Origin of the sequence: Streptomyces sp. NPDC051064 (genome assembly GCF_044455985.1) — a bacterium.
Lineage (GTDB): Bacteria > Actinomycetota > Actinomycetes > Streptomycetales > Streptomycetaceae > Streptomyces.
In genome coordinates, this window is sequence record NZ_JBITFK010000005.1 from 1 (window position 1) to 228,117 (window position 228,117).

Annotated in this window: 202 protein-coding genes and 6 pseudogenes (1 of these 208 only partly in view); 107 read left to right on the plus strand and 101 right to left on the minus strand. The window is 70.9% G+C overall.

Features of this window, described 5'->3' with window-relative positions:
• Positions 1–320: 320 nt before the first annotated feature.
• Positions 321–737, minus strand: a complete 417-nt coding sequence (locus ACIBCU_RS18185; protein ID WP_399232353.1) for a DUF6083 domain-containing protein — start codon at positions 735–737, stop codon at positions 321–323.
• 389 nt (positions 738–1,126) lie between these two features.
• Positions 1,127–2,911, minus strand: coding sequence for a glyoxylate carboligase (gcl, locus tag ACIBCU_RS18190; protein ID WP_399232355.1), 1,785 nt, complete (start codon positions 2,909–2,911; stop codon positions 1,127–1,129).
• 257 nt (positions 2,912–3,168) lie between these two features.
• Between gcl and ACIBCU_RS18195 the strand changes: the two genes are divergently transcribed.
• Both ACIBCU_RS18195 and ACIBCU_RS18200 read left to right on the plus strand, forming a co-directional pair.
• On the plus strand, positions 3,169–3,906 hold the full coding sequence (locus tag ACIBCU_RS18195) for a hypothetical protein (protein ID WP_399232357.1): 738 nt from the start codon (positions 3,169–3,171) through the stop codon (positions 3,904–3,906).
• A 71-nt stretch (positions 3,907–3,977) separates the two neighbouring features.
• Positions 3,978–4,199, plus strand: a complete 222-nt coding sequence (locus ACIBCU_RS18200; protein ID WP_362940787.1) for a hypothetical protein — start codon at positions 3,978–3,980, stop codon at positions 4,197–4,199.
• A gap of 21 nt (positions 4,200–4,220) precedes the next feature.
• Here the strand turns inward: ACIBCU_RS18200 and ACIBCU_RS18205 are convergent, their stop codons facing one another.
• Positions 4,221–5,828: an AMP-binding protein gene (locus tag ACIBCU_RS18205; RefSeq protein ID WP_362940784.1), complete on the minus strand. Its 1,608-nt coding sequence runs from the start codon at positions 5,826–5,828 to the stop codon at positions 4,221–4,223.
• Complete coding sequence (locus ACIBCU_RS18210; RefSeq protein WP_399232359.1) at positions 5,825–7,501, minus strand: AMP-binding protein; 1,677 nt, start codon at positions 7,499–7,501, stop codon at positions 5,825–5,827. The genes ACIBCU_RS18205 and ACIBCU_RS18210 overlap by 4 nt, the downstream gene beginning before the upstream one ends.
• A 116-nt stretch (positions 7,502–7,617) precedes the next feature.
• Between ACIBCU_RS18210 and ACIBCU_RS18215 the strand changes: the two genes are divergently transcribed.
• Positions 7,618–8,469: a response regulator transcription factor gene (locus ACIBCU_RS18215; protein ID WP_399232361.1), complete on the plus strand. Its 852-nt coding sequence runs from the start codon at positions 7,618–7,620 to the stop codon at positions 8,467–8,469.
• A 24-nt stretch (positions 8,470–8,493) separates the two neighbouring features.
• Here ACIBCU_RS18215 and ACIBCU_RS18220 read toward each other — a convergent pair whose 3' ends face one another.
• Positions 8,494–9,612 (minus strand): winged helix DNA-binding domain-containing protein, encoded by a 1,119-nt coding sequence (locus ACIBCU_RS18220; protein WP_362940775.1) that lies wholly within the window; start codon positions 9,610–9,612, stop codon positions 8,494–8,496.
• Between the two features lie 104 nt (positions 9,613–9,716).
• On the opposite strand from ACIBCU_RS18220, the gene ACIBCU_RS18225 reads away from it, so the two are divergent.
• Positions 9,717–10,586: a DMT family transporter gene (locus ACIBCU_RS18225; protein ID WP_362940772.1), complete on the plus strand. Its 870-nt coding sequence runs from the start codon at positions 9,717–9,719 to the stop codon at positions 10,584–10,586.
• Between the two features lie 9 nt (positions 10,587–10,595).
• Here the strand turns inward: ACIBCU_RS18225 and ACIBCU_RS18230 are convergent, their stop codons facing one another.
• Positions 10,596–11,627 (minus strand): glutathione S-transferase family protein, encoded by a 1,032-nt coding sequence (locus tag ACIBCU_RS18230; RefSeq protein ID WP_399232364.1) that lies wholly within the window; start codon positions 11,625–11,627, stop codon positions 10,596–10,598.
• On the minus strand, positions 11,624–13,120 hold the full coding sequence (locus tag ACIBCU_RS18235; protein ID WP_399232366.1) for an MFS transporter: 1,497 nt from the start codon (positions 13,118–13,120) through the stop codon (positions 11,624–11,626). Before ACIBCU_RS18235 ends, ACIBCU_RS18230 begins: the two co-directional genes overlap by 4 nt.
• Before the next feature lie 130 nt (positions 13,121–13,250).
• Between ACIBCU_RS18235 and ACIBCU_RS18240 the strand changes: the two genes are divergently transcribed.
• A complete protein-coding gene (locus tag ACIBCU_RS18240; protein WP_362940765.1) occupies positions 13,251–13,655 on the plus strand; it encodes a VOC family protein in 405 nt (134 codons plus the stop codon).
• A gap of 114 nt (positions 13,656–13,769) precedes the next feature.
• Here ACIBCU_RS18240 and ACIBCU_RS18245 read toward each other — a convergent pair whose 3' ends face one another.
• From ACIBCU_RS18245 to ACIBCU_RS18270, 6 genes are all read right to left on the minus strand, one after another.
• Positions 13,770–15,158, minus strand: a complete 1,389-nt coding sequence (locus tag ACIBCU_RS18245; RefSeq protein WP_399232368.1) for an LLM class flavin-dependent oxidoreductase — start codon at positions 15,156–15,158, stop codon at positions 13,770–13,772.
• Positions 15,159–15,179: 21 nt separating this feature from the next.
• Positions 15,180–15,926 (minus strand): ABC transporter ATP-binding protein, encoded by a 747-nt coding sequence (locus tag ACIBCU_RS18250; protein ID WP_399232370.1) that lies wholly within the window; start codon positions 15,924–15,926, stop codon positions 15,180–15,182.
• On the minus strand, positions 15,902–16,786 hold the full coding sequence (locus tag ACIBCU_RS18255) for an ABC transporter permease (RefSeq protein ID WP_399232372.1): 885 nt from the start codon (positions 16,784–16,786) through the stop codon (positions 15,902–15,904). The genes ACIBCU_RS18250 and ACIBCU_RS18255 overlap by 25 nt, the downstream gene beginning before the upstream one ends.
• Positions 16,783–17,847: an ABC transporter substrate-binding protein gene (locus ACIBCU_RS18260; RefSeq protein ID WP_399232374.1), complete on the minus strand. Its 1,065-nt coding sequence runs from the start codon at positions 17,845–17,847 to the stop codon at positions 16,783–16,785. The genes ACIBCU_RS18255 and ACIBCU_RS18260 overlap by 4 nt, the downstream gene beginning before the upstream one ends.
• A gap of 13 nt (positions 17,848–17,860) precedes the next feature.
• Complete coding sequence (locus ACIBCU_RS18265; protein ID WP_399232376.1) at positions 17,861–18,418, minus strand: flavin reductase family protein; 558 nt, start codon at positions 18,416–18,418, stop codon at positions 17,861–17,863.
• A 336-nt stretch (positions 18,419–18,754) separates the two neighbouring features.
• Entirely contained in the window at positions 18,755–20,008 is a 1,254-nt protein-coding gene (locus ACIBCU_RS18270) for an ROK family transcriptional regulator (protein ID WP_399232378.1), read from the minus strand.
• A 414-nt stretch (positions 20,009–20,422) separates the two neighbouring features.
• Here ACIBCU_RS18270 and ACIBCU_RS18275 point away from each other — a divergent pair, with 414 nt between their 5' ends.
• The 3 genes from ACIBCU_RS18275 (at position 20,423) to ACIBCU_RS18285 (ending at position 25,336) form a co-directional block, all read left to right on the plus strand.
• The gene (locus ACIBCU_RS18275) at positions 20,423–21,625 is read left to right on the plus strand and encodes a DUF1266 domain-containing protein (protein WP_399232380.1); all 1,203 of its coding nucleotides are present in this window, start codon (positions 20,423–20,425) and stop codon (positions 21,623–21,625) included.
• Entirely contained in the window at positions 21,622–22,794 is a 1,173-nt protein-coding gene (locus tag ACIBCU_RS18280; protein WP_399232381.1) for a DUF1266 domain-containing protein, read from the plus strand. The genes ACIBCU_RS18275 and ACIBCU_RS18280 overlap by 4 nt, the downstream gene beginning before the upstream one ends.
• Before the next feature lie 127 nt (positions 22,795–22,921).
• Positions 22,922–25,336, plus strand: coding sequence for an endonuclease/exonuclease/phosphatase family protein (locus ACIBCU_RS18285; protein ID WP_399232383.1), 2,415 nt, complete (start codon positions 22,922–22,924; stop codon positions 25,334–25,336).
• Positions 25,337–25,379: 43 nt separating this feature from the next.
• On the opposite strand, the gene ACIBCU_RS18290 is transcribed toward ACIBCU_RS18285, so the two are convergent.
• The 3 genes from ACIBCU_RS18290 to ACIBCU_RS18300 are packed head-to-tail and all read right to left on the minus strand — an operon-like array spanning position 25,380 to position 27,856.
• On the minus strand, positions 25,380–26,333 hold the full coding sequence (locus ACIBCU_RS18290) for an alpha/beta fold hydrolase (protein WP_399232385.1): 954 nt from the start codon (positions 26,331–26,333) through the stop codon (positions 25,380–25,382).
• Between the two features lie 18 nt (positions 26,334–26,351).
• Complete coding sequence (locus tag ACIBCU_RS18295) at positions 26,352–27,626, minus strand: beta-ketoacyl-[acyl-carrier-protein] synthase family protein (protein WP_362940739.1); 1,275 nt, start codon at positions 27,624–27,626, stop codon at positions 26,352–26,354.
• Positions 27,623–27,856: an acyl carrier protein gene (locus tag ACIBCU_RS18300; protein ID WP_362940736.1), complete on the minus strand. Its 234-nt coding sequence runs from the start codon at positions 27,854–27,856 to the stop codon at positions 27,623–27,625. The genes ACIBCU_RS18295 and ACIBCU_RS18300 overlap by 4 nt, the downstream gene beginning before the upstream one ends.
• Before the next feature lie 154 nt (positions 27,857–28,010).
• On the opposite strand from ACIBCU_RS18300, the gene ACIBCU_RS18305 reads away from it, so the two are divergent.
• The 4 genes from ACIBCU_RS18305 to ACIBCU_RS18320 all read left to right on the plus strand — a co-directional run bounded on the left by ACIBCU_RS18305 (position 28,011) and on the right by ACIBCU_RS18320 (position 31,263).
• The gene (locus tag ACIBCU_RS18305) at positions 28,011–28,142 is read left to right on the plus strand and encodes a hypothetical protein (protein WP_362940733.1); all 132 of its coding nucleotides are present in this window, start codon (positions 28,011–28,013) and stop codon (positions 28,140–28,142) included.
• Between the two features lie 76 nt (positions 28,143–28,218).
• The gene (locus tag ACIBCU_RS18310; RefSeq protein WP_362940730.1) at positions 28,219–28,950 is read left to right on the plus strand and encodes a nitroreductase family protein; all 732 of its coding nucleotides are present in this window, start codon (positions 28,219–28,221) and stop codon (positions 28,948–28,950) included.
• Positions 28,951–29,165: 215 nt separating this feature from the next.
• Positions 29,166–30,710, plus strand: coding sequence for a peptidoglycan-binding protein (locus ACIBCU_RS18315; protein ID WP_399232389.1), 1,545 nt, complete (start codon positions 29,166–29,168; stop codon positions 30,708–30,710).
• Between the two features lie 127 nt (positions 30,711–30,837).
• Positions 30,838–31,263: a DUF3291 domain-containing protein gene (locus tag ACIBCU_RS18320; RefSeq protein WP_399232391.1), complete on the plus strand. Its 426-nt coding sequence runs from the start codon at positions 30,838–30,840 to the stop codon at positions 31,261–31,263.
• 438 nt (positions 31,264–31,701) lie between these two features.
• Here ACIBCU_RS18320 and ACIBCU_RS18325 read toward each other — a convergent pair whose 3' ends face one another.
• The 6 genes from ACIBCU_RS18325 to ACIBCU_RS18350 form a co-directional block, all read right to left on the minus strand.
• Positions 31,702–35,355, minus strand: a complete 3,654-nt coding sequence (locus ACIBCU_RS18325) for a S8 family serine peptidase (RefSeq protein WP_399233045.1) — start codon at positions 35,353–35,355, stop codon at positions 31,702–31,704.
• Between the two features lie 207 nt (positions 35,356–35,562).
• A complete protein-coding gene (locus ACIBCU_RS18330) occupies positions 35,563–36,702 on the minus strand; it encodes an XdhC family protein (protein WP_399232393.1) in 1,140 nt (379 codons plus the stop codon).
• A gap of 41 nt (positions 36,703–36,743) precedes the next feature.
• Complete coding sequence (locus ACIBCU_RS18335) at positions 36,744–38,201, minus strand: NCS2 family permease (RefSeq protein WP_399232395.1); 1,458 nt, start codon at positions 38,199–38,201, stop codon at positions 36,744–36,746.
• 214 nt (positions 38,202–38,415) lie between these two features.
• The gene (locus ACIBCU_RS18340; protein WP_399232397.1) at positions 38,416–40,833 is read right to left on the minus strand and encodes a xanthine dehydrogenase family protein molybdopterin-binding subunit; all 2,418 of its coding nucleotides are present in this window, start codon (positions 40,831–40,833) and stop codon (positions 38,416–38,418) included.
• Between the two features lie 2 nt (positions 40,834–40,835).
• Positions 40,836–41,432, minus strand: a complete 597-nt coding sequence (locus ACIBCU_RS18345; RefSeq protein WP_362939905.1) for a (2Fe-2S)-binding protein — start codon at positions 41,430–41,432, stop codon at positions 40,836–40,838.
• 2 nt (positions 41,433–41,434) lie between these two features.
• Positions 41,435–42,325: an FAD binding domain-containing protein gene (locus ACIBCU_RS18350; protein ID WP_399232399.1), complete on the minus strand. Its 891-nt coding sequence runs from the start codon at positions 42,323–42,325 to the stop codon at positions 41,435–41,437.
• A 270-nt stretch (positions 42,326–42,595) separates the two neighbouring features.
• Here ACIBCU_RS18350 and ACIBCU_RS18355 point away from each other — a divergent pair, with 270 nt between their 5' ends.
• Positions 42,596–44,311, plus strand: a complete 1,716-nt coding sequence (locus ACIBCU_RS18355; RefSeq protein WP_362939902.1) for a PucR family transcriptional regulator ligand-binding domain-containing protein — start codon at positions 42,596–42,598, stop codon at positions 44,309–44,311.
• 194 nt (positions 44,312–44,505) lie between these two features.
• On the plus strand, positions 44,506–45,291 hold the full coding sequence (locus ACIBCU_RS18360) for a hypothetical protein (RefSeq protein ID WP_356715381.1): 786 nt from the start codon (positions 44,506–44,508) through the stop codon (positions 45,289–45,291).
• Positions 45,292–45,299: 8 nt separating this feature from the next.
• Here ACIBCU_RS18360 and ACIBCU_RS18365 read toward each other — a convergent pair whose 3' ends face one another.
• Positions 45,300–46,046 carry a GntR family transcriptional regulator gene (locus ACIBCU_RS18365; RefSeq protein ID WP_399232401.1) on the minus strand — a complete coding sequence of 249 codons (747 nt, stop codon included), beginning with the start codon at positions 46,044–46,046 and terminating at the stop codon, positions 45,300–45,302.
• 143 nt (positions 46,047–46,189) lie between these two features.
• Here ACIBCU_RS18365 and ACIBCU_RS18370 point away from each other — a divergent pair, with 143 nt between their 5' ends.
• Both ACIBCU_RS18370 and ACIBCU_RS18375 read left to right on the plus strand, forming a co-directional pair.
• Entirely contained in the window at positions 46,190–47,038 is an 849-nt protein-coding gene (locus ACIBCU_RS18370) for a (2Fe-2S)-binding protein (protein ID WP_399232403.1), read from the plus strand.
• A gap of 204 nt (positions 47,039–47,242) precedes the next feature.
• Positions 47,243–48,328 carry a DUF2637 domain-containing protein gene (locus tag ACIBCU_RS18375; protein ID WP_399232405.1) on the plus strand — a complete coding sequence of 362 codons (1,086 nt, stop codon included), beginning with the start codon at positions 47,243–47,245 and terminating at the stop codon, positions 48,326–48,328.
• 3 nt (positions 48,329–48,331) lie between these two features.
• Here the strand turns inward: ACIBCU_RS18375 and ACIBCU_RS18380 are convergent, their stop codons facing one another.
• Positions 48,332–48,742 (minus strand): ATP-binding protein, encoded by a 411-nt coding sequence (locus ACIBCU_RS18380; protein ID WP_362939890.1) that lies wholly within the window; start codon positions 48,740–48,742, stop codon positions 48,332–48,334.
• Between the two features lie 253 nt (positions 48,743–48,995).
• On the opposite strand from ACIBCU_RS18380, the gene ACIBCU_RS18385 reads away from it, so the two are divergent.
• Complete coding sequence (locus ACIBCU_RS18385; RefSeq protein WP_399232408.1) at positions 48,996–49,394, plus strand: ribonuclease domain-containing protein; 399 nt, start codon at positions 48,996–48,998, stop codon at positions 49,392–49,394.
• Positions 49,395–49,491: 97 nt separating this feature from the next.
• Complete coding sequence (locus tag ACIBCU_RS18390) at positions 49,492–49,881, plus strand: barstar family protein (protein ID WP_362939884.1); 390 nt, start codon at positions 49,492–49,494, stop codon at positions 49,879–49,881.
• Here ACIBCU_RS18390 and ACIBCU_RS18395 read toward each other — a convergent pair.
• Positions 49,867–49,974: pseudogene (locus ACIBCU_RS18395) on the minus strand (ABC transporter ATP-binding protein); the annotation flags it as partial. The gene ACIBCU_RS18390 and the pseudogene ACIBCU_RS18395 sit on opposite strands and share 15 nt — an antisense overlap.
• Between ACIBCU_RS18395 and ACIBCU_RS18400 the strand changes: the two are divergent.
• Positions 49,968–50,186: pseudogene (locus tag ACIBCU_RS18400) on the plus strand (oxidoreductase); the annotation flags it as partial. The pseudogenes ACIBCU_RS18395 and ACIBCU_RS18400 sit on opposite strands and share 7 nt — an antisense overlap.
• A 6-nt stretch (positions 50,187–50,192) precedes the next feature.
• Positions 50,193–50,441, plus strand: a pseudogene (locus tag ACIBCU_RS18405) (RNA polymerase subunit sigma-70); the annotation flags it as partial.
• A 101-nt stretch (positions 50,442–50,542) separates the two neighbouring features.
• Here the strand turns inward: ACIBCU_RS18405 and ACIBCU_RS18410 are convergent.
• The gene (locus ACIBCU_RS18410) at positions 50,543–52,285 is read right to left on the minus strand and encodes a pyruvate dehydrogenase (RefSeq protein WP_399232410.1); all 1,743 of its coding nucleotides are present in this window, start codon (positions 52,283–52,285) and stop codon (positions 50,543–50,545) included.
• Between the two features lie 60 nt (positions 52,286–52,345).
• On the minus strand, positions 52,346–53,704 hold the full coding sequence (locus ACIBCU_RS18415; RefSeq protein WP_399232412.1) for a protein phosphatase 2C domain-containing protein: 1,359 nt from the start codon (positions 53,702–53,704) through the stop codon (positions 52,346–52,348).
• A 309-nt stretch (positions 53,705–54,013) separates the two neighbouring features.
• Here ACIBCU_RS18415 and ACIBCU_RS18420 point away from each other — a divergent pair, with 309 nt between their 5' ends.
• Complete coding sequence (locus ACIBCU_RS18420) at positions 54,014–55,000, plus strand: helix-turn-helix domain-containing protein (protein WP_362939867.1); 987 nt, start codon at positions 54,014–54,016, stop codon at positions 54,998–55,000.
• 70 nt (positions 55,001–55,070) lie between these two features.
• Positions 55,071–55,553 (plus strand): DUF456 domain-containing protein, encoded by a 483-nt coding sequence (locus ACIBCU_RS18425; RefSeq protein ID WP_399232414.1) that lies wholly within the window; start codon positions 55,071–55,073, stop codon positions 55,551–55,553.
• 55 nt (positions 55,554–55,608) lie between these two features.
• On the opposite strand, the gene rsgA is transcribed toward ACIBCU_RS18425, so the two are convergent.
• Positions 55,609–56,772 carry a ribosome small subunit-dependent GTPase A gene (rsgA, locus tag ACIBCU_RS18430; RefSeq protein WP_362939861.1) on the minus strand — a complete coding sequence of 388 codons (1,164 nt, stop codon included), beginning with the start codon at positions 56,770–56,772 and terminating at the stop codon, positions 55,609–55,611.
• A 321-nt stretch (positions 56,773–57,093) separates the two neighbouring features.
• On the opposite strand from rsgA, the gene ACIBCU_RS18435 reads away from it, so the two are divergent.
• Positions 57,094–57,594, plus strand: coding sequence for a DUF5949 family protein (locus ACIBCU_RS18435; protein ID WP_399232417.1), 501 nt, complete (start codon positions 57,094–57,096; stop codon positions 57,592–57,594).
• A gap of 135 nt (positions 57,595–57,729) precedes the next feature.
• Here ACIBCU_RS18435 and ACIBCU_RS18440 read toward each other — a convergent pair whose 3' ends face one another.
• The 6 genes from ACIBCU_RS18440 to ACIBCU_RS18465 all read right to left on the minus strand — a co-directional run bounded on the left by ACIBCU_RS18440 (position 57,730) and on the right by ACIBCU_RS18465 (position 60,778).
• Positions 57,730–58,137, minus strand: coding sequence for a rodlin (locus ACIBCU_RS18440; protein WP_362939855.1), 408 nt, complete (start codon positions 58,135–58,137; stop codon positions 57,730–57,732).
• A gap of 132 nt (positions 58,138–58,269) precedes the next feature.
• Positions 58,270–58,473: a hypothetical protein gene (locus ACIBCU_RS18445; protein WP_399232419.1), complete on the minus strand. Its 204-nt coding sequence runs from the start codon at positions 58,471–58,473 to the stop codon at positions 58,270–58,272.
• A gap of 185 nt (positions 58,474–58,658) precedes the next feature.
• The gene (locus tag ACIBCU_RS18450) at positions 58,659–59,069 is read right to left on the minus strand and encodes a rodlin (RefSeq protein WP_399232421.1); all 411 of its coding nucleotides are present in this window, start codon (positions 59,067–59,069) and stop codon (positions 58,659–58,661) included.
• 184 nt (positions 59,070–59,253) lie between these two features.
• Positions 59,254–59,541 carry a hypothetical protein gene (locus tag ACIBCU_RS18455; protein WP_362939846.1) on the minus strand — a complete coding sequence of 96 codons (288 nt, stop codon included), beginning with the start codon at positions 59,539–59,541 and terminating at the stop codon, positions 59,254–59,256.
• A gap of 380 nt (positions 59,542–59,921) precedes the next feature.
• Positions 59,922–60,155: a chaplin gene (locus tag ACIBCU_RS18460; RefSeq protein ID WP_399232423.1), complete on the minus strand. Its 234-nt coding sequence runs from the start codon at positions 60,153–60,155 to the stop codon at positions 59,922–59,924.
• 221 nt (positions 60,156–60,376) lie between these two features.
• The gene (locus tag ACIBCU_RS18465; protein WP_362939840.1) at positions 60,377–60,778 is read right to left on the minus strand and encodes a rodlin; all 402 of its coding nucleotides are present in this window, start codon (positions 60,776–60,778) and stop codon (positions 60,377–60,379) included.
• A gap of 267 nt (positions 60,779–61,045) precedes the next feature.
• Between ACIBCU_RS18465 and ACIBCU_RS18470 the strand changes: the two genes are divergently transcribed.
• The 3 genes and pseudogenes from ACIBCU_RS18470 to ACIBCU_RS18480 all read left to right on the plus strand — a co-directional run bounded on the left by ACIBCU_RS18470 (position 61,046) and on the right by ACIBCU_RS18480 (position 65,223).
• A complete protein-coding gene (locus ACIBCU_RS18470) occupies positions 61,046–61,777 on the plus strand; it encodes a chaplin (protein WP_399232426.1) in 732 nt (243 codons plus the stop codon).
• 57 nt (positions 61,778–61,834) lie between these two features.
• Positions 61,835–62,242: pseudogene (locus tag ACIBCU_RS18475) on the plus strand (MFS transporter); the annotation flags it as partial.
• Positions 62,243–62,334: 92 nt separating this feature from the next.
• Positions 62,335–65,223 carry an FAD-binding and (Fe-S)-binding domain-containing protein gene (locus ACIBCU_RS18480; RefSeq protein WP_399232427.1) on the plus strand — a complete coding sequence of 963 codons (2,889 nt, stop codon included), beginning with the start codon at positions 62,335–62,337 and terminating at the stop codon, positions 65,221–65,223.
• Here the strand turns inward: ACIBCU_RS18480 and ACIBCU_RS18485 are convergent.
• The 4 genes from ACIBCU_RS18485 to ACIBCU_RS18500 all read right to left on the minus strand — a co-directional run bounded on the left by ACIBCU_RS18485 (position 65,214) and on the right by ACIBCU_RS18500 (position 69,400).
• Positions 65,214–65,672 (minus strand): MaoC family dehydratase, encoded by a 459-nt coding sequence (locus tag ACIBCU_RS18485; protein ID WP_399232429.1) that lies wholly within the window; start codon positions 65,670–65,672, stop codon positions 65,214–65,216. The genes ACIBCU_RS18480 and ACIBCU_RS18485 overlap by 10 nt on opposite strands.
• Positions 65,673–65,707: 35 nt before the next feature.
• Positions 65,708–67,051 carry an MFS transporter gene (locus ACIBCU_RS18490; protein ID WP_362939827.1) on the minus strand — a complete coding sequence of 448 codons (1,344 nt, stop codon included), beginning with the start codon at positions 67,049–67,051 and terminating at the stop codon, positions 65,708–65,710.
• A gap of 116 nt (positions 67,052–67,167) precedes the next feature.
• Positions 67,168–68,394 carry an acetyl-CoA C-acetyltransferase gene (locus ACIBCU_RS18495; protein ID WP_362939825.1) on the minus strand — a complete coding sequence of 409 codons (1,227 nt, stop codon included), beginning with the start codon at positions 68,392–68,394 and terminating at the stop codon, positions 67,168–67,170.
• A 115-nt stretch (positions 68,395–68,509) separates the two neighbouring features.
• Positions 68,510–69,400, minus strand: coding sequence for a LysR family transcriptional regulator (locus ACIBCU_RS18500; RefSeq protein WP_104784572.1), 891 nt, complete (start codon positions 69,398–69,400; stop codon positions 68,510–68,512).
• Between the two features lie 155 nt (positions 69,401–69,555).
• On the opposite strand from ACIBCU_RS18500, the gene ACIBCU_RS18505 reads away from it, so the two are divergent.
• From ACIBCU_RS18505 to ACIBCU_RS18520, 4 genes are all read left to right on the plus strand, one after another.
• The gene (locus tag ACIBCU_RS18505; RefSeq protein WP_399233047.1) at positions 69,556–70,473 is read left to right on the plus strand and encodes a CoA transferase subunit A; all 918 of its coding nucleotides are present in this window, start codon (positions 69,556–69,558) and stop codon (positions 70,471–70,473) included.
• A gap of 26 nt (positions 70,474–70,499) precedes the next feature.
• Positions 70,500–71,276 carry a CoA-transferase subunit beta gene (locus tag ACIBCU_RS18510; protein WP_399232431.1) on the plus strand — a complete coding sequence of 259 codons (777 nt, stop codon included), beginning with the start codon at positions 70,500–70,502 and terminating at the stop codon, positions 71,274–71,276.
• A 61-nt stretch (positions 71,277–71,337) separates the two neighbouring features.
• Positions 71,338–72,876 (plus strand): 3-hydroxyacyl-CoA dehydrogenase, encoded by a 1,539-nt coding sequence (locus tag ACIBCU_RS18515; protein WP_362936723.1) that lies wholly within the window; start codon positions 71,338–71,340, stop codon positions 72,874–72,876.
• Positions 72,877–72,944: 68 nt separating this feature from the next.
• The gene (locus tag ACIBCU_RS18520; RefSeq protein WP_399232435.1) at positions 72,945–73,340 is read left to right on the plus strand and encodes a VOC family protein; all 396 of its coding nucleotides are present in this window, start codon (positions 72,945–72,947) and stop codon (positions 73,338–73,340) included.
• Here ACIBCU_RS18520 and ACIBCU_RS18525 read toward each other — a convergent pair.
• Both ACIBCU_RS18525 and ACIBCU_RS18530 read right to left on the minus strand, forming a co-directional pair.
• On the minus strand, positions 73,277–74,038 hold the full coding sequence (locus tag ACIBCU_RS18525; RefSeq protein WP_399232437.1) for a DUF6597 domain-containing transcriptional factor: 762 nt from the start codon (positions 74,036–74,038) through the stop codon (positions 73,277–73,279). The genes ACIBCU_RS18520 and ACIBCU_RS18525 overlap by 64 nt on opposite strands.
• 32 nt (positions 74,039–74,070) lie before the next feature.
• Positions 74,071–75,198 carry a YihY/virulence factor BrkB family protein gene (locus ACIBCU_RS18530; RefSeq protein ID WP_362936714.1) on the minus strand — a complete coding sequence of 376 codons (1,128 nt, stop codon included), beginning with the start codon at positions 75,196–75,198 and terminating at the stop codon, positions 74,071–74,073.
• Positions 75,199–75,215: 17 nt separating this feature from the next.
• Here ACIBCU_RS18530 and ACIBCU_RS18535 point away from each other — a divergent pair, with 17 nt between their 5' ends.
• The 14 genes from ACIBCU_RS18535 (at position 75,216) to ACIBCU_RS18600 (ending at position 88,645) form a co-directional block, all read left to right on the plus strand.
• Positions 75,216–76,853, plus strand: coding sequence for an acyl-CoA dehydrogenase family protein (locus tag ACIBCU_RS18535; protein ID WP_362936711.1), 1,638 nt, complete (start codon positions 75,216–75,218; stop codon positions 76,851–76,853).
• A 272-nt stretch (positions 76,854–77,125) separates the two neighbouring features.
• Complete coding sequence (locus tag ACIBCU_RS18540) at positions 77,126–78,418, plus strand: GAF domain-containing protein (protein WP_399232440.1); 1,293 nt, start codon at positions 77,126–77,128, stop codon at positions 78,416–78,418.
• A 47-nt stretch (positions 78,419–78,465) separates the two neighbouring features.
• Positions 78,466–79,059 carry a GNAT family N-acetyltransferase gene (locus tag ACIBCU_RS18545; RefSeq protein WP_399232442.1) on the plus strand — a complete coding sequence of 198 codons (594 nt, stop codon included), beginning with the start codon at positions 78,466–78,468 and terminating at the stop codon, positions 79,057–79,059.
• 145 nt (positions 79,060–79,204) lie between these two features.
• Positions 79,205–79,288 (plus strand): putative leader peptide, encoded by an 84-nt coding sequence (locus ACIBCU_RS18550; RefSeq protein ID WP_349817346.1) that lies wholly within the window; start codon positions 79,205–79,207, stop codon positions 79,286–79,288.
• A gap of 114 nt (positions 79,289–79,402) precedes the next feature.
• Entirely contained in the window at positions 79,403–81,100 is a 1,698-nt protein-coding gene (locus ACIBCU_RS18555) for a nitrite/sulfite reductase (protein WP_399232444.1), read from the plus strand.
• Complete coding sequence (locus tag ACIBCU_RS18560) at positions 81,097–81,279, plus strand: hypothetical protein (protein WP_362936699.1); 183 nt, start codon at positions 81,097–81,099, stop codon at positions 81,277–81,279. Before ACIBCU_RS18555 ends, ACIBCU_RS18560 begins: the two co-directional genes overlap by 4 nt.
• Positions 81,276–81,992 (plus strand): phosphoadenylyl-sulfate reductase, encoded by a 717-nt coding sequence (locus ACIBCU_RS18565; protein ID WP_362936696.1) that lies wholly within the window; start codon positions 81,276–81,278, stop codon positions 81,990–81,992. The genes ACIBCU_RS18560 and ACIBCU_RS18565 overlap by 4 nt, the downstream gene beginning before the upstream one ends.
• Positions 81,992–82,561, plus strand: coding sequence for an adenylyl-sulfate kinase (gene cysC, locus ACIBCU_RS18570; RefSeq protein WP_099174957.1), 570 nt, complete (start codon positions 81,992–81,994; stop codon positions 82,559–82,561). Before ACIBCU_RS18565 ends, cysC begins: the two co-directional genes overlap by 1 nt.
• Complete coding sequence (gene cysD, locus ACIBCU_RS18575; protein WP_362936693.1) at positions 82,558–83,493, plus strand: sulfate adenylyltransferase subunit CysD; 936 nt, start codon at positions 82,558–82,560, stop codon at positions 83,491–83,493. The genes cysC and cysD overlap by 4 nt, the downstream gene beginning before the upstream one ends.
• Before the next feature lie 2 nt (positions 83,494–83,495).
• On the plus strand, positions 83,496–84,842 hold the full coding sequence (locus ACIBCU_RS18580; RefSeq protein WP_399232447.1) for a sulfate adenylyltransferase subunit 1: 1,347 nt from the start codon (positions 83,496–83,498) through the stop codon (positions 84,840–84,842).
• 225 nt (positions 84,843–85,067) lie between these two features.
• Positions 85,068–86,183 (plus strand): aliphatic sulfonate ABC transporter substrate-binding protein, encoded by a 1,116-nt coding sequence (locus ACIBCU_RS18585; RefSeq protein ID WP_399232449.1) that lies wholly within the window; start codon positions 85,068–85,070, stop codon positions 86,181–86,183.
• Positions 86,184–86,229: 46 nt separating this feature from the next.
• Positions 86,230–87,021: an ABC transporter ATP-binding protein gene (locus tag ACIBCU_RS18590; RefSeq protein ID WP_362936684.1), complete on the plus strand. Its 792-nt coding sequence runs from the start codon at positions 86,230–86,232 to the stop codon at positions 87,019–87,021.
• Positions 87,008–87,886 carry an ABC transporter permease gene (locus ACIBCU_RS18595; protein ID WP_362936681.1) on the plus strand — a complete coding sequence of 293 codons (879 nt, stop codon included), beginning with the start codon at positions 87,008–87,010 and terminating at the stop codon, positions 87,884–87,886. The genes ACIBCU_RS18590 and ACIBCU_RS18595 overlap by 14 nt, the downstream gene beginning before the upstream one ends.
• A 6-nt stretch (positions 87,887–87,892) precedes the next feature.
• Positions 87,893–88,645 (plus strand): sirohydrochlorin chelatase, encoded by a 753-nt coding sequence (locus tag ACIBCU_RS18600; protein WP_362936678.1) that lies wholly within the window; start codon positions 87,893–87,895, stop codon positions 88,643–88,645.
• Here ACIBCU_RS18600 and ACIBCU_RS18605 read toward each other — a convergent pair.
• The 7 genes and pseudogenes from ACIBCU_RS18605 to ACIBCU_RS18635 all read right to left on the minus strand — a co-directional run bounded on the left by ACIBCU_RS18605 (position 88,642) and on the right by ACIBCU_RS18635 (position 94,726).
• Positions 88,642–89,182 (minus strand): annotated as a pseudogene (locus ACIBCU_RS18605) (DsbA family protein). The gene ACIBCU_RS18600 and the pseudogene ACIBCU_RS18605 sit on opposite strands and share 4 nt — an antisense overlap.
• Positions 89,183–89,265: 83 nt before the next feature.
• Entirely contained in the window at positions 89,266–89,853 is a 588-nt protein-coding gene (locus ACIBCU_RS18610; protein ID WP_399232453.1) for a TIGR03086 family metal-binding protein, read from the minus strand.
• Positions 89,854–89,916: 63 nt separating this feature from the next.
• A complete protein-coding gene (locus ACIBCU_RS18615; RefSeq protein WP_399232455.1) occupies positions 89,917–90,918 on the minus strand; it encodes a ketopantoate reductase family protein in 1,002 nt (333 codons plus the stop codon).
• A gap of 103 nt (positions 90,919–91,021) precedes the next feature.
• On the minus strand, positions 91,022–91,939 hold the full coding sequence (locus ACIBCU_RS18620; protein ID WP_362936669.1) for a S1 family peptidase: 918 nt from the start codon (positions 91,937–91,939) through the stop codon (positions 91,022–91,024).
• A gap of 551 nt (positions 91,940–92,490) precedes the next feature.
• Positions 92,491–92,886, minus strand: a complete 396-nt coding sequence (locus ACIBCU_RS18625; protein ID WP_362936666.1) for a nuclear transport factor 2 family protein — start codon at positions 92,884–92,886, stop codon at positions 92,491–92,493.
• Positions 92,879–93,427, minus strand: a complete 549-nt coding sequence (locus ACIBCU_RS18630; RefSeq protein ID WP_399232459.1) for a DUF1697 domain-containing protein — start codon at positions 93,425–93,427, stop codon at positions 92,879–92,881. The genes ACIBCU_RS18625 and ACIBCU_RS18630 overlap by 8 nt, the downstream gene beginning before the upstream one ends.
• A 96-nt stretch (positions 93,428–93,523) precedes the next feature.
• Positions 93,524–94,726 (minus strand): S8 family peptidase, encoded by a 1,203-nt coding sequence (locus tag ACIBCU_RS18635; RefSeq protein ID WP_399232461.1) that lies wholly within the window; start codon positions 94,724–94,726, stop codon positions 93,524–93,526.
• A gap of 291 nt (positions 94,727–95,017) precedes the next feature.
• On the opposite strand from ACIBCU_RS18635, the pseudogene ACIBCU_RS18640 reads away from it, so the two are divergent.
• From ACIBCU_RS18640 to ACIBCU_RS18655, 4 genes and pseudogenes are all read left to right on the plus strand, one after another.
• A pseudogene (locus ACIBCU_RS18640) lies at positions 95,018–95,254 on the plus strand (nucleotide sugar dehydrogenase); the annotation flags it as partial.
• 211 nt (positions 95,255–95,465) lie between these two features.
• Positions 95,466–95,564, plus strand: a complete 99-nt coding sequence (locus ACIBCU_RS18645) for a hypothetical protein (RefSeq protein WP_399232463.1) — start codon at positions 95,466–95,468, stop codon at positions 95,562–95,564.
• A 20-nt stretch (positions 95,565–95,584) separates the two neighbouring features.
• Positions 95,585–95,755, plus strand: a complete 171-nt coding sequence (locus ACIBCU_RS18650) for a hypothetical protein (RefSeq protein WP_399233074.1) — start codon at positions 95,585–95,587, stop codon at positions 95,753–95,755.
• Positions 95,752–95,925 carry a hypothetical protein gene (locus ACIBCU_RS18655; protein ID WP_399232466.1) on the plus strand — a complete coding sequence of 58 codons (174 nt, stop codon included), beginning with the start codon at positions 95,752–95,754 and terminating at the stop codon, positions 95,923–95,925. The genes ACIBCU_RS18650 and ACIBCU_RS18655 overlap by 4 nt, the downstream gene beginning before the upstream one ends.
• A gap of 112 nt (positions 95,926–96,037) precedes the next feature.
• Here ACIBCU_RS18655 and ACIBCU_RS18660 read toward each other — a convergent pair whose 3' ends face one another.
• Genes ACIBCU_RS18660 through ACIBCU_RS18670 form a run of 3 tightly spaced genes read right to left on the minus strand, consistent with a single transcriptional unit; the run spans position 96,038 to position 99,107 of the window.
• Positions 96,038–97,333 (minus strand): ABC transporter substrate-binding protein, encoded by a 1,296-nt coding sequence (locus tag ACIBCU_RS18660; protein WP_399232468.1) that lies wholly within the window; start codon positions 97,331–97,333, stop codon positions 96,038–96,040.
• Positions 97,333–98,172 (minus strand): carbohydrate ABC transporter permease, encoded by an 840-nt coding sequence (locus tag ACIBCU_RS18665; protein WP_362936645.1) that lies wholly within the window; start codon positions 98,170–98,172, stop codon positions 97,333–97,335. The genes ACIBCU_RS18660 and ACIBCU_RS18665 overlap by 1 nt, the downstream gene beginning before the upstream one ends.
• Positions 98,169–99,107, minus strand: coding sequence for a sugar ABC transporter permease (locus tag ACIBCU_RS18670; protein WP_362936642.1), 939 nt, complete (start codon positions 99,105–99,107; stop codon positions 98,169–98,171). Before ACIBCU_RS18670 ends, ACIBCU_RS18665 begins: the two co-directional genes overlap by 4 nt.
• 125 nt (positions 99,108–99,232) lie before the next feature.
• On the opposite strand from ACIBCU_RS18670, the gene ACIBCU_RS18675 reads away from it, so the two are divergent.
• From ACIBCU_RS18675 to ACIBCU_RS18685, 3 genes are all read left to right on the plus strand, one after another.
• Entirely contained in the window at positions 99,233–100,099 is an 867-nt protein-coding gene (locus ACIBCU_RS18675; RefSeq protein WP_362936639.1) for an aminoglycoside phosphotransferase family protein, read from the plus strand.
• A gap of 52 nt (positions 100,100–100,151) precedes the next feature.
• A complete protein-coding gene (locus ACIBCU_RS18680) occupies positions 100,152–100,664 on the plus strand; it encodes a hypothetical protein (protein ID WP_399232471.1) in 513 nt (170 codons plus the stop codon).
• A 92-nt stretch (positions 100,665–100,756) separates the two neighbouring features.
• A complete protein-coding gene (locus ACIBCU_RS18685) occupies positions 100,757–101,110 on the plus strand; it encodes a DUF4333 domain-containing protein (protein WP_362936633.1) in 354 nt (117 codons plus the stop codon).
• Here ACIBCU_RS18685 and ACIBCU_RS18690 read toward each other — a convergent pair.
• Positions 101,093–101,854 (minus strand): 3'-5' exonuclease, encoded by a 762-nt coding sequence (locus tag ACIBCU_RS18690; protein ID WP_399232473.1) that lies wholly within the window; start codon positions 101,852–101,854, stop codon positions 101,093–101,095. The two genes, ACIBCU_RS18685 and ACIBCU_RS18690, sit on opposite strands and share 18 nt — an antisense overlap.
• Positions 101,855–101,932: 78 nt before the next feature.
• The gene (locus tag ACIBCU_RS18695) at positions 101,933–103,165 is read right to left on the minus strand and encodes an SAV2148 family HEPN domain-containing protein (RefSeq protein WP_362936627.1); all 1,233 of its coding nucleotides are present in this window, start codon (positions 103,163–103,165) and stop codon (positions 101,933–101,935) included.
• Positions 103,166–103,544: 379 nt separating this feature from the next.
• On the opposite strand from ACIBCU_RS18695, the gene glgX reads away from it, so the two are divergent.
• Entirely contained in the window at positions 103,545–105,701 is a 2,157-nt protein-coding gene (gene glgX / locus ACIBCU_RS18700) for a glycogen debranching protein GlgX (protein WP_362936624.1), read from the plus strand.
• A 108-nt stretch (positions 105,702–105,809) separates the two neighbouring features.
• Complete coding sequence (treY, locus tag ACIBCU_RS18705; protein ID WP_399232476.1) at positions 105,810–108,194, plus strand: malto-oligosyltrehalose synthase; 2,385 nt, start codon at positions 105,810–105,812, stop codon at positions 108,192–108,194.
• A gap of 13 nt (positions 108,195–108,207) precedes the next feature.
• Here the strand turns inward: treY and ACIBCU_RS18710 are convergent, their stop codons facing one another.
• A complete protein-coding gene (locus ACIBCU_RS18710) occupies positions 108,208–108,774 on the minus strand; it encodes a DUF1707 and FHA domain-containing protein (RefSeq protein ID WP_362936618.1) in 567 nt (188 codons plus the stop codon).
• Positions 108,775–108,937: 163 nt separating this feature from the next.
• Here ACIBCU_RS18710 and ACIBCU_RS18715 point away from each other — a divergent pair, with 163 nt between their 5' ends.
• Together ACIBCU_RS18715 and ACIBCU_RS18720 are read left to right on the plus strand one after the other, a co-directional pair.
• On the plus strand, positions 108,938–109,900 hold the full coding sequence (locus tag ACIBCU_RS18715; RefSeq protein WP_362936615.1) for a GNAT family N-acetyltransferase: 963 nt from the start codon (positions 108,938–108,940) through the stop codon (positions 109,898–109,900).
• Between the two features lie 201 nt (positions 109,901–110,101).
• Positions 110,102–111,013: a GNAT family N-acetyltransferase gene (locus tag ACIBCU_RS18720; protein WP_362936612.1), complete on the plus strand. Its 912-nt coding sequence runs from the start codon at positions 110,102–110,104 to the stop codon at positions 111,011–111,013.
• Here ACIBCU_RS18720 and ACIBCU_RS18725 read toward each other — a convergent pair.
• Positions 110,985–112,379 (minus strand): GH1 family beta-glucosidase, encoded by a 1,395-nt coding sequence (locus ACIBCU_RS18725; RefSeq protein ID WP_399232479.1) that lies wholly within the window; start codon positions 112,377–112,379, stop codon positions 110,985–110,987. The two genes, ACIBCU_RS18720 and ACIBCU_RS18725, sit on opposite strands and share 29 nt — an antisense overlap.
• Before the next feature lie 203 nt (positions 112,380–112,582).
• Between ACIBCU_RS18725 and treZ the strand changes: the two genes are divergently transcribed.
• Entirely contained in the window at positions 112,583–114,343 is a 1,761-nt protein-coding gene (treZ, locus tag ACIBCU_RS18730; RefSeq protein WP_399232481.1) for a malto-oligosyltrehalose trehalohydrolase, read from the plus strand.
• 21 nt (positions 114,344–114,364) lie between these two features.
• On the opposite strand, the gene ACIBCU_RS18735 is transcribed toward treZ, so the two are convergent.
• Both ACIBCU_RS18735 and ACIBCU_RS18740 read right to left on the minus strand, forming a co-directional pair.
• Positions 114,365–114,988, minus strand: coding sequence for a hypothetical protein (locus ACIBCU_RS18735; protein ID WP_399232483.1), 624 nt, complete (start codon positions 114,986–114,988; stop codon positions 114,365–114,367).
• A gap of 192 nt (positions 114,989–115,180) precedes the next feature.
• Positions 115,181–116,074 carry an NADP-dependent oxidoreductase gene (locus ACIBCU_RS18740; RefSeq protein WP_399232485.1) on the minus strand — a complete coding sequence of 298 codons (894 nt, stop codon included), beginning with the start codon at positions 116,072–116,074 and terminating at the stop codon, positions 115,181–115,183.
• A 70-nt stretch (positions 116,075–116,144) separates the two neighbouring features.
• On the opposite strand from ACIBCU_RS18740, the gene ACIBCU_RS18745 reads away from it, so the two are divergent.
• A complete protein-coding gene (locus ACIBCU_RS18745) occupies positions 116,145–116,732 on the plus strand; it encodes a helix-turn-helix domain-containing protein (RefSeq protein WP_362936597.1) in 588 nt (195 codons plus the stop codon).
• Between the two features lie 57 nt (positions 116,733–116,789).
• On the opposite strand, the gene ACIBCU_RS18750 is transcribed toward ACIBCU_RS18745, so the two are convergent.
• Positions 116,790–117,920, minus strand: a complete 1,131-nt coding sequence (locus ACIBCU_RS18750) for a M24 family metallopeptidase (protein WP_399232487.1) — start codon at positions 117,918–117,920, stop codon at positions 116,790–116,792.
• A 91-nt stretch (positions 117,921–118,011) separates the two neighbouring features.
• Positions 118,012–118,638 (minus strand): nucleoside/nucleotide kinase family protein, encoded by a 627-nt coding sequence (locus tag ACIBCU_RS18755; protein WP_362936591.1) that lies wholly within the window; start codon positions 118,636–118,638, stop codon positions 118,012–118,014.
• Between the two features lie 86 nt (positions 118,639–118,724).
• Between ACIBCU_RS18755 and ACIBCU_RS18760 the strand changes: the two genes are divergently transcribed.
• Positions 118,725–119,111, plus strand: coding sequence for a VOC family protein (locus ACIBCU_RS18760; RefSeq protein ID WP_362936588.1), 387 nt, complete (start codon positions 118,725–118,727; stop codon positions 119,109–119,111).
• A 16-nt stretch (positions 119,112–119,127) separates the two neighbouring features.
• On the opposite strand, the gene ACIBCU_RS18765 is transcribed toward ACIBCU_RS18760, so the two are convergent.
• The 4 genes from ACIBCU_RS18765 to ACIBCU_RS18780 all read right to left on the minus strand — a co-directional run bounded on the left by ACIBCU_RS18765 (position 119,128) and on the right by ACIBCU_RS18780 (position 123,030).
• Complete coding sequence (locus ACIBCU_RS18765) at positions 119,128–120,033, minus strand: LysR family transcriptional regulator (RefSeq protein WP_399232490.1); 906 nt, start codon at positions 120,031–120,033, stop codon at positions 119,128–119,130.
• Between the two features lie 30 nt (positions 120,034–120,063).
• A complete protein-coding gene (locus tag ACIBCU_RS18770) occupies positions 120,064–121,257 on the minus strand; it encodes a glycine C-acetyltransferase (RefSeq protein ID WP_399232492.1) in 1,194 nt (397 codons plus the stop codon).
• Positions 121,258–121,299: 42 nt separating this feature from the next.
• Entirely contained in the window at positions 121,300–122,328 is a 1,029-nt protein-coding gene (gene tdh / locus ACIBCU_RS18775; RefSeq protein ID WP_399232494.1) for an L-threonine 3-dehydrogenase, read from the minus strand.
• Between the two features lie 282 nt (positions 122,329–122,610).
• Positions 122,611–123,030 (minus strand): MarR family transcriptional regulator, encoded by a 420-nt coding sequence (locus ACIBCU_RS18780; protein WP_362936726.1) that lies wholly within the window; start codon positions 123,028–123,030, stop codon positions 122,611–122,613.
• 160 nt (positions 123,031–123,190) lie between these two features.
• Here ACIBCU_RS18780 and ACIBCU_RS18785 point away from each other — a divergent pair, with 160 nt between their 5' ends.
• Positions 123,191–123,664: a MarR family winged helix-turn-helix transcriptional regulator gene (locus tag ACIBCU_RS18785; protein ID WP_362936576.1), complete on the plus strand. Its 474-nt coding sequence runs from the start codon at positions 123,191–123,193 to the stop codon at positions 123,662–123,664.
• A gap of 133 nt (positions 123,665–123,797) precedes the next feature.
• A complete protein-coding gene (locus ACIBCU_RS18790) occupies positions 123,798–125,384 on the plus strand; it encodes an MFS transporter (protein ID WP_399232497.1) in 1,587 nt (528 codons plus the stop codon).
• Between the two features lie 72 nt (positions 125,385–125,456).
• On the opposite strand, the gene ACIBCU_RS18795 is transcribed toward ACIBCU_RS18790, so the two are convergent.
• Positions 125,457–126,293: an alpha/beta fold hydrolase gene (locus ACIBCU_RS18795; protein ID WP_399232499.1), complete on the minus strand. Its 837-nt coding sequence runs from the start codon at positions 126,291–126,293 to the stop codon at positions 125,457–125,459.
• A gap of 196 nt (positions 126,294–126,489) precedes the next feature.
• Between ACIBCU_RS18795 and ACIBCU_RS18800 the strand changes: the two genes are divergently transcribed.
• The 3 genes from ACIBCU_RS18800 (at position 126,490) to ACIBCU_RS18810 (ending at position 129,709) form a co-directional block, all read left to right on the plus strand.
• A complete protein-coding gene (locus tag ACIBCU_RS18800; RefSeq protein ID WP_399232501.1) occupies positions 126,490–128,904 on the plus strand; it encodes a GTPase-associated protein 1-related protein in 2,415 nt (804 codons plus the stop codon).
• Positions 128,905–128,999: 95 nt separating this feature from the next.
• The gene (locus tag ACIBCU_RS18805; protein ID WP_362936564.1) at positions 129,000–129,482 is read left to right on the plus strand and encodes a hypothetical protein; all 483 of its coding nucleotides are present in this window, start codon (positions 129,000–129,002) and stop codon (positions 129,480–129,482) included.
• A gap of 50 nt (positions 129,483–129,532) precedes the next feature.
• Positions 129,533–129,709: a hypothetical protein gene (locus tag ACIBCU_RS18810; protein ID WP_362936729.1), complete on the plus strand. Its 177-nt coding sequence runs from the start codon at positions 129,533–129,535 to the stop codon at positions 129,707–129,709.
• Positions 129,710–129,760: 51 nt separating this feature from the next.
• On the opposite strand, the gene msrB is transcribed toward ACIBCU_RS18810, so the two are convergent.
• The 4 genes from msrB to ACIBCU_RS18830 form a co-directional block, all read right to left on the minus strand.
• Complete coding sequence (msrB, locus tag ACIBCU_RS18815) at positions 129,761–130,168, minus strand: peptide-methionine (R)-S-oxide reductase MsrB (protein ID WP_362936561.1); 408 nt, start codon at positions 130,166–130,168, stop codon at positions 129,761–129,763.
• 10 nt (positions 130,169–130,178) lie between these two features.
• Positions 130,179–131,573: a UDP-N-acetylmuramate--L-alanine ligase gene (gene murC, locus ACIBCU_RS18820; RefSeq protein WP_362936558.1), complete on the minus strand. Its 1,395-nt coding sequence runs from the start codon at positions 131,571–131,573 to the stop codon at positions 130,179–130,181.
• Positions 131,574–131,619: 46 nt separating this feature from the next.
• Positions 131,620–132,072, minus strand: coding sequence for an indole-3-glycerol phosphate synthase (locus ACIBCU_RS18825; protein WP_362936555.1), 453 nt, complete (start codon positions 132,070–132,072; stop codon positions 131,620–131,622).
• 158 nt (positions 132,073–132,230) lie between these two features.
• Positions 132,231–133,010, minus strand: a complete 780-nt coding sequence (locus tag ACIBCU_RS18830; RefSeq protein WP_399232504.1) for a pyrimidine reductase family protein — start codon at positions 133,008–133,010, stop codon at positions 132,231–132,233.
• A 37-nt stretch (positions 133,011–133,047) separates the two neighbouring features.
• Here ACIBCU_RS18830 and zapE point away from each other — a divergent pair, with 37 nt between their 5' ends.
• The 5 genes from zapE (at position 133,048) to ACIBCU_RS18855 (ending at position 137,767) form a co-directional block, all read left to right on the plus strand.
• Positions 133,048–134,139: a cell division protein ZapE gene (zapE, locus tag ACIBCU_RS18835; RefSeq protein WP_362936549.1), complete on the plus strand. Its 1,092-nt coding sequence runs from the start codon at positions 133,048–133,050 to the stop codon at positions 134,137–134,139.
• Between the two features lie 84 nt (positions 134,140–134,223).
• Positions 134,224–134,649, plus strand: coding sequence for an OsmC family protein (locus ACIBCU_RS18840; protein ID WP_362936546.1), 426 nt, complete (start codon positions 134,224–134,226; stop codon positions 134,647–134,649).
• 431 nt (positions 134,650–135,080) lie between these two features.
• Positions 135,081–135,239, plus strand: a complete 159-nt coding sequence (locus ACIBCU_RS18845; RefSeq protein ID WP_362942390.1) for a hypothetical protein — start codon at positions 135,081–135,083, stop codon at positions 135,237–135,239.
• 141 nt (positions 135,240–135,380) lie between these two features.
• On the plus strand, positions 135,381–136,757 hold the full coding sequence (locus tag ACIBCU_RS18850; protein ID WP_399232507.1) for an alkaline phosphatase PhoX: 1,377 nt from the start codon (positions 135,381–135,383) through the stop codon (positions 136,755–136,757).
• 95 nt (positions 136,758–136,852) lie between these two features.
• Positions 136,853–137,767, plus strand: a complete 915-nt coding sequence (locus tag ACIBCU_RS18855) for a polysaccharide deacetylase family protein (protein ID WP_399232510.1) — start codon at positions 136,853–136,855, stop codon at positions 137,765–137,767.
• A gap of 18 nt (positions 137,768–137,785) precedes the next feature.
• Here the strand turns inward: ACIBCU_RS18855 and ACIBCU_RS18860 are convergent, their stop codons facing one another.
• The 3 genes from ACIBCU_RS18860 to ACIBCU_RS18870 are packed head-to-tail and all read right to left on the minus strand — an operon-like array spanning position 137,786 to position 140,306.
• Positions 137,786–137,965 carry a hypothetical protein gene (locus ACIBCU_RS18860; protein WP_362942399.1) on the minus strand — a complete coding sequence of 60 codons (180 nt, stop codon included), beginning with the start codon at positions 137,963–137,965 and terminating at the stop codon, positions 137,786–137,788.
• Between the two features lie 14 nt (positions 137,966–137,979).
• Entirely contained in the window at positions 137,980–139,635 is a 1,656-nt protein-coding gene (locus ACIBCU_RS18865) for an ATP-binding cassette domain-containing protein (protein ID WP_399232512.1), read from the minus strand.
• On the minus strand, positions 139,632–140,306 hold the full coding sequence (locus ACIBCU_RS18870; RefSeq protein ID WP_399232514.1) for an AIM24 family protein: 675 nt from the start codon (positions 140,304–140,306) through the stop codon (positions 139,632–139,634). Before ACIBCU_RS18870 ends, ACIBCU_RS18865 begins: the two co-directional genes overlap by 4 nt.
• Before the next feature lie 73 nt (positions 140,307–140,379).
• On the opposite strand from ACIBCU_RS18870, the gene ACIBCU_RS18875 reads away from it, so the two are divergent.
• Together ACIBCU_RS18875 and ACIBCU_RS18880 are read left to right on the plus strand one after the other, a co-directional pair.
• Positions 140,380–141,144 (plus strand): peptidyl-tRNA hydrolase, encoded by a 765-nt coding sequence (locus tag ACIBCU_RS18875; protein ID WP_399232517.1) that lies wholly within the window; start codon positions 140,380–140,382, stop codon positions 141,142–141,144.
• A 173-nt stretch (positions 141,145–141,317) separates the two neighbouring features.
• Entirely contained in the window at positions 141,318–142,070 is a 753-nt protein-coding gene (locus ACIBCU_RS18880) for a DUF4142 domain-containing protein (RefSeq protein ID WP_399233050.1), read from the plus strand.
• 6 nt (positions 142,071–142,076) lie between these two features.
• On the opposite strand, the gene ACIBCU_RS18885 is transcribed toward ACIBCU_RS18880, so the two are convergent.
• A complete protein-coding gene (locus ACIBCU_RS18885) occupies positions 142,077–143,435 on the minus strand; it encodes a family 43 glycosylhydrolase (protein ID WP_399232519.1) in 1,359 nt (452 codons plus the stop codon).
• A gap of 533 nt (positions 143,436–143,968) precedes the next feature.
• On the opposite strand from ACIBCU_RS18885, the gene ACIBCU_RS18890 reads away from it, so the two are divergent.
• From ACIBCU_RS18890 to ACIBCU_RS18900, 3 genes are all read left to right on the plus strand, one after another.
• Positions 143,969–145,261 carry a DUF692 domain-containing protein gene (locus tag ACIBCU_RS18890; protein WP_399232521.1) on the plus strand — a complete coding sequence of 431 codons (1,293 nt, stop codon included), beginning with the start codon at positions 143,969–143,971 and terminating at the stop codon, positions 145,259–145,261.
• A 6-nt stretch (positions 145,262–145,267) separates the two neighbouring features.
• Entirely contained in the window at positions 145,268–146,284 is a 1,017-nt protein-coding gene (locus ACIBCU_RS18895; RefSeq protein WP_399232523.1) for a TIGR04222 domain-containing membrane protein, read from the plus strand.
• A gap of 117 nt (positions 146,285–146,401) precedes the next feature.
• On the plus strand, positions 146,402–147,178 hold the full coding sequence (locus ACIBCU_RS18900) for a TIGR04222 domain-containing membrane protein (protein WP_399232525.1): 777 nt from the start codon (positions 146,402–146,404) through the stop codon (positions 147,176–147,178).
• 279 nt (positions 147,179–147,457) lie between these two features.
• On the opposite strand, the gene hemQ is transcribed toward ACIBCU_RS18900, so the two are convergent.
• Together hemQ and hemG are read right to left on the minus strand one after the other, a co-directional pair.
• Positions 147,458–148,171, minus strand: coding sequence for a hydrogen peroxide-dependent heme synthase (hemQ, locus tag ACIBCU_RS18905; RefSeq protein ID WP_362942368.1), 714 nt, complete (start codon positions 148,169–148,171; stop codon positions 147,458–147,460).
• 4 nt (positions 148,172–148,175) lie between these two features.
• Entirely contained in the window at positions 148,176–149,663 is a 1,488-nt protein-coding gene (gene hemG, locus ACIBCU_RS18910) for a protoporphyrinogen oxidase (RefSeq protein WP_399232528.1), read from the minus strand.
• Between the two features lie 126 nt (positions 149,664–149,789).
• On the opposite strand from hemG, the gene ACIBCU_RS18915 reads away from it, so the two are divergent.
• Together ACIBCU_RS18915 and ACIBCU_RS18920 are read left to right on the plus strand one after the other, a co-directional pair.
• On the plus strand, positions 149,790–150,767 hold the full coding sequence (locus ACIBCU_RS18915) for a DUF4349 domain-containing protein (protein ID WP_399232530.1): 978 nt from the start codon (positions 149,790–149,792) through the stop codon (positions 150,765–150,767).
• Between the two features lie 53 nt (positions 150,768–150,820).
• Positions 150,821–152,200, plus strand: a complete 1,380-nt coding sequence (locus ACIBCU_RS18920; RefSeq protein WP_399232532.1) for an FAD-dependent oxidoreductase — start codon at positions 150,821–150,823, stop codon at positions 152,198–152,200.
• On the opposite strand, the gene hemE is transcribed toward ACIBCU_RS18920, so the two are convergent.
• Positions 152,201–153,310 carry a uroporphyrinogen decarboxylase gene (gene hemE, locus ACIBCU_RS18925; RefSeq protein WP_399232534.1) on the minus strand — a complete coding sequence of 370 codons (1,110 nt, stop codon included), beginning with the start codon at positions 153,308–153,310 and terminating at the stop codon, positions 152,201–152,203.
• 92 nt (positions 153,311–153,402) lie between these two features.
• Here hemE and ACIBCU_RS18930 point away from each other — a divergent pair, with 92 nt between their 5' ends.
• The 11 genes from ACIBCU_RS18930 to ACIBCU_RS18980 all read left to right on the plus strand — a co-directional run bounded on the left by ACIBCU_RS18930 (position 153,403) and on the right by ACIBCU_RS18980 (position 168,300).
• On the plus strand, positions 153,403–154,062 hold the full coding sequence (locus ACIBCU_RS18930) for a DUF3000 domain-containing protein (RefSeq protein ID WP_362942356.1): 660 nt from the start codon (positions 153,403–153,405) through the stop codon (positions 154,060–154,062).
• A gap of 218 nt (positions 154,063–154,280) precedes the next feature.
• Positions 154,281–154,943, plus strand: coding sequence for a response regulator transcription factor (locus ACIBCU_RS18935; RefSeq protein WP_351180313.1), 663 nt, complete (start codon positions 154,281–154,283; stop codon positions 154,941–154,943).
• A 117-nt stretch (positions 154,944–155,060) separates the two neighbouring features.
• Complete coding sequence (locus ACIBCU_RS18940; protein WP_399232538.1) at positions 155,061–156,335, plus strand: HRDC domain-containing protein; 1,275 nt, start codon at positions 155,061–155,063, stop codon at positions 156,333–156,335.
• Positions 156,336–156,596: 261 nt separating this feature from the next.
• Positions 156,597–157,817 (plus strand): acetyl-CoA C-acyltransferase, encoded by a 1,221-nt coding sequence (locus ACIBCU_RS18945; protein WP_362938973.1) that lies wholly within the window; start codon positions 156,597–156,599, stop codon positions 157,815–157,817.
• Complete coding sequence (locus ACIBCU_RS18950; RefSeq protein ID WP_399232540.1) at positions 157,814–159,943, plus strand: 3-hydroxyacyl-CoA dehydrogenase NAD-binding domain-containing protein; 2,130 nt, start codon at positions 157,814–157,816, stop codon at positions 159,941–159,943. The genes ACIBCU_RS18945 and ACIBCU_RS18950 overlap by 4 nt, the downstream gene beginning before the upstream one ends.
• A gap of 163 nt (positions 159,944–160,106) precedes the next feature.
• Positions 160,107–161,129, plus strand: a complete 1,023-nt coding sequence (locus ACIBCU_RS18955; protein WP_399232542.1) for a signaling protein — start codon at positions 160,107–160,109, stop codon at positions 161,127–161,129.
• Positions 161,130–161,442: 313 nt separating this feature from the next.
• Positions 161,443–163,467, plus strand: coding sequence for a hypothetical protein (locus ACIBCU_RS18960; RefSeq protein ID WP_362938982.1), 2,025 nt, complete (start codon positions 161,443–161,445; stop codon positions 163,465–163,467).
• A 42-nt stretch (positions 163,468–163,509) separates the two neighbouring features.
• Positions 163,510–165,009 (plus strand): bifunctional cytidylyltransferase/SDR family oxidoreductase, encoded by a 1,500-nt coding sequence (locus ACIBCU_RS18965; RefSeq protein WP_362938985.1) that lies wholly within the window; start codon positions 163,510–163,512, stop codon positions 165,007–165,009.
• Between the two features lie 34 nt (positions 165,010–165,043).
• A complete protein-coding gene (locus tag ACIBCU_RS18970) occupies positions 165,044–165,859 on the plus strand; it encodes a rhamnogalacturonan acetylesterase (protein ID WP_362938988.1) in 816 nt (271 codons plus the stop codon).
• A complete protein-coding gene (locus ACIBCU_RS18975; RefSeq protein ID WP_362938990.1) occupies positions 165,856–166,665 on the plus strand; it encodes an Ig-like domain-containing protein in 810 nt (269 codons plus the stop codon). Before ACIBCU_RS18970 ends, ACIBCU_RS18975 begins: the two co-directional genes overlap by 4 nt.
• A gap of 3 nt (positions 166,666–166,668) precedes the next feature.
• Entirely contained in the window at positions 166,669–168,300 is a 1,632-nt protein-coding gene (locus ACIBCU_RS18980) for a glycosyltransferase family 2 protein (protein WP_399232545.1), read from the plus strand.
• A 71-nt stretch (positions 168,301–168,371) separates the two neighbouring features.
• Here the strand turns inward: ACIBCU_RS18980 and ACIBCU_RS18985 are convergent, their stop codons facing one another.
• Entirely contained in the window at positions 168,372–169,514 is a 1,143-nt protein-coding gene (locus ACIBCU_RS18985; protein ID WP_399232547.1) for a hypothetical protein, read from the minus strand.
• Between the two features lie 233 nt (positions 169,515–169,747).
• Here ACIBCU_RS18985 and ACIBCU_RS18990 point away from each other — a divergent pair, with 233 nt between their 5' ends.
• Both ACIBCU_RS18990 and ACIBCU_RS18995 read left to right on the plus strand, forming a co-directional pair.
• Positions 169,748–170,842, plus strand: coding sequence for an LCP family protein (locus ACIBCU_RS18990; RefSeq protein WP_362938999.1), 1,095 nt, complete (start codon positions 169,748–169,750; stop codon positions 170,840–170,842).
• A 17-nt stretch (positions 170,843–170,859) separates the two neighbouring features.
• Positions 170,860–171,261 (plus strand): NTP pyrophosphohydrolase, encoded by a 402-nt coding sequence (locus ACIBCU_RS18995; protein ID WP_362939002.1) that lies wholly within the window; start codon positions 170,860–170,862, stop codon positions 171,259–171,261.
• A 5-nt stretch (positions 171,262–171,266) separates the two neighbouring features.
• Here the strand turns inward: ACIBCU_RS18995 and ACIBCU_RS19000 are convergent, their stop codons facing one another.
• The 9 genes from ACIBCU_RS19000 to ngcE all read right to left on the minus strand — a co-directional run bounded on the left by ACIBCU_RS19000 (position 171,267) and on the right by ngcE (position 183,390).
• The gene (locus ACIBCU_RS19000; protein WP_362939005.1) at positions 171,267–172,769 is read right to left on the minus strand and encodes an amino acid permease; all 1,503 of its coding nucleotides are present in this window, start codon (positions 172,767–172,769) and stop codon (positions 171,267–171,269) included.
• A 144-nt stretch (positions 172,770–172,913) separates the two neighbouring features.
• Positions 172,914–174,827, minus strand: a complete 1,914-nt coding sequence (gene dxs, locus ACIBCU_RS19005) for a 1-deoxy-D-xylulose-5-phosphate synthase (protein WP_362939008.1) — start codon at positions 174,825–174,827, stop codon at positions 172,914–172,916.
• Between the two features lie 173 nt (positions 174,828–175,000).
• Positions 175,001–176,278, minus strand: a complete 1,278-nt coding sequence (locus ACIBCU_RS19010) for a sugar ABC transporter permease (RefSeq protein ID WP_362939011.1) — start codon at positions 176,276–176,278, stop codon at positions 175,001–175,003.
• Positions 176,275–177,063 (minus strand): ATP-binding cassette domain-containing protein, encoded by a 789-nt coding sequence (locus tag ACIBCU_RS19015; RefSeq protein ID WP_362939014.1) that lies wholly within the window; start codon positions 177,061–177,063, stop codon positions 176,275–176,277. Before ACIBCU_RS19015 ends, ACIBCU_RS19010 begins: the two co-directional genes overlap by 4 nt.
• A gap of 189 nt (positions 177,064–177,252) precedes the next feature.
• Positions 177,253–178,365 (minus strand): sugar ABC transporter substrate-binding protein, encoded by a 1,113-nt coding sequence (locus ACIBCU_RS19020; RefSeq protein ID WP_399232551.1) that lies wholly within the window; start codon positions 178,363–178,365, stop codon positions 177,253–177,255.
• A 119-nt stretch (positions 178,366–178,484) separates the two neighbouring features.
• A complete protein-coding gene (locus ACIBCU_RS19025) occupies positions 178,485–179,684 on the minus strand; it encodes an ROK family transcriptional regulator (protein ID WP_104784772.1) in 1,200 nt (399 codons plus the stop codon).
• A gap of 268 nt (positions 179,685–179,952) precedes the next feature.
• Positions 179,953–180,870 carry a carbohydrate ABC transporter permease gene (locus tag ACIBCU_RS19030; RefSeq protein WP_362939020.1) on the minus strand — a complete coding sequence of 306 codons (918 nt, stop codon included), beginning with the start codon at positions 180,868–180,870 and terminating at the stop codon, positions 179,953–179,955.
• A gap of 97 nt (positions 180,871–180,967) precedes the next feature.
• The gene (locus tag ACIBCU_RS19035) at positions 180,968–181,891 is read right to left on the minus strand and encodes a carbohydrate ABC transporter permease (RefSeq protein WP_104784775.1); all 924 of its coding nucleotides are present in this window, start codon (positions 181,889–181,891) and stop codon (positions 180,968–180,970) included.
• Between the two features lie 50 nt (positions 181,892–181,941).
• Entirely contained in the window at positions 181,942–183,390 is a 1,449-nt protein-coding gene (gene ngcE / locus ACIBCU_RS19040) for an N-acetylglucosamine/diacetylchitobiose ABC transporter substrate-binding protein (RefSeq protein ID WP_362939023.1), read from the minus strand.
• 499 nt (positions 183,391–183,889) lie between these two features.
• Here ngcE and ACIBCU_RS19045 point away from each other — a divergent pair, with 499 nt between their 5' ends.
• The 7 genes from ACIBCU_RS19045 (at position 183,890) to ACIBCU_RS19075 (ending at position 192,786) form a co-directional block, all read left to right on the plus strand.
• The gene (locus ACIBCU_RS19045) at positions 183,890–187,738 is read left to right on the plus strand and encodes a GH92 family glycosyl hydrolase (protein WP_399232555.1); all 3,849 of its coding nucleotides are present in this window, start codon (positions 183,890–183,892) and stop codon (positions 187,736–187,738) included.
• 80 nt (positions 187,739–187,818) lie between these two features.
• Positions 187,819–189,282 (plus strand): hypothetical protein, encoded by a 1,464-nt coding sequence (locus ACIBCU_RS19050; protein WP_399232557.1) that lies wholly within the window; start codon positions 187,819–187,821, stop codon positions 189,280–189,282.
• Between the two features lie 185 nt (positions 189,283–189,467).
• Complete coding sequence (locus tag ACIBCU_RS19055; protein ID WP_399232559.1) at positions 189,468–190,250, plus strand: hypothetical protein; 783 nt, start codon at positions 189,468–189,470, stop codon at positions 190,248–190,250.
• A 64-nt stretch (positions 190,251–190,314) separates the two neighbouring features.
• Positions 190,315–190,953, plus strand: coding sequence for a class F sortase (locus ACIBCU_RS19060; protein WP_399232561.1), 639 nt, complete (start codon positions 190,315–190,317; stop codon positions 190,951–190,953).
• Positions 190,954–191,063: 110 nt separating this feature from the next.
• A complete protein-coding gene (gene lepB, locus ACIBCU_RS19065) occupies positions 191,064–191,732 on the plus strand; it encodes a signal peptidase I (RefSeq protein ID WP_362939038.1) in 669 nt (222 codons plus the stop codon).
• Between the two features lie 17 nt (positions 191,733–191,749).
• Complete coding sequence (locus tag ACIBCU_RS19070; RefSeq protein ID WP_399232563.1) at positions 191,750–192,583, plus strand: Scr1 family TA system antitoxin-like transcriptional regulator; 834 nt, start codon at positions 191,750–191,752, stop codon at positions 192,581–192,583.
• On the plus strand, positions 192,580–192,786 hold the full coding sequence (locus ACIBCU_RS19075) for a DUF397 domain-containing protein (protein ID WP_362939044.1): 207 nt from the start codon (positions 192,580–192,582) through the stop codon (positions 192,784–192,786). The genes ACIBCU_RS19070 and ACIBCU_RS19075 overlap by 4 nt, the downstream gene beginning before the upstream one ends.
• Before the next feature lie 12 nt (positions 192,787–192,798).
• On the opposite strand, the gene ACIBCU_RS19080 is transcribed toward ACIBCU_RS19075, so the two are convergent.
• The 5 genes from ACIBCU_RS19080 to yicI all read right to left on the minus strand — a co-directional run bounded on the left by ACIBCU_RS19080 (position 192,799) and on the right by yicI (position 199,778).
• A complete protein-coding gene (locus tag ACIBCU_RS19080) occupies positions 192,799–193,020 on the minus strand; it encodes a hypothetical protein (protein ID WP_399232566.1) in 222 nt (73 codons plus the stop codon).
• A gap of 14 nt (positions 193,021–193,034) precedes the next feature.
• Entirely contained in the window at positions 193,035–193,943 is a 909-nt protein-coding gene (locus ACIBCU_RS19085; RefSeq protein ID WP_362939050.1) for a TetR family transcriptional regulator C-terminal domain-containing protein, read from the minus strand.
• A 70-nt stretch (positions 193,944–194,013) separates the two neighbouring features.
• Positions 194,014–194,637 carry a histidine phosphatase family protein gene (locus tag ACIBCU_RS19090; protein WP_362939052.1) on the minus strand — a complete coding sequence of 208 codons (624 nt, stop codon included), beginning with the start codon at positions 194,635–194,637 and terminating at the stop codon, positions 194,014–194,016.
• A gap of 136 nt (positions 194,638–194,773) precedes the next feature.
• A complete protein-coding gene (locus ACIBCU_RS19095; protein WP_399232569.1) occupies positions 194,774–197,200 on the minus strand; it encodes a SpoIIE family protein phosphatase in 2,427 nt (808 codons plus the stop codon).
• Positions 197,201–197,540: 340 nt separating this feature from the next.
• Complete coding sequence (gene yicI / locus ACIBCU_RS19100; RefSeq protein ID WP_399232571.1) at positions 197,541–199,778, minus strand: alpha-xylosidase; 2,238 nt, start codon at positions 199,776–199,778, stop codon at positions 197,541–197,543.
• Between the two features lie 321 nt (positions 199,779–200,099).
• On the opposite strand from yicI, the gene xylA reads away from it, so the two are divergent.
• The 6 genes from xylA (at position 200,100) to ACIBCU_RS19130 (ending at position 207,143) form a co-directional block, all read left to right on the plus strand.
• Entirely contained in the window at positions 200,100–201,269 is a 1,170-nt protein-coding gene (xylA, locus tag ACIBCU_RS19105; protein ID WP_399232573.1) for a xylose isomerase, read from the plus strand.
• Between the two features lie 159 nt (positions 201,270–201,428).
• The gene (locus tag ACIBCU_RS19110; protein ID WP_399232575.1) at positions 201,429–202,691 is read left to right on the plus strand and encodes an ABC transporter substrate-binding protein; all 1,263 of its coding nucleotides are present in this window, start codon (positions 201,429–201,431) and stop codon (positions 202,689–202,691) included.
• Positions 202,692–202,702: 11 nt separating this feature from the next.
• A complete protein-coding gene (locus ACIBCU_RS19115; RefSeq protein WP_362942145.1) occupies positions 202,703–203,674 on the plus strand; it encodes a sugar ABC transporter permease in 972 nt (323 codons plus the stop codon).
• A 5-nt stretch (positions 203,675–203,679) separates the two neighbouring features.
• On the plus strand, positions 203,680–204,534 hold the full coding sequence (locus ACIBCU_RS19120) for a carbohydrate ABC transporter permease (RefSeq protein ID WP_393764496.1): 855 nt from the start codon (positions 203,680–203,682) through the stop codon (positions 204,532–204,534).
• Between the two features lie 9 nt (positions 204,535–204,543).
• Positions 204,544–205,923, plus strand: coding sequence for a GH1 family beta-glucosidase (locus ACIBCU_RS19125; protein ID WP_362942139.1), 1,380 nt, complete (start codon positions 204,544–204,546; stop codon positions 205,921–205,923).
• 149 nt (positions 205,924–206,072) lie between these two features.
• Positions 206,073–207,143 carry a YihY/virulence factor BrkB family protein gene (locus ACIBCU_RS19130; protein ID WP_399232578.1) on the plus strand — a complete coding sequence of 357 codons (1,071 nt, stop codon included), beginning with the start codon at positions 206,073–206,075 and terminating at the stop codon, positions 207,141–207,143.
• A 42-nt stretch (positions 207,144–207,185) separates the two neighbouring features.
• Here the strand turns inward: ACIBCU_RS19130 and ACIBCU_RS19135 are convergent, their stop codons facing one another.
• Positions 207,186–208,415 carry an ROK family protein gene (locus ACIBCU_RS19135; protein WP_399232580.1) on the minus strand — a complete coding sequence of 410 codons (1,230 nt, stop codon included), beginning with the start codon at positions 208,413–208,415 and terminating at the stop codon, positions 207,186–207,188.
• A 71-nt stretch (positions 208,416–208,486) separates the two neighbouring features.
• A complete protein-coding gene (acnA, locus tag ACIBCU_RS19140) occupies positions 208,487–211,201 on the minus strand; it encodes an aconitate hydratase AcnA (RefSeq protein WP_362942130.1) in 2,715 nt (904 codons plus the stop codon).
• Between the two features lie 284 nt (positions 211,202–211,485).
• On the opposite strand from acnA, the gene ACIBCU_RS19145 reads away from it, so the two are divergent.
• The 4 genes from ACIBCU_RS19145 to ACIBCU_RS19160 all read left to right on the plus strand — a co-directional run bounded on the left by ACIBCU_RS19145 (position 211,486) and on the right by ACIBCU_RS19160 (position 215,395).
• Positions 211,486–212,148 (plus strand): GNAT family N-acetyltransferase, encoded by a 663-nt coding sequence (locus ACIBCU_RS19145; protein ID WP_399232583.1) that lies wholly within the window; start codon positions 211,486–211,488, stop codon positions 212,146–212,148.
• 107 nt (positions 212,149–212,255) lie between these two features.
• Positions 212,256–212,453 (plus strand): DUF4236 domain-containing protein, encoded by a 198-nt coding sequence (locus ACIBCU_RS19150; protein ID WP_203183160.1) that lies wholly within the window; start codon positions 212,256–212,258, stop codon positions 212,451–212,453.
• Positions 212,454–212,633: 180 nt separating this feature from the next.
• Positions 212,634–214,163, plus strand: coding sequence for a UDP-N-acetylglucosamine 1-carboxyvinyltransferase (locus ACIBCU_RS19155; protein ID WP_362942124.1), 1,530 nt, complete (start codon positions 212,634–212,636; stop codon positions 214,161–214,163).
• Positions 214,164–214,513: 350 nt separating this feature from the next.
• Entirely contained in the window at positions 214,514–215,395 is an 882-nt protein-coding gene (locus ACIBCU_RS19160) for an IS5 family transposase (protein WP_399232586.1), read from the plus strand.
• Here the strand turns inward: ACIBCU_RS19160 and ACIBCU_RS19165 are convergent, their stop codons facing one another.
• From ACIBCU_RS19165 to ACIBCU_RS19200, 8 genes are all read right to left on the minus strand, one after another.
• A complete protein-coding gene (locus ACIBCU_RS19165) occupies positions 215,396–215,740 on the minus strand; it encodes a hypothetical protein (protein WP_399232588.1) in 345 nt (114 codons plus the stop codon).
• A 39-nt stretch (positions 215,741–215,779) separates the two neighbouring features.
• The gene (locus ACIBCU_RS19170; RefSeq protein ID WP_399232590.1) at positions 215,780–216,028 is read right to left on the minus strand and encodes a hypothetical protein; all 249 of its coding nucleotides are present in this window, start codon (positions 216,026–216,028) and stop codon (positions 215,780–215,782) included.
• Positions 216,029–216,699: 671 nt separating this feature from the next.
• The gene (ccrA, locus tag ACIBCU_RS19175; protein WP_362942151.1) at positions 216,700–218,037 is read right to left on the minus strand and encodes a crotonyl-CoA carboxylase/reductase; all 1,338 of its coding nucleotides are present in this window, start codon (positions 218,035–218,037) and stop codon (positions 216,700–216,702) included.
• An 11-nt stretch (positions 218,038–218,048) separates the two neighbouring features.
• Positions 218,049–219,044, minus strand: a complete 996-nt coding sequence (locus ACIBCU_RS19180; protein WP_399232592.1) for an NAD-dependent epimerase/dehydratase family protein — start codon at positions 219,042–219,044, stop codon at positions 218,049–218,051.
• Positions 219,045–219,769: 725 nt separating this feature from the next.
• Positions 219,770–222,052 carry an ATP-binding cassette domain-containing protein gene (locus tag ACIBCU_RS19185; RefSeq protein WP_399232594.1) on the minus strand — a complete coding sequence of 761 codons (2,283 nt, stop codon included), beginning with the start codon at positions 222,050–222,052 and terminating at the stop codon, positions 219,770–219,772.
• A gap of 54 nt (positions 222,053–222,106) precedes the next feature.
• A complete protein-coding gene (locus ACIBCU_RS19190) occupies positions 222,107–222,433 on the minus strand; it encodes an antibiotic biosynthesis monooxygenase family protein (RefSeq protein WP_329815717.1) in 327 nt (108 codons plus the stop codon).
• Between the two features lie 11 nt (positions 222,434–222,444).
• Complete coding sequence (locus ACIBCU_RS19195) at positions 222,445–223,929, minus strand: NDP-hexose 2,3-dehydratase family protein (protein ID WP_399232596.1); 1,485 nt, start codon at positions 223,927–223,929, stop codon at positions 222,445–222,447.
• A 234-nt stretch (positions 223,930–224,163) separates the two neighbouring features.
• A complete protein-coding gene (locus tag ACIBCU_RS19200) occupies positions 224,164–224,988 on the minus strand; it encodes an NmrA family NAD(P)-binding protein (RefSeq protein ID WP_362942112.1) in 825 nt (274 codons plus the stop codon).
• 79 nt (positions 224,989–225,067) lie between these two features.
• On the opposite strand from ACIBCU_RS19200, the gene ACIBCU_RS19205 reads away from it, so the two are divergent.
• Positions 225,068–226,042 carry a helix-turn-helix transcriptional regulator gene (locus tag ACIBCU_RS19205; protein ID WP_399232598.1) on the plus strand — a complete coding sequence of 325 codons (975 nt, stop codon included), beginning with the start codon at positions 225,068–225,070 and terminating at the stop codon, positions 226,040–226,042.
• Positions 226,043–226,132: 90 nt separating this feature from the next.
• Here ACIBCU_RS19205 and ACIBCU_RS19210 read toward each other — a convergent pair whose 3' ends face one another.
• Both ACIBCU_RS19210 and ACIBCU_RS19215 read right to left on the minus strand, forming a co-directional pair.
• On the minus strand, positions 226,133–226,783 hold the full coding sequence (locus tag ACIBCU_RS19210) for an FMN-dependent NADH-azoreductase (protein WP_399232600.1): 651 nt from the start codon (positions 226,781–226,783) through the stop codon (positions 226,133–226,135).
• A gap of 129 nt (positions 226,784–226,912) precedes the next feature.
• Positions 226,913–227,626 (minus strand): class I SAM-dependent methyltransferase, encoded by a 714-nt coding sequence (locus tag ACIBCU_RS19215; RefSeq protein ID WP_362935264.1) that lies wholly within the window; start codon positions 227,624–227,626, stop codon positions 226,913–226,915.
• Positions 227,627–227,785: 159 nt separating this feature from the next.
• On the opposite strand from ACIBCU_RS19215, the gene ACIBCU_RS19220 reads away from it, so the two are divergent.
• Positions 227,786–228,117, plus strand: the 5' portion of a protein-coding gene (locus tag ACIBCU_RS19220) for an NAD(P)-dependent oxidoreductase (RefSeq protein WP_362935267.1). 652 nt of this gene lie beyond the right edge of the window; the window shows 332 of its 984 coding nt (coding positions 1–332); its start codon is at positions 227,786–227,788; its stop codon lies off the right edge, out of view.

Sequence of the window (228,117 nt, forward strand, 5' to 3'; positions counted from 1 at the left end):
TGGGGGTGTTGTTTGTTTGGTGGTTTTGTTGTCTTGTATATGGGGGGGGGGGGGGGTGTGGGGGGGGGGGGGGGGGGGGGGGCCCGGGGCGCGGCGGGCCGGGGGGGGGGGGGGGGGGGGGGGGGGGGGGGGGGGGGGGGGGGGGGGGGGGTCGGGGGGGGGGGGGGGGGGGGGGGGGGGGCCCCCCCCCCCACCCCGGTCTTTCCATGACGTGCCGTCACGATGCTGTCGCCGAGCCCTCGCTCTCCCCAGGTCGCGGACTTCATCCAACGTCGCCCGGCGCCCCCTGCCTCGTCCTCATACCGGTCGTTGTCCTCGGCTCATCCCGTGTCCGGCAGGTCGAACAGGCGCTGTGAGCGCCAGCTGTTGTACTGCCGAAGAGCTGTGACCCACGGCCAGTGGTCCTCGGGTTCGAGCCAGGGACAGACGATGCGGTGCGGGATGCGGCACTTGGCGCCGGGGAGCGGCTCGGCGTCCCATAGGTTCATGGCGGTCCCGGTCGAGGTGATTATCCACCGGCGCCGCGGGGGGACGGTGTGGGCCGGTACGAGGATGCGGGGTTCCAGCAGGACCCAGTGCCCGGTGTACGAGGTGGCGTACCGGTCCTGGAGGAGTTCACAGAACGGGCACTCGGGCGGTGCCGGCGGCCGTGGCGCAGTGGCGCCTTCGAGGAGTACCTGGAAGAAGTCGCCGTCGGATCGGGCCGGGCCGGGTGAGGTGCTCTCGGTGTCCCCCATGGGCCAAGGATCCGGGGCACGTCGTCGGTGCGGGTAGGGTGCGATCCGGCCGTGGCGAGCGGTGCGGGGCCGCCCCCATGAGCTCGTCGACACCACATGAGGCGCACCCGGACACAGGCGGCCCACACCGCGTGACCGGCCGGCGTCCCACGGACTGCTTCCGCGAGAAGGCGCCCCGGGACCCCCGCACCGATCTGGCGCACTTCAGCACGGGAGCGGATGGTCACCGCCACCCCGTCACGACGATGACCGTACGACACGGGCCGTCGTGCGCGCCTGCGGCGAGAACACGCGATGGCTGGACCGGGCGCCGCCGCAACGGCACCGCGCCCGGACATGACGCCGGCCTCCACGACCGCACGGGTCGTGGAGGCCGGCGTCGGCGCGGGTCAGGACACCGTCAGCGGGACGACCGCCGTCGGCGCGTGGCCCGGCTCGGAGGCCACGTCCTCGAACTCGTTGACCGACGCGATGTCGGTCCCGCTCATCGAGATGTTCGTGACCCGCTCCAGGATCGCCTCGACGACGACCGGGACCCGGTGCTCGGCCGCGAGCTTCTTGGCCTCCTCGAAGGCCGGCAGCAGCTGGTCGGGCTCGGTGACGCGGATCGCCTTGCAGCCCAGGCCCTCGACGACCTTGACGTGGTCCACGCCGTAGACGCCCAGCTCCGGTGAGTTGAGGTTCTCGAACTCCAGGTTGACCTGGAAGTCGATGTCGAAGTTGCGCTGCGCCTGCCGGATGAGCCCCAGGTAGGAGTTGTTCACCAGCACATGGACGTACGGGATGCGGTGCTGCGCGCCGACGGCGAGCTCCTCCAGCATGAACTGGAAGTCGTAGTCGCCGGAGAGGGCGACCACGGAGCCGTCCGGGTCGGCCGTGGCGACGCCCAGCGCGGCGGGGATCGTCCAGCCCAGCGGCCCGGCCTGGCCGCAGTTGATCCAGTGGCGCGGCCGGTAGACGTGCAGCATCTGCGCGCCCGCGATCTGGGAGAGGCCGATCGTCGTCACGTACCGGGTCTCGGGGCCGAACGCCCGGTTCATCTCCTCGTACACCCGCTGCGGCTTCAGCGGCACGTCGTCGAAGTGCGTGCGGCGCTGCAGGGTCGCACGGCGCTCCTGCGTGGACGCGGCCCACTGCGAGCGGTTCTTCAGCTTGCCCGCGTCCTTCCGCTCGCGCGCCACCTCGACGAAGAGCTCCAGCGCCGCCTTCGCGTCGGAGGCGATCCCGAGGTCCGGGGCGAAGATCCTGCCGAGCTGGGTGGGCTCGATGTCGACGTGGACGAAGGTGCGGCCCTCGGTGTAGACGTCCAGCTTGCCGGTGTGGCGGTTGGCCCAGCGGTTGCCGATGCCGAGGACGAAGTCGGACTCCAGGAAGTTCGCGTTGCCGTAGCGGTGCGAGGTCTGCAGGCCGACCATGCCCGCGTTCAGCTCGTGATCGTCGGGGAGGATGCCCCAGCCCATCAGGGTCGGGACGACGGGGACGCCGGTCAGTTCGGCGAACTCCACCAGGAGTTCCGAAGCGTCGGCGTTGATGATGCCGCCGCCCGCGACGAGCAGCGGCCGCTCCGACGCGTTGAGCATCTCGACGGCCCGCTCGATCTGCTTGCGGCTCGCGGCGGGCTTGTGGACGGGCAGCGGCTCGTACAGCTCGGGGTCGAACTCGATCTCGGTGAGCTGCACATCGATCGGCAGGTCGATGAGGACAGGACCCGGCCGGCCCGTGCGCATCAGGTGGAAGGCCTGCTGGAAGACGCCCGGGACCTGCGCGGCCTCCAGGACGGTGGTCGCGGCCTTGGTCACCGGCGCGGCGATCGACGCGATGTCGACGGCCTGGAAGTCCTCCTTGTGGAGGACGGCGGTGGGCGCCTGGCCGGTGATGCAGAGGATCGGGACGGAGTCGGCGATGGCCGAGTAGAGACCGGTGATCATGTCGGTGCCGGCGGGCCCCGACGTACCGATGCAGACGCCGATGTTCCCGGCCCTGGCACGGGTGTAGCCCTCCGCCATGTGGGAGGCGCCCTCGACGTGGCGGGCGAGGGTGTGCTGCACCCCGCCGGAGGCCTTGAGAGCCGCGTAGAACGGGTTGATCGCCGCACCCGGCACACCGAACGCGTTGCTGACGCCTTCGCGCTTGAGGATCTCAACTGCCGCTCGGGCAGCGGTCATACGAGGCATGAGTGCTCCTGCTCGGACCTGGTGGAGTCGGGCTCTGTCGCGCCACCTGAGAGCACTAATTCCACATTACGGAAATTTCTTTCTGCTATGTGAAAACAATTTAGGACGGTCCGGGACGGCCGTCAAGGGAGGACGGGGAAAGCGGCGGAGGCCATCGGCCCGAAGTGTGCGAATCGCCCCCCGGAGCGTCGCTCCTGGTGGACGATGGAGGTACGGAACGCAGTCGCCGCCACAGGGGCGGAAGAAGGGGGCAGCACGTGGAATCCGTACCGGTGCGCTGCCCGGCCTGCCGCCGGGATCACGCATACATCACGCCGGTATACCCCTGCCCCTGCGGCTCCCCGACCGCCCCGCCACTGATGCGCGGCGCGCCGCCCGTGCTCATCACGCACCGCACCTGGAACGACGACTGGGTGAGCGTGCGATGCCACTCCTGCGGACGCCGCAACCAGTGGCCGCACCCCGAACTCTGCTGCCCCTGCGGCGCTGTACTGCGGATCCCCGTGCGCCCGGTGGCCACGCGCGGCACCACCCCGCCGTCCACGGCGGGGGGTTCACCCGGCCCGGCCCACATACCGCTGCCGCGCACGGCCGCACATCCGCGTCCGTCGTTCAGGCCCCTGGTGATACGGACGGCCCGCGACGCGGTGAACACCGCGGCGCTCTATCTGAGATGGCTGGGCTTCCACGACGTCGTCCAGCCCGAGGTGCGGCCCAGCTCCCGGATCGACCTCAGGGCGGCCGGCCTCATCGCCCAGGTCGACGCGACCACGCGCCCGACCGCCCTGCGTGACGTCGAGTGCCTCTGGCTGAACGCCCTGAACACCTCGGTGTCCGGCGTGCTGTTCTCCCTGGCCGGTTACACGGACGAGGCGCGTTCACGTGCCGACGGCCTCTCCATCCCGCTGTTCGTCCTGGATCTCACCGGCACACCGCAGCCGGTGAACGGCCCCGCCGACGAACTGATCAGCGTCGGCCCGGCCCCCGCCGAATGATTTCGGTCACCTGTGCCCTGCCAGCCGCATATGTTCGAGCTGTTGTCAGAATGAGGACGTAGAGTGAAGGCATGGTCTTAACTCCTCGGCTTCCCACCCACCCCGCCCCCGTTTTTCTGACCCAGCCCGTCCACCCGTCCGTCGTCGAGGCCAACGACGCCATCCGCGCCCTCGTCGACTCGCGGGCCGGCCAGGACTGGACACCGGTGGAAGCCGCGGAGTACGAGATCCTGCTCATCGAATGGGCGGCGGCGACCCAGGGCATAGGCTCCGGCGTCATAGAGGCCGCCTGACCCCGCGGCCCCCGGCGCGGGCTACGCGCCGTATCCCTCCCGCAGTTCGACCTTCCGGACCTTACCGCTGACGGTCATGGGGAACGCGTCCAGAATGCGCAGCCCACGCGGGATCTTGTAGTGCGCCAGCTGATCCCGGCAGTACGCCGTCACCTCGTCGAGCGTCGGCGGGTCGGCCGGGTCGCGCGGAATGACACAGGCCAGGATCTCCTCGCCGTACCTCTCGTCGGGCACTCCGACCACCTGGACGTCGGCGATCTTCGGATGACCGTAGAGGAACTCCTCGATCTCGCGCGGATAGACGTTCTCTCCCCCGCGGATGATCATGTCCTTGATCCGGCCGACGATCTGGACGTAGCCGTCCTCCCGCATCGTCGCGAGGTCCCCCGTGTGCATCCAGCGCCCCGCGTCGATGACTTCGGCGGTCCGTTCCGGCTGGTCCCAGTAGCCGAGCATCACGCTGTACCCCCGGGTGCACAGCTCACCGGCCTCTCCGCGCGGGAGGGTCACGCCCGTCACCGGGTCGACGACCTTCACCTCGATGTGCGGCATCACCCGGCCGACCGTGCCGGTGCGGCGTTCCAGGTCGTCCTCCCGCCGGGTCTGGGTGGAGACCGGTGAGGTCTCCGTCATCCCGTAGCAGATGGAGACCTCCTCCATGTGCATCTGGGCGACGACCCGTTTCATCACCTCGACCGGGCAGGGCGATCCGGCCATGATCCCGGTCCGCAGCGAGGAGAGGTCGTACGAGGCGAAGTCGGGCAGGCCGAGCTCCGCGATGAACATGGTGGGTACGCCGTAGAGCGAGGTGCAGCGCTCCTGCTGGACGGCGGCCAGCACGGCGGCGGGCTCGAAGGACGGCGCGGGGATCACGATGCAGGCGCCGTGCGAGGTGATGCCGAGGTTCCCCATGACCATGCCGAAGCAGTGGTAGAACGGCACGGGCAGACAGACCCGGTCCTGTTCGGTGTAGGCGACCATCTCCCCCACGAAGTAACCGTTGTTGAGGATGTTGTGGTGGGAGAGCGTGGCGCCCTTGGGGAATCCGGTGGTGCCGGAGGTGTACTGGATGTTGATCGGGTCGTCGCACGACAGTTCCGCCTCGCGGTCCGCCAGTTGCCCGGCGGTCACCGATCCCGACGCGGCGGTCAGCTCGTCCCAGGACGGGTCGCCGATGTGGTGGACGGACCGCAGTGCGGGGCAGTTCGCGCGGACCTGGCCGACGAGCGCGCGGTAGTCGCTGGTGCGGTGGGCGAGCGAGGCGACCAGTACGGAGATCCCGGCCTGCTTCAGCACGTACTCCAGCTCGTGCGCGCGGTAGGACGGGTTGATGTTGACCATGACCGCGCCGATGCGGGCCGTGGCGTACTGGACGAGGACCCATTCGGGGCAGTTGACCGCCCAGATCCCGACCCGGTCGCCCTTGGCCACCCCGGAACCCATCAGGCCACGGGCCAGCTCCTCGACGGCGGCCCCGAACTCGGCGTACGTCCACCGGCGTCCGGACACCACGTCGACGAGGGCCTCCCGGTCCCCGTGCGCCTCGACCGCCCGGTCCAGGTTGCGTCCGATGGTGTCGCCGAGCAGCTCCGTGCCGCTGGTGCCGTGCGCGTAGGAAAGGCCGCTCATCGCAGGTCCCCCTCGTCGAACTCGGTGCCGGCGCCCTGCGCGGTGCGCTCACGCAGCTCGATCCTGCGGATCTTCCCGGAGACGGTCTTGGGCAGCTCGGCGAACTCCAGCCGGCGGATGCGCTTGTACGGGGCGAGAACCGCCCGGGAGTGCTCGAACAGCACCTTGGCGGTGGCGGCGCCGGGCTCCCAGCCCGCGGCGAGCACGACGTACGCCTTCGGGACGGAGAGCCGCACCGGGTCGGGGGCGGGGACGACCGCCGCCTCGGCCACCGCCTCGTGCTCCAGCAGGGCGCTCTCCAGCTCGAACGGCGAGATCTTGTAGTCGGATGCCTTGAACACGTCGTCGGACCGGCCCACATAGGTGATGTAGCCGTCCTCGTCCCGTGCGCCGATGTCACCCGTGCGGTAGTAGCCGCCCGCCATGGCCTCGGCCGTGCGCTCCGGGTCTCCGTGGTAGCCCGTCATCAGGCCTACGGGGCCCGTGGACAGGTCGAGGGAGATCTCGCCCTCCGCCGCGCCCGGTTCACCGGTGACCGGGTCCAGCAGCTCCACCTTGAATCCGGGACTGGGACGTCCCATGGAGCCGGTCTTGAGCCGCTGCCCCGGGGTGTTGGCCACCTGCACCGCGGTCTCCGTCTGCCCGAAGCCGTCCCGGATGGTGACGCCCCAGGCGCGCCTGACGCTCTCGATGACCTCCGGGTTGAGCGGCTCGCCGGCGGCGACGACCTCACGCGGCGGTTTCCTCAGCTGCGCGAGGTCGGCCTGGATGAGCATCCGCCAGACCGTCGGCGGGGCGCAGAAGCTGGTGACGGCCGAGCGGTCCATCTCCGCCATCAGCCGGGCGGCGTCGAACCGGGTGTAGTTGAAGATGAAGACGGTGGCCTCGGCGCTCCACGGCGCGAAGAGGTTCGACCAGGCGTGCTTCGCCCAGCCGGGCGAGGAGATGTTCAGATGGACGTCGCCGGGCTTGAGCCCGATCCAGTACATCGTCGACAAGTGGCCCACGGGGTATGAGACATGGGTGTGCTCCACGAGCTTGGGACTGGCCGTGGTGCCCGAGGTGAAGTAAAGCATCAGGGGCTCGTCGGCGTCCGTCCCGCGGTCCGCGGTGAAGGTCTCCGGCGCCTCGTCGGCCCCGCCGTAGGAGATCCAGCCCTGGACGTCGGCGCCGACCGAGATCCGGGTGTAGTCGCCGGGTACCTCCTCGAACTTGGCGGTGTCCGCCGACCGTACGAGCACATGGCGGACCCTGCCGCGTTCGACCCGGTCACGCAGGTCGGCCGGCCCCAGCAGGGGGGTGGCGGGGATGACGACGGCGCGCAGCTTCATCGCGGCCAGTGCCGTCTCCCACAGTTCGGTCTGGTTCCCGAGCATGACGAGGATCCGGTCGCCCTCGGCCACGCCCTGGTCCCGCAACCAGTTGGCCGCCCGGTTGGAGCGGGCGGCCATCCGGGCGAAGGAGACCTCGGTGCGGCCGCCGTCCTCCTCGACGATGTGCAGGGCGGTGCGGTCGTTGTTCTCGGCGATGACGTCGAACCAGTCGAGCGCCCAGTTGAAGTGGTCGGGGCGGGGCCAGCGGAAGCCCTCGTACGCCGTGGTGTAGTCCTCACGGTGCTCGATCAGGAAGTCCCGGGCCGCCCGGAACGTCTCCGTCGCATTCTTTGCCGGCATGTGCTCTCCTCGTCGCGAACCCGTCCTTCGGCCGTAACATCATGTAAACAGTGACCCAGATCTCACCACCCCCGGACGGGGGTAGGTCCGACAGGGCTCCGACGGGACGGAGAGTCATGGGCGTACCGGAACCGGGCGAGGCGACCGAGCTGCGGGCGGCCATGCTCAGGCTGCGCAGGACGAGCGGGCTGCCCGTGGTCTTCGGCGGGCTGCTGTCCGACGCCCGCCACGCCCGGATCGCCGAGCTGAGCGGGGCGCAGACCCCCGCGCTGCGCGGGCTCGTCATCTCGGCGGGCAGCGGGCTCGGCGGAAAGGCGATCGCCCTGTCACGGCCGTGCGCGGTCACGGACTACCCGTCGTCGCGCCACATCAGCCACGAGTACGACGCGGCCGTCGCGGCGGAGGGCCTGCGCTCCGTCGTCGCGGTGCCCGTCGTCGTACGCCGGACGGTGCGCGGTGTGCTGTACGGGGCGCTGCGCGAGCCGCTCACGCTCGGGGACCGTACGTTCGACGCGGCGGCGTCGGCGGCCCGCGACGTGGAGCAGGCCCTGGCCGTACGGGACGAGGTGCAGCGGCTGCTGGCGGCCACCCGGGAACAGATCGCCGATCCGGGCGTGGGCCCCGGCACCTGGGAGGACGTCCGCGAGGCTCATCGTGAGCTGCGCGCCCTCGCCCCGAAGATCGTGGACCCGGCGCTGCGCGGCGAACTGCTCACGGTGTGCGGGCGGCTCGCGTCGGCCGCGGGGGCGGACCGGCTCCCGGCGTCCGGGCGGGTGCGGATGGCGCCGCGCGAGGTCGATGTGATCGCCTGCGTCGCGTCGGGTGCGACGAACGCCGTGGCGGCCGAGCGGCTGGGTCTGCGGCCGGAGACCGTGAAGAGTTATCTGCGGTCCGCGATGCGGAAACTGGGTGCGCACACCCGGCTGGAGGCGGTGGTGGCGGCCCGGCGCGCGGGGCTGCTGCCGTGAGCCGGGCCGTGCGGACCGGGAGGCTCAGTCCCCGAAGTCGACGAACGTGCCGAACCGGACGTCGTGGGCGGTCGCCGGGGACATCACCGTCAGCATCTCCACGGCCTCCTGGGTGATCTCCTCGCGGGTGGCCTGGTCCGGCGTGCCCAGGGCCTGCACCGTGACGGTCGCGGTGTCCCGGCTCTCGTCGAGGCGCCAGAGCGCGGCGAGGAAGCCGTCGGCCAGGACGGTCCCGTAGGACTGGTTGCCCACCCCGTTGCGGCCCTTGTACGCGAACGGGATCACCCGGGTCCGGTCGGCGTGGCCGAGCAGGACGTTGTCGAACTCGGGGAGGAAGCGGGGCGGTGCCGGGGTGTCGGGGTCGGGGCGCGGGGCGTCGGGCAGGTCGAAGAGTTCGACGCCGTTCTCGTCGCGGAAGGTGACGAGCCGGGGCCGCAGCCGTTCGAAGACCTCGCGCATCCGGGTGAGTCCGGCCCACATCTGCATGTCCTTCACCGAGGCCGGGCCGAAGGCCCCGAGGTAGCGCAGCACGGTCCCGTCGGGCGAGGCCGCCGGCTGCGACGGGGTGCCGAGCCAGTGCTCGGCGGTCGTCAGGGCGACCTGCCCGCTGCGCCCCCACAGCCCGCGCGGGGTCACCTGGACCAGCGGCAGCCGGCAGCGGGCGGCGACCGCGAGTGCCCGGGGGTCGGCGTCCGGCCAGTGGAGGAGGAGTTCCTCCCGCAACTCCTTCATGGTGCGGGGCCGTTCCTCGACGAGCTCCCTGGCGAGCGAGGAGAGCCGGTCCAGATCCACGCCCGTGAGCCCGCTGCGGAACATGTTCAGCTCCCGGTCCCGCGCCGGCTGGACCAGGGGGCGCAGCGTGAGGGCGTCCTCGGCGGTGTGGGTGTGGATGGTGGAGCGCAGGCTGACGATCCTGACGACCTCGCGGGACTCCATCAGCTCCGAGAGCGCGGCCGGGGCGAAGCCCTCCAGCCGGGAGCAGAGCTGGAAGTACGGCGGCCTGGTGTTCTGCGCCTGCAGGCCGACCAGGCGGCTGACCGCGTCCTTCACCGGCACGGCGGTGCGGCGGAGCAGCAACTGGCGTTCCATCGTTGCCCTGTTGAGCGCGCGGGTGGAGAGCACGGGAGCGTATCTGGCGGCCATGGTCCGCAGACTACGCGTGCCTGTGGCACAGGCCCGGAACGGGCGACACTCGCGCGGGTGCGGGGCACCGCTGCCGGGAGGGCATCGGCCCTCATGATGGGGCGGTGATCAGCGTCCTGTTCGCCATTCTGACCGCGCTCAGCAACGGCACCGCGTCGGTACTGCAGCGCCGCGCCGCCCTCGAGGTGCCCGACAGCGAGGCGATGCGCCTGTCCCTGATCGGGCATCTGCTGCGGCAGAAGGTGTGGCTGGCCGGGATCGGTCTCGTGATCGTCGCCGCCGTCTGCCAGGCGGTGGCTCTGGCCACGGGCCCCATCGCCGTGGTCCAGCCGATCTTCGTGATCGAGCTGCCCGCGGCGCTGGTGGTCGCCGGCTTCGTCATGCGGGTCGGGGTGGAGCGCCAGGTCTGGCTGGGGGTGGCCGCCGTGACCGTGGGCCTGGCCCTCGGCATGGCGGCCGCCGCCCCGGTCGGCGGCAGCGAATACGTGCAGGGGGCGGCCTGGATCCCGGCCCTGGTGGCCACCGGTATCTTCGAGGCGGCGATCGTCGCGGCGGCGCTCGGTACCTCCGGCAACGCCCGGGCCGCGCTGCTGGGGCTGGCCGCGGCGTGCGGGTACGCGCTCACCGCCGCGCTGATGAAGGATGCCATGTCGCGGCTGGACGCCGACGGTGTGGCCGGCCTGCTGACCGCGTGGCAGCTGTACGCCACCGCGGTGGCCGGCGTGGGCGCGCTGTTCCTCCTCCAGAACGCGCTCCAGGCCGGCTCACTGGTGGCGGTGCAGCCGATGCTGACGCTCGGGGACGCGCTGATCAGCATCTGCTACGGGGTGACCCTGTTCGGGGAGGAGCTGCGGACCGGGTGGTGGCTGCTGCCCCAGCTGATCGGGGTGGCGTTGATCGCCTTCGGCTGTGTCGTCCTCGCCCGCTCGCCGCTGGCGACCGCGAAACCGGCGCCGGCACCGCGCGTGAGCTGACCGGGGCGGTCAGGGCCGCCCTCGCGCCGGGACCTCCTCGCCCGGCGGCACCGGTCCGGGCGGGGTGCCGTCGCCGAACGGCCGGCCGCCCAGCTGCTCCCGGTGGTGCGGGGCCGTCCAGCCCGACAGATCGGGGCCGAGCGGCACGATCCCGGTCGGATTGATGCCGGTGTGCACCTGGTGGTAGTGCCGCTTGATGTGGTCGAAGTCGACGGTGTCCCCGAAGCCCGGGGTCTGGTAGAGGTCACGGACGTACGCCCACAGGACGGGATCCTCGGCGAGCTTCGAGCGGTTGCACTTGAAGTGGCCGTGGTAGACGGCGTCGAAGCGCACCAGGGTGGTGAACAGCCGGATGTCGGCCTCGGTGAGGGTGTCGCCGACCAGGTAGCGCTGCCCTGCGAGGCGTTCGGAGACCAGGTCCAGGCGGCGGAACACATCGACGTACGCCGCCTCGTACTCCCCCTGCTCGGCGGCGAACCCGGCTCGGTAGACACCGTTGTTGACGTCCCGGTAGATGCCGTCCATCACCTCGTCGATCTCGCCGCGGAGCCGCTCCGGGTAGAGGTCGGGGGCGCCGGGGCGGTGCAGGCCGGTCCATTCGGTGGCCAGGTCCAGGGTGATCTGCTGGTAGTCGTTGGTGACCAGGGCCCGGGTCGGTACGTCGACGATCGCGGGCACGCTCACCCCGCCGGGGTAGCCGCGCTCCCGTGCGTCGTAGGCCTCGCTCAGGTAGCCGATGCCGAGCACCGGGTCCTTGCCGCCCTCGTCGAGGGTGAAGCGCCAGCTGCGGTCGTCCTGGATGGGGTCGGCCACGGCCAGGGAGAGGGCGCTCTCCAGACCGAGCAGCCGCCGTGAGACCAGGGCCCGGCTCGCCCAGGGGCAGGCCCGGCTGACGACCAGGCGGTAGCGCCCGGCCTCGACGGGCCAGCCGTCCCGGCCGTCGGCGGTGATGCGGTCGGCGAAGTGGCTGCGGGAGCGCTTGAACGGCTTGTGCCCGTACGAGGTGTTCCCGCCCTGCTCCCTGTCTTCGGTGCCGCTCATGGTGTTCTCCTGTCGGCGTCGGTCGTGTCGGACGTCTCGGGACGTCTCCTTCCCCGTCTGCCCGCCGCGACATCGGCCAGAGCCACGATCAGCCCCGCGAGGACGAACGCGACCGATACGAGGAGCCCGTGGTCGTAGGCCGCTGCCCAGTCGCCGTCGCCCAGCTGGGCGAAGAAGAGCGAGCCCACCGCGGCGATCCCGATGGACGAGCCGACACGCTGGCTGGTCTGGAGGGTGCCGCCTGCGCTGCCCCCGTTCTCCACCGGCACCTCGGAGAGGGTGAGGGTCTGGTTGGGCGCGATGACGAGTCCGCTGCCCAGGCCGGCCAGGAGCAGCGGGGCCGCCATCGCGAGCCCGGCACCCCTCCCGGGCACCAGGTGCGCGGCCAGTGCGGTGAGCCCGAGTCCGACGGCCACCATGGTGAGGCCCACGACGATGAGGGGCCGCCCGAAGCGGCCGACCAGCCGGCCGCCGATGCTCGCCGACGCGCCCGCGCCCAGGGCGAACGGGGTGATCGCGAGACCGGCCTCCAGTGCGCTGTAGTGCAGCCCGGACTGCAGGTACAGCGTGCTGATGAAGAAGATCGAGGTGAAGCCCGCGAAGTAGAGCAGGATCATCAGGCAGCCCAGCCAGAAGGACCGGAGCCGGAAGAGTGACAGATTCAGCACCGGCTGGACGTTCCGTCGTGCGCAGCGGGACTCCCAGGCGACGAACGCCGCGAGGAGAGCGGCGGCCACCGCCACGAGCAGCCACTTGGCGTTGCCCGGCCACTGCTGGGCCTGGACGAACGGCAGCAGCAGGGCGAGCACCCCCGCCCCGAGCAGCAGGACTCCGACGGGGTCCAGGTCGCGCGGGCGTACGCGGCCCGCCGACGGGGTGTCGGGGAGCAGCCGCCGGGCCAGCAGGAGGCAGACGACACCGATCGGCAGGTTGACGTAGAACACCCAGCGCCAGCCCTCCTGTGCTCCGGCCCCCTGGATCAGGAGGCCGCCCAGGAGCGGTCCGACGGCGGTGGAGATGCCGACCACGGTGCCGAACATGCCGAAGGCGCGGCCCCGCTCGCGGCCGGAGAACATCTGCTGGATCAGCGCGGAGATCTGGGGCGAGAGCAGCCCGCCCGCCGCGCCCTGGAGGAGCCGGGCGATGACCAGCCAGAGACTGGACTGGGCGGCCCCGCAGGCTGCGGAGGCCAGGGTGAAGAGGGTCAGTCCCGCCATGAAGACCGCGCGCCGCCCCCGTGCGTCGCCGAGGCGTCCGCCCGGGACGAGGACGAGGCCGAAGGCGAGCGCGTAGCCGGACAGCACCCATTGGAGGTCGGACTCCGGGGTGTCGAGGCCCTCCTTGATCGACGGCAGCGCCACGTTGACGATGGATACGTCGAGCAGCGTCATGAAGCCCGCCACCAGACAGACGGCGAGGGCACGCCAGCGACGGGGGTCGGAGGGGCCGGGGCCAGGCATGCCCGTGGGCCGGTGCTCCGTGCTCTCTGCCATGTCCCGCACCCTAGTTCGCGTCCGCCCGGTCATCGTCCCGGGCGCGCCGTGCGACGGTGTGGTGAGCCCCCGTCAGCCCCGGAGGGCGCCGGTGCGGCTTGCCCTGCCCCATCGGGGGTAGCCGTGGGGCATGACTGTCGGGAAAACGAGCGTTCTGGTCCTGGACTGCGGCGAGCCGGTCGAGCTCGCGGACTTCTATGCGAACCTCCTCGGCGGGGAGACGCGGATCGGGAGCGATCCCGACTTCGTCGAGATCGTCGGCAACACCGGTGTGCACCTGGCCGTCCGCCGTGACCACGGCTACGCGCCGCCGAGCTGGCCGCGCCCGGAGGACTCCCAGCAGGCGCATCTGCGCATCCTGGTGGACCCGGGGGACATGGACGAGGCCGAGCGCGAGGCGATAGGCCTCGGCGCCCGGCCCGTGGACACGGGGGACAGCAACAGCGGTCCCCGCGATGTCCGCGTCTACAACGATCCGGCCGGGCACTCGTTCTCCCTGGCCGTGTATCCGGCCCGTCGGGCGGAGAACCGCTAGGCCGTCACCCCCCGGGCCGTGCGGCGACGCAGCGCGGAGTCGGTGAGTGACGGCGGGGGGTAACCGGCGTCGCGCGCCGAGAGGTTGGTGGGGTGCGGTACTCCGTCATCTCCGTCATCCCGCGTTCGCCCCGACGAGTCCGGCGAGGCCGATGCCGGTGTGGCCCTCATGGGTGTCGACGGTGTCGAACAGCCGGTTGGCCGGCCTCGGCAGGCCGTAGTGCTCGCGCAGGGTGGCTCCGGTGTACTCGGTGCGGAAGAGGCCCCGCTCCTGGAGGACCGGGACGACCCGCTCCACGAAGACCTCCAGCCCGGAGGGGAGCACCGCGGGCATGATGTTGAAGCCGTCGGCCGCCCCGCTGTCGTACCAGTGCTCGATGGTGTCGGCGACCTGCTCGGCCGTTCCGGCGAAGGTGCGGTGTCCGCGCCCGCCGCCGAGCCGCCCGATGAGCTGTCGCACTGTCAACTTCTCGCGCCTGGCGAGCTCCACGACCAGTGTGTAGCGGCTCTTGGCGCCCTCGATCTCGTCCTCGTCGGGAAGGTTCTCCGGAAGCTCCCGGTCGAGGTGCAGCTCGGCCGGGTCGAGCTTCAGCGTTCCGGCGAGCTGGCGCTTGGCGTACTCGGGGACGATGAGCCGGTCGAGTTCGGCGTCCAGTTCCCGCGCCTCGGCCTCGGTGTCGCCGATGACCGGGACGATGCCGGGCAGGATCTTGATGCCGTCCGGGTTGCGGCCCAGCGCCTCGGCGCGCTGCTTGACGTCCTTGTAGAAGGTGATGCCCTCCTCCAGGGTCCGCTGCGCGGTGAACACCGCCTCGGCGTAACGGGCCGCGAAGTCCTTGCCGTCCTCGCTGGACCCCGCCTGCACAAGCAAGGGGTATCCCTGGGGCGGCCGTTGGACGTTGAGAGGCCCGTCGACCCGGAAGAACTCACCGGTGTGGGCGATGGTGCGGACCCGGTCGGCCAGCGCGTGGACACCGGCCTCCTTGTCGGCCACGACCGCGTCGTCCGCCCAGCTGTCCCAGAGCTTCGTGGACACCTCGACGAACTCGGCGGCGCGCCGGTAGCGGTCGTGGTGGAGGGGTGTGTCGTCGAGGCCGAAGTTGCGGGCCGCGTCGGCACCGGCGGTGGTGACGATGTTCCAGCCGGCCCGGCCGCCGGAGACGTGGTCGAGGGAGGCGAACCGGCGGGCCAGGTTGTACGGCTCGTTGTAGCTGGTGGAGGCGGTGGCGATCAGGCCGATGCGCTCGGTGACCCCGGCGAGCGCGGTGAGCAGCACGGTGGGTTCAAGCTTGGCGGCGGGCCGCCGGCCGGGGTCGCCCATGAGGACGGGTCCGTCGGCGAGGAACAGGGAGTCCAGGAGCCCGCGTTCGGCGATGCGGGCCAGGGTCTTGTAGTGCTCCAGGTCGGAGTCGGCCTCGGCGTGGCTCTCGGGGAGCCGCCAGGACGCCTCGTGGTGGCCGGTGGACATCAGGAAGGCGTTCAGATGGAGCTGCTTGCGTGGCATGGGCGTCTTCTCCTCGGAAGATCAGTGCGTGATCTGGGGCTGTGCCACGCCGAGGGCGGCGAGCAGGGTGTCGCGGTACTCCTGGAAGCGCGGTTCGCGGCGGGAGCGCGGGGAGGGCAGGTCGATCCTGAGATCGACGGAGATGAGGCCGTCCTCCAGGACGAGGACACGGTCGGCCAGCTCCACGGCCTCGTCGACGTCGTGGGTGACCAGCAGCACCGCGGGGCGGTGGCGTTCGTACAGCTCGCGCAGCAGGTCGTGCATCTTGATCCGGGTCAGCGCGTCGAGGGCGCCGAACGGCTCGTCCGCGAGGAGGAGCTCGGGTTCGCGTACGAGGGCACGGGCCAGGGCGGCGCGCTGCTGTTCGCCGCCGGACAGCTCGTGGGGCCAGGAACCGTCACGGCCCTCCAGGCCCACCTCGGCGAGCGCCGTCAGACCTCGCTCGCGGGTTCCGGGGCCGCGCAGTCCGAGGACGACGTTGTCGAGCACCCGCAGCCAGGGCAGCAGCCGGGAGTCCTGGAAGGAGAGCGAGACCCTGTCGGGTACGGAGAGTTCGCCGGACCCGTCGACGGTGTGGTCCAGGCGGGCGACGGCCCGCAGCAGGGTGGACTTGCCGGAGCCGCTGCGTCCGAGGAGCGCGGTGAACTCCCCTTGGGCCACGGTCAGATCGAGCTTCTTGAGGACCTCCCGGTCGCCGAACCGCCGCACCAGACCGGAGGTGCGGACCGCGGGCCGGGTCTTTGTCAGCCCGCCAGTGTGCGTCGCCATGACAGGACCTTCCTTTCGACTGCGCGTACCGCCGCGTCCGAGGCGAAGCCGAAGATCCCGTAGGCCACAAGACCCACGATGATCACGTCGGACTGGGCGTACTGCTGGGCCTGGAACATCATGTAGCCGATGCCACTGGTGGCGTTGATCTGCTCGACCACGATGAGGCCGAGCCAGGACGAGGTGACACCGAGCCGCAGTCCGACGAAGAGACCGGGCAGCGAGCCGGGCACGACGACCTTGCGGATGAACGTCGCACGGCTCAGGTCGAGCCCCTCGGCGAGTTCGACGTACCTGCTGTCGATGCCGGTCAGCGAGGCGTACGTGTTGATGTACATGTTCACCGCGACGCCGAGAGCGATCACGGTGACCTTCATCTGCTCGCCGATGCCGAGCCAGAGGATCAGCAGCGGGAGCATGGCCAGGGACGGGATGGCCCGCTTGATCTGGAGCGGGCCGTCCAGCAGGTATTCACCGCTGCGGCTCAGCCCCGCCGCCACGGCCAGGATCACACCGGCGGACACTCCGAAGAACAGGCCGAGACCGGCGCGCTGGAGCGAGATGAGGACGTTGTCCTGGAGACGGCCCGTGGTGACCAGGTCGACCGCGGTGGCGAACACCGTGCCGGGCGACGACAGGATCCGCGGGTCGAGGTAGCCGGACGCCGAGGCCGCCCACCACGCGAGCACGAGCAGCGCCGGGCCGATCAGCCGTCCGAAGGGCAGCGCCCGGCCGGGGCCGAGACGCCGGCGGGTGCCCCGGGAGACATGTGCCGTCCCCTCGCCGCCCAATGGTCCGGCCGGCTGCGGCTCCGCCGTCTCCGTACCGGTCGTCCGTGCTTTCGCCAGCAGGTCCGTCATGACCCCTCCCGGTACTCGGCGGCCACGGCGTCGGCCGCCAGCCTTTCGAATCGGCGGTCGAACAGCTCGGAGGCCTTCTGCTCCGGCACGAAGCCCCCCTCGGCCAGCAGATCGGCGGTCTTCTGCTCCCAGTCGACGGCCTCGTCCCAGCTGACCGGGAACTGCGGCTTCTGATAGGAGTCGACGATGCGCCGGCCGTCCTCCTTCGACACACCCTGGTCCTTCACGTAGTACGTGTCGATCCACTCGTCCTGGTTCTCCCAGGCCCATACCTGACCGCGCGCCCACAGCGGTACGAAGCTGCGCACGGCCTTCGCCTTCTCCGGGTCGTTGAGGACCTCGTTCGGCGCCCAGAGCACGGTCAGCAGGTCGACGACGTTCGTCTTCACCCCACGGGCGCCGTCCTTGCCGTACTGGTCGAGATACTTCGTCAGGGTCGGCTCACTCAGCGGGGCCACGTCGACCTGCGCGGACTGCAGGGCGGTGAGGAACTGGGTGCTGGGCAGGTCGACCAGTTCGACGTCGGAGTTCTTCAGGCCCGCCTCGTCGAGCGCTCGCAGGACGACGACGCCCTGTGCCTGGCCCTGGGAGAACCCGATCTTCTTCGCCCGGAAGTCCTCGGCCCTGGTGATGGACGAGCCGGGGGCCGTCGCAAAGGTGTAGAGCGGGTGCCGGCGGACCTGGACGGCGACGATTTTCGCCTGGACGCCGATGGCGTGCGCCTGGATCGGCGGAATTCCCGCGTTGGTGGCCAGGTCGATCGATTGGGCGCGGAACCCCTGAATGACATCGGGTCCGGCGGAGAGGTTCGGCCACTCGGCGACGGTGAAGGGCAGTTCCTCGGCCAGCCCCGCCGGCTCCAGCTGGAGCTGTGTCGTACGGGCGGCGATCTTCAGTTTCGTCCCGGACGCCGGATTTCCGGACGGAAGGGCGCCGGCGGGTTCCGCGTCGGCGACGGATTTCACCTGCGGCGAGCAGGCGGCGAGGCTCAGTACGGTGCCTCCCGCGAGGGCGAGGAATGACCTCCGGGCCAGGGCCCGCCTGTTGTCGTGGCGTGTCATCGTGAATTCCTGATCACTGGTCGGGCGCGGGGCGGATGGAGTGGTAGGAGCCGTCGTGGAAGAGCAGCGGGCTGCGCCCCTCGTCCAGCCAGGACTCCTCGACCCTGGCGACGACGATGCGGTGGTCGCCGGCCGGGACGATGCTCTGGAAGGTGAGCCGCAGCCAGCCGGTCACCCCGTCGAGCACGGGTTCCCCGCCGGGCAGCCGGCGCCAGCGGGTCGGGGCTGCGAACCGGTCGATGCCGCTGGTGGCGAATGTGGTGGCCAGCTGCTGCTGCTCGGCTCCGAGGAAGTTCACCACCGCCGTCGAGGCCCGCTCGATGTGCGGCCAGGACGAGGTGGAGGTGCCGATCCCGAAGGAGACCAGCGGCGGGTCCAGGGACAGCGAGCTGAGCGAGGTGGCGGTGAATCCCACCGGCCCGCCTCCGGCGTCGGCGGTGACGACGACGACGCCCGCCGGATACCTGCGGAAGGCCTGTTTGAAGCGCTCCGGCGCGATACCGGGGGCGGCTGGGGGCGTGGCGGGTTCGGAGGGGCGGACGACGGCGTACGAGGACACGGTGACGGTCAATGTCTCTCCCCGGTCGGAGGGTGGAATTCGGGCATGCGCAATCGCACGAGGCCTGCGGGAGCACGCGAAGGCGTACGGGCGTGAGGACATCAAGGGGAATCACACACGGATGCGGACCGCCCGGAAATTCAGCTGGGGTTTGTCGGATTCCCGGTCAGGGGCGACAACAGCAGCGCCGGGCGTATTCGCTCGACGGCGCGGCCGCGCGGCAGGAGCGTGCCGCTGTCGGCGCGTTCTCCGAATTCCGCTGTCGGCTGGTCATGAATCCATTTTCCCGTCGGGGTGGGGCCGGGTCAACAATGCAACGTTCTGAATTAAAGCGGGTATCGGCGGAGTTCAGGACACCGCGGGCAGCGCGGGCCACGGACCCAGCGGGTCGGTGTGGAGTGCTCCAAGAGCCACCGCGCCGCCCGCCGTGGCGAGCACCGATCCGGTGAAGCTGCTGGGCACCACGGCCCGTTCGGGGTCGTCGCAGACCGTGGAGCGCATGCCCACCTCCTCGCGGAGGTCGGCGAGGCACTCGGGCAGCCGGTTCGCTCCGGGCTCGACCACCACCAGGCACTCCGGGTCGAACATGTCCAGGAGCAGCGCGGCGGCCCTGCCCACCAGCCGGGCACGGCGGCGGAACAGCGCCACGGCGCGCGGCTCCCCGGCCATGGCATGGTCCAGCAGCTCCTGGAAGGTGCTGACGTGGAGGCTCCGTGCGGCGGCGCGGAGGATCATGGCCCGTTCGGAGACCTCTGACTGCAGGCACCCCGTACGCCCGCAGCTACAGGACTCCGTGTCGCCCGATCCGCCCGGTCCCAGGGGGAGATGGGCCACGCTGCCGGCGCCGGAGCGCGGCCCCCGGTGCAGTTCACCGGCGGTGGCGAAGGCACCGTCGACGACCGCGCCGATGAAGAGCAGCACCGTGCTGCGCCGGGTCGAGACCTCGCCGAACATCTGCTCCGCACGCGCCAACGCCCGTGAGTGGCTGTCCACATGGACCGGGAGGCCGGTGGCGGCGGACAGGATCTCGCGTACGGGAACGGCGCGCCAGCCGAGGTGCGGATGCTCCACGACGACTCCGGCGGCGGGGTCCACCCGGTGCCCGGTGGCGAAGCCCAGCGCGAGCACCTGCCGGCCGCCGGCGTGAGCCGCCGTCAGCGGCGGCAGCCGGGCGGCCAGGTCGTCGAGGATACGGCGCGGGCCGTTGTCGAGGTGCGGTCTGCGGTCCTCGGCGACGACCCGGCCACGCAGGTCCATCAGGGAGACCGTCGAGTGGGCGACCGCGACATGGGTCCCGGCCACCAGGAAGCGGGAGGTGTCGATCTCCAGGGGCACATGAGGGCGTCCCAGTCCGCGCGGTCCGGTCGTCCCGGCGCTCTCCCGGACCAGACCGCGGGAGAGGAGCTGCGCCACGTGGCCCGTCACCGAGGCGGGTGAGAGGCCGGTGAGCCGGGCGACGGTGGAGCGGGCCACCGGGCCGTGGTCGAGGATCGCGCCCAGCACGGACCCCGCGCCGGAGGCACGGCCGGCGTGTCCGGACGGGGGGATCTCGGAGCGGCGCGGGGGCCGGGTTCGGCGGGTGGGCGCAGGCAGACGTGTCACAGGTCTTCCAGGTCCTCGATGGCAACGGGCATGGAGGTGGGCGCCCCGGAACGGGGGCCTCCTGACGGAACCCGGCGGCATCGTGCCGACCGGCGTCCCGCTGAGCCGTGACGGGGCGTCCCGCGCGTGGCCGGGGAGGAGTCGAATCCTCCAGGGGCGCGTGGACTACGGGGTGTTCAGCCCCGGTGACACGCCGCGGAGCACACGCGCTTCAGGTCGACATGACCTCGCGTCGTCAGGTGTGCGGATCGCTGCATGTCACGCAACGTATCCGGAACGCCGTGAGGCGGTCAAACACCTGACCGCATGGTGGACTCCCGCATCGCCCGGCCGACTGCCGTCCTCCGTGCGCGGCCTTACGGATCATCACAGGTCGCCGGGCCGGCCGTCGGACGCGTTCCGTAGAATCCGACCGTGATGACGGGGACAGGGACGACGGGGACGCCGGCGCCAGGAACCACAGCGCCCGCGGCGGGCTGGGCGCCGCCGACGGAGACGGAACGACTGCTCCACGAGACCGCGGCGGCCGGCGACCGGGGCGCGCTGCCGGCCGCGCTGTCCCGGAGCAGGCTGTTCGTACGCGTCGCCAGGCTGCACGCGGACACGCCCGGCTTCACTCCCCCGCTCCCCACGCAGCCCGACCCCTCGGCGCCGGGCCGTACGTGTGTCGCGGTGCTGACGTCCGGCATGCTGCCTCCCTGGCACCCCGACTGGGTGTTCGAGGCGACCGCTCTCGACGATCTCGCGCGCCGCTGGCCGAACGGCGTGCGGTGGCTGGTGGTCAATCCGGGCACGCCGTACGCCGTCACTCTGGAGGCCGGGCCGGGACGTCGCCGGGCGTGGCTGAAGGCCCACGCGCGGTCCGGCGGGCCCCAGGCCGGCCGGCTGCTGACCCATCGGGCCGGTCCGCTGCACGGGCCGGTCGCGCACGGTCTGGCCCTCGGCGCCCATCTCGCCGTGCACAACGGTCTGGTCTGGAACGACCTGGGCGCCGCCTACGAGGGGTACGGGACGGATCGCGCCCGGCTCCGCAGTCCCTGGAGGGTGCTGGACCGCGCCGGCTACCACGGGACACTCGAAGCACTGCTGGCCACCCAGCTCGTCGGCCGTACGTACGAGTCGGTGCTCGGGATGCGTCGCGCCCTCGCCGGGCGGCTGGGGCGCACCCCCACCGTCCCGGAGTGGTCCGCCGCGCTCACCGACGCGCTGGCACGCCGCCGGTCCACCCCGTCGGAGTCGGCCGAGGCCCATGAGGCACTGCGGCTGGCCGTCACGTACGAGGACCGGTTCCGGGCGGACGGCGCTCTCGGCCCCGGCGAACGGGTCGACACGCTGGCCGCCTTCGACTACGGGCGGGCGGTCAACGTCGTACGGCTCGCACTGGGCGCCCGCCTCTGCGATCCGCACGAGGCCGAGCAGGCCGTGCTGCGGATCGGTGCACTGGCCAGGCAGGCCTACGGCTCCTGGGCGCAGTTCTCCCTCGGCTACTCGCTGACCCGCGTGATGCACTTCGACGAGGACGATCCGTCCGGGGTGAAGTACGAGCAGTCACTCGCCCAGCACCGCGTCCTGACCCAGGACCCCGACAGCCCCTACCGGAACATCGCCTGGTCATGAATCAACTGCCCCCCTACCCCGGCCAGGGCGCCCCCTGGGCCCCGCCGTCCGTGACGGAGCACCTCCTCCACGAGGCGGGAGCACGCGGTGACGCGGAGGGCCAGCTCCGCGTGCTGGCGGGCGAGGAGCTGTTCATCGCCGCGCCGAGGGCCGAAGTCGACGCGGCTCCCGACATGGTCACGTGGCGCTCGCACCGGGACGAGGCCGGACGGAGCTGCCGGCCGGTGCTCACCCGGGGGATGCTGCCGCCGTGGCACCCGGAGTGGGTGTTCCACGCCGTCTCCCTCAAGTGGATCGCCGAGTTCGGCTGGCGGGACCCGAAGCAGTTGCTGGCCGTCAATCCGGGTACACCGGCGGGGATACTCTTCCCGGCCACACCCCCGCACCGCGCGATGTGGCTGCGCTACCACGCGGAGAACGAGCGCTCCCGGACCGACCGGCTGATCGCGCTGCGCCACGGGGCGCTCCACGGCCCACTGGCCTACGGGCTGGCCTGCGGGGCACATCTGGCGGTCGGCAACGGCGTGCCCTGGAACGAGGTCGGCACCGTCTACCACGAGTACACGTGCGAGCGGGAACTGCTCCGCGACTCCTGGGGCATCACCGAACCGACGGGCTGGCGCAAGCAGTTGGACATCCTGCTGGACGCGCACAACAGTCCGCCCGAACCCGACTTCGTACTGCGGGTGCGTGAACAGCTCGCGGCCGGGCTCGGTGAGCAGCCCTCCGCGGAGCTGTGGCGGGAGACGGCCGCCGGGCACGCCCAGGACATCGGGGTCGGCCACGACACGGTCAGCGACATCGAGGCGCTGGTACGGCGCATCCTCAGATACGAGGCCAGGTTCCGCGCCGACGGGCTGCTGCCGCCGGACGGCCGGGTCAGCACGACGGTCGCCTACGACTACGGTCGCGCCGTGAACCTGGCCCGGTGGGGGCTGTCCGCCCGTTTCTGCTTCCCTCCCGAGGCGGAACAGGCCGTCGTGTACGCCGGTGCGCTGAGCAAGTCGGCCTACCGGTCCTGGGAGGACTTCTCCGCGGGGTACGCGCTGGGCCGTGTCCTGCGGTTCGACGGTGAGGACTACGGCGATTACTACACGAGCAATGTCACGGCGCACCGTCTGCTGACGGAGAGCGAGGGCAGCCCGTGGCGGAACATCCCCTGGCGCTGAACCGGCACCGCGGCACCGGACGGTACAAACGGCGGTAATGACGCCCGGAATTAACCTCCGGTCTCTTGCCACGGCCGTTCTACGCGCATAGTTTTTGGCCCTCACTACACAACTGGGGGCAGTTCCCGTGCACATAGCCAGACCCGGCTCCGCCCTGCTGGCCGCCGCCGTCGCCGTGACCCTGTCGGTGACCGCGCTGCCCGCCGCCTTCGCGGCACCCTCGCCGTCGGCCGTCATCTCCGAGGTGTACGGCGGCGGGGGCAACTCCGGCGCGACGCTCACCCGTGACTACATCGAGCTGGCCAACGCCGGCGGGACCTCCTTCGCGCTGTCCGGCTTCAGCGTCCAGTACCTCCCGGGGACGCCCTCCGCCGGATCGCTGTGGCAGGTCTCCGCACTGTCCGGCGCCGTCGCACCCGGCGGCCGCTACCTCGTCGCGCAGGCCGCGGGCACCGGTGGCACGGTGGCCCTGCCCGCCCCCGACGCGACCGGCACGACTCCGATGTCCGCGGCCAGCGGCACCGTCGCGCTCGTCTCCGGCACCACCCCGCTGACCTGCAGGACCGCGGCGGACTGCGCCGCCGACACCCGGATCGTCGACCTCGTCGGCTACGGCTCCGCGGTCGTGCGCGAGGGCGGCGGCCCGGCGGCGGGTGCCTCCGCGACCGCCTCCGTGGCGCGCGGCACGTCCCTCGCGGACACCGACGACAACGCGGCCGACCTGACCGCCGGCGCCCCGACGCCGGTCAACGCGGCCGGCGAGACCTCCGGCGGCTCCGGACCGGGCGAGCCCGGCGGACCGACCGAGCCCGGCACGGTGCGGGTGCACGACATCCAGGGCACGACCCGTCTCTCCCCGCTCGCCGGGCAGCCGGTCTCCGGCGTCCCGGGCGTCGTCACCGGCGTACGGACCACGGGCTCCCGCGGCTTCTGGATCCAGGACACGGCACCGGACGACGACTCCCGTACGAGCGAGGGCCTGTTCGTCTACACCGGATCCTCGGCCCCCGCCGTCGCCGTCGGCGACTCGGTGCTGGTCAGCGGCAAGGTCGCGGAGTACTACCCGGCCACCGGCGCCCAGTCGCTCACCCAGATCACCGCCCCGCTGACCACGGTCCTGTCCTCGGGCAACCCCCTGCCGGAGGCGGTCGTCCTCGACGCCTCCTCGGTGCCGGACGCCTATGTGCCGACGGCCGGCGGCGGTTCGATCGAGGCCCTCGCCCTCGACCCGGCGGCCTACGCCCTGGACCTGTACGAGTCGCTCGAGGGCGCCCGCGTCACGATGGCGGACACCCGGGTGACCGGCGCGACGACCGCGTACGACGAGGTCTGGGTGACGGTGAAGCCGCAGGAGAACCCCACCCGGCGCGGCGGCACGCTGTACGCCTCGTACGAGGACCAGAACACCGGCCGCCTCAAGGTGATGTCGCTGGACGCCGGGCGGCCCGTCCCGGTCGCGGACGTGGGCGACGTGCTGTCCGGTTCCACCACGGGTGTCGTCGACTACGCGTCGTACGGCGGCTACAACGTGCAGGCCACCGAGCTGGGCTCGCTGAAGGACAACGGCCTGGAGCGCGAGGTGACGCGCAAGCAGAAGCGCAAGGAGCTCGCCGTCGCCACGTACAACGTGGAGAACCTCGACGCGGCCGACGAGCAGGCCAAGTTCGACACGCTCGCCCAGGGCGTGGCGGTCAGCCTCTCGTCCCCGGACATCGTGTCGCTGGAGGAGATCCAGGACGACAACGGTGCGGTGAACGACGGCACCGTGGGCTCCGAGGCGACGCTGAAGCGCTTCACGGACGCGATCGTCGCGGCGGGCGGCCCGCGCTACGCGTGGCGCTATGTGGCGCCCGCCGACGGCCGGGACGGCGGCGAGCCCGGTGGCAACATCCGTAACGTCTTCCTCTTCAACCCCGACCGGGTCGATTTCGTGGACCGCCCGGGCGGCGACGCGACCACCGCCGTGAAGGCGGTGAAGACGAAGAAGGGCGCCACGCTCTCGGTCTCGCCCGGCCGGATCAACCCGACGAGCACGGCCTGGGACAGCAGCCGCAAGCCGCTGGTGGGCGAGTTCCGCTTCCGTGGCGAGCCGGTCTTCGTCATCGCCAACCACTTCGCGTCGAAGGGCGGCGACCAGTCCCTGCACGGCCGTTACCAGGAGCCGGTGCGCAGCTCGGAGACGCAGCGCGTGCGGCAGGCGGCGGAGGTCAACACCTTCGTCACCTCACTGCTGAAGGCGGACACGTCGGCGAGGGTCGTCACGCTCGGCGACCTGAACGACTTCGCCTTCTCCCCCACGATGAAGGCGCTGACCGGTGGCGAGGTACTCAAGCCGCTCATCACGACGCTGCCTGCGGGCGAGCAGTACAGCTACGTCTACGACGGCAACTCGCAGACGCTAGACCACATCCTGACCAGCCCGGCGATCCGCCGCTTCGACTACGACGTGGTGCACATCAACGCGGAGTTCGCCGACCAGGCGAGCGACCACGACCCGCAGATCGTGCGGATCGACGTGAAGGGCCAGGGTCACCGGCACTGACCCACCCCGGTGGCGGCCCCGTGCGGGCCGCCACCACGGGGGCTCACCGCGATGCGTACGAACCGGCCTCCGGAGGAGGTACGGGTGCGGATTCCGGCGGTACGGCCTCGCCGGCCCGTGCCTGGTGCGGGAGCCGGGCCGTCGCCGGTTCGAGCGGCTGGTCCGTGAAGAACCGGGTCACCAGGGCGGCGACCTCGTCGGACCGCTCCAGCACGACCCAGTGGTCGGATTCCGGGAGGGTGAGGAAGCGGCTCCCCTCGATGGTCCCGGCGAACTCCCGCTGGAGCTCGGGCGAGGTCACCGTGTCGTGCTCCCCGGCGAAGACCAGGGCCGGCACGCCCGACAGTCCGCCGGAGAAGTCCGGCCGGTCCCCCAGCGCCCGTCGCAACGAGTCGGCGGCGTGCTCCGGGTGGGCGAGCGCGTGCAGGAAGGAGCGCCGCACATAGCGCCGGGCCAGCTCCCTGCGGTGCACGGGGCGCTCCGGGTCCAGGCACATCAGCCCGTCGGCGGCCAGCGTCGCGAAGCCCTCCGCGTCCCCTTCGGCCAGGGCCTGCGTCGCCCGCCGCCAGTGGATCCGCCGGTCCTCACCGATGTGGGTGGGGACGCCGCCGAGGACCAGCCGGGCGATGCGCCCCGGATCGTGCCGCGCGCAGCCGAAGGCGATGGCGGCGCCGTAGGAGAAGCCGAAGAGGTTGATCCGGGAGGCGCCAAGATCGTCGATGATCCCGGTGACCGCGGCGCGCAGGACCGGGGCGCTGGGGCCGGGCGGCAGGGGGTCGGCGGAGCCCATGCCCGGCAGGTCGGCCGTCACCACGTCGGCCACCGGGCCCAGATGGTCGTCCATCTGCGGCCAGCCGAACATGCCCTGCAGCGCCCCGCCGATCACGAGGACCGGTTCGGTGACATGGGCTCCGCCCGCTGCCGGATCACGGGGCAGGAGGCGATAGCCGTAACGCAGTCCGTCCACGGTGAGGGACCGGATGATCTCCTCGGGCATGGTGCTCCTCGCTTCCCGTCAGGCCCTGGTGAGCACGAGCGCCGCGTTGTGACCGCCGAAGCCGAGCGAGGTCTTGACGGCGCACTCGAACACGGCACGCCGGGCCTCCTTGCTCACCACCTCGACGGGGATCGCCGGGTCGGGGGCGTCGAGGTTGCCGGTCGGCGGGACGAGCTGGTGCTGGAGCGCCAGCACGGTCAGCGCGGTCTCGATGCCGCCCGCGGCTCCCAGGGTGTGCCCGGTCATGGCCTTCGTCGAGGTGACGAGGGGATGCTCGCCGAGTACGCGGCGCAGCATGGTCGCCTCGATGAGGTCGTTGGCGACGGTCGACGTCCCGTGGGCGTTGACATGGCCGACGTCGAGGGCGTCGATGCCTGCGTCGGCGAGGGCGGTGCGCAGGGCCCGCTCGATGCCGAGGCCGTCGGGGTCGGGGGCGACGGCGGAGTGGGCGTCGCTGGAGGCCCCGTAACCGGCGACACGGGCGCGGACGGTGGCGCCCCGGGCCCGTGCGTGCTCCGGGTGCTCCATCACGAGGAGGCCGGCGCCCTCGCCGACGACGAAGCCGTCGCGGTGCGTGTCGAAGGGGCGGCAGGCGGCCTGGGGGTCGTCCCGGCGTGTGGAGACGGCCCGCATCTGGCAGGCGCTGGCGATCAGGAGCCGGGAGCGGACCGATTCTGCGCCGCCCGCGACGACGATGTCGCAGGCGCCGGTGCGGAGCATCTGGTGGGCCGTGCCGATGGCCACGGTGCCGGAGGAGCAGGCCGTGGAGACGGCCTGGCTCGGGCCGTGCACACCCAGGTCCATGGCGACGCTGCTGGCGGCGCCGTTGACGACGCTCAGCGGGGCGAGCTTCGGGGAGACACGGCGCGCGCCGCGCTCGGTGAGGGTGGTGTGCTGCTCGTCGTAGAAGGACAGGCCGCCGTGGGCGGAGCCGATGACGACGGCGACCCGTCCGCTGTCCCAGACCGAGGGGTCGAGCCCCGCGTCGGCGACGGCCTCACGGGCGGCGACGACGGCGAGCTGCGAGAAGCGGTCCATCAGCCGCTGCGCGGCCACGCCCAGTGCGGCCCTCGTGTCCAGGGCGTCGACGGTGTACATGAAGTCGCAGGGCAGCCCGTCGAGTTCCGGCAGGTGCGGTACGGAGGGGGCGACCGCCGTGTCGCACACGCCGCGCCAGGCCTCCTCGACACCCACCCCGACGGCGGTGACCAGGCCGACGCCGGTGACGGCGGCGCTGAACGGCTCGATGCCCGGCCGGGCGGACCTGCGTGCGAACGGCCCCCGGCCCGTCACGCGCCGGCCTTGGTGCGCACGGCCGCGACCAGACTTCCCACGGTGTCGCGCGACGACAGGACGACGTCCTCCAGATCGATGTCCATCCGGTCCTCGATGAGGAGCCGGAGCTCCTCCAGGGCGAGCGAGTCCAGCCTCAGCTGCCTGAGCGGCACCTCGGGCCGGATGGCATCCGGATCGGTCCCGAACCTGGTGACGAGCAAGGCGCTGATCTCTTCCGAGGTGCTCATGGGACGCTCCTCCGCTCTCGGTACGCGGTGACGCCGGCCGCGTGGGGGGTGAGATGGCCATCGGGGACGCCGGCTGCTCGGAGGGACCCTTTATACGCCTTCGCGGCCGCTGTTCCCGACCCCGTTCCCCCGTGAGGAGGGGGGACGACCAGGTGTGCGATTCCGGCGCGCCGCGGCGGCGGGTGACACGATGGGCACCACTCCGGCGGAGGTCTTCCCCCGGTACGCCGAGTACCGGGCGAAGACCTCCCGCGACATTCCCGTGGTCCGCCTCCGACGGCGCTGACCTGCGCGGGCCCGGGGAGGACGGGGCGTCCAACGGGGCTGCCCGTGCCGGGCCTTGAGCCGTACACTCCGCGATCATGACCTTCGAAACGGTGTACGCCGACGCACCCGCCCCCGACGGGCCCGCCCTCTTCCCGACCATGTCCACCATGCGCGCCATGCGCCGTCTCAAGCCGGACGCCGTCCCGGACGAGACGATCGACCAGCTCATACAGGCCGCCGTCTGGGGGCCGAGCGGCGGCAACATGCAGTGTTACGAGTACGTGGTCGTCACCGACCGCGCGGTGATGGCCGAGCTGGCCCCGCTCTGGAAGCGGTGTGTGGACGCCTACCTCGCGACGACCGGCAAGCACGCGCCGAAGGGCATGGACGCCGCGGCGTACGGCCGGATGGTGGCGGCGATCGAGCACCAGCGCGACCACTTCGCGGACACCCCGGCGCTGATCATCCCCTGCTACAAGTTCCCGGAGCCGGAGTTCGACGAGGAGGGCCTGGGGGTCTACGCCGAGTCGCTCGGCCCGGCGGGTCTCGAGCACATGGGGAACACGCAGACGCGCTTCCAGGCGCTCGCGGAGGGCTCCTGCGTCTATCCGGGTGTCCAGAACATCCTGCTCGCGGCGCGGGCGCTGGGGCTCGCGGCCAACCTCACCATCTGGCATCTGATGCTGGAGCAGGAGTGGAAGAAGGCCCTCGGGATCCCGTCGGACACGCACACCTTCGCCGCCATTCCGGTGGGGTGGCCCCAGGGCAACTTCGGGCCGGTCCGCCGCCGCCCGGTGGCCGACGTCATCCACCGGAACCGCTGGTAACGACACCCGCGCGCCGTCACCCGCCGTGGGGGGGTGACGGCCCACCGGACGTCCCTCCGTGGACGCCTCAACTCCATTGGAGTGAACGGAATTTGGACACACGGAGGTGTCATTGTCATGCCCTGGGCAGATGGATAGCCTGTGCGGACTCAGCGGCCCTCGGCCCACCCCTACGGGACCGGCGGCCCCCTCTCCCCCACAGACCTGGAGCAGGTATGCCCCCACGTCCCGCCGGCCACACCCGTGGCCGCGCAGCCGTTCTGGCCTCTCTCACCGTCACCGCACTCGTCGCCACGGGCCACCCGGCGGGCGCCGCTCCCACGGACACGGACCCGATGAACCGGGCCTTCGCGCAGGCCGCCGAGGAGTACGGCGTACCGCGTGACCTGCTCGCCGCCGTCGGCTACGGCGAGACGCATCTGAACGGGCACTCCGGGCGCCCCAGCCAGGACAACGGCTACGGCGTCATGCACCTCGTGAGCAACCCCGTCAACCACTCCCTGGAGCAGGCCGCCGCGCTGACGGGCGAGTCCACGGCCGAGCTGCGCAAGGACACCGGGGTCAACATCCTGGGCGGCGCGGCCGTGCTGCGGAGCCACGCCGACGCGCTCGGCCTGGACACGGCCGAACGGGCGGACATCGACGCCTGGTACCCGGCCGTGGCCCGCTACAGCGGCACCGACGGCGCCGTCGCCGCGCTCTACGCGGACACCGTCTACACCTTCCTCGCCCAGGGTCTGCGGGCCGCCGTGGCCGGGGGCGAACTGGTCACGGTCACCTCCCGCCCCGTCTCCCCCGAGAAGGGCCCCCTCGCGAAGGCCGACGTCACGGCCAAGAGCCCGGACTACCCCGCGGCGCTCTGGGTCGCCGCGAACTCCGCCAACTTCGCGGCGGGCCGCACGGCCACGGTGGACAAGGTCGTCATCCACGTCACGCAGGGCTCGTACGCCGGGACCATCAGCTGGTTCCAGAACGCGACGTCGAAGGTCAGCTCGCACTACGTGGTCCGCTCCTCGGACGGCCAGATCACCCAGATGGTGCGCGACTCGGACACCGCGTACCACGCCAAGAGCGCCAACGCCTCGTCCCTCGGCATCGAGCACGAGGGGTTCGTCGACGACCCGTCGTGGTTCACCGACACGATGTACCGCTCCTCGGCCGCGCTGACGACGTACCTGTGCGACCGGTACGGCATCCCCAAGGACCGGTCGCACATCATCGGGCACAGCGAGGCCCCCGGCAACGACCACACCGACCCGGGCGCCAACTGGAACTGGACCTACTACATGCAGCTCGTCGGCGGCTCCGGCAGCGGGGCCGACGGGCTGAGCTTCCCGTCGTACACGACCCAGAAGACGGGTTCGACGGGCACCCAGGTCAAGGCCGTCCAGACACTGCTCAACGGGCAGGGTTACGACGCGGGCACCGAGGACGGCATCTTCGGGGCGAAGACGGAGAGCGCCGTGCGGTTGTTCCAGACCGCCCGCGGCCTCGACTCCGACGGCGCGGTCGGCCCGAAGACCTGGACCGCGCTGCTCTCGGCCGGCACGACGCCGACACTCGTCACGGGCGCCTCGGGCGAGGCGGTGAAGCGGCTCCAGCGGGCACTGACCGCCGCGCTGGGCAGAACCGTGGCAGTCGACGGGACCTTCGGCACGGACACGGACAGGGCCGTCCGCGACTACCAGAGCACACGGAAGCTGTCGGTGGACGGCAGCGTCGGCCCCGACACCTGGAAGGCACTGCAGTCCGGAAGCTGATCCCCGCCGTACGGGACCCCCGCCGCGCCGGACGTCCGGTAGGGGCATTCCAGTGGCGTTGGAGAGTGTCACTCTCTAACATAGAAAGCAGACAGCACCACTATCTATATCGAAGGTGAGTAGTGCGATGCCGACTCTGCCGTGGGTCACCCCCCAGCCGCCTCCGTCCGAAGGCGCGACCGTGGTCATGGCCTCGCGCTTCGAGGTCCGTTCCCTGCTCGATGTGCCGCGTTTCTTCCTGAAGTCGATGGCCGCCTGGAAGCAGGTCCGGTCCGCGCCGGGCGCCTTCGGCGCCTCGCTCGTCGCCCAGCCGGCGAAGCGGGTGTTCTTCACGCTCTCGGCCTGGGAGAGCCGCGACGCGCTCTACGCCTTCGCCAGGACGGAGCCGCACCGCGGCATCATGACCGCTCTCAAGCCCACGATGCGCTCCTCCACGTTCACCTTCTGGGAGGCGCCGGTCGGACAGCTGCCGATCACGTGGGACGAGGCGAAGCGGCGCATCGAGGAACAGCGGGAGACGGACGCCGCCGCCGTGGGAGACGCGGCGCCCTGACGCCGTCCGGGTGCGCTCCGGAGCGCACCCGGACGGCACGGGTGCGCCTTCCCGCACACCGCCCCCGCGGGTGAACCCGGGCTCTGTCGGCACCCGGCCGACAGTCCCGGAGGGCGGTCGGACATGGCTCGTACGCAGTCGAGATGCGGGGCACTCACCCAGAAGGGCACGCGCTGCCGACGGCTGGCGATGAAGGGTGCCTCCCGGTGCGACCGGCACCGGGGTGACTGGTCGAACTACACCGTTTCGCGGCGCAAGGGGCGGTAGACCGCGGTGTGGCACCTGCTGGCACGCTTCGGCCGGTGAGGCCGGCCGGGCCGGCGGCCACACCCATGCCCCGGGTGACATCAGGAGTACGCGGAGAAGAGGTGGGCCCGCATCCCGCACAGGGATGCGGAACCACCTCCCCCAGGTGTGCCGGCAGGTGTCGTCAGAGGGTCACTTCAGGCCGAAGGCCTTGATGATCTCCTGGTCGACGGCCAGGCCGCCGGGGCCCTCGGCGTGCGCCTTGAGCGAGACGGAGCCAGCGTGCTTCGGCGTCCCGAACTTCGCTGTCCACTCGCCCGACGACCCCTTGCGCAGCTCCACCTTGCTCCAGGTGGCGCCCTCGTCGTAGCTGACCGACAGCGAGGCCTTCGTCGCCTTCACGGCGCCGTCCAGCCACGCTTGGGTACCGGATGCCAGGCCGACCTCGACCTGCTTGCCGGCCTCGACGTCGCCCGCGAGGTCCGTGTCCACGTCGTAGTCGAGCTGGAGCAGCGGGATGTCCGCCCGCTCCGTTCCCTCGGGCAGGGCGCCGGAGACGAACTCCCACGCGGTGTGGGTACGCGTCGAGGTCTTCCAGACGGCCTCGTCCCGCACCGAGTCGATGACCAGGCGGTAGGGAAGCGGTTCGGCCGACAGGTCCCAGGCGTAACCGGCCCGGCCCGCGCCCTTTCTGATCAGGGTGTCCCCCTGGTAGAAGGCGTAGGACGTGGTGTCGTACTCGTCCGCGGGCATCGCGCCGGAGTGGCCCTCGCCCGCGTCGGTCCACGGGGTGATGTTGAACTGGACGTCGTTGTACGAGGTGCGGAAGGGCCCCCAGTAGCCGGTGCCGAGGCGGGGTCCGGTCACCGGGGCGAACCAGTCGGCGCGGTAGGTCCCGCCCGCCGTGTAGTCCAGCTCGGCGCTGCGCATCTCCAGCGCCCGGTCGGACGCTTCGGCGTTCAGCACCGAGTGGTTCTCGTACCAGAAGGAGTCACCGGGCAGCGGGTTGACCCACTCCGTACGGGTCCCGGGGAACTTCTCGTACTCCTCGAATCCGAGGCCCGGCCCGTAGTCCGGGATGTCGTAGCGGTAGCCGCCGCCGAGCGTCGCCTTGTGGCCGTAGAAGGTGTTCTCCACCTTCGCGAGCTGACGGGCCGACGGGGTGAAGGCCAGCGAGCGGTCCGGGACCGTGCCGTCGTGACGGTCCACCAGGTCGTAGATGTAGGAAGCGAACTTCCGCTGGTCGACGGAGAGCTTCTTGCCGCGCTGGGCCGCCTTGATCAGCGTCTCGCCCGCGATCTTCTGCACCGAGGCGACCGGGATGGTGGTCTCCTCGCCGTACGGCACATAGCTCTCCAGCGCGACTCCACGGCCGTCGTTGACGACGAAGAGCGCCTTCGCGCCCGCCGCGAGTGCGTTGGCCAGCCGCTCGGCCGGCGGGACGGCGTCACTGCGGGTGACGACGACGGCCTTGCCCTTGACGCTGCGGCCCTTGTAGTCGGCCACGGCCCCGTCGCCGGCGTAGGCACCGGTGAGCTTCTGCTCGCTGTCCTCGGCGACGACCGAGCCGTTCTGCACCGTGACGGGGACGTCGTGGCCGTCGGCCGTCAGGTCGAGCAGCTCCTCGCCCTGGCGCCAGCGGGTGAGGAAGCTGAAGCTGCCCTGGGTGACCTTCTTCGTCGGGCTGACCCACAGCTGGTCGTAGGTCAGCGGGATCTGGAAGGCGTCACGCTGGACAACGCCGTCGGGCGAGGTGCGTGCCATGTCGTACCGCAGCTGCCGCTTCTCGGTCTCCTTCGGGGTGCGCACGCTGACCTTGCGGGCCTTGGACGCGTCGAGGGTGACGGTCGTGGCCTTGTCGAGGATCGTCTCGGGTGCGGCGAGGAAGGCGACTGCCTTCGAGTCGGCGCGGTCCCCGTCGATGTCTGCGGAGGTCCAGGCGGTGTAGTTGCCCGGGGGCAGCCGCAGTGTGGTCTCACCGGAGACCTGGACGAGACCGAGCTGCGGGTCGCCGAGCTCGGCGAGAACCACGATGCCGTCCATCGGCCCGCCCGCACGGTCGCGCAGCCGGAGCGTCAGGTCGTAGAGCTCCTGTTCCTTGTTCAGGGCGAAGCCGGTGTGTGCGACGGTCGTGCCGGCCGCGTCCCGGGCGATGACCTGGCCGGAGAACTGCGTGTCGTTCGGGACCGCGGAGGGGTCCAGCGACAGCACCACGTCGGCGGTGGAGCCCGCCGGGACGGTCAGCGTGGACGCGGAGAGCGTGTACGCCTTGGAGTCCGTGTCCGTGTCCGTGGCCAGGTTCAGGGTGACGTCGTCCGCCCCGGTGTTCCGGTAGGTGATCGTGCGCTCTGCGACGGGGTCGGAGGCGGCGTGCGGCCAGTCGTACGACGCGACCTCGACGGAGCCGGTGGCCTCGATGGTCGTGTCGATCGCCGCCTTCACGTCCAGGCGGCCGGTGCCCTGCTCGTACGGCGTGTGGCCGGGCAGCTCCTTGGAGGAGCTCATCAGCGCGTCCTTGACGCGCTCGCCGGACCACTCCGGGTGACGCTGCTTCAGGATGGCCGCCGCTCCGGCGACGTGCGGGGTGGCCATCGACGTACCGTCCATCGACTGGTACATGCCCTCGATGCCTGGCACCGACTGGGAGGCGGCGGCGTTGATGCCGACGCCGGGCGCGGAGAGGTCCGGCTTCAGGCCGTAGGAGCGGACGAGCGGGCCCATGGAGGAGAACTCGGCGCGGTTGTCGCTCTTGTCGACGGCGGCGACGGTGAGCGCGCTCGCCGCGGAACCGGGCGACCCGATGGTGCCCGCGCCGTAGGCGTTGCCCGCGGCGATCACGAACAGCGGGCCGCCGTCGGCGGACAGCGCGTCGACGGCCTGTGCCATCGGGTCGGTGCCGTCGTCGGGGATGCTGGATCCGAGGCTCATGGAGACGACGTCGGCGCCTTCGGCCTCGGCCCACTCCATGGCCTCGATGATGCCGGAGTCCGCGCCGGATCCCTCGTCGCTCAGGACCTTGCCGACGATCAGGTCGGCGCCCGGGGCGACGCCCTTGTTGACGCCGTCCGACGCCGCGCCCGAACCGGCGATGGTGGAGGCGACGTGCGTGCCGTGGCCGTTCCTGTCGACGACCTCCTCACCGGGGATGAAGCTCCTGGACTGCGTGACGCGGTCCTTGACGTCCGGGTGCGTCGCGTCGATACCGGTGTCGAGGACGGCGACCGTGGTGCCCTTGCCGTCGTACCCGGCGGCCCAGGCCTGCGGGGCGTTGACCTGCGGCACGGAGTCCTTGAGCGCCGCCTCGACCTTGCCGTCGAGCCACAGCTTGGCGATGCCGTTGTCCAGCGAACGACTTTTCTGCGTACGGGAGATGTCGCTCCAGAAGGCGCGGGCGTCGTCCTTGTCGGTCTTCAGCGCCGCACCGTTCACCGACTCGAGGCGGCGGACCGTCTCACTGCCGCGCGGGGCGGCGGGCAGCGAACGCGCCGTGCTCGCGGGGTAGGTGGCGATCAGCGGGATGCCGCCGGACCGCGCGTCGTCGTAGCCCATCTCGACCAGCGTCGAGATGTTGAACAGCCGCCGGTCCAGCTTGTCGGCGGCGATGAGGGCGCTCGCCTCGTCGGGGATGACGAAGATGTCCTCCCCGGCCTGCTGCACATGCACGCCGCCCTGCGCACCGTCGGGGCGGTCGACGGTGACGGTGTCCTGGCCGCCCGCGCCGTCCGTGTAGTGGACGACGTCACCGGTGACCAGCGTGATGTCGTAGTCGCGGGCCTCGGATCCTTGACGGTTTTCGGCGGTCGACGGCTTCGGGGCGGCGGTGGCGGAACCCGCTGCGGGAAGCATGACGCCGCTCACCAGGGCGACCGAGGTCGCTATGAGCAGAGCCCTGCGTCCCGCGCGAGCGGGTCTCGCCCGGCCGGAAACGGAGGAGGGGGAAAATGTCATGCAGCTGATCTACCGGTAAATCCGGGGCTGCGGACGGCTTCTCTCCTGGCGTGAAACCGCCGTGGCGGCAACCCGCCCGCCGTGATCAGCTGGCGATGGTCCGGATCAGGCCACCGAGACCAGCGGGGTGCCGCTCTCGTGGTGGATGGGGGTGTGGGCGCCCTTCAGCGGCAGGCCACTGCCGCCGCGCCGCGCCGCGACGATCTCGGCGGCGACGGACAGGGCCGTCTCCTCCGGGGTACGGGCTCCGAGGTCCAGCCCGATCGGCGAGTGGAGCGCGGCCAGTCGGCGCTCGCTGACGCCGGCCTCGCGCAGCCGCTCGTTGCGCTCCAGGTGGGTGCGGCGCGAGCCCATCGCGCCGACGTAGGCGACCGGCAGCCGCAACGCCAGTTCCAGCAACGGGATGTCGAACTTGGCGTCGTGCGTGAGGACGCAGAGCACCGTGCGCGCGTCCACCTCGGTCGTGGCGAGATAGCGGTGCGGCCAGTCGACGACGATCTCGTCGGCGTCCGGGAAGCGGGCGGCCGTGGCGAAGACGGGGCGGGCGTCGCAGACGGTGACGCGGTACCCGAGGAAACGCCCGGCCCGCACCAGGGCGGCGGCGAAGTCGATGGCCCCGAAGACGATCATCCGGGGTGGCGGGACGCTCGATTCGACGAGCAGGGTGACCGGGCTGCCGCAGCGGGAACCCTCGGCGCCGATGACGATCTCTCCCGTACGGCCCGCGTCGAGCATCGCGCGGGCCTCTGCACCGGCCGTACGGTCCAGCTCGGGATGTCCGCCGAGCCCGCCCTCGCGGGTGCCGTCGGGGTGGACGAGCAGGGGGCGGCCGAGGAGCTCGTCCGGCCCTTCGGTGACGCGGGCGACCGCGGCCGCCCGGCCTTCCGCCGCGGCGGCGACCGCGGCGGCGAACACCGGGCGCGCGGGGTCGTCCGCGCGCACCGGTGTCACCAGGATGTCGATGACGCCGCCGCAGGTCAGGCCGACCGCGAAGGCGTCGTCGTCGCTGTAGCCGAAGCGCTCGCGCACGGTGGTGCCGTCCTCGAGCGCCTGCCGGCACAGCTCGTACACCGCGCCCTCCACACACCCGCCGGAGACCGATCCGATGGCGGTGCCGTCGCTGTCCACGGCGAGGGAGGCGCCCGGCTGCCGGGGCGCGCTGCCGCCGACGGCCACCACGGTGGCCACGGCGAACGCGCGTCCCTGCCCGACCCACCGGTGGAGCTCCTCGGCGATGTCCAGCATGGCGTGTCTCCTTCTGACTGAGGTGAGGGGCGCGGCGGGGGTCAGCTGACGCCCAGCCAGCTCTCGATGGGGTGGAGGGCGAAGTACACGATGAAGACCAGCGTCAGGACCCACATGAAGACGCCGACCTCACGGGCGCTGCCCTGGGCGAGCTTGATGGCGGAGTACGAGATGACACCCGCGGCGACACCGGTGGTGATGGTGTACGTGAACGGCATGAGGACCACGGTGAGGAAGACCGGTACGGCCACCGAGCGGTCCGCCCAGTCCACGTGCCGGGCGTTCTGCATCATCATGGCGCCGATGACGACCAGGGCGGCGGACGCCACCTCGGCCGGCACGATCGCCGTGAGCGGGGTGAAGAAGAGGCAGGCGGCGAAGAAGATCCCGGTGACGACGGAGGCGAGCCCGGTGCGGGCACCCTCGCCGACGCCGGTCGCCGACTCGACGAACACGGTCTGGCCGGAGCCGCCGGCGACACCGCCGATCGCACCGCCCGCGCCGTCGATGAACAGAGCCTTCGAAAGGCCCGGCATCCGGCCCTTGTCGTCGGCGAGCTTCGCCTCCGTGCCGACGCCGATGATGGTGGCCATCGCGTCGAAGAAACCGGCCAGCACGAGGGTGAACACGATCATGCCGACCGTCATCACACCGACGTCGCCCCAGCCGCCGAACTCGACGTTCCCGAAGAGCGAGAAGTCCGGTGAGGAGACCGCGCTGCCGCTCAGCTCGGGCGGGCCGCTGCTCCACGCCTTGGGGTCGATGTCTCCGACGGCGTTGACGACGATCGCGGCCAGGGTACCGACGACGATGCCGATCAGGATCGCCCCGGGCACGTTGCGCGCCTGCAGCATGAAGATCAGGAGCAGGGTCACGGCGAAGACGAGGACCGGCCAGCCGGCGAGTTCGCCCGCCGGGCCGAGGGAGAGGGGCGTCGCCGTCCCCTTGTGGACGAATCCGGCCTTGAAGAGGCCGATGAGGGCGATGAAGAGCCCGATGCCGATGGTGATGCCGTGCTTCAGCGCGAGCGGGATGGCATTCATGATCATCTCGCGGAGGCCGGTGACGACCAGGAGGCAGATCACCAGCCCGTAGATCACGCACATGCCCATGGCCTGCGGCCAGGTCATGGCCGGTGCGACCTGCGAGGCGAGCACCCCGGAGACGCTCAGTCCCGCCGCGAGCGCGAGGGGCACCTTGCCGACGAAGCCCATCAGCAGGGTGGTGGCCGCCGCCGCGAGCGCGGTGGCGGTGATCAGCCCGGACTGGCCGAGGAGCTGGCCGTCGACGTCCTTGCCGCCCAGGATGAGCGGATTGAGCAGGAGGATGTACGCCATGGCCATGAAGGTCGTGACACCGCCGCGCACCTCGCGCGCGACGGTCGATCCCCGTTCGGATATGTGGAAGTACCGGTCGAGCCAGGACCGTCCGGCGGGGACACGCGAGCCGGGGCCCGCGTCCTCCGCGCTCGTCCTGGGTTCCACGGACTGCTGGGTCATGTTGCCTGACTCCCAAGGTTCACAGGGGCACCCGCGTGGAGCTCTGGAGACTGCGGGGTTTGGGATGACTGCGAGGCGCACGACCCGGGGGACGGCCCGAGACGAACTCTTCGTGCAGATGGAGCGGTTGTGCGATGGCTCCGGACGGTGCGCGGCGCGGGGAAGTGTGACGTTCACGGCAGGCACGCACCGCCCGGAGGGTCTTGAGGAGCCGTCAGCTGCCGGTGATGTGCTCGGGGCGCACCGGCGTCCTGTTCAGCTCCAGGCCCGTCGCGTTCCGGATCGCCGCGAGGACGGCCGGGGTGGACGAGAGGGTCGGGGCCTCGCCGATGCCACGCAGCCCGTACGGGGCGTGGTCGTCGGCGAGTTCGAGCACGTCGACCGGGATGGTCGGGGTGTCGAGGATGGTGGGGATCAGATAGTCGGTGAAGGAGGGATTGCGCACCTTCGCCGTCTTCGGGTCGACGATGATCTCCTCCATGACGGCGACACCCAGCCCTTGGGTGGTGCCGCCCTGGATCTGGCCGACGACCGACAGCGGGTTGAGCGCCTTGCCGACGTCCTGGGCGCACGCGAGCTCGATGACCTTGACCAGGCCGAGTTCGGTGTCGACCTCCACGACCGCGCGGTGCGCGGCGAAGGAGTACTGGACATGGCCGTTGCCCTGTCCGGTGCGCAGGTCGAAGGGTTCGGTGGGCCTGTGGCGCCACTCCAGCTCGACGTCGACCGCCTCGTCCTCCAGCACGTCGGCCAGCGAGGCGAGCACCTCGCCGCCGTCGGTGACGACCTTGCCGCCTTCGAGGAGGAGTTCGGCGGTGGCCCAGGCGGGGTGGTACGTGCCGAACTTGCGGCGGCCGATCTCCAGGACCTGTTCCCGGACGGCCTCGCAGGAGTTCTTCACGGCGCCACCGGTGACGTACGTCTGCCGTGAGGCGGAGGTGGAGCCGGCCGAGCCGACCTGGGTGTCCGCCGGGTGGATGGTCACCTGGTTGACGCCCAGTTCGGTACGGGCGATCTGGGCGTGGACGGTGACCCCGCCCTGCCCGACCTCGGCCATCGCGGTGTGCACGGTGGCGACCGGTTCGCCGTTGATGACCTCCATCCGCACCCGGGCGGTGGAGTAGTCGTCGAAGCCCTCGGAGAAGCCGACGTTCTTCAGCCCGACGGCGTAACCGACACCCCGCACCACGCCTTCGCCGTGGGTCGTGTTGGACAGCCCGCCGGGCAGGGCGCGTACGTCGACGGAGCTGCCCTCCGCGTCGGCCGAGAGCCACTGCTGCTCGGGCGGCAGGGGCCTCGCCTTGACGCGGCGGAGCAGTTCGGCGACCGGAGCCGGCGAGTCGACGCGCTGGCCGGTGGGAAGCAGGGTGCCCTGCTCCATGGCGTTCAGCTGGCGCAGCTCGACCGGGTCCATGTCCAGGGCGGCGGCGAGCTTGTCCATCTGCGCCTCGTAGGCGAAGCACGCCTGGACCGCGCCGAAGCCGCGCATGGCGCCGCAGGGCGGGTTGTTGGAGTAGAGGGCGATCGCCTCGATGTCGACGTCCTCGACGGCGTACGGTCCGACCGCGAGCGAGGAGGCGTTGCCGACGACGGCCGGGGACGCGGAGGCGTAGGCGCCGCCGTCCAGCACGATCCGGCACTTCATGTGGGTGAGCTTGCCGTCCTTGGTGGCCCCGTGCTCGTAGTGGAGCTTCGCGGGGTGCCGGTGGACATGGCCGAAGAAGGACTCGAAGCGGTTGTAGACCATCTTGACGGGCTTGCCGGTGCGCAGCGCCAGCAGGCAGGCGTGGATCTGCATCGACAGGTCCTCGCGTCCGCCGAAGGCGCCGCCGACGCCGGAGAGCGTCATGCGGACCTTCTCCTCGGGGAGGCCGAGGACGGGGGCGATCTGCTTGAGGTCGGAGTGCAGCCACTGGGTGGCGACGTACAGCTCGACGCCGCCGTCCTCGGACGGCACGGCGAGGCCGGACTCCGGGCCGAGGAATGCCTGGTCCTGCATGCCGAAGACGTAGTCGCCGGTGACGATCACGTCGGCCCGCGCGGCGGCCGCGGCCGCGTCACCGCGGACGACGGGCTGGCGGTGGACGATGTTGGGGTGCGGGACGTGCCCGATGTGGTGGTCGTCGCGGCCCTCGTGGACCAGGATCGCGTCGGGGGCCGTCGCGGACGCCTCATCCGTGATCACAGGAAGTTCGGCGTAGTCGATCTTGATCTTGGCGGCGGCGCGGCGCGCGGTCTCGGGGTGGTCGGCGGCGACGAGGGCCACGGGTTCGCCGTGGTGGCGGACCTTGCCGTGGGCGAGCACGGGGGTGTCCTGGATCTCCAGCCCGTAGTTCTTCATCGCCGCGGGCAGGTCGTCGTAGGTCAGGACGGCGTACACGCCGGGGGTGGCGACGGCCTCGCCGATGTCGATGGAGCGGATCTCGGCGTGCGCGACGGTGGAGCGGAGCGTGTGGCCCCACAGCATGTCCTCGTGCCACATGTCGGAGGAGTACGCGAACTCACCGGTGACCTTGAGCGTGCCGTCGGGGCGCAGGGTGGACTCGCCGATGCCACCCCGGGTCTCGGAGCCCTGGGTGATCCTGGTGGGGGTGCCGGCCGGTACGGACGCGGCTCGTGGGTGCGGCGTCATGGCTATCGGACCGCCTCTTCCTGACGGGCGGCCGCGAGGCGGACCGCGTCGAGGATCGTCTCGTAACCGGTGCATCGGCAGAGGTTCCCGGAGAGCGCCTCGCGGATGTCCTGGTCGGACGGGGAGGGCTGCTTCTCGAGCAGCTCGTCGGCGGCGACCAGCAGGCCGGGCGTGCAGAAGCCGCACTGCACGGCGCCCGCGTCAATGAACGCCTGCTGGATCGGGGCGAGTTCGGCCCCCTCGGCGCTCAGCGCGGCGGTGGGCCTTGCCTGCCACCGCTGGGCGGCGTCGAGCGAGGTGCCGCAGCTGCCGGCGGCGCAGCCGGTGCCGGGGTGGGCGTCGTCGCGGTGCCTCGCGTAGTCCGCCAGGCCCTCGACGGTGACGACCTCGCGGCCCTCTGCCTGGCCTGCGGCGACGAGACAGGAACAGACCGGCACACCGTCGAGGCGCACCGTGCAGGAGCCGCACTCGCCCTGCTCGCAGGCGTTCTTGGAGCCGGGGAGGCCCATGCGCTCGCGCAGGACGTACAGGAGGGACTCGCCCTCCCAGACGTCGTCGGCTTCCTGCTTCCGGCCGTTGACCGTGAAATTCACTCGCATGGTTAAGCAGCTCCTTCGAGGGTGCGTCCCGCTCCGCGGTACTGCTCCCAGGTCCAGCCCAGCGTGCGGCGGGCCATGATGCCGACGGCGTGCCTGCGGTAGGCGGCGGTGCCCCGTACGTCGTCGATGGGGTTGCAGGCCCCGGCGGCGAGCTGGGCGAACTGCTTGGCCACGGAAGGGGTGATGATCTTTCCGCTCTCCCAGAACCCGCCCTCCTCCAGCACGGCGTTCAGGAACGCCTCCGCCTCCTTCGCCCGGACCGGGGTCGGGGCGGCGGAGCCGATGCCGGTGCGCACGGTCCGGGTCTCCGGGTGGAGCGCGAGGCCGAAGGCGCAGACGGCGATGACCATCGCGTTGCGGGTGCCGACCTTGGAGTACTGCTGCGGGCCGTCGGCCTTCTTGATGTGGACGGCCCGGATCAGTTCGTCCGGGGCGAGGGCGTTGCGCTTGACACCGGTGTAGAAGTCGTCGATCGGGATCATCCGCGTCCCCCGTACGGACGCGGCTTCGACATCGGCTCCTGCGGCGAGCAGCGCCGGGTGGGCGTCGCCGGCGGGCGAGGCGGTGCCCAGGTTGCCGCCGACACCGCCCCGGTTGCGGATCTGCGGCGAGGCGACGGTGTGCGAGGCGAGGGCGAGACCGGGCAGCTCGGCGCGCAGGTGGTCCATGACGGCGCTGTACGGCACGGAGGCGCCGAGGCGTACGGCGTCAGGGCCCACCTGCCACTCGGACAGCTCACCGATGCGGTTGAGGTCCATGAGGTACTCGGGCCGCCGGTGGTCGAAGTTGATCTCGACCATCACGTCGGTTCCACCCGCGATGGGCACAGCCGTCGGGTGCTCGGCCTTGGCGGCGAGCGCCTCCTCCCAGCTGGCGGGGCGAAGGAAGTCCATGAGTGGCTCTCTTCTTCTCAATCGGGTCGTTCGGCTGGGCTGGGGACGGCCGGCCCTGGATGGGTCGTTCATGTGTTGTTCTCGCGGTGTGTGGCCCAGTACACAAGCCTTGCTCCACTCGGTGCAGTCACCGAAACCATGAAGGAATTGGCTGGTCCCCGTCCCGGTCTTGTAGATTCGAACGAATGGCGGGTATCGGTAACCTCACCGCAATTCACAGGTGACCTCCGCCCTCCCCCGCACCAACGAAGAGATCGGCGGCAATCGACGATGCGGCTGCGCGCACTGCTGGACACCGAGGTGCTGGGCCTGCGGCTGCTCGGCGGCGAGGACGAGCTGGACCGTTCGGTCCGGGGCGTCATGACGACCGACCTGCGCGACCCCAGCCGCTATCTCTCCGGCGGTGAGCTGGTCCTCACGGGTCTGGCGTGGCGCCGGGACGCGTCGGACACGGAACCGTTCGTACGGATCCTGGCGAACGCGGGCGTGGCCGGCCTGGCCGCGGGCGAGGCGGAGCTCGGGGCCGTCCCCGACGATCTGGTCGAGGCGTGTCTGCGGCACCGGCTCCCGCTCTTCGCGGTCGACGAGACCGTTGCGTTCGCCACGATCACCGAGCACGTGGTGCGCCAGGTCTCCGGAGAGCGTGCCGGTGACCTCGCCGCGGTCGTCGACCGCCACCGCAGGCTCATGACCTCGGGTCCCGCGGGCGGCGGCCCCGAGGTGGTCCTCGACCTGCTCACCTCCGACCTGGACCTGCGCGCCTGGGTCCTGTCCCCGACGGGCCGGCAGATCGCCGGGGCCGGTGAGCCCCTGCCCCCACGCGTGGGCGCGGAGCTGGCGGGCCGGCATCTGGCGGCGACCCGCACCGGACGCCCGGGGCCGCACCGCGCCGAGGTGGACGGCACCGCCTACTCGCTGTTCCCGATCCGGAACACCGGCCGGGGAGCCCTGCCCGCCCCGTCCCGCGATGTGCGCGAGTCCGTGCTCTCGGACTGGCTGCTGGCCGTGGCGGCGGACGCCGGCGACTGGCCTGCGGCCCGCCTGGACCTGCTCCAGGGTGTCACCCAGCTGATCGCCGTCGAACGGGACCGCCGCGACGCCGCCCGAGCGGTACGCCGCAGGCTCGCCCAGGAGGTCCTGGAGCTGGTCCAGACGGGCGCCGCCCCGGCCGAGATCGCGGCCAGGCTGCGGGTGGCCGCCCCGGTCCTGCTGCCGGGCCTCGGCACAGCGCCGCACTGGCAGGTCGTGGTGGCCCGGGTCGAGTGGTCGGCCGAGGGTACGGAGCCGGCGGGCGGCCAGGCCGCGCAGGCCCTGCTGGAGGAGATCCTGGTCGACCCGGCGGTGACGGGCCCCGACTCGACGGACCGGATCGCCGTGGCGCAGACCGGTGAGGAGGCCATCGCCCTCGTACCGCTGACGGCGCTCCCCCCGTCGGGGGCCGACGGGTCCGACGCGTCCGGGGACTCCGAGGATCCGGAGCGGCACGGCACCGCCCTCCACGCCGACACCCTGCTCGACACCGTCCGCGCGCCGCTCTCGGCCGGCCTCGCGGACGACGGGCGCCTGACACTGGGTGTCAGCGCCGCCGTGCATTCCGCAGAGGGGCTGCGCGGAGCGCTGGAGGAGGCCCGGCACGCCCGCCGGGTCGCCGCGGCCCGGCCGGGGCCGGTCTGCGCGGCGGGCCACCACGAGCTCGCCTCCCACGTCCTGCTGCTGCCCTTCGTCCCGGACGACGTGCGCCGCGCCTTCACCGCCCGGCTCCTCGACCCGCTGCGCGACTACGACCGGCGGCACCGCGCGGAGCTGATCGAGACGCTGGAGGCCTTCCTGGACTGCGACGGGTCCTGGACCCGCTGCGCGGCCCGGCTGCACCTGCACGTCAACACACTGCGCTATCGCGTCGGACGTATCGAGCAGTTGACGGGACGTGACCTTTCGCGCCTGGAGGACAAGCTCGACTTCTTCCTCGCCCTGCGTATGAGCTGACTTCGAGGGCGTAACACCGCCCTCCCGGGCTCCAGGTGATTGTGAAATCTTTCACCTGACATTGATCCCACCCCTTGGCCCGGCGTGCCATTCCGTGCTGAGATGCGCGCAGACCCTGGCCGACCCCGGCGCTCGCCGGCCGGCCTCCACAGCTCGATGGCGCGCTCGGGGAGGGCAATGTGGCGCATACCGCCATGTCTGGTTCCGGAACGACCGCAGATGACGATCCGCCGCTCCAGACCGCGGTATGGCGGCTGCGTTCACGAGCCTGCTGGACGGACGCGGCCGCGCTGCTCGAACCCCGGGCGGCCACCGACCCCGCGGCAGCCCTCCAGCGGACCTCGCTGCTGACGGAGCGGTGCCTCTACACCGGCGTCGGATGGACGGACGCCGAGGACGCGCTGCGCACCGCGGAGGCGCTCGCCCAGGACGACTCCGAGCGCGGGGCGGCCGCCTGCGAGCGCGGCTATCTCGCCTACGCCTCGACCCTGCTGGGGGCACGCGACCGGGCCGACGAGGCCAGCGTGGCGCTCAGCAGAGCCGCCGCCCTGCTCTCCCCCTCGGCCGCCGGCCGCCCCCTGCTGGACTTCCGCCGGGGCCTGATCGCCCAGAACATCGCCGATTCACCCCAGTCCGCCCGCGCCGCCTACCGCAGGGCGCACGCCGGTGCCACGGCCCGGGGCGACGAACTCCTGCTCTCCTTCACCTGGCGGCATCTCGCCTCGCTCGCCCTGGGCGAGGGGGAGCTGGCGGAGGCGCGGCACGGCTTCGCGGAGTCGCTGCGGATAAGGGAGGAGCTGGGCTATCTCGTGGGCACGGCTCCGGCGCTCATCTCCCTCGCGGACGCCGAGCCGGAACCCGAGGCGGCGGCCCGGCTGCGCGCCGAGGCGGGCCGGCTGTTCCGGCTGCTCGGCGGCGTACCGACCTGGCTCGCGCCCCGGCTGGAGCCGCCGTCCCCGGAGACCGTCGAGGCGAACTGAGCGCCTCCTCAGACGTCCGCGCCGTTGAAGTGTTCACGTACGAGGGACTGCACCACCGTGAGGTCCCGGGCGACGAGCGCGTCCAGCAGCGCGGTGTGTTCCGAGGCATCGGCGAGGAGGTCGGCCCGGCGGCCCGCGGGGCTGTTGACCAGGGGCCACTGGGACCGGCGGTGCAGGTCGTCGGCGACCGCGACGAGCTGCCGGTTGCCCGACAGGGCGAGCACGGCGCCGTGGAAGGCGCGGTCGCTCTCGGCGTACGCCGCACGGTCACCGACGGCGGCCGCCGCGACCGTGGCCTCGGCCAGCGGCCGCAGCGCGCACCAGCCGGACGCGGGGACGGCGCGGGCGAGCCGCAGCACGACGGGCACCTCGATCAGGGCGCGCACCTCGGCGAGCTCCGCCAGCTCGCGGGGGCCCCGCTCGCTGACCCGGAAGCCGCGGTTCGGCACGACCTCGACGGCGCCCTCGACGGCAAGCTGCTGCATCGCCTCGCGCACCGGGGTCGCGGACACGCCGAAGCGGGCGCCGAGCGCCGGGGCGGAGTAGACCTCCCCGGGGGCCAGCTCCCCGCCGACCAGCGCGGCGCGCAGGGCGTCCAGGATCTGGCCGCGCACGGAGTGCCGCTGGACCACGCGGGGCACGGGCGGCTCGCTGTGGGTGTGCTCGCCGCGCGCCTGCTCGGGCACGCGCACATCCCGCGGGGGGACCGCGGACGCGTACGGCCGCACGTTCTCACGCGCTCCGCCTTGCTCCACCGGACCCTCCTCCCACTGCCGGGCCGGCTCTCGCACGTCCGGCCCCTTGTGCACGATAGGCGGAGCGGGCCTCAGTTCAAACACCGGTCAGTTCGGGTAAGGTAAGGCTTACCTGTAAAAGATCGTGATTCGGTGGTCCCTGAATGACCGTGCCCGCCCTGCTCGCCGCCACCGCCCCGTCCCCTCTGACGGCGGCGTACGAACGTCTGGCCGAGGTCTTTCCCGGACTGCGCGCCGAGGTGCTCACCGACGACGTCGCGGCCCCCTCGGACAGCGGCTGGGTCGGCGCCTCCGAGCTCGCGGCGGGCGGCGCCGCACTGGACGCCTTCCTGGCCTGGGACGAAGCGCAGGTGCTGCGGGACTACGGCACCCGGGCCCGCCCCGACGTGATCGCGAGCTTCGGACTCCACCGCTACGCCTGGCCGGCCTGCCTCCTGGTGACCCTGCCGTGGTTCACGCAGCGCCGGGTGCCGAGGATCCCCGTGGCGGACGTCTCCTTCCACCGGGGACTGGGCCATCTGACCCTGCGCGTGAGCGAGTTCGCCTGCCTGCCCGACGACCCGGCGGCAGGACTGCCCGGCGCCCGGATCGTCCCGGACGAGTCGGCGCTCCGGGCCGAGGTCCTCGACTCCGTGGCCGAGCACCTCCGCCCGGTGCTGGACGGCTTCCGGCCGCGCATGCGGCGCGGGAAGCGGGCCCTGTGGGGCATGGCGACCGACGAGATCGTCGAGGGCCTCTGGTACATCGCCCATCTGCTCGGCGAGGAGAGCCGGGCGATGAGGGAGCTGGAGCTGCTGCTGCCGGGCACCACCAAGCCGTACGTGGGCACGGCGGGCTTCCGTGAACTGACGGGCCCCGACGGCGAACCGCTCCCGACGCGCGACCGCGCCAGCTGCTGCCTCTTCTATACGCTGCGGCCCGAGGACACGTGCGTGACCTGCCCGCGCACCTGCGACGCCGACCGCGTCCGGAAGCTGACGCCGGCCGTCTGAGACGCACCGCGGTCCGCACCACCCGGGCAGGCGACGGAAATTCGAATGCAACTCGCCGTCCACGAGAGGGCGTTCGAAAAGAATCCGCCCAACGATGAGGCCGGTCACCCCAATCGCGTCCACTTGCCCCGAAACCCCCTGAGCGCGGCAGTATTTCCGCCACGATGGCGCCCGAAACGCCCTACGTGACGCAAGGGACCGCGCATGAGACTGACCGACATATCGCTTGACTGGCTGCTTCCGGGCGCCGTGCTGCTCGTGGGGGTCATGGCGGCGGTGACGGTGGTCGCGCGCGGCAAGCGCGCCGCTGGGAAGGCCGCGGCCGACGACAGCTGGGAACGCAGCGAGGAGCGTCGCAGGCGCAAGGAGGCGCTCTACGCCACCGCCTCGTACGTCCTGCTGTTCTGCTGTGCCGCGGTCGCCGCCGCCCTCTCCTTCCACGGGCTCGTCGGCTTCGGCCGGCAAAACCTCAGCCTCTCCGGGGGCTGGGAGTACCTCGTGCCGTTCGGCCTCGACGGGGCCGCGATGTTCTGTTCGGTGCTCGCGGTGCGCGAGGCCAGCCACGGGGACGCCGCGCTCGGCTCCCGGCTGCTGGTGTGGACGTTCGCCGGCGCCGCCGCCTGGTTCAACTGGGTGCACGCGCCGCGCGGGATGGACCACGCGGGCGCCCCGCACTTCTTCGCGGGGATGTCGCTCTCGGCGGCGGTGCTGTTCGACCGCGCGCTGAAACAGACCCGCCGTGCGGCGCTGCGCGAGCAGGGTCTGGTGCCCCGCCCGCTGCCGCAGATCCGGATCGTACGGTGGCTGCGCGCCCCAAGGGAGACCTTCGGCGCCTGGTCGCTGATGCTCCTCGAGGGCGTACGCACCCTGGACGAGGCGGTCGACGAGGTACGCGAGGACCGCCGGGAGAAGGAGCAGGACCGGCACCGCAGAAGGGACCAGGCGAAGCTGGACCGCGCCCGCATCAAGGCCCTGAACCGGCAGAACCGGGTATGGAGCCGTGGCAGCCGGACCGGCCGCCAGGTGGACGCCCAGGCGATCGCCCCGGCACCGGGCGGCGGTCCGCCGGCCGTCGCGGAGCCTGCCATAACAGAACCGGGGCAACTGCCACTGCGCCCTCGGCCATCCCTCCAAGCCGTGAACGGCTCGAATTCCAGGAGCACTTCGGCACAGACCACCAGCGGTGAACCCGCGACCGTCGACCTCACGGCCGAGGACGACACCCAGGCCCTGCCCCGGCTCGATTCGCTGGAGCAGAAACTGAAGAACCTGGAGCAGCAGTTCGGCTGAGCGTCAGGCCTTCCCTGCGTTCAGCTCGAACCAGACCACCTTGCCCAGGGCCTGCGTCGTGACTCCCCAGGAGTCGGCCAGGCTCTGGACGAGGATCAGTCCCCTGCCGTGCGTACCGTCGTCGGCGTTCGGTACGTACGGGGCGGGCTCCTGTCCGGTCACGAAGTCACGCACCTCCACCCGCACGCGCGCGGGCGCGGAGGTCACCGTGACCACGGCGCCGTTCCTCGTGTGGATGAGCGCGTTGGTCACCAACTCGCTGAGCAGGAGCTCCGCCACCTCCGTCTCCTCCGGGCGTCTTCGGCTGCGCAGGAACTCCCGCAGCGCTCCACGCATCTCCCCCACGGCCGACAGATCGGCATGGCCGACTCTGCGGTGCAGCCGCAAGGGCGGGCTCTCCTGTCGCTTCGTCATGTCCCCCGCACGCACGCTGGATCGGCCTCCCTGAGTTCCGTTTCATGACGTCATGTCTCGAACACCGTCACGGGATGCATGCCCCACCGGGCAGCGGTCACGCGTCCCGAGGCATCAACATATGAACGGGCGGTCGCGCAACCCCCGATCGACAGCCGGCACGTTACGTTTTCCGTACTCGCCGTTAACTTCCCAAAAATTCACTGGTGTTGGCGTTGACGGATGGGGATCTACGCGCGTCATCATGGTGGACATGCGAATCCCCCCACGGATCACCACGCTCGGCGGCATCGCCGCCCTCCTGTCCGTACTCTTCGTCGGCGGGCCGGTCGCCGCATCGGCCGCAACGGCTCCCTCGACCGCCGCGGTCGGCAGCGTCTGCTACTCCGCGCTGCCGTCCCAGGCCCACGACACACTCGACCTCATCGACGCGGGTGGCCCGTTCCCGTACGAGCAGGACGGCACCGTCTTCCAGAACCGGGAAGCCCTGCTGCCCGGTCAGAGCACGGGCTACTACCACGAGTACACGGTCATCACGCCCGGCTCCTCGGACCGCGGCGCCCGCCGGATCGTGACGGGCGAAGAGGTCGAGGAGGACTACTACACCGCGGACCACTACGAGTCCTTCGACCTGGTCAACCACGACTGCTGAGCCGTACACCCACGGACCGGTCCGCGCCGCAGTCCCCCACCTGCGGCGCGGGCCACCGGACCGGCGTCGGGAGAGCACGCGCTTGTACGCTCCACGCATGACCGTGACCTATGTGATCGACGGCTCCGGGATCGGCGGCCTGGACGGCTTCTGGGATGCGGTCGGCGAGGCGGTGAACGGCCCCGGCGGCTACTTCGGCCGTAGTCTCGATGCCTTCGCGGACTGCCTCGGCGGCGGTTTCGGCACGCCGGATGACGGTTCCTTCGTCATCGAGTGGCACGACCACACCCGCTCCGCCCGCGCCCTGGGCCACGAGGAGACCGCCCGCCGGCTGGCCGGTCTGCTCCCCCGGGTCCACCCCACCAACAGGGGGCGCGTCGAGCGGGAACTGGCCGAGGCCCGGGCGGGCCGGGGCCCGACGCTCTTCGACCAGCTGGTCGACATCATCAGGGAGCGGACCGGGCCCGGGACCCTACGGCTGATGTGAGCCCGCACCGGCCACGCCGGTCTCCTCCCGTACGTGGTGCCGGCCGATGGGAAGCATCAACGGCCTGCCGTAGAGCGGGTCCTCGATTGGCCTACGCGGCCGGGATCCTGGCCCGCCGGCTGTCCCAGGCGGACACCGAGATCACCGTGGTCAACGCTGAGCCGTACTTCGTCCAGCGGATGCGTCTGCACGCGTTCGCGGCCGGCCGGGAGATCGAGGCTCCGAAGCTCGCCGACGTGTTCGCGGGCACGGGGATCCGGCTGCGCCTGGCCCGTGTCACCGCCGTCCACCCCGAGCGCCAGGTCGGGCCGGGTTTCACACCCACACCCGCGAAGCGGCGACTGGCCGGAGGCATGCCGGCCATCCACTACGCGCTCGTCAATGGCGCCCCCGCCATCCTCTTCGTACTCGGCGACCAGGTCATCGGCGCCGTGACGTTCGACGTCGCAGGCGGCAGGATCGCGACCGTGCGCGGCATCGCCGCCCCCACCCGTCTCGTCCGCCTCACCGAAGCCTGGCGGCAGCACGGACCGGACACGCCGCTCATCGCCCAGTGGTGACCCGACGCCGAAGGAATCAGGAGATGAGCCTGCCTGACATCGCCGCCCGGCTCGTCATCGCCACCGGTGACAACAAGGGCGCGACCGCGCCCCGGTCACGCTCAGGGCCGCGGGACGTTACGGAGGTTGGAGCGGGCCATCTGGAGCATCTTGCCGACCCCGCCGTCCAGGACCATCTTGCTGGCGGAGAGCGCGAAGCCGGTGACCATGTCGGCGCTGATCTTCGGCGGGATGGATAGGGCGTTCGGGTCGGTGACCACGTCGACGAGCGCCGGGCCCTTGTGCCTGAAGGCTGCCTTGAGCGCGCTCTCCAGCTGCTTGGGCTTCTCGACCCGCACCCCGTAGGCCCCGGCGGCCCGCGCGATCTCCGCGAAGTCGGGGTTCGTGTTGGTCGTGCCGAACGAGGGCAGCCCCGCGACCAGCATCTCCAGCTCGACCATGCCGAGCGAGGAGTTGTTGAACAGGACGACCTTCACCGGCAGGTTGTACTGGACGAGCGTGAGGAAGTCGCCCATCAGCATGGTGAATCCGCCGTCGCCGGACATCGACACGACCTGCCGGTTCCGGTCGGTGAACTGGGCCCCGATCGCCTGTGGAAGGGCGTTGGCCATCGAGCCGTGGCTGAACGAACCGATCACCCTGCGCTTGCCGTTGGGCGTCAGATAGCGGGCGGCCCACACATTGCACATGCCGGTGTCGACGGTGAACACGGCGTCGTCGTCCGCGAGTTCGTCGAGGACCGAGGCGACGTACTCGGGATGGATCGGGACGTGCTTCTCGACCTTGCGGGTGTACGCCTTGACCACGCCCTCGAGCGCGTCGGCGTGCTTCTTCAGCATCCGGTCGAGGAACTTGCGGTCGGTCTTGACCTTCACGCGCGGGGTCAGGGCGCGCAGCGTCTCGCGCACATCGCCCCAGACGGCCAGATCGAGCTTGGACCGCCGGCCCAGGTGCTCCGGGCGCACGTCGACCTGGACGATCTTCACGTCGTTCGGGAGGAACGCGTTGTACGGGAAGTCGGTGCCCAGCAGGATCAGCAGATCGCACTCGTTGGTGGCCTCGTAGGCGGCGCCGTAGCCGAGCAGTCCGCTCATACCCACGTCGTACGGGTTGTCGTACTGGATCCACTCCTTGCCGCGCAGCGCGTGGCCCACGGGGGACTTCACCCGCTCGGCGAACTCCATGACCTCGGCGTGCGCGCCCGCCGTTCCGCTTCCGCAGAACAGCGTCACCCGTTTGGCCTCGTCGATCATTCCGCAGAGCTTGTCGATCTCCTCGTCACCGGGCTTCACGGAGGGCCGCGAGGTGACCAGGGCGTGCTCGATCGACTTCTCCGGGGCCGGCTGCGCGGCGATGTCACCCGGCATCGACACGACGCTGACGCCGCCTCGGCCGATCGCGTGCTGGATCGCCGTCTGGAGGAGCCGCGGCATCTGCTGCGGGTTGGAGATCATCTCGTTGTAGTGGCTGCACTCCTGGAAGAGCAGCTCCGGGTGCGTCGCCTGGAAGTAGCCGAGGCCGATCTCGCTCGACGGGATGTGCGAAGCGAGGGCGAGCACCGGAGCCATGGAGCGGTGGGCGTCGTAGAGGCCGTTGATGAGGTGGAGGTTGCCCGGCCCGCACGAACCGGCGCACGCCGCGAGGGTGCCGGTGATCTGGGCCTCGGCGCCGGCCGCGAACGCGGCGGTCTCCTCGTGCCTGACCTGGACCCACTCGACGGCGGGGTTACGCCGGACGGCGTCGACCACGGGGTTGAGGCTGTCGCCCACGACGCCGTACAGCCGCTTGACCCCCGCTCGCACGAGGATGTCGACGAACTGTTCCGACACGTTCTGCTTGGCCATGGGTGCGCACCCTCTCTGCCTCCGGCTGTCCGTGCCTCCATCAACCCATGGCGTGCCGGGTTACGCCTCCCAGACCGCCGCGCTCGTACGGTCGTCGGCGTACCCCTTGACCCTCAGCTGGGTGTCGGCCAGGTAGGCGGGCAGGCCGGGCGGGCCGTCGGCGGCCCAGCGCCGCGCGAGCTCCTCGGCGAACGCCGGCTCTCCGCGCATGGGTTCGGCCAGGCCGTTTCCGCAGAGCAGCAGCGTGTCACCCGGCCGTGCCACGGTGGCACGGAAGCGGAAGGGTTCCGCGGGCGGTGGCGGCGGGCTCCCGGCGTACGGGGGCCGGGAGGTGGTGATCTGCAGATCCATCGTCAGCCGGTCCCCGCCTGGACTCTCCTCACTCGCCTCCCGGCCGGTCGCGGGGAGCGCGGGGTCGAGGTCCTGCCAGACCCCGTCGCGCAGGCGGAAGAGGCCGCCCCGTCCGATGCCGAAGAAGACCCGGGTACGGCACTCCGGGTCGGCGGACAGCAGCAGACAGCGCAGGTCGGCGCTGTACGCGGACGGTTCGAGGCCGAGCTCGGCGGCCCGGCCGCGCAGCTTGCCGTAGGTGCGGTCGGTGAGGCGTTGCAGCCCCGACTTGAGGTCGCCCCTGCGTCCAGCCCTTATGTCGTCGGAGAGCCGGGCATGACTGCGGGCGACGGATCCGCCGATCCAGCGACAGGCGTCGGCGGCGGCGAGGCGGGTCTGTTCCGTGCCCCGGGCGCCGCCGGCCACCGCGACGAGGACCAGGGCGCTGTCTCCGGCGCCGAAGCGCGCGGTGAGCAGGGCGTCGCGGCGGGGCTCGCCCCGGAAGCGCGCCGAGTCGCCGCGTACGGACGCGGCCCGCAGGGTGTACGTCCCGTACCTGGCGCCGTCGAGGACCGTGTCGGAAACGAGGCCGTCGAGGTCGTCGGGGCCGGAGGCTGGCAGTGCGGCGGGCTCGGCGTCGTAGGTGGGGGGCCGGTCCCCGATGTGGCCGACGGCTGGGCGTACGGGCGGGGCCCCGGGCGGCTCCGGCACGGCGGGTGGGTCGGCGGCGGGCGCCCGTACCGCGAAGGTACGCGGCTCAGGAGGTCCGGTGGGGGCCTCCCAGGGGGCGCGCCCCACCGCGACGGTGGGCGCGGGCGGGGGCTCCGGCGCGGGCGGTGGTGTCGGGGTTTCCGGCGCGAGGTCCGCCTCCGGCAGGCGCGGGTCGGGCAGCGGCACCACCGTGACCGGGTGGTCCACCTGCTCCGCCCGGTCGGTCTCCGGCCCGCCCACGGCGTCCGACGCCGAGTCGAAGCGGTCGTCGAGGCTGTCGGCCGCGCCGCTCGGCCCGGTGTCCGGCGCGGCCTCGTCGTACAGAGCCCGCCACCAGTCGTCCTCGTGGGCGGCGGGCTTCTCCCCCTGCTGGCTCATGCCCATATTGTCGACCGCTCGGGGCGTACGAAACCGGGTCATCCGGAAAAGTGGCCCGGAAGTGGCTCCGGGAGGTGGCCCGCCAGGCGTCCCCACCCCCCACGGGAAGGTCGCCCGGCGGGCCGGTCTGTGTGCTCAGCCCGCCGCCCATGGCGCGGACGTCGCCGCGGTGGCGCCAGATTGTCAGAGAGACGGGTACGACGGGGCATGATGGGCCCGGCGGGTTTACGCCGTGGCTGTTTCCCGCCACCGCGCACCCCGCCCGACGGGCGCGGGAACGCGCGAGCACGGAGCCGGGGAGGGCCGAGGATGCTGTCAGCGATAGGTCTCGACGAGAGACAGGAAGCGGCCTACCGGGCACTGGTCGCGGCCGGCGCCGCGGAGCTCTCCGACCTCGCGCGCCGGCTCGCCCTGCCGGAGGCGGACACCGAGCGTGCGCTGCGCCGGCTGGAGCAGCAGGGGCTCGTGGCCCAGTCGTCGTCACGGGCGGACCGCTGGGTCGCCGCGCCGCCCGGGGTCGCCCTGGGCGCGCTGCTGACCCAGCAGCGCCATGAGCTCGAACAGGCGGAGCTGGCGTCCGCGCTGCTCGCCGAGGAGTACCGGGCGGAGGCCGCCGAACCCGCGGTGCACGACCTGGTGGAGGTGGTGACGGGCGCGAGCGCGGTGGCCCACCGGTTCCACCAACTGCAGCTGGGCGCCACGTCCGAGGTCTGCGCGCTGGTCACGGGGAAGCCGATCGCGGTCACCGGGATGGAGAACGAGTCCGAGGAACGGGCGGCGATGCGCGGTGTGTCCTACCGCGTGGTCGTCGAGCGCGACGTGCTCTCGCTGCCGTCCGGGATCGTGGAGCTGTCCGCGGCGCTGGGCCGCGACGAGCAGTGCCGGGTGGTCGACCGGGTACCGACGAAACTGGTGGTCGCCGACGCCGCGCTGGCCATGGTGCCGCTGACCGGCCGGGGGGCCGAGCCCGCCGCCCTGGTGATCCACGCCAGCGGGTTGCTGGAGTCCCTGATGGGCCTCTTCGAGGCGGTGTGGCGGGACGCGATGCCGCTGCGGCTCGGCGGGAGCGGGATCCGCGAGGAGAACGGGCCGGGCGCCGATCCGACCGATCTGGAGATCCTCTCGCTGCTGCTGGCGGGTCTGACGGACGCGAGCGTGGCGAAGCAGCTGGACCTGGGGCTGCGGACGGTGCAGCGGCGGGTGAAGGGGCTCATGGAGCTCACCGGGGTCACCACCCGGCTGCAACTCGGCTGGCACGCGTACGAACGTGGCTGGGTGGCCCGCGCCCCGCGCTGACCGCGGCTTCGGCAGCTCGTGGGGACAGCGCTGACGGGCGGGACCCGGCGTACTCCGGCACGCTGGTCGAATGAGTGTGTGGCAGCTCGTTGCCGTCGGGGCGGTGATGCTGCTCGGCCTGGTCGGCGTTCTGGTGCCGGGCGTGCCCGGGCAGGCGATCGTCTGGGCCGCGGTGCTCTGGTGGGCGCTGACGGACCCGACCCCGGTCGCCTGGAGCGTGCTGATCGGCGCGACCTGCCTCCTGCTGCTGAACCAGGCGCTGCAGGCGCTGCTCCCCTCGCGGCGCCCCCGCGAGTCGGGGGCGCCGCGCAGGACGCTGACGGCCGGCGGCCTCGCGGCGATCGTCGGCTTCTTCGTCGTCCCGGTGGTGGGCGGGATCCTGGGATACGTGGGCGCGATCTACGGCGCCGAACGGCTGCGGCTCGGCAGCCGGGCGGCGGGCTGGACCTCACTCCGGTCCGTGATGCGGGCGACGGGGTACTCGGTGCTCCTGGAGCTCTTCTGCTGTCTTCTGGCGGTGGGGGCATGGCTGGGCGCGGTCATCTGGGGCTGAGGGCGGGAGGGGGCCGGAACGGCGACTGCGCCCCGGCCTCCTCCCGCCGTTCTCGCTAACGCGTCCTGCCGCGCTTCATCGCCATGGCCGCCCGGCCCTCCGCTCCCCTGCGCTTCCACTCGCGCAGGGTCTCGGTGCGCAGCCGGGCGTCCGTCTTCGCCGCGATGCGGTGATTCTCCCGGAGCAGCTTGCGGTAGCTGTCGAGACGCCGTTCGGGCAGCGACCCGTCCTCGACGGCGCCGAGCACGGCACAGCCGGGCTCGGCCTCGTGGGCGCAGTCATGGAAACGGCAATGCCGGGCCAGGTCCTCGATCTCCGAGAAGACCTGGCCGACGCCGGCCTCCGCGTCCCAGAGACCGACCCCCCGCAGCCCCGGGGTGTCGATCAGGACGCCACCCCCCGGCAGCACGAGGAGGTTGCGCGTGGTGGTGGTGTGGCGGCCCTTGCCGTCCACGTCCCGCGCCGCCCGCACATCCATCACGTCCTCGCCGAGCAGGGTGTTGGCGAGGGTCGACTTGCCGGCGCCGGAGGTTCCGAGCAGCACGCTCGTACCGCCGCCGACGATCGCCCCGAAGACGTCCACACCCTCCCCCGTGGCGGAGCTGACGGGGAGCACCTGGACCCCGGGGGCGATGCGCTCGATGTCCTCGACGAGGTGGGACAGCGTCGTGGCGTCGGGGACGAGGTCGGCCTTGGTGAGCAGCACGAGCGGGTGCGCCTCGTACCCCTCGTGACCGGCGGGGCGGCTCGCGTCGCCGAGCAGAGCGGCGCCGGCGGTGCTGGACATGGCCAGCGCCAGGAACCGTTCCAGCCGTCCGAGGTCCAGCTCGACGGCGAGCGAGACACAGATGACGATGTGATCGATGTTGGTGGCGAGGACCTGGCCCTCGGAGCGCTGCGACGACGTCGAGCGTACGAAGGCGGTGCGGCGGGGCAGGAGCGTACGGACGAACTGCGGGTCGCCGTCGGGGTCGACGGCCACCCAGTCCCCCGTGCAGACGATCCGCATCGGGTCCCGGGGCACCACGAAGGCGGTGTCCGCCCTGAGGGTGCCGTCCGGAGTGACCACGTCGCACTGCCCGCGGTCGACCCGCACCACGCGTCCCGGCAGGAGCCCCTGCTCGGCGTACGGGGCGAAGGTGTCGGCCCATGCGTCGTCCCAGCCGTACGGGGCCAGCGGGTGCGACGGGGTGGAAGCCTGGGAAATGGAGGAAGACAAGGGAAACCCTTCACAAGGGTGGCCCCGGCACCGCGCGTTCAGGCGCGGAGAGAGAAGGTCAAGGTCAGCCGGCGGCCACAGGGGTGGGAACGATGCACTTCGGGTCGTGGGCAGCGCCCACCGCAACGACAGTCATCAATGTCCTCACCTCCTGATTCCTCGAACTGGCCACACCCTAGCCCGTGGTCACCCGGTGGCGTCAACGGGTTTTCCGCACACCGCCCCCGTACCGGCCCTGTACACCGGACTTCGCCCCTGATATCCCTCGATCAGGTGATACACATGCACAACCACCGGTCCGGGGCCGTTAGGGTGCCGGACATGACCTCACTCCAGACCTCCACCGGCGCCTTCACACAAGCCCAGTTGGGCACGCAGATCCTGCTGGGCTGGAGCGGCGGACACCCCGACCGGCAGCATGACGTCGCCTTCCTCCTCACCTACGCGCTCGGCGACGGGCAGGACGGGCCGGAGGCCGGCGAGCGGGCCATGCGCACGGCTCTCGGACGCAGCGGGCTCCAGGTGGGGGGCGAGACCTTGGACGCCACGGAACTGCCGAACCTGCCCGTGAAGCTCCTGGTCCAGGCCGGCCAGGCGGTCCTGACGCTCCCTCACTTCAAGGCGCAGTACACCGTGCCGCCGGAGTGGCTGGCGGCCGCCCGGGCCGAGGGCACGGTGCACGGGATGTTCGCCACGCGCCCGTGGCCCGAGGCCGTCCCAGGCCGCCCGGTGAGCGAGGAACTGCTGCGGTCCTTCGTGGGTGACCCGGAGGTCATCGGGACCTCGGCCCACTGTCTTCTGCCGGTCCGCAGCCTGGGCTGACCTCCCGCGAGGTCCCGGCCCCCTTCGCACACGACGATGCCCACCACCCCCCGTGGAGTGGTGGGCATCGTCGTGACACGCTGCCTCACCAGGCGGGTGCGCACGGTCCATGGCCGTACGCACCGGGCCGTGACGTCAGTGGTTGGCGACGCCGTTGCCGGAGAGCACCGGGATGTCCGACAGGATGTGCGACAGCGGCTCGTCACCCTTGGCCTGGGTGGAGTTGTCCGTGCACTGCTGGTTCTGCGGGGAGGACAGGACGTTGAGGTCCTGGACCGCGATCGGAGTGGCACCGGCAAGCGTAGCCACGTTTGCCTTGACCGGCAGGGCGATGCAGGGCTTGTTCAGCGAGCCCTGGACGAGGCTGAGCTGCGGGCTCTGGTCGCCCTTGGTCGTGGAGTTGCCGAACACCGACTCGGCGCCGTTGCCGTTCACCACGGTCGTCCCGTGGTCGTTGCCGATGGCCATGGCGGCGGGGGCCGCAGCGGCGGAGACACCGATCAGGGAAACGGCCGCGGCAGCGCCGGCCAGGATCTTCTTCATCAAGCTGTACCTTTCCTCGTGATCCCGTTGTGGGACGTACTGATAACCGAAAGCGGACGACGAAGTTCCGCTACACCACTCAATCGGGTCCGACGCGGCGCGAGGTCGACATAGCGCCGCCGGGAGCTTGGCTCAGCACCCGCCGTCCGTACCGTCCGCCGTGCGGGCCGCCGGAACGAAGACACCGGCCCGCTCCAGGTCCGGCGCCCGGGGCGCCTTCTGCCCGACGTCCCGGCCCGCCTCGTGCCATTCGGCGAGCAGCCGGTCGTAGATCGGGGTGGAGCGGTTCGGCGGCCCGTCGGCGTTCCGGCGGGACTGACTGTCGTACTGGTCCATGAGGGGGCCCTACCCGACCGGCGCGGACGAGTCGGCCTGCGGTGCGGCAAACGGGCCAATCTCCGCACTATCGGGCTACCCGACCGGCCCGGGGCACACGGAAAAGGGCCGGTCCGCCCCAGCTGCCGCTCCCCCGGGAGAGCAGTCACCGCGCCGACGGACCGGCCCCGTCGCACCGCGCGAGGTCAGCGGTTGCCCGCGCCGTTCGCCGACAGGATCGGGATGTCGTTGAGGATGTGCGACAGCGCCTCGTCACCCTTCGCCTGGGTGGAGTTCTCCGTGCACTGCTGGTTCTGCGGGGAGGACAGGACGTTCATGTCCTGGAGCGAGATCGGCGCGAGTCCGAGGAGCGTACCGATGTTGGCCTTCGCCGGCAGGGCGATGCAGGGCTTGTTGAACGAGCCCTGAATCAGGCCGATCTGGGGGCTCATGTCACCCGTGGTGCTGCTGTTGCCGTAGTACTGCGCGGCACCGTTGCCGTTGACCGCGGTGGTGCCGTGGTCGTTGCCGGTCGCCATGGCGGCGGGAGCCGCGGCAGCCGAGATGCCCGCGACGGAGGCTGCGACCGCAGCCGACGCCAGAACCTTCTTGATCATGAAATCGCCCTTCTGGATTTTCTGTTGCCCGCCTGTCCGGAGCATTCTGAACAACTCGTTCCGGCGGGCTCGGTTGCGCCAATTCACTCGAACGGTGCGTATGTCTCCGGTCGGCCATGGAATGCGCCGGACCGGGCACCGGAGAAAATGCGCTGAATGGAGAACACTTCCGCGGTGCGGCGGATCAGCCGCCGACCGGCAGGCCGCCGATCAGGGGGGCGGCCCCGGCCGCCACACCGGTCGCCTCGCCCGCCAGCTTGCTCACCGTGCCGTCCTCGTGAACCTTCTTGGTCGCACTGCCGACCGTGTCGACCACGGGGTCGATGATCTGCGGAGTGCTGGCCATGAGGTGGTTCACACCGGTGGTGAGGCTGAGCGTGGGGGACGTGGCAGGAGCAGCGAAGGCGGGCGCAGCCGTTCCGAGAGCGACCACGGAACCGGCAACGAACGCGGCGGTCTTCGCGTACTTCACTTTCGAATTCCCTTCTGCAGCGGCGTGGGTTTCGGTCGCGTTCCCGCGCCGCACAAGCTTTCTTCGCCTGTGACTTCCACCGCTTCCACCAGGCCTAACGAGCCGTACGCGAACCGGCAACTGCACAAGGGCGGCTTTTTACCGCGGAGCTCTTCCCCATGTCCACCGGCTCTCCCTCTCCCGGACTTCTCCCGGCCCCCGTCCCGCAATTCCCGGGACATCCCCCGGGCCTTTCCGTGAGTCCTCCCCGGTCCCTTCACGGACCCCCTGCCCGGCGCCCCGCGTCGCGTGCGCGGAGCCGCACGCGACAGGAAGGCCCCGGACCACAGGGTGCGGTCCGGGGCCTTCCGGTGATGAGCGATCAGCTCCGGGTCAGTGGATCAGCGGTTGACGCAGACGTTGCCGAAGGCCGGGCTCAGCAGGCCGAAGCTGTGCAGGGTGTTGCCGCAGAAGTTGACCTGGTGGTGGATCGGAATCTGCACGACGTTGCCGGACAGGAAGCCCGGGGAACCTACGGCAACGGCCCCGGCGCCGGCGTCAGCCATGGCCGGGGCAGCGGCGCCGAGCGCCATGAGGGTTCCGGCGGCGACGGCGGCAACCTTGGTGTACTTCACTTTCATCCCTTTCTGCAGCGGAGTCCTGGGCGGGCACGTCTTTCGTGCCGCACGAGCGATTACGTGAATGCGCTCGTAACTCCGGAGCTGTAATCCGTAACAATTGGCGGGCGACATCGAAATACTATGGGAGCCGTTTCGCGGAAAACCGCCCGAATGCTGCAGGCCCGGGCCGCACGATGGAGGAGTGTCGGCGGCCCGGGCCGGTCGTTGAGGCTCGGTCAGCCGTTGTCGGCACCGTTGCCTGAGAGAACCGGAATGTCCGACAGGATGTGCGACAGCGGCTCGTCGCCCTTGGCCTGGGTGGAGTTGTCCGTGCACTGCTGGTTCTGCGGGGAGGACAGGACGTTGAGGTCCTGGACCGCGATCGGAGTGCCACCGGCAAGCGTAGCCACGTTGCCCTTGACCGGCAGGGCGATGCAAGGCTTGTTCAGCGAGCCCTGGACAAGGCTGAGCTGCGGGCTCATGTCGCCCTTGGTCGCGGAGTTTCCGAACTCCGACTCGGCACCGTTGCCGTTGACCACCGTGGTGCCCGTGTCGTCGCCGATGGCCATGGCGCTCGTTGCCGTGAGCCCGAGGATGGAGGCGGCGACGGCGCCCGTGGCCAGAACCTTCTTGATCACGATGAACCCTTCTTGTACCGAGTGCCCCGCAGCGGAGCGCCCTGATCAACTCGCCTCCGGGCGGTTGGTTCCGCCCGTTCACCCGAATGCCAGGAATCCATCTGTCAAGCGAACACCCGCGCACAACCCTTTCGAGTGGTTACAAGATTTCCACGGTTCTCCGAGTTTCCCCCGCAACCCCCAGGTCGTTAGGAAGTCGTCCGCGTAGCCGGAATGACTCCCTATCGGGGTCACCGCCCACGCGAATTTCCCGGAGAAGGGCATGTAATGCGACAGGTTCTGAATAAAAGCATGATCGTCATGGCGGCTGCGTCGGGCATCCTGACCGCCGCCGGGGGTTACGCACACGCCGACGCCTCGGCCGACGGAGTCGCCGCGGGTTCGCCCGGTGTCGGCTCGGGCAACGCCGTTCAGGTCCCGGTGCACGTCCCGGTCAACCTCTGCGGCAACACCGTCGACGTGATCGGTCTGCTGAACCCTGCCTTCGGCAACACCTGCGCGAACGTGGACTCCGGCAAGGACCACGACGACGCGGGGTCCGGCGCGAGCGCCGAGGGCGCGGCCACCGGCTCGCCGGGGGTCCTGTCGGGCAACCTCGCCCAGGTTCCGGTCGAGGTCCCGGTGAACGCCTGCGGCAACAGCGTCGACGCCGCGGGTCTGCTGAACCCCGTCTTCGGCAACAGCTGCGTCAACGAGAGCGGCCACGGGCACGGGCACGAGCACCCGCCGGTCGAGCCGCCGGTGGACGAGCCGCCGACCTCGAAGCCGCCGGTGGACGAGCCGCCCACCTCCAAGCCCCCCGTGGACGAGCCCCCGGTCTCGAAGCCGCCGGTGGACGAGCCGCCGGCCGCCCAGCCGCCGGCCGGCCACCACAGCCCGAACACCCCCGACACCCAGCTCGCCGAGACCGGTGCGGCCGGCATCGGCATGGCCGCCGGCGCGAGCGCCGCACTGCTTCTCGGCGGAGCGGTCCTGATGCGCCGCACCCGCCGCAACTGACACAGGACACGTAGGGGCCGGTCCGGCAGCTCGGCTGCGGGACCGGCCCTTCGCCGTGCGGGCGGCCTGCCCCGCAGGGTTGCGGCGTACGCGCTGACGCTGCTGGCCGCGCCGGCCTTCGTCTGCCCGGTCTTCGCGGTGCAGGACGACCTGCTGGTGCTCGGAGGCCACTTCCCGACCGCGAACCGTGGGGCCGCGCTGGGCTTCACGTACAACGTGGGGGCGCTCGGCGGGGCCGTCGCGCCGGTCCTCGGCGCGCACCTGGCGTCGGGGATGGACCTGGGGCAGGCCCTGGCGGTGCTGACCTTCGCGGGGACGGTGATCGTGGTGCTGCTGGTCGGCTTCGACATACCCGCCCGGCTGAACCGGCTGACGGACCCCGACGCGCCGAGGGACCATCTGGCCGCGCCCACCGAGGCGGTAGGGACCGAGCGGAAGGACCCGGTGGGCCGGGACGTGGCCTGAGCTCTTCCCCACGCGGTTCCGGTCCACCGGTTTCTCCTTCCCCTATGCTCTGGCCATCGCGTTCACCACGAGCAAGCCCGGAACCGTCGGAAGTGGCCTTGTCGACGACTGAGCCCCGCCCATCCCGTCTCGGCGCAGCGGTCCGCACCGACCTGCGCCGAGCGGGCGTCCGCGACGTCCTCACCGACACGACGTCGCGGGCCACCCACTCCACCGACGCCTCCCTCTACCGTGTGCCGCCGCTCGTCGTCGTCCGGCCCCGTTCGGCCGAGGAGGCCGCCGCGACGCTGGAGGTCTGCCGGCGGCGGGGGGTCGCCCTCACCTCACGGGGCGCGGGGACCTCGGTGGCGGGAAACTCCATCGGGCCGGGCGTCGTCATGGACTTCAGCCGCCACATGAACCGCGTACTGGAGATCGACCCGGCCACCAGGTCCGCGACCGTCGAACCTGGCACGGTGCACGCCACCCTGCAGAGGGCCGCTGCCGGTCACGGTCTGCGCTTCGGCCCCGACCCGTCCACCCACACCCGCTGCACGATCGGCGGGATGATCGGGAACAACGCGTGTGGCTCCCGGACGCTGGCGTACGGCCGGACGTCCGACAACGTCCTCGGGCTCACCGTGCTGACGGGCACCGGCAGCGCACTCGCCCTCACCTCGCCGCCCGGCCGGATGCCCGGGAGTACGCAGCTGGCCGCGCTGCGGAGCATCGTCGGCGCGGGCCTGGCCACCATCCGGACCGAGTTCGGCACGTTCGGCCGCCAGGTGTCCGGGTACGCGCTGGAGCACCTCCTGCCGGAGAACCGCTTCGACGTCGCCCGGTTCCTCGTCGGCAGCGAAGGAACGCTGGCCGTGTCCACACAGGCCACCGTCCGCCTGGTCACCGACCCCCTCCACCGCGTTCTCGTGGTCCTCGGCTACCCGGACATCGCCACGGCGGCGGACCACGCGCCCGCGGCGGTGGCACACCGGCCGACGGCGTGCGAGGCGATCGACTCACGCATCGTCGACGTGGTCCGGGCGCGCCACGGAGCCGGTGCCGTGCCTCCGCTGCCGGCGGGCGGGGCGTGGCTGTTCGTCGAGGTGTCGGGCGACTCCCTCGGCGAACTCACCGACAGGGCCCGCGCGGTGGGCCGGGAATGCGGGGCGCAGGACAGCCTGGTCGTCTCCGACCCCGCCCGGGCGGCGGCGCTCTGGCGCATCCGTGAGGACGGTGCGGGCCTGTCGGGACGCAGCCCGGCGGGCCTTCCGGCGCATGCCGGGTGGGAGGACTCGGCAGTCCCCCCTGCGGCACTCGGCGGCTATCTGCGCGACTTCGAGCGGCTGATGGACCGGTTCGGCGTCACCGGGCTGCCTTACGGCCACTTCGGCGACGGCTGTCTCCACATCCGGCTGGACCTGCCTCTCGACAGACCCGGGGGCAGCGCCGTTCTTCGCGCGTTCCTCGGCGAGGCCGCCGAACTCGTCGCCGGGTACGGCGGCTCGCTCTCCGGTGAGCACGGGGACGGGCGGGCCAGGAGCGAACTGCTGTCCGCCATGTACTCGCCCGAGGCCCTGGAGCTGTTCGCCGGCGTCAAGGCCGTGTTCGACCCCGACAACATCCTGAACCCCGGTGTCCTCGTCGATCCCCGGCCCGTCGACGCCGACCTGCGCTTCCCCGCCGCGCGACGGGTGAGTCGCCGGCTCGCCCTGCTGTACGAGGAGGACGGCGGCGACTTCACCCAGGCGGTGCACCGCTGCACGGGCGTCGGCAAGTGCCGGGCGGACAACACCTCCGCCGGGGGTGTGATGTGCCCGTCGTACCTGGCGACGAAGGAGGAGAAGGACTCCACCCGCGGCCGGGCCCGGGTTCTCCAGGAAATGGTCAACGGGACGCTGGTCGGATCGGGTTGGCGGTCGCCGGAGGTCCATGAGGCCCTCGACCTGTGTCTGTCGTGCAAGGGCTGCCTCTCGGACTGCCCCACGGGCGTGGACATGGCCGCGTACAAGTCCGAAGTGCTCCACCAGAGCTACCGGCACCGGATCCGCCCCGCCATCCACTACTCCCTGGGGCGGCTTCCTCGTTGGGCGCGCCTCGCCGCTCACGCCCCCGGCCTGGTCAACCGGGTGGCACGGCTTCCCGGCATCGCCCCGCTCGCGCTGGCGGCGGCCGGCGTGGACGGCCGGCGGACCGTGCCGTCGTTCCCGCGCGAGACCTTCCGGAAGTGGTTCGAGCGGACCCGGCCCGGGCGCGACGCCGGCGGCAGACCCGTGCTGCTCTTCGTGGACTCCTTCACCGACCACTTCTCCCCCGGAGTGGGCGTCGCCACCGTCCGTGTCCTGGAGGACGCCGGGTACCGGCCGCAGATCACCCGGGAACAGCTCTGCTGCGGTCTCACCTGGATCTCCACGGGGCAGCTCGACACCGCACGCAGACTCCTCGGAAGGACGGTCGACGTCCTGGGGGCCGCGGCGGCCCCGGGCACGCCCATCGTCGGCATGGAGCCGTCGTGCACCGCCTCGATCCGCTCGGACTCCCTGGAGCTCCTGGGCCGGGACAGGGCCCGGCCGGTCGCCGAAGCCACCCGCACCCTCGCCGAACTGCTGGCCGCCACCCCGGCCTGGGCGCCCCCGGATCTGGGCGGACGCGAGGTCGTCGCCCAGCCCCACTGCCACCACCACGCGGTGATGGGATGGGACACCGACGCGGAGCTCCTGGAGTCCGCGGGTGCCAGGGTCCGGCGCCTGGGCGGATGCTGCGGGCTGGCCGGCAACTTCGGTGCCGAGAAGGGCCATTACGAGGTGTCCGTCGCGGTGGCCGAGCACCAGCTCCTGCCCGCCCTGCGCGGTGCGCGGGAGGGCACGGCCGTCCTCGCCGACGGTTACTCCTGCCGGACCCAGATCGCCGATCTGACCGGCCGGACCGGTCTGCACCTGGCCGAGCTCCTCGCGCGCGAACTCCCCCGGGCCGCCCCTGACGGGACGTACGGCCGTCAGGGGTAGTAGTGCGTCAGCGACTCCGCGACGCAGGCCGGCTTCTGCGACCCTTCGAGCTCGAAGGTGAAGGCCCGGGTCATCTGCACGCCGCCCCGCGCGACCTCCGTGACCTCCGCGACGGACGCGTGCAGCCGTACGCGGCTGCCGACGGGGACGGGCGCCGGGTACCTGACCCGGTTGACCCCGTAGTTGAGCGCGCGTCCCACGCCATGGACCTGGAGCAGCTCGCCGAGCATCGGGATGCCCCAGCTGAGCACCATGTAGCCGTGGGCGATGGTGCGCCCGTACGGGCCGGCGGCGGCGCGTTCCACGTCGGTGTGGATCCACTGGTGGTCCCCCGAGACGTAGGCGTAGGCGTCGATCAGCTCCTGGGTGACCTCCTTCCACTCCGAGTGCCCGAGGTCGCGCCCGCCGAGGGCGAGGATCTCCGGGACGCCGTTGACGGTCAGGGGCATCGGTGGTGCTCCGTTCTGCTCGTACGGGGGTGTGGTCAGGCGGTGACGGGCGCGGTGCGGGGCGTGGCGACGGGCTCCGCGGCCTGCTCGTCGTGGTTGGGGCGCTTGAGCAGGAGGAGCATGCAGCCCAGGGTCAGCGCCACCTGGAAGACGGCGTACGCGATGACGGCGGTGATCGAGCCGGTGCGGTTGAGCAGGAACTGGCCGATGATCGGGGTCGTGCCGCCGAGCAGGGTGCCGCAGAGCTGGTAGCAGAGCGAGATGCCGGTGTAGCGCAGGTGGGCCGGGAAGCGGCTGGCGAGCATGCCGGCGAGGGCCGCGTAGTAGAGGCAGTGCGGGATCGTGGCGACGGCGACGCCGAGCATCGCGAGGCCGTAGTTCTCGGTGCTGATGAGGAGGAACATCACCGGCATCAGGATCAGCTCGGGAAGCAGCATCACGGTCACCGCGCGGGACCAGCTCTTCATCCGGGTGGCGATGAGGGCGCCGAAGGGCTGGACGATGATCTGGGTGATGTTGGCGACGAGGATGATCGTCAGGAACGAGCTGCGGTCGAAGTCGAGGGACGTGGTTGCCCAGGACAGGGCGAACGTCGACTTGAAGTACGTCGCCGAGAGGCCGATGGTGCAGGCGCCGATGCCGAGGACGATCAGCATGGGGTGGCTGCGCAGGACCTCGGTCAGCGGGAGCTTGACGACTTCCTTCTTCTCGATGAGCTTGGCCATCGCCGGGGACTCGGTGACCTTCAGGCGGACCAGCAGGCCCACCATGACGAGTGCGGCGGAGGCGAGGAACGGCACCCGCCAGCCCCAGGAGACGAAGGCGTCGTCGGGCAGCTGGCTGATGGCGAGGAAGCTCACGGTGGAGAGGGTGTTGCCGACGGGCGAACCCTGCTGGGCGAACGCCCCGTACAGCACGGACTTGCCCTTGGGCGCGTGCTCGGAGGCGATCAGGACGGAGCCGCCCCACTCCCCGCCGAGGCCGATGCCCTGGATCATGCGGATGCAGACCAGCAGGATCGGGGCGGCGATGCCGATGGAGGCGTAGCCGGGCAGCAGACCGATCGCGGTGGTCGAGACGCCCATCATCAGCAGGGTGATGACGAGGGTCTTCTTCCGGCCGAGCTTGTCGCCGTAGTGGCCGAAGATGATGCCGCCGAGGGGACGGGCGAGGAAGCCGACCCAGAAGGTGGCGAAGGCGACCAGGGTGCCTATGGAACCTTCGAGTTCGGGGAAGAACACCTTGTCGAAGACGAGCGCTGCCGCGGTTCCGTAGATGTAGAAGTCGAACCACTCGATGGTGGAGCCGATGAAGGCTCCGAACCCTGCGCGGTTGGCGGCTTTCGTTCGCTCGCGTGCGGTTGCGGTGTTCGCACTCATGGTGGCTCCCGTGAACATCGTTGATCAAGCGGATGAGGGCACGGCTGACCCGGCGTCGCCCGAGACGCCCTGGGTCGCGTGGTGGAGAGGGGACGGAGAAAGGGAACGGGGAGGGGTCAGGCGGCGATGCGTTCGAAGACCGCGGCGAGGCCCTGGCCGCCGCCGATGCACATGGTCTCCAGGCCGTAGCGTGCCTCGCTGCGGTGCATCTCCCGGCTGAGCGTGGCGAGGATGCGGGCGCCGGTGGCGCCCACCGGGTGGCCGAGAGAGACGCCGGACCCGTTGACGTTGACGCGCTGCTCGTGGTCCTTCTCGCCGAGTCCCAGCTCCCGGGTGCAGGCCAGGACCTGGGCGGCGAACGCCTCGTTGATCTCGATCAGGTCGAGGTCGGCGAGGGTGAGACCGGCACGGCCGAGGGCCGCGCGGGTGGCCGGGACGGGGCCGATGCCCATCGTCGCGGCGGGGACACCCGCGCGGGCGAAGGAGACCAGACGGACGAGCGGGGTGAGCCCGAGCCGTTCGGCGGTGGCGGCGCTGGTGACCAGGCAGGCCGCGGCCGCGTCGTTCTGTCCGCTCGCGTTGCCCGCGGTGACGGTGGCCTCCGGGTCGGCCTTGGACATGATCGGGCGCAGCGCGGCGAGCTGCTCGGCGGTGGTGTCGGGGCGGGGGTGCTCGTCGGCGGTGACGACCGTCTCGCCCTTCCTCGTGCGTACGGTCACGGGGACGGTCTCCGCGTCGTAGCGCCCCTCCTGCGCGGCGCGGGCGGCGCGGGCCTGCGAGCGCAGGGCGAGGGCGTCCTGGTCGGCCCGGCTGATCCCGTACGCGCGGCGCAGGTTCTCGGCGGTCTCGATCATGCCGCCGGGCACGGGGTGGTGGACGCCGCCGGCGGTGACCCGGCCCCGGGCCAGGGAGTCGTGGAGCTGGAGGCCGGGGCCCTTGATGCCCCAGCGTCCGTCGTGCGTGTAGTAGGGGGCGGCGCTCATGACATCGACGCCGCCCGCGACGACGACGTCGCTGAAGCCGGCCCGGATCTGCATGGCCGCGTCGAGGACGGCCTGCAGCCCGGAGCCGCAGCGACGGTCGATCTGGGCGCCGGTGACGGTGTCGGGGAGTCCGGCGTCCAGGGCGGCGACGCGGCCGATGGCGGGGGCCTCGGACGAGGGGTAGGCGTGTCCGAGGATCACCTCGTCCACCCGGTCCGGGTCGATGCCCGTACGGGCGACGACCTCGGCGATGACGCGTGCGGCGAGCGCGGCGGGCGTCTGCTGGGCGAAGGCTCCGCCGAACCGCCCGATGGGGGTGCGCAGCGGTTCGCAGATGACGACATCGGTCTGGTCGGGCACGGCGGAACACCTTTCGGCGGCTCGGGTGTGTGGGGTGACCTTCGCACTGGACCACTGAGTCGGTCCAATATCGAGTTACCGCACATTCAAGACGCCACGCGTCTCAATCAGACCTTCAGGGCGTGGGCAGGGCCTCCTCGGCGACCGCGAGCACCGCTCGGAGCGCGGCCGAGGGGTTGTCCGTGCGCCAGGCCAGCGCCGCCTGACGCCGGACAGGCGGGCCGGCGAGGGACCGGTAGACCAGCCCGTTCTGCTGGATGTGGCGGACGGAGGAGACCGTGAGCGTGACGCCGACGCCCGCAGCGACGAGGGCCAGGATCGTGTACGAGTCGGGGGCCTCCTGCACCACGCGCGGGTTGAAACCGGTGGCCTCGCAGACCTGCACCATCGCGTCGCGCACCGTGGAGCCGGCGTTCGCGGGGAAGGAGACGAAGGGTTCGTCGGCGAGGATTCCGATCGGGATGCTCTCCAGGCGGGCGAGCGGGTGGTCGGAGGGCAGCGCGCAGAGCAGCTCCTCCTCGTCGATCACCCGGTAGGCCACCCCGGGCTGAGTGACCGGCAGCCGGACGAATCCCAGGTCGAGGGAGCCGTCGGCGACCCGGGACAGGGCGACGTTGGCGTAGGTCTGGCCCTTCATGGCCAGCTCGATCCCGGGATGGGCGGCCCGTACGGCCCGGGTCAGCAGGGGCAGCGTCTCGTGGCTCGACGCTCCCGCGAAGCCGATGGTGACCCGGCCGTACTCCCCGCGCCCTGCGGCCTTCGCGGCGCGTACCGCGATGTCGAGGTCGTCGAGCACGGTCCGTACGGGTTCGAGGAAGGACTCCCCCGCGCTGGTGAGCCTCACCGAGCGGGTGTTGCGCTCGAAGAGCTGGACGCCGAGCTCCTTCTCCAGCTGCCGGATCTGCTGGCTGAGCGGGGGCTGCGCCATCTGGAGCCGCTTGGCGGCGCGGCCGAAGTGCAGCTCCTCGGCGACGGCGGTGAACGCGGTCAGATGACGCAGTTCCATCGAGGCTTCCATTCATTAACCATGAGTCTTGATCCGACCTTAATTTGGTATTGGACAGCAATCAATGGCCGCTGACACGGTGAGGGCGACCAGCACGCACTCGCCCGAGGAGCACCGTGGAGCGGACGGATACGGCCGACGGGGCCGGCAAAGTCATGTCGATGAAGGAGGCCGTCGCCTCCTTCGTGCACGACGGGGCCACCGTCAGCCTCGAAGGGTTCACCCATCTCGTGCCCACCGCCGCCGGGCACGAGATCATCCGGCAGGGCCGCAAGGACCTCACCGTCGTACGGATGACGGCGGACATCGTGGTGGACCAGATGATCGCGGCGGGCTGCGTCTCGCGGCTGGTCTCCTCTTTCGTGGGCAACTCCTCCGCCGGTTCGCTCGGCGAGCTGCGGCGCAGGATCGAGCGCGCCGACCCGGCTCCGCTGGCCTTCGAGGAGTACAGCCACTACGGGATGGTCTGCCGCTACCTCGCGGGCTCCCAGCGGCTGCCGTTCTATCCGCTGCGCAGCTACGGCGGCAGCGATCTGCCGTCCGTCAACGGCGATCTGCGCAAGGTGACGTCGCCCTACCCCGGGCCCGGCGGGGAGCCGGAGCAGATCTACGTCGTGCCACCCGTGAACCCGGACGTGACGATCATCCACGCACAACGGGCCGACCGCCGGGGCAACACCCAGATCTGGGGGCTGACCGGCATCCAGGCCGAGGCGGTGTACGCCGCGGACAAGGCGATCGTCGTCGTCGAGGAGATCGTCGGGGACGAGGTGGTCCGCTCGGACCCCAACCGCACACTCGTCCCGTCCCACGCCGTGGACGCCGTCGTCGTCTGCCCGCGCGGCGCGCACCCGTCCTTCGCGCAGGGGTACTACGACCGCGACAACGCCTTCTACCGGGCCTGGTCGCACATCAGCAAGGACCCGGAGCGGCTGCGGGCGTGGCTGGCAGAGTGGGTGTACGGAACGGCGGACCACGCCGAGTACGTCGACAAGCTGGGCGAGGACTTCTGGGCGGGGCTCGCGGTGGGCGAGGCGCTCAGCGAACCGGTGAACTACGGGCGGCGGCTGTGAGCGCGCCGCAGGGGAAGGAACGGACCATGACCACCACCGCACCGGGGACCGTCACCTCGTCCGAGTTGCTCTCCGTCGTCGCCTCCCGCGAACTGGCCTCCCGCCGCACGGTGTTCGCCGGCATCGGGCTGCCGACGCTCGCCACCGAGCTCGCCCGTCTGACCGTCGCGCCGCACATCGAGGTCGTGTACGAGTCCGGGGTCTGCGGGGCGCACCCCTCGCATCTGCCGGAGACCATCGCCGACGCGGTACTCATCTCGGGCGCGGAGGCCGTGCTGTCGATGCCGGCGCTCTTCGGCTGCGTGCTCCAGGGCGGCCACATCGACGTGGGCTTCCTCGGCGCGGCACAGATCGACCGGTGGGGCAACCTCAACGCCTCCGTCATCGGCGACTGGGACAGTCCCACGGTGCGGCTCCCCGGTTCCGGCGGCGCGATCGAGGTGATGGCCAACTCCCACGAGGTGTTCGTGGTGATGCGCCGTCACAACCCGCGCTCCTTCACCGGGACCCTGGACTTCTGCACCACCCCGGGACCGGACCGCGCGCTCGCCGACGGGATCAGGCCGCTGGGCGCGGGAGTCACCCGGGTCATCACCGAACTGGGCATCCTGGCACGCGAGGGTGTCGGCGAGGAGCTGAAGCTGATCGCGGTCCACCCGGGTGTCACGGTCGAGCAGGTCCGGGAGGCGACCGGCTGGGACCTGAAGGTGTCCGACGCGGTCGGCACCGTGCCGCCGCCGACCGCCGCGGAGCTGCGGCTCCTCCGGGAGGACGTCGACCCCGGCCGCGTCTATCTTCGCTGAGGGCACCCTCGATTCCGGGGAGCACTTCCCCGATCCCCACCCCGAGAGGACCGTAACTGCCATGCGTATCAGGATCGTCGGCGCCGGAGCCATGGGACGCGGTATCGCCCAGTGGGCGGCGGCCGGCGGACACACCGTAGAGCTCTGCGACGTCCGGACCGAGGCGGTGACGGCGGCGGTCGGCTTCGTCCGGTCCATGCTGGAGCGCGCGGTGGACAAGGGGCGGATGTCCGCCGGGGACCGGGACGCGGCCCTGGAGCGGCTGGTCCCGCTGGACGACCCGTGGGCACCCGGCCCGGAGGTCGGGCTGGTCATCGAGGCCGTACGGGAGGACCTGGACACCAAGGCCGAGGTCTTCGGGAAGCTGGAGCAGGTCCTGCCGGAGTCGGCGGTCTTCGCGACCAACACCTCGTCCCTGTCGGTGACCCGGATCGCCGCGTCGCTCCGGGATCCGGGGCGGCTCGCGGGGCTGCACTTCTTCAACCCCGTGCCGCTGATGAGGATCGTCGAGGTCGTGCCGGGCGCCGCCACCCGTCCGGGGATCCCGGCGGTTCTCACGGAGCTGGTCGAGAGCTGCGGCCACCGCGCGGTCACCGTCGCCGACACCCCCGGCTTCCTGGTCAACCACGCGGGCCGGGGGCTGGTGACCGAGGCCCTGGCGCTGCTGGAGGAGTCCGTCGCCGACCCTGCCGGCATCGACCGGATCGCCCGGGACGTCCTGGGGCTGCGCATGGGCCCCTTCGAGCTGATGGATCTCACCGGCCTCGACGTCACGGCTGCCGTGATCGACTCGATCTGGCAGGGCTTCCGTCACGAGGACCGGCTCCGCCCCTCCTACCTGACGCCGAACCGGGTGACCGCGGGCCTGCACGGCCGCAAGACCGGGCAGGGCTGGTTCGCGTACGGTCCCGAGGCGTCCGCCCCCGCCCCGGAGGCGCCGGTGACGGGTGACGCGGACCGGCCGGTGTTCGTCGCGGGCGGCGAGGGCGCAGAGGACACGGCAGCCCTGCGGTCCGCGCTGTCCGCCGCGGGAGCGACGGTCGAGAGCGGTGCCGAGCCCTCCGACCGCGCCCTCGTCCTCGTCCCGGTCTGGGGTACCACGGTGGCGGCCTCCGTCGCCTCGCTGGGACTCCCCGTCGCACGCACCTTCGGCGTCGACCCGCTGGCCCCGGCGGGCCGCCGGCGGGTACTCGCGGTGACGCCCGCGGCCGACCCGGCCGCCGCGCGGGACGCCCGCGCCGTCCTGGCCCGCGCGGCGGACGGCGAGGACCCCTGGGCCGTGTCGGTGGTGCGGGACACCGCGGGCTCGGTGGCGCAGCGGCTGCTCGCGTCGATGGTCTCGGTCGCCGCATCGATCGCGGAACGCTCGCTGGCCACCCCGGCGGACATCGACCTCGCCGTCACGACGGGCCTCGGGTACCCGGCGGGGCCGCTGGCCTGGGGCGACCGGGTCGGCGCCGCGCGGATGCTGGAGCTGCAGCGGTCCCTGCACGCCACGACCGGCGACCCGCGTCACCGGCCGACCCGCTGGCTCACCGAGCGCGCTCAGCTGGGGCTGGCGCTGACGGACCCCGGCACCTCGCCGGCCGACTGCGCCTGAGCCGTACGCCGGGAGCCGTGACCGTTTCGTACAAGACCTGCTCACGGCCCCCGCCGTACGGTCGTTCCATGACTCCACGACTCGACGCGATCTCCGTCATCACCGCCGACATGGCCGCATCGCTCGCCTTCTACCGAAGGCTCGGGCTCGACATCCCCGCCGGGGCCGAATCGGCACCCCATGTCGAAGTGACCCTTCCGGGCGGGCAGCGCCTGCTGTGGGACACCGAGGACGTCATCCGCTCGTTCGACCCCGGCTGGACGGCTCCGAAGGGCGGTGAGCGCCTCGGGCTCGCCTTCCTCTGCGACAGCCCGGCGGAGGTGGACGCGGTGTACGCCGGACTGACCGCCGCCGGTTACGAGGGCGGTCTGGAGCCCTGGGACGCCGTCTGGGGCCAGCGTTACGCGGTCGTCCTCGACCCGGACGGCTGCGGGGTCTCGCTGTTCGCCGCCAACCCCTCGTGACCCGTCACGGCCAGATAGCCGCCGAGGGTCGTCCCGGCCAGGTCCCGCATCTCCCGGGCCAGGTGCGCCTGGTCCGTACAGCCCGCGGCGCACGCGGCCTCGGCGTACGGCGTTCCCGCCCGTACGAGGTCCAGGGCGCGCTGCAGCCTGAGGACCCTGGCCAGCGTCTTGGGGCCGTAGCCGAACGCGGCCAGCGAGCGCCGGTGCAGCTGGCGGGCGCCGAGCCCGACCTCCCGCGCGGTGGCGGCGACGGAACGCCCCTGCCGCAGCTGTGCGGCGACTGCCGCCGTGAGCGGGTCCGGGGGCTCGGTGCCGGCTGCCCGGCGCAGGGCGATGTCCTCCAGCGCGGCGGCCGGGTCGTCGGCCTCGCCGGTCCGCTCGGTGAGCCCGCGGACCTCGGGGCCCGGCCAGAGGGCGTCGAGCGCGACCCGCCGGTCGCGCAGCTCGTGCGCGGGGACGCCCAGGAGCGCGGGTGCCGTGCCGGGGGCGAAGCGGATGCCCGCGCAGCTGCCGGAGAGCGCCGCGGCGGGGGTGAAGGCGTGGGTGTCGGGGCCTGCCACCAGCAGCCGCCCGCCGGCCCACAGCAGGTCCATGCAGCCGTCGGGCAGGACGGGCCGTGAGGGTTCGCGCGGCCCGGACCAGGTCCAGAGGACCGCGCCGCCGAAGCGCGATGCCCGCTCCTCGTACCGTGCGCCCATGTCACCAGGCTATCGGGAGAGCCCCCGGGTCCTCAGGGGGAATCCTTGTCCCGGTTCCCGTGCAGGCGGGACTTCACGTCGTCCGGGGGCAGGAAGCGTGACCAGCGCTCGGGGAATTCGGACGGCATGAACACGTCCTCCTCGTCGTCCTCGTCGGCGTACACGTCCCAGTTCGCGGCCCGTGCCACGAGCTCCGCGGCCTGGGCGGCCTTGATCCGGTCACTGGCGGCGCGGGCCGCGGCGGTGGCGAGCGAGGGCCAGACACGGTCGATCGCCGCGTTCACCGCGGCACCCACGAGTACGGCGAAGGCGGAGATCCCTATCCAGAGCAGGACCGCGATGGGCGCGGCCAACGAGCCGTAGATGGTGGGCCCTTCGACGGTGCTCGTCAGGTAGATCCGCAGCAGGAAGCTTCCCACCACCCACATCCCGAGCGCCACGAGCGCCCCGGGCACGTCCTCTATCCACGGCGAACGGACGGGGACGGACACGTGGTAGAGCGTCGTCAGGAACGCGATGGACAGCAGTATCACGAGCGGCCAGTACATGACCGCGAGCACCTCGGTGCCCCACGGGACGAACTCCACCACCCGGTCGGGACCGACCACCAGCAGCGGCAGCACCACCGCGCCCAGCAACAGCGCGACCACGTACAGCAGGAACGCGAGCAGACGGGTCTTGACGATGCCGCGGTGGCCGTCGAGCCCGTACATCACGGTGATGGTGTCGATGAAGACGTTCACCGCGCGCGAGCCCGACCAGAGCGCGATCGCGAAGCCGAGGGAGATGACGTCGGGGCGCGCGCCCGTGGTCACGTCGGCTATGAGGGGCTCGGCGATCTCCTTGACGCCCCGCTCGGAGAGCACCGTGTGCACCGCGCCCAGGATGTTGCGCTCGATGGAGGCGACCGTGGTGGTGGCTGTCCAGTCGTCGACGTAGCCGAGCAGCCCGATCAGGCCGAGCAGCAGCGGTGGCAGGGACAGCAGGGTGAAGAACGCCGCCTCGGCCGCGAGGCCGAGGATGCGGTACTCGATGCACGAATTGACCGTGTCCTTGAGCAACTGCCATGCCATCTGCCGCTTCGAGACGTTGCGGTAGAGGACTCGAGCCCGGTGGAGCCGACCCGGTGGCCGCTCGGGTGTTTCATTTGCTGCCTGCACCTCCTTACCGTATCGGCATGGCACCTAGCACCCACACAGTGACCAACCAGGTTCCGCCGCTGGTCGGCTATGACGTCTTCGCAGCCGACCGGGCACTGGCGGAGGCTGTCGAGCGGCATCTCGCGCCCGGAATCCGCGACGAGGCCCGGGAGGAGCTCAGCGGGCTGGGCCGGTCCGCCGGCTCCCTGCAGGCCCAGGAGTGGGGTGCGCAGGCCAACGAGAACCCGCCGAAGCTGCGTACGCACGACCGCTACGGGCACCGCATCGACGAGGTGGACTTCCACCCGGCCTGGCACCGGCTGCTGGGTCACGCGGTCACGGCCGGGCTGACGGACGCCTGGGGCAGGCAGGGCGGCCATGTCAGGCGCGCGGCCGGGTTCCTGGTCTGGACGCAGGCCGAAGCCGGCCACGGATGCCCGCTGTCGATGACGCACGCGGCGGTCCCGGCGCTGCGGACCGACCCCGCGCTGGCCGCGGAGTGGGAGCCGCTGCTGACGTCGCACGTGTACGAGGAGGGGCTGCGTCCCGCGTCACAGAAGGCCGGTGTGCTCTTCGGGATGGGCATGACGGAGAAGCAGGGCGGCACCGACGTGCGGTCCAACACCACCCGGGCCGAGCCGCTGGCCGGCGACGGGGAGTATCTGCTCACCGGCCACAAGTGGTTCTGTTCGGCGCCCATGTCGGACGGTTTCCTGGTGCTGGCGCAGGCGCCGGGCGGGCTGAGCTGCTTCCTCGTGCCGCGGGTCCTGCCGGACGGTGCGCGCAACGTCTTCGCGATCCAGCGCCTCAAGGACAAGCTGGGCAACAGGTCCAACGCCTCCAGCGAGGTCGAGTTCGACGGGACGTGGGCCCGCCGGGTCGGCGAGGAGGGGCGGGGGGTGCGCACCATCATCGAGATGGTGGCGGCGACCCGGCTGGACTGCGTGGTCGGTTCGGCGGCTCTGATGCGGCAGGCGGTGGCACAGGCGATCCACCACAGCGCCTACCGCAGCGCGTTCGGCGGGCTGCTGATCGACAAGCCGCTGATGCGTAACGTACTGGCCGACCTGGCCCTGGAGTCGGAGGCGGCGACGACGCTCGCGCTGCGGCTGGCCGCCGCCTACGACGCGGACACGGAGGAGGAGCGGGCCTTCCTGCGGATCGCGGTCCCTGCGGCCAAGTACTGGGTGACGAAGCGGTGCACCGCGGTGGTCGGGGAGGCACTCGAATGCCTCGGCGGCAACGGTTACGTCGAGGAGTCCGGAATGCCCCGGCTGCTGCGGGAGGCGCCGCTCAACTCGATCTGGGAGGGCTCGGGCAACGTACAGGCCCTCGATGTGCTGCGGGCGCTGCAGCGTGAGCCGCAGGCGCTCAACGCCTTCCTCCAGGAGGTCGGGAAGGCGCGGGGCGCGGACCACCGGCTCGACGCGGCGATCAAGGACCTGCTGACGGAGCTGGCCGACCTGGACGCCGTCGAGGCACGTGCCCGGCGACTGGTGGAGCGGATGACCCTGGTGCTGCAGGGCTCGCTGCTGCTGCGCTGGGCGCCGGCGGAGGTCGCGGACGCGTTCTGCGCCTCACGGCTGGGCGGGGACTGGGGCTCGGCCTTCGGGACGCTGCCGCACAGTCTGGATCTGGCCACGGTCGTGGAGCGGGCGCGGGCGCAGGAGGGGTAGTGATTCTGGCGGAACGGTGACAAACGACGGAGGGTGGTGCTGCGCCGACACGGCACCACCCTCCGCTTGTGCACCACCGCACGGCGGGTCGAGAACTCCCCGCACGGTGTTCTGCCACTCTCGTACGGTCTGCGGCCCGTTCACCAGAGTTGCAAAGGGTTGCAACCATTGCGCGGAGTACGAGTCAACGGGCACCCTGCACGGCAGGATGTGTCCTTTGGGCTGGGTTTCTCTCTTCCGGACCGGGCCCACGCTTTGTTGGGGGGACCGTCATGGGAACAGAGCCTGTCGCGCGACCGCGGCCGGAAGACGCCTCGTACCCGGCGCTGACCGAGCGCTTGGTCCACCGTGCACGGGAGGCCCGGCTGGCGGGCGAGCGTACGGCGGCCGCTCCGCGCGAGGAGATCGGCGCGTCCTGGGACCGTGCACTGCGCAGCGGGATCGATCCCGAGCAGTCGCCGGAGAGCAGACTGCTGGAGACCGACGAGATCGAGCACCGGCGCAGGGCCACCGCGCTCGGCATGGTCATGCCCGTGCTGCGGGAGGGACTGGCCACGATCGCGGACGCGGCGCAGCAGATCATGGTCGTCACCGACACGGAGGGCAGGATCCTGTGGCGTCAGGGACACTCGGCCGTGATGCGCCAGGCCAAGGACATCTGTCTGGAGGAGGGTGCCGCCTGGGCGGAGTCGGCGACGGGCACGAACGCCATCGGTACGGCACTCGCCGCACGCACGCCCATCCAGGTCCACTCCGCCGAGCACTTCATCCGCGCCCTGCACACCTGGACCTGCGCGGCGGCCCCGGTGCGAGACCCCCGGGACGGCCGTCTGATGGGCATCGTCGACATCAGCGGGCCCGCCTCCACCTTCCATCCGGCGACGCTGGCGCTGGTGGGTTCGGTGGCGGCGCTGGCGGAGAGCGAGCTGCGCGGCCGGCATCTGGTGGCGATCGAGCGGCTGCGCTCGGTGGCCGCGCCGCTCCTGTGCCGGCTGGGCGGCCGGGCGCTGGTGGTGGACACCCACGGCTGGCTGGCCGCCGTCAGCGGGATGCCTCCCGTGGACCGGCTGCCGCTGCCGAAGTCGCTGCAGCCGGGCACGGTGTGGCTGGCCGCGCTCGGGATGTGCCGGGTGGAGCCGCTGCCCGGCGGCTGGCTGGTCCAGGTCGCGGAGGGTACGCACGACCGCCCGCCGCGCCGGGTGGTGCTGGACCTGAGCCGGGAGCGGGGCCTCACGATCCATGTGACGGGCCCCGTGGGCAGCTGGACGCACCCGCTCTCGCCCCGTCACGCGGAGCTGCTGTACGCCCTGGCCCGGAACCGGGAGGGGCGCACCGCGGCCGAGCTGGCCGAGGACGTCTTCGGTGACGCCTCCAGGACGGTGACGGTGCGGGCCGAGATATCCCGGATACGCCGTCACCTCGCGGAGGTGCTGACCCATCGGCCCTACCGCTTCCGCGAAGGCGTCGAGGTGGAGGTGGTCCATCCGGACGTGCCGGCCGATCTGCTGCCCCGTTCGACGGCTCCGGTGGTGCTCAGGGCACGTATGCCCGCGGGGACGCTCTGACCCGGCCGGGTTTGGCCGGAGGTCGCGGCCGTGGTTTTCTGACCGCCATGAGCGACTCCACCCACTCCGCCACCGCCGTCTCCGACGTGACCGTCTGGTATCTGGAACAGACGTCGCCCGCCGACCTGAGCCCCGCCGCCCTCCCCGCGGACGGAGTGACGGTCGCGCGCTCGGAGATACCGCTGCCGGAGTTCAGCCGGTTCCTCTACACAGCGGTGGGCGCGGATGTCCGGTGGACCGACCGGCTGGACCACACCCACGCGCAGTGGCGGGCCTTCCTGAAGCGACCGGGGGTCGAGACCTGGGTGGCGTACGAGAACGGGACCCCGGCGGGGTTCATCGAGCTCGACGCCCAGGAGGACGGGGCCGTCGAAATCACGTACTTCGGCCTGATCCCGGCCTTCCGGGGCCGCCGGATCGGCGGGCACCTGCTGTCGTACGGCGTGGCGCGCGCCTGGGACCTCGCGGAGCGCCACCCGGAGCGGACCCCCACCAAGAGGGTGTGGCTGCACACCTGCTCCGACGACGGCCCGCACGCGATGGACAACTATCTGCGGCGGGGGTTCCGGCTGTTCGACACGAAGATCGAGCAGGAGCTCCAGGTCGCCCACCCCGGCCCCTGGCCCGGCGCGCACGCCTGATCGCACGCCCGACCACACACCCTCAGGTCGCTTTGTCGACAGCGAGGGCGTGACCGACACCACAGCGTCTCACGTATCGGGACCATCCCGTCCACATATTGGATCGTGGTGGACTGGCCCGAGATTCGCGTGACACGCTTCCGTCATGTCTGGAACTGGAATTGCCTTGGTGAGTCGGCGGCACGTCGACCTCGGCCGCATGTCCAGCGCCATCTGTCCGGTCCGCTGAGAGTCTCCAGCACCGCGATTTCCTGAAGTCCGCTCCACCCCCTGCGCACCGCCGCGCCTCACGCGAGTGTGCAGTTCAGAGCCGCCCTCCTGCAGTCCCGAAGGACGTATAGCCATGGCCGCCATCCCCGAGAAGCCTGCTACCGCCACGCCCCGCCGCAAGGCCGGACGTCACCGTGGTGAAGGTCAGTGGGCGATGGGTCACTACACCCCGCTCAACGGGAACGAGCAGTTCAAGAAGGACGACGACAGTCTCAACGTGCGGACGCGCATCGAGACGATCTACTCGAAGCGCGGATTCGACTCGATCGACCCGAACGACCTGCGCGGACGTATGCGCTGGTGGGGCCTGTACACCCAGCGCCGGCCCGGCATCGACGGCGGCAAGACCGCCGTCCTGGAGCCAGAGGAGCTGGACGACCGCTACTTCATGCTGCGCGTCCGCATCGACGGCGGAAAGCTGACCACCGCGCAGCTGCGCGTCATCGGCGAGATCTCGCAGGAGTACGCGCGCGGCACGGCCGACATCACCGACCGCCAGAACGTCCAGCTGCACTGGATCCGCATCGAGGACGTCCCGGCGATCTGGGCGAAGCTCGAAGCGGTCGGCCTCTCGACCACCGAGGCCTGCGGTGACTGCCCCCGTGTGATCATCGGTTCGCCCGTGGCCGGCATCGCCGCCGACGAGATCATCGACGGCACCCCCGCGGTCGAGGAGATCCACGAGCGCTACATCGGCAGCAAGGAGTTCTCCAACCTGCCGCGCAAGTTCAAGACCGCGATCTCCGGCTCGCCGGTCCAGGACGTGGTGCACGAGATCAACGACATCGCGTTCGTGGGCGTCGACCACCCCGAGCACGGCCCCGGCTTCGACCTGTGGGTCGGCGGCGGGCTCTCCACCAACCCGCGGTTCGCCGAGCGCCTGGGCGCCTGGGTGCCGCTGGACGAGGTCCCCGACGTCTGGGCCGGTGTCGTCGGGATCTTCCGCGACTACGGCTACCGCCGACTGCGCACGCGCGCCCGCCTGAAGTTCCTGATGGCCGACTGGGGTCCGGAGAAGTTCCGTCAGATCCTCGAGGACGAGTACCTCAAGCGCCCGCTCCTGGACGGTCCGCCGCCCGCGCAGCCCTCCTCCCGCTGGCGCGACCACATCGGTGTGCACCGGCAGCAGGACGGCCGTTTCTACGTCGGCTTCGCCCCCCGCGTGGGCCGGGTGGACGGCTCCACCCTCGCCAAGATCGCCGATCTGGCCGAGGCGCACGGCTCCGGCCGGGTACGCACCACCGTCGAGCAGAAGATGCTCATCCTCGACGTGGAGCAGGACCGGATCGAGTCACTGACCGCCGGTCTGGAGGCACTGGACTTCCAGGTGAACGCCTCCCCGTTCCGGCGCGGCACGATGGCCTGCACCGGCATCGAGTTCTGCAAGCTGGCGATCGTCGAGACGAAGGCGCGCGGCGCCGCGCTCATCGACGAACTGGAGCGCCGCCTGCCGGACTTCGAGGAGCCGCTGTCCATCAACATCAACGGCTGCCCCAACGCCTGCGCCCGCATCCAGACCGCGGACATCGGCCTCAAGGGCCAGCTCATGCTGGACGGCGACGGCAACCAGGTCGAGGGCTACCAGGTGCACCTCGGCGGCGCGCTCGGCCTGGAGGCCGGCTTCGGCCGCAAGGTCCGTGGTCTGAAGGTCACCTCGGCCGAACTCCCGGACTACGTCGAGCGGGTGCTCGGCAGGTTCCAGGAGGAGCGTGAGGAGGGCGAGCGCTTCGCGACCTGGGCGGCCCGCGCCAGTGCGGAGTCGCTGTCATGAGCGAACGAGCCGCGCCGTTCTACTGCCCCTACTGCGGCGACGAGGACCTGCGCCCGCACGAGGCCGGACACGGCGCCTGGGAATGTGCTTCCTGCAACCGCGCGTTCCAGTTGAAGTTCCTGGGCCTGCTGGCCCATGGGCTCCAGCGCGACGATTACGTCGAAGGGGACAGGACATGACGGACACGCTGCACGCTGCCGAACTCACCGACGAGGCCCTGAGGGAACTGGCCGAGCGGGCCGGGCGCGAGCTGGAGGACGCCTCCGCGAGCGACATCCTGAAGTGGGCCGCCGACACCTTCGGCAAGCGCTTCTGCGTCACCTCCTCCATGGAGGACGCGGTCGTCGCGCACCTGGCCTCCCGGGTCTTCCCCGGAGTGGACGTCGTCTTCCTGGACACGGGCTACCACTTCGAGGAGACCATCGGCACCCGGGACGCGGTGGACGCCGTGATGGACGTCAACCTCATCACGCTGACCCCGCGTCAGTCGGTGGCCGAGCAGGACGCCGAGTACGGACCGAAGCTGCACGACCGCGACCCCGACCTGTGCTGCGCTCTGCGCAAGGTCAAGCCGCTGGAGGAGGGGCTGACGGCGTACGCGGCCTGGGCGACCGGGCTGCGCCGTGACGAGTCCCCCACCCGGGCGAACACCCCGGTCGTGGGCTGGGACGAGAAGCGCCGCAAGGTCAAGGTCTCGCCGATCGCCCGCTGGACCCAGGACGACGTGGACGCGTACGTCGCCGAACACGGCGTACTGACCAACCCGCTGCTGATGGACGGTTACGCCTCCGTCGGCTGCGCGCCCTGCACCCGCCGGGTGCTGGAGGGTGAGGACGCACGGGCCGGCCGCTGGGCCGGACGGGGCAAGACCGAGTGCGGGCTGCACGGCTGATGACGACTGATCAGGAGATTTCGATGAGCGTGACGGAGACGGGAGCCACCGTCTGGCTCACCGGTCTGCCGAGCGCGGGCAAGACCACCATCGCCTACGAGCTGGCCGGCCGGCTGCGTGCCGACGGGCACCGGGTCGAGGTGCTCGACGGTGACGAGATCCGGGAGTTCCTCTCCGCGGGCCTCGGCTTCTCCCGCGAGGACCGGCACACCAACGTCCAGCGGATCGGCTTCGTCGCCGAACTGCTGGCAGCCAACGGTGTGAAGGCCCTCGTCCCGGTCATCGCGCCGTACGCCGACAGCCGTGACGCGGTGCGCAAGCGTCATCAGCAGGAGGGCACCGCGTATCTGGAGGTGCACGTCGCGACCCCGGTCGAGGTGTGCTCCGAGCGCGATGTGAAGGGGCTGTACGCCAAGCAGGCAGCGGGCGAGATCAGTGGTCTCACCGGGGTCGACGACCCCTACGAGGCACCCGAGTCGCCGGATCTGCGGATCGAGTCGCACCAGCAGACCGTGCAGGAGTCCGCAGCGGCGCTTCGTGCGCTGCTCACCGAGAGGGGCCTGGCGTGAGCACTGTCGCCACCGTGCCGGAAGGCACCGTCAACCCGTACGCACTGAGCCACCTGGACTCCCTGGAGTCGGAGGCGGTGCACATCTTCCGTGAGGTGGCGGGTGAGTTCGAGCGGCCGGTGATCCTCTTCTCCGGCGGCAAGGACTCGATCCTGATGCTGCACCTCGCGCTGAAGGCGTTCGCCCCCGCCCCGGTCCCCTTCACGCTGCTGCACGTGGACACCGGGCACAACTTCCCCGAGGTACTCGAATACCGCGACCGCACCGTGGAGAAGCACGGGCTGCGCCTGCATGTCGCCTCCGTCCAGGAGTACATCGACGCGGGCAAGCTCCGCGAGCGCCCCGACGGCACCCGCAACCCCCTGCAGACGGTCCCGCTGACCGAGGCCATCCAGCAGCACCGCTTCGACGCCGTCTTCGGCGGCGGACGCCGCGACGAGGAGAAGGCCCGCGCCAAGGAACGCGTCTTCTCCCTGCGCGACGAGTTCTCCCAGTGGGACCCCCGCCGTCAGCGCCCCGAGCTGTGGCAGCTCTACAACGGCCGCCACGCCCCCGGCGAGCACGTCCGCGTCTTCCCCATCTCCAACTGGACCGAGCTCGACGTCTGGCAGTACATCGAGCGTGAGGGCATCGAACTCCCGGAGATCTACTTCGCCCACGAGCGCGAGGTCTTCAGCCGCTCCGGCATGTGGCTCACCGCGGGCGACTGGGGCGGCCCCAAGGACCACGAGAAGGTCGAGACCCGCCAGGTGCGCTACCGCACCGTCGGCGACATGTCCTGCACCGGCGCCGTCGACTCCGACGCCACCACCCTGGACGCCGTGATCACCGAGATCGCCGCCTCCCGGCTCACCGAGCGGGGTGCCACCCGCGCCGACGACAAGATGTCCGAGGCCGCGATGGAAGACCGCAAGCGCGAGGGGTACTTCTAACCATGACCAGCACCACGACCGAGCAGCTCTCGGCCACCACCCTGCTGCGGTTCGCCACCGCGGGGTCCGTCGACGACGGCAAGTCCACCCTCGTCGGACGCCTCCTGCACGACTCCAAGTCGGTCCTCACCGACCAGCTCGAAGCCGTCGCGCTGGCCTCCACCAACCGCGGCCAGGAGGCGCCCGACCTGGCGCTGCTGACCGACGGACTGCGCGCCGAACGCGAGCAGGGCATCACCATCGACGTGGCCTACCGCTACTTCGCCACGCCCCGCCGCCGGTTCATCCTGGCCGACACCCCCGGCCATGTGCAGTACACCCGCAACATGGTCACCGGCGCCTCCACCGCCGAGCTCGCCGTCGTCCTGGTCGACGCCCGCAACGGCGTGGTCGAACAGACCCGCCGCCACGCCGCCGTCGCCGCCCTGCTGCGCGTCCCCCACGTCGTCCTCGCCGTCAACAAGATGGACCTCGTGGAGTACGCGGAGCCCGTGTTCGCGGCGATAGCGGAGGAGTTCACCGCGTACGCCGCCTCGCTCGGCGTCCCGGAGATCACCGCGATCCCGATCTCCGCGCTGGCCGGCGACAACGTCGTGGAGCCGTCCGCGCACATGGACTGGTACGGCGGCCCGACCGTCCTGGAGCACCTGGAGACGGTGCCGGTCAGCCATGACCTGACCGAGTGCCACGCCCGCTTCCCGGTCCAGTACGTGATCCGCCCGCAGACCGCCGAGCACCCCGACTACCGGGGGTACGCCGGTCAGATCGCCGCCGGGGTGTTCCGGGTCGGTGAGACGGTCTCGGTGCTGCCGTCCGGGCGCACCACGACGATCGAGGGCATCGACGCGCTCGGCGAGAGCGTCGACATCGCCTGGGCCCCGCAGTCGGTGACGATCCGGCTGGCCGACGACATCGACGTCTCGCGCGGCGACCTGATCGCACCGAGCTCGGACACGCCCGCCACCACGCAGGACGTCGAGGCGACCGTCTGCCACGTGGCCGACCAGCCGCTCACGGTGGGCCAGCGGGTGCTGCTCAAGCACACCACCCGCACGGTCAAGGCGATCGTCAAGGAGATCCCGTCGCGGCTCACGCTGGACGACCTCTCCCAGCACCCGGCCCCCGGGCAGCTGGTGGCGAACGACATCGGCCGGGTCGTCGTACGTACCGCCGAGCCGCTCGCGCTCGACGCCTACGCCGACTCGCGGCGCACCGGCTCGTTCCTGCTGATCGACCCGGCCGACGGCACGACGCTGACGGCCGGCATGGCGGGCGCCTCGTTCGCCGCCGTGACCGACGGGGACGCGGACGCGGACACCTCCGCCGAGGACGCGGAGTGGGACTTCTGATGATCGCCGACTTCTTCTCGACCTTCGCGAAGGAGGGCGGCCGGGTCGGCAGCGGCGCCCTCGGCAGCGGCCAGGGCGGGGTCGGGCGATGTGCGTGATGACGTACGCGCACTGCCTGCGCGCCCGCTCGCACCGCCAGTTCAGACGAAGACCTGCCGATCGCCCGGCCGCGCCACCTGGTCCCATGGGGACGTGAGCACCGGGCCGACGAGAGGAATGCCTCCCGTGCCTGCCACCCGTACCACTCTCCGCCGCAGCCTCGCCGCTGCCGCCGCTCTGCCGCTGCTCGCCGTGGCGGTCACCGCCTGCGGCTACGGTTCCGAGGCGAAGGACGACGACTCCGCGAAGTCGAACGTCTCCGCCGGCGGGAAGAAGCTCTCGGCCGACACCGTGAAGATCGGTTACTTCCCGAACCTCACGCACGCCACCGCCCTGGTCGGTATCCAGGAAGGCCTCATCGCCAAGGAGCTGGGCGGCACCACGGTCAAGCCCTCGACGTTCAACGCCGGGCCCTCCGAGATCGAGGCGCTCAACGCGGGTTCGATCGACATCGGCTTCATCGGCCCCTCCCCCTCGATCAACGGCTACAGCAAGTCCAAGGGCCAGAGCCTGCGGATCGTCGGCGGCTCGGCCTCCGGCGGCGTGAAGCTCGTCGTGAACCCGAAGAAGATCAAGACCCTGGACGACATCAAGGGCAAGAAGATCGCCACCCCGCAGCTCGGCAACACGCAGGACGTGGCGTTCCTCAACTGGATCTCCGAGAAGGGCTGGAAGGTCGACGCCCAGAGCGGCAAGGGCGACGTCTCCGTGGTCCGTTCGGACAACAAGGTGACTCCGGACGCCTTCAAGTCGGGTTCCCTGGACGGCGCCTGGGTCCCGGAGCCGACCGCCTCGAAGCTGGTCGCCGAGGGCGGCAAGGTCCTGCTCGACGAGTCGACTCTGTGGCCGGACGGCAAGTTCGTCATCACGAACATCATCGTGTCGCAGAAGTTCCTCTCCGAGCACCCGGACGTCGTCGACGCGGTGCTGCGCGGCACGGTGAGCACCAACAAGTGGATCAACGCCAACCCGGACAAGGCGAAGGCCTCGGCCAACGCGGCGCTCAAGGAGCTGGGCGGCAAGGCCCTGCCCGCCGAGGTCCTCGACCCGGCCTGGGAGTCCATCCAGATCACCGACGACCCGCTGGCCGCCACGCTCGAGGCCCAGGCGGCCCACGCGGTCAAGGCCGGCCTGCTGGAGAAGCCCGACCTCGACGGCATCTACGACCTGAAGCCGCTGAACAAGATCCTCAAGGCCGCGGGACAGCCCCAGGCCGCCGACGCCGGTCTCGGCGTCAAGTAAGCCCGACCGCATCAGGATCACTGACGACTCCCAGGAGGTGACGACCATGGCGACCACCACCCTCACCAAGGCCGAGGACCGTGCAGCGGTCGAGCACGCCGCTCGCATCACGAACGTGTCCAAGTCCTTCGCCGGGCCCACGGGGCAGCAGCTCGTCCTGGACGACATCACGCTCGATGTCGCTCCGGGCGAGTTCGTCACCCTCCTGGGAGCATCCGGGTGCGGCAAATCGACCCTGCTCAACCTGGTGGCCGGACTCGACCGCCCGACCGCGGGCTCCATCGAGACCCCCGGCGGGCGGCCGGCTCTGATGTTCCAGGAGCACGCCCTCTTCCCGTGGCTGACCGCGGGCAAGAACATCGAACTCGCCCTGCGGCTGCGCGGGGTATCGAAGTCGGACCGCCGCCCGGAGGCGGAACGGCTGCTCGAACTCGTGCGCCTCGGCGGGGCGTACGGGAAGCGGGTGCACGAGCTCTCGGGCGGGATGCGCCAGCGCGTGGCGATGGCCCGGGCGCTCGCCCAGGACAGCCGGCTGCTGCTGATGGACGAGCCGTTCGCCGCGCTCGACGCGATCACCCGCGACGTGCTGCACGACGAACTGACCCGGATCTGGCGGGAGACGAACGCCTCCGTCCTCTTCGTCACCCACAACGTGCGTGAGGCGGTGCGACTCGCCCAGCGCGTCATCCTGCTGTCGTCGCGTCCCGGCCGGATCGCCCGGGAGTGGACGGTCGACATCGAGCAGCCTCGCCGCATCGAGGACACCGCCGTGGCGGAGCTGTCCGTCGAGATCACCGAACAACTGCGTGGGGAGATCCGCCGACATGGCCAGCACTGAAACGAAGGCCGACGACCTGGCGGGTCTCGAGGCGGGCCTGGACGCCCTCGACGCCGTACAGGTACGCAGGACGCCGACCCGCGAGATCCTGCTCAACAAGGTCCTGCCGCCGGTCGTCGCGGTCGTCCTGGTGGTCCTCGTCTGGCAGCTGCTGGTCTGGGCGAAGGTCACCGACGACTACAAGCTCCCGCCGCCGGCGGCGGTCTGGGACAGCCTGACCGACATGTGGCTGCAGGGCACCCTGCTGGAGGTCATCTGGACCAGCGTGTCGCGCGGTCTGCTCGGCTTCGTGATGGCCGTCGCGATCGGCACCCCGCTGGGTCTGCTGGTGGCACGGGTGAAGGTGGTCAGGGCGGCGATCGGGCCGATCCTCTCCGGGCTGCAGTCCCTGCCGTCGGTGGCGTGGGTGGCTCCGGCCATCATCTGGCTGGGGCTCGACGACAAGACGATGTACGCGGTGATCCTGCTCGGCGCGGTCCCCTCGGTCGCCAACGGCCTGGTCTCCGGCGTCGACCAGGTACCCCCGCTGTTCCTGCGCGCGGGCCGCACGATCGGTGCGACGGGGCTGCGCGGGACGATCCACATCGTCCTGCCGGCGGCGCTGCCCGGTTATCTGGCGGGCCTCAAGCAGGGCTGGGCGTTCTCCTGGCGCTCGCTGATGGCCGCCGAGATCATCGCGTCCTCGCCCGACCTGGGCCTGGGGCTCGGCCAGTTGCTGGAGAACGGCCGGAACAACTTCGACATGCCGGGGATCTTCCTGGCGATCCTCCTGATCCTGTTCGTCGGCATCGCGATCGACCTGCTGATCTTCAGCCCGCTGGAGCGGCGGGTGCTGCGCAGCCGCGGTCTCCTCGTGAAGGGCTGATCTCCCATGGCCTCCCCCGTCCTGCTCGTCATCGCCCACGGCAGCCGCGACCCGCGGCACGCGGCGACCGTCCACGCGCTCACCGCGCGGGTACGGTCGCTGCGGCCCGGGCTGCGTGTGGAGACGGGCTTCCTGGAGTTCAACGCCCCGTCCGTGCCCAGGGTGCTGGAGCGCCTGGCCGCGGAGGGGGCGGGCGAGGTCGTCGCGCTCCCCCTGCTGCTGACCCGGGCCTTCCACGCCAAGTCGGACATCCCCTCGGTGCTGCGCGAGGCCCGCGCACGGCTGCCGCGGCTGCGGATCGGCCAGGCCGAGGTCCTCGGCCCGTCCCCGCTGCTGAACGCCGCACTGGAACAGAGGCTGTACGAGGCCGGGGTCTCCCCCGGCGACAAGAGCTCGACCGGGCTGGTCCTGGCCTCGGCGGGCTCCACAGACCCGGAGGCGATCGCAGTGATCGCTGAAATCGCGCGGGAGCTGCGGCACACCGGTTGGTGCGCCGTGCGGCCTGCGTTCGCCTCCGCATCCCTCCCCCGCACCGCCGACGTCGTACGCGCCCTGCGGGCCGACGGCGTACGGCGGGTCGCGGTCGCGCCGTACGTCATCGCCCCCGGCCGTCTCCCCGACCGCATCGCGGCGGGGGCGGAGGAGGCCGGGGCGGATGTGCTGGCCGGCGTCCTGGGGCCGTCCCCCGCGCTGGGCCGGCTGCTGCTGACCCGGTACGACGAGGCCCTCGTTCCGGTCGACGGGGCGTTGAGCGCTTAAGGCCTCTCACCGAGGTCCAGGCTCCCGGTGCGCTCGCGCTTCAGCTCGAAGAAGTCCGGGTGGCCGACGAGAACCCGGAAGCTGTCGAAGAGCAGCGCCGCCTCCTGGCCGCGGGGCACGGAGTTGAGTACCGGGCCGAAGCAGACGGTACCGTCGACGTGGATCGTGGGAGTGCCGACGTAGGAACCGGCAACGGGGTCCTTCCCCCGGTCATGGCTACGGCGTACGGCCTCGTCGTACGTGTCGGTGTGCGCGGCCTCTGTAGAGGTCCCTGAGGACGCCGGGCCCGTGGTCCGCCGCTGCGGCGGCGACCCGGACGGGGCCGATCGACCGGTCGACCAGCTCCCGGTACCACGCGGGGAGTTCGTTGCCGGTGTTGTGCAGATGGAGGCTCATGACGTGGAAACGGAGCTCGATGTCGCGCTCGCGCTCCACCTCCAGCATCCATCGGGAGGCGATCCAGGCGAACGGGCAGGCGGGGTCGAAGGAGAAGTCGACCGCCGTCCTGCCCGCTGTCTCGTTCACGTGAGTGCTCATGCGAGGAGCCCAGGGAGACCGTGGCCCACGGTTCTGGGCCATTCGGACGGCATTGTGCTGGGCCACCGGTGCCGCGTGACGCGTCAGACCACGGCGGCTCGGCGCGGATCGCGGCCGCTGAGAGCCAGCGCGCGCTCGAAGTCGGACGCGGCGGCGGGCGGGGTGACCTCAGCGGCGAATCCCTCGTACTGCCGGTAGAGCGCGGCCGTCCCCTCGACCGTTTCGAGGAGGCAGGCCGCCGCAGGCCCGGAGAGTCGGAACTCCTGTCCCGTGGCCCGGGCCACGTCCCAGCCGTGCAGCACCGTCTCCATGAGAAGCATCGCCGCCATCTCCCGGGCGGGTGTGGAGCCGTGCCCGGTGTCGACGGTGCCCTCCCGGGCCGCCGGGTCGGACCAGGCGGCGACCGCGCGTTCCAGTTGGGCCGCGTACCGCTCGGGCCAGTCGGGGTCGGCCGTGAAGTCACGGGCCGTCAGCTCGTCGGGGATGGGGGTGCGCAGGGCCCGGTGCTCCAGTCCGTACGCACTGTAGAGCACCCAGTGGTTGATCAGTTCCCGCAGGTCCCAGCCGTGGCAGGCGGTCGTGGAGGTGAGCGGCAGCGTGGCCCCGATGCCCCGGGCGACCCGGGCGGACTCCGTGGCGCATTCGGCCATGTGTGTGTACGCGTTCTGCATGCACCCATCGTGCGTTCCGCCCGGCGGCCGGGTCTTGAAGAAATGCGACAAGGTGCTCGGGTCTCAGGACGCCGCGTCCGCCAGGGCGGTGAGTTCGGCGACCGTCATCGAGCCGGCGGCGCGCCGCTCCCGGGCGAAGGCGTTCGCGGTGCGCCGCAGCACCTCGTTGACCGGTGTCGGGATGCCGTGCAGCCGGCCGAGCACGACGATCTCGCCGTTGAGGTAGTCGGCCTCGATGGTGCCCGTGCCCCGGCTGAGACTCTGCCAGGACGAGCCGCCGCCACGCTCGGACCCGTCGAACGGGTCGAAGCGGATCCTGCCGCCGCGGGCCTCCTCCTGCTCCCCGCTTCCCGTGGCCTCGATGCTGGCCGCCGCGAGCACCGCCCGTCCTTCCGCCCGGGCCCGGTCGAAGAGGGCGAATCCGTCGGGGCCGTCGAGCACACCGGCGACCGCCTCGATCGCGTTGGCGAGGTTGGAGAGCAGCTTGGCGTACTTCCAGCGCATCACGTCGGGGACAACGGGGGCCTCCAGCTTCGCCTTCTCCCAGTCCGCGGAGACGGCGCGCACCGTGTCGTCGGCACCGGACGGATACCGGCCGAGGTGGAGGATGCCGGTGAGCGGGGCTCCGGCGGCGAGGACCCTGCCCGGTTCCACGAAGCTCGCGGGGAGGTAGACGCAGCAGCCGTAGACGCGGTGGAACCGGCGCAGGGCCAGGCGTTCGCTCTCGACGCCGTTCTGCGCACAGATCAGGGGGAGCCGCTCGCCCGCGGTTCCGCCGCCCGCCACGGGCCGTGCGCTCCAGGCGTCGAGGGCGGCGACGCTGTCCTGGGTCTTGACGGCGAGGACGAGGGCGTCGTCCGGACCGAGGTCCAGTGCCTCCGGGCCGTCGACGACGGGGAGGCGGTGGGTGCGGGTGCCCTCGGGTGTGGTGAGGCGCAGCCCGTCCTCGCGCAGGGCGTCGTACTGCGCTCCGCGCGCGACGAGCACCACCTCGTGGCCCGCCTCCGCCAGCCGTCCGCCTATGGCGCCGCCGACGGCGCCGGTTCCCACGATGATGTAACGCATACCCGCGAGCCTGGCACAGCGCCCGCCCGCACGGGAAGCGGCCACGACAACGGGCCGCGCTCGGTGAGCGCGGCCCGTCGGCAGGTGGTGCGGTGCGTGAGGTCTAGAAGACGCTGACGCCGTAGGCGCTCAGCGCCTCGGTGACCGGCTGGAAGAACGTGGTGCCGCCGGAGGAGCAGTTGCCGCTGCCGCCGGAGGTGAGGCCCAGTGCCGTGGTGCCGGAGAAGAGCGAGCCGCCGCTGTCGCCGGGCTCGGCGCAGACGTTGGTCTGGATCATGCCGTAGACGATGTCACCGCCGCCGTAGTTCACGGTGGCGTTGAGGCCGGTGACGGTCCCGCTGTGGACTCCGGTGGTGGAGCCGCTGCGCTTCACGGACTGGCCGACGCTGGGGGTCGCGGCGGAGGTGATGTCCTGGTAGCTGCCGTTGTAGAGGTAGACCCGGCCGTCCGCGGCGGCGGAGCTCGAGTGCCGGATGAGCCCGTAGTCGTTGGTCGGGAAGCTGGAACCTGCCCGCGTGCCGAGCGTGGTGGTCTGACCGGAGTTGGTGTACCAGGTGCTGCCTATCTCGGTGCAGTGCCCGGCGGTCAGCGCGTAGTAGGTGCTGCCGCTGCGGACGTTGAAGCCGAGGGAGCAGCGTCCGCCGCCGGCGTAGATGGCCTGGCCGCCCGCGATGAGCTTGTTGAACGTGCCCTCCGTGCGGTTGATGTCGGCCTTCGCGCCCGAGTCGGTGACCGACTTCTTGATCGTGGCGATCTCGGCGGCGGTGACCGTGCTGTCGACGGTCACGACGACCTTGCCGGTGCTCGCCTCGGTGTACCAGGCGGTGCCCGCGATGTCGGCACCGCGTACGGCGGAACTGGCGTCGGCCAGCTCGGCCTTCGTCACGGTGGTGTCCGGTGCCGCCTGGGCGACCGCAGTGGGCGCCGCGAGCGCCACGGCGGTGACCAGACCTGAGGTCGCGGCGATGAGACGGGCGCGTCTGGAGATCGAGGAGAGAGGGGCGAAGCGCTTGAAGGTCACAGGATCCTCCGTCATTGGGGGGTGTCCGGTCCGCTGGGTGGGCGGGCCGGAGTATGCGGCTGTCCGCGACCAGTGGTTTCTAGTCGTGGACCTGCCAACCGCACGTCTCGAATCCTTGACTCCGCTTGATCCGGTGACAAGGACGTCTTCCGGACCGGGACGGAGAACGGACCCTGAACTCCGATATGCGTGCGGATGGCCTCCGAACAACGGCGTCCGCTCACCGAACGGAGGAGGGCAGCGAATTGCAGCAAAGCCGGTAACGGGGAGCGGACGTCGGCCGCTGTCTACGCGCATCGCGTTCAACAACACCACCCCCGCCCGGAAAGCGCGGCGGCGCGGCTCTCCGCGGCCCGGACCGGGCCCGTCGGGGCACGGCCCGTTCGGGTGGCTTACCGGCGTTTTGCCCGGCGGCTCCAGATGGCCGGAATCAGCCCCTCCGGCGAAAACCGGCCGGGCGCCGGGCATAGATCAGACCGGCGCGGCACTCTTGCGGGGCCGCCCGGGCGTGTGCTGCGGGGGGTGTGAGGGGACCGGCGGGAAGCGCCGGCTCAGACCTCGGCGAACGGATCGTCGATGAAGGGCGTCGCCTGGTGGAAGTAGAGCAGCCAACCGTCCCCCGTCAGCCGCCACAGTGAACTGCGGTGGGACCGCAGGCCCTGGGACTCCGTGTCGAAGGTGAGATGGACCAGGTCCGGTGCGAGCTGGTCGCCCCGCATCCGTGACGCGGTGAGCGGGACGGGAGGCGGAGCACCCGGGTCCGCGTCCGGTTGCGTGAGCATGGCGATGATCGTGTCCCGCTGCCAGAGGCGGCCGCTGGTGCCGATCTCCCGGAAGTCCGGGTGCAGCAGCGTGACCAGCGCATCGGCGGAGGCCCGCACCACGGGGTCGAGGAGGCGGAGCTCGCCCTCGATGGCTGCGGCCACGGCGGGCGAGTGCTCAGTCACGCGTCATCTCCACAAGCTTGACCACGGTGTTCCAGTTGCGGCTCGTGGCGACGAGGCCGCGGATGAAGGCGGGCCGCCCGAGCGCCACGGCGAGCTTGGAGCGCCCGAGCCCGTCGGGCGCGTACAGATAGAGGGCGCGGTCCCCCAGCCGGAACTCTTCGGGGCGGAAGGCGTCGGCGTCGAGCGAGGCGAACCGCGCGGCGTCTACGGCCTGGTCGAAGTAGGTGACGTGCAGCTGCTTCGCCTCGAGCTCGGCGGCCGGAAAGGGACAGGCGTCGGCCACGCCCGCGAGATAGGCGCCCGAGCGGACGAGGCAGTCGACCGGAAAGCCGAACCGTTCCTCGATCCCCCGCTCCAGCTCGGCGGCCAGGGCGCTCTCGTCGCCCGACACACTGCGGAACACGGCGTTGCCGCTCTGCAGATGGGTGGCGACGTCCTGGTGTCCCAGCTCCCCGAGCAGCGCACGGAGTTCCGCCATGGGAACCCGCCGGTGACCGCTGACGTTGACCCCGCGCAGCAGCGCCGCGTACATCGTGCTCATCCCCCCACCCTAGATCTTTTTCCACCGGCGACGGCCGCCGCGCCCCGTGGGGGAGGGCGCGGCGGCCTCCTGCATGCTCTACCCGGCCTGCCCGGCCTATTCCACGATCTTCAGGAGCTTGTTCGCCGTGCCCTCGGTCGCGTTGGAGATGGCGTCCGGGGTGGCTCCTTCGGTCAGTGCCGTGGCGACCTCCTCGGGCGTGGCGTCCGGGTGTCCGCCGAGGTAGACGGCGGCGGCACCGACGACGTGCGGGGTCGCCATGGACGTGCCCGAGATGGTGTTCGTGCCGTCGTCGCTGTCGTTCCAGTCCGACGTGATGTCCGAACCGGGGGCGTAGATGTCCACGACCGAACCGAAGTTGGAGAACGACGACTGCTCGTCGTCCACCGTGGACGAGGCGACGGTGATGGCCTCGGGGACGCGGGAGGGGGAGCCCTCGCCCGCGTCGCTCGACTCGTTGCCCGCGGCGACCGCGAAGGTGACGCCGGAAGCGATGGCCTTCTGTACGGCGGCGTCGAGGGCCGGGTCCGCGGATCCGCCGAGGCTCATGTTGGCGACGGACGGGCCCTCGTGGTTCGCGGTGACCCAGTCGATGCCCGCGACGACCTGCTCGGTGGTGCCCGAACCCGCGTCGTCCAGGACGCGGACGGCCACGATCTTCGCCTTCTTGGCCACGCCGTGGGCCGCGCCCGCGATGGTTCCGGCCACGTGGGTGCCGTGCCCGTTGCCGTCGTCGGCGTCGTCGTCGTTGTCCACGGCGTCGAAGCCCGAAGTGGCGCGGCCCTCGAAGTCCTTGTGAGTGACGCGGACACCGGTGTCGATGACGTACGCGGTGACGTCCCCGCCGGCGGCGTCCGGGTAGGTGTACGCGCCGTCACCGGCGGTCTCGGCCTGGTCGATCCGGTCCAGACCCCAGGACGGCGGGTTGTCCTGGGTGGCGTCGACGTGGAACTTCTTGTTCTGGACGACCTTGGAGACGGCCGGGTCGGCGGCGAGCCGCTTGGCCTCGGTCTCCGAAAGTCCGCTGGCCGAGAAGCCGTTGATGGCCGACTTGTAGTTCCGCTGGAGCGTGCCGCCGTACTCCTCGGCCAGGCCGGCCTTGTCGGCCTTCTGGTCCAGCATCACGATGTAGCTGCCGGAGACGGCTGTCGCCGCGTCCGCGCCGTAGACGGTGCCCGTCGCGGGGGCCGTGGCGGCTCCGGCGAACGGGGTGGTGAGCAGGGTGACACCGGCGGCCGCTGCCACTGCGGTTATCGCGGCGGTGAGCTTGACCGAACGCACACGCTTGTGAATTGCCATGAAGAGGGGTCTCCTCGTCATTCTTTTGTGGGGGGATTGGCCCTCGGCCGGAAGATCTCCGGGGGCTGCCTCGAAACACTGCTCGATTGACGCGCCCAGATCAAGACCTTCATGTAGCCGTCACGCACTCGGCAACCTTTCGTCACAGAAAACCTGCACACTCCCCGCCATGTCGGGCAAACTGCCGGGCCTCCGACCGAACATGAGGACGTACACGGGTTCCGGTCGTGTGAACTTCGCGCGATCGAACACGCATAACCGCACTTCATTGCTATTGAACGCGGGAACGGAATGTCATGTTTCGGTTGTGCACACCCTCAGCAGCCCACCCCATTAGCCGACCCCGCCGCGGTCACGGGCACGGACGCGGTGGTCATCTGCGTGCCGACCCCGGTCGACAGGGAGCTCGTGCCCGATCCGCGCGCGCTGACCGCGGCCTGCGCATCGGTGGTGGCCCACGCGGTGCCGGGGCAGCTGCTGGTCCTCACCTCGACCAGCTATGTCGGCACCACGCGTGACCTCCTCGTCGAACCGCTCGCGGCACGGGGACTGCGGCCCGGCAGCGATGTCTTCGTGGCGTTCACGCCGAGCGGACCGACCCTGGGAACCCCGCCCACTCCCCCGACCGGACCCGCGCGTCATCGGCGGCGTCACTCCCCGGTCCACCGAACTCGCCGCCTCCTTGCTGGCCGGAACCGCACCCTCCGTCCCCCGGGTGGACAGCCCGGAGACAGCGGAGATGAGCAAGCTGTGGGAGAACATCTTCCGGGCGGTCAACCTCGCACTGGCGAACGAACTGACGGAGAGTTGCCTGGAGTTCACACTGGATACGCCCTGACCTTCCGCCGCCGCGACGGCATGGCCGTTCTCAAGCGCAAACACCCGGCGCCGGGCCCGCCCGTGGACGAGGAGGGCGCCTACACCACGCTCGCGACGGCGGATCACGCCCTCGCCGACGGCCGGTGGCACCAGATTTCGGCCACGGTGACCACCCGGGGCGACGACCGGGTCCGGATCGCGCGTCCGTGAAGGGACGGACGGTCCTCGACGCGGAGGACCAGGAACCGGGCCGGCTGACGGAGGCGGGCGGGGTCGGGCTGCGCGGCGACAACACCGAGATGGCCTTCTTCGGCTTCACGGCACGGGACCACACCGGCTGCCGTCCCCCGCACCGCCCGGCAGAAGGAACGTACCCGTGAACGCCCTCCACCAGCCGCAGGCCGGCCCGGTGGAGGGCGGCCGGACCGCGGTCGCCGTCGACGGAGACGCAACGTCTCGCCCAACCTGTTTCGGGTCCGCGGCGGGCCCGGTTCAGCGCTGGTAGCGGGCCAGCACCCTGTTCCCGTCGTCGACCAGGCGTTCCCTCAGCTCTTCGGTGTCGATGGCCCCGCTGTAGTACTCCTGGAGCGCGGGCGTGGCGACCTTGTCCTTCCACTCGGGATAGCCGCGCACCGACTGCGCGGGGGCCGGGCGCAATGACCGGGCGAGAGCGGTGCCCGTCGCCCAGCCGTTCTCCTCGGTGTGCAGTGCCGGATCCGCGAGCGCCTCGGTGCCGGTCGGCAGCATCCAGTCGCCCCTGGCCAGCCGCACCATGTTCGGTGGGCGCAGGAGGAAGTCGATGAACCGCGCGGCCTCCTTCTTGTGCGGGCTGTCCTCGGCGACCGAGAGGGTCTGCGGACTGACCCCCTGGGCGAGCCCTCCGCTGCCTGCCGGGGTGGGCAGCACCGTCCATTCGAAGCCCTCGGGGGCCTGCTCGACGACCTGCTGGCGGTAGGAGAAGCCGAGCGGGACCATGGCGTACTTGCCGCCGAAGAATCCGGGGAGCGTGTCCGAACCCCCCATGCCGAGCGCCGAACGCGCGGCGCTGCGGTCGGAGTTGACCTGATCCCGGACCGTGCCGGGCATGACACGGTCGCCCTCCTCGGACCGGATGGTCACCTTGCCGTCCGCGCCCCGGTGGAAGAGCTGCCCGCCGGCGGAAAGGCCCAGATTGAGGGTGACGGAGACCGGCTCCTTGAGCGGCCAGGCGACCCCGTACGTCCCTTTCTTCGTCAGCTTCTCGGTGACCCGCCGGAATTCCGGCCAGCTCCAGGGCTTCTCGGGGGTGGGGATCCGGACACCCGAGGACTCGAGGATCTTCTTGTTGGCGATCAGGACCTTGGGCTCCTGGAGGAACGGCACTCCGTAGACGCCGTCGCCGAAGGTGGTGGTGGCCCAGGACTGCTGCGGGATGTCCTCGGTCAGCCGGCCCGGCAGCAAGGTCCGCAGATCGGCGAGGTATCCGCCGTACGCGAAGTCCGCGAGGTCGTCGGAGGCGTCGTGGATGATGTCGGGCGCCTCGCCGCCCTCGAAGGAGGTGAGCAGCTGGTCGTGGACGTTGTCCCAGCTGCCCTGGACGTAGTCCACCTGCACATCGGGGTGGGCGGCGTTCCACTCGCGCACGAGCTGCTTGTTGGCGTCGACGGACTCCTTCTGCCAGGCGAGCGACTGGAAGCTGAGCCGGATCGTGCCGTTCGCGTCCGTACCGCCGCCCTCCCCCGAGCAGCCGGCCAGCAGGAGGACGAGGGCGGTGGTCACCGCGGCGAGCGCGGGCAGCCGGCGGCGCATCAGTGCTTCACCGCCCCGGCCGTGAGGCCGCCCGTGATGCGCTTCTGGATGACCGCGAAGAGCACGAGCGAGGGAAGGGTGGCGAGGAACGCGGCGGCGGCGAGCGGCCCGAGGTCGGCCACACCCTCCGCGCCGAGGAAGTGGGTGAGTACGACCGGCAAGGTCTGCTTCTCCGGTGTCTTGAGCAGGACGAGCGCGAAGAAGAACTCGTTCCATGCGGTGATGAACGCGAAGAGCGCGGTGGCGACGATCCCGGGGGCCAGCAGCGGCGCGGTGACCGAGATCAGGATCCGCGCCCTCCCGGCCCCGTCGACAGCGGCGGCCTCCTCCAGCTCGGGCGGCACGGCCCGTACGTATCCGGCCAGCATCCAGAGCGCGAAGGGGAGCGACCAGACGACGTACACCAGGATCAGCCCCCACAGCGAGTTGATCAGGTGCAGGTACTTGAGGACCAGGAACAGCGGAATGATCACCAGGACGAAGGGGAACGCCTGGCTGACCACGACCCACCCGGTGGCGGCCGTGGACAGCCGCCCGCGATGACGGGCCATCACATAGGCCATGGGCGTGGCGATGACGACCGCGATCAGGGCGGCGCAGAGCGCCGCGGTGAGCGAGTTGGCCGCGGCCCGGAGCAGCGGCTGCTCGTCGAAGGCCTGCCGGAAGTTGTCCAGCGTCGGATCCTCGGGGATCCACGTGGGGTGGAGCGAGCCGAGCTCACGGGCCGGCTTGAAGGCGGTGGAGATCAGCCAGAGGAAGGGGAACGCCAGGAAGACGAGGTAGCACAGGAGCGCGGCGTACTGCCCGGCACGCGCGGTTCTGCCCGTACGGAGGCTCATGCGTCCTCGCCTCCTCTGAGCCGGCCGACGAGGTAGAGGGCGAGGAGCACCGAGATGACGGCGACCATCACGCATCCCATCGCGGCGGCGTAGCCGAACTGTCCGTAGCGGAAGGCCTCTTCGTAGGCGAAGAGCATGGGCAGCCGGGTGCGGCCTCCCGGCCCTCCGCCGGTCAGGACGTAGACCAGGGCGAAGGAGTTGAAGTTCCAGATGAAGTTGAGGGCGCTGATGGCCAGCGCCACCGGCCGGATGGCGGGCCAGGTGACCGTGCGGAAGCGGCGCCAGGCTCCCGCTCCGTCGAGGGCGGCCGCCTCGTGGAGTTCGTGCGGGGTGTTCTGCAGCCCGGCCAGCAGCGCCACGGTGGTCTGCGGCATGCCGGCCCAGATGCCGACGACCATCACGGCGGGCAGAGCGGTGGCGAGACCGGTCAGCCAGTCCCTGCCGTCACCGAGCCCGAGATCGCGGATGGTCTCGTTGAGGATGCCCGCGTCAGGGTTGTAGACCAGCCGCCACATGATGCCGACGACGACCTCGGGCATGGCCCAGGGAATGATCGCCAGGGCCCTGGCGAGCCAGCGCATCCGCAGGTTCGCGTTGAGCAGCAGGGCGAGACCGAGGGCCAGCACGAACTGCGGGACCGTGACCCCGACCGCCCACAGCAGGCCGATCCGGAACGAGTCCCAGAACAGGGTGTCGTGGAGCAGGTCCTGGAAGTTGAGGGCCCCGATCCACCGGGTGGAGCGGGTACGGCCCGACTGGGCGTCGGTGAAGGCCAGCAGGATGCCGTAGACCAGCGGGCCGACGCTCAGGATCAGGATCGGGATCAGTGCGGGCAGCACCAGGAACCAGGTGGCGCCGTCCCGTCGGCGGCCCTCACCCCGGCCGCCCTGTGGGCTCTTACGCCCGGACCGCTCCGTTGCGGTCGCCAATATCATGAATTCGACCCCTTTTACTTCTTTGGATCGGTTTCATCCCCGTATCGCCGCCGGGCGGTCCCCGTCATCGTGCTGACGGGCCGCCCGTTCGTCAAGGTGGCCTGCGAGGATGAGAAAATCGAGCCATGGACGACATGCGTGCGCGCGAGGTACTGACGGCCGCCGGACTGCCCGCCGGTGCGGAGCTCCTCGCGCTCGGCGAGAACGCGGTGTTCGGCCTCGGCGACCTGGTGGTCAAGGTCGGCCGGGACTCGACACATCACCCGGAGCTCCGGGAGCGGGCCGAGCGCGAGGTGGCCGTCGCCCTGTGGCTCGCCGACTCGGGCGTACCCGCCGTACGGGCCGCCGAACCGCTGGCCCGCCTGGTCGAGGGCCACCCGGTGACCCTGTGGCACCGGCTGCCCGACGCCGTGCGCCCGTCCGAACCGCGCGATCTGGCCCCGCTGCTCACCCAGGTGCACGCGCTGCCCGCCCCGGAGGGCTTCACGCTGCCGCGGCGTGAGCTGCTCGGCGGTGTCGAGCGCTGGCTGCGTCTGGCGGGCGACGCGATCGATCCGGCCGACGCCGACTATCTCCGCGGCCGGCGCGACGGTTTCGCCAAGGCCGCGGCGGCGCTCGCCCCGCACCTGGCGCCGGGGCCCATCCACGGCGACGCGCTGCCCCGCAATGTCCATGTCGGCCCCGACGGGCCGGTGCTGGTCGATCTGGAGACCTTCTCCGCCGACCTGCGCGAGCACGACCTGGTGGTCCTCGCACTCTCCCGCGACCGGTACGGCCTGCCCGCGCAGGCCTACGACGCGTTCACGGAGGCGTACGGCTGGGACGTACGCGCCTGGGAAGGGTGCGCGGTGCTGCGCGGCGCCCGCGAGACGGCGAGCTGCGCCTGGGTGTCCCAGCACGCCCCGGCCAACCCCAAGGCGCTGGCGGAGTTCCGGCGCAGGGTGGCGTCACTGCGCGAGGACGACCCCGAGGTGCGCTGGTACCCCTTCTGAACCGCGCCCCCGTCGCGCACGGCGCCGGATGCGCGTGGCACAGGTTGACCGCATGGGAATCCTCGACAAGCTCACCGGAACCAGGCACCCCGAGGACGGGGTGGAGCCACGACCGGCCGAGGAGCTGCGGAGTGCCCTGCTCGGGCTCAACCGGCCCGACGTCCCCTACATCATCCGTGACGGCGCGTCGGACGGCGCGGACCTGGTGGCGGAGTGGCGGATCGCCGAGCCCGCCTGGCAGACCTTCTTCATCGGGTCCCAGCTGACGCACGCCATCCGGATCCGGATGCGCCTGGTCGGGGAGAGCCATGAGGTGCGGGCCGTCGAGGAACAGTGGGAGGTCACCCGCGTCGGCAATCCCCCTCGGCTCCGGACGTCGGCGGACTACGGGCGCGGGTCGGGCAGGACCGTCTCCCGTCGCTGGTCGCTCCAGCGCGGGGAGGACGGCCGCCTCCAGGCGACGGAGACCGCCGGCTTCGACAGCGCGGAGCTGACCGGACCGTTGCGGAACACCGCCCTCACGTCCGGCTGGACCTGGCGCGGAGTGCTCTTCGGGAAGCTGTGAGCCGGCCGGATCCGGACGCCCCGTATCGGCCGCACCCGCTCCACGTATGCTTCCGGCCACTGCCTCGGACATCCGGAACTGGAGCTCCCCCCATGGCCATGACCCGCTCGACCGCGGCGACATGGAGCCTCTCGGCCCTGTCGGCCGGCCTGCTGCTCGTCGGCTGCTCGGCCTCGGTCGACGTCGGCAGCTCCGAGCCGAAGATGTCCGCGGACAAGCTGGCCGACACGGTGGCCGAGAAGCTGGCGAGCACGATGAACCAGCCGAAGCCGGACGTCACCTGCCCCAAGGACCTCGCAGGGAAGACCGGCACCACCACGCGTTGCACGCTCACGGCGGACGACGGAAGCACCCTGGGGGTATCCGTCACCGTGACCTCCGTCGACGGCGACCGGATCGACTTCGACATCAAGGCCGACGAAACGGCTTCACCGGCTCCGAACTGACGCCCCCGCATCGCTCTCGCCCGCCTGCGGCTCCCGCCTCCGGGGGATGAGCGGCCAGGCGGCTTCCACGACGGCCGCCGGATCCGCCGTGCGCCGCAGATAGGCCTGCAGGGAGAGCGACTGCTCGGCCGCCGCGTGCACCTGGAGGCCGTGCAGGTCCTCCAGCGGCATCACCCCGACGGGCTGGTGCCTCTCCCCCATACGCCGCACCACCCGGGCCGCGGCCACGGCGTCGGCCCTCGCGTCGTGCGCGTCCTCCAGCGACACCCCGTAGTGCGCGCACAGCGCGTGGAGGGCGCGCTTTCCCTTGCGGTACTTGTCGACATGCTTGTCGATCACCAGCGGGTCGATGACGGGCGAGGGCGCGTTCCCCAGCCGCTCGCTGACCGACTCCACGCCGTACCTCCGGCACTCACGGTCGAGCAGGGAGAGGTCGTAGCGCGCGTTCATCACCACCAGCGGCGTCCCCGAGCGCAGCCCGTCGGCGACGGCCAGGGTGATCTCCTCGATCGCGGAGGCGGCCGGCACCCCGTGCTCGCGGGCGCGTTCGGTCGAGATGCCGTGGATCGCCGATGCCTGCTCCGGTATGGCGACACCGGGATCCAGCAGCCAGGTCCGCTCCTCCGAGACGGATCCGTCCGCCTCCAGCCGGACGACCGCCGCCGTCACGATGCGGTCGGTCTCGACGTCCGTCCCCGTGGTCTCCAGGTCGAACGCCAGCAGCGGCCCGCTGATCCAGCTCATCCCGTACCTCCTTCTGTGGTGCGTTCCCCCAAGTGATGACCACCTTCGCACGCACCACTGACAACGCTGGAAGGGGCGTCAGGAGACGGGCCTGGAGTCCGTCCAGACCGACTCGAACTCCTCGCGGTACGTCTCGAAGAGGCCGTGCTCGCTGTCCTGCCCCGCCCTGACCACCGCACGCCCCCCGCCGCGCAGCACCAGCACGGGCGCCTCCATGCCGCGTGCGCGCCGCAGATACGGCTGGACGACCCCGACCGCGTCGGGTCCGTCGCCGTCCACCAGATACGCCGTGAAGCGCGGCGTCTCGTCGAAGACGTGGATCTGGAAGGCGCCGGGGTCGCGGAGCTTGGAGCGGACCCGGCGCATATGGAGGATGTTCATCTCGACGGAGCGGCTCAGTTCGCCCTTCTTGAGGCCCAGTTCGCGCTCCCGGCGCTTGACCGCGCTGCTCGCCGGATTGATGAACAGCAGCCGGACCCGGCAGCCCGACTCGGCGAGGCGCACCAGCCGACGCCCCGAGAAGTTCTGCGTGAGGAGGTTGAGCCCGATACCGATCGCGTCCAGCCGGCGCGCGCTCCCGAACAGGTCCTCGGCGGGCAGCTGACGCTGCAGCCGCACCCGGTCCGGGTGGACGGAGACCACGTCGGCGTAGCGGTCGCCCACCAGCTCCTCCACGGCGTCCACCGGCAGCCGCTCGGCGGAGGGGACGGCCGCACCGCTGCCGAGGATCTCCAGGAGCCGCGCGGAGGCGCGTTCGGCCTGCGCCAGGACCGCCTCGTTGAGCGCGCGGTTACGGGAGACGACGTTGCGCGCCACCTCCAGCTCGTCCAGTGCCAGCTCCACCTCGCGGCGGTCGTCGAAGTACGGCTCGAAGCAGGGCCAGTGCTGGACCATCAGCTCACGCAGCTGCGGCAGCGTGAGAAAGCTCAGGACGTTGTCGTCGGCCGGGTCGAGCAGATAGCCCTTGCGGCGCGAGACCTCCCGGACCGCCACGGCGCGCTGCACCCACTCCTGCCCCGCGGGCCCCGCGGCGGCCACCACCCAGTCCTCGCCGTGCACCGGCTCGTAGATCGGCCGGATCACGGCGGAGACCACGGCGCGCAGCCGCTGTTCCACCAGATTCAGCCAGATGTACGCCCGCCCGGCGCGCTGGGCGCGTGTGCGCACCTCGTTCCAGGCGTCCGCTCCCCAGTTCAGATCGGCACCGATCTCCATGGGCTGTGCGAGGGAGACAGCCCCTGGCGGGGCATCGGTCGATTCCCCCTCGTGACCCGCGTCACCTGGGGGCAGCTCGAACCCTCCCGAGCTCACCCGTGTACCGCCTTCCGCTCCCCCACCAACGATCAAGGAAGGGTACTCCGGTAGCGGGAGCCGGTGCAGCAGGATGCACAGGCTCCTTACTCAACTCCCCTATGCCGCAGGCCCGTTCCTTGCGGTGAGATCGGGTGGAGTGAGATGGTTCATAGTGATTGCGCACCCCCTCGCGCGCCGCACACCGGACGGAGGAGCCGCCCGGCGGCCCGGGCCCCCTGTCCGGGCGACACCAAGGTGTCCCAGGTTGACCGGCCAGGTGGGATCCCACGACGGAAACCGGCCGCACCGGTCGACGTACTAGGTACGGGACCGTCTTTCGGGGATTATCGGGGCGAAAACCCCCAGCACCCGGATCAGAAGTGGAAGAGTCCTATCTATGCAGGTCTGGCCGGGACACGCGTATCCGCTCGGCGCCACGTACGACGGCGCCGGAACCAACTTCGCGGTCTTCTCGGAGGCCGCCGACCGGATCGAGTTGTGCCTTCTGCACGACGACGGTTCAGAAACGGCGGTGGAACTCCGCGAGACCGACGCCTTCGTCCGTCACGCCTATCTGCCCGGGGTGATGCCGGGGCAGCGCTACGGCTTCCGGGTGCACGGACCGTACGAGCCGCAGCGCGGACAGCGCTGCAACTCGGCGAAACTGCTCCTCGATCCGTACGCACGTGCGATCTCGGGGCAGATCCAGTGGGGCGAGGCGGTGTACGGCTACCCGTTCGGCAAGCCGGACGAGCGCAACGACCTCGACTCGGCACCGCACACGATGAGCTCGGTCGTGGTCAATCCGTACTTCGACTGGGGTGACGACCGCCGCCCGCGGACCGACTACCACCGCACGGTGATCTACGAGGCCCATGTGAAGGGCCTGACGATGCTCCACCCGGGCCTGCCCGAGGAGCTCCGCGGCACCTACGCGGGACTCGCGCACCCCGAGATCATCGCCCATCTGACGGAGCTGGGCGTCACCGCGATCGAGCTGATGCCGGTGCACCAGTTCGTCCAGGACCACCGTCTCGCCGACGCCGGCCTGGCCAACTACTGGGGTTACAACACCATCGGCTTCTTCGCCCCGCACAACGCGTACGCCTCCTGGGGTGACCGCGGTGAACAGGTGCTGGAGTTCAAGCAGGCGGTGAAGGCGCTGCACCAGGCGGGCATCGAGGTGATCCTCGACGTGGTCTACAACCACACCGCCGAGGGCAACCATCTCGGTCCGACGCTCTCCTTCCGTGGCCTCGACAACGCCTCGTACTACCGCCTGGCGGACGACCAGAAGTACTACATGGACACCACCGGCACGGGGAACTCCCTGCTGATGCGGTCCCCGCACGTCCTCCAGCTGATCATGGACTCCCTGCGGTACTGGGTGACCGAGATGCACGTGGACGGCTTCCGCTTCGACCTGGCCGCGACACTCGCACGCCAGTTCCACGAGGTGGACCGGCTGTCCTCGTTCTTCGACCTGGTCCAGCAGGACCCGGTGGTGAGCCAGGTGAAGCTGATCGCCGAGCCTTGGGACGTGGGCGAGGGCGGTTATCAGGTGGGGAACTTCCCGCCGCTGTGGACCGAGTGGAACGGCAAGTACCGGGACACGGTGCGGGACCTCTGGCGGGGCGAGCCACGGACCCTCGCGGAGTTCGCCGGCCGGCTCACGGGTTCCTCGGACCTCTACCAGGACGACGGCAGGCGCCCGCTCGCCTCGATCAACTTCACCACCTGCCACGACGGCTTCACGCTGCACGACCTCGTCTCGTACAACGAGAAGCGCAACGACGCCAACGGTGAGGGCAACCGGGACGGCGAGAGCCACAACCGCTCGTGGAACTGCGGCGCGGAGGGCGAGACCGAGGACAAGGAGGTCCTGGAGCTGCGCAGCCGTCAGATGCGCAACTTCATCGCCACGCTGATGCTCTCCCAGGGCGTGCCGATGCTGAGTCACGGCGACGAGTTCGCGCGGACGCAGCGGGGCAACAACAACGGCTACTGCCAGGACAACGAGCTCTCCTGGGTCCACTGGCCCGACCCGGCCGCCGTCTCGCACGCGGAGGACGACGACGAGGAGGGCGGCTCCACGGACACGAGCCTGCTGGAGTTCACCCGGTCCATGGTCTGGCTCCGCCGCGACCACCCCGTCTTCCGGCGCAGACGCTTCTTCCACGGCCGTCCGGTGGAGGGCACGCACGACGAGCTGTCCGACATCGCGTGGTTCACCCCCAGGGGTGAGGAGATGACCCAGCGGGACTGGCAGGCCGCGCACGCCAAGGCCATGACCGTCTTCCTGAACGGCCACGCGATCTCGGAGCCGGGCCCGCGCGGTGAGCGGATCTCCGACGACTCGTTCCTGCTCATGTTCAACGCGGGTGCCGAGACGCTGGAGTTCGCCGTTCCGATGAACCACGGCAAGCAGTGGCAGGTCGTCGTGGACACGGCCATCCCGGACGGCGTACCACCGGGGGCGGGGCCCAAGGTGTCGGCGGGCGAGCGGGTGACGCTCGTCGGGCGGAGCCTGACGGTGCTCAAGCGTCCGGCGTAGGCGGTCTTCGGCCGTTGGGGTGACCGGACCGACCGGGCGGGGCCGCCCGGTCGGTCCGGGTGGCGCAGAAGGTGGGAGAGGGGCGTCCGGCTGGGTACGTACGAGTCCATGACGCCCACCGCCACGTACCGGCTGCAGCTCCAACCGGACTTCCCGTTCGCCGCCGCCGCGGACGCCGTGCCGTATATCGCCGAGCTCGGCGTCTCCCATCTGCATCTGTCCCCCGTCCTGGAGGCCGTGCCCGGCTCGGGGCACGGCTACGACGTCGTCGACCACCACACGGTGCGAGCCGAGTTCGGGGGCGAGGAGGGGCTGCGGCAGCTGGCCGTCACGGCACGCGCCCACGGCCTCGGGCTGATCCTCGACATCGTGCCGAACCACATGGCCGCAGCGCCCCGGCACAACCTGCCGCTCTGGGAGGTGCTGCGCGAGGGCCCGGAGTCCCCGTACGCCCGCTGGTTCGACATCGACTGGGCGGCGGGCGGCGGGAAGGTGCTGCTGCCCGTGCTGGCGGGGCGGTTCGGCGAGGAGCGCGGCAGCATCGAGCCGGGCACCCGGGACGACGGCACGCCGGTGCTCCGCTACGGCGACCTTGAGTTCCCCCTGCGTGAGGGGACGGCGGACCTCCCGCCGGACGAGCTGCTGGCCGCCCAGCACTACCGGCTCGCCTGGTGGCGGCTGGCCAGGACGGAGCTGAACTACCGGCGCTTCTTCACGATCTCCGATCTGATCGGTGTCCGGGTGGAGCACCCCGAGGTCTTCGCGGCCACCCACGCCAAGATCCTCGAACTTGTCCGCGACGGGGTCGTGGACGGGCTGCGCATCGACCACCCCGACGGGCTGGCCGACCCCGCCTCCTATCTCGGACGGCTCGGTGACGCCACCGGCGGGCGGTGGACGGTGGTGGAGAAGATCCTCACCGGTCCGGAGGCCCTGCCGGCCGGCTGGGCGGTCGCTGGGACGACCGGCTACGACGCGCTGCACCGGATCGACGGCGTGTTCACCGACCCGATGGGCGCGGCCGACCTGCTGGGCCGCTACCGGGACTTCGCCGGCCCTCCCGGGGACCGCGGCGGCTACTGGACCGCGACCGTCCGCCGCGCGGCGTACCGCGTGGTCACCCATGAGCTGGCCGCCGAGACGGAGTGGCTGACCCGCCTCGCCGTCGAGGCGTGCGCCGGGGACGCCGCACTGCTCGACCACGCGCCGTGGGCGCTCCACACGGCGGTGCGTGAGCTGCTGGTGCGGGTGCCCGTCTACCGGCCGTACGTGACCGCGGGCGGTCCGCTCACGGAGATCGCGGAGTCGACGCTCCCGGCCGAGGCCGTGCGGGACGCCAGGGCGGTGTTCTCGGTCGCCCAGGAGGCGGACGCCGTCGATGTGGTGCGGGATCTGGCGCTGGGCCGGCTCGGCGACGGACCGGAGCACGTGGCGTTCTGTGCCCGGTTCGCGCAGACCGCGTCGGCGCTGCACGCCAAGTCGGTGGAGGACACGGCGTTCTACCGCTACGTACCGCTGATCTCGGCGACCGAGGTGGGGGGCGACCCGGGCCGGCCGGCGGTGGGCCCGGAGGAGTTCCACGCCTTCTGTGCCCGGATCGCGCGGGACTGGCCGGCCACCGGCACGGTGCTGACCACCCACGACACCAAACGCAGCGGCGACGTACGGGCCCGGATCGCGGTCCTCTCCGAGTGCCCCGAGCGGTGGTCCGCGCTGGTCGCGCGGCTGGCCGGGGCGGCCTCCGTGCCGGCCCCGGACCCTCAGCTGGCCTGGCAGGCCTGGCAGTCGGCGTACGGCTGCGCGGGCCTTCCCGCCGGTGAGATGGCGGCCAGGCTGGAGCCCGCGCTGCTGAAGTCCGTGCGCGAGGCGGGGCTGTTCACCAGCTGGACGGAGCCGGATCCCGCGTACGAGCGGGCGGTGACCGATTTCGTGGCGGCCGGTCCGGGCAGCGACGCGGGCGAGGCCCGGTCGATGATGACCGGCTTCGCGGACACGCTCGCCCCCTTCGTGCGGGCCAATGTGCTGGGTGCCGCGCTGGTGCATCTGACGATGCCCGGGGTGCCCGATCTGTATCAGGGCACGGAGCGGGAGTACATCGCGCTGGTCGACCCGGACAACCGGAAGCCGTTCAGCAGGCCCTTCGGGGACGAGGACGAGAAGGCGGCGCTGACCACGGCCGCGCTGCGGCTGCGCCGGGAGCGCCCTGAGCTCTTCGGCGAGTCGGGCACCTACGCCCCGCTGGCGGCGCGGGGCCCGGCGGCCGCGCACTGTCTGGCGTTCTGCCGGTCCGGCGAGGTGGTCACGGCGGTGACCCGGCTGTCGCTCCGGCTCGACGAGGAGGGCGGCTGGCGCGACACGGAGCTGGCGCTGCCCGACGAGGGACCGTGGAGCGATCTCCTGTCCGCCGGGCGGGAGATCACCGGACCCGTGGTCCCGGTTGCGGAGCTCTTCGCGGACCGGCCGGTGGCACTGATGGTGAGGGTGGCGCGCTGAACGGGGCGCTCACTCAAGAAGGGGGCAGGGGCAGCGACGCGCAGAGCCGGAAGGTCATCCGGCCGAAGCTCACCTGGTCGCCGTCGCGCACCACGACCGAGCCGACGACCCGCTGGCCGTTGACGCAGGTGCCGTTCGTCGAGCCCAGGTCGCGCAGGATCCACCGGCTGCCGTGCGCGGTCAGTTCGGCGTGCAGGCGCGACACCGTCTCGTGGCTGAGCCGGAGTCCGTTGCCCGGGTCGCGGCCGATGCGCAGCGGGTGCGGTCCGGGCACGGGCAGCAGGAGTCTGGGCAGCCGCTCGGACTGCCACGCCCTGCGCACCCGGGCCGGAAAGGCGGAGACCCCGCCCACCGCGCGGAACAGGCCGCGGGACCAGCGCCCGCCCGACTCCAGGTCCGAGGTGAGCGCCTTCAGCTCCTCTGAGCGCCGGGCGGTCAGGGCGAGTTCCATGCGTCGCAGGAACGTGTCGTGGGAGAGCTTGCCCTGTGCGGCGCCGTCTCTGAGCACACCGAGTACACGGTCGCGCTCGGCGTCCGAGAGCCGCGCGGGATACGTGTAGTGCTCGAAGGAGGACGTCACAGCACCGATTGTCGGGCCGACAGGCCCGAGGTGTCCAGACGATGCCCGTTTCCGGCCACCCTGACCTGCGCCGCAGTGGGTAAATGCCGCTCGCCGGGGGCCCGGGACTTGTTATCCTCGCGCGCTGCCGCCGTGGTAGGCGGCCTCGCGTCGAGGAGACTCTGTGACCCCTGCACCATCGGAACTGACCATCCGTCCGCTCACCGGAGCGGACGAACTCGGTCTCTTCCTCCGGCTGCCCTACGTGCTCGACCATGAGCTCGCCGACGACCTCGCCACGGGCCGTCGCCGCCCCGAGTGGATGTGGGTGGCCCTGCGCGGCGACCGCGTGGTGGGGCGGATCGCCTGGTGGACGGGCCAGGAGGGCGGCAGCCCTCAGCTCCTGGACTTCTTCGACCTGGACGACACCCTGCCGGAGCCGGAGCGCGGGACGATCGGGCTCGAACTGGTCGAGAAGGCGACCGCCGCGGTCGTTCCCGCCGGGTCCGCCCGGCCCGAGTACGGTCGCTACATCCCGCCGGACTGGCGCGAGGACCCCGCCGCCCGCGAGGTCGTCGAGGCCCGGATACGGGTCATGGAGGCGAGCGGCGCCCGGATGCTGGTCGAGCGGCTGCGTCTGGAGTGGCGGGCCGGCACACCGGTGCCCGAGGACACCGGCCGGCTGGTGTTCCGCCGGGTCACCGGACGCGAGGACCTCGTCGCGCTGATGACCCCGGTGATGGAAGGCACCCTGGACGCCCACGGCCAGGCGGACCTGGCCTCCGGCCTGAGTGCCCGCGAGGCGGCGGAGAAGCAGTACGACGAGGAGTTCGCCGGTCTCAGGACGCCTCAGGAGTGGTGGAGGATCGCGGAGTTGCCGGACGGTGAGCCGGTGGGCTTCGTCGTTCCGGCGCGCAACAACTACCACCCGATGATCAGCTACATCGGGGTGCTGCCGGCGCACCGGGGCCACGGCTACATCGACGACATCCTGGCCGAGGGGACCCGGGTGCTCGCCGCGCAGGAGGGCGTGGAGCGGATCAGGGCGGCGACCGACCTCGGCAACGTCCCGATGGCGAGGTCCTTCGAGCGCCTGGGGTACGTCAACTTCGAGCGGGCCTTCGACATGGTGTGGGACCAGCCGTAAACCGGTGGACGTGGGGTGCCGGAGGCCGTAACGTCGGCGCCCGGCACCCGCTCGGGCGCCTGCCCCGGACGAGGAAGGAGGCGAGACACGTGCGTGACACCGGCACCATCCGTAGCACCACGTTCACGCGCTCCCGTCCCGTCCGCAGGACGGTGTCGGACTCGGTCTGACCGGGGGCGCCGAGTCCCGGAGGACACCACCATGACCGTTCCGGTCATCCGTTCGCTCACCCCGAGCGACGCACATCTCTTCGATTCCCTGCAGGGTCCCTCTCTCGTCGGACGTGCCGCGTTCGGCCACCGCTACGCCACCGTGGACGAGGGCGGCGAGTACCGGCCCGAGTGGACCTGGGTGGCCCTGCGCGACGGCGTCGTCGTCGCCAGGGCGGCCTGGTGGGGCGGGCCCGAGGACACCGAGCCCGTGCTGCTCAACTACTTCGACTTCGCCGAAGGCGAGGACGCCGCGGGCACCGAACTGCTGCGCCGTGCCCCGTGGTCCGTCGAGTACGAGCTGATCCTGCCGCCCCGCTGGCGGGACGTGCCCGCGGTCCGGGCGGCGGCCTCGGCGCGGATCGCGGCGGCCGAGGCGGCCGGTATGAAGCCGCTGGTCGAACGCTACCGCTACGAGTGGACGCCCGCCGACGGGCTGCCCGAGCGGCCCGGCCGGCTGGAGTTCCGCGAGGAACCCGACGACGCGGTGGTCCTGGAGGTCCTGCGCCGGGTCCACTCCGAGACGCTGGACGCCCACGCCCGGCGCACCATCGAGGGCCCGGGTGGTCTGGAGCAGGCCGCCCAGGAGGAGCTGGACTTCTTCAACTGGTGCCCGTCTCCCCGCTCCTGGTGGCAGCTCGCGTACACCCCGGACGGCGGTCCGGCGGGCATCCATGTGCCGGCCCGCAACCCGGGCGGGCCCTGCATCGGCTTCATCGGGGTCGTACCGGAGCAGCGCGGTCACGGCTACGGCTACGACCTGCTCGTCGAGTGCACCCACTTCCTGGCGGCCGAGGGCGCGACGTCCGTCGCGGGGGCGACGGACCGGGGCAACACGCCGATGGCGGCCGCGTTCGCCCGGGCCGGTCACCGCATCACGCAGGAGCGTGTCCACCTGGTGTGAGCGCCGTCCCCTGCGAGCCCCCGGTGCGCTGGGCGCTGATCACGTCGCGGTACCAGGCGTACGACTCCTTGGGCGTGCGGCGCAGCGTCTCGTAGTCGATGTGGACCAGGCCGAACCGCTTGCTGGCGCCCTCGGTCCATTCGACGTTGTCGGTGAGCGACCAGGTGAAGTAGCCGCGCACGTCGACGCCCGCGTCGATGGCCGTACGCAGCGCCTCCAGGTGCCCTTCAAGGAAGGCGATGCGGCGGCCGTCGGCGACGGGCTCGTCGACGGCGCAGCCGTTCTCCGTGATGTAGACGGGCGGCAGCCGGTCGCCGAAGCGGTCCCTCAGCTGACCGAGGGTCTCGGCGAGCCCCTCGGGGACGACGGGCCAGCCGAAGTCGGTGGTGTCGTAGCCCTCGATCTCCCTGATGCCGAAGGGAAGTCCCTCGGGCAGGGTGTAGCCGGAGAACGAGCCGAGCGCTTCGGGGCGCGGGGCGCCGACGAGCGTCGGGTTGTAGTAGTTGACGCCGTACCAGTCGAGGGGCGCCGAGATGACCTTGAGGTCGTCCTCGACCGGCCCCGGCATCAGCGCGGCGAAGCCCTCGTCGGGATAGCGTCCGGTGAGGACCGGGTCGGCGAACAGCCAGTTGGTCAGGGTGTCGTAGAGTTCCGCGCCCATGCGGTCCTCGTCCGAATCCCCCGCCGTCCACACGGGTGAGTGGGAGAGCGCGATGCCGATGTTGCCGGCTCCGGCGGCGCGCAGCGCCCGTACGGCCAGTCCGTGCGCGAGCAGTTGGTGGTGGGCGGCCGGCAGGGCGTCGAAGAGGAGCGTGCGGCCGGGGGCGTGCTCGCCGAGCGCGTAGCCGAGCATGGTGACCTCGGCCGGTTCGTTGATGGTGATCCACATGGGGACCCGGTCGGCGAGGCGTTCGGCGACGATGCCCGCGTACTCGGCGAAGCGGTAGGCGGTGTCCCGGTTGAGCCAGCCGCCCGCCTCGTCCAGCGGGAGCGGCGTGTCCCAGTGGTAGAGCGTCGGGGCCGGGGTGATGCCGTGGGCGCAGAGTTCGTCGACGAGCCGGTCGTAGAAGTCCAGCCCCGCCGGGTTGAGCGCGCCGCTGCCGCCGGGGACGACCCGGGGCCAGCTGATGGAGAAGCGGAAGGCGTCCGCGCCGAGTCCGGCGAGCAGGGCGACGTCCTCGCGGTAGTGCTCGTGGAAGCCGGTGCCCCGGGTGGTGTCGGTGCCGTCCTTGATACGGCCGGGCTGGGCGGCGAAGGCGTCCCAGCCGGAGGGCCCCTTGCCGTCGGCGTCGAAGGCCCCTTCCGTCTGGAAAGCGGAGGCGGAGGCACCCCAGAGGAAGCCGGGTGGGAAGGTCGGCACGGTCATCTCGGCCTCCAGCAGCCGTAAGAGGGACCTTGTATTACTGCCCGGGCTCGCCGCGAATGAGCAGAACGCGGTAGGGCAATGATCAGGACCAGACCCTAATCGCCAGTTACGGGCTCGTTCCAGTGTCCTGGGGCCGTGCGTGCGAATTCCGCCGATCGTGGGGCCTGTGGCGAGGCATCAGGTTCATGGACGAGGAGTGCTGAATGCAGTTCGAGGTGTGGGCCCCCGAGGCCGGCTCTGCCGCGCTGTGCGTGGCGGGCGGCCGCCGGCCGATGGAGCGGGACCCGCTGCGTGCGGGCTGGTGGACCGCGGAGGCCGAGGCGGCGGACGGGGACCGTTACGGGTTCTCGCTCGACGACGGCCCCGTGCTGCCCGATCCGCGCTCCCGCCGCCAGCCGGACGGGCCCGACGGCGAGAGCGCGGTCGTCGACCACGGCGCCCACGACTGGCGCACCGTCTGGGCGGGGCGCGGGATGCCGGGCGCCGTCCTCTACGAGCTGCACATCGGCACGTTCACCGAGTCGGGCACCTTCGACGCCGCGGCCGAGCGGCTCGGGAGCCTCGTGGACCTCGGCATCACCCATGTGGAGCTGATGCCCGTCTGTCCGTTCCCCGGCACGCACGGGTGGGGGTACGAAGGGGTGTCCCTCTGGGCGGTGCACGAACCCTACGGGGGCCCGGCAGGGCTGAAGCGCTTCGTCGACACGGCGCACGGTCTGGGGCTCGCGGTCGTCCTGGACGTGGTCCACAACCACCTGGGCCCCTCGGGCAACTACCTGCCGGCCTTCGGCCCGTACTTCACGGACAGGCACCACACCCCCTGGGGTTCGGCCGTCAATCTCGACGCCCCCGGCTCGGACGAGGTGCGCGCGTATCTGCTGGGCAGTGCGCTCGCCTGGCTGCGGGACTACCGCCTGGACGGCCTGCGCCTGGACGCCGTCCACGCGCTGGCCGACGGCAGGGCGCTCACCTTCCTGGAGGAGCTCTCCACGGCCGTCGACGCCCTCGCCTCGGAGCTCGGCAGACCGCTCGGGCTGATCGCGGAGTCCGATCTCTGCGACCCGCGGACGACCGCTCCGCGCACGGAGGGCGGCATCGGGCTGCACGCCCAGTGGAACGACGACTTCCACCACGCCCTGCACACCGCGCTCACCGGCGAGTCCCAGGGCTACTACGCCGACTTCGCGGCCGCCCCGCTGGCGGCCCTCGCCAAGACCGTGACCAGGGCGTTCTTCCACAACGGTACGTACTCCAGCTTCCGGGGCCGCACGCACGGCCGCCCGGTCGACGTCACGCGGGCACCCGCCCACCGTTTCGTGGGGTACGCCCAGACCCATGACCAGATCGGCAACCGTGCCCTCGGCGACCGGCTCGCCGCCGGGCTCTCCCCCGGGCTCCAGGCGTGCGCCGCGGCGCTCGTGCTCACCGGGCCGTTCACCCCGATGCTCTTCATGGGCGAGGAGTGGGGCGCCCGCACCCCGTGGCAGTTCTTCACCGACCACACCGACCCGGAGCTCGCCCGCGCCGTACGCGACGGCAGGCGGCGGGAGTTCGCGGCGCACGGCTGGGCCGAGGAGGACATCCCCGATCCGCAGGACCCGGCCACCCGGGCCCGCTCCTGCCTCGACTGGAGCGAACCGGAGCGCGAGCCCCACGCCCGGCTGCTCGGCTGGTACCGCGAGCTGATCGCCTTGCGCCGCGCCCTCCCGGACCTCTCCGATCCGGATCTGGCGTCGGTGCGGACGGCGTACGACGAGGAGGCCCGCTGGATCGCCTACCGGCGGGGCGATCTGCGGATCGCGGTCAACCTGTCCGGGAAGCCCGCCGCCATCCCGCTGGGAGCCGGCCGCCACCGTGCGCCCGGGGGCAGGGTGCTGGCCGCCTGGGAGCCGGCCGAGGCCCCGGGCGGCGACGGGGTGCTGCACCTGCCGCCGGAGTCGTGCGTGGTGCTGGCCGACGACTGAGACCGCGCCCGGTGCCGGGCGTCAGAATGTCCCTCTGTCCCACGCGTTCAGCATGCCGTCGAAGGAACGGACAAGGGCCAGTACGGCGGCCCCTGACCGCGGGTCCAGGAACGCTTCCTGGAGGTGCACCTGGTTTCCGTGCGCCTTGAATTCCAGGGGCACCCGGCCGCCCTCGCGCCAGATGATGCGGCCCGGCGAACGAGGAAGGTCGCCGCCACCGTTGAACACGGCCGCCAGGAAGAGGAACGGCAGCAGAGGCGAGAACAGCCACCACACGCACCACCAGACGATCCGGCCCTTGTATCCCACAGCGTCGGGTGCGCCGGACCGGCTCACCGTCCACCGGGTGCGCAGCCCTTTCCTGAACGCCTTCTCGCGTACGAGGGTGCACAGGAGCTCCCCCTGCGCGCCGAGTACCTGGTAGACCGAGACGCCCTTCGCGCAGGAGGCGGTCACCACGGTGGCGACCCGCGCCCCGCGGTACTCGTCCGCCCACAGGACGAAGGAGCGTGCGCCGCTGCCCCGGGCCGCGAGATAGGCGGGCACACCGCCCGGCGACAGCTCCCGTTCCACGTGGCCCACGGTCCGGGACGGTCCCGGCTTGACGAAGAGGTCGATCTTGCGGGCGACCGGCTCGGGAGCCACGCCCTCCTGTCGCCGCGGGTGACTCATCGTCAGCATGCCGACCATCCGGCGTCCCCCCTCGTACGGTGCTCGCCGGTGCGAGGACCGTACGGATCCTACGACCGTGAGGGTGCTTCCGCCTCCGGCGACGGGCAACTCATGGCCCGGCCAAGGGCGTTCACTCTCGCGACGCCGTACGACCGGGCGGACGGCTCAGACGACCATGACCCGGCGCCCACGCGAGTGACCGGCCTGGCTGTCGATGTGCGCCGCCGCGGCCTCGGCGAGCGTGTAGGACTTCTCGACCGGGATGTGGAGCTTCCCCAGCGAGATGAGGCGGGCGGCCTCGGCGAGCGCGTCCGGCACGCTCCCGGCCACGCCGGAGAACCGGACGCCGAGCGCCGGTGCGTCGAGGTCGGCGATGGAGACCACCTTCCGCGGATCCCCCGTCAGCCCGACGAGCTCGCGGATCACGCCCGAGCCGGCCAGATCGAGCGCCGCGTCGACATGGCCGAGCCGCCGCACCCGCTCGGCCCAGCCGTCGCCGTATGTCGTGGCGAGGGCGCCCAGGCTCCGCAGATAGTCCTGGTTGGCGGCCCCGGCGGTGCCGATCACCGCGATGCCGCGGTCGCGGGCGATCTGCAGCACCACCGACCCGACCCCCCCGGACGCACCGCTGACCAGCAGCGTCTCTCCGGGCCGCACGCCGGCCTCGCGGATGATGCGCAGCGCGGTCTCGACCACGGAGGGGTACCCGGCGGCTTCCTGGAACGTCAGCCCCTCGGGCATGCGGGCCCAGGCCGACAGGACGGCGAACTCGGCATAGGTGCTGGAGCCCTCGCCGAACACGTGGTCGCCGGCCTCGACCCCCTCGACGCCCTCGCCGACCTCGTCCACCACCCCGGCGGCGTCCAGCCCGACTCCGGCGGGCAGTTCGATCGGATGGGCCTTCAGCATCTGGCCCTCACGGACCCTCCAGTCGACGGGATTCACGCCCGCCGCCCGCACGGCGACGCGTATCCGGCCGGGACCCGCATGGGGCTCCTCGGCATCGATGAGGTGCAGGACGTCCGGGCCGCCGAACTCGGCGAAGCTCACTTTCTTCATGCGGTGGACCGTAGCACTAACGGTTAGCCTTTTGGAACGGTTATGGTTTCCTAGCTGATAGCGTTCGGGCATGACCGAGCCGCCCGGACGCCGTGAGCGCAAGAAAGCCGCGACCCGCCAGAAGATCGCCGACGCCGCCCTGCGGCTCTTCCTGGAACGCGGTTACGACGCGGTGGGCATCCGTGATGTGGCCGCCGAGGCGGATGTGGCCGTGACCACTCTCTTCTCCCACTTCGCCTCGAAAGAGGCCCTGGTCTTCGAGCAGGACGAGGACTTCGAGCAACGCCTCACGCGGGCGGTCACCGGACGGGCCCCGCACGAGCCGCTCATCCCCGCGCTGCAGCGCGAGATCCGGGCCATGGTGCGGCACTGCACGGCGCGCGACGCCGCGCCGATCTGGCGCATGATCGACGGATCGCCCGCCCTGCGGAAGTACGAGGAGTCGATGAGGCTGCGCCACGCGGAGACGCTGGCTACGGCCATCGCCGCCGATCCCGGACTGTCGCGGGGCACGACGGCGAGCCGGGCGATCGCGCGGTTCGTGGTCGACGCCCATGCGCTGGCCCGTGAGGCGGCCGATCCGGATGGAGCGGTGGACGAGATCTTCCGGATGATCGAGGCGGCCTGGGAGGTCACGCGCCCCGCTCGGCTCGTGTGAGCGAGGGCGTTCCGCCGGGACCGGGCCGGGGCCCCGGCCCGGTCCCGGCAGCAGCCGCTACTCGACGACCGCCAGTTCACGCGCGGTGGTGTTCAGCCGCCTGCCTCCGCTCTCCGTGACCGTGACGATGTCCTCGATGCGGACGCCGAAGCGGCCCGGGAGGTAGATGCCCGGCTCGACGGAGAAGCACATTCCGGGGACCAGCGGCTGCTCCTCGCCCTCGATCATGTAGGGCGGTTCATGGGTGGTGACGCCGATGCCGTGGCCGGTGCGGTGGATGAAGCGTTCGCCGTAGCCGAACTCCGTGATGACGGCACGGGCCGCCCGGTCGATCTCCTGGCATGCGACCCCGGGCCGGACCGCACGGCAGCCTGCCTCCTGCGCCTCCCGTACGACATCATGGACCCGCTGTTCCTCGGCGCTGGGTTCGCCGACATGGACCGTGCGGGAGGTGTCGGAGCCGTAGCCGTGCATCAGCCCGCCGAAGTCCAGGACGACCATGTCGCCCCCCTCGATGGTGCGGTCGCCCGCCTCGTGGTGCGGGTTGGCACCGTTCGGGCCGGAGCCGACCACGGTGAAGTCGACCTGGGAGTGCCCGTGTTCCGTGAGCAGGGCGGCCAGATCGGCGGCCACGTCGCTCTCCCGCCGACCGGAGAAGCGGACCTTCAGGATCTGCTCGTACGTCGCGTCGGCGGCGGCCCCCGCGGCGGCGAGCCGCTCCAGCTCGGCCGCGTCCTTGACCGCGCGCAGCATCGGCAGGGCCTCGGTGAGCGAGGCGTAGGAGGAGTCGGGGAGGAGCTTGCGCAGGGCCAGCAGATGCAGCGCCCAGGCGTTGTCGCTGATCCCGAACCGGCCCTTGGCGTGCAGCAGTCCGGCGGTCAGGGTGTAGGGGTTCGCCGCGTCGGTCCACTCCCTGAGGGCGAGCGCGGGGGAACCCGGCGCGCGTTCCGCGTCAGCCGCCTCCAGGGCCGGTACGACGAGGACGGGTTCGTGACCCGCCCGCAGGACGAGCAGGGTGAGGCGCTCGGTGTCCGCGGTCGGCCGGTAGCCGGTGAGGTGGACCATGTCGGGGCCGGGCGCGACGAGCACGCCGGCCAGGCCCGCCGCGTCGGCCGTCTCGGCGGCGCGGGCCATCCTGGCCCGGTAGTCGTCGGCGGTGAAGGGCACGGGCTGGTCGGTGCTGGACATGAGGACCTCCTGGCGGGGCGACGCGGCACACAGCATCCTGCCCGGCCGCCGGGGCGGACGCGAGCAGGATTCCGGGTGTGCCTCGCTCCGCTCAGCGAAGCCGCACGACGAGGTCGGCGCGGTCGCGGTGGCGCTCGACCAGCCGGGCGTTGCGCTCGTCGGAGCCGGCGACCCAGCGCTCCGCGTAGGAGCGCGGCTTCCCGAAACGCACGTGCCGGTCCACGAGCCTGCGCACCCGCAGCCCCGGGTCGGCGTCCAGGAACCACACCTCGTCCAGGAGCCCGCGCACCGGCGCCCAGGACCCCTCGTCCAGCAGGAGGTAGTTGCCCTCGGTCACGACGAGCGGGATGTCCGCCGGGACGCGCACGGACCCGGCGACCGGCTCCTCCAGCGCCCGGTCGAAAGCGGGCGCGTACACCGGGTCCTGGCCCTCGGAGTCGCGCAGCCGCCGGAGCAGGGCCGCGTATCCGGCGGGGTCGAAGGTGTCGGGGGCGCCCTTGCGGTCGGCCCGGCCGAGACGTTCCAGCTCCGCCCCCGCCAGGTGGAAGCCGTCCATCGGGACGAGGACCGCACGGCCTTCGAGCCGTTCGACGATCCGGGCGGCCAGCGTGGACTTCCCGGCTCCGGGCGCACCCGCGATGCCGAGGATGCGGCGGTGGCCCCCGGCGGCGAGGCCCCGGGCGCGGTCCGCCAGCGCGGCGAGGTCGATCGTGTCCATGACGGGCATTGTCCCCGCAGGGGCCCGGGGCACGTTAGTGTTACGTATAACTCACGCAGTGTCCGTACATCGAGGACGAGGTCCCCATGTCTTACATCGCCCTGGTCACGCTGGTCGTCCGCGACTACGACGAGGCTCTCTCCTACTACACCGACGCCCTCGGCTTCGAGCTGGTGGAGGACACGGACCGCGGCGACGGCTCCCGCTGGGTCGTCGTGCGGCCGCGTGGCACCACGGGCACGGGGCTGCTGCTGGCACGCGCCAAGGACGAGGCCCAGCTCGCGAGCGTCGGGGCGCAGACGGGCGGCCGGGTCGGTTTCTTCCTGCACACGGAGGACTTCGTGCGTGATCACGAGCGGATGCGGGCCGCAGGGGTCCGCTTCCTGGAGGAGCCGAGGCACGAGACGTACGGTTCGGTCGCGGTCTTCGAGGACCTCTACGGCAACCGGTGGGACCTGCTGCAACCCGCGTGACCGCCTGGCCGGGACGTCACGCCGGCCCGGCCGCCGCGCGCAGTGCTTCCAGGACCGGCTTGATCAGGGGGTGCCCCTCGGCCCCCTGCCGTACGGCGGCGAAGACCCGCCGGGTCGGGGCGGCGCCCTCCACGGGCCGTACGACGACCCGGCCGAGCTCCGTGCCGCGCAGCGCCGAGCGGGGCACGAGCGCCACCCCGGCACCCGCTCCGGCCAGGGCGACGACGGCGTGGAAGTCGTCCGACGAGTGCTCCAGCCGGGGCTCGAAGCCGGCGTACTCGCAGGCGAGGACCACCACGTCGTGACAGGGGTTGCCGGGGTACGGGCCGATCCACGCGTCCTTGGCGAGATCGGCGAGGGCGACGTGGTCCTGGCCCGCGAGACGGTGGCCGACCGGCAGTACCGCGTCGAAGGGCTCGGAGTACAGCGGCACCCGGGTCAGCCGCCGGTCGTCGTCACCGGGCGCGCCCCGGTACTCGACGGCGACCGCCACATCGGCCTGGCGGTCCAGCACCATCGGCACGCTGGCGTCGCCCTCGGCGTCCTGCACCCGGACCCGGATGCCCGGGGCCGTGCGGGTGAGCTCGGCGATCGCGGGGGCGAGGACGAGCCCGATCCCCGTGGCGAACGCGGCGATGGTGACCGTCCCCGCGACGCCCGCGCTGTAGTCGGCGAGCTCCGCCTCCGCCCGCTCCAGCTGGGCGAGGACCGCGTTGGCGTGGGTCAGCAGGATCTCCCCCGCCACGGTCAGCCGGGCCCCCCGCGCGCCCCGCTCGACCAGCCGGTGGCCGGTCTCCTGCTCCAGGGCGGCGAGCTGCTGGGAGACCGCGGAGGGGGTCAGGTACAGCGCGGCGGCCGCGGCTGTCACCGTGCGGTGGTCCGCCACCGCACGGAGGATGCGCAGCCGCCGTGCATCGATCATGCGCCCATGGTCCCAGATCGTGAGACGGTTCTACGCCTCCAGGGCGGCCCGGGCGTCGACGAACGCGTCCACGGCGCGGTTGACGTCGTCCGTGGAGTGGGCGGCGGAGAGCTGGACGCGGATGCGCGCGGCCCCCTGCGGGACGACCGGGTACGAGAACCCGATCACGTACACACCGCGCTCGAGGAGGAGCTCCGCCATCCGGCCTGCCTTCGCCGCGTCCCCGATCATGACGGGAGCGATGGCGTGGTCGCCGGGCAGGATGTCGAAGCCCTCCTCGGTCATCCGGGAGCGGAAGAGCGCGGTGTTGGCATTCAGCCGCTCACGCAGGTCGCCCGCGGACTCCAGCAGGTCGATGACCTTGAGAGAGGCGGCGGCGATGACCGGGGCGAGCGAGTTGGAGAAGAGGTACGGACGCGAGCGCTGGCGCAGCAGCGCGACGATCTCGGCGCGCGCTGCGACGTAACCGCCGGACGCGCCGCCGAGCGCCTTGCCGAGCGTGCCGGTGACGAGGTCGACGCGGTCCATGACCCCGTGCAGTTCGGGGGTGCCACGGCCGCCGGGGCCGACGAAGCCCACGGCGTGCGAGTCGTCGACCATGACCATGGCGTCGTAGCGGTCGGCGAGGTCGCAGATCTCGGCCAGCGGGGCGACGTAGCCGTCCATGGAGAAGACACCGTCGGTGACGACGAGCCGGCGGCGGGCCCCGGATGCCTCCTTGAGCTGCTGCTCCAGGTCGGCCATGTCGCGGTTGGCGTAGCGGTACCGCTTCGCCTTGGAGAGGCGGATGCCGTCGATGATCGAAGCGTGGTTGAGAGCGTCGGAGATCACCGCGTCCTCGGGGCCGAGGAGGGTCTCGAAGACTCCGCCGTTGGCGTCGAAGCAGGAGGAGTAGAGGATCGTGTCCTCCTGGCCGAGGAAGGCCGAGAGCCGCTGCTCCAGCTCCTTGTGCACCTCCTGGGTGCCGCAGATGAAGCGGACGGACGCGAGCCCGTAGCCCCAGCGGTCCAGTGCCTCGTGGGCGGCGGCGACGACCTCGGGGTGGTCGGCGAGGCCCAGGTAGTTGTTGGCGCAGAAGTTGAGGACCTCACCCGCGCGCGCCCCGGAGGTGACGGCGACGGTGGCGGACTGCGGCGTGCCGATGACCCGTTCGGGCTTCTGGAGTCCGGCCTCGCGGATCTCGTCGAGGGTGGTGCGCAGGTCGTCGCGTACGGAGTCGAACATGGCTGGTGTCTCCCGGGTGGATGTGAGGGCGTACGAGGAGCGTCAGGCGGTCCAGTCGAGCAGGACCTTGCCGCCGAGACCGCTCGCGGCGTCGTCGAAGGCGGCTTCGAAGTCGCGGTAGCCGTACCGGCCGGTGATGACGGGGGCGAGGTCGAGGCCGCCCTCCAGGAGTACGGACATGGCGTACCAGGTCTCGTACATCTCGCGGCCGTAGATGCCCTTGATGGTGAGCATCGAGGTGACGACGCGGGACCAGTCGACGGGGAACTCGGCGGACGGCAGTCCGAGCATCGCGATCCGGCCGCCGTGCGTCATGTTCGCGATCATGTCCCGCATGGCCTCGGGGCGTCCGGACATCTCCAGGCCGATGTCGAAGCCCTCACGCAGTCCGAGGGTGCGCTGGCCGTCGGCGATGGTCGCGCCGCCGACGTTCAGCGCGAGGTCCACCCCGACCTTCCTGGCCAGGTCGAGCCGCGCCTCGCTCACGTCGGTGATGACGACGTTGCGGGCGCCCGCGTGGCGGGCGACGGCGGCGGCCATGATGCCGATCGGGCCGGCGCCGGTGATCAGCACGTCCTCGCCGACCAGGGGGAAGGAGAGGGCCGTGTGCACGGCGTTGCCGAACGGGTCGAAGATCGCGGCGACATCGAGGTCGACCTTGTCCCGGTGCACCCAGACGTTCGACGCGGGCAGCGCCAGGTATTCGGCGAACGCCCCGTCGCGGCCGACCCCGAGCCCGAGGGTGGAGCGGCACAGGTGCCGGCGACCGGCGAGGCAGTTGCGGCACTTCCCGCAGACCAGGTGGCCCTCGCCGCTGACCAGGTCGCCGATCTTGATGTCGACGACGTCCGCGCCGATCCCGGCGACCTCGCCGACGAACTCGTGGCCCAGGACGAGCGGGGTACGCACGGCCTGCTGCGCCCAGCCGTCGTAGTCGCGGATGTGCAGGTCGGTGCCGCAGATCCCGGTGCGCAGCACCTTGATCAGCACGTCCCCGGGGCCGGTCTCCGGCTCCGGCACGTCCATCAGCCACAGTCCGGGCTCGGCCTTGTGCTTCACGAGTGCCTTCACAGCTGCGGCTCCCTGTACCTGGTACCTGGTGAACACCCCGGGCAGGGGGCATGCCGAAGGCAGCCTGCGGCCCGGAGTGGCTGGGGGGGGTGACGGAGCAGGTGAGCGCGTCATCCGCCGCTCGCTGCCGTCACAGAGACCTTGCCGCACCCCGGACCGCAGGTCCATCGAGGATTTCTTAAGCGCCGCCGCAGCTTCGCTTCACACCTCGCCGATCCGGCGGACTGTTGCGCCCGTGCGACAAGCGGGACACGCGCGTGACGGAACGGTCGCCGTTCTCGCTCAGGGCCGGGGCCAGGGCCGTCCGTCGAGGTTCTCGATGTCGCCGTTGAAGCGCTTGAGGTACGCGGCGAAGGCCGCGACCTCGTCGGGCGACCAGTCGGCCATGACCCGCTCCAGGCCGCTGATGTTCGCCGCACGCTCCGCGTCGAGACTGTCTTCACCCGCACCGGTGATGCGGAACTTGCGGGCGATGCCCCCGTCGGGGTCCGGGATGCGTTCGACCAGACCGGCCCGCAGCATGGCGGCGGTCTGCCGGTTCAGGGTGGAGGCGTCGAGGCCGAAGGCGTCGCTGAGCTGCCCGATGGACATCGGGCCTTCCATACGGATCCGGCTCAGCAGGGTGTACGCGCTGCGGTCGAGGTGTCCGCCGCCGCGCCTCGACCGGGACGCGCCCGGCTGGAGGTGCCGCCCGAGCAGCATCGCCTCGAATTCGATCAGGTGCGTCGGCTTGTCCACGGTCCTTCTCTCGACCGCGTGCGCGGCGCCTCGGGGCTCTCTTCACGGCACATATACCACCCGGCGGACCGCCCGATATTTAGGTATGTTGACATAGCTATCTTCCGGTACCTATGCTGCGGGCGTGCCCGACCCCACCGCGCCCGACCAGGACATCGACCACGTAGCCTCCGCGCTCGTGGCGTCCCTGCCTGCGCTGCACCGGGGTCTGGAGCGGAAGGTCGCCCACGATTTCCCGCATCCACGGCTCCCTGACGGCCAGTTGGCGCTGCTGTTCCTCGTCGAGGAGCGCGAAGGGATCACCGTCAGGGATGCGGCCGAAGCGCTGCTGATGAAGCCGAACAACGTCAGCGCCCTCGTCTCCCAGCTCACCGACCGGGGACTGCTGGAGCGCCGGCAGGACGCGACCGACAAGCGGGTCGCACATCTGCACCCGACGGCCACGGCCCGGCAGCGGCTCGCCGAGGCCCGGGGGCTCAAGGAAGCCCATCTGGCAGGCGCACTGCGCACCCTCACCGAGGGGGAGCTCGACGCTCTCGGTGCCGCCCTGGGCGCACTGACCTCATTGAACCGGGGCCTCCACTCCCCCCTCGGCTGACTCCGCCACCTCCGGGCCCGGCCGCGACCGGGTCCCCGGCACGCCTGCGGCGCGGCCGCCGCAGCCGGGGCGCGTCTTCGCGTCGCCCCGAAGTCCCTTCACCCGTACCGAGTTCCACAGACAAGGCTTCCGCATGTCCTCCACCACCGTGGACACCTCCACCCTGCCCGAGAGCAGTCCGCCCGACGTGCTCCGGAGCAGGCGTACCAACCCCTGGCTGACACTGATCGCCGTGGCCATCGGTCTGTTCATGGTCAACCTCGACTCCTCCGTCGTCGCGATCGCCAACCCCGAGATCGGCCGGGACCTCAGCGCCTCCACGGCCGACCTGCAGTGGGTCACCAACGCCTATCTGATCGCCATGGCCGCCCTGCTGATCCTGGGCGGCAAGCTCGGTGACCGTTTCGGGCGGCACACGGTCTACATGACGGGCACCGTCGGCTTCACACTGGCCTCGGTCGCGATCGCCCTCTCCGGTTCGATCGGGGGCGTCATCACCTTCCGGGCGGTCCAGGGTCTTTTCGCCGCCCTGCTGATCCCCAACACCCTCGGCCTCCTGCGCGCGGTGTTCCCGCCCCAGAAGTTCGGCATGGCCGTGGGCCTGTGGGCCATGGTGGCGTCCTGCTCCACCGCCCTCGGCCCGATCGTCGGCGGACTGCTCATCGAGCACGTCAACTGGGAGTCGGTCTTCTACATCAACGCCCCCATCGGCGTCTTCGCGCTGGCGTTCAGCCTGTTCGTCCTCCCCAGGAGCAAGGACTCCACGGGGAACCACCGCTTCGACGTTCCCGGCGTGCTCCTGCTCGCCGTCGGCCTGGTCGCCCTGATCTTCGGCGTCGTCAAGGGGGAGACCTGGGGCTGGACCTCCGGTGGAACGCTGGGGTCGATCGTCGCGGGCCTGGCCGTGCTGGCCGTCTTCTGCTGGTACGAGACGCGCCAGGAGCACCCGCTGCTGCCGATGCGCCTCTTCCGCAACCGTTCGCTGACCATCGGCACGATCGTCACCGCGATCAACTTCTTCGTGATGCTCGGGGTCATCTTCTTCGTGATGCTGTACCTGCAGAACGTGCGCGGCTTCACCCCGGTCGAGGCCGGCGTCCGCACCCTGCCGTTGAGTCTGGCCACCGTGGTGGCGGCACCGCTCGGCGCCGCCCTGACGCAACGCTTCGGCCCGCGGGTGACCATGCCGGCCGGCATGGTCCTCCAGGCGGCGGCCTCCCTGTGGATGCTGACCTGGGACGCGGATTCGGCGTTCACCGCGATGTGGCCGCCGTTCCTCGCCATCGGTCTGGGCGTCGGCATGGTGATGTCCGCGTCCTCCGACGCCATCGTGGGCAACGCCCCGCGGAAGGACGGCGGCGTCGCGGGCGGCCTCCAGGCCACCTCGCTGCAGATCGGCGGTGCGCTCGGCACGTCCGTGCTGGTCTCCCTGATCAGCGGCAAGGTGGGTTCGACGCTGACCGGCGAGCTGGCCTCCGCCGGTGTCCCGACCGAGGCGGCGACCGGCTTCGAAGAGGCCAAGGACGCCGTGTCCATGGGTGTTTCGCCGGTCACCGCCGACATGCCGGCCCAGCTGAGGGCCGCCGTGATCGAGGGCAGCGGCAACGCCTTCATGAACGGCGTCCACGCCGCGGTGGCCGTCACCGCGGTCCTGTGTGCCGTCGGCGCGCTGCTGGCGGGGTTCGGGATGCGCAGTCGCACCGCGGCCGTCGAGAGCTGAGGCTCCTCCTGTCCGCCCCCGGCCGGGTGCTGGAAGCGCGTGTCCGCGTCTCCCGCCCCGGCCGGGGCGCGTTCAGGACTGCGGTACGAACGCCTTGACGGCATCGCTCAGCCGCTGGGGCTGGTCCTCGGGGATGAGCGTGAAGCTGTCGGCGATCTCCACGAGTTCGCCCTTGGGCAGCATCTCCGCCAGCCTCCGGCCGTGGGCGAGCGGCATGACCTTGTCCTCCGTCGCCCAGACGACGAGCGCGGGGCGGTCGAAGGTGCGCAGCGCCTCCGCCCAGGCCAGGAGCTCGTCCTTGGGCGGCACCCCGAGCACGTACGCCCGCAGATCCCGCCGGATCGCGGCGGAGGTCCACAGCGGCCGGAACCACTCGTCCATCACGTCGTGCGGAACCGGCCGTTTGCTCATCCATCCCCATGTCAGGGGGAGCCGGCGCATCCGCTTCAGCTTCAGCAGGGCGAAGGCGAGCCGCAGCCCGCCGGGCGCCTTGGCCGCGGCGTACAGATTGCGGCCGGGCAGTCCTGGCGGAAAGTTGTCGAACGCCTCGCAGGACGTGATCACCAGCCTGCCGATCCGCTGGTCCCGGCCCTCCGCGACGAGGGCCTGCGCCCCGCCCCAGTCGTTCATCACCAGGGTGACGTCCCGGAGGTCCAGCTTCTCCAGGAACTCCGCCACCAGGTGGGCGACTCCGAGCACCGTCAGATCGGCGTCCGGGCGCATCGGCCTGCGGTGGGCACCCAGCGGCAGCGTGGGCACGACACACCTGTAGCCGGTGCGCAGCCCGGCGACGACGTGGCGCCAGAGCGAGCCGTTCATCGCCACCCCGTGCAGCAGGACCACCACGGGCCCGTCGCCACCGGTGTCCTCGTACTCCACCACTCCCGCGGAAAGCGTCACCTCGGTCATACGGTCAACCTAGAGCGTCCTCCGCCTCCGTGGGGCCCAACGGGGCGTCAGGGCTTGATAGCGTCGCCCGCACGACTACGGAAAGCTCCCCGCCGGGGTCGTCGCTCCGCCGGGCCGGGCCGCACCGACAGGGCGGCGAGCGGCGGCCGGTGCGTGTGACGGGGACGCACGTGGCAGGGACGATGAGGGCCTACGCATGAGCCTCCCGCAGTTGCACTACACCTCCGTCGTGTCCGGGGACGGGGTGCCCTCCGGCCGGTTCACCGCCGTGGACCCCGCGATACCCGGGCCGGTGCGCGCGGAGGCCGCACCGATCCTGGCGTACGACGCTCCGGCGGGCACCCCCGAGCGGCTCGCCGATGCCGGACTCCGCGCGCTGCCGGTGGCGTTCGGCTTCGCCCTGCTCTCCGACGGCAGCCATCTGCTCAGCCGTACGGTGCCCACGGGCACGGGCGGGTTCCACGCCCACGCCGTACATCTCCTGCCCGGCACGCCGATACCCGGCCGGGTGCTGCCGGTCGCCGCGTGGGGGGCCGCGGGGTGGCTCTCCGCGACGCCGGACCGTATGCCGCCCGATCCCCTGACCTCCATGCTCACCGCGCACGGCCCTTCGCGGGGGCTCACCCGGGAAGGCCTCGGCGACTTCGCCGTGGCCCGTAGCCCGTGGCTCGCCGCCGTGCTCAGCGATCTGCGCCGGGTGAGCGAGGACCCGTCCGCGCCGCCGGTCGTGCTCGTGGAGCGGCAGAGCGCGGACGTGGCCCGGTGGGTCGCGCTGGCAACCGCCGTACTGCCCCCGGAGCATGCCGAGCGGCTGACCTTCACCACGTACACCCGGCACCCCGGACTCACCACGCACCAGGTCATCGGTGTCCTTCCCGAGGACGCGCCCGACATCAGCGACCCCCGCTTCCGCGTGCACGCCTCCTCCGGCCCGCGCCCTTCCGGGACGGTGGACGACGCGTGGGCGGGGACGGCCGCCCGGATCTGGCGGAGCCGGTCACCGGAGCTCTTCCGGGAGGCGGCGGAGCTGCCGGGCGAGCCGTTCGCCGCAGGGCCGCTCGCCGTCACCGCGCTGGGTGCCGGCATCGCGCTCGGGTCCGACGGGCGGGCGGCGGCGGCCGACTGGGCGGCCGAGCGGCCCTACGCGCTGGACGAGAAGCGGACCCGCCAGCTGACCGACGCCCTGACCGCGCCCGCCGACGACCGTACGGCCGCGGAGTGCGCGGCGGCGCTCCGGCTGCTGACGGCGCTCGACGGCCGCTGTCCCGCCGCCGTCACCGCGCCGCTGGCCGCGCTGCTGGTGACGGAGGCGGTGCGGGGCGGCGATGTGGACCTGGAGCCGCCCGCGCGCTCGGCGTTCGAGGAGCCCGCGGGGGAGCGCGCGCTCGCCGCACTGGTCGAGGAGCTCGGCGACGAGCTGCTGGCCGAGCTCTCGGCCGCGTCGCCCGGGGGCGTCGCCCGGACCGTGCAGCTGATGCGGATCGCCCGGCTGCTCGGCGTCGACCGCGCGGAGCTGTTTCCCGGCGTGGTGGGCCGGCTGGCGCGCGCACTGCTCGACGACCCAGAGGCCGGCGCGTGCCGTGCGCTGCCGGATCTGCTGGACGAGCAGTTCGACGTCCGTACGGCGCTCCTGGGTGAGCTGGACCGGCTCACCCCGGACCGCCCGGCGGACACGGAACGGCTGCTGGTCCGGGTGGCCCTGCCCTTCACCGGGACCCAGACGCTGCCGCATCTGCGGATGTGCGCCGAGGCACCCGGGGCGAAGGCACGGGGCGCCGACCGGGTGGGGGTCCTGCACACGGTGCTGCGCGCGGCGGGCATGTCCCCGTTCGCCGAGCCGCTGGTGCTACGGACAGCCGTCGGCCTGGTGTGGGGCGAGGACACCCCGACGGCGGGCGAGGCCCGGTCGCTGCTGGGCGAGACCACGTCCGACGCCCACCGGACGGCCGGCACGTGGGCGCACCTGGTCGACGCCGCGCTCGCCGCGCCCGTCGGCGACGAGGACGCCCCCGAGCTGGCCCACGACCTGCTGCGCGGCTTTCCGCAGGAGATCGGCGCCCGGGTACGCGGCTGCCTGATGCTGCTCGACTTCGCGCGCGACATGCGCTCGGGAACGGCCGAACCCGGCTGGACGGACCGGGTACGGACGCTGCGCGGCCAGGCCGGACCGGCGGAGCCCCTGGCCCTGGAGCACGCCCTGGGCGCCCTGTCCGAGCGGCTGCTCGCTCCGGACCGGCCCGGGGACGAGCTCTACGCGTTCGTGCACAGCGAGGACGAGGACCTGATCGCGGCGTACGGCAGGGCGGCCCGCCGCGAAGCGGTCCTGGCGCTGCTGCGGGCGGATCCCGCGTACGTGGCGGACTGCTTCACCGTATGGAACGCCCACCCGCACGCGGGCGCCGGCTGGACCCGGACCCGGACCGCGCTGCTCGATGAGGTGCTGCGCCCCGCGGTACGCGCCCTGTCCCCCGAGGGGCTCGCGGCGGTGGAGGAGGCCGTGGAACGCGAGGGAAGCAGCCGCACCCTCGAAGCGTTCCGCACCTGGAACCGGCCGCCCCGCTCCCTGGGGCGCCTCGGCAGACGCATCGCGGGGCGGGTCCGGAGGGCGTGACGAGGTCGCCGGACGCTCCTGGCGGCGGGTACCGTGGGATGTTCTGATCTCGTGTGCCTCCTGGTGGGCTGCGTGACACCCCAGGAGGAGACGGCATGACGACGAACCGCGGACGCAAGGACGTCATCCGGGACCGGATGGCCGCGACCGGCGAGTCGTACAACGTCGCCGCGCGGAACCTCAAGGCGATGAAGGACATGGGCGCCACCCGCGAGGCCCGGCTCGTCCAGCGGTGGCAGCCCGCGGAGTCGCTGGACGTGCCGTGCCCGTGCGGCGGTACGTGTGAGCCGGGCGAGACGTGCGATCACTGCCATGCCCGGCACCGGCACGTGAAGCGTTACCCGGGCAGTGTCACGGACGTCGAGGTCTGGGCGGACCGCTACGAGTGCATGGGCTGCTCGTCGTCGTACACGCTCACCGTCCACCTGGCGGGACGCCCGTGGGGCGTTGCCGAGACGGTGGTGCAGGGCGGTGCGGCCGAGGAGGTCGTACGGGCCAGGGTGTTCCCCGGGGTGGTGCACCCCTTGCTGCGGGCCGAGGCGGCCGCGGAGTCCGGGTCCGGGTCCGACGAGGACTAGGGTCTTCGCCCGGATCGCGCCGGACAAGGCTGCGGATGAAGGCGGCACAGGTGACGGACGGAAGCGACAGCGGTTCACGTGCGCCGGGGGCGATGGCCCTCGTACCGGCGGTCATGCACCTTCTGGGACGCGCGGCGTGGTGGCTGCCCCGCCCCGTGGACCGGGTGTTGCCCGACATCGAGGGCGAGCGGCTGCAGCGGGAGCCGGTCGAGCTCGTGAAGACGTGAGCGCACCGGTGCCCCCGGCCCGAGGGCCGGGGGCACCGGGAGTGCGGCCGCTCAGCTCTCGTCCGGCGCCAGCGTCAGCGAGATCGAGTTGATGCAGTAGCGCTGGTCCGTGGGCGTCGGGTAGCCCTCGCCCTCGAAGACGTGCCCCAGGTGCGAGCCGCAGCGGGCGCAGCGCACCTCGGTGCGGGCCATGCCGAGGGTGTTGTCCTGGAGCAGCTCGACCGCGTCGGTGTCCTTCGGGTCGTAGAAGGACGGCCAGCCGCAGTGCGACTCGAACTTGGTGTCGGAGCGGAACAGCTCCGCACCGCAGGCACGGCAGGAGTAGACCCCCGCCGTCCTGGTGTCGGTGTACTCACCCACGAAGGCGGGCTCGGTGCCGGCCTTGCGCAGCACCGCGTACTCGGCGGGCGTCAGTTCCGCCCGCCATTGCTCGTCCGGCTTCTCGACGTCGTACGACACGGTGGCTCCCTCAGCTCGACAGGTGGTCCAGGATCTGCGGGCCGAGGTCGGTGACATCGCCCGCTCCCATGGTGAGAACCAGATCGCCGGGCTTCGCCATTCCCGCGACGGCCGCGGGGACGGCGGCCTTGTCGTGCACGGCCGTGACATCGGCACCGGCGGCCTTCGCGGCGTCGATGATCAGTGCGCTCGTGACGCCCGGGAGCGGGTCCTCCCTTGCCGGGTAGATGTCCAGGACCAGCGAGGCGTCGGCGAGGGCGAGGGCCTGGCCCATCTCCGTGCCGAGCTCCTGGGTACGGGAGAAAAGGTGGGGCTGGAAGACCACCAGGAGGCGGGCATCGGTCGCCGCGCCGCGCATGGCCTCCAGGTCGGCGGTCATCTCCGTGGGGTGGTGGGCGTACGAGTCGATGACCTGGACACCGGCTGCCTCGCCCTTGAGCTGGAGGCGCCGCTTGACCCCTGTGTACTTGCCGATGGCGGAGGCCAGATTGTGCGCGGGGATCCCGAGGGCGACACCGGCGGCGAGCGCGGCGACCGCGTTGTGCGCGTAGTGGCGGCCCGGGACGGAGACCGTGAAGGTGAGGTACTTGCCGTTGAGGACGACCGTGACCTCGCTGGTCAGGCCGCGCGGGGTGACCTTGTGCACGCGTACGTCCGCGCCCTCGGACTCGCCGTAGGTGACGACGGTGAGGGAGGAGAGCTCGCGGACCCGACGGGTCAGCTCGACGGCGCCGGGCTGGTCGGCGGCGACGACCAGGGTCCCGCCCGGGACGACCTTGCCGACGAAGGTCTCGAAGGACTCGTAGATCTCGTCCATCGAGGCGTAGTTCGCGTGGTGGTCCAGCTCGACGTTGAGGACGATCGCGACCTCGGGGGCGTACTTCTGGAAGCTCCGGTCACTCTCGTCGGCCTCGGCGACGAAGATGTCGCCGTTGCCGTGCGTGGCGTTGGTGCCGGGGCCCTCCAGGTCGCCGCCGATGGCGTACGAGGGGTCGAGGGCCAGCTCGGAGAGGGCGACGGCGAGCATCGACGTGGTGGTCGTCTTGCCGTGCGTGCCGGCGACCGCGATGGCGCGCAGGCCGTCCATCAGGGAGGCGAGCGCGTCGGAGCGGTGGACGACGGGGATGTCCAGCTCGGCGGCGCGGACCAGCTCGGGGTTGTCGGCGCGGATGGCGCTGGAGACGACCACCGAGGTCGCGTCGTCGGCCAGGTGTCCGGCGGCGTGCCCGATGTGGACGGTCGCTCCCAGCGCGCGCAGGGCCTCGGCGGTGGCGGACTCCCTGGCGTCGCTGCCCGCCACCTTCGCGCCGCGCTGGGCGAGGATCTTCGCGATGCCCGACATTCCGGCGCCGCCGATGCCGATGAAGTGCGGCCGTTCCAGGGCGGCAGGAATACCGGGTGCCATACGTGTCTCTCCCGAGCTGTGGGGTGGGTCTGGGTCGGCCCCCAGCCTATTCGCTGTGCGCGAAGAGCTTGAGCACCGGTACGCCGACCTTGTGGCGGGCTCGGGACGCCCAGTCGCGGTGGAAGAACTCCTCGACGTAGTGCGGCGCCGTCAGGACGATCACCTCGTCGGCCCCGGAGTCGTCGACCACGGTCTTCAGCTTGTCCAGGGGGTGGTCCTCGACCACCTGCCCGACAGCCTCCGACCCCGCCTCGCGCAGCTCCCGGAGCGAGAACTCCAGCGCCATCTCGGCGGGCTCCCTGGCCTCCTTCCCCTCCGGCTGCTCCCCTTCACGGACGGCTTCCCGCAACTCGCCGATCGCCACGTCGTCGATCGCGCGCAGCAGCACGTCGGCCTGGTCACTGCGGGGCTGCATCAGCACGACGAACGAGATCCGCTCCTCGCCGTGGAGGGTCGTGACGAATTCCACGTCCTCGGGAGTGAGGGGCTTCTCGATCATCAAAACGCTTGTGAACACGACAGGCGCCCTTCCGCTTCATCTCGTCGGCCGCAGGGGCGACCGCTGTTGCTGAAACCATCCTTCCCCGCAATTGCAGGGGGTAGCAGGACTAAGTGTGCCCACCCGGAGCTAACCGGAACGGGTAATTCCGCTAAGTGTCAGATCTTCCCGTACCGAGTGAAGAGGAATCCTGCCTCTTCCAGGAGCGAGAGGAGGGAGAAACGTTCCGGCACGGTGACTGCGGGACCGCCCGCGATGCGCTGCGCGTCTCCCGCGGTCAGCAGCGGGGACACGGTCAGGCAGAGTTCGTCCAGCACCCCGGCCGCCACGAACTGGCCGAGCAGACGCGGTCCGCCTTCGGTGAGGAGCCGGCTGAAGCCCCGCCGGCCCAGTGCGGCGACCGCACGCGCCGGGTCGACGGCGGCGCCGTCCCCGGCGAACAGCACCTCCGCCCCCGCCTCCCGGGCCGCCCGGACGCGGTCCGAGGGTGCCGTCGCCCCGGTGACCACCAAGGTCGGTACCAGCGGCGAGACGAAGAGCGGGAGCGAGAAGTCCAGGTCCAGGCTCGCACTGACGACCGCGACGGCCGGGGCGGGGCCCTGGCCCGCCGCCTCGCGCCGGGCGGCGAAGGCCTCGCGGGCCCGCGTCGGCCGGTAGCCCTCCAGGCGCACCGTCTCGGCGCCGACGACGACCACGTCGGCGAGGCCCCGCAGGGTGCCGAAGATCCGCATGTCGGTGGGGCAGGAGATGCCCTGGGAGCGGCCGTCGTGCTGGGCGGCGCCGTCCAGGGTGGAGACCATGTTGGCCCGGAGCCAGGGGCGCTCGCCGTCGGGATAGGCGTAGGCGTCCGCCAGCTCGTCGAGCGTCCACTCGCGGTCGGCGGCCGCGGGGGCGGCGGGCGGGGTTGTCAGGTCCGTCACAGGGAGCAGGCGTCGCATGCCCAGCAGTCTGGCACGGCCCTTAGAGTGGATGGTTGTGTCGTCCTCCACAGCCGTGCCGGGGCAGAGCCCCATAGCCGAAACGGCCCCGCAGTCCCTGTGCGCCCTCGAGCCGCGCGTCCCCGCCGACCGTCTGGTCGCGGAGATGGTGCCGCCGCCGCGCTTCGACTCGGTGCGTTTCGATACGTACGTACCCGACCCGAACCAGCCGAGCCAGACCGAGGCGGTCGAGGTCCTCAGCTCGTTCGCGGCGGGGCTCGGCGGGGCGCATGCCACGGGTTCCGGCAAACGGAAGTGGTTCGGCAGGAAGGCGGCCGCGCCCGCGGGCCCGCGCGGGGTCTACCTCGACGGCGGGTACGGCGTCGGCAAGACGCACCTGCTGGCCTCTCTCTGGCACGCCACCCCGGCCGACCGCTCACTCAAGGCGTTCGGCACCTTCGTCGAGCTGACGAACCTGGTCGGCGCGCTGGGTTTCCAGCAGACCGTCCAGACCCTGAGCGGACACCGGCTGCTCTGCATCGACGAATTCGAACTGGACGACCCGGGTGACACGGTCCTGGTGTCCTCCCTGCTCAGCAGGCTCGTCGAGGCGGGTGTCGCGCTGGCCGCGACCTCGAACACCCTGCCCGGCAAGCTCGGTGAGGGCCGTTTCGCGGCGGCCGACTTCCTCCGCGAGATCCAGGGACTGTCCTCGCACTTCCGGCCGCTGCGGATCGACGGCGAGGACTACCGCCACCGAGGGCTCCCCGAGGCGCCGCCGCCGTACTCCGACGACCAGGTCACCAGGGCCGCGTACGCGACTCCGGGATCCTCGCTCGACGACTTCCCCGCCCTGCTCGACCACCTCGCCCGGGTACACCCGAGCCGGTACGGCGCGCTGACGGACGGGATCACCGCGGTCTGCCTCACCGATGTGCAGCCGGTGCCCGACCAGTCGACGGCGCTGCGCCTGGTCGTCCTCGCGGACCGGCTGTACGACCGCGAGGTCCCGGTGCTCGCCTCCGGCCTTCCCTTCGACCGGCTGTTCAGCGACGAGATGCTGAACGGCGGGTACCGGAAGAAGTACTTCCGGGCCATCTCGCGGCTGACGGCGCTGGCGCGTGACGCAAAGGGACTGGTGGCGCAGTAGGTTCGGGGGTTGCAGGGCGTACGCGTGCCTCCGGGTGCCGCGTACGCCCGTACCAACCGCGCACACCGTTTGAAGGGATCCAGCATGGCTACCACGCGTCAGGCGCACACGGTCTGGGAAGGCAACCTGCTCGAGGGCAACGGCGTTGTCACCCTCGACTCCTCCGGGATCGGGGCGTACCCGGTCTCCTGGCCGTCGCGCGCGGAGAAGGCGAACGGCAAGACCAGCCCCGAGGAGCTCATCGCCGCCGCGCACTCCAGCTGCTTCTCGATGGCCCTGTCCAACGGCCTGGCCACGGCGGGCACCCCGCCCACCCGGCTGAACACCCAGGCCGAGGTCACCTTCCAGCCCGGCACCGGTATCACCGGCATCCACCTCACGGTGGAGGGCGAGGTCCCGGGCCTGGACGAGGCGGGCTTCGTGAAGGCCGCCGAGGACGCCAAGGCGAACTGCCCGGTCAGCCAGGCGCTCTCGGGCACCACCATCACGCTCACCGCGTCGCTGGCCTGAGAACCACCCGCACACGGTCCCCCGGGAGGCCCGCCTCCCGGGGGACCGTGTGCGTCCGGCCGGTGCGGCCATCGCCGCGCCGCCCGGATCCCGGCTCCACTCGGGCTGGCAGCATCCTGCACTCGGGGGCAGCGATTTCCTTCCTCGGCACCGCAGTCGGGCTCCTTCGGCAGGAATACTCACTGCCGCAAGGGCGCCACCCCGGGGCCCTGACTTCCGCGCTCACCGGAACGCATCGGTCCCGTGAAGGTGCACTGCCTGAATCGGATCCAGCGGGACAAAGCCGCGCTCGGACTCGCCGTCGCCCGCGCGGCGGTCGTCGCCCGGCGAACCACGGCGGCACGAAGTGCACCTGGCTCGACACCGGTCCCGACCGGTACGCCGGAGACATCCAGTGCTCCTGGGCCAAGAACGGCACCCTGGCCAGGTCCGTGTGGAACGCAGGCACCAGCGGTGAGTCCGGCGTCGCCCACTACTCGGGCACCACGTACACGAACCGCGTCGGACGCACCCCGCAGGGCCGGGGCGGCAACTACACGCAGGGCCGCGCACCGCGCTCGCACCAGTGGATCACCGGCGCCTGCGGGTGACGGGGCACGGCCGCCGCTCGACCGGCGCGCTCCGGCGAATCCAGCCATGTACATGAGCATGACAGTGTTCACGAGGGCGGCCCACGGGGCAGGCCTGACCGAGCACGTCACTTCACCTGTCCGCCAACAGGGAGTTGCCTCATGTCATCCACATCTCGACACCTCGCGACACGACGACAGGTCCTGGCCGGCAGCGCCGCCACCGCAGCCTCGGTCGCCTTCACCGGGGCCTTCACCGAACTCTTCTCCGGCACCGCCGACGCCAGGGGGCACAGCGGCTACGGCCCCCTCCTGCCGGACCCCGACGGCCTGCTCGATCTGCCGAAAGGTTTCCGCTACCGGGTGCTCTCCCGGGAGGGCGACCAGCTCCGCTCCGGCGAGGGCCAGGTTCCCAGCAACCACGACGGCATGGCCGCCTTCGCGGGCCGCAACGGCCGCGTCCACCTCGTGCGCAATCACGAGAACCGCAGCACCGGAAAGATCGGCGTGCCCACGATCGAGGGCCTCACCTACGACCCGATGGGCAAGGGCGGCTGTACATCCCTCGAACTCGACGGCCGCGGCAACGTACACGGCGAGCGCGTCGCCATCGCGGGCACGGCCGTCAACTGCGCGGGCGGGCCCACCCCCTGGAACACCTGGCTGACGTGCGAGGAGACCGAGGACAGGGCCGGCACCAACGGTTACACCAAGGACCACGGCTTCATCTTCGAGGTGGACGGCGCCGATCCGCGCCGCACCGGGGCCGTACCGCTGACCGCGATGGGGCGCTTCCAGCACGAGGCCATCGCGGTCGACCCGCAGAACGGCATCGTGTACGAGACGGAGGACGCCTTCGACAAGCCGTTCGGGCTCTTCTACCGCTTCCTCCCCGAGAAGCCGCTCGGCGGCACGGGCTCCCTGCGGGCCGGCGGCGTGCTCGAGGCCATGCGGGTACCCGGCGTGCCCGACCTCTCCGTGATCCAGGAGACGGGTGCGAGCTTCGACCGGATCGAGTGGGTCCCCGTACCCGACCCGCAGGCGGCGGAGACGCCGATCCGACTGCAGGACTTCGGGCCGAAGGGCATCACGCACGCCCAGAAGCTGGAGGGCTGCTACTGGGGCGGTTCCTCGGTGTACTTCGCCTCCAGCTTCGCGCACAGCTCGGAGGGGTCGGCCGCCGACCACTTCGGCCAGGTGTGGCGGTACGAGCCGAAGAGGCGGAGGCTCACCCTGGTGATCGTCTTCGGCCCGGACACCGACGTCCAGCTGCCCGGTGAGTCCCCGGACAACATCTGCCTCGCGGCCGGGGGCGGGCTGATGGTCTGTGAGGACGGGGGCGGCGCACAGCACGTGCTCGGGGTGACGCGGCGCGGCGAGGTCTACGCGATGGCGCGCGGCCGGCAGAACATCGGGACGGCCGAGGAGCCGGAGTGGGGCGAGTTCGCGGGCGTCACGTTCTCACCGGACGGCGGGACGATGTTCGTGAACTGCTACACGCCGGGGACGACGTTCGCGGTGACGGGCCCCTGGCGCTGACGGGGGTACGGGCAGTCGGGTGATCCGGCTGCCCGGCCGGCCGGCGGCCGGAGCGCCGTGAGCACGATCCGCCGAACCACGGCTAGCGTCCTTCGATGATCAAATCCGTTCGTACGATGATCGTGCTGGCTGTGGTGGGTGGAGTACTCACCGGCTGCGGAAGCTCCGGGGCGACCCGCGCCACGACCGCCGCGCACCCGACGGCCTCGCCTTCACCGGCGACGGAACCCGCGACGGGGCCCACCTCCCCGTCGCGGGCTCCGGAGAGCGAGCCGCCCGTCCTGGCCCCCGGCCCCGGTGGTCTCACGCCGGTCTTCGAACGACGGGCCGGCGGGACCGGCAAGGGCTCCGGCGCCCGGAGCGAGGCGGGCGGGGCCGACAAGGTCGTGGCCCTCACCTTCGACGCGGACATGACGGCGGATCAGGGGCCGCGTGCCGCTGACGGCGAGCGCTTCGACAACCCCGGGCTGATCGCGTCGCTGCGCCGGCTGAAGGTCCCCTCGACGGTCTTCATGACCGGCAGGTGGGCACAGGAGTATCCCGCCCAGGCCCGCTCGATCGGCACCGATCCCCTGTTCGAGATCGCCAATCACTCGTTCAGCCACTACGCCTTCTCCTCCCCCTGCTACGGCCTGCCGGCCGTCGCGAAGGCGGACATGCGGGGCGATGTGGAGCGGGCCTTCACCGCGATCCGGAAGACCGGGGCGCGCAACGTCGTGCCGTACTTCCGCTTCCCCGGCGGCTGCTACGACGACGCGTCGCTGAGGGCCCTGGGCCCGACCGGGGTGACCGCGGTCCAGTGGGACGTGGTCAGCGGTGACGCCTTCGCCACGGACGCGGACGCGGTGGCCGAGCAGGTGCTGGACGGGGTGGAGCCGGGGTCCCTGGTGGTCATGCACTGCACCCGCAGCGCGGCGCCCGTCACCGACGACGCCGTACGCCGGATCGTCCCGGAGCTGCGCGAGCGCGGCTACCGCTTCGTCAAGGTCTCCGAGCTGATGCGCGGCTGAGCACACCCCGCCCGCACGTCAGCCGGAACAGGCGGTACGCCCCGCCTCCTGCCACGCGCAGACCGGGCAGAGGGTGGCGCCCTTCGCCGACTCCGGGTGTTCGGTCGGCTTCCGGCACAGCACGCACTCGGCGTACGGCGGGCCCGCGTCCACAGGTGCGGGGTCCGGCGCGGGCGTCTCGCAGTACGCATCGTCCATACGCCCGAGCGTACTCACTCGCGCAGAGCGGCGATCCGGGACGTGAGTGCGGCCACCGCGACGGCGACGACGAGGGCCCCCGCCAGGGGCAGGACCGGCATCCGCACCGTGCCGGTGAGCGAACCGGAGACCAGGCCCGTCACCGCGGCCTTCGCGGGAGAGCCGTCGGTCACGAGGGCGAGCAGCGCGCCGAGCACGGTGGCGGCGAGCGACCAGCCGTGGCGGTGCAGGACCGGCCGGGCGCAGAGCGCCCCGACCGCGGTTCCCAGCAGCGCGGAGCACCCGGCAGCGAGCAGTCCGGCGAGCGCGGCGGGCAGGAGCGGGACGGCGACGGTGTGGTCGGTGCCGGCGGGTTCGCTGATCAGCAGAACGATCCCCGCACCCGCGGCGCCCAGGGTGAGCGCGCACCCCAGGCCGGTGAGCAGCGAGGCGCGATGGGCGCGCGACGGCCCGACGGCGGAGGCGGTGACGGTCCGGGCGGCGAGCGGCTCCTGGGTGACGCAGAGCCGCACGAACCAGGCGGCCGCGGGGAGCAGCGCCGCGGCGGCGTAACCGAGCGAGTCCAGCAGGGGCTGCCCCGCCCGTACGCCGACGCCGAGCACCGCCGCGTACAGGAGGAGGGGCGCGAGCCAGCGCTGGGAGCGCGCCAGCGTCGCGGCCTGGTACCGGATCACGGCGGTCGTGGCGCCCACCGGCGAACGGACCGTTCGGGCCGGGCGGGAGACCGTCTCCGGCACGGGAGCGACCGTGGCCCCGGGCCCCGGGCCGGGAGCCGGACGGGGCATCAGATCCACGGCCGCCCCGTCCGTGGCACCGGGGACGGGGGCCGGGACCGGTGCGGGGAGCTGTGAGAGCCCGGTGACGTGCCACGGCGGACGGGCCGTGAGGAGGGCGTGGAGCACGGTGTCCGAGTGCGCCGTGGTGGTCGTCAGCCGGACCGCGGCCGGGTTCCCTGCGTCCCGTTCCACCACGGGTGCGCCCGGCAGTCCTGGCGGGAGGGCGGCGGACGGGCGGCCTGTGGCCTCGATCCGGACGTGCGGGCCGGTATCGCCGGGCGAATCCGCCGCCGGGGTGAGCGTGCGGTCCTCCAGCCGGTACGCGAGGTCGGCCGCCCCGGCGAGCCGCCTCGGGTCGTGGTCGACGAACACCACCGTGGCGCCCTCGGCGACCCGCTCTGCGACGGCGCGGTCCAGTTCGTCGCGGGCCGCGGTGTCCAGCCCGGTCCAGGCCTCGTCCAGGACGAGGAGGTCCGGCTCGGCGATGAGCGCCTGGGCGACGGCGACCTTCTGGCTGGCCCCCTTGGAGAGTTCCGCGAGAGGTGTACGGGCGTGCCCGGCGGCCCCGAAGCGCGCCAGCCACTCCTGGGCCCTCACGGCGGCCTCGGCGGTCGGGAGCCCGTGGACGCGGCCCATGTGGATGAGGTAGCCGGCCGCGGTGAACGGCAGTGCCGCGGGGAAGCGTTCGGGGACGTACGCCGTGCGCGGCCGGTCCGTGAGGCGTCCCTCGGTCGGCGCGTCGATGCCGGCGAGCAGCCTCAGCAGTGTCGACTTGCCGACACCGTTGGCACCCTCGATCCGGACCAGGGAGCCCGCGGGCAGCTCCAGATCGAGCCCGCGCAGCACCCAGGGGCCGCGCAGGCCGTACCGGCGGCCCACTCCTCGAAGGATCAAGAGGACGACTTCTCCGGCTTGAGCTCACTCGGGCGTACGATCACGAACCCCTCGCCCTGGAGCATCAGCTGGACCGCCTCTCCGGATCCGCCGCGCACCATGGAGCCGACGCTCTGCGAGCGGTGCAGGGAGGTGGAGAGCTGGGCGCTCCAGCCGACGACCGCGTCCTTGTCGACGTACACCGGCTGCTGCGCCGTGACGGGGATCACGATGGGGTTGCCGTCGCAGATCAGGCCGAGCTTGCCGTATCCGCTGAAGACGCTGTTGAAGAGGCCGCCGCCGGTCATTCCGGCACCCTTCACGGTCTTTATCTCGTAGGACAGACTGGCGTCGAAGCAGAGGACGTTGCGGCCGTTGACGGTCAGGACGTCGCCCTGCTCCATCTCCACGATGAAACAGTTGGCCGCCTCGTGGGCGAACCAGGCCTCTCCCTGGCCGGTGACCGCCATCAGGGCCAGTCCCTCGCCGGTCACGGCCCGCTTGAGCATGCCGCCGATGCCCTGGCCCTTGCGCTCGAACCGGAGATCGCCACGGAAGGCGATCATGGATCCCTGGCGCGCGTGCATCTCACCGTTGACGGCGTACTTGATGGACTTGGCGTTCTGCAGGGTCATGCCGGGGGCGGTGGCCTGCTGCGCCGTGTGCTCGCTGGAAAAGAGGTCGCTCTTCATAGCGCGCATCCTCACCCGGAGCCCTCTGTTCCGCCAAGAACTCGTTGTCGGAGGGGCCTGGCAGACTGGACGCGTGAGCAGCGACAGCATTCCTGAGCCCCTTCCCGCCGCGCCGGAGGCCTCCGGCGACAGCCCGTTCCGTACGGAGCCGACGGCCCGTGACGAAGCCCCGCAGTTCGTCCTGCCGCTGGTGGTGCACCTCGAGAAGACCGACCCTCCGGCGCGCAACGACGCCCTGGTGACCGCGGCCCGCGCGGTGCTCACGATCCTCTCGGACCCCCGCTCGCTCGGTGAGGACGAGGGCGGGGCGGAGGGCGAGTGGGCGCAGGTCATGCGCGACTGGCAGGACGCCCGGATCCGCAAGGTGGTGCGGCGGGCGCGCGGCTCGGAGTGGCGCAAGGCCTCCGTGCTGCCCGGGATCACGGTCACGGGCGAGCACGCCGAGGTCCGGGTGTTCCCGCCTGTGCCCCTGGACGGCTGGCCCAAGGAGCTGGCCAAGCTCCAGGTGTCGGGCACCGACCTGGACGACCCGGAGCCTCCGGCCGCGCCCGATCCGGCCGGTCCGGTGCTGTGGATGAGTCCGGACGTCGACATGTCGGCGGGCAAGGCCATGGCTCAGGCGGGCCACGGCGCCCAGCTCGCCTGGTGGGAGCTGTCGGACACGGAGCGCAAGGCGTGGCGCGAGGCGGGGTTCCCGCTCTCCGTCGCCACCCCGGACGCCGCCCGCTGGCGCGAACTCACCGCCGGCGGACTGCCGGTGGTGCGGGACGCCGGATTCACCGAGATCGCCCCGGGATCCTGCACGGTCGTCGCCGACCACCCGGCCCTGCGCCGCTGACCCGCCCGGCCGGGCGGGTGGCACACCCACTGATTCCCGCCCGGCTGAACATCCCTGCGCCGATATACGTATCTCCCCGTACTGCCGCACCGGCATTACCGCCAAGTAGGTTGAACGCCGAGTCAGTTGGCGGTTGATTCGACCTGTCACGCACCGGCCCGGGAGACATCTTGCTGCGACACGTCAACGGAACGGCCCTCATCATCGCCGCGCTGGTCGCCACGCTCGGCGCGCTCGCCTTTCCCGTGTGGTCGTACGCCGACCGCTCCGGCACCGGCGAGGCCAATCTGAACGCCTCCAGCGTCGCGACCCAGTGGGGCCCGCTCTCCGCGACCGACCGGGACTTCCTGGTCAAGGTGCGTCTCGCCGGGCTGTGGGAGCTGCCCGCGGGGCAGCAGGCCATCGAGCGCGCACCGAGCGAGGGGGTGAAGCTCGCCGGCGATCACCTGGTGGTCGGTCACACGGACCTGGACCGGCGGGCCCGCGACGTGGCCGCCAAGCTCGGGGTGGAGCTCCCGAACCAGCCGACCGAGCAGCAGCAGGGCTGGCTCAGGGAGCTCACCGCCGCGAGTGGCCAGGAGTACGAGCAGAAGTTCGCCAACCTCCTGCGCGCCGCGCACGGCAAGGTGTTCGCGCTGATCGCGCAGGTCCGGCACACCACGCGCAACTCGCTGATCCGGCAGCTGGCCTCCGACGCCAACCAGACCGTGCTCGACCACATCACGATGCTGGAGCGCACCGGTTTCGTCGACTTCGACGGCCTGGCGCGCGAAGCGGCCGGCGCTTCGACGGCCAGCCCCTCGGGGCCTCCCGTGTCCTCCGGTGCGGGTGTCCCGCAGATCCCGGTGCCGGTGACCCCGAGCGGCGACCAGTCCTTCACCTCCCGCCCGGTGCCACCGACGATGGCTCCGCTGCCTCAGCCGTAGGGCCCGTCAGTCACGGTCGCGGCGCTGGACGTACAGGCGGTTGCCCTTCGGACCCGTCCATTCCACCCGCACGACACCGGGCACGGCCGCGTCGGCGAGCCGTGACGGGTTGGACCAGTGGCCGAAATTCGGGTTGCGGAAGAACGTCGCCCACAGGTCGCCGCGGGAATCCTCGAAGAAGTTGTTGTGCCCGGCGCCGACGCCGACCGTCCAGCGCTCGGAGTAGGGGCCCTCGAAGGTGTCCGAGACGGCGGCGACCGCGTCGTACTGGTACTGCACACGGCCCGTGCCGCCCGGGTCGTAGGCCTGGCGCGCGGTGCCGTCGGCCTCGACGGACGTCCGGTCCCAGGCGGCGTGGAGGAGGAAGTACTTCCCCCCGTGCTTGAACACGTACGCGCCTTCGAGATACGGCTCGGGCGCGTAGGGGGTCTGCCGGAACGCGGGGAGGCCCGTCGTCGGGACGATGTCCTCCATGTCGTCGCGGAACTTCGCGTACAGGTTGTTGTGCAGCACGAGCCAGGCGTCGTCGCCCTCGCTGTAGAGGCTGCCGTCGATGTGGTGGTAGGCACCGGGCTCGATGAAGCCCGGCCCCCCGATGAACGACTCACCGAAGGGCTTCTCCAGGTTGCCCTCGACGAGCCGGTACGGGCCCTCGACCCCGCCCTCGCTCACGAGCATGAACGAGCCCACCTTCTCGGAGTGGTCCCCCATGCACGCGACGATGTACCACTTCCCCCGGAAATGGTGCAGCTCCGGGGCCCACGCCTGGCCGCGCTTGCCGAACTCCTCGTCGTACCAGTACTCCTGCCACGGCGCGACGACCGTGCGCCCGGGCCGGTTCTCGTCGGTGAACTCCGGCGACCAGACCTTGCCCTTCTCCGCGCCGGGGCGGATCCCGGTCGTGTCGGCCAGCTTCCAGGGCCCCTTGAGGGAGCGGGCCACCCAGACGAAGATGCCGTCGTTCCACGGGCCGGCCGCTTCGAGGCCGGGCACGCGGGTGGTGCCCGTGGCGACGTAGAGCGGACGGCCGTCCACGACGAAGCAGTTGACGTAGGTGTCCCGCATCCACACCACTCCGCGCTCCTTGTCGCGGGGGCGCAGCTCCAGCGGGAGGACGAACGAGTTGTCCTCACGGGGCCACAGGTCCTGCCGGGTGTCCGCGAGGCCGTAGGGCTCGGGATCGGGCCAGTTCGCCGGGTACCGCCGCTTCCCCGCGGCCGGAGCGGCGGGGCCCGGAGCCGGGGCGGCCGAGGCCTGCGCCGCCGGCGCGGCGGCCACGGGCAGCGCGGCCGCCGCTCCCACTCCGGCGGCACGGGCCAGCAGGGACCGCCGGCCGAGGTGCGGTCTGTTCTCGGTGCTGGTCATATCGCTCACGTTCTCCTTCGTTCGTCCAGGACGCCGTGCCGGTCCGCGAGGACCGTCGGCGGGCACGGCGGATCGTCCGGCCCGTTCCTGGGCCGGTTTCGGTCGGGTCGATTTCGGCTTCTCCGGCGCGGACGTACGCGCCGGTGGAGGCGGAGCCGGGCGGCGGTCCACGCCCGCGTCGGGCGCTACGGGATGCGCGGCGCGGCGGTCGTGCGGTGCCGGCCCGGACACCCCGCCGGGAGTGTGCGGCCGTCCTTGGATGGCATGTCGATCAGCATGCGAAGACCCGTTGATCTCCGTCAACAGACCGTGGAATTAATCCGGAGTGTCCGGCTCGTCGGCAAATCTGTGTTACTCCGCGTTTCCGCAGGTCGGTGGGGTGCCGCTGAGCACTCAAGGAGCATCACGATCAGATAACGGCGCACTTCGGACCTGTTCCGGGAACCTCAAATTCAGCTCTGAACGTCCCCCCTTCCGGGTTCACCGCCGCACGACGGGGCCATGACCCCTGCACAGGACGGGGAGGGGACACCATGAAGCTGGGGATCGGCATCGGATGGCGGCCGGAGATCGCGGGCGCCGTCGAGGCGCTGCCGGGGATCGACTGGGTCGAGGCGGTCGCGGAGAACCTCTGCGCGGACCATCTCCCCGAGTCCCTCGTACGCCTCCGGGAGCGCGGGGTCACGGTCGTCCCGCACGGGGTCTCGCTGGGCCTGGGCGGGGCCGAGCGCCCGGATCCCGGCCGTCTCGCCGGCCTCGCCGCACGCGCCGAGCTGCTGGGCACCCCCCTGGTGACCGAGCACATCGCGTTCGTGCGCGCCGGAGGGCCGCTCACCGCGTCACCGGTCCTGGAGGCGGGCCATCTGCTGCCCGTGCCGAGGACCTGGGACGCCCTGGAGGCGCTCTGCGAGAACGTGCGGATCGCGCAGGACTCGCTGCCCGTCCCGCTGGCCCTGGAGAACATCGCCGCCCTGATCTCCTGGCCCGACGAGGAGCTGACCGAGGGCCAGTTCCTCGCGGAGCTGGTCGAGCGCACCGGCGTACGGCTGCTGATCGACGTCGCCAATCTGCACACCAACCACGTGAACCGCGGCGAGGACCCCGCGACGGCGCTCGACGAACTGCCGGTGGAGGCCATCGCGTACGTCCATGTGGCGGGCGGCGTCGAGAGGGACGGCGTCTGGCACGACACGCATGCCCACCCCGTGACGCGCCCCGTCCTGGAGGTGCTGGGCGAGCTCCGCTCCCGTGTGGACCCGCCCGGGGTCCTGCTGGAGCGCGACGACGACTTCCCCCCGGCCGGCGAGCTGGCCGGCGAACTGACCGCGATCCGCTCCACCCTGGCCGCCGCGGCCCCCGCGCCGGGGGCCGGCCGGAAGCGGCCCTCCCGGCCGCCGGAGCCGGCCGTCCGCGCGGCCGGGGCCCGCGACCGGACCGCCGTGGCGCAGACCGCGCTGCTCTCCTCGCTCGTGGCCGGCACGCCCGCCCCGGACGGCTTCGACCACCGGCGCCTCGGGGTGCAGAGCCGCGCCCTGGCCGCGAAGCGGGCCGACGTCGTCGCCAAGGTCGCACCGGAGCTGCCCGATATCCTCGGCGACGGCTACCGGAAGGCGTTCCTGGCGTACGCCAGGAACCGGCCGATGTCCGGCGGTTACCGCCGTGACGCGCTCGGCTTCGCCGAGCAGCTGCTCGCCACCGGCCGCCCGGCCGACGACGCGGCCCGCCGGAAGCTGACCCGCTGGTGGCAGGAGCGCGCCGCCCCCCACCCGCCGCGCCGAGGGGCCCGCCTGGTCCACGCCGCCCGTACCGCCCTGCTCGGAAGGTGACTTCGGATGAACGCTCTTGCTCTTCTGCTGACCCTGGCCGTGGCCGTCTCCTGCACGCTCCTGGTCGTCGCGACGCGCCGCGCCGGCCTGCGGGACAACGGCACCACCGCGTATGTGCACGACCTCTCCGAGGAGGCCTTTCTCAGCGGCGGCCCGGCCAGGGTCGTGGACACCGCTCTCACCCGCATGCACACGGACGGGCGGCTGAGCATCGGTGGACCCGGCATCGTCGTGGTCCAGCGGCCCGAGGCCCGGGACGCCGTGGAGCGCGCCGTGCTCCAGGAGCTGGCCGCGGCCCCGAGCGGCGCCCTGCACACCCTGCGGGAGGCCGTGATGCGGCATCCGGCGGTGCAGGAGATCGGCGACGGTCTGGCCGCCCGGGGGCTGCTGGTCGCGCCCGGCGAGAGCCGCGCCCGCCGTGCCTGGGCGCTCACCCTGGGCATCGGATGCATCGTGGGATTCCCGGTCGCCATCGCGCTGACCGTCGCGCAGTACGCCCTGCACGACGGGTTCGCGGACCTACCGTTCCCGTTCATCGTGAAGGTGCTGCCCGCGCTCGCGGCCGGGACCGTGGTCGGTCTGGTCACCGCGGCGTCGGCCAGGGCGCGGCTCACCAGGGCGGGACGCAGGGCCGCCGACAGCTGCCGGGCGGCCAACGCCCATGTGACCGACCCGGCCCACCTGGTGGCCACCCGGGGACTGGCCGCGCTCCCCGACCCCGAGCTCCAGGGGCAGTTGGTGGCTGCGGCCAGGCAGCGGCCCGCGGGACGCTCCTCGTCGGTCTCCTCGTCCTCGTCCGCCGCCGCCGTCGCGTTCGTGCCGGTGGTGTGGTGCGCCGGGGCGGGCCCCGGGGGTGGGAGCTGCGGTGGGTCCAGCGGCGGGGGCGGTGACTCGGGGACGGGCTCCACGTGCAGTTCGGGATCGAGCTGCGGCAGCAGTGGGTCGAGCTGCGGCAGCAGTGGGTCCAGCTGCAGCAGCGGATCGAGTTGCGGCGGAGGGTCCAGCTGCGGCGGCGGCTCGTGAGGGAGCGAGGTCGGCAGGGGTATGGATTCAGCCACCGATGACCGTCCGTGACCGAAGTTGGTCCGTATCGTGAACAACCTATGGCGCTTCCCTGCCGGTTTCGCATAGAACTCGGCCATGCTCTGGGTCCTGCTTCTTCTGGTCGCGTGGGGCGCGGCAGCCGTCTCGTGCATCCGGCTGTGCCTCCTCACCGCGGGTGCCGCCCAGCGGCAGCCTCGTGCCGCACGGGCGCCCCACTCCCCCGAACTCAATCTGTACGAGACGGCGTTCCTGGCCGGCGGACCGCAGCGGGTGGCCGATCTCGCGCTGGTCTCGATGCACCTGCGGCGCCGGCTGCTGCTCGCCCACACGGGCTGGGCGACGGTCGTCGACCCGGAGGGCCGGGACGAGGTCGAGCGCACCGTGATCCGCGCGATCGGCCCGGAAGGGCAGTCCCGGATAGGCCCCATCCGGGCCGCAGCGGCGGCGGCCGACGCCGTACTCTCCCTCGCCGACCGCCTTGTCGCGGCGGGCCTCGCCGTGCCGCACGGGACCCGCACGGGTCTGGAGTCGGCGGTGCGGGCCGTGCGGGGCGCGGCGGTGCTGGTGGTGGCCCTGGCGGTCACCGCCATGCTGATGCCCGGTCAGGAGACGGGCGACGCCGGTCCGGTGGCCGCGTGGTTCGGGCTGCCGCTCGTACTGACGCTGGGCTGCCTGGCCATCGCGCGGGTGGAGAACCATCCGTACAGCCCGTGGGCCTCCCCGTCCGGGCAGCGCTGGCTGGACTCACTGCCGGCCCCGGTGCGCGGCGCGGACCGCGATCTCCTGGCGGCGGTGGCGGTGAGGGGCGTGGGAGCTCTGGAGGACCCGGGCCTGCGGGCGGCGATGCTGAGCGGGGCGCGGACCGGCGGCTGAACCCCCGGTCGAGGGCCGTGCAGCACCAGGGCCGCCCGTCGGGGGGCGGCCCTGGTGCCGTCCTATCCAGTTGTGCGGCCCGGGACACATCGGCCGGACCGGCGAGGAGCGGCGGCCCGCGGAGAGGAATGGCTGACTCCCCCGCGGGCCACGACAGTTCGCCGGCCGTCGGCCGATGTGCACCCGGCACCGGACCCGGTGTCGCTGGAACGACGGGCGGCGTCACACGCGCCGTTGCCCGCCAACTGATCTTCCGGGTCGGATGACCGGAAACGCTGGTTATGCGAGTCCGGCCACCAAGTCTGCGACGGCCTTCCTGCGTCCGGTGTAGAACGGGACCTCTTCCCGGACGTGCAACCGCGCCTCGGAGGCCCGCAGGTGACGCATGAGGTCGACGATGCGGTACAGCTCGTCGGCCTCGAAGGCGAGGACCCACTCGTAGTCGCCCAGCGAGAAGGAGGCGACCGTGTTGGCGCGCACGTCGGGGTAGCCGCGGGCCATCTTGCCGTGGTCCGAGAGCATGCGGCGGCGGTCCTCGTCGGGCAGCAGGTACCAGTCGTAGCTGCGCACGAAGGGGTACACGCTGACGTAGTCGCGCGGGGTCTCGTCCGCCAGGAAGGCCGGCACGTGCGACTTGTTGAACTCGGCGGGGCGGTGCAGCGCCATGTTCGACCAGACAGGCTCAAGTGCGCGGCCCAGCTTCGTGCGCCGGAAGAGGTTGTACGCCTCCTGGAGCTCGTCGGAGGTCTCGGCGTGCCACCAGATCATCAGATCGGCGTCGGCCCGGAGGCCGGACACGTCGTACGTGCCGCGGACCGTGATGTCCTTGGCCCCGAGCTGGTCGAACAGCTCCTGGACCTCGTCGGCGTAACCGGCGCGGTCCACGGGAAGGACGTCCTTCAGCCTGAAGACGGACCACAGGGTGTAGCGGATGACCTCGTTGAGGTCCTTGGCCTTCTTGCCTGCGTTCGGAAGCTTTTCTGGCGCACTCATACGGCTATTGTCCCGCCTCGCTCCCGGTGCCCCGAACCCGGGGCGGCGTGTTGTCGATCTCCCCCGTGACCGGACCCGTGAGGTCCTGGGCGATCTCGTCCGCGGCGCGGTGCGCGCTCGCGACGCAGGCCGGGATCCCGACGCCGTCGTACACCGCTCCGCACACCCGCAGACCGGGCAGCTTGGCGACCTCTTCGCGGATCCTGGCGACGCGGGAGAGGTGGCCCACCGGGTACTGGGGCAACCCCCCGATCCAGCGGGTGACCTCGGTGTCCACGGGCCGGGCCGTCAGCCCGGCCGCGGAGGCGAGATCGCCCAGGGACGCGGCGACGAGCTCGGAGTCCTCACGGTGCAGGTGCTCCTCCTCGCCGTAGCGGCCGACGGAGGTGCGCAGCACGAAGAGGTCGGGGGCCGCGTCGGCGACCCACTGCCACTTGTTGCTGGAGAAGGTGGCGGCCTTGATCGTGCGCCCGTCGACGGGCGGTACGAGGAATCCGGAGCGCCCCCGGAGCGCCTCGGTGTTCTCGATGTCGGTGCGCCGGAAGGCCATGGTGACCAGGGCCATCGAGGCGTACTCGACGGCGGCGAGCTCGACCGAGGCGGCCGGGCACTCGGCGGCGAGCAGGGTCGACGCGGACCAGGCGGGGGTGGCCAGGACGAGGGCGTCGGCGGCGATCACCCGGCTGTCGGTGCGTACGGCCCAGCCCTCGCCGGTCCGGGTCAGGCCGAGCACCGGGGTCTCCATGAGGATCTCGGCGCCTCCGGCCCGTACGGCGTCGGCCACGGCCCCCGGCAGGGTGCCGATGCCTCCCTCGATGCCCTGGAAGACCGGTCCGGTCTGCTGCCGGGCGGCGGCCCTCTCCTGGATGCGGAGTACGCCGTCGAGGAGCGGGCCGCCCTCCTTCACGGCCTCGAAGAGCTGGGGCACGGCCGCGCGCATCGAGATCCGGTAGGCGTCACCCGCGTACACCCCGCCGAGCAGCGGCTCGACGAGCCGGTCGACGACCTCACGGCCGAGGCGGTCGGCGACGTACGAGCCGACCGCGACGTCGTCGCCGACGGCGGTCGGGGTGAGGTCGCGCTCCTCGGCGATCCGGGCCAGACCCTCGGGCGAGAGCACGCCGCTGAGCGCCGACGGGTCACCCGGCACGCCCATCACATGGCCCTTGGGCATGGGGCGCAGGGCGTCGCGGGTCCAGACCGAGGCGGTGGCGGTGGCGGGCGGCTGGAGCCGGTCGCCGAGTCCGGCCGCCGTGGCCAGCTCGACCGCCTCGGGCCGGCGCGCGAGCATCGACTCGGCGCCGAGGTCGACCCGGGTGTCCGCGATCTCGCCGGTCATCAGCTTGCCGCCGAGCCGCTCGGTCGCCTCCAGGACGGTGACCCGGAGGCCGGAGTCCAGCAGCCGGTGGGCGGCGGCGAGTCCGGCGATGCCGCCGCCGATGACGACGACGTGGCCGGTACGTGTGGTGTCGCGCTGAGAAGAACCCTGCATGGGTCCACTCTCTCAAACCCGTCCCGAGTCCCGAACGTGACCGCTTCGAAACCGCGGACACGAAACCCGCACACGGACCCTCACGTCGAACGGGCACCATCAACAACGGCCCTGGGGGGACGCGTTATGCCTTTCGACCGACACACGGACAGTCATCCACCCACTCGCCCCGGCCGCCGCGTATCGCGCGTGACGGCGGCCGCCGGCCTGCTCGTGATACTCATGGCCACCGGCGCGTGCGGCGCCTCCGACAGCGGTGGGCAGGGGCTGAACTCCGCGTCGGACGACAAGGCGGCGGCGCCCGCCGATGCCGGTGCCGGCGAGAAGCCGGCCGCGAAGCCAGCCGACGGCGCCTCCTCGGCGCCGGATCCGGGTTCCACGGTCGCGGTCCACGTCATCCGCACGGCCACGCTCTCCATCGAGGTGAAGAGCGTGCCGAAGGCGGTCGCCGCGGCCCGGAGCGCCGCGGAGGACGCCGGTGGAATCGTGGCGGACGAGACCACGGAACGGGTCGACGACACCCACGACATGTCCCATCTCGTCCTGCGCGTGCCGCAGGCCCGGTACGAGGAGGTGCTGAGCGGCCTCGCCGGGTCGGGGAAGCTGCTGTCGCGCACGTCGAACGCGAAGGACGTCACCGGCCAGGTCGTCGACGTCGAGAGCCGGATCGCCACGCAGCGGGCGAGCGTCGCACGGGTCCGTGACCTGATGGACAAGGCCGAGAAGCTCACCGACGTGGTGACGCTGGAAGGCGAACTGAGCAGTCGGCAGTCCGACCTGGAGTCCCTGCTCGCCCAGCAGGCGTCGCTGAAGGACCGCACCTCGCTCGCGACCGTCACGCTCGAACTCAGCGAGCCGTACGAGGACGGGAAGGACCCCGAGGACGAGGACACCGGTTTCCTGGACGCCCTGGAAGGCGGCTGGGACGCGTTCGTGACGATGCTGCGGTGGATCGCGGTGGCGATCGGCGCCATGGCGCCGTTCCTGGCCGCGGCGGCCGTCCTGGTGCTCCTGTGGCGGCTGCTCCGCGGCCGTCTGCCACGACGCCGTACGACGCCCCGGGAGCCGGCGCCGGAGACGCCGCAGGCCCCGCCGGCCCCGTAGGCGTCGTAGCGTGGGCCCCTGACCCTGCATACGGCGGCGAAGGGACCCGGCACATGACGGCGGAGCGACTGGTGGTCGTCGGAGGCGACGCGGCGGGCATGTCCGCCGCGTCGCAGGCCCGCAGGCTCAGGGGGCCGGACGCGATGAGCATCGTCGCCTTCGAACGCGGCGACTTCACGTCGTACTCCGCCTGCGGCATCCCGTACTGGGTGAGCGGGGACGTCGAGGGGCCGGACGACCTCATCGCCCGTACGCCCGAGGAGCACCGGGCCCGTTCGATCGATCTGCGCACCCGCACCGAGGTGACGGAGATCGACGTCGCCGGGCACCGGGTACGGGCACTGGACCGCGACAGCGGCGAGACGTACTGGACGGGCTACGACAAGCTGGTGATCGCCACGGGCGCCCGGCCGGTGCGCCCCGAGCTGCCCGGGATCGACGCCCCGGGCGTCCACGGCGTGCAGACCCTGGGCGACGGCCAGGCGCTCCTGGAATCGCTAGAACGGGCTCCGGGGCGCCGGGCGGTCGTCGTCGGCGCGGGCTACATCGGCGTCGAGATGGCCGAGGCGATGCTCAAGCGCGGCTTCGAGGTGACGGTGCTCAACCGCGGTGCGCAGCCGATGGCGACGCTCGACCCGGACATGGGGAAGCTGGTCCACGACGCGATGGACGGGCTGGGCATCACCACGGTCAACGGCGCCGGGGTGACCCGTATCGGCACCGGTCCGGACGGCCGGGTCACGGAGGTCGTCACGGACGGGGGGACCTACCCGGCGGACGTCGTCGTGCTCGGTATCGGCGTCGAGCCCGAGACCGCCCTGGCCCGCGAGGCCGGACTGCCGCTGGGGCCGCACGGCGGCCTCCTGACGGACCTGTCGATGCGGGTCGTGGGGCAGGACGACATCTGGGCGGGCGGGGACTGCGTCGAGGTCCTGGACCTCGTCGCCGGCCGCACCCGGCACATCGCGCTCGGCACCCACGCCAACAAGCACGGCCAGATCATCGGGTCCAACGTGGGCGGCGGCTACGGCACGTTCCCCGGCGTGGTGGGCACGGCGGTGAGCAAGGTCTGCGACCTGGAGATCGCCAGGACCGGGCTGCGCGAGAAGGACGCACGCGCGGTCGGCCTGCGTTTCGTCACGGCGACGATCGAGTCGACGGGCCGCGCCGGCTACTACCCGGGGGCCGAGCCGATGACGGTGAAGATGCTCGCCGAGTACCGGACCGGCCGGCTGCTGGGCGTGCAGATCGTCGGCCGTGAGGGGGCGGCGAAGCGCGTGGACGTCGCGGCCGTGGCGCTCACAGCCGGGATGACGGTGGAGGCCATGACGGCCCTCGACCTCGGCTACGCGCCGCCGTTCTCCCCGGTCTGGGACCCGGTCCTGGTGGCCGCCCGCAAGGCCGTGTCGGCGGTGCGGGCGGCCGGTGGCTGACTAACGCGCCGTCTGCTGGTGGACGTACTCCACCAGGCGCGTCAGGGCGTCCGGGTCGGTGGCCGGCATGACGCCGTGCCCGAGGTTGAAGATGTGGCCCTCGAGACCGGCCGCGGCGTCGAGCACCTCTCGGGTCTTCGCCTCCACCGCCTCGGTCGGCGCGAACAGCACCGCCGGGTCGAGGTTGCCCTGGAGCGCCTTGCCGGGGCCGACCCGGCGGGCGCCCTCGTCCATCGGGACGCGCCAGTCGACGCCGACGACGTCCGCGCCGGCCTCGCCCATCAGGCCGAGCAGCTCGCCGGTGCCGACGCCGAAGTGGATGCGCGGGACGCCGTACGACGCGACGGCGTCGAAGACCTTCGCGGAGGCCGGCATCACGGAGCGGCGGTAGTCGGCCGGGGCCAGGGCTCCGACCCAGGAGTCGAAGAGCTGCACGGCGGAGGCGCCGGCCTCGATCTGGACCTTGAGGAACGCGCCGGTGATCTCCGCGAGCCGGTCGAGCAGGTCGGCCCAGAGCTCCGGCTCGCCGTACATCATGGCCTTGGTGCGCTCGTGGTTGCGGGACGGGCCGCCCTCCACCAGGTAGCTCGCGAGGGTGAACGGCGCACCCGCGAACCCGATGAGCGGCGTGGCGCCGAGCTCGGCGGTGAGCATCCCGATGGCCTCGGTGACGTACGGGACGTCGTCGGGTGTGAGGTCGCGCAGCCGGGCCAGGTCGGCGCGGGTGCGGATCGGCTCGGCGATCACCGGGCCGATGCCGGGCTTGATGTCGAGGTCGATGCCGATGGCCCTGAGCGGTACGACGATGTCGCTGAAGTAGATCGCGGCGTCGACCTTGTGACGGCGCACGGGCTGCAGCGTGATCTCGGTGACCAGCTCCGGCATCATGCACGAGTCGAGCATCGCGATGCCCTCGCGGACCTTCAGGTACTCGGGCAGCGAGCGTCCCGCCTGCCGCATGAACCAGACCGGGGTGTGCGGCACCGGCTCCCGGCGACACGCCTTGAGGAACGCCGAGTCATGGGTGGCGGGGGTCGTCCGCAGGCCCGAGGACGGGCCCTCCCCTGATCGGACGGAGCTGAGCTCTCGGGGAAGGTCGTTGGCACTCACGCACAGAATCTTCGCACGGAGTGACAACGAGCCGGACGCCGCATGGGTGTCCCTCCCTGCACGGCGCTCCGGTTCCGCCTACTCTTCCCCGCATGGCTCCGGCTCAGGGACAATTTTCCGATCATTCCGATGGCACTGACGGCGAGGAGGGCGCGGACGGCGACGGCGTCCCGCCCGCGTTCCGGTCGGCGGTCGACGCGCTGCGCTCCGCCCGCCTGCGCCCCGAGCTGGAGGTCGAGGCGACACGGCCGCCGCAGCGGCTCGCCCCGCACGCGTATGCCCTGGAGGCCGCCGTCGTGGAGGGCGAGGACGATCTCGCCGACGGCCGCCTGGTCCTCCTGCACGACCCGTCCGGACACGACACCTGGCAGGGCACGTTCCGCTTGGTGACGCTCGTACGCGCCGAACTCGAACCGGAGATGGCAGCCGACCCGCTGCTGCCCGAGGTCTGCTGGTCCTGGCTCACGGGGGCACTGGACGCGCGGGGCCTCTCGTACGGGGAGGCCGGCGGGACGGTGACGCGCGCCGGTTCGCACTACTTCGGCGCGCTGTCCGAGCGCCGCCCGGCGACACAGATCGAGATCCGGGCCTCGTGGACGCCGCGCGAGGGGCGCGGCGGGGTGCCGGACACGGCGGCGCACCTGACCGCATGGGGCGATCTGCTCTGCCAGCTCGCCGGCCTGCCGCCGTCGGGCACCTCCGACGAGGCGGTGGTGACGCTGCCCCAGAGGCGCGGGCCGCAGGTCTCATAACGCTGCGTCATGTTCGTGGGGAGCCGGTCCACGTGGACCGGCTCTCTTTTCGTACAATCGATCACGCGTCCTATTTGCCCGAATTGTTACTAACCAAATCGTGATCTTCCCCTAAAGGAGGACGCACCTGCTGCCGAAGAGGTCAATGACCCTTCAAGCACGGTTCGCCCCGGCTTCATCCCCGAGCCGGCCCGTCCCGCCACTCCCCAGGAGGCCTGGTGTCCGTTCTCCTCGAGCAGCCCGCAAGCCTGGTCGCCTACCGCCCGAACAAGCCGACGGCCATGGTCGTCGTGGCCGACCCGCGCGTCCGTTCCACCGTCACCCGCCATCTGTGGGCCCTCGGAGTTCGTGACGTCATCGAGGCGTCGTCCATCGCGGAGGCCCGCCCCCGCGTCAGCAACCCGCGCGACATCTGCGTTGCCGACGTCCACCTGCCCGACGGTTCCGGGCTGACCCTGCTGTCCGAGACCCGAGCCGCCGGCTGGCCGAACGGCCTCGCCCTCTCCGCCGCCGATGACATCGGCGCGGTTCGCAACGCCCTCGCGGGCGGCGTGAAGGGCTATGTCGTCACCGGCACCCGTACCAACATCGGCCACCCCACCCGTCCCGGCGTCGCCCCGATCGGCGCCAATGCCGCCCGTATGCACCGCAGGCCTCCCGGTTCCCCGAGCCACCCGGGCGGCTACCGCGAACTCTCCGGCCGTGAGGTGGAGGTGCTCCGCCTGGTCGCCGAAGGCCAGTCCAACAAGGCCATCGGCGTCTCGATGGGCCTCTCCGCCCTGACGGTCAAGAGCCATCTCGCCCGCATCGCCCGCAAGCTCGGCACCGGAGACCGCGCCGGAATGGTCGCCGTGGCCCTGCGCACGGGCATCATCCACTGACCCCCCCACCCTGCCGGCACCTGCGCGGATGCGTAACCGGCCGGTTTACGTGCATGGCCGCCCGTCGACGGAACGTTCCGTCGACGGGCGACGCACATACACAGATACCCTTGGCATGTGACCGACGCCCAAGAGACCGCAGCAGACACTTCACTGCGAACCACCGGGGGCGCTCCCCCGGACGACGTCGCCCCGGCGCCGATCCCCTTGCTCGAACCGCGCGAGGGCATCCCTCCGGTGGTGGCGACCGACGACGCGCTCGCCCAGGTGGTCGCGGACTTCGCCGCGGGCACCGGCCCCGTCGCCGTCGACGCCGAGCGCGCCTCGGGCTACCGCTACGGCCAGCGCGCCTACCTCGTGCAGCTCCGCCGCGAGGGTGCGGGGAGCGCGCTGATCGACCCGGTCGGCTGCCCCGACCTCTCCGCGCTCGGCCAGGCCCTCACCGGCTCCGAGTGGATCCTGCACGCCGCCACCCAGGACCTGCCCTGCCTGCGCGACATAGGCATGACCCCGACCTCGCTCTTCGACACGGAGCTCGCCGGACGCCTGGCGGGATTCCCGCGCGTCGGCCTCGGCGCCATAGTGGAGAACGTCCTCGGCTACGCCCTGGAGAAGGGCCACTCCGCGGTCGACTGGTCCACCCGCCCCCTGCCCGACCCCTGGCTGCGTTACGCCGCGCTCGATGTCGAGCTGCTGGTGGACCTGCGCGACGCCCTGGAGGAGGAGCTGGACCGGCAGGGCAAGCTGGAGTGGGCGCTGGAGGAGTTCGCCGCGATCGCCTCGGCACCGCCCGCTCCCCCGCGCAAGGACCCGTGGCGCCGGACCTCCGGCATGCACAAGGTGCGGCGCCGCCGTCAGATCGCGGTCGTACGGGAGCTGTGGACCGCCCGTGACCAGGTGGCGCAGCGCCGTGACATCTCCCCCGGCAAGGTGCTCGGGGACGCCGCGATCATCGAGGCGGCCCTGGCGCTCCCGGCGAATGTGCAGGCCCTCACCGCGCTGCCCGGCTTCGGGCACCGCATGGGGCGCCGCCAGCTGGAGCAGTGGCAGGCGGCCGTCGACCGGGCCAAGGAGCTGCCCGAGTCGGAGCTGCCCCAGCCCGGCCAGCAGCCCGCCGGACCGCCGCCGCCCCGCTCGTGGGCGGACAAGGACCCGGCCGCCGCGGCCCGGCTGTCCGCGGCCCGCACCGCGGTGTCGGAGCTCGCCGAGCGGCTGCACATGCCGCAGGAGAATCTGATCACCCCGGACACCGTGCGCCGGATCTGCTGGGAGCCGCCCAAGGTCCTGACCCCGGACGCGGTCGAGACCGCGCTGGCCGGGCACGGCGCGCGCCACTGGCAGATCGGACAGATCGGCCCGCTGCTGCTGCGCGCCCTGGACACCAGCGCCTGACACCGCGCGACTCACGTACGCCCCCTGCCGGGATCCGGCGGGGGGCGTACGCGTGTCGGGGCCGCACTCTGGGCCGGTCCGTCGAGGAGGATCGAATTCACGCCAGTTAACCGGTCGTGCCGGCCCCCCTCCGCGTGTGACGTTCACCGCTCCGGTGGTGGGGGGTGGGCAGTCCGGTTACCCGCAAGTAGCATGAGGGTCGTGGCGCGCCGATGCGTGCGCCCGCAGCAGTGCCATCCCGCACCCTGGAGGAGAGCCACCGTGCCTCGTACCATCCGGGACGTCGTCTTCGTCGACGGCGTCCGCACCCCGTTCGGCAAAGCGGGCCCGAAGGGCATCTACCACGAGACCCGCGCCGACGATCTCGTCGTGAAGGCCATCCGGGAGCTGCTGCGCCGCAACCCGGACCTGGACCCCGCGAAGATCGACGAGGTCGCCATCGCCGCGACCACGCAGATCGGCGACCAGGGACTCACGCTCGGCCGCACCGCCGGAATCCTGGCCGGTCTGCCGCAGTCGGTACCCGGTTACTCCATCGACCGCATGTGTGCGGGCGCCCTGACCGCCGTCACCTCGACGGCCGGTTCCATCGCCTTCGGCGCGTACGACGTCGTCATCGCCGGCGGTGTCGAGCACATGGGCCGCCACCCGATGGGCGAGAGCGTGGACCCGAACCCGCGTCTCGTGTCGGAGAAGCTGGTCGACGAGTCCGCCCTCTTCATGGGCATGACCGCGGAGAACCTGCACGACAGGTACCCCTCGATCACCAAGCAGCGCGCCGACGAGTACGCGGTCCGTTCGCAGGAGAAGGCCGCCAAGGCGTACGCCAACGGCAAGATCCAGCAGGACCTGGTGCCGGTCTCCGTGCGCCGCACCAACGCCGAAGCCGGGGAGACGGGCTGGGGCCTGGTCACCGCCGACGAGCCGATGCGCCCGGGCACGACCCTGGAGTCGCTGGCCGGTCTGAAGACCCCGTTCCGCGCCCACGGCCGCGTGACGGCCGGTAACGCCGCGGGTCTCAACGACGGCGCCACCGCCTCGCTGCTCGCCTCCGAGGAGACCGCCCGCGAGCTGGGCCTCCCGGTCAAGATGCGTCTCGTGTCGTACGCCTTCGCGGGTGTCGAGCCGGAGGTCATGGGCTACGGCCCGATCCCGGCGACGGAGAAGGCCCTCGCCAAGGCCGGTCTCTCCATCGACGACATCGGTCTCTTCGAGATCAACGAGGCCTTCGCCGTGCAGGTGCTCGCCTTCCTGGAGCACTACGGCATCGCCGACGACGACCAGCGCGTCAACCAGTACGGCGGCGCGATCGCCTACGGCCACCCGCTCGCCTCCTCCGGCGTCCGCCTGATGACTCAGCTGGCCCGCCAGTTCGAGGAGCAGCCGGAGGTCCGCTACGGCCTGACGACCATGTGCGTCGGCTTCGGCATGGGCGCGACCGTCGTCTGGGAGAACCCGAACTTCAACGGAGGCAACAAGTGAGCTCCACCACTGAGCTTCTGAAGGGCGCGGCCGAGCTGTTCCCCGGCGAGGTCGTCACGCAGGCGCACGTGCGCCACCTCGACCTCCCGGCCGGTGCGGGCAACTTCGCCCTCATCACGCTGGACAACGGCCTGGACCACACCAAGCCGACCACCTTCGGACCGCAGTCGCTGGCGAACCTGAACGCCGCCGTCGACCAGGTCGAGAAGGAGGCTGCCGAGGGCGCGATCGTCGGCGTCGGCGTCACCGGCAAGCCGTTCATCTTCGCGGTGGGCGCCGACCTCAAGGGCGTCGAGCTCCTCAAGGACCACAAGGACGCGCTGGCCATCGGCAAGGGCGGCCACGACGTCTTCCGCCGCCTCTCCGGCCTCGCGGTCCCGACGTTCGCGTACTACAACGGCGCGGCCATGGGCGGCGGTGTCGAGGTCGGGCTGCACTGCTCGTACCGCACCGTCTCCAAGGCGCTGCCGGCGTTCTCGCTGCCCGAGGTCTTCCTCGGCCTGGTCCCCGGCTGGGGCGGCTGCGCGCTGCTCCCCAACCTGATCGGCGCCGACCGCGCCGTCTCGGTGATCATCGAGAACTCGCTCAACCAGAACCGTCAGCTCAAGGGCAAGCAGGTCTTCGAGCTCGGGATCGCCGACGCGATCTTCGAGGGCGCGGACTTCCTGGAGCAGTCGCTGATCTGGACCGCCTCCGTCCTCAAGGGCGAGATCGCGGTGGAGCGTCCCGAGGTCGACCGCGGTGACGCCTGGGACCAGGCCGTCGCCCGCGGCAAGGCGATCGCCGACTCCAAGGTGCACGGGGCGGCCCCCGCCGCGTACCGCGCGCTGGAGATCATCGCCGCGGCGAAGAACGGCGACCTGAGCGCCGGCTTCGACGCGGAGGACCAGGCCCTCGCGGACCTGATCATGGGCGGTGAGCTGCGCTCCGGGATCTACTCCTTCAACCTGGTCCAGAAGCGCGCCAAGCGCCCGGCCGGTGCCCCGGACAAGTCCCTGGCCCGCCCGGTCACCAAGGTCGGCGTGGTGGGCGCGGGCCTGATGGCCAGCCAGCTCGCCCTGTTGTTCCTCCGCCGCCTGGAGGTCCCGGTCGTCCTCACGGACATCGACCAGGAGCGCGTCGACAAGGGCGTGGGCTATGTCCAGGCCGAGATCGAGAAGCTGCTCGGCAAGGGCCGTATCAACCAGGACAAGGCCAACCGACTCAAGGCCCTGGTCTCCGGTGTGCTGGACAAGGCGGAGGGCTTCTCCGACGCCGACTTCATCATCGAGGCCGTCTTCGAGGAGATCGGCGTCAAGCAGCAGGTGTTCGCGGAGGTCGAGGCGGTCGCCCCGGCGCACGCGATCCTCGCCACCAACACCTCGTCCCTCTCGGTCACCGAGATGGCGTCGAAGCTGAAGAACCCCGAGCGGGTCGTCGGCTTCCACTTCTTCAACCCGGTCGCGATCCTCCCGCTCCTGGAGATCGTCCGCGGCGAGCAGACCGACGACGCCTCGCTGGCCACGGCCTTCGGCGTCGCCCGCAAGCTGAAGAAGACCGCGGTGCTGGTGAAGGACGCCCCGGCGTTCGTCGTCAACCGCATCCTCACCCGCTTCATGGGCGAGATCCAGAACATCATCGACGAGGGCACCCCGGTCGAGACGGCGGAGAAGGCCATCGAGCCCCTCGGCCTGCCGATGTCCCCGCTGGTGCTGCTGGAGCTGGTCGGGCCGGCCATCGGCCTGCACGTCTCCGAGACCCTGAACCGCGCGTTCCCGGACCGCTTCACGGTGTCCGAGAACCTCGCGGCGGTCGTCAAGGCCGGCAAGCGCGGCTTCTACGTCTACGACTCCGGCAAGCCGGAGCTCGACCCGGAGGTCGCGGCGCTCCTCAAGCAGGGCGACACCGTCCTGACGGAGGACCAGGTCCGCGACCGCGTCCTGGACGCGGTGGCCCAGGAGATCGGCCTGATGCTGGCCGAGGGCGTCGTCGCCGAGCCGCAGGACATCGACCTCTGCCTGATCACCGGCGCGGGCTGGCCCTTCCACCTGGGCGGCATCACGCCGTACCTGGACCGCGAGGGCGTCTCGGAGCGGGTGAACGGCAAGCCGTTCCTGGCGCAGGGCGTGGCTAGCGTCCCGGCGTAACACCTGACGGACAGCGGCGAAGGGCACGGCTCGGCAACGGGTCGTGCCCTTCGCCGCTGTCCGTGCCGGACGGACCCGCCAGGCTCGTGACAGAATGCCGCACCTCACCCCAACGCTTGGACGGCATTCCCGTTCCCGAGAGAATCGACGGTCACGGGCAGGCATGGTCGGCACCGAGGGTCAGAAGAGCCGGAGAGCAGTGCTGGCGGGCGCCGGCACCGCGGTCGCCGCCACCGCTCTCGGCGTGGCATTCGGCCGGACGGAGGGGAGCCCTCCCCTCCCCGCCGGCGCTGTCGGACCGTTCGACGTCGACGCGGCTTCCGAACTGCTGGCCCCTACCCCGCTGCACGACATAACCGGGCCGCAGTCGATCGCCTTCGACGAGCGTGGCCGGCTGTACGCGCTCCAGGTCATGCAGGGTGGCATCCGTCTGCCGGACGAAAAGCGGGCCGCGTCCGGAAAGGCGCGGCGCCTGGCGGGTGACATGTGCGTCACGGCGTACCCCCACGGCGGGGCGACACCACGGCATATGTATCTGCGGGGGTTCGGGCACGGGATCTCGATGGGTGTGGAGCCGTCCGGCGAAGGCCCGCTGCTCTGGGTGGAGTCCGACGCCGACACCCGGACCGGGTACGGGCGCGCAGTGGCCCGGATCCCCTTCCGCCACGGCACGGTGCTGGACAGCGCGTCGCCCTCGGTACGTCACCACCGGCCCCTGCCTCGCAGTCACCGCATCCATCCGGCTGTCGACGTGGCCGGGAACCGCGTCCTGGTGAGCCATCGGTCCGGCGATGCGCACCGCTACACGGTCTACTCCCTCGACGACTTCCTCGCGGGGTCGTACCGGCCACTGTCGGACCTCCCGAACCCTGCCCTGCACAGCGGCGAGGTGCTCCAGGGCTGCGCCGTGCGCGGCGATCGCATCTACCAGCTCACGGGGACGCCCTACACAGAGGCGGGAGGCGACAATCCGCCGGAGTTGGGCGGGAACACCTTCGTGTCGGCCATCGACGTGCACAGCGGAAGGGCCGTGGGGCGGCGCAAGGTCTCCGTCGCGCCCCGCCTGCCCTTCCGTGAACCGGAAGGACTTGCCGTTCGGCCGGTGCCCGAGCAGGCGTTGTGTGTGGCTTTCTCGGTGAAGTCCGGCGGAAGGCGCCTGCTCGCCGTCTACGCGTGTCCGTCGTGACCAGGGGCGACCGAACAGAGGCGACGGTCACCCAGCGTGAGAGTTGACCTGCACACGATCACGAAAAGCAAGCGATTCATAACTGTTCGGCATCCGACCGTCAAATGTTCGACTTTTCCCCTCTGAAAGTTCACTAAATCTTTCATGACTGTCTAAAGTTCGGTCTGATGCCTCACGAGTTCCATACGCACCGTCCGCCTCTCGGATAGATCCTGCGGTTCGGCCCCCACTGTGATGACGTGCGGCACTCCCTGCTCCCGTCGGCACCGTCGCCGTGCGTTCGCACGATCACTGAAGGAGGGGCTGTCCCCAGATGGGCAAGCCACAGCGCCAAGCCGCGCTCGGTATTCTGATCACAGCCGCACTGGTGGGCAGTTTCGTCACCATGATGGTGGCGGTTGTGATGGTTTCCCTCCCTGTCTTCGCCTACGCCGCAGCAGTCAGCTACGGAGCGGACCTCCTCCTTCACACCGCCCAGTCCTCAACGCTGGACCGCCTCAGGGACTCACGTTTCGGCCTCACCATCCGCTTCCTGATCCGCCAGTTCCTGCTGCTCGCCCTCTGCGGCGTCATGATCGATCTCGACTCGTTCGTCGTGCAGATGACAACGGTCGGGCTGCTCCTCCTCTTTGTTCTGCAACTCGTCTACGGGGCTCTGCTCAAGCGGGTCCGGTCCGAACGCGCGGCGCTGCCCTTCACCACACGCGGATTGGATCTGGAGGCGCTGGGGATCCGCCGTCTGCCACACCCGTTCCTCATGAACAAGCACGTCCGCAAGATGCTGCACCTGGACGTCCCCCTGGTCGCCGGCGCCATCGGCACCATCGCCACGGACGACTGGCGCTACGTGACCTTCGGTGGGATCGCGGCGGTCTGGCTCGCGGTCGTCGCGGTGCTGGTCCTGCTGCCGGGAGCCAAGAACGCGCTGATCCTGCCCAGCCCCGACGAGGCACTGGACGAGCTGAACTGGCAGCTCGCGCAGTACCGGCCGCAGGTCGCGCTGTACTTCACCTTCGCCGCGGTCTCCCGCGACTTCATGTACCAGGTGAACATGTGGCTGGAGTCGCTGGAGGCGCTGGATCTGCGCCCCATCATCGTCCTGCGCGAGCGCGCGACGCTGCGCTTCCTGGACGCCACCTCCGTGCCGGTCATCTGCGTCCCGAAGGCCGAGAACCTGGCACGCGTCGAGATGCCCGAACTCCGCGTCACCCTCTACCCGGGGAACGCCGGCAAGAACGTGCACATGCTGCAGCGCCACGAGGTCAAGCACGTTTTCATCGGCCACGGCGACAGCGACAAGCTGGCGAGCAGCAACCGCGTCAGCAAGGTCTTCGACGAGATCTGGGTCGCGGGCCGAGCCGGACGCGACCGCTACGAGCGCATCAAGCACGCCGTGTCAGCCCACCAGATCGTGGAGGTCGGGCGTCCGCAGCTGATGCCTCTGCGCCGGTGGACGGGCTCCGTCAGCAACGAGACGCCCACCGTCATCTATGCCCCCACCTGGGAGGGCTGGACCGACGACGCCTGCTACACCTCGGTCATCCCCGCCGGTGAGCAGCTCATACGCATGCTGCTCTCGCACGAGCGTCAGCTGAGGGTCATCTACAAGCCCCACCCGCTGACAGGCACCCGCTCTCCCGCCGCGGCGGCCGCGCACCGGCGCATCATCGCGCTCCTCCAGGAGGACAACGCCCGCCGGTTCGGCCGGAAGGTCATGGACTCGAAGGCCGCTGCCCGCAGGCTGGCGCGCATCGACAAGCGGCTCGCCGCTCTCCAGGAGCGCGGTGTCCGCTCCAAGTACCCGGACCTGACCGAGGAGGAGCGGACCACCCGGATCCGCAAGTTCCGCGACCAGGCCGGCACGCTGTACTGGGACTCGCTGCCCGTCGACGCCCATCACGTGGTGACGGAGCGGGTGCCCACTTTGTACGACTGCTTCAACCATTCGGATCTGCTCATCGGCGACATGTCGAGCGTGGTCTCGGACTTCGTGGCGACCAGGAAGCCGTACGCGATCTTCAATCTTGAGGGTCTGCCGGACGCGGAGTTCAGGAACGAGCAGCGGACCGCTTACGCCTCGTATCTCCTCGATTCCGAGTGCAACGGCCTGGAGGAGGCGCTCACAGCCACTCTGGAGCCCGCCAATGACGTCATGGCCCCCTACCGGGAGCAGCTCAAGGACTATCTGCTCGGCACGGACCACCCGCCGTCGACCGTGCGCTTCAACGGCGCCGCGAACGACCTCTACTACCGCGGGCTCCAGGACTTCCCGATCGAGTACCCGGTGTTCGAGGAGTTCCCCGACCAGCCTGGTCAGCAGCCGCGCCAGCCGGCCTGACCGCACCGCCTTTCCGCCCTTGTGAAGAGGAAGCAGGACGTCTTGACATCCCGCACGACCCACCGCCGTACCGTCGCCGTAGTCCTCGCCGGCGGTACGGGCCAGCGCATCGGACTGTCCATACCGAAGCAACTCCTGAAGATCGCCGGAAAGCCGATCCTCGAGCACACTCTGGAGATCTTCGAGGCGGCCCCCGACGTGGACGACATCCTGGTCCTGATGACGCCGGACCACGTCGCCGAGGCCGAACGCATCGTGGCTCGCGCCGGGTTCCGCAAGGTATCCCAGGTCCTCGCGGGAGGTGCCACGCGGAGTGAGACCACCACGCTGGCCATCCGTGCGGCGGCCGCACTGCCCGGCAGGGACGAGGAATGCAACCTGCTCTTCCACGACGCGGTGCGCCCCCTGCTCTCACAGCGTGTGATCGCGGAGTGCGTCGAGGCGCTGGAGCGCTACAGCGCGGTCGACGTGGCCATCCCGTCCGCCGACACCGTGATCGTGACGAGGACGCACGGCGACGACGGCGAGTTCATCACCGAGGTACCGGACCGCGGCAGGCTCAGGCGTGGACAGACGCCCCAGGGGTTTCGCCTGTCCACCATCCGGCGCGCCTACGAACGGGCGGCCGTCGACCCGCTCTTCCAGGCCACCGACGACTGCTCGGTCGTCGTCAAGTACCTTCCCGATGTGCCCGTGCATGTGGTCATGGGCGACGAGTACAACATGAAGATCACGCAGCCGGTCGACGTCTTCATCGCCGACAAGCTCTTCCAGCTCGCCTCGACGGCGGCCCCGGCCCGCAAGGGCGAGGAGTTCTACCAGGACCGCTTGGCGGGCCGTACCCTGCTCGTCTTCGGCGGGTCGTACGGCATCGGTGCCGACATCGCCCGCCTCGCGGAAGCGTACGGCGCCCAGGTCTACGCACTCGGGCGTTCCACCACCGGCACCCACGTGGAGAACCCCGACCATGTGGACGAGGCGTTCGCCCGCGCCTACGCGGAGACCGGCCGAATCGACTACGTGGTCAACACCGCGGGCGTGCTAAGGATCGGGCGGCTCGACGCGGCGGACATCGCGACCGTCCAGGAGGCGATGGAGGTCAACTTCCTCGCACCGGTGAACATCGCGCGGACGGCCTACAAGTACCTCTCGGAGAGCCAGGGGCAGCTGCTGCTCTTCACCTCCAGCAGCTACACCCGCGGCCGCGCCGAGTACAGCCTGTACTCCTCCACGAAGGCGGCCATGGTGAACCTGACCCAGGCCCTCTCGGACGAATGGGCCGAGGACGGGATCCGGATCAATTGTGTGAACCCGGAGCGGACGGCCACGCCGATGCGGACGAAGGCCTTCGGGCAGGAGCCCAGCGGCTCGCTGCTCTCGTCGGAGACGGTCGCGCGCAGTTCGCTGGACGTGCTCCTGTCCTCGTTGACGGGCCACGTCATCGATGTACGCCAACAGGACCCCACGGCGCCGGGCAACGCCTCCGACTTCGAGCAGGCCCTGGCATCCGTCCTGCACGAACAGGCCGACGCCTCTTCGTGACCACGTCCGCTGCGTCCAGTTGTGAGGGAGGACGATGAACCACTCGACTGCGCCCTACGGCCGCAGGGCAAGGATCTTCGTGGCCGGCGACTCCACCGCGGTCACCCGACCGGTGAGCCACCTGCCGATGGCGGGCTGGGCCCAGGCTCTCCCCCTGTTCCTCAGCCCTGACGTCGAGGTGGTCAACTGCGCTCGCGCGCGGGCGAGCTCGAAGAGCTTCCGCGAGCGGGGACGGCTCCAGTGGATCCTCGACAACATGGCACCGGGTGACTACCTGGTCTACGGCTTCGGCCAGATCGACTGGAAGCCCGACGCCGGCCTCCACACCGACCCCTTCGGGTCATTCCTGGAACACATGCGTGCCTACGCCGTCGGGACCCGGGCAGCCCAGGGCCACCCCGTGGTGCTCCTGCCCTTCGAGCGCCGCCGGGTGGATCCACACGGCAACGTGTCCCGGTTCCTCGGCGACTACCCCACGGCCATGCGCCGGCTGGCGTGGGAGGAGCATCTGCCCGTGATCGACCTCTACGGTCAGAGCCTCGCCTGGTGGGAGGAGCTCGGGCCGGAGAACTCGAAGCACGCCTTCACCTATCTGCGCCCGGGTGAACCCCTGCAGGAGATCGTGCAGGACGCGGACAACGTCCACCTGCGCGCCGAGGGCGCCATCGAATGCGCCCGGTTCGTGGCCCGCAGCCTCGCGACCCAACAGATCATCCCGGCCCACTGGGTCACCGGGCTGGACCGCCGCTCCTTCTCGTACGACGAGCTCGGCTGGCTCGACGACGACACCTTCGTCCGTCGGACCAAGGAGAGGGTGGCCGCCCATCCCGCACCGGAGGCCGGCGCATGAACCACTTGCTGTGCAGCGGCCGCGCCGTCGGAACCGAGCGTTCGCAGGGCATCGTGTACGCCGGGCTCTACTGCTCGGCGGATCCGAGGACGGGCACCGTGCCGGGCGAGATCGTCCAGTTGGGCCTGTCCGTCGCGGCGGACGAGGGTGCTCCGCGCGGCTGTGCCTACGTCCTGGAGAGCTCCCTGACGGACGCGGCGGAGATCCTCTCCGTCGAAGCCCTGGAGTACTTCCCCCAACAACGCTGGTTCCGCGTGCGCGCGGACCCCGGCGAGACCCGTACCGGCGCGCTCTCCCTCCGCATCCGCCCGCCACGCGGTGCTCCGCGGCTGCGTCCTCAGATCATGGTCGCCGTCCCGGACGCCGGGGGGCAGAAGCTGATCCGCACCGCCCGTCTCACCGGTCACTCCCTGCCCGTGCTCACCCACTCGGTCGCCGGACTCCGCATCACCACGGAACCCGGCGTCAGAGGAACGGCCAACGTCCTGGCGCGTGCCCCCCAGGGCAGCTTCGCGATCTCTGTGACCCAGCCGCTCCACGGCACCGCCCAGCTCTCGCGTGACGGGTGGGTGGCCTACGACCCCGCCCCCGGGTTCACGGGATACGACCGGTTCGAGTACACGGTCGGGACGGCCGACTCGGCCAAGGTCACAGCCGCGGCCAACATCTTCGTGGGTGACCTGGGTCTGGCTCCGGGAGTGTTCCCCGCGGACCCGGCCGAGACCGGATTCCAGACCTGGCAGTGGCCCGAACTCACCGGAGAGATGCCCTGGCCCCGGCCGCAAGAGTCCCCGAGAAACCGGTAGAAGATGTACACCTCGCAACCCGTACGCCCCGCGGATCTGCGGGACGTCACCGTAGTGGTGCGCGTCTGCGACCACGCGGCGTCGATCGACGCCTGCTTCGAATCGCTGCTGGCGCAGTCGATCGGGGTGGAACGCATGGATGTGGTCGCGGTCGACGACGGCTCATCCGACAACGGGCCGTCACTGCTCGCCCGCATCGCGAGCAGGCACCCGACGCTCGTGCGCACCGGCCGGCAGCCCATCGGGGTGCGCCCCGCCGCGGCTCGCACCTGGGGCCTGAGCCAGGCCACCGGACGCTACGTCATGTTCCTCGAGGGCTCCGACCGCCTCGTGCCGGACGCGCTGGAACGCATGGTGGCCTCCGCCGACAAGCACGAGACGGACGTGGTGCTGGGCAGACCGGAGAGCCTCGCGGGGCGGTCCGCACCCGCGGCGTTGTACCGCAGGAGCCGACCGCACACCGGTCTCTACGACTCCCGTGTCTACTGGTCCCTGTCGGCGGACAAGCTCTTCCGCACCGATCTGCTGCGTCGGCGTGCCCTGGAATTCCCCCTCGATTCCGTGCCGGGGGGCGACGACATGGCGTTCACCGCGGCGGCCTGCGTGTCGGCCGACGGCATCTCCGTGGTCGCCGACAGCCCTTGCCTGGTCAACGGCCCCGGAAGGACGACCGCCAGGACACCGATGGAATGGGTGGACCTCGCGGACTACATGATGCGGGTGGTGAGCTCGCTCCTGCCTGAAGGCACACAGCGGGATTATCTTCTCTCCCGGCACTTCGAGATCGAGCTCGGCACAGCGACCGGTGCGCTGCTCGACGGTCTCACGAGCCGGGACGAGCGCGAATGCGTCTCCTGGGCGGCCAGGGACGTCCTGAACACCCATCTGACCCCGGGCACGCTCAGTCTTCTTCCCCGTCCGCTGGCAGTGCGCCTCGCCCTCCTGTCGGCAGGCAGGTTCGGTGAGATGCACCGCATGATCGCCTATGAGACGGACAAGGAGCAGCCGGCACCTCGCAAGACCGTGGAGGGCGGCCGGGTCTTCACCACACTGCCGTTCTTCAGGGACCCCGACACCGCGCTGCCCGACGACCTCTTCGACATCACCGACCGCATGACCGTCAGTCAGCAGCTCACCGGGATCCGGTGGACCGGCTCGATCCTCGGGCTCGACGGCTTCGCGTTCTTCGAGCAGCTCTCGACCCGGGACCGGGCCACCAAGGTGGTGCTGCGCGAGCGCATCAGCGGGGCGGAGGAGCGCTTCTCCGTGACAGCCCGGCGGGACGAGAAGCTGGTCAACTCCAAGGGAAAGCCACGGGCGATGGGCCGGTACTCCGCCCGCGTCAACCTCCGCCAGACCTCCAGCGGGTGGCCGGTCGCCCCCGGCATCTGGGACATCTATCTGTCGGTGAGCTTCGAGGGGATCACCAAGGAGGTCCGGGTCGGCCGCGAGCGCGCCCAGGAGGTCGACCTCACCAGTCGTGCACCGGTGCACATCGCGCCGTCACCGACATCGGCACAACACGAGTTGGTGGCAACGCTGTTCTGCACCGAGGCCGGGGATCTCTCCATCGAGATGGCCGAGCGGCTTCCCTTGCCCGCGGGAAGCCGCGCCGCCTTCGAAGTGGCGCCGTGACGCCGGCCGAGGCAGCTCCGGGCCGCACCGGAGGGCTCGCCCCAGCACCCCGCGGTCACCTGGGCTGGTCTTCAGGCCGCCCTGCTGAACGGCCCGAAGGCGAGCCCTTCCTGCTGCCTGTCCTGCCTGGCCACGAGCAGGGCGCCCGTCTTGTCGAGGGCTGCCACGACGATCCGACCGGCGCCGTCCACGGCGACTTGGGGCGAGTCGCCGCCAGCCCCCTCGATGCGGGCCCACCACATGCCGTAGCCCTCGTTCTCGGTGACGTAGGCGGTGACTTCGATCGTGCCGTCCACGCCCGTCTGGGCGAGCACGGTGCAGTCGTATCCGCCGACGAGCGCGCGGGTCACGCTCGGCGCGCCGGAGCCGCCCGCCCCTCCGAGCGACATCAGCCCGGCCCCGTTCCCCTGTTGCCCCCGGCGCCAGGCCACGAGCGAGCCGTCTCCGGGGTACCTCCAGAAATACGTGGCCCTCTTCGGACCGGTCTCGTGGGCCGTGACGGTGCCGGCCACGATCGGGCTGTCGATGCGGTCGGCCAACTCGAAGCGGCCGTTGGACGTGCCCACCCAGTAGTCGGCTCCGTCCGGGCCGCAGGCGAGTATCTCCAGAGGGCCGCCTTCGGTCATGACCACCCAGGGCTCGGACACGTACGCACGGTCTGTGACCGGCTTCCAGCCACCCCAGTTCCCCTCGGGTTTGCGGCTACGCCTGAAGACACCGCCCTGCCGCATGGACACCAGCACGTGCACCGAGCCAATGGCCGGATTCACTGCGATCAGAGGCCCGTGGACCAAGATGTCGTCCGGTGCTCCGCCTTGCGCGGCGGGAAGACCGAGATCGTGCCAGCCGGACAGTGCCAGGCCGGTCTGGAACTGTGTGGCCACGGCGACCCGGTCCGCACGTCCTCCGTCACCTTGGAGGACAGCGAAGTGCACATAGCCTTCCCGGCTCCGCGCCATCGCGACGCCACCGGTACGACGGGGCACCTCGATCGGCTCGGGCCCTGCCCAACTCCCCCCGCTCCGCACGGGTTCGGTCCAGCGCACGAGTCCGTCGGCAGTGGTCCCGTACGCCGTCATCCGGCCGTCGCGCCCGGTGAAGAGCCATTGGCCCCCGGCCGCTGTCACCGGTCCCGTCGCACCACCACGGAAGCCGGGGGCGCCCACCCAGCCCCCGGAGCCGGTGGCCCGGCCACCACTCCTGCCACGGTTCACGCCCCGTCCTGCCTTTCCGCTCCCTCAGGGGCTCTCAGTTGTTGTCAGACCAGAAGTTTGTCACACGCTTCACTCTGTCTTCACTTTGCAACAAAAAGCCCCACACCTTGTTTCGCTCGAACTGCTGTTTATTATTCACTGAACCCTGCTGTTGACAGGTGGGCTGGTACCCCTCTGCCGCCCGGTCCCTCTCGCGCGCGACCGCGCGTCTCACGGAAGAACCAGACGAGCCCATGACTGACCAGACCACCGGCACCACGTCCCACCGATCCGACGGTCCACCCTCCAGACGCGCCCCCAAGCCCCGCAAGCGCCGCCGCGGCCTCAAGATCACGCTCGGCGTCCTGGTCGTGCTCCTGCTCGCGGGCGGCGGCACCGCGTACTGGATGTACCAGGACCTCGACGGCAACATCAAGGGCGTCGACATCAACAAGGCGCTCGGCGAGGACCGTCCCGAGAAGCTCCCCACCACCGGTCAGAACCTGCTCGTCCTCGGCTCCGACTCGCGCGCCGGGGCGGAGAACAAGGAGCTGGGCGGTGGCGGCGCCGTCAGCGGTGCGCGGTCCGACACCGCGCTGGTGGTGCACATACCCGAGGGCCGCACCGAGGCCGTCGCCGTGTCCATCCCGCGCGACACCCTCGTGACCCGGCCCGAGTGCGTCAAGGGTGACGGTTCCACGATGGCGTCCGCGGAGCGGGTCATGTTCAACTCCGTCTACTCCCAGGTCGGTCCGGCCTGTGTGGTGAAGACCGTGGAGAAGATGTCCGGGGTCCGGATCGACCACTACCTGGAGATCAATTTCGCGGGGTTCAAGGATCTGGTCGACGCGATAGGCGGAGTCACCGTCAAGGTCGAGGAGCCGATCAAGGACAAGTCCTCCGGTCTGGACCTCACCGCCGGTACGCACAAGCTCGACGGCACCGAGTCCCTCGCCTACGTCCGCACCCGGCACGGTGTCGGGGACGGCAGCGACCTGGGGCGGATCGGGCTGCAGCAGCAGTTCCTGCTCGCCCTGCTCACCGAGATCAAGTCGCAGGATCTGCTGGGCAGTCCGACGACCACGTACAAGATCGCCAATTCGGCGACCAAGTCGCTGACCACCGACGAGGGGCTCGCCTCCCTGACCTCGCTCAGCGAGTTCGCCCGCTCGATGAACGGCGTCGATCCCTCCTCCATGGAGACGATCATGCTTCCGGTCGCCTACGACAAGCAGGATCCGAACCGCGTCGTGGCCGCCGAGCCGCAGGCCGGCGACCTGTGGAAGGCGATCCGCAAGGACGGCACGATTCCGGAGTCCGCCAAGAAGTCTCCGGCCACCGGCGGCTGACCTGGCATCCTTCGGGGATGACCGGTGAGAGCACTCTGGTGATCGTCGACGCCGCCAATGTGGTGGGGTCGGTGCCCGACGGCTGGTGGCGCGACCGGCACGGCGCCGCCGAGCGGCTGCGGGACTCACTGGTCCCGTACGCCGCCGAGGGGCTGCCCGGCCACGCCGGTCCCGTCGAGCTCGTGCTCGTCGTGGAGGGCGCGGCGCGGCAGGTCGCTTCCGTGCCGGGCGTACGCGTGGAGGCGGCGTCCGGCAGCGGTGACGATCTGATCGCCGCACTGGCCGCCGCCGCCCACGGCGCGCGGCCCTGCGTCGTGGTCACGGCCGACCGCGGGCTGCGGCAGCGGGTCGAGGCGTACGGGGCCCGGTGCACGGGCCCGCGTACGGTACGGCCGCTGCCGCCCTCACGAGGCGTCTGACGGGGTCAGGAGGCTTTCGCCATACGGCTGTTGTGGCGCCCGTACACGAAGTAGATGATCACGCCGAGCACCATCCAGATGCCGAACCGCAGCCACGTCTCCGCCGGCAGGTTCAGCATCAGCCAGACCGAGGCCGCCACCGACACGATCGGGAGCAGCGGCACCCACGGGGTCCGGAAGGCGCGGTGGAGATCGGGGCGGGTGCGGCGCAGGACGATGACGCCGAGGGCCACGACCACGAACGCGAAGAGCGTGCCGATGTTCACCAGGGTCGCCAACTCGTTGATGCTCGTGAAGCCGGCGACGATCGCGATGATCACGCCGAGCAGGATGGTCGGACGGTACGGGGTCCCGAACCGCGGGTGCGTCTTCGAGAAGAACCTCGGGAGCAGTCCGTCACGGCTCATCGCGAAGAACACCCGGGTCTGGCCGAGAAGCAGGATCATGCAGACCGTGGTGAGGCCGACCGCGGCGCCGAAGCTGATGACTCCCGCGTAGAAGGGGTGCCCCACGGCCTTGAACGCGTCGGCGAGCGGGGCGCTGACCGAGAGCTCCGAGTAGTTCTGCATGCCGGTGACCACGATGGAGACGGCGACGTAGAGCAGGGTGCAGATGACCAGCGAGGCCAGGATGCCGCGCGGCATGTCCCGCTGCGGGAGCTTGGTCTCCTCGGCCGCGGTGGCCACGACGTCGAAGCCGATGAAGGCGAAGAAGACGATGGACGCGGCGGTGAAGATGCCCATGACGCCGAAGTTCGTCGGTTCGTAGCCGAAGATCAGCTGGACCAGGGGGGCGTCCAGGCCCGATCCGCCCTCCTGCTTCTCGGCCTCGGGGATGAAGGGCGAGTAGTTGGCCGACTTGATGAAGAACAGGCCGGCGACGATCACGATGCCCACGACCGCCAGCTTGATGGCGACGACGACCGTGGTCACCCGGGCGGAGAGCTTCATCCCGAGGACCAGGATCACCGTCAGGATCAGCACCAGGGCGAACGCCAGGACGTCGAAGCCGAAGCCGCTCGCCACGTCCGGGCCGGAGAGCGCCTCCGGCATCGTCCAGCCGATGTTGTCCATGAGCGAGCGGACGTAGCCGGACCAGCCGACCGCCACCACCGCGGTGCCCAGCGCGAACTCCAGCACCAGGTCCCAGCCGATGATCCAGGCGACCAGCTCGCCCAGCGAGGCGTAGGAGAAGGTGTACGCCGATCCGGCCACCGGGACGGTGGAGGCGAATTCGGCGTAGCAGAGGGCGGCGAGCGCACAGACGATGCCCGCAGCGACGAAGGCGAGCGCCGTGGCGGGACCCGCCGTCTCCTTGGCGACCTTGCCCGTGAGGACGAAGATGCCGGTGCCGATGATGACACCCACTCCGAAGACCGTGAGGTCCAGTGCGGAGAGGGACTTCTTGAGCGCGTGCTCCGGTTCCTCGGTATCACGGATGGACTGTTCGACCGTCTTGGTCCGGAACAGTCCCTTTCCGCTGGGGGGCGTGTCCTGCTGCGTGCTCACCGGCGTACCTCCACGCACTCGTCGTGCACGCCATGATTCGGAACGGGCCGCCCCCGAATGCGCAGTACGCCCCGATATCACGCGAATGGGCCGGTCGGACCACCCGAGTGGGGTGGCCGACCGGCCCGGAGCGGTGCTGGGGGATCAGTCGCGTACGGGTTCCACGGCGCGGCTCTCGTAACGGCCGTCGAGCTTGGCGACCAGGCCGGTGACCTGGCGGGCGATGTCCGGTGCCGTCAGCCCGATCTCCGCCATGACCTCGCCGCGCGAGGCGTGGTCCAGGAAGACCGGCGGGATGCCGAAGTCGCGCAGCGGTACGTCGACGTCCGCGTCGCGCAGGGACTGGGCGATGGCGGAGCCGACACCGCCTGCCCTGCTGTTGTCCTCGACGGTGACGACGACCCGGTGCTCCGCCGCGAGCGGGGCGAGCGCCTCGTCGACGGGCTTGACCCAGCGCGGGTCGACCACGGTCGTGGAGATGCCCTGGGCGTCGAGCAGAGCGGCGATCTCCAGGCACATCGGGGCGAGGGCGCCGACGGAGACCAGGAGGACGTCCGGCGTGTCCGTGCCGGCCGCCCGGAGGATGTCCATGCCTCCGGCCTTGCCCACGGCGTTGACCGCGGGGCCGACCGCGCCCTTGGAGAAGCGGACGACGGTGGGTGCGTCGTCCACGTCGACGGCCTCGCGCAGCTGGGCGCGGACCTGGTCGGCGTCGCGCGGGGCGGCGATGCGCAGGGTCGGCACGCACTGGAGGATCGACATGTCCCACATGCCGTTGTGCGAGGCGCCGTCGGTGCCCGTGACGCCGGCCCGGTCCAGGACGAAGGTCACGCCGCACTTGTGCAGGGCGACGTCCATGAGGACCTGGTCGAAAGCGCGGTTCAGGAAGGTCGCGTAGACCGCGAAGACGGGGTGCAGCCCGCCCGTGGCCAGGCCGGCCGCGGAGACCGCGCCGTGCTGCTCGGCGATCCCGACGTCGTAGATCCGGTCCGGGAAGGCCTCCTCGAACTTGCCGAGGCCGACGGGCTGGAGCATGGCCGCCGTGATGGCGACGACGTCCTCGCGCTCATGGCCCAGCTTGACCATCTCCTCGCCGAAGACCGAGGTCCAGTCGAGGCCGGAGGTGGAGATCGGCAGGCCGGTGTCCGGGTGGATCTTGCCGACCGCGTGGAAGCGGTCCGCCTCGTCCTCGAGGGCGGGGGTGTAGCCGCGGCCCTTCTCGGTAAGGCAGTGCACGATGACCGGGCCGCCGAATCGCTTGGCCCGCTGGAGCGCGGACTCCAGGGCCTCGATGTCGTGGCCGTCGATGGGCCCGACGTACTTCAGGCCGAGGTCCTCGAACATGCCCTGCGGGGCGATGAAGTCCTTGAGGCCCTTCTTGGCGCCGTGCAGGGTCTCGTACAGCGGCCTGCCGACGACGGGCGTGCGCTCCAGGATGTCCTTGCCGCGGGCCAGGAACCGCTCGTACCCGTCAGTGGTGCGGAGGGTGGCGAGGTGGTTCGCGAGGCCGCCGATGGTCGGGGCGTACGAGCGCTCGTTGTCGTTCACGACGATGACGAGGGGGCGGTCCTTGGCGGCGGCGATGTTGTTCAGCGCCTCCCAGGCCATACCACCCGTGAGCGCGCCGTCACCGATGACGGCGACGACGTGGTCGTCCTTGCCCAGGACCTCGTTGGCCTTGGCGAGACCGTCGGCCCAGCCGAGCACCGTCGAGGCGTGCGAGTTCTCGATGACGTCGTGCTCGGACTCGGCACGGGACGGGTATCCGGAGAGGCCGCCCTTGCTCTTGAGCTTCGAGAAGTCCTGCCGGCCGGTGAGCAGCTTGTGCACATAGCTCTGGTGGCCGGTGTCGAAGAGGACCTTGTCCTGCGGGGACTCGAAGACCCGGTGCAGGGCGATGGTCAGCTCGACCACGCCCAGGTTCGGGCCGAGGTGGCCGCCGGTCTTGGACACCTCCTCGACGAGGAAGGTACGGATCTCCCCGGCGAGCTGGTCGAGCTGCTCGAGGCCGAGCCGGTCCAGGTCGCGCGGTCCCCTGATGCGGGTCAGCAGGTCCACCCGTGCCTCCTTGCGTTTGAGCTGATCGAGCTTGCCGATCCGATGAGTCTAATGTTCCGTCGGCGGCCCGGGTCATCGGGCGGCGCATTCCGTCGCGCCGCACCGGGTCCCGCCGGACGCGCGGGTGCCCGGCATCACGGAGGATGCCGGGCACATGTGCGCAGGTGCGACGGTCAGGCGCGGCCGGCGGTCTTCTGCGTCTTGCGGGTGACGGAGTCGATGACGACCGTGGCGAGAAGCACACCACCGGTGATCATGTACTGGACCGGGGTCTTGATGCCCTCCAGCGACAGGCCGTACTGGATCGAGACGATCACCATCACGCCGAGCAGGGCGTTCCAGGTGCGGCCCCGGCCTCCGAAGAGGCTGGTGCCGCCGATGACGGCCGCGGCGATGACGTTCATCAGGAGGTCACCGGTGCCGGAGCCCTGGTTCACGGCGGCGATCTTGGAGGCCCAGAAGAGGCCGCCGATGGCCGCGAAGGTGCCTGCGATCGCGAAGACCGAGACGCGGATCGCGGTGACGTTGATGCCGGCGCGGCGGGACGCCTCGACGCTGCCGCCGAGCGCGAAGATCTTCCGCCCGTAGGTCGTACGGCGCAGCATGAAGTCCGTGCCGACGAGGACGATGAGGAAGAGGACCAGCGCCAGCGGCAGGCCGCGGTACTGGTTGAACATGTACGCCGCGGCGAAGGCGAACACCGCGAGGACGGCGGTGCGCACCACGATGTCGGTGAGCGGCCGGGAGGGGACGCCCGCGGCCTCACGGCGGCGGCTGTCCAGGAAGGCCGAGAGGAAGAAGGCGATCACCGCGAGAGCGGCCAGACCGTAGGCGGCGGCGACGTCCGTGAAGTAGTACGTGGTCAGCTTGCCGACCACGCCGTCGCTGTCGAGGTTGATCGTGCCCGTGTCACCGAGGAGCTGGAGCATGAGCCCCAGCCAGAACAGCAGGCCGGCGAGGGTGACGGCGAAGGCGGGGGCGCCGATCCTGGCGAAGAAGAAGCCGTGGATGGCACCGATGACCGCGCCGCTGACGATCGCGACGACGAGGGCGAGCCACTCGTTCATGCCGTTGGTCACGCTGAGCACGGCCACGACGGCGCCGGAGACACCACTGACCGAACCGACCGACAGGTCGATCTCACCGAGCAGCAGCACGAAGATGATGCCGACGGCCATCATGCCGGTGGCCACCATCGCCACGGCGATGTCGCTGATGTTCTTCGCGGAGAGGAACTCGGAGTTCAGGCTCTGGAAGACCACGCAGATGATGATCAGGCCGATGACCACCGGGATCGAGCCGAGGTCGCCACCGCGCATCTTGCGCTTGAACTCGGTGAGGTATCCGCCGAAGCCCTGCTCGCGCACGAGCAGCCTGGGGTCGACCGCGGTGTCCGCGCCCTTGGCGGCCTCCGGGTTGACCACAGCCGTGGACGTCTTGTCGGTTGTCACTTCTTGACCTCCGCGTTACGAGCCGCACGACGGGTCACGGCGTTCTCCGTGGCGCCCGTGATGGCGGAGATGATCTCTTCCTGCGAGGTGGTCTTCACATCGAAGACCCCGTTGTTCCGGCCCAGCCGGAGCACGGCGACCTTGTCGGCCACGGCCTTCACATCGGCCATGTTGTGGCTGATGAGGATGACCGCGTGACCGCGCTCACGCAGCCGCTCGACCAGGTCGAGGACCTGCGCGGTCTGCTCGACGCCGAGGGCGGCGGTGGGCTCGTCGAGGATGACGAGTTTGGGCTCACCGAGCATGGAACGGGCGATGGCGACGGTCTGGCGCTGTCCGCCGGAGAGCGAGGCGATCGGTATGCGGACGCTGGGGATGCGGATCGACAGCGTGGACAGGAGCTCGCGGGAGCGGCGCTCCATCTCGACCTCGTCGAGGATTCCGTACTTACGGATCTCCCGGCCGAGGTAGAGGTTGCCGACGACGTCGATGTTGTCGCAGAGCGCGAGGTCCTGGTAGACGGTCGCGATGCCCAGGCTCTGGGCGTCGTTCGGCTTGTTGATCTGGACCGGCCGGCCGTCCCACTCGATGACTCCGTCATCGATCGGGTGTACTCCGGCGATCGTCTTGACCAGCGTTGATTTACCGGCACCGTTGTCGCCCACCAGGGCGACCACTTCACCGGCGTGGACCTCAAGCTCTACATCGGTGAGCGCCTGGACGGCACCGAATCGCTTGGAGACCCCTCGCAACGCCAACACGGGCGTAGCGGACACGTGAACCATCTCCTTCGCCGCCTGACCCGGCGGGGATGCCGCGCCTGGGGGGAGGCGCGGTGGTCGAGCAGAAGAGTAAGAAACCGCTGAGGCGTTCCGTCCGGCGCCCCGCCCGGTAGCGGGACAGTTGGTGGGCGGGGCGCCGGACAGGCTGCGGGTCCGCGCGTCTCCGGCCGGGGGCCGGTCGCGCGGTGGGAGTTAGTTCTTCAGATCGATCGAGTCGCAGGCGGCCTTGTACTTGGCCGTGCAGATCTCGTCGATCGTCCAGATGCCGTCCTTGATGATGGTGTCCTTGATGTTGTCCTTGGTCAGCGAGACGACCGGGACGAGGACCGTCGGAACACCCTTGGTGCTGGCGTTGTCGACCTTGGACGTGGCGATCGAGTCGAGCTTCTCGCCCTTGGCGAGCGCCACGGCCATCTCGGCGGCGACGACGCCCTCCTGCGGGTACGACTTGTAGACGCTCATGAACTGCTCACCCGCGACGATGTGCTGCACACCGGCGAGCTCGGCGTCCTGGCCGGTGATCGGCGGGAGCTTGGTGACGCCGGCGGACTTGAGCGCCTGGATGATGCCGCCCGCCAGACCGTCGTTGGCGGAGTAGACGGCGTCGATCTTGTCCTTGCCGAGGGAGGTGATCGCACCCTCCATGTTGGCGTTGGCGTTCTCGGCCTTCCACTCCTTGGTGTCGTACTCCTTGCCGTACGTCACCTTGCCGTCGAGCACCGACTTGGCGCCCTTCTTGAAGAGCGCGGCGTTCGGGTCGGTGATCGCGCCGTGCATCATCACGACGGTGGGCTTGGTCTTGCCCTTCAGGGCCTCCAGCAGGGCGGTGCCCTGCACGCGGCCGACCTCTTCGTTGTCGAAGGAGGTGTAGGCGTCGATCGGGCCCTCGGCGAGACGGTCGAAGGCGACGACGGGGATGCCCTCGTCCTTGGCCTTCTTGACGCTGTTCTCGATGGCCTTGGAGTCGACGGCGTCGATGATCAGCGCGTCGACCTTGTTCGTGATCATGGTGTCGACCTGCTGCGCCTGCAGCGTGGCGTCCTGGCGGGCGTTGGAGTAGACGACCTCCGCCTTGCCACCGGTGAGCTCGCTGACCTTCTTCTCGATGATCGGCTTGTCGAACTTCTCGTAACGGGCCGTGGCGTTCTCGGGAAGGAGCAGACCGATCTTGAGGTCGTCGCCCTTCTTCGCCGAGTCCGAGCTGGTCTTGTCGCCGGACTCCTTGGCGCTCCCGCAAGCGGCGAGAGAGACAGCCATGGTGGTGGCGGCAACGGCAACGGCGGCACGACGCATACGCGTGTTCATTTCGAACCTCCCTGACGAGGCCGCGACGTTGCGGCCGAGGTGGCTGGAAGTCAACTCGGCCGCGACGTCAGCGTCAAGGAGTAAATACTTAACGAGATGACAACGGTGCCATTCGTTATCTAAGTGAAGGCAGGAGTCGCCGCGGGAAGGGTGCTCTCCAAAAGGGTTGAATCCCCCATCTCGCTGAGTACGAGGGCCAGCGCGCCCAGCACCTCGGCCCGCCCGCCGAGCGCCCCGGGGAGCACGGAGAGCTGTCGCGCGGCACTGGGAATGGCGTACCGCGAGACCGAGTCACGGATGGGCGCCAGCACCAACTCCCCCGCCTCCGCGAGGGATCCGCCGAGCACCACCCGGCTCGGGTTGAGCAGGTTGCACAGGTTCGCCACCCCGCTGCCGATGTGCCGGCCGACGTCCCCGATCACCCGGCGGCAGCCCGGATCACCCTCGCGGGCCAGCTGGACCATCCGCTCCATGGTGAGATCGGGGCCATGGCTGGGCTTGAGCAGGGGCAGGACGTACCGGGCGGCGGTGAAGGTCTCCAGGCAGCCGCGGTTGCCGCAGCGGCAGACAGGGCCCGACTCGTCGAGGGTGATGTGGCCGATCTCGCCGGCCGTGCCTCCAGGACCCCGGTAGATGGTCCCGTCGATCACCAGACCGGCGCCGACGCCGCTGGCGACCTTGATGTAGGCGAGATCCCTGACGCCCCTGCCGCTGCCCCAGACGAGCTCGCCGAGGGCGCCCAGGTTGGCATCGTTGTCCACGTACACCGGGACACCGAGGCGCCCGGCGAGCTCCTGGCTGGGATTGATGCCCGTCCAGCCCGGCAGGATCGAGGTGGAGCCCAGCGTGCCGGATTCGACGTCGATCGGGCCCGGCACGCCGAGGCCCACGCCGATCACCTTCCCGGGGCTGATCCCGGTGGTCTCGACCAGGCGGTTGACCAGCTGTTCCGCCCGGCCGAAGCCCTGCGCCGACGAGGCGTCCACATCGAGCGGCTCGGACTCCTCGGCCAGCACCTGGTGAGCCAGGTTGCCGATGGCCACCCGAAGGTGAGTATGCCCGAAATCTACCCCTATGACGATGCCCGCGTCCCCGCTCAGGGAGACACTCCTGGCACGGCGTCCGCCCGCCGAGGTGGGGGTCACCTCGACCGTGCCGCCGTCCTTGAGTTCACGAACGATGTTGGAGACGGTGGCTGCGGAGAGGCCGGTGCTCCTGGCGATCTCGGCCTGGGTCAGCGACCCTGCCATCCTTACGGCACGTACGACCCGCTCAAGGTTGGCCCGATGCAGAGATGTCTGCGACCCCGGAGTCTCCATCGACTCACTCACTCCTGCCGTTTTCTCTAACATGTGAACCCTAAGCTGAGCGTTTTGGGGTGCCCCCCGTCAAGACCTTGAGCAGTCGCAGCCTCCGATGAGCATGGGGCCTCCACATCCCCACGGGCGCGAAAGCATCGGAAAGGGCACGGAAACCACCCCCCGGCCGATGGCCGAAGGGTGGTTCCCTGCTCGGGGAGCCTGTTCGATTCCGGTGACTCCTGTTACCCGAGTGACGACAAGACCTGACAGCGGAACGCGCGCGCCGCTACTTGAGCGCCCCCGCGGTCAGCCCCGCGACGACCTGGCGCTGGAAGACGATGTACGCGGCGAGGACCGGCAGCATCGCCATGACCAGGCCGGCGAAGAGACCCGACCAGTCCCCCTTGTACCCCTGGCTGGTGGCCAGTTCGACCAGGCCCTGGGAGAGCACCTTGCCGTCCGGGTCGGTGTTCAGCACCGTCGGCAGCATGTACTGGTTCCACTGTCCGAGGAAGTTGAAGATGCCGACGCTGATCAGACCGGGCTTCGCCATCGGCAGCATCACCTGGAAGAACGTCCGGGTGTGCGACGCGCCGTCGAGCATGGCCGCTTCCGCGATCGACGTCGGCAGGGTCCGGAAGAACGAGGTGAGGAAGAAGACGGTGAACGGCAGCGAGTACGCGATGTAGACCAGGATCAGCCCGTGCACCGAGTTCAGCAGACCCATGTTGTTCATGACGAAGAACAGCGGGACCAGCGCCAGGATGATCGGGAAGCTCATCCCCCCGATGAAGAGGAAGTAGATGAAGCGGTTCCCCGGGAAGTCGAACCGCGCCAGCACGTACGCCGCCATCGAGCCCAGCAGCAGGGTCCCGATGAGTGAACCGCCGACCACCAGGATGGTGTTGAGGAAGTAGTCACTCATGTGGGCCTGGTTCCAGGCCCGGGACCAGTTCTCGAAGTGGAGCTTGTCGGGCAGCGACCAGGGCGTCGACAGGATCGAGTCGTCCGTCTTGAAGGACGACATCACCGCCCAGAGCAGCGGCATGACGACGAGTACCGCCCAGATGACCAGCACACCGTGCGAGAAGACGTTGAGGACCTTGCCCTCGCTGCTCTTCGCCGGCTCGCCCGCCGGGATGTCCGTCTTCGTCACCGGCGAGCGCGGGGCCGGGACGGCGGGAGGAGTCTCAGTGACCTTCATGGGTGCTCACCTCGTACAACTGTCGAGCCGGCCGCCGGGACCGAACTGTTCTGCGCGCCGCCGGTCGTCCGGTCGCCGTACCCCGCAACGAACGGCATCAGAACTCCAGCCGCTCGCGCCGGCCCAGCTTCATCACGATGCCCGCGAAGAGCATGGTGACGATGAGCAGGCCGACACCGATCGTGGTGGCGTAGCCGGCCTGGGCGTCCCGGAAGGCCGTCTGGTAGACGTACAGCGGCAGGACGGTGGTGGAGTAGTCGGGGCCGCCCGGGCCCACCGTCATGACCTGTACGGCGGTGAAGGCCTCCACGCCGAGCGCCAGGATGCCCATGTAGACCCATCCGGACTGCACGGTGTCCCAGAGCAGCGGCAGGGTGATCTTGAAGAACGTCGTGATGCGGTCGGCCCCGTCGAGCAGCGCGGCCTCGTAGAAGTCCTTCGGAATGGAAGCCATTCCGGCGGAGAAGAGGACGACGAAGAATCCGACCGTCGACCAGATCAGCACGACCATCACGCAGTACAGCGCCAGGTCGGGATCGCCGAGCCAGTCCGGCTGGAGGCTCTTGAGGCCGACGGCCTTGAGCGTCGCGTTCAGCATTCCGGAGGTCGGGTTGAACGCGAACTGGAAGAGCAGGGCCACGATCACGATCGACAGGACCTGCGGGAAGAAGTAGGCGACCTTGTAGAAGGCGGAGCCCCGCACGCCGGCGACCGCGGCGTTCTTACGCCGCCGGCCGCCGACATTGAGCATGAAGGCGAAGAAGAGCGCGAGGCCCAGCGTCACCAGCGGCAGCAGCAGCGCCAGCAGCACACTGTGCTGCAGCGACTTCCAGAAGATGTCGTCGTCGAGCATCCGGCTGTAGTTGTCGAAGCCGACCATCTTGAAGTCGGAGCTCAGTCCGGTCCAGTCCGTGAACGAGTAGTAGATGGACTGGGCGAAGGGCCAGATGACGAAGATGGCGTACAACGCCAGTGGGGCTACCAGGAACCCCACGATGAACCGGTACTTGCCGTGCTGCATCGTTTACCGACCCCGATTTCCGAGCGGGTGCCGCCGCTGGTGACGGTTGCTCACTGGTGCTTGTAGTGCTTGATGGAATCGTCCTTGGCCGCCGCGTCCGCGAAGGCCTGGATCTTCTTGATGGTCTCCGCCGGGGTCGCGCGGCCGGCCATCATCTCGCCGAGGCCGGCGATACCGATCTGCTCCTTCTGCAGCTTCACGTACCAGTCCTGCATGCGCGGGTTCACCACGTTGTCGCCGGCCTTCGCCAGGACGTCGACGCCGGACTGCAGCGCGGTGGAGAGCGTCAGCCCTTCGGTGCCGCCGTTGAAGGCACTGAGGGACTTGACCGACTTGGTGAAGTTCTTCGAGGAGTCCTCGCTGAGCATGATGCGCAGCTGCTCCATGCCGCCCTCGGGGTTCTTCGACTTCGCCGGCACGATGAACGGCTCGCCGCCGGACGCCCAGAGGGTGCCGAAGGGCATCTTGTCGGAGGAGTCCAGGCTGGACGGCGCCCCGACCATCATCTTGAAGTCCTCGGGCGTGGTGGGCGCGGCCTCGTTCTCCACCCACGAGCCGTTCGGGATGAAGAGCGCCTTGCCCTTGGTCCACTCGGTCTGCGACTGGATGTGCGTCAGACCGGGCGTGCCCTTGAGGATGTAGCCCTTCTGGAAGAGCTCGTAGTACGCCTCGAAGGCGGCCTTGACGGCCGGGTCCTTCCAGGCGTTGGGCTCCAGGTTGTCGATCTTGTCGAGGACCTCGCGGCCGCCGATCTTGGCGATGAAGGGGTAGAGCGAGAACGGCAGGTAGTACGGGTACTTGCCCGGGTACGTCCAGCCGGCGATGCCCTTCTTCTTCGCCTTGGCGCAGAGCGCGAGCATGTCGTCCCAGGTCTCCGGGTACGCCGCGTCGAGCTTCTCGAGGTTGGTCTGGGAGTACCAGACGCCGTAGACCGTGTACGCGTAGTACATGATCCAGACCGGGTCGCCGTCGAACTGGCCCATCTCCAGGACACCGGGGCGCAGCGTGTCGCGGACCTTCTTCGCCGGGTCGTCGTAGGACGGGGCGTCCATCAGCGGCGTCAGGTCGGCCAGCTGCTTCTTGCCGACCAGGACACCCATGTCCATCTGCTCGGCACCCGAGTTGTCGATCAGGTCCGGCGGGGTGCCGCCGTTGAAGCGCGGCTGCAGGATCGACTGGATCTTCTCGGTCGAGGAGTGCTTGACCTTGGGTGCCTTGGGGAAGGCCTCGTTGTACTTCTTCTCGGCGTCGATGGCGTACTGCTCGCCGAAGCCACCGTTGAAGATGACGACCTCGAGGGCCGCGGTCTCGTTGACACCGAGCGGGTTCTTCGCGCTCTTGGTGCCCTTCTCGACCTTGTCGTCACTTCCGCCGTCGCTGCTCGCGCACGCCGACAGGAAGCTCATCGTCGGAACAGCGATCAGGCCGAGTGCGGCTGAACGCTTGATCACATCGCGACGGCCAAGGCCCTCATTCGTGCGGCCGGAGGTGGATCCCATGCTCAAGTCCTCGCCTTCTCCAGGACTCAGGCGGTGTACCGGTCACCCGTAGAGAATTCGCCTCAGGCGAAGGGCCCCGCCACCGCGGTCAGTTGCGCTTGGGTCGTGCAGATTGCCGGATTACCAGGTGCAGTGGGGGAGTTTTGGGGGAACGTACGGCAGACCGCCTCGCGGCGCCCACAGCTGTTCCACCCTCCCCCGTGCCCGCGCGCCGTTGTGAAGCGACTGTGCAGACGCCGACAGGTATAGTCCACTTGCCGCCAACTGAGCAAGATCGAATGCATGGTTGAGCGGCAGTCTTTCCCGAGTTGAGACCTCACGGATACTTCGGCACCGCGTGCCTTCCCGCGGAAACGCCGTTTCTCGCAATACGGTCGAATCACCGGCGTCGCCTCCACGCAACACCCTTGACACGCCCCGGCACTTGGCTCCCTACTGGAACCCGCATCCTGCAATGACAACGTTGTCCAAAGCATGCCCCCAGGAGGAACGGCTCCGTATGCAGCCCCTACGCGGTCCTCAGCACGGCTCTCGCCACAGACACAACCGCTCCGCCGCGGTCCTCGCGGCCTCTCTCGTCCTCGCCCTGGCGGCCCCCACCGCGGCGCTCGCCCAGCCCTCCGGCGCCGCCAAGAAGCCTTCCGGCGACACGTCGTTCACCTCCTCGTTCGAGGCGGACGAAAACCAGCCGGACTGGCGTAATACCGTCGAAGAAGGCGTCGACGGAAAGAAGAGGGCATCGGGTGTCGACGGCGGATTCTCCGCCGGAATACCGGGCAATATCACCGATCGGGTCACGGATCTCCGCGCCAGCGGCGAGAACGCCGGCGGCGGTGAGGTCAAGGAGAACCTGGTCGACGTCGAGCCCGGCACCAAGTGGCTGGCCTTCCAGCCCACGGGCTGGGTCGAGTTCGACCTCGTCGAGCCCACCGAGGTCGTGACCTACGCCCTCACCTCGGCCAACGACCATGACGAGCGGGACCCCAAGGACTGGACCCTGAAGGGCTCCGCCGACGGGAAGACCTGGACGGATCTGGACACCCGTACCGGCCAGACGTTCTCAGAGCGCTTCCAGACCAAGTCGTACGACTTCACGACGGACACCGCCTACCAGCACTTCCGGCTGGAGATCACGAAGAACAACGGGGCGTCCGACGCGCTCCAGCTCGCCGACGTGCAGTTCTCCGACGGCGACACGTCCACGCCCACTCCCGACGACATGCGCTCCCAGCCCGACCGTGGCCCCTCGGGCTCCCCGACCGCCAAGCAGGGCGCGGGGTTCACCGGCAAGAAGGCCCTGCGGTACGCGGGCACGCACAAGCCGGACGGCCACGCCTACTCGTACAACAAGGTCTTCGACGTCGACACGGCGGTCACCAAGGACACGCAGCTGTCCTACCTGGTCTACCCGCAGATGGCCGAGACGGACCTCGACTACCCCGCGACGCACGTGGCGGTGGACCTGGCCTTCACCGACGGCACCTACCTGAGCGAACTGAAGGCCGCCGACAGCCACGGCGGGCTGCTCACCCCGCAGGGCCAGGCCGACGCCAAGCGGCTGTACGTGAACCAGTGGAACAAGGTCGCCTCGCGGATCGGCACGGTCGCGGCGGGCAAGACCGTCGACCGGATCCTGGTGGCGTACGACTCCCCCAAGGGACCGTCGAAGTTCCAGGGCTGGATCGACGACGTCACGATCGCCCCGAAGGCCCCGGAGAAGCGCAAGGCGCACCTCTCGGACTACGCGTCGACCGTGCGCGGCACCAATTCCAGCGGCGGCTTCTCGCGCGGCAACAACTTCCCGGCGACCGCGGTCCCGCACGGCTTCAACTTCTGGACGCCGGTGACCAACGCGGGCTCCACGAGCTGGCTGTACGACTACGCGCGAGGCAACAACGAGGACAACCTCCCCACGCTGCAGGCGTTCAGCGCCAGCCATGAGCCGAGCCCCTGGATGGGCGACCGCCAGACCTTCCAGATGATGCCCTCGGCGGCCTCCGGCACCCCCGACGCCTCCCGCAAGGCCCGCGCGCTGCCGTTCCGCCATGAGAACGAGACGGCGACCCCGCACTACTACGGGGTGACGTTCGAGAACGGCCTCAAGGCCGAGATGACGCCCACCGACCACGCGGCCCGCATGCAGTTCACCTACCCCGGTGACGACGCGAGCCTCGTATTCGACAACGTCTCCAACGACGGCGGCCTCACGCTGGACCCGGAGACCGGTTCCTTCACCGGCTACTCCGACGTGAAGAGCGGCGGCTCCACCGGGGCCACCCGGCTCTTCGTATACGGCTCCTTCGACGCCCCGGTCACCGACAGCGGCAAGCTGAAGGGCGGCGGCGGTGACGACGTGACCGGATTCTTCCGCTTCGACGCGGGCAAGGACCGTACGGTAGGCCTGCGCCTGGCCACCTCGCTCATCAGCGTCGACCAGGCGAAGAAGAACCTCGCCATGGAGCTGCCGGCGAAGGACTCCTTCTCCGAGGTCAGGAAGAACGCGCAGAAGGCCTGGGACGAGATCCTCGGCAAGGTCGAGGTCGAGGGCGCGAACGCCGACCAGCTGACCACGCTCTACTCCAGCCTGTACCGGCTCTACCTCTACCCGAACTCGGGCTTCGAGCAGGTCGACGGGAAGAGCACCTACGCGAGCCCCTTCTCGCCGCAGACCGGCACGGACACCCCGACCCACACCGGCGCGAAGATCGTGAAGGGTGAGGTGTACGTCAACAACGGCTTCTGGGACACCTACCGGACGACCTGGCCGGCGTACTCCTTCCTCACGCCGAAGCAGGCCGGCAAGATGGTCGACGGCTTCGTCCAGCAGTACAAGGACGGCGGCTGGATCTCCCGCTGGTCCTCCCCCGGCTACTCCGACCTGATGACCGGGACCAGCTCCGACGTGGCCTTCGCCGACGCGTACGTCAAGGGCGTCGACTTCGACGCCGAGGCGGCGTACGACGCGGCGGTCAAGAACGCCACGGTCACCCCGCCGTCCTCGGGCGTCGGCCGCAAGGGCATGGACACCTCGGTCTTCACCGGTTACGCGAACACCGAGACGCACGAGGGCCTGTCCTGGTCGCTGGAGGGCTACCTCAACGACTACGGCATCGCGCAGATGGGCCAGGCCCTCTACAAGAAGACGAAGAACCAGCGCTACAAGGAGGAGTCCGAGTACTTCCTCAACCGGGCGCAGAACTACGTCAAGCTCTTCGACGACAAGGCCGGCTTCTTCCAGGGCAAGAAGCCGAACGGCGACTGGCGCCTCCCCTCCGGCCAGTACGACCCCCGCGTCTGGGGCTACGACTACACGGAGACCAACGGCTGGGGCTACGCCTTCACCGCCCCGCAGGACAGCCGGGGCCTGGCCAACCTCTACGGCGGCCGTGACGGTCTGGCGAAGAAGCTGGACACGTACTTCTCGACCCCGGAGACGGCCGGACCCGAGTTCGTCGGCTCGTACGGCGGCGTGATCCACGAGATGACCGAGGCACGCGACGTGCGGATGGGCCAGTACGGCCACAGCAACCAGGTCGCGCACCACGCCACGTACATGTACGACGCGGCCTCTCAGCCCTGGAAGACGCAGGAGAAGGTCCGCGAGGTCCTCGGCCGTCTGTACACCGGCAGCGAGATCGGCCAGGGCTACCACGGCGACGAGGACAACGGCGAGCAGTCGGCCTGGTTCCTCTTCTCCTCGCTCGGCTTCTACCCGCTGGTCATGGGCAGCGGGGAGTACGCGATCGGCTCGCCGCTCTTCACGAAGACGACCGTGCACCTGGAGAACGGCCGCGACCTGGTCGTCAAGGCTCCGAAGAACAGCGCGACGAACATCTACGTCCAGGGCCTGAAGGTCAACGGCAAGAAGTGGACCTCCACTTCGCTGCCGCACGACCTGCTCGCCAAGGGCGGCGTGCTGGAGTTCGACATGGGCTCCAAGCCCTCGGCGTGGGGCACGGGCAAGAACGCGGCCCCGGTCTCCGTCACCAAGGACGACAAGGTGCCTACGCCGAAGGGCGACGTGCTCAAGGGCGACGGCGCGCTGTACGACAACACCTCCGCCACCTCGGCCTCGGTCCAGTCGGTGGACCTGCCGGCCGCCGAGGGCACGAAGGCGGTGCAGTACACGCTGACCTCGGCCACGGCGGCGAAGGCTCCGACGGGCTGGGTGCTGCAGGGATCGGCGGACGGCACGTCCTGGAAGGACATCGACAAGCGGTCCGGCCAGACGTTCGCCTGGGACAAGCAGACCCGGGTGTTCTCGGTGCAGGCACCGAAGGCGTACGCGAAGTACCGGCTGGTGAGCGCAGCCGCTGCGACGCTGGCGGAGATCGAGTTGATCTCCTGACCTCCTGAGGGGAGTTACGGAGCCGGGGGCCGGCCGTCCGCACGAGCGGGTGGCCGGCCCCCGGTGGCATAGTGCTCCGCATGGCTCCACGGATATGGGCACGGATCACCGGACGCGCGGCTCTGGCCGCGCTTCTCGCGACGGCCTTCGCACCGGCCCCCGCGACCGCGTCGGACACCGTCGCGTTGAGCCTGGAGGACGTGCCGCGCACCATGGTCGTCTACAACGCGGACGAGGGCGCCGAGGCCACGAACGGGGACTTCCAGGTGCCGGTCGCCGTCGTCCCCGGCAACAAGGAACCGGCCCGCGACATCGAGGTCGTGGTGGACGCGTCGGGACTCAAAGGCATCGCCCGCGTGGTCAAGGGCGGTTACGGGAACTGCACCGGCAGCGGCTGGGTCTACACCTGCGAGTACGGCACGCTCCGGAACGACGGCGAGAGCAACGCGCCGTTCGACATCCTCGGGCTGGACGGCGTGAAGCCGGGCGACAGCGGCACGGTCACCTACACGGCGAGCGCCGGGAACGCGGCACCCGTCACCGGCACCACGCGCATGGTCGTCGGCGGTCCCACGCTGGACGCGCCCGACGAGGAGCTGAAGGTGAGCGGTGTGGCGCCGGGCCGACCCGCCCCGCTGACACCGGAGTTCGCCAACCGCACCCGGTTCGCCGCGGACCGGGGCGTCGCCCTGCACATCACCACGGCCGACGGCCTCACCCTCGAGGACCGTCACAGCAACTGCTATTACGCGGGCGCCTCCCCCACTTCGGCGTGGTGCGTGTTCCCCACGAAGGCCGCACCGGGCGCCGCGTACCGCACCAGCGCCCCGCTCGCCTACGTCGCCGCGGAGAAGGAACTGTCCGGCACGCTCTCCTACACCTGGTCGTCGGCCCCTGCGAGGCCCGCCGGCCACACCGTGCGCGGTACGGGCGCCCCCGTCACCCTGGTCCGCGCCGCGGACGGCCGGTTCGACGGCGCCAACGGCACCGTCCGGGTCGAGACCACGGTCCAGGCCGACTACCGCCCGGTCACCGGGACCGTCCGTGGACGCGTCGGCGACACGGTGGAGGTGCGGCTCGGGGCGAGGGACCTGGGCCCCGGCGAGCTGCTGGGCGACGAGGCGAAGGGCCGCTTCGAGGTGGTCCCGCCGGAGGGCACCACGGTCACCTCCGTTCCGTACTCCTTCGAGGACAGCGACCTGAAGTGGGGGTGCGAGCAGCCGAAGAAGCCCGGCGGGGCCTTCGTCTGCGACCTCGGCGGCGAGGCGTTCTCCTGGGCGGAGGAGGACGACGGCACGACGGCCATCGTGTTCCACGTCCGTATCGACCGTCAGGTCACGGGTGCCCGGGGCGCGATCCGGACCTACAGCCCCTACGACCGCACCCCCGGCAACGACACCGCGGTCATCCCGCTCGACGCCTCGCCCGCCCCGGCCTACCGGGCCTTCCTGCGCCCCGTCGTCTGGGGCTCGATCGCTGCGGGCGGTGCCGTAGCCCTGGCCCTGACGGTCGCCTACCTGAGGCGTCGGCGCCGGTCCGCCTGATCCGCCCTTCCCTTTTCCGGGTTCTCGGACGGCTTCCACCTGGGGATTCGCTGACCACTATCGGCTAGTCAGGGTACTTTTGGGCGTTTTTACGGTGTCCCGACACACTCTTTTGACGATCCATGTCATTTCTTAGGCGATCAGGTGATCAGTACGACAATCATCTCGGCTTGAAGGAGCCCAGCATGCGCATTTCCACTCCCGTCCGGTCCCGCACCATCCGCAGGGGCACCAAGGTCGCCGCCGCGGTCGCCGTCGCCGGTGCCGCCCTGGGGGCCGGGGCCCCGGCCGCATTCGCCGTCGGCGAGAGCGGCGACATCGACATCCGTTCCGTCAGCTGGCACTCGCGCGGTGACCGTGACGGCGTCGAGGTCTGCAAGTTCGTGCTCGTGGCCAACAACTTCGAGACGTTGGAGTCCGTCACCTGGACGATCACCGAGAAGCCTCTGGGCACCCCCCCGAACACGCTCACGGCCACCCTCCCGCTCGTCGACGGCAAGGCCCGCAGCCAGGAGTACCTCCTCCCGGAGGGCACGTACCAGCTCCAGTGGCCGACAGGGATCACCCCCATCCCGCCCCTGAAGAACAAGAGCTTCGAGGTCGACTGCTCCCGGCCCGGCCGGGGCGGCGGGCAGGGCGGCAACGGTGGGAATGGTGAGGGCCGTGGTTCGTCCGAGACGGGCGGCCAGGCGGACAAGAGCTCCGAGAAGGGCGGCCAGGCGGACATGAGCTCCGAGACGGGCGGCCAGGCGGACAAGAGCTCCGAGAAGGGCGCCGACGCGATCTACGAGAAGCCGTCCGGCGCGGTGCCGGCCGGTGGCGGCGGCGTCCCGGACATGGAGAGCGTCAGCTCCGAGAGCGAGTCGAACGTCGGCGCCTCAGCCGCGCTGGTCGCCGGTGCCGCCGGTATCGCGGGGCTGATCATGGTCCGTCGATCCGCGCGCCGCCGTGCCCGCAACGAGGCATAACCCGCGCGGCCGACGGCGACGACGGGGACCGAGCCGTGCATGCCGGCTCACGATCACCCTGTGCGTGACCTTCTCGCTGGTGACCGGCGTCGTGTGGGCGAGTTCCGACTCGCCGGAGGACGCCTCGTCGGTCACCGCCGCCCGCGGCAGCGACGCCGCGGGCGGCGGGGCACCGCCGTTCAGGAGGGCACCGCACAAGCCGCAGAATGCGGTGCCCGCATCGCACGCCCCGCTGGTGCACTCCCGGCCGGTGAAGGTCGCCATCCCCGCGATCTTCATCGAAGCCCCGGTAACCGGCCTCACCCTCGACAAGAAGGGCAGGCTCGGCGCCCCGCCGCTGAGCAAGCCCAAGCTGGTCGGGTGGTACCGGAAGGGCCCGTCCCCCGGAGAGGCGGGAACCTCACTGCTCGTCGGTCACCGGGACACCGCGACCGGGCCGGCGATCTTCCTCAATCTCAACGCCCTTCGCCGCGGGGACACCGTGAAGGTCACCCGGACGGACAAGCGGACCGCGGTCTTCACCGTTGACGAGGTGAAGACCTACACGAAGGGCGAGTTCCCCGATGACAAGGTGTACGGGGCCACCGGCCGTCCGGAGCTCAGGCTCCTGACGTGCGGCGGGCGCTTCGACAAGAAGAACGGCTACTCCGCCAACGTCGTCGTCTTCGCCCATCTCACTTCTCTGAAGAAGAAGGCGGCCTGAAACCGGGCACGCCGCGCGGAACCGGCCGGTACCTCGGGGGCGAGGTACCGGCCGTCCGCCGTTGCGCTAATCTCCCCGCACGCACGTACACACGTGCGAAGGGGGGACGTATGAGCCGGGCGGGACGAGGGCTGCGACGTGCCGCCTGGGCCTCGGGCGCCATCGGGGCACTGCTACTTGTGGCCCCCGTGGTGCTGTTCGCGACGGGCTACACGTCGGCGGAGGTGTCCGGCAGTTCCATGGAGCCGACGTACTCCATCGGCGAGCGCGTCGTCCTCCAGCGGATCGACGCGGATGAGGTACGGCGTGGGGACGTGGTCCTGTACCGCATGCCGGAGCGCTACCAGGGCCTGGCCACGCTCGGACGCGTGATCGGCGTCGGTGGCGACCGACTCGCACAACAGCCGGGCGCACCCCTCACCTTGAACGGCACCACGCTCACCGAGCCGTACGTCAAGGACGGCGATCCGTCCGGCATGACGTCCGGTTACGACGTGGTGGTCCCCGAGGGACGCCTCTTCGTGCTCGGCGACTTCCGCGCCAACGCCAGGGATTCCCGCTTCTTCCTGGACGACCGGTCGGGCACCGTGCCGTCGACGACCGTTGTGGCACGGGCCCTTGACGACCGAAGCGGCCCCGTGAGGCTGGGGGTGACGATGCTGCTCGGTCTGCTGCTGCTCGTCGCCGCACTCGTGTCGGGGATCGCCGCACGGGGGAAGCGTCGGCCCCCACCCGTCCGGGTGACGCACACAGATACCTGGCATACCGGGGCGGGGTAGCCGATACCTTCCGCAGCATGCCGCTGCCGAAGGACCTGGACCCGTACGCAAACCCCCGTGCCTTCTACGGCGCGGAGCTGCGCCGCCTGCGCGAGGCGGCGGGGCTGTCGCAGAACGATCTGGGCGAGCGGGTCTTCTGCTCGGGCACCTACATCGGGCTCTTCGAGGCGGGCGAGCGGCGCCCGCAGGAGGAGATCTCACGCGCGCTGGACGAGGTGCTGGGCAGCGGCGAGCACCTCCAGCGGCTGTGCCGGCTGGCGCGTACGTCGAAGGTGGCGGGGTACTTCGCGGATGCCGCCGAGCTGCAGTTGCAGGCCTCGTCCATCGGAAGTTTCAACTCGATGCTCGTCCTGGGCCTCCTGCAGACGGAGTCCTACGCGCGGGCACTCACCCGGTCCGCCCACCCGTTCGCCGCCCAGGAGGTCATCGAAGGGCACGTCCGCACCAGGATGGAGCGGACGTCCCTCCTCGACTCGCCCACTGCGCCCGTGCTCTGGATGGTGATTCACGAAGCCGCCTTGCTCGTGCCGGTGGGCGGGCAAGCCGTGATGGCCGAGCAGCTCAACCACCTCGCCGAACAGGCCGCGTCTCGCCCGCGGCTCATCACTCAGGTGCTCCCGTTCTCATCCGGGGCCCACCCCCTGCTCCATGCGTCGATGACTCTGATGCAGTTCACCGAGGCACCTGCCGTCGTCTACACGGAGGCGGCGTACAGCGGTCAACTCGTCGAAGAGCCCGTGCTGGTGGAGCAGCACAGCTCCGCCTACGATCTGGCCAGGGCTGCCGCGTTGTCGCCGGAGGCGTCCCTGGACCGGATCGCCTCGGCGGCGAAGGAGTTCCTGACGCCATGACCACCACGCCCGATCTGAGTACAGCTGCCTGGCGCAAGGCGTCGTACAGCAATGGTGACGGCGGCGAGTGCGTCGAGGTCGCCGACGGCTTCCCCGGTCTCGTCCCCGTCCGTGACAGCAAGGCCCCCGATGGCCCCGCGCTCGTCTTCACCGCCGCTCACTGGGCCTCGTTCGTCGGCGCCTTCAGGAACGGCTCCCTCTGACGGGGCCGCCCGTCACTCCTCGCCGGGAGGACGTCGGTTGATGTTCACGGTCACGTGGATGCCACCGGCGACAGCACCGCCGGCGACTCCCGCCGCCGCGGCGGCCTCGGCGTGGCCGGTGAGCGCCAGGACGACGGCGCCGATGACGGACACCAGGCCGGTGACGGCGGCGAGCCGTCCAGGACCACGCGCGTCGGTTCCGGGTTCCGCCGGGGTGCGGTCGGTGGATGTCATGGGTTCGTCTCTCCTCACAGCGCGTCACGTCCCAGCCTCGCGTGGACGGCCTGCTCCAAAGTGAGTCCGTCCGAGTCCCCGGCCGGCTCCAGGAAGCCGTGGATCACCGCGAGGGCGACCGTGCCCATCAGGGAGCGCTCCCGTTCCGGGTCGACGACCCCGGCGTGCGGGTCACCGATGGAGCGCAGGATCACGCCGTCCGTGGCGGCGGACAGGGCGTTCGCGAGATCGTCGAGGCCGAGCCCCGCCCGTAACCGCAGGCCCCGTGCCTGGAGGACCTCGGCGTAGACCTGTTTCCAGGAGGAGAGGTAGCCCCGGTACGTCTCGGTGAGGGCCCGCTGGACCGTGTCGTCGCCGTCGGCGAGCACCATCAGGGCGAGGCTGAGCCGGACGGACGGCATGCGGGCGCTCTCGGCGGTGTGCTGGTAGGCCGTTTCGTGGACAGCCTGGACGAAGTCCTCACCTGCGACGAGCCTCCTGGTGGTGACTGCCCTCTGCTCCAGGTATCCGGGGTGGTAATTCGTCGGCCACATGGCGAAGTTGATCAGGTCGGCGACGAAGTCCGACTGTGACCGCCATGTGGTCCGCAGCCTCGGTACGCCGCCCCGACGGGGGAACGGGGGCGGGTTCTCGGCGACCGCTGCCGCGACCGCCCGCTGGGAGAGGAATCCCAGCAGGGGGCGTTCGAGCGAGTGCCTGTTCCCGGTGGCGGCGGCGCTCCGCACCGCCCCGGGCCCCAGGTGCTGCTGGATCAGCCGCATGCCCGCGGCCAGATAGCCGGCGGTGCCCAGGCTGTTCGCGAGCTTCTTCCGGCCGGTGGCCGTGATCCTGCTGAGGTGCCGCAGGACATGGGAGATGTCCTGGTCGTAGGGGTGGGGCAGGTGGCTCTTGTGCGCGATGTGCGGCTCGTTGGAGTTGTCCACCCCTCGATGCTGGCGTCACGTCCCCGTTCGGGGCTAGGTGCGCACCCGCGCGAAATTTCCCCGCTCCTGCTCAGTCGATGGCGTTGAACAGCCTTTCCGGCAGCGCCATGTTCAGCGCCGTCACGACCGGCTTGCCGTGTTCCGTGCCGAGGCGGGAGACCGCGCCCGTGGCGAGCTGGAAGAGCTCCCCGCTCGCGGGGGTCAGCCGCAGGTAGCGCGCGGTGAGCACGCGCAGGAAGTGCGAGTGGGCGACCAGCGCGATGTCCGCCTCGCCGAGACGGGACGCCGCCGCGCGGACCTCTGCCAGGATCCGGTCCGCCCGGTCGCCGATCTCCTTCGGGCTCTCCCCCGGGTGCTCCTCGGGGCCGGGCGCGACGCCGTCGGTCCAGAGGTTCCAGTCGGGGCGGGTGCGGCGGATCTCGACCGTGGTGATGCCCTCGTACGCCCCGTAGTCCCACTCCCGCAGGTCCGGTGTCTCGCGGGGTGCGGGCAGACCCGCCAGTTCGGCGGTGCGGCGGGCGCGGAGGTAGGGGCTGACCAGGGTGAGCCCGATCTCGCGTTCGGCGAGGAGCGGGACGAGGGCGCGGGCCTGGCGTTCACCGAGTTCGGTGAGGGGCAGGTCGGTCCAGCTCGTGTGCTGCCCGGACCGGGACCACTCGGTCTCGCCGTGCCTGATCAGGATCAACTCGCCCATGGATGCTTCCGCTCTCTGTGCCGTACTCGTGCGTATGTACCGCAAGTGCCAACCTGCCGGCCCACGATCGCATTCCGCCCGGTCCGCTGCGGCGCGGCTCGCCCCGGCCGGGCGGTCTCCGTACGGCCGTTCACCGTCAGGTGCCGGGGAGGCTCTGCTCGGCCCAGATGGTCTTGCCGGTGTACGTGTGGCGGGTGCCCCAGTCCTGCGTGAGCTGGGCGACCAGGAGCAGTCCGCGGCCGCCCTCGTCGAAGGTGCGGGCCCGGCGCAGGTGAGGGGCGGTGCTGCTGGTGTCGGAAACCTCGCAGATCAGGTTGCTGTTGCGGATCAGCCGGAGCTGGATGGGGGCGGCGCCGTAGCGGATGGCGTTGGTGACCAGTTCGCTGACGACCAGCTCGGTGACCATCGCCGCTTCGTCCAGACCCCAGGCGGCCAGCTGGCGGCACGCGTTCCTCCGGGCCTCGGCGACGGAGACGGCGTCGCACGGCACGTCCCAGGTGGCGACGTGGGAGGCGCCCAGGGCGCGCGTACGGGCTATCAGCAGTGCCACGTCATCGGCGGGGCGGTCCGGGAGAAGCTCCTGGAGGACGGTGTCGCAGGTCGCCTCCAGCGACGGGCCGGACCGGGCCAGCACATCGCGCAGCGTGTCGATGCCTTCGTCGATGTCGCGGCCACGGGCTTCGACGAGACCGTCGGTGTACAGGGCGAGGACGCTTCCTTCGGGCAGCTCCAGCTCGGTGGCTTCGAAGGGCAGGCCGCCGAGTCCGAGGAGCGGGCCCGCTGGAACGTCGAGAAACTCCACGGCGCCGCCCTGGGCCACCAGGGCGGGTACGGGGTGGCCCGCGCGCGCCAGGGTGCAGAGCCGGGAGACCGGGTCGTAGACGGCGTACAGGCAGGTGGCGCCGAAGACGCCGGAGGGGCCCTCCGTGCTGTCGGCCTCGGCGGACAGGTGGATGACGAAATCGTCCAGATGGGTGAGCAGCTCGTCGGGCGGGAGGTCGACGTCGGCCAGCGTGCGTACGACGGTGCGCAGCCGTGCCATCGCTGCCGAGGCCTGGATACCGTGGCCGACCACGTCGCCGACCACGAGGGCGACCCGGGCGCCCGAGAGCGGGATCACGTCGAACCAGTCCCCTCCGACCCCGGCACGCGGGCTGGCAGGCAGGTAGCGGGTGGCGACCTCGACGGCGGCCTGCCGGGGCGGCCGCTGTGGAAGAAGACTGCTCTGCAGGGTGAGGGCGGTCAGGTGCTCATGAGCGTAGCGACGGGCGTTGTCGATGCACACCGCGGCCCTGGCGGTGATCTCCTCGCTCAGGAGCAGATCGTCCTGTGTGAAGGGTTCCGGGCGCCGGTGGCGGGAGAAGGTGGCCACGCCCAGGGTGATGCCCCGGGCATGCATGGGCACGGCCAGCACCGAGTGGAAGCCGTACCGCCGCATCCGCTCGGCCCGCTCCGGGGATTTGCTCTCCCATGCGGCCATCTTGTCGGCGGTCACTGCCTGGATCAGCGGCCGGCCCGTGGCCAGACACTCGGCCGCGGGTGAGGCGTCCGGGTAGACGGCCACCGTTCCCTGCGGGACCACGGCCTCGGGGCAGCCCTCCAGGACGGACCGGCTGGCGGCCCGGCGCAGCATGATGGGGCTGCTCGGCGCGCCGACGGGCGGGTCCTCGCCGCTTTCGATGGAGGGGAGCAGGTCGACGGTGGCGAAGTCCGCAAGCTGGGGGACGGCCACGTCGGCGAGCTCCTGCGCGGTGCGCGCGAGATCCAGGGTGCTGCCGATCCGGCGGCTGGCTTCGTTGAGCAGGACCAGACGCTCCCCGGCCAGATGCGCCTCGGTCACGTCGTACGCGGAGAGAAGGACCCCCCGCACCCCTACCCCGGCGTCCCGCAGAGGGACGAGCGAGACCGACCAGACGGTCTCGGCCTCATAGCCCGCCAGGCAGAGCGTCACTTGCGTCTGCTGCGGTTCGCCGGTTTCCAGCGCCCGGCGCATGTCCACTTCCACCTCGGCGGACTGCGGGGCGAACACGATCTCCGAGACGCGCAGACCCCGTATCACCTCCTCGGGGAGACCGAGCACGCGTTCCATTTCCGCGTTCGCCCGCCGTAGCCGCAGGTCGGCGTCGTAGAGCGCCATCGCGGACCGGGACTGTGTGAAGGCCCCCATCATCAACGCGTCGTCCTCCGAGGGCGACGCCGGGCGGGCCTGAGGGGCCACCAGGAACCACTCCCCGCCGGGGCTGCCCTCGCCGTCCGGCTCACGGCGGTGGCCCAGCACCGTCACGGCGATACGGCGGCCGTCCTGGTGGACGAGCGTCACCGTCCCGTTCCACCGCGCCAGCGTCTTGAGGGAACGCAGCGTCTCGGCAGGCGGCTCTCCGTCGATCAGCCCGAGCGCGGACCTGCCGACGACCTCGGCGGACGGGTATCCGAGCAGCCGGTGCGCTCCCTCGCTCCATCCGGTGACGATGCCGCGCGCGTCCACGGTGGCTCTGGCCGCGTCCGCGGCGGGATCGTCCGGCCACATCTCCCGGTCGTCCCGGGCGGCTCCCGGTCCCGTCATCGCATCCATCTCGCCCTCGCCTCGGTCTCTCCACCATGGGCCGACGTCTGGCCAGGGGCAACCGATGGCTGAAACCGCACAAAGCCTTTCCCGCGCGGGTCAGCGAGCGAGGCGCCGCCGTGCCTGTCACCGGCGTGGGGACGTGGCTGGACCCCGCCGACCGGGCCGGGAGGGGCTGCGGCGAGGGCCGGCGGCGGTCCCGGCCTCGGGCGGCGGCCGCTCACCGGGCCCGACTCGTACAGAACGGGACGCGACACGGGCGGGACGCCCGGCGGCCGGACCGCCTTCCTCCCGGCGGTCCGGCCGTCTGCCCGGGGGCGGGCTCAGGGGCTGACGGCCGTCAGGCCGGTTCGCCGACGACCGTGACCGTGTACGGCCGGTCCGTGTCCGTCGTGACGCGGACCTCGCCGCCCTCGCGGACCACCTCGTAGGTCGCCGCCACCGCGCCCGTGCGGTCGGGGACGGTCACCGTGCGGGTGAAGTCGCCCGTCCCGGCGGGGGCGAAGACGCGGAGTTCGAGGCCGTCGAGCCACTCGCCGTCCGGGCGGGTCTCGTCCGCGCCGAGCGCCAGGACCGCGCCCTGGCGGACCAGCAGGGGCAGGCTGTCGAAGCCGTGGGTCTCGCGGCGCCAGGCGGGGCCGGTGACCGTGTCGCCGGTCAGCAGGTGGGTCCAGGTGCCCTCGGGCACGTAGTACTCGACCTCACCGTCGTCGGTGAAGACCGGGGCGACCAGGACGTCCGGGCCCAGGAGGTACTCGCGGTCCGCCGTGCGGGCCGTCGGGTCGTCCGGGAACTCCAGCAGCAGGGGGCGCATCGTCGGGACGCCCGTGCGGTGGGCCTCGACGGCCACGCCGTAGAGGTACGGCATGAGGCGGTGCTTGAGGCGCGTGAACTGCCGGGCCACGTCCACCGCTTCGTCACCGAACTCCCACGGCACGCGGTACGACGACGAGCCGTGCAGCCGGCTGTGCGAGGAGAGCAGGCCGAAGGCGAGCCAGCGCTTGAAGACGGCCGGGTCGGGGGTGCCCTCGAAGCCGCCGATGTCGTGGCTCCAGAAGCCGAAGCCGGACAGCGACAGGGAGAGACCGCCGCGCAGGGACTCCGCCATGGCCTCGAAGGAGGACCAGCAGTCGCCGCCCCAGTGCACCGGGTACTGCTGGCCGCCGGCGGTGGCCGAGCGGGCGAAGAGGACGGCCTCGCCCTGGCCGCGCTCCTTCTCCAGGAGCTCGAAGACGGCCTTGTTGTAGAGGTGCGTGTAGTAGTTGTGCATGCGCTCCTGGTCGGAGCCGTCGTGCCAGACGACGTCCGTGGGGATGCGCTCGCCGAAGTCGGTCTTGAAGCCGTCGACGCCCTGGTCGAGGAGGCCCTTGAGCTTGCTCTGGAACCAGGCGGTGGCCTCGGGGTTGGTGAAGTCGACCAGCGCCATGCCGGCCTGCCACTTGTCCCACTGCCAGATGTCGCCGTCGGGGGTGAGGACGAAGTAGCCCTCGCGCGCGCCTTCCTCGTACAGGGCGCTCTTCTGCCCGATGTACGGGTTGATCCAGACGCAGATCTTCAGGCCCTTGTCCTTGAGCCGGGCGATCATGCCCTCCGGGTCGGGGAAGACGGCCGGATCCCACTCGAAGTCGCACCACTGGTATTCGCGCATCCAGAAGCAGTCGAAGTGGAAGACGCTCAGCGGGATTCCGCGCTCGGCCATGCCGTCGACGAAGGAGGTGACGGTGGCCTCGTCGTACGACGTGGTGAAGGAGGTGGTCAGCCAGAGGCCGAACGACCACGCGGGAGGCAGGGCGGGGAGGCCGGTGAGGGCGGCGTAGCGGGAGAGGACGTCCTTCGGGGTGGGCCCCGCGATGACGAAGTACTCCAGCGTCTGGTCCTCGACGCTGAACTGCACCTGGCCGACGGCCTCGGAGCCCACCTCGAAGGAGACCTTGCCGGGGTGGTTGACGAAGACGCCGTAGCCGCGTGAGGAGAGGTAGAACGGGATGTTCTTGTACGCCTGCTCGCTGCTGGTGCCGCCGTCGGCCTGCCACATGTCGACGGTCTGGCCGTTCTTCACGTACGGCGTGAAGCGCTCGCCGAGGCCGTGGACGGTCTCGCCGACGCCCAGGGCGAGTTGGGCGAACATGTGGTGGCTGCCGTCGTCGACGGTGGCGAACGCGCTGCCCTTGCGGCCGGCGGAGGTCAGGACCCGGCCGTCCGCGTCGAGGAACTCCAGTCCGAAGGTGCCTTCGGTGGGCAACCGCAGGGTGAGCGGGCCGCTGGTCAGCTCGGCGCTCGCGCCCTCGGTACGGGTGGTGGCGGCGGACTGCGGGGCGGCGCCCGGCAGTTCGAAGTCGGGACCCTTGCGGCGCTTGCCGGCGTGGTGGGTGAGGCGCACCGCGATGACACCTTCGGCCGGCGCGTGGGCCTCCACGGTGATCAGCGGAGCGTTCAGGGTGTCGCCGCGGCGCTCGACGCGCTTGACGGCGGCGTAGGCGGCGAGACGGTCGTCGTCGAGGCGGACATCGCGGACTTCCGTGGCGTACGAGGCGTGCACACCACTGCGCATCTGCCAGAAACCGTCGGTGAACTTCATGGGGGTGGTCCTTAGCCGATCCGGGGGTGCTGGGCGGGACGTCAGGGCGCCTGCGGCGAGCGCGGCTGCGGGTCCTCGATTTTGATCGTACACAAAACAAATTTGGCCGAGAAGGGCGGTGGACAGCAGGAATTCCCGTATTGCCCGGGAAACCGAACCATGGGGCAGCGGCCCGGACCTGCCATGTTGGCGCCACGTAACTGACACGTCACGGAAATGGCCTAGAAACGGTTGGCTGGATGGCGTATTAGTACTGCAAGCAAACAAATTGGCCGCCGGCGGAGCTGTCGGCGGGCCTGACATCGAGCAAGAGGCTGTGCAATGTCGGACCGCTTCACCCCCACTCCCGCGGACAGGTTCACCTTCGGTCTCTGGACCGTGGGCTGGCGTGGCAACGACCCGTTCGGTGAGCCGACGCGTCCCGCGCTGGACCCGGTCGAGTCCGTGGAACGGCTCGCGGAGCTCGGTGCGCACGGTGTGACGTTCCATGACGACGACCTGATCCCGTTCGGGTCCTCCGAGGCCGAGCGTGCCCGGCTGATCGGCCGGTTCAAGGACGCGCTGGAGCGCACCGGGATGAAGGTCCCGATGGCCACGACCAACCTGTTCACGCACCCGGTGTTCAAGGACGGCGGTTTCACCTCCAACGACCGTGACGTACGCCGTTTCGCGCTGCGCAAGGTCATGCGCAACATCGACCTGGCCGCGGAGCTCGGCGCCACCACCTACGTCGCCTGGGGCGGGCGCGAGGGCGCGGAGTCCGGCGGCGCCAAGGACGTGCGTGTCGCCCTGGACCGGATGAAGGAGGCCTTCGACCTGCTGGGCGACTACGTCACCGAGCAGGGCTACGACCTGCGCTTCGCGATCGAGCCCAAGCCCAACGAGCCCCGCGGTGACATCCTCCTGCCCACGATCGGGCACGCGCTGGCCTTCATCGAGCGCCTCGAGCGCCCCGAGATGGTCGGCGTGAACCCCGAGACCGGCCACGAGCAGATGGCCGGCCTGAACTTCCCCCACGGCATCGCCCAGGCCCTGTGGGCCGGCAAGCTCTTCCACATCGACCTCAACGGCCAGTCCGGCATCAAGTACGACCAGGACTTCCGCTTCGGCGCCGGCGACCTGCGCCAGGCGTTCTGGCTCGTCGACCTGCTCGAGACCTCCGACTACACCGGGTCCCTGCACTTCGACTTCAAGCCCGTACGCACCGACGGCATCGACGGGGTGTGGGAGTCCGCGAAGAACTGCATGCGCAACTACCTCATCCTCAAGGAGCGCGCCGCCGCCTTCCGCGCCGACCCCGCCGTCCAGGAGGCCCTGACCGCCTCCCGCCTCGACGAACTCGCCCGCCCCACCGCCGCCGACGGCCTCAAGGCCCTCCTCGCCGACCGCACCGCCTACGAGGACTTCGACGCGACCGCCGCAGCCGAACGCTCCATGGCCTTCGAAGCCCTCGACCAGCTCGCCATGGAACACCTCCTCGGCGTCCGCTGACCCACCCCCGGGGCCCGGCCGACCGGCCGGGCACCCCGCCCCTCACCCGCCGTGGCACCGCCGTGGCACCGCCGGATCCTCGCAGGGGCTTGACGAGCAGCCCGTGGGAGCGTTCCCATGAGCAGGCCCCGCCCCCCCTCTCACCGCAAGGGCACCACCGTGACAGAACCTTCCCCCGACGGGCGGACCGGACGCCGCACCCGTCGCAACAGGCGGATCGTCGTCCCTCTCACCGTCGTCTCCGCGATCGTCGCCGGCACCGTTCTGTCGGGGTGCGGCCAGCAGCGGGACGACGACGTCTACACCGTCATGAACTCCTCGACCGACGAGTCGTACCACCGCTGGGACGGTGACACCCTCGAGCGCTGCAGCAAGGAGCTCGGGATCACCATCGAGCAGCAGAGCGTGCCGGCCGCGCAGCTGATGACGAAGGCGCTGCGCATGGCGTCCTCGAAGTCGCTGCCGGACGTCCTCCAGCTGGACGCCTCCGAGATGCCGACCTTCGCCGACGCCGGTGGTCTGATCCCGCTGAAGGACCTCGGGCTGACGACGACGGACATACCCGAAGGGATCGTCGACTTCGGTTCGTTCGACGGGGAGTACTACGGGGCGGCGCGCACGGTGAACACCCTGGCGCTGTTCTACAACAAGGACACCCTCGACAAGGCCGGCCTGAAGGTGCCCACCACCTGGGCCGAGATGCAGGCGACGGCCAAGAAGCTGACCCAGGGCAAGCGCTACGGCCTGGCGCTGAGCGCGGGCGGCGCGGAGGACGGCGTCTTCCAGTTCACCCCGTTCATGTGGTCCAACGGCGGTGACGAGTCGAAGCTCGACACCCCCGAGGTGGCCGGGGCGCTCGACTACTGGAAGGCGCTCCTGAAGGACGGCTCGCTCTCCAAGTCGACGGTCAACTGGACCCAGGCCGATGTGAACGACCAGTTCATGGCCGGCAACGCGGCCATGATGATCAACGGCCCGTGGCAGGTCGAGACGCTGAACTCCAAGAAGGGGCTCAACTGGGGCATCGCCGAGATCCCGGTGCCCGAGGCGGGCGACGACTCGGTCGGCCCGCTGGGCGGCGGTGTGCTCACCGTGCCCAACACCGGCGACACCGAGCGCGAGAAGAAGGCTGCCGAGATCATCGGCTGCATGTCGGGCGAGCAGGAGGAGATCTCCTACGCCATCAACAGCTGGATGGTCCCGGCCAACACCAAGGCGGCCGACATCTGGCGGAGGAAGACCCCCGAACTGGCGGCGCTGGCCGACCAGGTCGCCACGGCCCGTTCACGTACCGCGAAGGTCGGCGCTCAGTGGTCGTCGGTGTCGCTCGCCCTGCAGAGCGCCTTTCAGTCCGCGCTCACCGGCGAGTCCAGCGAGGCCGCTCTGAAGCGTGCCCAGCAGCAGGTCACGAGCGGGAACTGAGGTAACGAACCATGTCATCCACCACAGCCTCAGCCGCCGCGCTGCCGGCCGACCCGAAGGCCCCCGCGGCCGGTGCGGTCAAGAAGCCCGTGAACCCGCGGAGCGCCAAGCGGCGCAAGTCGCTGGCCCAGTGGGGGTTCATCGCCCCCGCCGTGATCTTCATGGCGCTGTTCTTCGGCTACCCGCTCGTCCGCAACATCGTGATGAGCTTCCAGGACTACTCGCCGTCCACCTTCTTCACCGGCGAGGCGCCGTTCAACGGCACGGACAACTGGAGCAACGTCTTCAACGACGGGCTGTTCGGCAAGGCCCTCTGGCAGACGATCCTCTTCACCGTCGGATCGCTCGTCGGCCAGTTCTGCATCGGTCTCGCCCTCGCCGTCTTCTTCACCCGCCGCTTCCCGCTGAACGGGATCCTGCGCTCGCTGATCCTGCTGCCGTGGCTGGTCCCGATGGTGGTCTCCGGCATCGTCTGGCGACGCATCTTCGACCAGGACACCGGCGTCCTCAACTCCTTCCTGGGCACCGTCGGCCTCCCCGGTGACACGCCCTGGCTGACCAGCACGAGCATGGCGCTGATCTCGGTGATCCTGGTGAACATCTGGATCGGCATCCCGTTCAACATGGTGATCCTCTACGGCGGCCTCCAGGAGGTCCCGAAGGAGCTGAGCGAGGCCGCCGCGCTCGACGGCGCGTCCGCCTGGCGCACGTTCCGCTCGGTCACCCTGCCCATGCTCAAGCCCGTCATCACCGTGGTGCTGGTGCTCGGCTTCATGTCGACGGTCAAGATCCTCGACCTGGTCCTCGCCCTCACCGACGGCGGGCCCGCCGACTCCACGCAGACGCTCGGCACGCTCACGTACCAGAACTCCTTCGTCCAGATGGACTTCGGGGCCGGTGCCGTGGTCGGCAACATCCTGATCCTGATCTCCGCCGTCTTCGCGGTGTTCTACCTGCGGGTCAACCGCAACGAGGGGAAGTGACCGGCATGGCGACCACCACCCAGATCCCCGCCGCCCCGGCACCCGCCGTCCACCGGCCCAAGCGCCGCTGGGGTGCGACCGTCTTCGGCGTCGTCGTCCTCGCGGTCATGCTCTTCCCGCTGTACTGGATGATCAACACCGCGCTGCAGCCGGACGCGAGCCTGGTCGACGTGGGCCCGGTCCCGACCGGTGTCGACTTCTCCGGCTTCACCTCCGCCATCACGGAGCAGGGCGGCAACCTGCTGACCTCGCTGGCCGTGGCGCTCGGCGCCGTGGCCATCTGTCTGGCGATCTCCGCGCCGGCGGCGTACGGCCTGGCGCAGTTCAAACTGCGCGGCGGCAAGACGATCGTCTTCGGCACGCTCATCACCCAGATGGTGCCGGGCATCGTCATCGCCAACGCCCTGTACAGCGCGTACGTGGACCTCGGCCTGGTCAACTCCTACTTCGGCCTGATGCTGGCGGACGCCTCGCTGGGCATCCCCTTCGCGATCGTGCTGATGCGGTCGTTCATGGTGTCGATCCCGCGTGAGGTCATCGAGGCCGCCGAGGTGGACGGCGCGGGCCGCATCCGTACGTTCGTCCAGGTCGTCCTGCCGATGAGCCGCAACTCGCTGATCACCGCTGGGCTGTTCTCGTTCCTCTACGCGTGGAGCGACTTCATGTTCGCGCTCACGCTGAACACGACGGACGACGTCAAGCCGATCACCCTGGGCATCTACCAGTACATCGGGGCGCACGTCGGCGACTGGGGCTCGGTCATGGCCGCGTCCGTGCTCTCGGCGGTGCCCGCCGCGGTCCTCCTCGTCCTGTCCCAGAAGTACATCGCCGCCGGGATCACCGGCGGCTCGGTCAAGTAAAGGTTCTCCATGAGTGACTTCCCGGTCTTCCCGCCCGGTTTCGTCTTCGGCGCGGCCACGGCCTCGTACCAGATCGAGGGCGCCGTGGAGGAAGACGGCCGCGGCCCGTCCATCTGGGACACCTACAGCCACACGCCTGGACGGACGGACGGCGGCGACACGGGCGACGTGGCCTGCGACCACTACCACCGCTACCCGGAGGACGTGGCGCTGCTGCGCGACCTGGGCGTGGAGTCGTACCGCTTCTCCATCGCCTGGTCCCGCATCCAGGCCACGGGCAGCGGGGCGGTCAACCCGAAGGGGCTGGACTTCTACTCCCGGCTCGTCGACTCGCTCCTGGAGGCGGGGATCGAGCCGGCCGCCACCCTCTACCACTGGGACCTGCCGCAGGCCCTGGAGGACAAGGGCGGCTGGCGCGTACGGGAGACGGCGGAGCGCTTCGGCGAGTTCACGGCGATCATGGCCGAACACCTGGGCGACCGGGTGCCGCGCTGGATCACCCTCAACGAGCCCTGGTGCAGCGCGTTCCTCGGCTACTCCGTCGGCCGGCACGCGCCGGGCGCCAAGGAGGGCCGCGGGGCGCTGGCCGCCGCGCACCACCTGCTGGTCGGTCACGGCCACGCGATGAACGCGCTGCGCGCGGCGGGCGTCCGCGAGGCGGGCATCACGCTCAACCTGGACCGCAACGTCCCGGCCACCGAGTCGGACGCCGACCTCGCCGCGGTCGTCCGCGCGGACACCCAGCACAACCTGGTGTGGACCGAGCCGCTCCTCGCGGGCCGCTACCCGGCCACCGAGGAGGAGACCTGGGGCGAGCTCATCACCGGTCAGGACTTCCGCCGCGAGGGGGACCTGGAGCTGATCTCCCAGCCGATGGACTTCCTGGGCATCAACTACTACCGGCCGATCGTGGTCGCCGCCGCCCCGCACCGCGAGGCGGACCCGGCGCTGCGCGTGGCCACGGACAACCGCTACACGGAGGGCCAGTACCCGGACGTGCGGCGCACCGCCATGGGCTGGCCGGTCGTCCCGGAGTCGTTCACCGATCTGCTGACCGTGCTGAAGCAGACCTACGGCGACGCCCTGCCGCCGGTGCACATCACGGAGAACGGCTCGGCGGAGTTCGACAGCGTCGAGGCCGACGGTTCCATCCACGACGCGGACCGGGTGGAGTACCTGCGCACCCATCTGACGGCGCTGCGCGCGGCGATGGACGCCGGTGTCGACGTACGCGGGTACTACGTGTGGTCGCTGCTGGACAACTTCGAGTGGGCGCTGGGCTATGCGAAGCGGTTCGGGATCATCCGGGTCGACTACGACACCCTGGAGCGCACCCCGAAGGACAGCTACCGCTGGTATCAGCAGCTGATCGCGGCGCACAAGGCCTGACCGCACGGATACGGCTTGCGGGCCCGGGACGGTTGAACAGCCGTCCCGGGCCCGTGCGCTCTCTCCCGCGCACCGGTGCCGCCGGACGGTGCCTTAGCGAATCCCGGCTCGACCGGTTTCCGTCCGGCCTGGCCGGTTACCGGACTCCCATGGCACGGATACCGGAACCACAGGCTCACCACACCCACGACGGCTCCGACCGCCACGGAGACCGCGCGGACGACACCACCCGGACGCCGGATCACATCGGTCCGGACCCGGAGGTGGAGCGCGACGCACCCGACGGGCCGGCCGCCATGCCCAAGAGGTCGTGGTGGGCGGTACTGAAGCGCACGGTGCGTGAGTTCACGGACGACGAACTCGCCGACCGGGCGGCCGCCCTGACCTACTACAGCGTCCTCTCGCTCTTCCCGGCACTGCTCGTCCTGGTGTCCCTGCTCGGTATCGCGGGCGAGTCCGCCACCCAGCAGGTGATGGACAACCTGCAGAAGCTCGCCCCCGGGCCGGTCCGGGACATCCTTTCCGGAGCTGTGCAGCAGCTGCAGGGCAACGGTGGCACGGGGTCGCTGATGGCCGTCGTCGGTCTGCTGCTGGCGGTGTGGTCGGCCTCCGGCTACATCGCGGCGTTCATCCGCTCCTCCAACGTCGTCTACGACATGCCCGAAGGACGACCGGTGTGGAAGGTGCTGCCCCTGCGCCTGGCGCTGACCGTGACCCTGATGGTGCTGGCGGTCGTCAGCGCCCTGATCGTGGTGTTCACCGGTCCCCTCGCCCAGCGGGCCGGTTCCGCCCTGGGTGTCGGCGGCCCCGCCATGACGGCCTGGTCGATCGCGAAGTGGCCGGTCCTGGTCCTGCTCGTCATCGTGATGATCGCGCTTCTGTACTGGGCCGCGCCCAACGCCCGGGGACGGGGCTTCACGTGGGTGACCCCGGGCAGCTTCCTCGCCCTGCTGCTCTGGATGATCACCTCGGCCGGCTTCGCGCTGTACGTGGCGTACTTCTCCTCGTACAACAAGACGTACGGCGCCCTCGCCGGCGTGATCATCTTTCTGGTGTGGCTCTGGATCACCAACCTGGCGATCCTGCTCGGCCTCGAATTCGACGCGGAGATGGCCCGCCAGCGGGCCGTCGACGGCGGCCACCCCGAAGCCGAGGAGCCGTACGTGGAGCCGCGCGACACCGCCAAGTGGACCGAGGAGGACCGCCGCCACCTCGGCTGAACGGCCTCCGGGCGGCTGCGGGGCGGCGTGCGGCGTACGCCCTCACCGCAGGGCGTACGCCGCCGGGTTCTCCAGCACCTCGTACATCACCCGGGCCGCCGCGCCCCGCGCCGCGTCGCCGGAGACGGACGAGGCCCGCAGCCGGCTGCCGTTCGCGTGCCAGCGGCCCGACACCACCCGAGCGGTGAGCTGGGCGTCCGCAGACTCCTCCAGCCAGGGCATCAGGTTGCGGTAGATCCCGCCGAGGACGACCGCCTCCGGGTCGAAGAGGTTCACCGCGCCGGCCAGCACCACGCCCATCCGGTCCCCCGCCTCCCGGAGCGCCGAGACGGCCCGCTTCTGGCCGGCCGCAGCCCGCTGCTCCAGCTCGTCGATCCCGCGCACACCCGTGCCCGGGTCGATCCCTGCGGCGCGCAGCAGGGCCGCCCGGCCGGCGTACTGCTCCAGGCAGCCGTGCGCGCCGCACCGGCAGAGGGGGCCCTGCGGGTCGACGACGACGTGCCCGATCTCGCCGGCGAACCCGTGGGCGCCCCGGAGCATCTCGCCGTTCACCACGAGAGCGCCGCCCACGCCGATCTCACCGGTGAGATAGAGGAAGGTGCGTACGCCTCCGAGTCCGCCGAACCACAGCTCGGCGAGGGCCGCGAGGTTGGCCTCGTTGTCGGAGCCGACGGCCAGCGCCCGCCCGGCCGGGCGCAGCGTGCTGAGCGCCTGTCCGAAGATGCCCTCGGCCGCGACCCTGCTCCAGCCGAGATTGGGGGCCTGCCGGACGACGCCGCCCGAGACGAGGCCGGGCAGCGCCAGCTCGACGCCGACCACCCGCAGTTCCTGTTCCCGGGTGGAGGCGATGACCCGGTTGGTGAGCCGGGCGGCGTGGGCCAGGACCTCGGCGGGCGGGACGTCCCGGTGGTCGGTGTGCTCGGTGACCCGGACCCGGTCGGTGCCGGTGAGGTCGACGGCGCACACGGAGACGTAGTCGATGTTGATCTCCACGCCGAGCCCCGCCGGACCGGTGCGGGAGAGCTTCAGCACGGTGCCGGGGCGGCCGGCCGATCCGCTGGAGGTCTTGCCTGACTCGCTGAGGCAGTCCAGCGCGAGCAGCTCCTCGACGAGCGAGGAGACGGCGGCCCTGGTCAGCCCCACGAGGCTCGCCACCCGGGCCCGGGTGACCTCGCCCTCGTCACGGACGGTCCGCAGGACCAGGCTGAGGTTGTGACGGCGCACGGACTCGTGTCCGGCCTTGGCCGCCGGCGAGGTGAGGGTGTTCTTCATCAGACCTCGGAGCCTAACGAACGGAGGGCCGCACCCCGGGGGGTGCGGCCCTCGCTCACTTCGCGGTGCCCTTACTTACGGATCAGGCTGCGGAGGACGTACTGCAGGATGCCGCCGTTGCGGTAGTAGTCCGCCTCGCCGGGGGTGTCGATGCGGACGACGCCGTCGAACTCCACACCGGTGTCGGTGGTGACCTTGACGGTGCGCGGCGTGGTGCCGTCGTTCAGCTCGGTCACGCCGGTGAAGGAGAAGGACTCCTCGCCGGTCAGGCCGAGGGACTCGGCGGTGTGGCCCTCCGGGAACTGGAGCGGGAGGACGCCCATGCCGATGAGGTTCGAGCGGTGGATGCGCTCGTAGGACTCGGCGATGACGGCCTTGACGCCCAGGAGCGCGGTGCCCTTGGCCGCCCAGTCACGGGACGAGCCGGAGCCGTACTCCTTGCCCGCCAGGATGACGAGCGGGGTGCCCGCGGCCTGGTAGTTCTGCGAGGCGTCGTAGATGAACGACACCGGGGCGCCGTCCTTCGTGAAGTCGCGGGTGAAGCCGCCCTCGGTGCCCGGCGCGATCTGGTTGCGCAGGCGGATGTTGGCGAACGTACCGCGGATCATGACCTCGTGGTTACCACGGCGCGAGCCGTAGGAGTTGAAGTCACGGCGCTCGATGCCGTGCTCCGTGAGGTACTTGCCAGCCGGGGTGTCGGCCTTGATCGCACCGGCCGGGGAGATGTGGTCGGTGGTGACCGAGTCGCCGAGCTTGGCGAGCACCCGGGCGCCGGTGATGTCCTCGACCGGGGTCGTCTCCATCGTCATGCCCTCGAAGTACGGGGGCTTGCGCACGTAGGTGGACTCGGAGTCCCACTCGAAGGTGTTGCCGGTCGGGATCGACAGCGCCTGCCACTGGGCGTCGCCCGCGAAGACGTCCTGGTAGGACTTGTTGAACATGTCCTCGCCGATGGAGTTGGCGACGACGTCGTTGACCTCGGCCTCGGAGGGCCAGATGTCCTGGAGGAAGACGGGCTTGCCGTCCTGGTCGACGCCGAGGGCGTCCTTGGTGATGTCGACCTTCATCGAACCGGCGATGGCGTACGCGACGACCAGCGGCGGGGACGCCAGGTAGTTCATCTTGACGTCGGGGTTGATCCGGCCCTCGAAGTTGCGGTTGCCGGAGAGCACCGAGGTCACGGCCAGGTCGTGGTCGTTGACCGCCTTGGAGACCTCTTCCGGCAGCGGGCCGGAGTTGCCGATGCAGGTGGTGCAGCCGTAGCCGACGAGGTTGAAGCCGACCTTGTCGAGGTACGGGGTCAGGCCCGCCTTGTCGAAGTAGTCGGTGACGACCTTCGAGCCCGGGGCGAGGGTGGTCTTGACCCACGGCTTGCGGGTCAGGCCCTTCTCGACGGCCTTCTTCGCCACGAGCGCCGCGGCGACCATGACGTAGGGGTTCGAGGTGTTGGTGCAGGAGGTGATCGCGGCGACGGTGACGGCGCCGTGGTCCAGCTCGTACGTCGTGCCGTCGGGGGCGGTGACGGGGACCGGGTTCGACGGGACGCCGTTGGTGGCGGCCGGGGAGTCGGAGGCCGGGAAGGACTCCTTGCCCGCCTCCTCGTCGTCGGAGACGTAGTTGCGTACGTCCTGGGCGAACTGCGCCTTGGCGTTCGCGAGGACGATGCGGTCCTGCGGGCGCTTCGGGCCGGCGATGGAGGGGACGACCGTGGAGAGGTCGAGCTCCAGCTTCTCGGAGAAGTCCGGCTCGGCGGCCGGGTCGAGCCAGAGGCCCTGCTCCTTGGCGTACGCCTCGACGAGCGCGACCTGCTGGGCGTCGCGGCCGGTCAGGCGGAGGTACTTCAGCGTCTCGTCGTCGATCGGGAAGATCGCGGCGGTGGAGCCGAACTCCGGCGACATGTTGCCGATGGTGGCGCGGTTCGCGAGGGAGGTGGCGGCGACGCCCTCACCGTAGAACTCGACGAACTTGCCGACGACGCCGTGCTTGCGGAGCATCTCGGTGATGGTCAGCACGAGGTCGGTGGCGGTGGTGCCGGCCGGGAGCTCGCCGGTCAGCTTGAAGCCGACGACGCGCGGGATGAGCATGGAGACCGGCTGGCCGAGCATCGCGGCCTCGGCCTCGATGCCGCCGACGCCCCAGCCCAGCACGCCGAGGCCGTTGACCATCGTGGTGTGCGAGTCGGTGCCGACGAGGGTGTCGGGGTACGCCTGGCCGTTACGGACCATGACCGTGCGGGCCAGGTGCTCGATGTTGACCTGGTGGACGATGCCGGTGCCCGGGGGGACCACCTTGAACTCGTCGAAGGCGGTCTGGCCCCAGCGCAGGAACTGGTAGCGCTCCTTGTTGCGGCCGTACTCCAGCTCGACGTTCTGGGAGAACGCGTCGTTGGTGCCGAACTTGTCGGCGATGACGGAGTGGTCGATGACCAGCTCGGCCGGGGCCAGCGGGTTGATCTTCGTGGCGTCGCCGCCGAGCTCCTTGACGGCCTCACGCATGGTGGCGAGGTCCACGACACACGGGACACCCGTGAAGTCCTGCATGATCACGCGGGCCGGCGTGAACTGGATCTCCTGGCTGGGCTGGGCCTGGGAGTCCCAGCCGCCGAGCGCCCGGATGTGGTCGGCGGTGATGTTCGCGCCGTCCTCCGTGCGGAGCAGGTTCTCCAGCAGCACCTTCAGGCTGTAAGGGAGGCGCGCGGAGCCCTCGACCTTGTCCAGCTTGAAGATCTCGTACGACTCGTCACCCACGCGCAGCGTGCTGCGGGCGTCGAAGCTGTTCGCCGACACGACAGTCTCCTTCTTCAATGTGCGCGTTCAACCGCGCCGCGCCTCATGTGCGGCCGGCGCCGCCTGCGGCCCCCACCATCCGCTAAGGTAAGGATTAGTTAGGTAACCCTTACCGAGCGGCGGCTGCGGTGCGCCTCGGCAGATATCTCGATGTCGAGATAACTCTAGTACATCGCCGCCGCGCGGTCATGCCCGGGCACCCGTGTCCTGCGCCGCACCGCGATGGCGTACGCGGCAGGACGGTACATTTCGTTGCCGACCACCCCCCGCCCCGGGAAGGCGCCGTGCACTTCACCACCACCTCCGAGGCCGTACACGCATGGGTCCACGGCTGGGCCCTCTCGCGGGGAGCGGACGAACCGGCCCCCTCGTCCTGGGGCTTCACCGTACGCACGGGCCCTCCCGCCCACGCCATGAGCCACGTCCTGACCACCGCCACCGCGGCAACGGTGCGGGAGATAACCGCAGGCACGACCAGGCCCGGCGTCCGGCTGAAGGCGTTCGTGCGGGCGGAGTCGCTCGCGTCCTGGATCACGCCCGGCTGGTCCGTCGCCGACGAACCCGGCTACCTGATGTCCACCCCGCTCCACCTCGCCCGCCCCCCGGTCCCCCTCCCCGACGGCTACCGGCTCCGCACCTGGACCCACGACGGCGTCACCCATGCCCGGGTGTGCGCGGCCGACGGCACGCTCGCCGCACGAGGCCAAGCGGCCGTCTCCGGCATCACCGCCGTCATCGACAAGGTCGAGACCCAGCCCGCCCACCGGCGCCGCGGTCTCGGCCGCCTGATCATGCGCACGCTCACCGACGCGGCCGCCGGGCGGGGCGCGACGGCCGGCCTGCTGGCCTCGTCGGCGGAGGGGCGTGCCCTCTACGAGAGCACGGGATGGACCGTGTCGGCGCCCCTGGCCAATGCCCTGCGGGGGCCGGACCCGGCGCAGCGCTGACCGCGCCCGCGACCGACGGGCCCGCCCGGACCGCGCCCGCGCTCACGGGTCCGTGCGCATGACCCGGCGGCTTCGGGATACCCGTACTCCTGACAGAGGAGGCACAGATGCCGCTCACCTTCCGAAAGAGCTTCCAGATCCTCCCGGGCGTCCGGCTGAACATCAACCGCCGCTCGTGGTCCGTCACGACCGGCGGACGGCACGGGCCGAGGCGCACCACGAGCAGCACCGGCCGGCGCACCACGTCCATGGACCTGCCGGGCCCGTTCGGCTGGCGGAGGACGACGCGCCGCCGCCGCGGCTGACCTCACCTCACCGTCGCGGGCTCGGCCTGCCTCACCCGTTCGCCCGAGCTCCGCGCGCCGGGCCGCCGGGCACGCCCGACCCTTCACACAGGCGCTCCCACGCGGCCGGGCACCCGACCGTCACCTGAATCCCACACCCCCGACACGAGCTTCATCTCATATCTGAGATAGCGTGCAGCCATGGAAGATGACTACCTCGCACGTATCGGCAAGCTCATCCGTGACGCCCGTCAGCACCGTGGCTGGACACAGAGTCAGCTCGCCGAGGCGCTGGCCACGAGCCAGAGCGCCGTCAACCGCATCGAACGTGGTAACCAGAACATCAGCCTTGAGATGATCGCCCGCATCGGCGAGGCCCTCGACAGCGAGATCGTGTCGCTCGGTTACGCCGGCCCCATGCACCTCCGAGTCGTGGGTGGCCGTCGGCTCTCTGGCTCCATCGACGTGAAGACGAGCAAGAACGCGTGTGTCGCGCTGCTCTGCGGCTCGCTGCTCAACAAGGGCCGCACCGTGCTGCGCCGGGTGGCCCGCATCGAGGAGGTCTTCCGGCTGCTGGAGGTCCTCAACTCCATCGGCGTACGCACCCGGTGGATCAACGACGGTGTCGACCTCGAGATCCTGCCGCCCGACCGGCTCGAGCTGGAGTCCATCGACGCCGACGCCGCGCGCCGGACCCGCTCCATCATCATGTTCCTCGGCCCGCTGCTGCACCGCGAGGACCGCTTCACCCTGCCGTACGCCGGCGGCTGCGACCTCGGCACGCGCACGATCGAGCCGCACATGATCGCCCTGCGCCGCTTCGGCCTGGAGATCGCCGCGACCGACGGGCTCTACCACGCCCAGGTCGACCACGAGATCCGTCCTGGCCGCCCCATCGTCCTGACCGAGCGCGGCGACACGGTGACCGAGAACGCGCTGCTGGCCGCAGCCCGGCACGACGGCACGACGGTCATCCGTAACGCCTCCTCCAACTACATGGTCCAGGACCTGTGCTTCTTCCTGGAGGCGCTCGGCGTACGCGTCGACGGCGTCGGGACGACGACCCTCACGGTGCACGGGGTGCCGGAGATCGACGTGGACGTCGACTACTCCCCCTCCGAGGACCCGGTCGAGGCGATGAGCCTGCTGGCCGCCGCCGTGGTGACGGAGTCCGAGCTGACGATCCGCCGGGTCCCGATCGAGTTCCTGGAGATCGAGCTCGCGGTTCTGGAGGAGATGGGCGTCGACTGCGACCGCACGACGGAGTACGCGGCCGACAACGGCCGTACCCGGCTGGTGGACCTGACGGTCCGGCCCTCCAAGCTGGAGGCGCCCATCGACAAGATCCACCCGATGCCCTTCCCCGGGCTGAACATCGACAACGTGCCGTTCTTCGCGGCGATCGCCGCGTCCGCGCACGGCAAGACCCTGATCCACGACTGGGTCTACGACAACCGCGCGATCTACCTCACCGACCTCAACCGCCTCGGCGGCCGGCTCCAGCTCCTGGACCCGCACCGCGTCCTGGTCGAGGGCCCGACCCGCTGGCGCGCCGCCGAGATGATGTGCCCGCCCGCCCTGCGGCCGGCGGTGGTGGTGCTGCTGGCAATGATGGCGGCCGAGGGCACGTCCGTGCTCCGCAACGTGTATGTCATCAACCGGGGTTACGAGGAGCTGGCGGAGCGGCTGAACTCGGTGGGTGCGCAGATCGAGATCTTCCGGGACATCTGACGGCTCTACGGAAAGCCACCCTCAAACCCTTCCTGACCTGCATCAATGCCAGACGAGAGGGAGTGTGGCGACGTCTCTGGGACTTTTCTGGGACTTTGGGCCGCGCGCGAAGGTTTCTGTCCGCCACGCACTCCACATGATGAGTCCTCGGAAAGATGTCGACGGCCAGCGAGCCGTTACCGCTCGATCCGCTGGTGCGGGATTCGGCCGTCGCTCACACCGCGAGGAACATCCACAGGAAATCCAGGCCCTGGCGCTCGTTGATCAGGGCGGCGACGGACCGCATCTCGGTCTGCTAGGGCCTGTCCGGCGAATCATGTGATCGCCTTGCATGGACCATTGTGTTGGTCGTGGGGCGGGGCGATCTTACGAACGACGAGTGGGTGCAACTTGCGCCATATCTGCCGAAGTCCGGGCGCCGGGGCGGACGTTGGATTGATCACCGGATGGTGATCAACGGGATCTTGTTCCGGGTCCGCACGGGTGTTCCGTGGCGGGACCTGCCGGATCGGTTCGGGAGCTGGAAAACCGTGTATGAGCGCCACCGCCGGTGGTCGGCGGACGGCACCTGGGAAAGGATCTTTCAGGCTGTCCAGGCCGAGGCCGACTCTCAGGGGCGCATCGACTGGAGCATGGTGAGCATGGACTCCACCTCGTGCCGGGCCCATCAGCACGCTGCCGGTGCACCGCGCAGAACACCCCGGATCCCGAAGCGGAGATCAACGCCCCGGCAGCACCGCCCCGACGAAGGACTCGGCCGCTCCCGTGGCGGTCTGACCTCCAAGATCCACCTTGCAGGAGAGGGAGGCCGTCGCCCCCTGGCCATGCTGATCACCCCTGGCCAGTGGGGCGACAGCCCCCAGCTGATCCCCGTCCTGGAACGCATCAGGGTCCGGCGCCAAGACGGCGGTCATCCGCGCACCCGCCCCGACCACCTCGGCGGCGATAAGGCATACAGCTCTCGCCGGAATCGCCGCTACCTGCGGAGACGCCAGATCAAGCACACCATCCCGGAGCCGAAGGATCAGCGGGCCAACCGTCGGCGCCGGGGAAGCCGAGGAGGTCGACCCGCCGGCTTCGACGAAGAGATGTACAAGCGCCGGAACGAGATCGAGCGCACGATCAACCGGCTCAAGCATTTCCGTGCTGTAGCAACGCGGTATGACAAGCGCGCCTACGTCTTCCACGGCACCGTCGCCGTCGCGTCGATTCGCCTTTGGCTCAGGCCGTGATCAGCCCGTTTCCAGAGCGTCGGCCCGTATCTTGAGGTCCTCTGCGATGTAGTCCCAGTCCGGGCCGTGCATCCACAGACTCTCGGCAGCCTCCCGCAGCAGCGCAGGTTCGTCCGGCCGCTGCAGGAGCACCAGCCGATGGGCCAGATTCCGGATCCAGACCGGCAGGTAGCCGTCGACCACGTGCGGACAGAGTTCACGCAGCATGGCAAGGATCGAATCCGCGTCGGCGAATGTCAGCTCCTCGACGAAGTAGTGCTCCCCGTGCTCGAGGCCGCACTCCGGTGTGGGCCGGTACTCGTCTCCGTAAAGACATCTGGCGTGCTCCGTCAGGGTGCTGTGCATGACCTGGAGCCTATGACGCCATGATCCGCCGGACAGAACCTAGTCGGGGCCGGACAGAACTGCGGCGCCAGCCGACACGCGGCCGTGCTGGACGGCGTCGGCGCACAGTTCGGTCACGACTCTCCAGGCGTCCAGCAGGTGCTTGGCCATCCGCCGCGCGAGCCGGGCGCCACGGCGAGTGGAGTTGAAGAGCATGGTGAAAGGGGACGGGTTGATCACCGAGGCAGCGGGCACGATCGGCCGGGTGCCTCGTGCGACCCGGCGGAGTTCATGTGTGACGCCCGCCACGGTGGCGAACGTGAGACGTCACCGACCAGGCACGACGCGGTGACTAACAGGGCTATACGAGGCATCGGGGGCGCGGAGCCGCGCTTTCCCGCGCCCGCGCTCAGGTGTCCAGGTGGTCCACGAAAATGCCGATGAGTATGCGACCGCCGAGGCGGGGCTCGGGCAGGCTGACGCCTGGTCTCCTTGGAGTCCTCTGGGACTTTCCTGGGACTTTCAGCTGCATCAAGGGGCACGACCTCGAAACAGCCGAAAGGCCATTTCCGCAGGTCAGAGGCTGGTGGTCGATCGTTCCTGCAGATCAGCCGAGTGACTGGTCTCTTCCGCGACATTTGATACGCGGATTCCGGCGCACCCTCCCTGACCTGCTGCTTAGCGGGTCAGGGAGGGTGCGGCTCCTCCCCCGCCCTCGCCGAAACCGGGCAGCGTGGCCGGACCCTCCGCGGTAAGCGACTTGCCGTGCTCGCCGGTCTTCTCCACCGGAGGTGGCTGAGGTCGACCGCCGTACAGATGCGGGCGCTCCAGGTCATCATCCCGGTAGGGCACGATCTGCGACTCGCGTCCCGTTGACGGGCAGGCCCACCGACCAACTACGAGCGGAGGAAGCCCTGTCGGACTTCCTCCGCGTCTGAAAACCTTTGTCCCTACCCCTTGAGCGGCGTGACCGGGCGAGTTCAGAGAACCCGGAAGCGGTTGATGGCGTCGATGTGCTGGGCGCGCTTGACCGGGTCGCGCACACCGAGGCCCTCCTGTGGGGCGAGGGCGAGGACGCCGACCTTGCCCTGATGGAGGTTGCGATGGACCTCGTAGGCGGCCTGGCCGGTGTCTTCGAGGGAGTAGACCTTGGAGAGCGTCGGGTGGATCTTGCCCTTGGCGATCAGGCGGTTGGCCTCCCACGCCTCGCGGTAGTTGGCGAAGTGCGAGCCGACGATCTTCTTGAGTGACATCCACAGGTAGCGGTTGTCGTACTCGTGGGTGTAGCCGGAGGTGGAGGCGCAGGTGACGATGGTGCCGCCCTTGCGGGTGACGTACACACTCGCGCCGAAGGTCTCGCGGCCCGGGTGCTCGAAGACGATGTCCACGTCCTCGCCGCCGGTGAGTTCGCGGATGTGCTTGCCGAAGCGCTTCCACTCGCGGGGGTCCTGCTCGTGCTCGTTCTTCCAGAACCTGTAGCCCTCGGCGTGGCGGTCGATGATCGCGTCGGCGCCCATCGCACGGCAGATGTCCGCCTTCTGGTCGCTGCTCACGACACAGATCGGGTTGGCGCCGCCGGCCAGGGCGAACTGTGTGGCGTAACTGCCGAGTCCGCCGCTGGCGCCCCAGATCAGGACGTTGTCGCCCTGCTTCATGCCGGCGCCGTTACGGGAGACCAGTTGGCGGTACGCGGTGGAGTTGACGAGCCCGGGCGCCGCCGCCTCCTCCCAGCTGAGGTGGTCGGGCTTGGGCATCAGCTGGTTGGACTTCACCAGTGCGACCTCTGCCAGGCCGCCGAAGTTGGTCTCGAAGCCCCAGATCCGCTGCTCGGGGTCGAGCATCGTGTCGTTGTGGCCGTCGGAGCTCTCCAGCTCGACGGAGAGGCAGTGCGCGACGACCTCGTCACCGGGGTGCCAGGCATTCACGCCGGGCCCGGTGCGCAGCACGACACCCGCCAGGTCGGAGCCGATGATGTGGTATGGCAGGTCGTGACGCTTGGCCAGCTCGCTCAACTTGCCGTAGCGCTCCAAGAAAGCGAACGTCGGTACCGGCTCGAAGATCGAGCTCCAGACGGTGTTGTAGTTCACCGAACTGGCCATGACGGCCACCAGGGCTTCGCCAGGGCCGAGTTCGGGCACCGGCACCTGCTCCAGGTGGAGGGACTTGCGGGGGTCTTTGTCGCGGCTGGCAAGCCCCGAGAACATCTCCGTGTCCTCACGCCGCAGGACGACGGCCCGGCAGGATTCAGGGAGCGGCAGAGCGGCGAAGTCGGCGGGCGCCGAGTCCGGCGACTGGATCGCGTTCAGGATGTCCCTCATGGTCACGGGGGTTACCTCCGGTGGAAAGTGACGGGGCAGCCGCGGCTACCGGAAGAGGTGGGGCGGGCGGTCCAGGAACCGGCCTGACCGCGCGAGCCCCAGGACAAGAAGCAACACCTTGATGATCTGCGAGCCCTATCGGGATCCGGCCGCGCTCCAGTCGTTCTCGACGACCGGGCTGCGGCCGATGAGCGGAAGCCACCAGGAACGGTGGTCGGAGTACCAGCGGACGGTCTCCCGGATTCCGGCCGCGAAGGGGATCCGCGGCTCCCAGCCGAGTTCGCGCCGGATACGGCTGGAGTCGCGGAGGTAGCGGCGATCACGGCCGGGGGGGCGGGCACGGTCTCCTTCAGAGACCGTGGCAGGCCGGGTTCGTCGAGCACGAGGTCGGCGAGTTCATCGACGCTGGCCTCCACACCGGTGCCGACGTGGTAGACCTCGCCGGGCGTCCCCTTCAGGAGGACGGTCTCCACGGCCGCGCAGTGGTCCAGGACGTGGATCCACTCCCTGCGGTTGCCACTGGAGGCGTACGCGGGCAGACGCCGACCGTCGAGCGCCCGCGTCGTGAACAGGGGGATGACCTTCTCGGGGAACTGGTGACTGCCGTAGTTGTTGGCGCAGTTGGTAATCGTCACGGGCAGGCCGTACGTCTCGTGGTAGGCCCGGACCACATGGTCGGCCCCGGCCTTGCTGGCGTTGTAGGGGGTGCGGGGGGTGGTAGGGGCTCGTCTCGGTGAACATCTCGTCGGAGTCGAGGGCGAGGTCTCCGTACACCTCGCAGGTGGATATGTGGTCGGCGAGGAGTTTTCGTACGAGCGCTTCGTCACCGATCCCCCCCCTGGACGAAGACCACACGGTCGGCGAGGTCCTCCAAGTTGGAGAGCGAAACCGGCGTAGGTGAGCGCGTCGAGGGCGACCACGGTGTCATCGGGGTACCGGCGCAACCAGTGCCGGACGGAGTGCGATCCGATGAAGCCTGCCGCGCCCGTGACAAGTATCGAGGTCATGGCCGCATGCTAAGTGTCCCGGGGCGGGGTCCTTGTCCGAGGTCGAGCGGGATTCGACCGGACCCCGAGACCCGCTCGTCCGCCACGACAGGGCCTGCAAGGAGCGCGGTTCGTAAGAAGTGCCGCACCCCCTCGGCGCAAGCACTAACCCGCCCTTTCGCGCCATCAACATCCGTACGCACAAGGGGGCATCGGACGGTTCCGTCCGTTCGGAGGCGTCTGGATCGGACCGTCTGCACTTCACGAGAACTCCAGCGCAATGGCACGTGCGCCCCTCCCGGCGGCCACCGGTTGCGCGTCACCGGCTGCCTGACGGCCGTCGAGCGGCGGGCCCCCGTGCGTCAGCACCCGTGCCCGGCGGACTCCCCGCTCTCAGACACGGATCCCTCGGGTGCCGCTTCCCCGGCGTGCACAGTGAAGGCGGCCGTACGGGCCGTCCCCTCGTGCCGGGAGTCGAGGCGGTAGGCCCCCTTGCTCGGGGCGGTCGCGGTGACGGAGACCTTCGGCACTCGTGGCCGGCCAGCATCGCCCTGACTGCGGTCGGGTGTGTGGTGACGGCTTCGGCCGGCTTCGTGCCGCTCAACGGGGTCGGAATGGTGTTCCTGCTGATCGGCGCTGATCGTGGCGGTCAGCACCGCGCTCCAGTACACGGGGCTGCGGGGATGACCGCAGCGGCGATCTGACCCGGACCGGACCGGCCGCCCTTCCTGCGTCAAGTTCCCTGCTCAGGCGGACCGATATCGGCGGAGGTACTCCCCGGTGGCGGTGCCGTCCGCCTCCAACAGCTCCTTCGGCGTGCCGCTGAAGACGACCTGGCCACCGTGCTTGCCGCCGCCGGGTCCGAGATCGATCACCCAGTCGGCCTGCCGGACGACGTCCAGGTTGTGATCGATGACAATGACCGTGTTGCCCCGGTCCACCAGGCAGTTCATCAGCCCGACGATGGTGTCGACGTCGGACATGTGCAGGCCCGTCGTCGGTTCGTCGAGGACGTACACGGACTTGGGGCCATGCAGCCGGCCCGCGAGCTTCAGGCGCTGGCGCTCGCCGCCCGAGAGCGTGCTCAGCGGCTGCCCGAGGGTCAGATAGCCGAGGCCGACGTCGGTCAGGCCGGTCAGCTTGTCCAGGACCTCGCGCTCGGTGAAGAACTCGACGGCGCTCTCGGCGGACAGGTCGAGCACATCGGCGACGGACTTCCCGCGCAGCTCGTAGGCCAGGACCTCCTCCTTGAACCGTCGGCCCTCACAGACTTCGCACCGGGTTCGGACGGGGTCCATGTAGGCGAGTTCCACGACGAGTTCACCGCGCCCGTTGCACTCGTCGCAGGCGCCCGCAGAGTTGAAGCTGAACAGGCTCACCGGCACGCCGTTGGCCTTGGCGAAGAGCTTGCGGATCGTGTCCATCATGTCGAGGTGGCTGGCGGGCGTGGACCGCGAGGAAGCCCTGATGGCCGTCTGGTCGACCAGGATCGTGTCCGGGTAGGCGTCCAGGAACGCTCCGGTGATCAGCGAACTCTTTCCGGATCCGGCGACCCCGGTGACCGCCGTGAGGACTCCGGTCGGGATGCTGACCGAGACGTTGCGCAGGTTGTGGAGGTCGGCGTTCTCCACCGCGAGCTTCCCCGTCGGGCGGCGGACGTCCGCCTTCACGTCCGCGGTGCGGCGCAGACAGACGGCGGTGAGCGTGTCGGCCCGCTTCAGCTCCGGGAAACTGCCCTCGAAGACGATCTCCCCGCCGTGGACGCCCGCTCGGGGGCCCACGTCGACCACATGGTCGGCAATCTCGATGACGTCCGGATCGTGCTCGACGACGATCACCGTGTTGCCCATGTCCCGCAGCTCCCGCAGCAGGCCGTTGAGGCGGCCCACGTCGCGCGGGTGCAGGCCCGTGCTGGGCTCGTCGAAGATGAACGTCATGCCGACCAGGCTGCTGCTGAGGTGGCGCACGGTCTTCAGCCGCTGAGCCTCGCCGCCGGAGAGCGAGAGGGTCTCCCGGTCCAGCGAGAGATAGCCGAGGCCGATGCCCTCGATGCGCTCGAAGGCGGTGCGGACCCCCGCGGCGACAGGGGTGCCGACCGGGTCGTCGATCCCGTCGAGGAGCTTGATCAGGTCACTGATCTCCATCCGCGTCCAGTCGGCGATGGTGCGGCCGGCGACGGTCGTGGCGAGCGCGGTGGGGTTCAGCCGGGTGCCGCCGCACCCCGTGCACTCCCCCAGCGTGATGAACCGTTCGATGTTGGCCCGGCCGCGCTCGCTGAGCGAGCCGAGGTCGCGCTTGAGGTTGGTCCGGGCGAAACGGGCCACGACGCCCTCGTACTTGAGGGTCGCCGTGGTGTTGGTCGTGGACACCTTCACGGTGCCGCCGCTGCCGTGCAGGAGCATCTCCCACTCGGCATCGGTGTAATCGCTCAGCACCTTCGCGGTGTCGAAGTGTCCAGACTTCGCGTACATCTGCCAGTCCATCGCACCGGGCTTGTGCGTGCTGAGCTGGATCGCTCCCCCGTCGAGCGACTTCGTCCGGTCGAGCAGCCGGTCGACGTTCACCTTGCGCATCCGGCCGAGGCCGTCGCACTCCGGGCACATGCCCTGCGGGTTGTTGAAGGAGTACGCCGAGGGCGGGTTGTATGGCGTGCCCAGGCGCGAGAACAGCACACGCAGCGCCGAGTAGAGGTCCGTCATCGTGCCGACCGTCGACCGCGCGTTGCCGCCGACCGGCTTCTGGTCGACGACCACCGGGGCGGTCAGGTTCTCGATGATGTCCGCGTGGGGACGCTGGTACTTCGGCAACTGGTTGCGGATGAACCAGTCGTAGGTGCTGTTGAGCTGCCGCTGCGCCTCCACGGCCAGGGTGTCGAACACGATCGACGACTTCCCCGACCCGGAGACGCCGGTGAACACCGTGATCCTGTTCTTCGGGATCCGCAGCGACACGTCCTTCAGGTTGTGCTCGCGCGCACCCGCGATGCGGATGTACTGCGCGTTGTTGTCGTTGCGCACGACTTCTGTCATTTTCAGGGCCTGTTCACGTGTTCTTCGGGAGGGGAATGCCGAACCGGATGTGGCTCACGCGGTGCGGTCGAGATAGCGGTGCCGTTCTGCGTACAGCTCGGACTCGCTCTGTGCGAGCTGCCGCAGCTCCTTGACGTGGCTCTGGAAGTCCGGGTGACCGACGGCCGCGCGCAGCGCCCCGGCGTGCTCCCAGCGTGCGATGTTCACGTACCGCTGGGGGTCCTTCACGTCCTGGGACAGGGTGTAGCCGATGATGCCCGGCTGCTCCTTCATGAAGGCCGCGATACGCGCGAAGGCGTCCTCGAACTCCTGCGGGCTACCGGAGACCGTGAACCTGTTCACGAAGGTGACCTGGGGCTGCGGAGTGTCCTGCTGGGACATGGTGCTCTCCTTTACGACAGGGCGATGGAAGGCTGTGCGGGGCCGGACCGGGCGGTCAGGCTGTGGAGACAGGCGAGAAGGCAACGCGCCTGGACGTTCACGTAGTGGCTGTGCCGCATCAGGGCCACCAGCTGGGCCACGGTGAGCCAGCGGTGATCCGGGGCGCCGGCCCCGTGGTCCTCGTCCGTCTCCACGATCAGGTAGCGGTTGCGTGCATGGTAGAAGCGGCCGCCCTCCTCCGAGTGCATAGCGTCGAAGCGGATCCGCTCGGGGGCGGCGTTCAGCACCGCGTCCAGGTGGGGCGGGCGCGCCCCGGCCGGCAGTGCGTCGAGGTCCGCCGGGGTGCACTGGACCGTCGGAGCCAGTTCGACGACGTCCCCGTACCCCGGTTCCGTGGCGGCGTGGACGAGCAGGTGCAGGACGCCGTCGATCCTGCGGGCCAGGAAGGCGATCACGCCCTCGCCGCAGGGCTCGATCATGGGCTGGGCCCAGCCGCGGACCTCGCGTCCGGTGGCCGCGACATCGACCCCGGTCACCCGGAAGAACCGGCCGCTCTCGTGCTCGATCCGGCCGTGGTCCCGGCGCCAGCCCGCCAGCGCCCGCAGCGGGACCCGCTCGGCGACGACGTCCCGGCGGGTACGGACCTCGGTGATCCAGTGCAGCACGCCGGCCAGGTTCTCGGGCACGTCGGCACGCTCGTCGCACGAGCGGACGAGCGCGGCCGTGAAGTCGTCCGCCGGCGCGCCGAGGACATGCGGCAGGCCGGGCCCGGTGAAGGGCAGGCAGGCCAGGACCGTTCGGGCGTCCATGTTCACCAGGTCGTCCAACCTGAGCAGCGCATGCACCTGACGCAGAGTCAACCACGTGAACCCTTCGCGTACTTCGACGTCCTCGGTCACCTGGACCACTATGTTGCGGTTGCGTTTCTGGAAGAACCAGGCACCCTGTTCGGACTGGCGTACGTCGGCCAGCACCTGGTGACGCGAGGTGTCGCGGAAGTAGTGCAGGTAGGGGACCTCGGCCCCCTTGTGCACCCGTGTGTAGTTGCTGCGGGTGGCCTGGACGGTCGGCGACAGCTGGAGTCCGTTGTGGTTGCCCGGTTCGATCTTCGCCTGCATCAGGCAGTGGAGGACACCGGCGAACTCCTTGACCAGGATGCCCAGGATGCCCACCTCCGGCTGGTTGATGATCGGCTGCTGCCACCGTTCGACAGGGGCGCCTGACAGGTGGACGTCGAGGCCCTCGACGGAGTAGAAACGGCCCGTCTCGTGGACGATGTTCCCGGTGCCGGGGTCGGTGTGCCAGCCGGCGACGTCCTCCAGCGCGACCTGCCGGACCAGCATGTCGTTGTGCTGCTTCTGTGCAGCGAGCCACTGGTGGAACCGGCCCGCGGCGCCGGGGCCGGTGTCCGCCACCACGGATATCGCGATCCGCAGGTGAGCGGGGTCGTGGGGCGGCGCCGTCCCTGCCCGGGGCGTCTGCGAACGAGTGGTCAAGGTAGCCCCCAGGAGTTGTGGTTGACGACCCGCCCACGATCGATTCCCGGGCTCGATACCGCCTGCAATCGCGCTCGAACGGTCACAGGCAGGGGTGCGGGCAGTGCCGGGTCGCGCACCCCCGGGGCCCGGTCGGGGATGCGCGCCGGCCGGGAGGGCCGTTGGTCAGGGCGATCCGGGAGGGAAGGAGCCGAGCGGGACGGGGGTGACCCACTCGGCTCCCGTCGTGGGGTGTCAGGCCGTGAAGGCCGCGGCGTTCTCCTTGACCCACTGGACGAAGGTCCGCGGGGGCTTGCCGGTGACCCGCTCCACCGTGTCCTGCACCGTGTAGCCGGCCTCCGGCGGGTTGGTGCGCATCGTGAGGAAGAACTCGACGTCCTCGTCGGAGTAGCCGGTCTGACGCCACTCGGCGACGATCTCGTCCTGGCTCAGCTCGACGTACTTGACCTCGCGGCCCAGCGCCTCGCTGATCGCGCGTACCTTCTCCGGCGGAGTCAGCGCCTGCGGGCCGGTGATCCAGTACACCTGGCCCGCGTGTCCGTCCGAGGTAAGAGCGGCGGCGGCGACGGCGGCGATGTCCGCGTCGTGCACCATCGCGCTCTTCGCCTGGGCGAACGCCTCGCGGACGACGCCCTCGTTCTTGACCGACTCGGTCCACTCCAGGGCGTTGGACATGAACTCCACCGGCGAGAGGAAGGTCCACTCCAGGCCGCCGGCTTCCACCGCCTCCTCCAGGGGGCTCTTCGTGACGTCACCCTTGAGCACGGTCACCTTGCGGACGCCGGACTCCTTGGCGAGCTTGACGATCTCCGGGCCGTTCTCCAGCGGGGAGAAGTCCGCACCGTTGAAGCTGATCAGGTGGGCGGCCGTGACCCCCTTGAAGGCCTCGACCAGGGAGCTCGTGTCGGAGAGGTTCCCCGCGATCACTTCGGCGCCCGCGGGCAGGTTCGCCTTGGCGGGGTTGCGGGTGAGCGCGCGCACCGGGTGTCCGGCGGCGAGCAGCTGCTCCACCAGGGGGCGTCCGACGTTTCCGGTGGCACCGGCGATGAGAATGGTCATGAGATCTCCTTCGGTCTGATGCCCACGCTAAAAGCATTCGCGGTCACCCCCTGTCCTCGGTTGATGAGAAGGTCGGTCCATGTTGGAAACCTCGGCTCGACTGCTGCGTTTGCTGGCGTTGCTCCAGGCCCATCGGGAATGGTCGGGGCCCGATCTGGCCGACCGCCTGAAGGTGAGCCCCCGGACCGTCCGGCGTGATGTCGACAAGCTGCGGGTCCTCGGATACCCGATCAATGCGATGGGCGGAGTGGGCGGCGGCTACCAGCTGGCCGCCGGAGCGTCGTTGCCGCCGCTGCTGCTGGACGACGAGGAGGCCGTCGCGGTGGCGGTGGGGCTGCGCACCGCGGCCGGCGGCGCGATCACCGGCATCGCCGAGATCTCGGTGCGGGCCCTGGCCAAGCTGGACCAGGTGCTGCCCTCCCGGCTGCGCTATCAGGTCAACGCGCTCAGCGCGGCGCTGGTAACCATGCCGACGCTCGCCCCCACGGTCGATCCGACGATGCTGACCGCCATCGCGTCGGCGGTGCGGGACTCCGAGCGGCTGCGGTTCGACTACACCGCGCGCGACGGATCGGCGACCGTGCGTGATGTGGAGCCGTACCGGCTGGTCCACGACGGGCAGCGGTGGTACCTGGTGGCCTGGGACACCCACAAGGAGGACTGGCGCAGCTTCCGGGTGGACCGGATGGCGCTGCGGATCCCCAACGGGCCGCGGTTCACCCCGAAGCCCCTGCCCTCGGAGGACATGGCCTCCTATGTGGCGTCGGCGGTCACCAGCGGCCAGTACCGCTACCGTGCGGTGATCACCATGCACGGCTCGGCCAGCGAGGTGGCCCTGGAAGTGCCTCCGTCTCTGGGCGTGGTGGAGCCGGTCGACGACCGCACATGCGTGCTCCGCATCGGCTCCACCAGCCTGGACCACCTCGCGGTGTGGGTGGCCGCGTTCGGCTTCGACTTCGAGGTGCAGGAGCCGCCCGAGCTGGTGGAGCACCTGCGGACTCTCAGCTGCCGGCTGCACCGTGCGGCCTGGGCCCAGCACGGCGCGCGGGGCTGAGCCGCGCGGACGACGGACGGCGGGGGGGGGGGGGGGGGGCCCCCGCGGGGCCCCCCCCCCCCCCCCCCCCCGTCCGCGGTTCCGCCGTGGTCAGGACCGCACCAGTTTGTTGGCCACCGCCCGCGCCCGCTCCACGGTCGCGGCCTCGGCGGCCCGGAGCGAGACGGCCGCCTTCTCCAGCTCCACCGGGTCCTCGGAGGTGAACGGGGTGACCGTGTGCGAGGCGGTGACCAACTCCAGCTGGTAGCCGAGAACCTGCTGCACCACGGTGCGCAGATACGGGCCGCAGTGGTCCATGGCCGCGTCCTCGGAGCCGAGGGTGTAGTCGCCGCCGTGGGCCAGCACGATGGTCGCCGGACGCCCGGCGAGCGGGTTGGCGCGCGGGTCGTAGGGCAGCGTGCGGCCCAGGATGAGGGACTGGTCCAGCCATGCCTTCAGATTGGAGGGGATCGTCCAGTTGTGCATCGGCACGCTGATGAGGAGCGCGTCGGCGGCGAGGATCTCCTCGACGAGCTCGCTGTGCAGTGCCGCCGCTGTGCGCTGCCCATCGGTCTGCGGCTCCGCCATGAGGGTCGCGGCCCCGTCGCCGCCCAGGTGTGGAACGGGCTCGGCGGCCAGATCGCGGTAGGTCACCGTGCTCCGGGGCTGTGCCTCGTTCCACACCTCGCGGAAGGAGGCCGCCAGCTTGCGGGACACGGAGTACGGCGAGGGCGACGTGTCGATGTGCAGCAGGTGGGCCATGGGGTGTGCCTCTCGTGTGCGACGGCGAACGCCGGTGATGAACGCCCGTGACCGCATGCTGGCGGGCGTCGCTCGAACTTGGTCGGAGCAGCGCTTGCGCGCCCGCACCAGGTGCGGCGGCCCGGTGGATCAGCGGCGGGTGCCGATGAACAGGCCGCGCCCCGACTGCACTTCGGGGAGGTAGTCCGGTTGCAGCCCGGCCTCCTCGAAGGCCTCCACGTACTCCTCGCGGCTGAAGAGCATGGCGCGGTGCACCTCGGTGAAGTAGCGGACGCCGCCGGCCGGGGACGCCTGGAGGTAGTGGACCTCCATGCGGGACGTGTCGCCCTCGCGGACGGTGTGGGTGGCACGGGCGACAGTGGTGTCCTCCCACTCGATGACGTCACTGGAGACCCAGCGGTCGATGAAGGTCTCCGGGAACCACCAGGGCTCGACGACGACCACCCCGGACGGGTTGGTGTGCAGCGCGAGGCGTCGGACCGTCTCGTGCAGCTCCGCACGGGAGGACACATAGCCGATCGAGGCGAACAGGCAGGTGACGGCGTCGAAGGTGCGACCCAGGTCGAAGGAGCGCATGTCGCCGACGTGCAGCGGCACATGCGGCAGGTCGGTGCGGGCGATGTCGAGCATCGGTTCGGAGAGGTCGATGCCCTCCGTGTGCCCGATCAGTTCGGCGAAGGCGGGGAGGTGCCCGCCGGTGCCGCAGGCGACGTCCAGCACCGAGGCCGCCCCGGGCAGGCGCGCATGGATCTGCTCGACGACCGTCTCCGCCTCCGCCCTGTAGTCCTTGCCCCGTGCGGTGTGCTGTGCGTGGTAGAACTTCGCTGAGTCGGCGCCGTACATGGGACTCCTCCGTTGGCCGGACAGGTGGGGTGCGGCGCCCACAGGGTCGCCCCCGCCCGTCGAGCGCCGCTGGAACCCGGCCGGGGCTTGAGTGAATCCCGATCGCCACGTACCAGTCTTCGCTGTGCAGGGCCTGTTCTCAGCGAAGAAAGGGACAGCATGTCCGCGAATGGCAGGGTCGTCGTCCTGGGCGGCACGGGGTTCGTCGGACGGCACGTGTGCGCGGCGTTGGAGTGCCGCGGCACGGAGGTGGCCGTCGTGGCCCGCAGGCCGCCCGATCACGAGGTCGTGGGCCCGTTCCTCGCCCTCGACCTCGCGCAGCGGCCGGCGCGCGAGTCCGCCGAGCGGCTGGACGCCCTCGCGCCGTTCGCCGTCGTCAACTCCACCGGCAGTATCTGGGGCAACACCGACGCGCAGATGTGGGAGGCCGCGGCCGCCCCGACCCTGCGGCTGTTGGACATCCTCGCGCTGATGGAGAGCCGGCCACGGCT

Coding starts and splice junctions, on each gene's coding strand:
- ACIBCU_RS19025 (WP_104784772.1), bottom strand. CDS start 179,684: ATGGAGACTCCGGGGTCGCAGACATCTCTGCATCGGGCCAACCTTGAG.
- ACIBCU_RS18970 (WP_362938988.1), top strand. CDS start 165,044: ATGAACCACTCGACTGCGCCCTACGGCCGCAGGGCAAGGATCTTCGTG.
- ACIBCU_RS18675 (WP_362936639.1), top strand. CDS start 99,233: ATGGACGACATGCGTGCGCGCGAGGTACTGACGGCCGCCGGACTGCCC.
- ACIBCU_RS18565 (WP_362936696.1), top strand. CDS start 81,276: ATGACGGACACGCTGCACGCTGCCGAACTCACCGACGAGGCCCTGAGG.
- ACIBCU_RS18485 (WP_399232429.1), bottom strand. CDS start 65,672: ATGCCCCTGACCGTCAACGGCGTCCCGGAGATCCTCGCCCTCGGCGGG.
- ACIBCU_RS18920 (WP_399232532.1), top strand. CDS start 150,821: ATGACGGCGGAGCGACTGGTGGTCGTCGGAGGCGACGCGGCGGGCATG.
- ACIBCU_RS18960 (WP_362938982.1), top strand. CDS start 161,443: ATGGGCAAGCCACAGCGCCAAGCCGCGCTCGGTATTCTGATCACAGCC.
- ACIBCU_RS18545 (WP_399232442.1), top strand. CDS start 78,466: ATGAGCGACTCCACCCACTCCGCCACCGCCGTCTCCGACGTGACCGTC.
- ACIBCU_RS18425 (WP_399232414.1), top strand. CDS start 55,071: ATGAGTGTGTGGCAGCTCGTTGCCGTCGGGGCGGTGATGCTGCTCGGC.
- ACIBCU_RS19035 (WP_104784775.1), bottom strand. CDS start 181,891: ATGCAGCACGGCAAGTACCGGTTCATCGTGGGGTTCCTGGTAGCCCCA.
- ACIBCU_RS18520 (WP_399232435.1), top strand. CDS start 72,945: ATGACTCCACGACTCGACGCGATCTCCGTCATCACCGCCGACATGGCC.
- ACIBCU_RS18860 (WP_362942399.1), bottom strand. CDS start 137,965: ATGGACGATGCGTACTGCGAGACGCCCGCGCCGGACCCCGCACCTGTG.
- ACIBCU_RS19165 (WP_399232588.1), bottom strand. CDS start 215,740: ATGCACAGCACCCTGACGGAGCACGCCAGATGTCTTTACGGAGACGAG.
- ACIBCU_RS18535 (WP_362936711.1), top strand. CDS start 75,216: ATGGCACCTAGCACCCACACAGTGACCAACCAGGTTCCGCCGCTGGTC.
- ACIBCU_RS19150 (WP_203183160.1), top strand. CDS start 212,256: ATGCCGCTCACCTTCCGAAAGAGCTTCCAGATCCTCCCGGGCGTCCGG.
- ACIBCU_RS18445 (WP_399232419.1), bottom strand. CDS start 58,473: ATGGACCAGTACGACAGTCAGTCCCGCCGGAACGCCGACGGGCCGCCG.
- ACIBCU_RS18870 (WP_399232514.1), bottom strand. CDS start 140,306: ATGAAGAGCGACCTCTTTTCCAGCGAGCACACGGCGCAGCAGGCCACC.
- ACIBCU_RS18610 (WP_399232453.1), bottom strand. CDS start 89,853: ATGCAGAACGCGTACACACACATGGCCGAATGCGCCACGGAGTCCGCC.
- ACIBCU_RS18325 (WP_399233045.1), bottom strand. CDS start 35,355: ATGCTTCCCGCAGCGGGTTCCGCCACCGCCGCCCCGAAGCCGTCGACC.
- ACIBCU_RS18830 (WP_399232504.1), bottom strand. CDS start 133,010: ATGCGACGCCTGCTCCCTGTGACGGACCTGACAACCCCGCCCGCCGCC.
- hemQ (WP_362942368.1), bottom strand. CDS start 148,171: ATGAGTGCGCCAGAAAAGCTTCCGAACGCAGGCAAGAAGGCCAAGGAC.
- lepB (WP_362939038.1), top strand. CDS start 191,064: ATGAGCCGGGCGGGACGAGGGCTGCGACGTGCCGCCTGGGCCTCGGGC.
- ACIBCU_RS18540 (WP_399232440.1), top strand. CDS start 77,126: ATGGGAACAGAGCCTGTCGCGCGACCGCGGCCGGAAGACGCCTCGTAC.
- ACIBCU_RS18255 (WP_399232372.1), bottom strand. CDS start 16,786: ATGACGGACCTGCTGGCGAAAGCACGGACGACCGGTACGGAGACGGCG.
- ACIBCU_RS19190 (WP_329815717.1), bottom strand. CDS start 222,433: ATGTCCCAGCAGGACACTCCGCAGCCCCAGGTCACCTTCGTGAACAGG.
- ACIBCU_RS18185 (WP_399232353.1), bottom strand. CDS start 737: ATGGGGGACACCGAGAGCACCTCACCCGGCCCGGCCCGATCCGACGGC.
- ACIBCU_RS18420 (WP_362939867.1), top strand. CDS start 54,014: ATGCTGTCAGCGATAGGTCTCGACGAGAGACAGGAAGCGGCCTACCGG.
- ACIBCU_RS18435 (WP_399232417.1), top strand. CDS start 57,094: ATGACCTCACTCCAGACCTCCACCGGCGCCTTCACACAAGCCCAGTTG.
- ACIBCU_RS18600 (WP_362936678.1), top strand. CDS start 87,893: ATGGCCTCCCCCGTCCTGCTCGTCATCGCCCACGGCAGCCGCGACCCG.
- ACIBCU_RS18280 (WP_399232381.1), top strand. CDS start 21,622: ATGAATCAACTGCCCCCCTACCCCGGCCAGGGCGCCCCCTGGGCCCCG.
- ACIBCU_RS18900 (WP_399232525.1), top strand. CDS start 146,402: ATGCTCTGGGTCCTGCTTCTTCTGGTCGCGTGGGGCGCGGCAGCCGTC.
- ACIBCU_RS18750 (WP_399232487.1), bottom strand. CDS start 117,920: ATGTCCAGCACCGACCAGCCCGTGCCCTTCACCGCCGACGACTACCGG.
- ACIBCU_RS19180 (WP_399232592.1), bottom strand. CDS start 219,044: ATGACCTCGATACTTGTCACGGGCGCGGCAGGCTTCATCGGATCGCAC.
- ACIBCU_RS18550 (WP_349817346.1), top strand. CDS start 79,205: ATGTCTGGAACTGGAATTGCCTTGGTGAGTCGGCGGCACGTCGACCTC.
- ACIBCU_RS19030 (WP_362939020.1), bottom strand. CDS start 180,870: ATGAAGGTCACTGAGACTCCTCCCGCCGTCCCGGCCCCGCGCTCGCCG.
- ACIBCU_RS18890 (WP_399232521.1), top strand. CDS start 143,969: ATGAAGCTGGGGATCGGCATCGGATGGCGGCCGGAGATCGCGGGCGCC.
- ACIBCU_RS18825 (WP_362936555.1), bottom strand. CDS start 132,072: ATGATCGAGAAGCCCCTCACTCCCGAGGACGTGGAATTCGTCACGACC.
- ACIBCU_RS18740 (WP_399232485.1), bottom strand. CDS start 116,074: ATGAAGAAAGTGAGCTTCGCCGAGTTCGGCGGCCCGGACGTCCTGCAC.
- ACIBCU_RS19015 (WP_362939014.1), bottom strand. CDS start 177,063: ATGGTTCACGTGTCCGCTACGCCCGTGTTGGCGTTGCGAGGGGTCTCC.
- ACIBCU_RS18300 (WP_362940736.1), bottom strand. CDS start 27,856: ATGAGCACCTCGGAAGAGATCAGCGCCTTGCTCGTCACCAGGTTCGGG.
- ACIBCU_RS18215 (WP_399232361.1), top strand. CDS start 7,618: ATGGGCGTACCGGAACCGGGCGAGGCGACCGAGCTGCGGGCGGCCATG.
- hemG (WP_399232528.1), bottom strand. CDS start 149,663: ATGCAGGGTTCTTCTCAGCGCGACACCACACGTACCGGCCACGTCGTC.
- ACIBCU_RS18915 (WP_399232530.1), top strand. CDS start 149,790: ATGCCTTTCGACCGACACACGGACAGTCATCCACCCACTCGCCCCGGC.
- ACIBCU_RS19050 (WP_399232557.1), top strand. CDS start 187,819: ATGGCTCCACGGATATGGGCACGGATCACCGGACGCGCGGCTCTGGCC.
- ACIBCU_RS18580 (WP_399232447.1), top strand. CDS start 83,496: ATGACCAGCACCACGACCGAGCAGCTCTCGGCCACCACCCTGCTGCGG.
- ACIBCU_RS19210 (WP_399232600.1), bottom strand. CDS start 226,783: ATGGCCCACCTGCTGCACATCGACACGTCGCCCTCGCCGTACTCCGTG.
- ACIBCU_RS19020 (WP_399232551.1), bottom strand. CDS start 178,365: ATGAACACGCGTATGCGTCGTGCCGCCGTTGCCGTTGCCGCCACCACC.
- ACIBCU_RS18595 (WP_362936681.1), top strand. CDS start 87,008: ATGGCCAGCACTGAAACGAAGGCCGACGACCTGGCGGGTCTCGAGGCG.
- ACIBCU_RS18345 (WP_362939905.1), bottom strand. CDS start 41,432: ATGCGAGTGAATTTCACGGTCAACGGCCGGAAGCAGGAAGCCGACGAC.
- ACIBCU_RS18525 (WP_399232437.1), bottom strand. CDS start 74,038: ATGGGCGCACGGTACGAGGAGCGGGCATCGCGCTTCGGCGGCGCGGTC.
- ACIBCU_RS18500 (WP_104784572.1), bottom strand. CDS start 69,400: ATGGAACTGCGTCATCTGACCGCGTTCACCGCCGTCGCCGAGGAGCTG.
- ACIBCU_RS18690 (WP_399232473.1), bottom strand. CDS start 101,854: ATGAGCTGGATCAGCGGGCCGCTGCTGGCGTTCGACCTGGAGACCACG.
- yicI (WP_399232571.1), bottom strand. CDS start 199,778: ATGAAGTTCACCGACGGTTTCTGGCAGATGCGCAGTGGTGTGCACGCC.
- ACIBCU_RS18320 (WP_399232391.1), top strand. CDS start 30,838: ATGCCGACTCTGCCGTGGGTCACCCCCCAGCCGCCTCCGTCCGAAGGC.
- ACIBCU_RS18760 (WP_362936588.1), top strand. CDS start 118,725: ATGTCTTACATCGCCCTGGTCACGCTGGTCGTCCGCGACTACGACGAG.
- ACIBCU_RS19205 (WP_399232598.1), top strand. CDS start 225,068: ATGTTGGAAACCTCGGCTCGACTGCTGCGTTTGCTGGCGTTGCTCCAG.
- ACIBCU_RS18725 (WP_399232479.1), bottom strand. CDS start 112,379: ATGACCGTGCCGACCTTCCCACCCGGCTTCCTCTGGGGTGCCTCCGCC.
- ACIBCU_RS18440 (WP_362939855.1), bottom strand. CDS start 58,137: ATGAAGAAGATCCTGGCCGGCGCTGCCGCGGCCGTTTCCCTGATCGGT.
- ACIBCU_RS18510 (WP_399232431.1), top strand. CDS start 70,500: ATGACCACCACCGCACCGGGGACCGTCACCTCGTCCGAGTTGCTCTCC.
- ACIBCU_RS18450 (WP_399232421.1), bottom strand. CDS start 59,069: ATGATCAAGAAGGTTCTGGCGTCGGCTGCGGTCGCAGCCTCCGTCGCG.
- ACIBCU_RS19095 (WP_399232569.1), bottom strand. CDS start 197,200: ATGACGGGACCGGGAGCCGCCCGGGACGACCGGGAGATGTGGCCGGAC.
- ACIBCU_RS18555 (WP_399232444.1), top strand. CDS start 79,403: ATGGCCGCCATCCCCGAGAAGCCTGCTACCGCCACGCCCCGCCGCAAG.
- ACIBCU_RS18790 (WP_399232497.1), top strand. CDS start 123,798: ATGTCCTCCACCACCGTGGACACCTCCACCCTGCCCGAGAGCAGTCCG.
- ACIBCU_RS18630 (WP_399232459.1), bottom strand. CDS start 93,427: ATGAGCACGATGTACGCGGCGCTGCTGCGCGGGGTCAACGTCAGCGGT.
- ACIBCU_RS18840 (WP_362936546.1), top strand. CDS start 134,224: ATGGCTACCACGCGTCAGGCGCACACGGTCTGGGAAGGCAACCTGCTC.
- ACIBCU_RS18360 (WP_356715381.1), top strand. CDS start 44,506: ATGTCTGGTTCCGGAACGACCGCAGATGACGATCCGCCGCTCCAGACC.
- ACIBCU_RS18515 (WP_362936723.1), top strand. CDS start 71,338: ATGCGTATCAGGATCGTCGGCGCCGGAGCCATGGGACGCGGTATCGCC.
- ACIBCU_RS18245 (WP_399232368.1), bottom strand. CDS start 15,158: ATGCCACGCAAGCAGCTCCATCTGAACGCCTTCCTGATGTCCACCGGC.
- ACIBCU_RS18200 (WP_362940787.1), top strand. CDS start 3,978: ATGGTCTTAACTCCTCGGCTTCCCACCCACCCCGCCCCCGTTTTTCTG.
- ACIBCU_RS18720 (WP_362936612.1), top strand. CDS start 110,102: ATGACCGTTCCGGTCATCCGTTCGCTCACCCCGAGCGACGCACATCTC.
- ACIBCU_RS18340 (WP_399232397.1), bottom strand. CDS start 40,833: ATGACGCCGCACCCACGAGCCGCGTCCGTACCGGCCGGCACCCCCACC.
- ACIBCU_RS18755 (WP_362936591.1), bottom strand. CDS start 118,638: ATGGACACGATCGACCTCGCCGCGCTGGCGGACCGCGCCCGGGGCCTC.
- ACIBCU_RS18780 (WP_362936726.1), bottom strand. CDS start 123,030: ATGCTGCTCGGGCGGCACCTCCAGCCGGGCGCGTCCCGGTCGAGGCGC.
- ACIBCU_RS18310 (WP_362940730.1), top strand. CDS start 28,219: ATGACCTTCGAAACGGTGTACGCCGACGCACCCGCCCCCGACGGGCCC.
- ACIBCU_RS18995 (WP_362939002.1), top strand. CDS start 170,860: ATGACCGGTGAGAGCACTCTGGTGATCGTCGACGCCGCCAATGTGGTG.
- ACIBCU_RS18975 (WP_362938990.1), top strand. CDS start 165,856: ATGAACCACTTGCTGTGCAGCGGCCGCGCCGTCGGAACCGAGCGTTCG.
- ACIBCU_RS18765 (WP_399232490.1), bottom strand. CDS start 120,033: ATGATCGATGCACGGCGGCTGCGCATCCTCCGTGCGGTGGCGGACCAC.
- ACIBCU_RS18490 (WP_362939827.1), bottom strand. CDS start 67,051: ATGAGTGCGAACACCGCAACCGCACGCGAGCGAACGAAAGCCGCCAAC.
- ACIBCU_RS19215 (WP_362935264.1), bottom strand. CDS start 227,626: ATGTACGGCGCCGACTCAGCGAAGTTCTACCACGCACAGCACACCGCA.
- ACIBCU_RS19080 (WP_399232566.1), bottom strand. CDS start 193,020: ATGACATCCACCGACCGCACCCCGGCGGAACCCGGAACCGACGCGCGT.
- ACIBCU_RS18990 (WP_362938999.1), top strand. CDS start 169,748: ATGACTGACCAGACCACCGGCACCACGTCCCACCGATCCGACGGTCCA.
- gcl (WP_399232355.1), bottom strand. CDS start 2,911: ATGCCTCGTATGACCGCTGCCCGAGCGGCAGTTGAGATCCTCAAGCGC.
- ACIBCU_RS18635 (WP_399232461.1), bottom strand. CDS start 94,726: ATGGCAATTCACAAGCGTGTGCGTTCGGTCAAGCTCACCGCCGCGATA.
- ACIBCU_RS18235 (WP_399232366.1), bottom strand. CDS start 13,120: ATGGCAGAGAGCACGGAGCACCGGCCCACGGGCATGCCTGGCCCCGGC.
- ACIBCU_RS18650 (WP_399233074.1), top strand. CDS start 95,585: ATGGCCGTTCTCAAGCGCAAACACCCGGCGCCGGGCCCGCCCGTGGAC.
- ACIBCU_RS18590 (WP_362936684.1), top strand. CDS start 86,230: ATGGCGACCACCACCCTCACCAAGGCCGAGGACCGTGCAGCGGTCGAG.
- ACIBCU_RS18670 (WP_362936642.1), bottom strand. CDS start 99,107: ATGATATTGGCGACCGCAACGGAGCGGTCCGGGCGTAAGAGCCCACAG.
- ACIBCU_RS18505 (WP_399233047.1), top strand. CDS start 69,556: ATGTCGATGAAGGAGGCCGTCGCCTCCTTCGTGCACGACGGGGCCACC.
- ACIBCU_RS18330 (WP_399232393.1), bottom strand. CDS start 36,702: ATGCTGGACATCGCCGAGGAGCTCCACCGGTGGGTCGGGCAGGGACGC.
- ACIBCU_RS18250 (WP_399232370.1), bottom strand. CDS start 15,926: ATGGCGACGCACACTGGCGGGCTGACAAAGACCCGGCCCGCGGTCCGC.
- ACIBCU_RS18930 (WP_362942356.1), top strand. CDS start 153,403: ATGGCTCCGGCTCAGGGACAATTTTCCGATCATTCCGATGGCACTGAC.
- murC (WP_362936558.1), bottom strand. CDS start 131,573: ATGGCACCCGGTATTCCTGCCGCCCTGGAACGGCCGCACTTCATCGGC.
- ACIBCU_RS18800 (WP_399232501.1), top strand. CDS start 126,490: ATGAGCCTCCCGCAGTTGCACTACACCTCCGTCGTGTCCGGGGACGGG.
- ACIBCU_RS18560 (WP_362936699.1), top strand. CDS start 81,097: ATGAGCGAACGAGCCGCGCCGTTCTACTGCCCCTACTGCGGCGACGAG.
- ACIBCU_RS19075 (WP_362939044.1), top strand. CDS start 192,580: ATGACCACCACGCCCGATCTGAGTACAGCTGCCTGGCGCAAGGCGTCG.
- ACIBCU_RS19135 (WP_399232580.1), bottom strand. CDS start 208,415: ATGAAGAACACCCTCACCTCGCCGGCGGCCAAGGCCGGACACGAGTCC.
- ACIBCU_RS18210 (WP_399232359.1), bottom strand. CDS start 7,501: ATGCCGGCAAAGAATGCGACGGAGACGTTCCGGGCGGCCCGGGACTTC.
- cysC (WP_099174957.1), top strand. CDS start 81,992: ATGACGACTGATCAGGAGATTTCGATGAGCGTGACGGAGACGGGAGCC.
- ACIBCU_RS18745 (WP_362936597.1), top strand. CDS start 116,145: ATGACCGAGCCGCCCGGACGCCGTGAGCGCAAGAAAGCCGCGACCCGC.
- glgX (WP_362936624.1), top strand. CDS start 103,545: ATGCAGGTCTGGCCGGGACACGCGTATCCGCTCGGCGCCACGTACGAC.
- ACIBCU_RS18230 (WP_399232364.1), bottom strand. CDS start 11,627: ATGAGCGGCACCGAAGACAGGGAGCAGGGCGGGAACACCTCGTACGGG.
- ACIBCU_RS19185 (WP_399232594.1), bottom strand. CDS start 222,052: ATGACAGAAGTCGTGCGCAACGACAACAACGCGCAGTACATCCGCATC.
- ACIBCU_RS19070 (WP_399232563.1), top strand. CDS start 191,750: ATGCCGCTGCCGAAGGACCTGGACCCGTACGCAAACCCCCGTGCCTTC.
- ACIBCU_RS18980 (WP_399232545.1), top strand. CDS start 166,669: ATGTACACCTCGCAACCCGTACGCCCCGCGGATCTGCGGGACGTCACC.
- ACIBCU_RS18615 (WP_399232455.1), bottom strand. CDS start 90,918: ATGCGTTACATCATCGTGGGAACCGGCGCCGTCGGCGGCGCCATAGGC.
- ACIBCU_RS19130 (WP_399232578.1), top strand. CDS start 206,073: ATGGCACGGATACCGGAACCACAGGCTCACCACACCCACGACGGCTCC.
- ccrA (WP_362942151.1), bottom strand. CDS start 218,037: ATGAGGGACATCCTGAACGCGATCCAGTCGCCGGACTCGGCGCCCGCC.
- ACIBCU_RS18410 (WP_399232410.1), bottom strand. CDS start 52,285: ATGGCCAAGCAGAACGTGTCGGAACAGTTCGTCGACATCCTCGTGCGA.
- ACIBCU_RS18895 (WP_399232523.1), top strand. CDS start 145,268: ATGAACGCTCTTGCTCTTCTGCTGACCCTGGCCGTGGCCGTCTCCTGC.
- ACIBCU_RS18370 (WP_399232403.1), top strand. CDS start 46,190: ATGACCGTGCCCGCCCTGCTCGCCGCCACCGCCCCGTCCCCTCTGACG.
- ACIBCU_RS18685 (WP_362936633.1), top strand. CDS start 100,757: ATGGCCATGACCCGCTCGACCGCGGCGACATGGAGCCTCTCGGCCCTG.
- ACIBCU_RS18240 (WP_362940765.1), top strand. CDS start 13,251: ATGACTGTCGGGAAAACGAGCGTTCTGGTCCTGGACTGCGGCGAGCCG.
- ACIBCU_RS18855 (WP_399232510.1), top strand. CDS start 136,853: ATGATCAAATCCGTTCGTACGATGATCGTGCTGGCTGTGGTGGGTGGA.
- ACIBCU_RS18850 (WP_399232507.1), top strand. CDS start 135,381: ATGTCATCCACATCTCGACACCTCGCGACACGACGACAGGTCCTGGCC.
- ACIBCU_RS18350 (WP_399232399.1), bottom strand. CDS start 42,325: ATGGACTTCCTTCGCCCCGCCAGCTGGGAGGAGGCGCTCGCCGCCAAG.
- ACIBCU_RS18315 (WP_399232389.1), top strand. CDS start 29,166: ATGCCCCCACGTCCCGCCGGCCACACCCGTGGCCGCGCAGCCGTTCTG.
- ACIBCU_RS18205 (WP_362940784.1), bottom strand. CDS start 5,828: ATGAGCGGCCTTTCCTACGCGCACGGCACCAGCGGCACGGAGCTGCTC.
- ACIBCU_RS18335 (WP_399232395.1), bottom strand. CDS start 38,201: ATGACCCAGCAGTCCGTGGAACCCAGGACGAGCGCGGAGGACGCGGGC.
- ACIBCU_RS18375 (WP_399232405.1), top strand. CDS start 47,243: ATGAGACTGACCGACATATCGCTTGACTGGCTGCTTCCGGGCGCCGTG.
- ACIBCU_RS18805 (WP_362936564.1), top strand. CDS start 129,000: ATGACGACGAACCGCGGACGCAAGGACGTCATCCGGGACCGGATGGCC.
- ACIBCU_RS19200 (WP_362942112.1), bottom strand. CDS start 224,988: ATGACCATTCTCATCGCCGGTGCCACCGGAAACGTCGGACGCCCCCTG.
- ACIBCU_RS18355 (WP_362939902.1), top strand. CDS start 42,596: ATGCGGCTGCGCGCACTGCTGGACACCGAGGTGCTGGGCCTGCGGCTG.
- ngcE (WP_362939023.1), bottom strand. CDS start 183,390: ATGGGATCCACCTCCGGCCGCACGAATGAGGGCCTTGGCCGTCGCGAT.
- ACIBCU_RS18470 (WP_399232426.1), top strand. CDS start 61,046: ATGCGACAGGTTCTGAATAAAAGCATGATCGTCATGGCGGCTGCGTCG.
- ACIBCU_RS18290 (WP_399232385.1), bottom strand. CDS start 26,333: ATGCCCGAGGAGATCATCCGGTCCCTCACCGTGGACGGACTGCGTTAC.
- xylA (WP_399232573.1), top strand. CDS start 200,100: ATGTCGGACCGCTTCACCCCCACTCCCGCGGACAGGTTCACCTTCGGT.
- ACIBCU_RS19125 (WP_362942139.1), top strand. CDS start 204,544: ATGAGTGACTTCCCGGTCTTCCCGCCCGGTTTCGTCTTCGGCGCGGCC.
- ACIBCU_RS18795 (WP_399232499.1), bottom strand. CDS start 126,293: ATGACCGAGGTGACGCTTTCCGCGGGAGTGGTGGAGTACGAGGACACC.
- ACIBCU_RS18380 (WP_362939890.1), bottom strand. CDS start 48,742: ATGACGAAGCGACAGGAGAGCCCGCCCTTGCGGCTGCACCGCAGAGTC.
- ACIBCU_RS19155 (WP_362942124.1), top strand. CDS start 212,634: ATGGAAGATGACTACCTCGCACGTATCGGCAAGCTCATCCGTGACGCC.
- ACIBCU_RS18885 (WP_399232519.1), bottom strand. CDS start 143,435: ATGACCAGCACCGAGAACAGACCGCACCTCGGCCGGCGGTCCCTGCTG.
- ACIBCU_RS18955 (WP_399232542.1), top strand. CDS start 160,107: ATGGTCGGCACCGAGGGTCAGAAGAGCCGGAGAGCAGTGCTGGCGGGC.
- ACIBCU_RS18660 (WP_399232468.1), bottom strand. CDS start 97,333: ATGCGCCGCCGGCTGCCCGCGCTCGCCGCGGTGACCACCGCCCTCGTC.
- ACIBCU_RS18770 (WP_399232492.1), bottom strand. CDS start 121,257: ATGTTCGACTCCGTACGCGACGACCTGCGCACCACCCTCGACGAGATC.
- ACIBCU_RS18415 (WP_399232412.1), bottom strand. CDS start 53,704: ATGAGCCAGCAGGGGGAGAAGCCCGCCGCCCACGAGGACGACTGGTGG.
- ACIBCU_RS19055 (WP_399232559.1), top strand. CDS start 189,468: ATGCGCATTTCCACTCCCGTCCGGTCCCGCACCATCCGCAGGGGCACC.
- ACIBCU_RS19120 (WP_393764496.1), top strand. CDS start 203,680: ATGGCGACCACCACCCAGATCCCCGCCGCCCCGGCACCCGCCGTCCAC.
- ACIBCU_RS19090 (WP_362939052.1), bottom strand. CDS start 194,637: ATGGGCGAGTTGATCCTGATCAGGCACGGCGAGACCGAGTGGTCCCGG.
- treY (WP_399232476.1), top strand. CDS start 105,810: ATGACGCCCACCGCCACGTACCGGCTGCAGCTCCAACCGGACTTCCCG.
- ACIBCU_RS19115 (WP_362942145.1), top strand. CDS start 202,703: ATGTCATCCACCACAGCCTCAGCCGCCGCGCTGCCGGCCGACCCGAAG.
- ACIBCU_RS19045 (WP_399232555.1), top strand. CDS start 183,890: ATGCAGCCCCTACGCGGTCCTCAGCACGGCTCTCGCCACAGACACAAC.
- ACIBCU_RS18385 (WP_399232408.1), top strand. CDS start 48,996: ATGCGAATCCCCCCACGGATCACCACGCTCGGCGGCATCGCCGCCCTC.
- ACIBCU_RS18390 (WP_362939884.1), top strand. CDS start 49,492: ATGACCGTGACCTATGTGATCGACGGCTCCGGGATCGGCGGCCTGGAC.
- ACIBCU_RS18680 (WP_399232471.1), top strand. CDS start 100,152: ATGGGAATCCTCGACAAGCTCACCGGAACCAGGCACCCCGAGGACGGG.
- ACIBCU_RS18645 (WP_399232463.1), top strand. CDS start 95,466: ATGAGCAAGCTGTGGGAGAACATCTTCCGGGCGGTCAACCTCGCACTG.
- ACIBCU_RS18260 (WP_399232374.1), bottom strand. CDS start 17,847: ATGACACGCCACGACAACAGGCGGGCCCTGGCCCGGAGGTCATTCCTC.
- ACIBCU_RS18220 (WP_362940775.1), bottom strand. CDS start 9,612: ATGGCCGCCAGATACGCTCCCGTGCTCTCCACCCGCGCGCTCAACAGG.
- treZ (WP_399232481.1), top strand. CDS start 112,583: ATGCAGTTCGAGGTGTGGGCCCCCGAGGCCGGCTCTGCCGCGCTGTGC.
- ACIBCU_RS18665 (WP_362936645.1), bottom strand. CDS start 98,172: ATGAGCCTCCGTACGGGCAGAACCGCGCGTGCCGGGCAGTACGCCGCG.